189 protein-coding genes, 5 tRNA genes and 1 pseudogene (2 of these 195 cut by a window edge) are annotated in these 230,686 nt (G+C 65.9%); 105 read left to right on the plus strand and 90 right to left on the minus strand.

Annotated elements, in window-relative coordinates:
• Both VGN82_RS11440 and VGN82_RS11445 read right to left on the minus strand, forming a co-directional pair.
• Positions 1-371 carry the 5' portion of a CinA family protein gene (locus VGN82_RS11440; RefSeq protein ID WP_327527142.1) on the minus strand. The gene continues 124 nt to the left of window position 1, outside the view, so 371 of the gene's 495 nt are visible here — the first part of the coding sequence; the start codon lies at positions 369-371; the stop codon falls past the left edge of the window.
• 3 nt (positions 372-374) lie between these two features.
• Entirely contained in the window at positions 375-1,586 is a 1,212-nt protein-coding gene (locus VGN82_RS11445) for a bifunctional 2-C-methyl-D-erythritol 4-phosphate cytidylyltransferase/2-C-methyl-D-erythritol 2,4-cyclodiphosphate synthase (protein ID WP_327527143.1), read from the minus strand.
• 150 nt (positions 1,587-1,736) lie between these two features.
• Between VGN82_RS11445 and dusB the strand changes: the two genes are divergently transcribed.
• The 8 genes from dusB to VGN82_RS11485 all read left to right on the plus strand — a co-directional run bounded on the left by dusB (position 1,737) and on the right by VGN82_RS11485 (position 11,846).
• Entirely contained in the window at positions 1,737-2,759 is a 1,023-nt protein-coding gene (gene dusB, locus VGN82_RS11450; RefSeq protein WP_414644274.1) for a tRNA dihydrouridine synthase DusB, read from the plus strand.
• A gap of 82 nt (positions 2,760-2,841) precedes the next feature.
• Positions 2,842-3,918 carry a two-component system sensor histidine kinase NtrB gene (locus VGN82_RS11455; RefSeq protein ID WP_327527349.1) on the plus strand — a complete coding sequence of 359 codons (1,077 nt, stop codon included), beginning with the start codon at positions 2,842-2,844 and terminating at the stop codon, positions 3,916-3,918.
• A gap of 20 nt (positions 3,919-3,938) precedes the next feature.
• On the plus strand, positions 3,939-5,387 hold the full coding sequence (gene ntrC, locus VGN82_RS11460) for a nitrogen regulation protein NR(I) (protein WP_327527145.1): 1,449 nt from the start codon (positions 3,939-3,941) through the stop codon (positions 5,385-5,387).
• Positions 5,388-5,513: 126 nt separating this feature from the next.
• Positions 5,514-7,805: a sensor histidine kinase NtrY-like gene (locus VGN82_RS11465; RefSeq protein ID WP_327527146.1), complete on the plus strand. Its 2,292-nt coding sequence runs from the start codon at positions 5,514-5,516 to the stop codon at positions 7,803-7,805.
• Positions 7,802-9,169 carry a nitrogen assimilation response regulator NtrX gene (gene ntrX / locus VGN82_RS11470; RefSeq protein ID WP_327527147.1) on the plus strand — a complete coding sequence of 456 codons (1,368 nt, stop codon included), beginning with the start codon at positions 7,802-7,804 and terminating at the stop codon, positions 9,167-9,169. The genes VGN82_RS11465 and ntrX overlap by 4 nt, the downstream gene beginning before the upstream one ends.
• Positions 9,170-9,410: 241 nt before the next feature.
• Positions 9,411-9,659, plus strand: a complete 249-nt coding sequence (gene hfq, locus VGN82_RS11475) for an RNA chaperone Hfq (RefSeq protein ID WP_054207979.1) — start codon at positions 9,411-9,413, stop codon at positions 9,657-9,659.
• A 4-nt stretch (positions 9,660-9,663) separates the two neighbouring features.
• The gene (hflX, locus tag VGN82_RS11480) at positions 9,664-11,046 is read left to right on the plus strand and encodes a GTPase HflX (RefSeq protein ID WP_327527148.1); all 1,383 of its coding nucleotides are present in this window, start codon (positions 9,664-9,666) and stop codon (positions 11,044-11,046) included.
• A 197-nt stretch (positions 11,047-11,243) separates the two neighbouring features.
• The gene (locus VGN82_RS11485; RefSeq protein ID WP_327527149.1) at positions 11,244-11,846 is read left to right on the plus strand and encodes a hypothetical protein; all 603 of its coding nucleotides are present in this window, start codon (positions 11,244-11,246) and stop codon (positions 11,844-11,846) included.
• Here the strand turns inward: VGN82_RS11485 and VGN82_RS11490 are convergent.
• Positions 11,816-12,544: a response regulator gene (locus VGN82_RS11490; RefSeq protein WP_327527150.1), complete on the minus strand. Its 729-nt coding sequence runs from the start codon at positions 12,542-12,544 to the stop codon at positions 11,816-11,818. The genes VGN82_RS11485 and VGN82_RS11490 overlap by 31 nt on opposite strands.
• A gap of 142 nt (positions 12,545-12,686) precedes the next feature.
• On the opposite strand from VGN82_RS11490, the gene VGN82_RS11495 reads away from it, so the two are divergent.
• The 10 genes from VGN82_RS11495 to VGN82_RS11540 all read left to right on the plus strand — a co-directional run bounded on the left by VGN82_RS11495 (position 12,687) and on the right by VGN82_RS11540 (position 24,855).
• Entirely contained in the window at positions 12,687-13,442 is a 756-nt protein-coding gene (locus VGN82_RS11495) for a helix-turn-helix domain-containing protein (RefSeq protein WP_327527151.1), read from the plus strand.
• Positions 13,443-13,567: 125 nt separating this feature from the next.
• Positions 13,568-15,493 (plus strand): hybrid sensor histidine kinase/response regulator, encoded by a 1,926-nt coding sequence (locus VGN82_RS11500; RefSeq protein WP_327527152.1) that lies wholly within the window; start codon positions 13,568-13,570, stop codon positions 15,491-15,493.
• A 292-nt stretch (positions 15,494-15,785) separates the two neighbouring features.
• Entirely contained in the window at positions 15,786-16,826 is a 1,041-nt protein-coding gene (gene exbB, locus VGN82_RS11505) for a tonB-system energizer ExbB (RefSeq protein ID WP_327527350.1), read from the plus strand.
• A gap of 3 nt (positions 16,827-16,829) precedes the next feature.
• Positions 16,830-17,297 (plus strand): TonB system transport protein ExbD, encoded by a 468-nt coding sequence (gene exbD / locus VGN82_RS11510; RefSeq protein ID WP_327527153.1) that lies wholly within the window; start codon positions 16,830-16,832, stop codon positions 17,295-17,297.
• Positions 17,294-18,211, plus strand: a complete 918-nt coding sequence (locus VGN82_RS11515; RefSeq protein ID WP_327527154.1) for an energy transducer TonB family protein — start codon at positions 17,294-17,296, stop codon at positions 18,209-18,211. Before exbD ends, VGN82_RS11515 begins: the two co-directional genes overlap by 4 nt.
• A 282-nt stretch (positions 18,212-18,493) precedes the next feature.
• Positions 18,494-19,606 (plus strand): hypothetical protein, encoded by a 1,113-nt coding sequence (locus VGN82_RS11520; protein ID WP_327527155.1) that lies wholly within the window; start codon positions 18,494-18,496, stop codon positions 19,604-19,606.
• A 444-nt stretch (positions 19,607-20,050) separates the two neighbouring features.
• Positions 20,051-21,268, plus strand: coding sequence for an ABC transporter substrate-binding protein (locus tag VGN82_RS11525; protein ID WP_327527156.1), 1,218 nt, complete (start codon positions 20,051-20,053; stop codon positions 21,266-21,268).
• Between the two features lie 187 nt (positions 21,269-21,455).
• Entirely contained in the window at positions 21,456-23,342 is a 1,887-nt protein-coding gene (locus tag VGN82_RS11530; RefSeq protein ID WP_327527157.1) for an ABC transporter permease, read from the plus strand.
• Positions 23,339-24,145: an ABC transporter ATP-binding protein gene (locus VGN82_RS11535; protein ID WP_327527158.1), complete on the plus strand. Its 807-nt coding sequence runs from the start codon at positions 23,339-23,341 to the stop codon at positions 24,143-24,145. Before VGN82_RS11530 ends, VGN82_RS11535 begins: the two co-directional genes overlap by 4 nt.
• An 8-nt stretch (positions 24,146-24,153) precedes the next feature.
• Complete coding sequence (locus tag VGN82_RS11540) at positions 24,154-24,855, plus strand: ABC transporter ATP-binding protein (RefSeq protein WP_327527351.1); 702 nt, start codon at positions 24,154-24,156, stop codon at positions 24,853-24,855.
• On the opposite strand, the gene VGN82_RS11545 is transcribed toward VGN82_RS11540, so the two are convergent.
• From VGN82_RS11545 to VGN82_RS11565, 5 genes are all read right to left on the minus strand, one after another.
• On the minus strand, positions 24,830-25,714 hold the full coding sequence (locus VGN82_RS11545; protein ID WP_327527159.1) for a UPF0280 family protein: 885 nt from the start codon (positions 25,712-25,714) through the stop codon (positions 24,830-24,832). The genes VGN82_RS11540 and VGN82_RS11545 overlap by 26 nt on opposite strands.
• An 82-nt stretch (positions 25,715-25,796) precedes the next feature.
• Positions 25,797-27,329 (minus strand): 6-hydroxynicotinate reductase, encoded by a 1,533-nt coding sequence (locus VGN82_RS11550; protein ID WP_327527160.1) that lies wholly within the window; start codon positions 27,327-27,329, stop codon positions 25,797-25,799.
• Complete coding sequence (locus tag VGN82_RS11555) at positions 27,326-30,124, minus strand: molybdopterin-dependent oxidoreductase (protein ID WP_327527161.1); 2,799 nt, start codon at positions 30,122-30,124, stop codon at positions 27,326-27,328. The genes VGN82_RS11550 and VGN82_RS11555 overlap by 4 nt, the downstream gene beginning before the upstream one ends.
• Positions 30,121-31,005: an FAD binding domain-containing protein gene (locus VGN82_RS11560; protein ID WP_327527162.1), complete on the minus strand. Its 885-nt coding sequence runs from the start codon at positions 31,003-31,005 to the stop codon at positions 30,121-30,123. Before VGN82_RS11560 ends, VGN82_RS11555 begins: the two co-directional genes overlap by 4 nt.
• A gap of 90 nt (positions 31,006-31,095) precedes the next feature.
• Positions 31,096-31,599 carry a MarR family winged helix-turn-helix transcriptional regulator gene (locus VGN82_RS11565; RefSeq protein ID WP_327527163.1) on the minus strand — a complete coding sequence of 168 codons (504 nt, stop codon included), beginning with the start codon at positions 31,597-31,599 and terminating at the stop codon, positions 31,096-31,098.
• A gap of 163 nt (positions 31,600-31,762) precedes the next feature.
• Here VGN82_RS11565 and VGN82_RS11570 point away from each other — a divergent pair, with 163 nt between their 5' ends.
• From VGN82_RS11570 to VGN82_RS11585, 4 genes are all read left to right on the plus strand, one after another.
• A complete protein-coding gene (locus VGN82_RS11570) occupies positions 31,763-32,953 on the plus strand; it encodes an amidohydrolase family protein (RefSeq protein ID WP_327527164.1) in 1,191 nt (396 codons plus the stop codon).
• Positions 32,954-32,966: 13 nt separating this feature from the next.
• Positions 32,967-33,554, plus strand: a complete 588-nt coding sequence (locus tag VGN82_RS11575; protein WP_327527165.1) for an amino acid synthesis family protein — start codon at positions 32,967-32,969, stop codon at positions 33,552-33,554.
• A gap of 31 nt (positions 33,555-33,585) precedes the next feature.
• A complete protein-coding gene (locus VGN82_RS11580; protein WP_327527166.1) occupies positions 33,586-34,170 on the plus strand; it encodes an amino acid synthesis family protein in 585 nt (194 codons plus the stop codon).
• Positions 34,171-34,268: 98 nt separating this feature from the next.
• Positions 34,269-34,868, plus strand: coding sequence for a YopT-type cysteine protease domain-containing protein (locus VGN82_RS11585; protein ID WP_327527167.1), 600 nt, complete (start codon positions 34,269-34,271; stop codon positions 34,866-34,868).
• A 26-nt stretch (positions 34,869-34,894) separates the two neighbouring features.
• Here the strand turns inward: VGN82_RS11585 and VGN82_RS11590 are convergent, their stop codons facing one another.
• From VGN82_RS11590 to VGN82_RS11610, 5 genes are all read right to left on the minus strand, one after another.
• The gene (locus tag VGN82_RS11590; protein WP_327527168.1) at positions 34,895-36,316 is read right to left on the minus strand and encodes a M20 family metallopeptidase; all 1,422 of its coding nucleotides are present in this window, start codon (positions 36,314-36,316) and stop codon (positions 34,895-34,897) included.
• 117 nt (positions 36,317-36,433) lie between these two features.
• Positions 36,434-36,847, minus strand: coding sequence for a Cu(I)-responsive transcriptional regulator (cueR, locus tag VGN82_RS11595; protein ID WP_327527169.1), 414 nt, complete (start codon positions 36,845-36,847; stop codon positions 36,434-36,436).
• A gap of 19 nt (positions 36,848-36,866) precedes the next feature.
• Positions 36,867-37,391, minus strand: a complete 525-nt coding sequence (locus tag VGN82_RS11600; RefSeq protein WP_327527170.1) for a cupin domain-containing protein — start codon at positions 37,389-37,391, stop codon at positions 36,867-36,869.
• Between the two features lie 59 nt (positions 37,392-37,450).
• Complete coding sequence (gene sseA / locus VGN82_RS11605) at positions 37,451-38,308, minus strand: 3-mercaptopyruvate sulfurtransferase (protein ID WP_327527171.1); 858 nt, start codon at positions 38,306-38,308, stop codon at positions 37,451-37,453.
• Between the two features lie 67 nt (positions 38,309-38,375).
• Positions 38,376-39,092 carry an alanyl-tRNA editing protein gene (locus VGN82_RS11610; protein WP_327527172.1) on the minus strand — a complete coding sequence of 239 codons (717 nt, stop codon included), beginning with the start codon at positions 39,090-39,092 and terminating at the stop codon, positions 38,376-38,378.
• A gap of 226 nt (positions 39,093-39,318) precedes the next feature.
• Here VGN82_RS11610 and VGN82_RS11615 point away from each other — a divergent pair, with 226 nt between their 5' ends.
• Positions 39,319-40,113 (plus strand): SDR family NAD(P)-dependent oxidoreductase, encoded by a 795-nt coding sequence (locus tag VGN82_RS11615; protein ID WP_327527173.1) that lies wholly within the window; start codon positions 39,319-39,321, stop codon positions 40,111-40,113.
• Between the two features lie 3 nt (positions 40,114-40,116).
• On the opposite strand, the gene VGN82_RS11620 is transcribed toward VGN82_RS11615, so the two are convergent.
• From VGN82_RS11620 to VGN82_RS11630, 3 genes are all read right to left on the minus strand, one after another.
• On the minus strand, positions 40,117-41,580 hold the full coding sequence (locus VGN82_RS11620; protein ID WP_327527174.1) for a cryptochrome/photolyase family protein: 1,464 nt from the start codon (positions 41,578-41,580) through the stop codon (positions 40,117-40,119).
• 128 nt (positions 41,581-41,708) lie between these two features.
• Positions 41,709-41,999 (minus strand): hypothetical protein, encoded by a 291-nt coding sequence (locus tag VGN82_RS11625; RefSeq protein ID WP_327527175.1) that lies wholly within the window; start codon positions 41,997-41,999, stop codon positions 41,709-41,711.
• A 360-nt stretch (positions 42,000-42,359) separates the two neighbouring features.
• A tRNA-Asn gene (locus VGN82_RS11630) sits at positions 42,360-42,434 on the minus strand.
• Positions 42,435-42,603: 169 nt separating this feature from the next.
• On the opposite strand from VGN82_RS11630, the gene VGN82_RS11635 reads away from it, so the two are divergent.
• The 4 genes from VGN82_RS11635 (at position 42,604) to VGN82_RS26460 (ending at position 45,925) form a co-directional block, all read left to right on the plus strand.
• Positions 42,604-42,677: transfer RNA gene (locus tag VGN82_RS11635), tRNA-Cys, on the plus strand.
• 213 nt (positions 42,678-42,890) lie between these two features.
• Positions 42,891-43,532: a protein-L-isoaspartate O-methyltransferase family protein gene (locus tag VGN82_RS11640; RefSeq protein ID WP_327527176.1), complete on the plus strand. Its 642-nt coding sequence runs from the start codon at positions 42,891-42,893 to the stop codon at positions 43,530-43,532.
• 163 nt (positions 43,533-43,695) lie between these two features.
• On the plus strand, positions 43,696-45,099 hold the full coding sequence (locus VGN82_RS11645; RefSeq protein WP_327527177.1) for a TolC family outer membrane protein: 1,404 nt from the start codon (positions 43,696-43,698) through the stop codon (positions 45,097-45,099).
• A 241-nt stretch (positions 45,100-45,340) separates the two neighbouring features.
• On the plus strand, positions 45,341-45,925 hold the full coding sequence (locus VGN82_RS26460) for a PopZ family protein (RefSeq protein ID WP_414644275.1): 585 nt from the start codon (positions 45,341-45,343) through the stop codon (positions 45,923-45,925).
• Positions 45,926-45,965: 40 nt separating this feature from the next.
• On the opposite strand, the gene VGN82_RS11655 is transcribed toward VGN82_RS26460, so the two are convergent.
• Together VGN82_RS11655 and VGN82_RS11660 are read right to left on the minus strand one after the other, a co-directional pair.
• Complete coding sequence (locus VGN82_RS11655; protein ID WP_327527178.1) at positions 45,966-46,199, minus strand: hypothetical protein; 234 nt, start codon at positions 46,197-46,199, stop codon at positions 45,966-45,968.
• Entirely contained in the window at positions 46,196-46,681 is a 486-nt protein-coding gene (locus VGN82_RS11660; RefSeq protein WP_327527179.1) for a pyridoxamine 5'-phosphate oxidase family protein, read from the minus strand. The genes VGN82_RS11655 and VGN82_RS11660 overlap by 4 nt, the downstream gene beginning before the upstream one ends.
• 165 nt (positions 46,682-46,846) lie before the next feature.
• Here VGN82_RS11660 and dps point away from each other — a divergent pair, with 165 nt between their 5' ends.
• The 6 genes from dps to VGN82_RS11690 all read left to right on the plus strand — a co-directional run bounded on the left by dps (position 46,847) and on the right by VGN82_RS11690 (position 55,794).
• On the plus strand, positions 46,847-47,449 hold the full coding sequence (gene dps, locus VGN82_RS11665) for a DNA starvation/stationary phase protection protein Dps (protein ID WP_327527180.1): 603 nt from the start codon (positions 46,847-46,849) through the stop codon (positions 47,447-47,449).
• A gap of 158 nt (positions 47,450-47,607) precedes the next feature.
• Positions 47,608-50,427, plus strand: a complete 2,820-nt coding sequence (locus VGN82_RS11670; protein ID WP_327527181.1) for a valine--tRNA ligase — start codon at positions 47,608-47,610, stop codon at positions 50,425-50,427.
• A 42-nt stretch (positions 50,428-50,469) separates the two neighbouring features.
• Positions 50,470-52,101 (plus strand): alkaline phosphatase D family protein, encoded by a 1,632-nt coding sequence (locus VGN82_RS11675; protein ID WP_327527182.1) that lies wholly within the window; start codon positions 50,470-50,472, stop codon positions 52,099-52,101.
• A 161-nt stretch (positions 52,102-52,262) separates the two neighbouring features.
• The gene (locus tag VGN82_RS11680) at positions 52,263-52,844 is read left to right on the plus strand and encodes a YqaA family protein (protein WP_327527183.1); all 582 of its coding nucleotides are present in this window, start codon (positions 52,263-52,265) and stop codon (positions 52,842-52,844) included.
• Between the two features lie 285 nt (positions 52,845-53,129).
• On the plus strand, positions 53,130-54,860 hold the full coding sequence (gene ilvD / locus VGN82_RS11685; RefSeq protein ID WP_327527184.1) for a dihydroxy-acid dehydratase: 1,731 nt from the start codon (positions 53,130-53,132) through the stop codon (positions 54,858-54,860).
• Complete coding sequence (locus tag VGN82_RS11690) at positions 54,847-55,794, plus strand: tetratricopeptide repeat protein (RefSeq protein ID WP_327527185.1); 948 nt, start codon at positions 54,847-54,849, stop codon at positions 55,792-55,794. Before ilvD ends, VGN82_RS11690 begins: the two co-directional genes overlap by 14 nt.
• 211 nt (positions 55,795-56,005) lie before the next feature.
• Here VGN82_RS11690 and xth read toward each other — a convergent pair whose 3' ends face one another.
• Both xth and VGN82_RS11700 read right to left on the minus strand, forming a co-directional pair.
• Positions 56,006-56,791: an exodeoxyribonuclease III gene (gene xth / locus VGN82_RS11695; protein ID WP_327527186.1), complete on the minus strand. Its 786-nt coding sequence runs from the start codon at positions 56,789-56,791 to the stop codon at positions 56,006-56,008.
• 168 nt (positions 56,792-56,959) lie between these two features.
• Positions 56,960-57,403, minus strand: a complete 444-nt coding sequence (locus tag VGN82_RS11700) for a BA14K family protein (protein WP_327527187.1) — start codon at positions 57,401-57,403, stop codon at positions 56,960-56,962.
• Positions 57,404-57,644: 241 nt separating this feature from the next.
• On the opposite strand from VGN82_RS11700, the gene VGN82_RS11705 reads away from it, so the two are divergent.
• Positions 57,645-58,220: a TIGR00645 family protein gene (locus VGN82_RS11705; RefSeq protein ID WP_327527188.1), complete on the plus strand. Its 576-nt coding sequence runs from the start codon at positions 57,645-57,647 to the stop codon at positions 58,218-58,220.
• A gap of 46 nt (positions 58,221-58,266) precedes the next feature.
• On the opposite strand, the gene trpE is transcribed toward VGN82_RS11705, so the two are convergent.
• Together trpE and VGN82_RS11715 are read right to left on the minus strand one after the other, a co-directional pair.
• On the minus strand, positions 58,267-59,790 hold the full coding sequence (gene trpE / locus VGN82_RS11710) for an anthranilate synthase component I (protein ID WP_327527189.1): 1,524 nt from the start codon (positions 59,788-59,790) through the stop codon (positions 58,267-58,269).
• A 2-nt stretch (positions 59,791-59,792) separates the two neighbouring features.
• Positions 59,793-61,706, minus strand: a complete 1,914-nt coding sequence (locus VGN82_RS11715) for a peptidylprolyl isomerase (RefSeq protein WP_327527190.1) — start codon at positions 61,704-61,706, stop codon at positions 59,793-59,795.
• A 208-nt stretch (positions 61,707-61,914) separates the two neighbouring features.
• Between VGN82_RS11715 and tpiA the strand changes: the two genes are divergently transcribed.
• The 8 genes from tpiA to VGN82_RS11755 all read left to right on the plus strand — a co-directional run bounded on the left by tpiA (position 61,915) and on the right by VGN82_RS11755 (position 68,796).
• Positions 61,915-62,676, plus strand: coding sequence for a triose-phosphate isomerase (gene tpiA / locus VGN82_RS11720; RefSeq protein ID WP_327527191.1), 762 nt, complete (start codon positions 61,915-61,917; stop codon positions 62,674-62,676).
• A 190-nt stretch (positions 62,677-62,866) separates the two neighbouring features.
• Positions 62,867-63,277 carry a preprotein translocase subunit SecG gene (gene secG / locus VGN82_RS11725; protein ID WP_327527192.1) on the plus strand — a complete coding sequence of 137 codons (411 nt, stop codon included), beginning with the start codon at positions 62,867-62,869 and terminating at the stop codon, positions 63,275-63,277.
• A gap of 158 nt (positions 63,278-63,435) precedes the next feature.
• Entirely contained in the window at positions 63,436-65,064 is a 1,629-nt protein-coding gene (locus VGN82_RS11730) for a CTP synthase (protein WP_327527193.1), read from the plus strand.
• 60 nt (positions 65,065-65,124) lie between these two features.
• On the plus strand, positions 65,125-65,547 hold the full coding sequence (locus VGN82_RS11735) for a DUF350 domain-containing protein (RefSeq protein ID WP_327527194.1): 423 nt from the start codon (positions 65,125-65,127) through the stop codon (positions 65,545-65,547).
• A gap of 14 nt (positions 65,548-65,561) precedes the next feature.
• Positions 65,562-66,185, plus strand: coding sequence for a DUF1190 domain-containing protein (locus tag VGN82_RS11740; protein ID WP_327527195.1), 624 nt, complete (start codon positions 65,562-65,564; stop codon positions 66,183-66,185).
• 1 nt (position 66,186) lies between these two features.
• Entirely contained in the window at positions 66,187-67,356 is a 1,170-nt protein-coding gene (locus tag VGN82_RS11745; protein WP_327527196.1) for a glutathionylspermidine synthase family protein, read from the plus strand.
• 107 nt (positions 67,357-67,463) lie between these two features.
• The gene (locus VGN82_RS11750; RefSeq protein ID WP_327527197.1) at positions 67,464-68,348 is read left to right on the plus strand and encodes a VOC family protein; all 885 of its coding nucleotides are present in this window, start codon (positions 67,464-67,466) and stop codon (positions 68,346-68,348) included.
• Between the two features lie 43 nt (positions 68,349-68,391).
• Positions 68,392-68,796 (plus strand): DUF350 domain-containing protein, encoded by a 405-nt coding sequence (locus VGN82_RS11755; protein WP_327527198.1) that lies wholly within the window; start codon positions 68,392-68,394, stop codon positions 68,794-68,796.
• A gap of 22 nt (positions 68,797-68,818) precedes the next feature.
• On the opposite strand, the gene mdoH is transcribed toward VGN82_RS11755, so the two are convergent.
• Positions 68,819-71,002 carry a glucans biosynthesis glucosyltransferase MdoH gene (mdoH, locus tag VGN82_RS11760; RefSeq protein ID WP_327527199.1) on the minus strand — a complete coding sequence of 728 codons (2,184 nt, stop codon included), beginning with the start codon at positions 71,000-71,002 and terminating at the stop codon, positions 68,819-68,821.
• Entirely contained in the window at positions 70,990-72,489 is a 1,500-nt protein-coding gene (locus VGN82_RS11765; RefSeq protein WP_327527200.1) for an OpgD/OpgG family glucan biosynthesis protein, read from the minus strand. Before VGN82_RS11765 ends, mdoH begins: the two co-directional genes overlap by 13 nt.
• Before the next feature lie 351 nt (positions 72,490-72,840).
• Between VGN82_RS11765 and glmU the strand changes: the two genes are divergently transcribed.
• Both glmU and glmS read left to right on the plus strand, forming a co-directional pair.
• The gene (glmU, locus tag VGN82_RS11770) at positions 72,841-74,205 is read left to right on the plus strand and encodes a bifunctional UDP-N-acetylglucosamine diphosphorylase/glucosamine-1-phosphate N-acetyltransferase GlmU (RefSeq protein ID WP_327527353.1); all 1,365 of its coding nucleotides are present in this window, start codon (positions 72,841-72,843) and stop codon (positions 74,203-74,205) included.
• Between the two features lie 113 nt (positions 74,206-74,318).
• Positions 74,319-76,145 carry a glutamine--fructose-6-phosphate transaminase (isomerizing) gene (gene glmS / locus VGN82_RS11775; RefSeq protein WP_327527201.1) on the plus strand — a complete coding sequence of 609 codons (1,827 nt, stop codon included), beginning with the start codon at positions 74,319-74,321 and terminating at the stop codon, positions 76,143-76,145.
• Between the two features lie 30 nt (positions 76,146-76,175).
• Here glmS and VGN82_RS11780 read toward each other — a convergent pair whose 3' ends face one another.
• Entirely contained in the window at positions 76,176-76,550 is a 375-nt protein-coding gene (locus VGN82_RS11780; protein WP_327527202.1) for a YbaN family protein, read from the minus strand.
• Between the two features lie 205 nt (positions 76,551-76,755).
• Between VGN82_RS11780 and VGN82_RS11785 the strand changes: the two genes are divergently transcribed.
• The gene (locus VGN82_RS11785; RefSeq protein WP_327527203.1) at positions 76,756-77,475 is read left to right on the plus strand and encodes a DUF502 domain-containing protein; all 720 of its coding nucleotides are present in this window, start codon (positions 76,756-76,758) and stop codon (positions 77,473-77,475) included.
• 6 nt (positions 77,476-77,481) lie between these two features.
• Here VGN82_RS11785 and VGN82_RS11790 read toward each other — a convergent pair whose 3' ends face one another.
• Both VGN82_RS11790 and recG read right to left on the minus strand, forming a co-directional pair.
• Positions 77,482-78,321: an AraC family transcriptional regulator gene (locus VGN82_RS11790; RefSeq protein WP_327527204.1), complete on the minus strand. Its 840-nt coding sequence runs from the start codon at positions 78,319-78,321 to the stop codon at positions 77,482-77,484.
• Between the two features lie 89 nt (positions 78,322-78,410).
• Positions 78,411-80,555, minus strand: a complete 2,145-nt coding sequence (recG, locus tag VGN82_RS11795; protein WP_414644276.1) for an ATP-dependent DNA helicase RecG — start codon at positions 80,553-80,555, stop codon at positions 78,411-78,413.
• 127 nt (positions 80,556-80,682) lie between these two features.
• Here recG and VGN82_RS11800 point away from each other — a divergent pair, with 127 nt between their 5' ends.
• Both VGN82_RS11800 and mfd read left to right on the plus strand, forming a co-directional pair.
• Positions 80,683-80,979: an FAD assembly factor SdhE gene (locus tag VGN82_RS11800; protein WP_327527206.1), complete on the plus strand. Its 297-nt coding sequence runs from the start codon at positions 80,683-80,685 to the stop codon at positions 80,977-80,979.
• Between the two features lie 115 nt (positions 80,980-81,094).
• Positions 81,095-84,643 (plus strand): transcription-repair coupling factor, encoded by a 3,549-nt coding sequence (gene mfd / locus VGN82_RS11805; RefSeq protein WP_327527207.1) that lies wholly within the window; start codon positions 81,095-81,097, stop codon positions 84,641-84,643.
• Between the two features lie 19 nt (positions 84,644-84,662).
• On the opposite strand, the gene VGN82_RS11810 is transcribed toward mfd, so the two are convergent.
• Complete coding sequence (locus VGN82_RS11810; RefSeq protein ID WP_327527208.1) at positions 84,663-85,679, minus strand: AMP-binding protein; 1,017 nt, start codon at positions 85,677-85,679, stop codon at positions 84,663-84,665.
• An 11-nt stretch (positions 85,680-85,690) separates the two neighbouring features.
• Positions 85,691-87,559, minus strand: coding sequence for an extracellular solute-binding protein (locus VGN82_RS11815; protein ID WP_327527209.1), 1,869 nt, complete (start codon positions 87,557-87,559; stop codon positions 85,691-85,693).
• A gap of 240 nt (positions 87,560-87,799) precedes the next feature.
• On the opposite strand from VGN82_RS11815, the gene VGN82_RS11820 reads away from it, so the two are divergent.
• A complete protein-coding gene (locus VGN82_RS11820; RefSeq protein ID WP_327527210.1) occupies positions 87,800-88,588 on the plus strand; it encodes an invasion associated locus B family protein in 789 nt (262 codons plus the stop codon).
• Between the two features lie 106 nt (positions 88,589-88,694).
• Here the strand turns inward: VGN82_RS11820 and hspQ are convergent, their stop codons facing one another.
• Together hspQ and VGN82_RS11830 are read right to left on the minus strand one after the other, a co-directional pair.
• Positions 88,695-89,024: a heat shock protein HspQ gene (gene hspQ, locus VGN82_RS11825; RefSeq protein WP_327527211.1), complete on the minus strand. Its 330-nt coding sequence runs from the start codon at positions 89,022-89,024 to the stop codon at positions 88,695-88,697.
• 122 nt (positions 89,025-89,146) lie between these two features.
• Positions 89,147-90,196, minus strand: coding sequence for an HpcH/HpaI aldolase/citrate lyase family protein (locus VGN82_RS11830; RefSeq protein WP_327527212.1), 1,050 nt, complete (start codon positions 90,194-90,196; stop codon positions 89,147-89,149).
• 271 nt (positions 90,197-90,467) lie between these two features.
• Here VGN82_RS11830 and VGN82_RS11835 point away from each other — a divergent pair, with 271 nt between their 5' ends.
• Both VGN82_RS11835 and VGN82_RS11840 read left to right on the plus strand, forming a co-directional pair.
• Positions 90,468-91,439, plus strand: coding sequence for an AEC family transporter (locus tag VGN82_RS11835; protein ID WP_327527213.1), 972 nt, complete (start codon positions 90,468-90,470; stop codon positions 91,437-91,439).
• Between the two features lie 33 nt (positions 91,440-91,472).
• Entirely contained in the window at positions 91,473-92,585 is a 1,113-nt protein-coding gene (locus tag VGN82_RS11840; RefSeq protein WP_327527214.1) for a CaiB/BaiF CoA transferase family protein, read from the plus strand.
• A 12-nt stretch (positions 92,586-92,597) separates the two neighbouring features.
• Here the strand turns inward: VGN82_RS11840 and VGN82_RS11845 are convergent, their stop codons facing one another.
• Positions 92,598-93,773, minus strand: coding sequence for a UbiH/UbiF family hydroxylase (locus tag VGN82_RS11845; RefSeq protein ID WP_327527215.1), 1,176 nt, complete (start codon positions 93,771-93,773; stop codon positions 92,598-92,600).
• A gap of 183 nt (positions 93,774-93,956) precedes the next feature.
• On the opposite strand from VGN82_RS11845, the gene VGN82_RS11850 reads away from it, so the two are divergent.
• From VGN82_RS11850 to VGN82_RS11890, 9 genes are all read left to right on the plus strand, one after another.
• Entirely contained in the window at positions 93,957-94,931 is a 975-nt protein-coding gene (locus VGN82_RS11850; protein WP_327527216.1) for a quinone oxidoreductase family protein, read from the plus strand.
• Between the two features lie 257 nt (positions 94,932-95,188).
• Positions 95,189-96,388, plus strand: a complete 1,200-nt coding sequence (locus VGN82_RS11855; RefSeq protein ID WP_327527217.1) for a septal ring lytic transglycosylase RlpA family protein — start codon at positions 95,189-95,191, stop codon at positions 96,386-96,388.
• A 47-nt stretch (positions 96,389-96,435) separates the two neighbouring features.
• Entirely contained in the window at positions 96,436-97,680 is a 1,245-nt protein-coding gene (locus VGN82_RS11860) for a D-alanyl-D-alanine carboxypeptidase family protein (protein WP_414644277.1), read from the plus strand.
• A gap of 8 nt (positions 97,681-97,688) precedes the next feature.
• Positions 97,689-98,339, plus strand: a complete 651-nt coding sequence (gene tmk / locus VGN82_RS11865; protein WP_327527218.1) for a dTMP kinase — start codon at positions 97,689-97,691, stop codon at positions 98,337-98,339.
• An 82-nt stretch (positions 98,340-98,421) separates the two neighbouring features.
• Positions 98,422-99,492: a DNA polymerase III subunit delta' gene (locus VGN82_RS11870; RefSeq protein WP_327527219.1), complete on the plus strand. Its 1,071-nt coding sequence runs from the start codon at positions 98,422-98,424 to the stop codon at positions 99,490-99,492.
• Between the two features lie 20 nt (positions 99,493-99,512).
• Complete coding sequence (gene metG / locus VGN82_RS11875; protein ID WP_327527220.1) at positions 99,513-101,072, plus strand: methionine--tRNA ligase; 1,560 nt, start codon at positions 99,513-99,515, stop codon at positions 101,070-101,072.
• A complete protein-coding gene (locus VGN82_RS11880; protein ID WP_327527221.1) occupies positions 101,072-101,872 on the plus strand; it encodes a TatD family hydrolase in 801 nt (266 codons plus the stop codon). The genes metG and VGN82_RS11880 overlap by 1 nt, the downstream gene beginning before the upstream one ends.
• Before the next feature lie 15 nt (positions 101,873-101,887).
• Positions 101,888-102,736: an MBL fold metallo-hydrolase gene (locus tag VGN82_RS11885; RefSeq protein ID WP_327527222.1), complete on the plus strand. Its 849-nt coding sequence runs from the start codon at positions 101,888-101,890 to the stop codon at positions 102,734-102,736.
• Positions 102,737-102,840: 104 nt separating this feature from the next.
• Entirely contained in the window at positions 102,841-104,247 is a 1,407-nt protein-coding gene (locus VGN82_RS11890) for an ISNCY family transposase (RefSeq protein WP_327527223.1), read from the plus strand.
• A 138-nt stretch (positions 104,248-104,385) separates the two neighbouring features.
• Here the strand turns inward: VGN82_RS11890 and VGN82_RS11895 are convergent, their stop codons facing one another.
• Together VGN82_RS11895 and VGN82_RS11900 are read right to left on the minus strand one after the other, a co-directional pair.
• The gene (locus VGN82_RS11895; RefSeq protein WP_327527224.1) at positions 104,386-105,615 is read right to left on the minus strand and encodes an MFS transporter; all 1,230 of its coding nucleotides are present in this window, start codon (positions 105,613-105,615) and stop codon (positions 104,386-104,388) included.
• 202 nt (positions 105,616-105,817) lie between these two features.
• On the minus strand, positions 105,818-106,309 hold the full coding sequence (locus VGN82_RS11900) for a class I SAM-dependent methyltransferase (RefSeq protein WP_327527225.1): 492 nt from the start codon (positions 106,307-106,309) through the stop codon (positions 105,818-105,820).
• 195 nt (positions 106,310-106,504) lie between these two features.
• Between VGN82_RS11900 and VGN82_RS11905 the strand changes: the two genes are divergently transcribed.
• Positions 106,505-107,494 (plus strand): Bug family tripartite tricarboxylate transporter substrate binding protein, encoded by a 990-nt coding sequence (locus tag VGN82_RS11905; RefSeq protein ID WP_327527226.1) that lies wholly within the window; start codon positions 106,505-106,507, stop codon positions 107,492-107,494.
• A gap of 27 nt (positions 107,495-107,521) precedes the next feature.
• On the opposite strand, the gene VGN82_RS11910 is transcribed toward VGN82_RS11905, so the two are convergent.
• Together VGN82_RS11910 and arfB are read right to left on the minus strand one after the other, a co-directional pair.
• Entirely contained in the window at positions 107,522-108,067 is a 546-nt protein-coding gene (locus tag VGN82_RS11910; protein ID WP_327527227.1) for a regulatory protein RecX, read from the minus strand.
• Between the two features lie 20 nt (positions 108,068-108,087).
• Complete coding sequence (arfB, locus tag VGN82_RS11915; RefSeq protein ID WP_327527228.1) at positions 108,088-108,507, minus strand: alternative ribosome rescue aminoacyl-tRNA hydrolase ArfB; 420 nt, start codon at positions 108,505-108,507, stop codon at positions 108,088-108,090.
• A gap of 38 nt (positions 108,508-108,545) precedes the next feature.
• Here arfB and mazG point away from each other — a divergent pair, with 38 nt between their 5' ends.
• From mazG to VGN82_RS11945, 6 genes are all read left to right on the plus strand, one after another.
• Positions 108,546-109,382: a nucleoside triphosphate pyrophosphohydrolase gene (gene mazG / locus VGN82_RS11920; protein WP_327527229.1), complete on the plus strand. Its 837-nt coding sequence runs from the start codon at positions 108,546-108,548 to the stop codon at positions 109,380-109,382.
• Positions 109,383-109,437: 55 nt separating this feature from the next.
• Entirely contained in the window at positions 109,438-110,898 is a 1,461-nt protein-coding gene (cysG, locus tag VGN82_RS11925; protein ID WP_327527230.1) for a siroheme synthase CysG, read from the plus strand.
• Positions 110,899-110,981: 83 nt separating this feature from the next.
• Positions 110,982-111,419 carry an OsmC family protein gene (locus VGN82_RS11930; RefSeq protein WP_327527231.1) on the plus strand — a complete coding sequence of 146 codons (438 nt, stop codon included), beginning with the start codon at positions 110,982-110,984 and terminating at the stop codon, positions 111,417-111,419.
• A complete protein-coding gene (locus VGN82_RS11935) occupies positions 111,416-112,282 on the plus strand; it encodes a sulfurtransferase (protein WP_327527232.1) in 867 nt (288 codons plus the stop codon). Before VGN82_RS11930 ends, VGN82_RS11935 begins: the two co-directional genes overlap by 4 nt.
• Before the next feature lie 122 nt (positions 112,283-112,404).
• Positions 112,405-113,724: a 30S ribosomal protein S12 methylthiotransferase RimO gene (rimO, locus tag VGN82_RS11940; protein WP_327527233.1), complete on the plus strand. Its 1,320-nt coding sequence runs from the start codon at positions 112,405-112,407 to the stop codon at positions 113,722-113,724.
• Positions 113,725-113,733: 9 nt separating this feature from the next.
• A complete protein-coding gene (locus VGN82_RS11945) occupies positions 113,734-113,925 on the plus strand; it encodes a hypothetical protein (protein WP_327527234.1) in 192 nt (63 codons plus the stop codon).
• A gap of 37 nt (positions 113,926-113,962) precedes the next feature.
• Here the strand turns inward: VGN82_RS11945 and VGN82_RS11950 are convergent, their stop codons facing one another.
• The gene (locus VGN82_RS11950) at positions 113,963-114,292 is read right to left on the minus strand and encodes a hypothetical protein (protein WP_327527235.1); all 330 of its coding nucleotides are present in this window, start codon (positions 114,290-114,292) and stop codon (positions 113,963-113,965) included.
• A gap of 248 nt (positions 114,293-114,540) precedes the next feature.
• Here VGN82_RS11950 and VGN82_RS11955 point away from each other — a divergent pair.
• Positions 114,541-114,630 (plus strand) — tRNA-Ser (locus tag VGN82_RS11955).
• Between the two features lie 37 nt (positions 114,631-114,667).
• Here the strand turns inward: VGN82_RS11955 and VGN82_RS11960 are convergent.
• The 3 genes from VGN82_RS11960 to VGN82_RS11970 form a co-directional block, all read right to left on the minus strand.
• Positions 114,668-115,861: a glycosyltransferase family 4 protein gene (locus VGN82_RS11960; RefSeq protein WP_327527236.1), complete on the minus strand. Its 1,194-nt coding sequence runs from the start codon at positions 115,859-115,861 to the stop codon at positions 114,668-114,670.
• A gap of 454 nt (positions 115,862-116,315) precedes the next feature.
• Complete coding sequence (guaA, locus tag VGN82_RS11965) at positions 116,316-117,881, minus strand: glutamine-hydrolyzing GMP synthase (RefSeq protein ID WP_327527237.1); 1,566 nt, start codon at positions 117,879-117,881, stop codon at positions 116,316-116,318.
• 51 nt (positions 117,882-117,932) lie between these two features.
• Complete coding sequence (locus tag VGN82_RS11970; protein ID WP_327527238.1) at positions 117,933-119,231, minus strand: RsmB/NOP family class I SAM-dependent RNA methyltransferase; 1,299 nt, start codon at positions 119,229-119,231, stop codon at positions 117,933-117,935.
• A gap of 161 nt (positions 119,232-119,392) precedes the next feature.
• Between VGN82_RS11970 and VGN82_RS11975 the strand changes: the two genes are divergently transcribed.
• Together VGN82_RS11975 and VGN82_RS11980 are read left to right on the plus strand one after the other, a co-directional pair.
• Positions 119,393-119,560 carry a hypothetical protein gene (locus VGN82_RS11975; RefSeq protein ID WP_327527363.1) on the plus strand — a complete coding sequence of 56 codons (168 nt, stop codon included), beginning with the start codon at positions 119,393-119,395 and terminating at the stop codon, positions 119,558-119,560.
• 110 nt (positions 119,561-119,670) lie between these two features.
• Positions 119,671-120,846 (plus strand): glycerophosphodiester phosphodiesterase, encoded by a 1,176-nt coding sequence (locus VGN82_RS11980; protein ID WP_327527239.1) that lies wholly within the window; start codon positions 119,671-119,673, stop codon positions 120,844-120,846.
• Between the two features lie 84 nt (positions 120,847-120,930).
• Here VGN82_RS11980 and VGN82_RS11985 read toward each other — a convergent pair whose 3' ends face one another.
• The 6 genes from VGN82_RS11985 to VGN82_RS12010 all read right to left on the minus strand — a co-directional run bounded on the left by VGN82_RS11985 (position 120,931) and on the right by VGN82_RS12010 (position 127,107).
• Entirely contained in the window at positions 120,931-121,200 is a 270-nt protein-coding gene (locus VGN82_RS11985; protein ID WP_327527240.1) for a hypothetical protein, read from the minus strand.
• Positions 121,201-121,374: 174 nt separating this feature from the next.
• Positions 121,375-122,091 (minus strand): amino acid ABC transporter ATP-binding protein, encoded by a 717-nt coding sequence (locus VGN82_RS11990; protein ID WP_327527355.1) that lies wholly within the window; start codon positions 122,089-122,091, stop codon positions 121,375-121,377.
• Between the two features lie 98 nt (positions 122,092-122,189).
• On the minus strand, positions 122,190-123,569 hold the full coding sequence (locus VGN82_RS11995) for an amino acid ABC transporter permease (RefSeq protein ID WP_327527241.1): 1,380 nt from the start codon (positions 123,567-123,569) through the stop codon (positions 122,190-122,192).
• A gap of 10 nt (positions 123,570-123,579) precedes the next feature.
• The gene (locus tag VGN82_RS12000) at positions 123,580-124,773 is read right to left on the minus strand and encodes an amino acid ABC transporter permease (RefSeq protein WP_327527242.1); all 1,194 of its coding nucleotides are present in this window, start codon (positions 124,771-124,773) and stop codon (positions 123,580-123,582) included.
• A 119-nt stretch (positions 124,774-124,892) separates the two neighbouring features.
• Entirely contained in the window at positions 124,893-125,915 is a 1,023-nt protein-coding gene (locus VGN82_RS12005; RefSeq protein WP_327527243.1) for an amino acid ABC transporter substrate-binding protein, read from the minus strand.
• Positions 125,916-126,081: 166 nt separating this feature from the next.
• The gene (locus VGN82_RS12010) at positions 126,082-127,107 is read right to left on the minus strand and encodes an amino acid ABC transporter substrate-binding protein (RefSeq protein ID WP_327527244.1); all 1,026 of its coding nucleotides are present in this window, start codon (positions 127,105-127,107) and stop codon (positions 126,082-126,084) included.
• 264 nt (positions 127,108-127,371) lie between these two features.
• Here VGN82_RS12010 and metC (VGN82_RS12015) point away from each other — a divergent pair, with 264 nt between their 5' ends.
• The gene (gene metC / locus VGN82_RS12015; protein ID WP_327527245.1) at positions 127,372-128,562 is read left to right on the plus strand and encodes a cystathionine beta-lyase; all 1,191 of its coding nucleotides are present in this window, start codon (positions 127,372-127,374) and stop codon (positions 128,560-128,562) included.
• A gap of 50 nt (positions 128,563-128,612) precedes the next feature.
• Here the strand turns inward: metC (VGN82_RS12015) and VGN82_RS12020 are convergent, their stop codons facing one another.
• The 3 genes from VGN82_RS12020 to VGN82_RS12030 all read right to left on the minus strand — a co-directional run bounded on the left by VGN82_RS12020 (position 128,613) and on the right by VGN82_RS12030 (position 131,482).
• Positions 128,613-128,957: a lipid-A-disaccharide synthase N-terminal domain-containing protein gene (locus VGN82_RS12020; protein ID WP_414644278.1), complete on the minus strand. Its 345-nt coding sequence runs from the start codon at positions 128,955-128,957 to the stop codon at positions 128,613-128,615.
• Positions 128,957-129,703 (minus strand): glycosyltransferase family 2 protein, encoded by a 747-nt coding sequence (locus VGN82_RS12025; RefSeq protein ID WP_327527246.1) that lies wholly within the window; start codon positions 129,701-129,703, stop codon positions 128,957-128,959. The genes VGN82_RS12020 and VGN82_RS12025 overlap by 1 nt, the downstream gene beginning before the upstream one ends.
• A gap of 90 nt (positions 129,704-129,793) precedes the next feature.
• Positions 129,794-131,482 carry an ArnT family glycosyltransferase gene (locus tag VGN82_RS12030; RefSeq protein WP_327527247.1) on the minus strand — a complete coding sequence of 563 codons (1,689 nt, stop codon included), beginning with the start codon at positions 131,480-131,482 and terminating at the stop codon, positions 129,794-129,796.
• Positions 131,483-131,727: 245 nt separating this feature from the next.
• Here VGN82_RS12030 and VGN82_RS12035 point away from each other — a divergent pair, with 245 nt between their 5' ends.
• Complete coding sequence (locus VGN82_RS12035; protein WP_327527248.1) at positions 131,728-132,015, plus strand: hypothetical protein; 288 nt, start codon at positions 131,728-131,730, stop codon at positions 132,013-132,015.
• 18 nt (positions 132,016-132,033) lie between these two features.
• Here VGN82_RS12035 and VGN82_RS12040 read toward each other — a convergent pair whose 3' ends face one another.
• The 8 genes from VGN82_RS12040 to VGN82_RS12075 form a co-directional block, all read right to left on the minus strand.
• A complete protein-coding gene (locus VGN82_RS12040) occupies positions 132,034-132,249 on the minus strand; it encodes an alkylphosphonate utilization protein (RefSeq protein WP_327527249.1) in 216 nt (71 codons plus the stop codon).
• Positions 132,250-132,375: 126 nt separating this feature from the next.
• Entirely contained in the window at positions 132,376-133,392 is a 1,017-nt protein-coding gene (locus VGN82_RS12045; protein WP_327527250.1) for an amino acid ABC transporter substrate-binding protein, read from the minus strand.
• Between the two features lie 101 nt (positions 133,393-133,493).
• Positions 133,494-134,678, minus strand: a complete 1,185-nt coding sequence (gene metC / locus VGN82_RS12050) for a cystathionine beta-lyase (protein WP_327527251.1) — start codon at positions 134,676-134,678, stop codon at positions 133,494-133,496.
• A 104-nt stretch (positions 134,679-134,782) separates the two neighbouring features.
• The gene (locus VGN82_RS12055; protein WP_327527252.1) at positions 134,783-135,661 is read right to left on the minus strand and encodes a LysR substrate-binding domain-containing protein; all 879 of its coding nucleotides are present in this window, start codon (positions 135,659-135,661) and stop codon (positions 134,783-134,785) included.
• A gap of 80 nt (positions 135,662-135,741) precedes the next feature.
• Positions 135,742-135,818 (minus strand) — tRNA-Arg (locus VGN82_RS12060).
• Between the two features lie 34 nt (positions 135,819-135,852).
• Positions 135,853-136,158, minus strand: coding sequence for an ETC complex I subunit (locus tag VGN82_RS12065; protein WP_327527253.1), 306 nt, complete (start codon positions 136,156-136,158; stop codon positions 135,853-135,855).
• A 104-nt stretch (positions 136,159-136,262) separates the two neighbouring features.
• Positions 136,263-136,339: transfer RNA gene (locus VGN82_RS12070), tRNA-Pro, on the minus strand.
• Between the two features lie 259 nt (positions 136,340-136,598).
• A complete protein-coding gene (locus VGN82_RS12075) occupies positions 136,599-137,117 on the minus strand; it encodes a DUF192 domain-containing protein (RefSeq protein WP_414644279.1) in 519 nt (172 codons plus the stop codon).
• Positions 137,118-137,298: 181 nt separating this feature from the next.
• Here VGN82_RS12075 and VGN82_RS12080 point away from each other — a divergent pair, with 181 nt between their 5' ends.
• The 3 genes from VGN82_RS12080 (at position 137,299) to VGN82_RS12090 (ending at position 140,730) form a co-directional block, all read left to right on the plus strand.
• Entirely contained in the window at positions 137,299-139,122 is a 1,824-nt protein-coding gene (locus tag VGN82_RS12080; RefSeq protein WP_327527254.1) for a hypothetical protein, read from the plus strand.
• A 107-nt stretch (positions 139,123-139,229) separates the two neighbouring features.
• The gene (locus VGN82_RS12085) at positions 139,230-139,817 is read left to right on the plus strand and encodes a CatB-related O-acetyltransferase (RefSeq protein WP_327527358.1); all 588 of its coding nucleotides are present in this window, start codon (positions 139,230-139,232) and stop codon (positions 139,815-139,817) included.
• Positions 139,818-139,911: 94 nt separating this feature from the next.
• On the plus strand, positions 139,912-140,730 hold the full coding sequence (locus VGN82_RS12090) for a class I SAM-dependent methyltransferase (protein ID WP_327527255.1): 819 nt from the start codon (positions 139,912-139,914) through the stop codon (positions 140,728-140,730).
• Here VGN82_RS12090 and VGN82_RS12095 read toward each other — a convergent pair.
• The 4 genes from VGN82_RS12095 to aspS all read right to left on the minus strand — a co-directional run bounded on the left by VGN82_RS12095 (position 140,696) and on the right by aspS (position 144,130).
• Complete coding sequence (locus VGN82_RS12095; protein ID WP_327527256.1) at positions 140,696-141,598, minus strand: glycosyltransferase family 2 protein; 903 nt, start codon at positions 141,596-141,598, stop codon at positions 140,696-140,698. The genes VGN82_RS12090 and VGN82_RS12095 overlap by 35 nt on opposite strands.
• A gap of 43 nt (positions 141,599-141,641) precedes the next feature.
• Positions 141,642-141,869, minus strand: a complete 228-nt coding sequence (locus VGN82_RS12100; RefSeq protein ID WP_327527258.1) for a hypothetical protein — start codon at positions 141,867-141,869, stop codon at positions 141,642-141,644.
• Positions 141,870-141,973: 104 nt separating this feature from the next.
• Positions 141,974-142,345 (minus strand): hypothetical protein, encoded by a 372-nt coding sequence (locus VGN82_RS12105; RefSeq protein WP_327527259.1) that lies wholly within the window; start codon positions 142,343-142,345, stop codon positions 141,974-141,976.
• Positions 142,346-142,351: 6 nt separating this feature from the next.
• Complete coding sequence (gene aspS / locus VGN82_RS12110) at positions 142,352-144,130, minus strand: aspartate--tRNA ligase (RefSeq protein WP_327527359.1); 1,779 nt, start codon at positions 144,128-144,130, stop codon at positions 142,352-142,354.
• Between the two features lie 156 nt (positions 144,131-144,286).
• On the opposite strand from aspS, the gene rnd reads away from it, so the two are divergent.
• Positions 144,287-145,426 carry a ribonuclease D gene (gene rnd, locus VGN82_RS12115; protein WP_327527260.1) on the plus strand — a complete coding sequence of 380 codons (1,140 nt, stop codon included), beginning with the start codon at positions 144,287-144,289 and terminating at the stop codon, positions 145,424-145,426.
• Positions 145,427-145,465: 39 nt separating this feature from the next.
• Here rnd and ppx read toward each other — a convergent pair whose 3' ends face one another.
• Both ppx and VGN82_RS12125 read right to left on the minus strand, forming a co-directional pair.
• Positions 145,466-147,043 carry an exopolyphosphatase gene (gene ppx / locus VGN82_RS12120; protein WP_327527261.1) on the minus strand — a complete coding sequence of 526 codons (1,578 nt, stop codon included), beginning with the start codon at positions 147,041-147,043 and terminating at the stop codon, positions 145,466-145,468.
• A complete protein-coding gene (locus tag VGN82_RS12125; protein ID WP_327527262.1) occupies positions 146,979-149,174 on the minus strand; it encodes an RNA degradosome polyphosphate kinase in 2,196 nt (731 codons plus the stop codon). The genes ppx and VGN82_RS12125 overlap by 65 nt, the downstream gene beginning before the upstream one ends.
• A 242-nt stretch (positions 149,175-149,416) precedes the next feature.
• On the opposite strand from VGN82_RS12125, the gene VGN82_RS12130 reads away from it, so the two are divergent.
• Entirely contained in the window at positions 149,417-150,682 is a 1,266-nt protein-coding gene (locus tag VGN82_RS12130; protein WP_327527263.1) for an acyl-CoA desaturase, read from the plus strand.
• 7 nt (positions 150,683-150,689) lie between these two features.
• Here the strand turns inward: VGN82_RS12130 and VGN82_RS12135 are convergent, their stop codons facing one another.
• The 7 genes from VGN82_RS12135 to VGN82_RS12165 all read right to left on the minus strand — a co-directional run bounded on the left by VGN82_RS12135 (position 150,690) and on the right by VGN82_RS12165 (position 159,392).
• Positions 150,690-151,400 carry a P-loop NTPase family protein gene (locus VGN82_RS12135; protein WP_327527264.1) on the minus strand — a complete coding sequence of 237 codons (711 nt, stop codon included), beginning with the start codon at positions 151,398-151,400 and terminating at the stop codon, positions 150,690-150,692.
• 24 nt (positions 151,401-151,424) lie between these two features.
• A complete protein-coding gene (locus VGN82_RS12140) occupies positions 151,425-152,534 on the minus strand; it encodes an AI-2E family transporter (RefSeq protein WP_327527265.1) in 1,110 nt (369 codons plus the stop codon).
• A gap of 113 nt (positions 152,535-152,647) precedes the next feature.
• Positions 152,648-153,178, minus strand: coding sequence for a CDP-alcohol phosphatidyltransferase family protein (locus VGN82_RS12145; RefSeq protein ID WP_327527266.1), 531 nt, complete (start codon positions 153,176-153,178; stop codon positions 152,648-152,650).
• 170 nt (positions 153,179-153,348) lie between these two features.
• A protein-coding gene (prfB, locus tag VGN82_RS12150; protein ID WP_327527267.1) for a peptide chain release factor 2 occupies positions 153,349-154,477 on the minus strand; the annotation gives its coding sequence in 2 pieces (ribosomal slippage) (positions 153,349-154,407 and positions 154,409-154,477; 1,128 coding nt in all).
• A gap of 68 nt (positions 154,478-154,545) precedes the next feature.
• Complete coding sequence (locus tag VGN82_RS12155; protein WP_327527268.1) at positions 154,546-155,481, minus strand: oxygenase MpaB family protein; 936 nt, start codon at positions 155,479-155,481, stop codon at positions 154,546-154,548.
• A 78-nt stretch (positions 155,482-155,559) separates the two neighbouring features.
• Positions 155,560-158,007, minus strand: coding sequence for a penicillin-binding protein 1A (locus tag VGN82_RS12160; protein ID WP_327527269.1), 2,448 nt, complete (start codon positions 158,005-158,007; stop codon positions 155,560-155,562).
• 143 nt (positions 158,008-158,150) lie between these two features.
• Positions 158,151-159,392, minus strand: coding sequence for an N-acetylmuramoyl-L-alanine amidase (locus VGN82_RS12165; RefSeq protein WP_327527270.1), 1,242 nt, complete (start codon positions 159,390-159,392; stop codon positions 158,151-158,153).
• 677 nt (positions 159,393-160,069) lie between these two features.
• Between VGN82_RS12165 and VGN82_RS12170 the strand changes: the two genes are divergently transcribed.
• Together VGN82_RS12170 and VGN82_RS12175 are read left to right on the plus strand one after the other, a co-directional pair.
• The gene (locus VGN82_RS12170; RefSeq protein ID WP_327527271.1) at positions 160,070-162,889 is read left to right on the plus strand and encodes an Rne/Rng family ribonuclease; all 2,820 of its coding nucleotides are present in this window, start codon (positions 160,070-160,072) and stop codon (positions 162,887-162,889) included.
• A gap of 200 nt (positions 162,890-163,089) precedes the next feature.
• Entirely contained in the window at positions 163,090-163,317 is a 228-nt protein-coding gene (locus tag VGN82_RS12175) for a hypothetical protein (RefSeq protein WP_327527272.1), read from the plus strand.
• A gap of 7 nt (positions 163,318-163,324) precedes the next feature.
• Here VGN82_RS12175 and VGN82_RS12180 read toward each other — a convergent pair whose 3' ends face one another.
• Both VGN82_RS12180 and VGN82_RS12185 read right to left on the minus strand, forming a co-directional pair.
• Positions 163,325-165,604: a mechanosensitive ion channel family protein gene (locus VGN82_RS12180; RefSeq protein WP_327527273.1), complete on the minus strand. Its 2,280-nt coding sequence runs from the start codon at positions 165,602-165,604 to the stop codon at positions 163,325-163,327.
• Positions 165,605-165,700: 96 nt separating this feature from the next.
• Positions 165,701-166,903: a pyridoxal phosphate-dependent aminotransferase gene (locus tag VGN82_RS12185; RefSeq protein ID WP_327527274.1), complete on the minus strand. Its 1,203-nt coding sequence runs from the start codon at positions 166,901-166,903 to the stop codon at positions 165,701-165,703.
• Between the two features lie 175 nt (positions 166,904-167,078).
• Between VGN82_RS12185 and VGN82_RS12190 the strand changes: the two genes are divergently transcribed.
• The 5 genes from VGN82_RS12190 to aat all read left to right on the plus strand — a co-directional run bounded on the left by VGN82_RS12190 (position 167,079) and on the right by aat (position 171,236).
• Entirely contained in the window at positions 167,079-167,921 is an 843-nt protein-coding gene (locus tag VGN82_RS12190; protein WP_327527275.1) for a DsbA family protein, read from the plus strand.
• A 114-nt stretch (positions 167,922-168,035) separates the two neighbouring features.
• A complete protein-coding gene (gene aroQ / locus VGN82_RS12195) occupies positions 168,036-168,494 on the plus strand; it encodes a type II 3-dehydroquinate dehydratase (protein ID WP_327527276.1) in 459 nt (152 codons plus the stop codon).
• Between the two features lie 70 nt (positions 168,495-168,564).
• On the plus strand, positions 168,565-169,029 hold the full coding sequence (gene accB / locus VGN82_RS12200) for an acetyl-CoA carboxylase biotin carboxyl carrier protein (RefSeq protein ID WP_327527277.1): 465 nt from the start codon (positions 168,565-168,567) through the stop codon (positions 169,027-169,029).
• A gap of 26 nt (positions 169,030-169,055) precedes the next feature.
• Positions 169,056-170,420 (plus strand): acetyl-CoA carboxylase biotin carboxylase subunit, encoded by a 1,365-nt coding sequence (gene accC / locus VGN82_RS12205; protein WP_327527278.1) that lies wholly within the window; start codon positions 169,056-169,058, stop codon positions 170,418-170,420.
• 135 nt (positions 170,421-170,555) lie between these two features.
• Entirely contained in the window at positions 170,556-171,236 is a 681-nt protein-coding gene (gene aat, locus VGN82_RS12210) for a leucyl/phenylalanyl-tRNA--protein transferase (protein WP_327527279.1), read from the plus strand.
• A gap of 13 nt (positions 171,237-171,249) precedes the next feature.
• Here aat and VGN82_RS12215 read toward each other — a convergent pair whose 3' ends face one another.
• From VGN82_RS12215 to VGN82_RS12225, 3 genes are all read right to left on the minus strand, one after another.
• A complete protein-coding gene (locus tag VGN82_RS12215) occupies positions 171,250-171,888 on the minus strand; it encodes a DUF2155 domain-containing protein (RefSeq protein WP_327527280.1) in 639 nt (212 codons plus the stop codon).
• A gap of 128 nt (positions 171,889-172,016) precedes the next feature.
• Positions 172,017-172,427 carry an NADH:ubiquinone oxidoreductase subunit NDUFA12 gene (locus VGN82_RS12220; RefSeq protein WP_327527281.1) on the minus strand — a complete coding sequence of 137 codons (411 nt, stop codon included), beginning with the start codon at positions 172,425-172,427 and terminating at the stop codon, positions 172,017-172,019.
• Between the two features lie 135 nt (positions 172,428-172,562).
• Entirely contained in the window at positions 172,563-173,030 is a 468-nt protein-coding gene (locus tag VGN82_RS12225; protein ID WP_327527282.1) for a hypothetical protein, read from the minus strand.
• 717 nt (positions 173,031-173,747) lie between these two features.
• Here VGN82_RS12225 and VGN82_RS12230 point away from each other — a divergent pair.
• On the plus strand, positions 173,748-177,473 hold the full coding sequence (locus VGN82_RS12230) for a vitamin B12-dependent ribonucleotide reductase (protein ID WP_327527283.1): 3,726 nt from the start codon (positions 173,748-173,750) through the stop codon (positions 177,471-177,473).
• Between the two features lie 216 nt (positions 177,474-177,689).
• Entirely contained in the window at positions 177,690-181,055 is a 3,366-nt protein-coding gene (locus VGN82_RS12235; protein WP_327527284.1) for a DEAD/DEAH box helicase, read from the plus strand.
• A gap of 298 nt (positions 181,056-181,353) precedes the next feature.
• Here VGN82_RS12235 and VGN82_RS12240 read toward each other — a convergent pair whose 3' ends face one another.
• The 5 genes from VGN82_RS12240 to VGN82_RS12260 all read right to left on the minus strand — a co-directional run bounded on the left by VGN82_RS12240 (position 181,354) and on the right by VGN82_RS12260 (position 191,208).
• The gene (locus tag VGN82_RS12240) at positions 181,354-184,314 is read right to left on the minus strand and encodes a DEAD/DEAH box helicase (RefSeq protein WP_327527285.1); all 2,961 of its coding nucleotides are present in this window, start codon (positions 184,312-184,314) and stop codon (positions 181,354-181,356) included.
• Positions 184,315-184,499: 185 nt separating this feature from the next.
• Positions 184,500-187,439, minus strand: coding sequence for a DUF1156 domain-containing protein (locus VGN82_RS12245; RefSeq protein ID WP_327527286.1), 2,940 nt, complete (start codon positions 187,437-187,439; stop codon positions 184,500-184,502).
• A 3-nt stretch (positions 187,440-187,442) separates the two neighbouring features.
• Positions 187,443-187,898 (minus strand): DUF7680 family protein, encoded by a 456-nt coding sequence (locus tag VGN82_RS12250; protein ID WP_327527287.1) that lies wholly within the window; start codon positions 187,896-187,898, stop codon positions 187,443-187,445.
• Between the two features lie 26 nt (positions 187,899-187,924).
• Positions 187,925-190,927 (minus strand): ATP-binding protein, encoded by a 3,003-nt coding sequence (locus VGN82_RS12255; RefSeq protein ID WP_327527288.1) that lies wholly within the window; start codon positions 190,925-190,927, stop codon positions 187,925-187,927.
• A gap of 71 nt (positions 190,928-190,998) precedes the next feature.
• Entirely contained in the window at positions 190,999-191,208 is a 210-nt protein-coding gene (locus tag VGN82_RS12260) for a ribbon-helix-helix domain-containing protein (RefSeq protein WP_327527289.1), read from the minus strand.
• A gap of 747 nt (positions 191,209-191,955) precedes the next feature.
• Between VGN82_RS12260 and VGN82_RS12265 the strand changes: the two genes are divergently transcribed.
• The 6 genes from VGN82_RS12265 to VGN82_RS12290 all read left to right on the plus strand — a co-directional run bounded on the left by VGN82_RS12265 (position 191,956) and on the right by VGN82_RS12290 (position 203,548).
• On the plus strand, positions 191,956-194,934 hold the full coding sequence (locus VGN82_RS12265) for an AAA family ATPase (RefSeq protein WP_327527290.1): 2,979 nt from the start codon (positions 191,956-191,958) through the stop codon (positions 194,932-194,934).
• Positions 194,925-196,541, plus strand: a complete 1,617-nt coding sequence (locus VGN82_RS12270) for a hypothetical protein (RefSeq protein WP_327527291.1) — start codon at positions 194,925-194,927, stop codon at positions 196,539-196,541. The genes VGN82_RS12265 and VGN82_RS12270 overlap by 10 nt, the downstream gene beginning before the upstream one ends.
• A gap of 269 nt (positions 196,542-196,810) precedes the next feature.
• Complete coding sequence (locus VGN82_RS12275) at positions 196,811-198,121, plus strand: hypothetical protein (RefSeq protein ID WP_327527292.1); 1,311 nt, start codon at positions 196,811-196,813, stop codon at positions 198,119-198,121.
• Positions 198,122-199,895: 1,774 nt separating this feature from the next.
• Positions 199,896-202,016, plus strand: a complete 2,121-nt coding sequence (locus VGN82_RS12280) for an AAA family ATPase (protein ID WP_327527293.1) — start codon at positions 199,896-199,898, stop codon at positions 202,014-202,016.
• A 272-nt stretch (positions 202,017-202,288) separates the two neighbouring features.
• On the plus strand, positions 202,289-203,083 hold the full coding sequence (locus VGN82_RS12285; RefSeq protein WP_327527294.1) for a metallophosphoesterase: 795 nt from the start codon (positions 202,289-202,291) through the stop codon (positions 203,081-203,083).
• Between the two features lie 21 nt (positions 203,084-203,104).
• Complete coding sequence (locus tag VGN82_RS12290; protein WP_327527360.1) at positions 203,105-203,548, plus strand: DUF6634 family protein; 444 nt, start codon at positions 203,105-203,107, stop codon at positions 203,546-203,548.
• 529 nt (positions 203,549-204,077) lie between these two features.
• Here the strand turns inward: VGN82_RS12290 and VGN82_RS12295 are convergent.
• Entirely contained in the window at positions 204,078-204,206 is a 129-nt protein-coding gene (locus VGN82_RS12295) for a hypothetical protein (protein ID WP_327527295.1), read from the minus strand.
• 336 nt (positions 204,207-204,542) lie between these two features.
• Here VGN82_RS12295 and VGN82_RS12300 point away from each other — a divergent pair, with 336 nt between their 5' ends.
• The 5 genes and pseudogenes from VGN82_RS12300 to VGN82_RS26465 form a co-directional block, all read left to right on the plus strand.
• Positions 204,543-205,097 carry a TnsA endonuclease N-terminal domain-containing protein gene (locus tag VGN82_RS12300; protein ID WP_327527296.1) on the plus strand — a complete coding sequence of 185 codons (555 nt, stop codon included), beginning with the start codon at positions 204,543-204,545 and terminating at the stop codon, positions 205,095-205,097.
• Positions 205,097-207,220 carry a Mu transposase C-terminal domain-containing protein gene (locus tag VGN82_RS12305; RefSeq protein WP_327527297.1) on the plus strand — a complete coding sequence of 708 codons (2,124 nt, stop codon included), beginning with the start codon at positions 205,097-205,099 and terminating at the stop codon, positions 207,218-207,220. The genes VGN82_RS12300 and VGN82_RS12305 overlap by 1 nt, the downstream gene beginning before the upstream one ends.
• A gap of 4 nt (positions 207,221-207,224) precedes the next feature.
• The gene (locus VGN82_RS12310) at positions 207,225-208,307 is read left to right on the plus strand and encodes an ATP-binding protein (protein WP_327527298.1); all 1,083 of its coding nucleotides are present in this window, start codon (positions 207,225-207,227) and stop codon (positions 208,305-208,307) included.
• Positions 208,307-210,136: a TniQ family protein gene (locus VGN82_RS12315; RefSeq protein WP_327527299.1), complete on the plus strand. Its 1,830-nt coding sequence runs from the start codon at positions 208,307-208,309 to the stop codon at positions 210,134-210,136. The genes VGN82_RS12310 and VGN82_RS12315 overlap by 1 nt, the downstream gene beginning before the upstream one ends.
• Before the next feature lie 605 nt (positions 210,137-210,741).
• Positions 210,742-210,991, plus strand: a pseudogene (locus tag VGN82_RS26465) (IS5/IS1182 family transposase); the annotation flags it as partial.
• A gap of 23 nt (positions 210,992-211,014) precedes the next feature.
• Here VGN82_RS26465 and VGN82_RS12325 read toward each other — a convergent pair.
• The 3 genes from VGN82_RS12325 to VGN82_RS12335 all read right to left on the minus strand — a co-directional run bounded on the left by VGN82_RS12325 (position 211,015) and on the right by VGN82_RS12335 (position 215,135).
• Entirely contained in the window at positions 211,015-211,908 is an 894-nt protein-coding gene (locus tag VGN82_RS12325) for a hypothetical protein (protein WP_327527300.1), read from the minus strand.
• A 513-nt stretch (positions 211,909-212,421) separates the two neighbouring features.
• Positions 212,422-214,095, minus strand: coding sequence for an ABC transporter permease (locus tag VGN82_RS12330; protein WP_327527301.1), 1,674 nt, complete (start codon positions 214,093-214,095; stop codon positions 212,422-212,424).
• A complete protein-coding gene (locus tag VGN82_RS12335) occupies positions 214,092-215,135 on the minus strand; it encodes an ABC transporter ATP-binding protein (RefSeq protein ID WP_327527302.1) in 1,044 nt (347 codons plus the stop codon). The genes VGN82_RS12330 and VGN82_RS12335 overlap by 4 nt, the downstream gene beginning before the upstream one ends.
• A 117-nt stretch (positions 215,136-215,252) precedes the next feature.
• Here VGN82_RS12335 and VGN82_RS12340 point away from each other — a divergent pair, with 117 nt between their 5' ends.
• On the plus strand, positions 215,253-216,239 hold the full coding sequence (locus VGN82_RS12340; protein WP_327527303.1) for an extracellular solute-binding protein: 987 nt from the start codon (positions 215,253-215,255) through the stop codon (positions 216,237-216,239).
• 44 nt (positions 216,240-216,283) lie between these two features.
• Entirely contained in the window at positions 216,284-217,294 is a 1,011-nt protein-coding gene (locus VGN82_RS12345) for a hypothetical protein (protein ID WP_327527304.1), read from the plus strand.
• A 219-nt stretch (positions 217,295-217,513) separates the two neighbouring features.
• Here the strand turns inward: VGN82_RS12345 and VGN82_RS12350 are convergent, their stop codons facing one another.
• The 5 genes from VGN82_RS12350 to VGN82_RS12370 form a co-directional block, all read right to left on the minus strand.
• Entirely contained in the window at positions 217,514-217,867 is a 354-nt protein-coding gene (locus VGN82_RS12350) for a hypothetical protein (RefSeq protein WP_327527305.1), read from the minus strand.
• A gap of 621 nt (positions 217,868-218,488) precedes the next feature.
• Positions 218,489-219,499, minus strand: a complete 1,011-nt coding sequence (locus tag VGN82_RS12355) for an extracellular solute-binding protein (protein WP_327527306.1) — start codon at positions 219,497-219,499, stop codon at positions 218,489-218,491.
• Between the two features lie 77 nt (positions 219,500-219,576).
• Positions 219,577-221,220 (minus strand): ABC transporter permease, encoded by a 1,644-nt coding sequence (locus VGN82_RS12360; protein WP_327527307.1) that lies wholly within the window; start codon positions 221,218-221,220, stop codon positions 219,577-219,579.
• Entirely contained in the window at positions 221,217-222,275 is a 1,059-nt protein-coding gene (locus VGN82_RS12365; protein ID WP_327527308.1) for an ABC transporter ATP-binding protein, read from the minus strand. The genes VGN82_RS12360 and VGN82_RS12365 overlap by 4 nt, the downstream gene beginning before the upstream one ends.
• Before the next feature lie 58 nt (positions 222,276-222,333).
• On the minus strand, positions 222,334-223,092 hold the full coding sequence (locus tag VGN82_RS12370; protein WP_327527309.1) for an inositol monophosphatase family protein: 759 nt from the start codon (positions 223,090-223,092) through the stop codon (positions 222,334-222,336).
• 171 nt (positions 223,093-223,263) lie between these two features.
• On the opposite strand from VGN82_RS12370, the gene VGN82_RS12375 reads away from it, so the two are divergent.
• Positions 223,264-224,040 (plus strand): DeoR/GlpR family DNA-binding transcription regulator, encoded by a 777-nt coding sequence (locus VGN82_RS12375; protein ID WP_327527310.1) that lies wholly within the window; start codon positions 223,264-223,266, stop codon positions 224,038-224,040.
• A 65-nt stretch (positions 224,041-224,105) separates the two neighbouring features.
• Here the strand turns inward: VGN82_RS12375 and VGN82_RS12380 are convergent, their stop codons facing one another.
• Positions 224,106-224,984, minus strand: a complete 879-nt coding sequence (locus VGN82_RS12380; protein ID WP_327527311.1) for a TIGR01459 family HAD-type hydrolase — start codon at positions 224,982-224,984, stop codon at positions 224,106-224,108.
• Between the two features lie 150 nt (positions 224,985-225,134).
• Here VGN82_RS12380 and phnD point away from each other — a divergent pair, with 150 nt between their 5' ends.
• The 6 genes from phnD to ssuD form a co-directional block, all read left to right on the plus strand.
• Entirely contained in the window at positions 225,135-226,181 is a 1,047-nt protein-coding gene (phnD, locus tag VGN82_RS12385) for a phosphate/phosphite/phosphonate ABC transporter substrate-binding protein (RefSeq protein ID WP_327527312.1), read from the plus strand.
• Positions 226,182-226,202: 21 nt separating this feature from the next.
• Positions 226,203-226,994 (plus strand): phosphonate ABC transporter ATP-binding protein, encoded by a 792-nt coding sequence (phnC, locus tag VGN82_RS12390; RefSeq protein WP_327527313.1) that lies wholly within the window; start codon positions 226,203-226,205, stop codon positions 226,992-226,994.
• Complete coding sequence (phnE, locus tag VGN82_RS12395; RefSeq protein WP_327527314.1) at positions 226,991-228,622, plus strand: phosphonate ABC transporter, permease protein PhnE; 1,632 nt, start codon at positions 226,991-226,993, stop codon at positions 228,620-228,622. The genes phnC and phnE overlap by 4 nt, the downstream gene beginning before the upstream one ends.
• 160 nt (positions 228,623-228,782) lie before the next feature.
• Positions 228,783-229,223 carry an NUDIX hydrolase gene (locus tag VGN82_RS12400; protein ID WP_327527315.1) on the plus strand — a complete coding sequence of 147 codons (441 nt, stop codon included), beginning with the start codon at positions 228,783-228,785 and terminating at the stop codon, positions 229,221-229,223.
• Positions 229,224-229,842: 619 nt separating this feature from the next.
• Positions 229,843-230,037, plus strand: coding sequence for a hypothetical protein (locus VGN82_RS12405; protein ID WP_327527316.1), 195 nt, complete (start codon positions 229,843-229,845; stop codon positions 230,035-230,037).
• 38 nt (positions 230,038-230,075) lie between these two features.
• Positions 230,076-230,686, plus strand: partial view of an FMNH2-dependent alkanesulfonate monooxygenase gene (gene ssuD / locus VGN82_RS12410; protein ID WP_327527317.1) — the 5' portion only. 565 nt of this gene lie beyond the right edge of the window; only the first 611 of its 1,176 coding nucleotides appear in the window; its start codon is at positions 230,076-230,078; the stop codon falls past the right edge of the window.

Here is a 230,686-nt window from a genome sequence, read left to right on the forward strand (position 1 = left end):
CAGGCGAAGTGGACCAGCCCGACCGGCTTGGCGGCGCTGCCGCCTCCCGGCCCCGCGACACCTGTGATCGCTACGGCGTAGGTGGCGGACAGCGCGGCGGATCCGCCCGCGGCCATGGCACGGGCCACCGGCTCGCTGACCGCACCATGGCTTTCGAGCAGTTCAAGCGGCACCGCCGCGAGTTTTGCCTTCGCGGCATTCGAATAGGTGATCAGCCCGCCGAGGACGACGTCCGAGGAGCCGGCTATCGCCGTCAGTGCGCCGCCGACCAGGCCGCCGGTGCAGGATTCGACCGTCGCGACAGTCGCTCCTCTGGCGCGGCAGGCCTCCAGGACCGCGGTCGCAAGGCTTGTCGTCTCGGCGTCGAACATCTGTCAGCCCTCGATTTCCGGCAGGCGGATCGTCGCAGTAGCGAGCGCGGCCAGCCCCTCCTTGCGTCCGGTGAAGCCCATCCGTTCGGAGGTCGTGGCCTTGATCGCGACCTGCCCGATCCGGATTCCGGCTGCCGTCGCAATGGTCTCGCGGATCGCCTCGCGATGCGGCCCGACCTTCGGCGCCTCACAAACGATGGTCAGGTCGAGGAAGTCGATCCGCCCGCCGCGCTGGCGGACGCGGTCGGCCGCGAAGCTCAGGAAGCGATGCGAGGCCGCTCCCTTCCATTGCGGATCGCTCGGCGGGAAATGCGTGCCGATATCGCCTTCGGCCAGGGCGCCGAGCAGCGCATCGGTCAGGGCGTGCAGCGCGACATCGCCGTCGGAATGCGCCAGCACGCCGCGGTCGTGCGCGATACGGACGCCGCCCAGCCAGACATGGTCGCCATCGGTGAAGGCATGGACATCGTAGCCGGTGCCCACACGCACGACGAGCGGCCCCCCGCCGGTCCCGCCGGCCCGGGCGAAGTCCTCTGGATGGGTGAGCTTCACGTTGATGGCCTCTCCCGGAAAGGTGGCGACGACATGCCCGGCCCATTCCATCAGGGCGGCGTCGTCGGTGAAGCCGTCGCACCCGGCGGCCAAGGCGGCGCGATGTGCGGCCAGGAGCGGGGCGAAGCGGAAGGCCTGCGGTGTCTGCACGCTGACGAGCCGGTCACGCGGTGGCGTCTCGACGATGCGGCCGGCCTCGTCGATCCGCTTGATGGTGTCGGTTACTGGCAGGGCCGGGATCGCCGCCAGGGCCTCGGACGCGATCGCCGCGACCGCATTGCCGATCAATGCGGCGGAGACGAAGGGGCGGGCGGCGTCGTGCACCAGAACATCGCCGTCGAAGCCGGTTTTCGCCAGCGCCTCGAGCCCGAGCCGGACCGAATCCTGGCGCGTCTGTCCGCCGGGCGTCGGTGGCGCCAGCCGATCGTCGGCGATGCCGGCGACGGCGTCGGCATAGCGCGCCTCGTCGCCCGAACCGATCACCACCGCGATCCGTTCGATAGCCGGCTGCGCCAAAAACGGCGCCAGGGCATGACCAAGAACCGGTCGTCCCTCGATCAGGCGGTATTGCTTGGGTGCATCGCCTCCGGCGCGAAGGCCGCGACCGCCCGCAACGACGAGGGCGGCTATGGGGCGGGGCGTGTCATGTCGTTCGGCGGGCACGGCTATTGGTCCTGCATGAGGTTCGGTGATAGTCGCCGACGCCGGGATCGCCAAGCCCCGAAAGGGTGCGGCAAGGGTGCGGCGATGACGCAGTGCAATATCCGGAAAGGGCTCTTGCGCTCATGCAGCAATGTCCAATAAATATGCACAATGCAGATTGCCTCAAATGCGGGCGCTGACGTGAGTGTGCTGCCTCTCGCGGGGCTTGCTTCGGGCGCTTTCCTGGCGCCCATGTCAGGCGTGACCGACATCGTCATGCGCCGCATCGCAGCGCGCCATGGCGCTGGCATCGTCGTCTCCGAAATGGTGGCGTCCGACGAGTTCGTCCGCGGCAACGAGGAATATCGGCTCCGGGCCGAGGGGACGGGGCTGTTTCCGCATGTCGTCCAGCTTGCCGGCTGCGATGCGCACTGGCTCGGCGAGGCCGCGCGCCTGGCCGAGGCCAATGGTGCCGCGATCGTCGATATCAACATGGGCTGCCCGGCCAAGAAGGTCACAGGCGGCTGGGCCGGATCGGCGCTGATGCGCAATCTCGACCACGCCCTGTCGCTGGTCGAGGCGGCCGTCGCCGCCGTCAAGGTGCCGGTCACGGTGAAGATGCGCCTCGGCTGGGACGATGACTCGCGCAACGCGCCGGAACTGGCGCGGCGTGCGGTGGCCGCAGGTGCCCAGATGATCACCGTGCACGGGCGTACCCGGCAGCAATTCTACAAGGGCACGGCCGACTGGGCCGCGATCCGCGCCGTGCGCGAGGTGGGCGATTTCCCGCTCGTCGCCAATGGCGACATCCATGACGTTGCCGATGCGAGGGCCTGCCTGTCGCAGTCGGGTGCCGATTTCGTCATGGTCGGCCGGGCGGCCCTCGGGCGGCCCTGGCTGGTCGGCGCGATCGGTGCCGAGCTCGCCGGCCGATCGCCTGCGTCCCTTTCCTTGGCGCAGAAGCTCGCCGTCGCACGCGAGCACTATGAAGGCCTGCTCAGCCTGATGGGGCAGGCGCATGGCGTGCGCCATGCGCGGAAACATCTGGCAGCCTATGCCGACGAGGCGGTCGCGAGCGGCGCTACGGCCGACGCCGACCTTCGCCGCATCCTCCTGACGTCGGATCAGCCGCGTCAGGTCCTCGATGCACTGACGCGGCTGTTTCTCCACGACGACAGCCGCGCTGCGGCCTGAACCAAGGGTAACGCGTATGACGATGGCGTTCGCCGAGAGCGGCGGTAAGGGCAGGGACGAATTCCTGCTCGACCCGATCGAGATGCAGGCCCTCAATGTCCTGCCGATGCCCGTGGTGGTCATCGGCGAGGGCCATGGCATCGTCTACGCGAACACCGCCGCCGAGGATTTCTTCCAATCGAGCGCCGTCGTGCTCAAGCGACAGCGCATCGACGATCTGATCGCCTTCGGCTCGCCGGTCCTCGCCCTGGTCGAGGAGGTCCAGCGCCGCGGCGCCAGCGTCAGCGAATACCGGCTCGACCTCGGCTCGCCGCGCCTCGGCGCCGACCGGGTGGTGGATGTTTTTGCATCACCTCTGCCGAGCCAGCCCGACTCGGTCGTGCTTATGCTGCAAGAACGGACAATTGCTGAAAAAATGGACAGACAGCTGACCCATCGAGGGGCAGCAAGATCGATCACCGCGCTCGGAGCGATGCTCGCGCATGAGATCAAGAATCCGCTTTCGGGCATTCGCGGCGCCGCGCAACTGCTCGAAGCGACCGTTCCCGACGACGAACGCATCCTGACGCAGCTGATCTGCGACGAGACGGACCGGATCGTGAAGCTCGTCGAGCGCGTCGAGCTGTTCGGCGACGAGCGCCCGACCGAGCGTGATCCGGTCAATGTCCACGACGTCCTCGACCATGTGAAACGTCTGGCGCAGTCGGGCTTCGCGCGACATATCCGCTTCACCGAGATCTACGATCCGTCGCTGCCGCCGGTCTCCGGCAATCGCGACCAGCTCGTGCAGGTCCTGCTGAATCTGGTCAAGAACGCTGCAGAATCGATCGGCACGGACGCGATCGACGGCGAGATCACCCTGACCACGGCCTATCGGCCGGGCATCCGCATGCAGCTGGCCGGATCGTCCGGCAGGATCGCGCTGCCGCTCGAAATCGGCATCCGCGACAACGGGCCCGGAGTGCCCTCCGACCTGCTGCCGCACCTGTTCGATCCCTTCGTCACCACCAAGGCGCAGGGCAGTGGCCTTGGACTTGCACTCGTCGCCAAGGTGATCGGGGATCACGGCGGTATCGTCGAATGCGAGTCCGTCCCCCGCCGCACGACGTTCAGAATTCTGCTGCCCTTGCACCAGCTTCGGGCACGGCAGGCAGTTTGAGGCCTACAGGACCACATTGAATGCCGACCGGTAACATTCTCGTCGCGGACGACGACGCCGCGATCCGCACCGTTCTCAACCAAGCTCTCGCGAGGGCCGGATACGAGGTTCGGACCACCGGCCAGGCGGCAACGCTCTGGACCTGGGCAGCACAGGGCTTGGGCGACCTGATCATCACCGACGTGGTGATGCCCGACGGCAACGCCTTCGACCTGCTGCCGCGCATCAAGCGCGTGCGTCCCGAGCTGCCGATCATCGTGATGAGCGCGCAGAACACCTTCATGACGGCGATCAAGGCGTCCGAGCGTGGCGCCTACGAATATCTGCCCAAGCCCTTCGACCTGAAGGAGCTCGTGGCGATCGTCGGTCGCGCCCTGTCGCGTCCGCGCGGCGACGGCAGCCGCTCGCATGCGGCCGAGCCCGACGACATCCCGCTGATCGGCCGCTCGCCGGCGATGCAGGACGTCTACCGGGCGCTCGCGCGCCTGATGCCGATCGACCTCACGGTGATGATCAACGGCGAGTCCGGCACCGGCAAGGAGCTGGTCGCGCGCGCCCTGCACGATTACGGCAAGCGCAAGAACGGCCCCTTCGTCGCGATCAACATGGCGGCGATCCCGAAGGACCTGATCGAATCCGAGCTGTTCGGCCATGAGAAGGGCGCCTTTACCGGCGCGCTGACGCGCTCCTCCGGCCGCTTCGAGCAGGCCGAAGGGGGCACGCTCTTCCTCGACGAGATCGGCGACATGCCGATGGAGGCCCAGACCAGGCTTCTGCGCGTGCTCCAGCAGGGCGAATACACGACGGTCGGCGGGCGCACGCCGATCAAGACCAATGTCCGCATCGTCGCCGCGACGAACAAGGATCTGCGCATCTCGATCGCGCAGGGGCTGTTTCGCGAGGACCTGTTCTTCCGGCTCAACGTCGTTCCGATCCGTTTGCCGCCGCTGCGCGAGCGCGTCGAGGACATTCCGGATCTGGCGCGCCACTTCTTCTCGCTGGTCGAGAAGGAAGGGCTGCCGCGCAAGCAGATCGATTCGGAAGCGATGGACGTGATGCGCCGCTATCGCTGGCCGGGCAATGTGCGCGAACTCGAGAACCTCGTGCGTCGCCTTGCCGCGCTCTACCCGCAGGAAACGATCACGGCGCCGATCGTGGAGGCGGAGCTGCAGCCGGCCAATGCCTCTGCGGGCTTCGCGGGCGGCCCTTCGCAGGAGCGCGCGGAGACCCTGTCGGGCTCCGTCGAGCGCCACCTCAACCAGTATTTCGGCGGCTTTGGCGACAACATCCCGCCGCCCGGCCTTTATCATCGCATCCTGCGCGAGGTGGAGCCGCCATTGATCGCGGCGGCGCTCGCGGCAACGCGCGGCAACCAGATCCGCGCCGCCGAGTTGCTGGGGCTCAATCGCAACACCCTGCGCAAGAAGATCCGCGAACTCGACATGCAGGTGGTGCGCTCGCCGCGCTGAGCCGGCCAGCGGGCGGCGCCGCCTTTCATATGTCATATTTTGACAACACCGTTGCGTCGGCGCATCAGTGCCGCGCAGTGGCCAGACTCACTTCGGAATCTGGCTGCCAAGGAGTTGTCCAAGATCGTGTCTGCCCCCTCCAGCGATGTCAGGATCGTGCCGCGCGCGGATGATACGCCGCGTCGCGTTTCCGGCTGGCTCGGCGCCACCGTCGTCGTTTTCGCGCTGGTTTCGGCGCTGGTCACCTTCCTCGTCCTCTCCGGTGTCACCCCGGTGGTGCCGGTCCATAATGTCGTGGTCGGCGTCTTCGTCATCAACGCCCTCCTGATTCTGCTGCTGCTGGTCGTCGTCGCGCTGGAGACGGCGGTGCTGATCCGGGCGCGGCGAGCGGGTGCGGCCGCCGCCGGCCTGCATGTGCGGATCGTCAGCCTGTTCAGTATCATCGCGGCGCTGCCGGCCGTGCTGGTCGCGATCATCGCGACGATCACGATCGAGCGTGGCCTCGATCCCTGGTTCTCCGACCGCATGCGCGATGCGATCTTCCGCTCGGTCGAAGTCGCCGACGCCTATGCGGGGTCGCAATGCCGGTCGCTCGGCCGCGAGATCCGGGTTCTGGCCGACGACCTTGCCCGCGCCAGGGCGACCTTCGACGTCGATCGGAAATGGTTCGACACGTTTCTGACGGCGCGGGCGACGGCGCTCGGCGTCCCGGTCGCCGCGATCATGCAGCCGCCGGACAAGGTGATCGCACGCGCCAACATCGACGTGCTGCGCGGCGCGCCGAAGCCGGATGAGGCCGCCTTCGAGGATGCGCAGTCCGCACCCGAGCCGATCTGCGTGATTCCTTCGACAGGTCGCATCTTCGGGGCGCTGATCAAGTTGCCGGCCTATGACAACGCATTCCTGCACATCGCGCGCGAGGTCGATCCGCTGGCGGTGGACTTCCCGGCCGTGGCGCGAGCCGCAGCCGCCGAGTACCTGTCCATCGACGCGCGCCGGAAGGGCGTCCAGGTCGCGTTCGCCTCGATGTACGGACTGATCGCGGTGATCCTGCTGCTCTCGGCGGTTTGGTTGGGCCTGAGTTTCGCCAACGCGCTGGTGGCGCCGATCCGGCGGATGATCCACGCTACGGACCAGGTCTCGAGCGGGAACTTCTATGTCCAGGTGCCGATCCGGCGTTCGGAGGGCGACCTTGCCCATCTGGGCGAGACCTTCAACAAGATGACGGCCGAGCTGCGCCGCCAGCGCGACGGGCTCGTCACCGCCAGTGAAGTCATCGACCGCAGGCGGCGCTTCACCGAAACCGTGTTGTCGGGCGTCTCCTCGGGAGTTCTCAGCCTGGACGGCGACGGCCATATCACCATCATCAACCGCTCGGCCGAAAGCCTCCTCGGCACCGGCGGACGGCTGCTCGGCGAATCGATCTCCCTGGTCGCGCCGGAGATCGCCGCCTTCGTTGCCGAGGCGCTGCAGGGACGGCAACGCTTGAGTTCAGGCCAGGTCGCGATCAGCCGCGGCGGGCGTGACCGCATGGTCAATGTCCGGGCGGTGCGTGAAGGCGAGGGCGTCGGGGCCGGGCTGGTGATCACGCTCGACGACATCACCGACCTGGTGTCGGCCCAGCGCACGGCCGCATGGGCGGATGTGGCCCGCCGGATCGCCCATGAGATCAAGAACCCGCTGACGCCGATCCAGCTTTCGGCCGAGCGCATCCGTCGCAAGTTCGGGCGCGTCATCGTCGACGACAAGGATGTCTTTGACCAGTGCACGGCCACGATCGTCCGTCAGGTCGAGGATATTCGCCGCATGGTCGACGAGTTCTCGTCCTTCGCCCGCATGCCGAAGCCGTCGCTGATGCAGGACGACATCGCCGAGACCGTGCGCCAGATCGTCTTCTTGATGCGGGTCGGCAATCCCGAGCTGACGATCACCGAAAATCTGCCGCAAGGGGCCGTGCCGGCCCGCTTCGACCGGCGCTTGCTGTCGCAGGCGCTGACCAACGTCATCAAGAACGCCACCGAGGCGATCGAGGCGGTGCCGATGGAGGAGCGTGGCCCTGGCCTCATCGACGTCACCTTCGAGCGGCGCGAGGACGGCCGGATCGTCATCGACGTGATCGACAACGGCAAGGGATTGCCGGTGGACCAGCGCCAGAAGCTGCTGGAGCCCTACATGACCACCCGCGAGGGCGGCACGGGCCTCGGCCTCGCCATCGTCGGCAAGATCCTGGAGGACCATGGCGGTGGCATCGAGCTGCTCGACAGGCCGGACGCCGGCGAAGGCCGGCGCGGCGCCCGCATCAGGCTCTGGTTCCCCGAGACCGGGCCTTCACCGGATGAGAACCCCGAGGGCAGCCGCAGCGACAAAGCACAAGTCGCTGCGGCAGGACGGGAAACGCAAGATGGGATACGCGTATGAGCGCTGACATTCTGGTCGTGGACGACGAGACCGACATCCGCGAACTGGTGGCCGGACTGCTCGAGGACGAGGGCTACCGCACCCGCAAGGCGAGCTCTGCAGACGAGGCGCTGGCGGCGATCGCAGCGCGGCGCCCGAACCTGGTCTTCCTGGATATCTGGCTCCAGGGCAGCCGCCTCGACGGCCTGCAGGTGCTCGAGCTGATCAAGCAGGGCCATCCCGACCTCGCGGTCGTGATGATCTCCGGGCACGGCAACATCGAGACCGCGGTCTCGGCGATCAAGAGCGGCGCCTACGACTTCATCGAGAAGCCGTTCAAGGCCGACCGCCTTGTGCTCGTCGCCGAGCGGGCGCTGGAGGCCTCACGGCTGCGCCGCGAGGTCCGTGAGCTGAAGAAGGGCTTCGTGCAGGCCAGCCGCATCGTCGGCCGCTCTACGGTGGTCAACCAGCTGCGGCAGACGATCGAGCGCATCGCGCCGACCAACGCGCGCGTGCTGATCACCGGCGAGCCGGGCTGCGGCAAGGAGCTGGCCGCGCGCACGCTGCACGAGGCTTCGACGCGCGCGTCGGGACCTTTCGTCGTGATCAACGCCGCCACGATCACGCCCGAGACGATGGAGGAGGAGCTCTTCGGCGTCGAGGCCGGGGAGGGCCGCTCGCGCCGCGTCGGTGCGCTCGAGGAGGCGCATGGCGGCTCGCTCTACATCGACGAGATCGGCGACATGCCGCGCGAAACCCAGAACCGCATCCTGCGCGTTCTGGTCGACCAGAACTTCCAGCGCGTCGGCGGGGCCACGCGCGTCCATGTCGATGTTCGCATCATCTCCTCGACCAGCCGCGACCTGGCGCAGCTGATCGCCGATGGTCACTTCCGCGAGGATCTCTACCACCGCCTGTCGGTCGTGCCCGTGAAGGTGCCGGCCCTGTCCGAGCGCCGCGAAGACGTGCCCGAACTGATCGAGTTCTTCATGGAGCAGATCTCGGTCGCCTCCGGGCTGCCGAAGCGTCGCATCGGTTCGGATGCCATGGCGGTCCTGCAGTCGCATGAGTGGCCCGGCAACGTCCGGGAACTGCGCAACAATGTCGAGCGCCTGATGATCCTGACGAAGGGCGATCCGACGGCGGACATCACCGTCGAGATGCTGCCGGCCGAGGTCGGCGCCATGGTGCCGACGACGCCGTCCGGCTCGGGTGGCGAGCGACTGATGAGCCTGCCGCTGCGCGACGCGCGCGAGATTTTCGAACGCGAATACCTGATCGCGCAGATTGCGCGTTTCTCGGGCAACATTTCGCGCACGGCGGAGTTCATCGGCATGGAGCGCTCGGCGCTCCATCGCAAGCTGAAGTCGCTTGGCGTCGGCTGAGGTGAAGTCTGTCCGGTGAGGTCTTGCCGGCGATGTCAGGCGCGTTCTGCATGCCCGCCTGCATTCTGCGCAGTCAAATCGCCTTGATACGAAGCAATGTTGCACTTGCGTTGTAGGCTGACTCGACGATCTAATGGGATGTCGGTGTCCCGAAGCGACAGGCGTTCGCCTGCGGCGTGAACGGGACGAAATGGATCGCGGGCTTGAACCCGATCAGCGATCCCAACAACAGGGGCTACCCATGGCCGCAGAGCGGGCACAAAATCTACAGGACACGTTCCTCAACTATGTACGCAAGCAGAAAATCCCGCTGACAATCTTCCTCGTCAACGGCGTCAAGCTGCAGGGCGTCGTTACCTGGTTCGACAATTTCTGCGTCTTGTTGCGTCGCGACGGACATTCGCAGCTCGTCTACAAGCATGCCATCTCGACCATCATGCCCGGCCACCCCGTGCAGCTGTTCGAGCCCGAGGAACAGGACAAGGCCTGAGCCCATGGGCGCCCGCAGCGATGCGGATGAGGCGAGGGCGGCGACCAAGCCGCTCGACGCCATCGAGCGCGATATCGCGGCCAACACCCGCGCCTATGTCGTCGGTCCCTATCAGCAGCGTCGCGGCGCGTCGGACGCCAATGAGCGGTCCTTTGCGGCACGGCTCGACGAGGCCGTGGGCCTCGCCGCGGCGATCGATCTCGCCGTCGTCGAACCGATCCAGGTGCTGCTGACGGCGCTGCGGCCTGCGACCTATCTCGGCAAGGGCAAGGTCGAGGAGATCGCCGAGCGCATCAAGCTCGAGGAGATCGGTCTCGTCGTGATGGACTGCGCGCTGTCTCCCGTGCAGCAGCGCAATCTCGAGAAAGCCTTCGGCTGCAAGGTCATTGATCGCACCGGCCTGATCCTCGAGATATTCGGCCGCAGGGCGCGCACCAAGGAAGGCGCGCTCCAGGTCGAGCTCGCGCATCTGAACTATCAGAAGAGCCGGCTGGTGCGGTCATGGACCCATCTTGAGCGTCAGCGCGGCGGCTTCGGCTTTCTCGGCGGCCCCGGTGAAACCCAGATCGAGGCCGACCGGCGCATCATCCAGGAGCGCATGACCAAGATCGAGCGCGATCTCGAGGCGGTCAAGCGCACCCGTGGCCTGCATCGGGCCAGTCGAAAACGCGTGCCTTATCCAGTGGTTGCGCTGGTCGGCTACACCAACGCCGGCAAGTCGACCCTGTTCAACCGGCTGACCTCGGCCGAGGTGCTGGCGCAGGACATGCTCTTCGCCACACTCGATCCGACCGCACGCGCGCTGAAGCTGCCGCATGGCGCGAAGATCATGCTCTCCGACACCGTCGGCTTCATCTCTGACCTGCCGACGCAGCTCGTCGCCGCCTTCCGCGCCACGCTGGAGGATGCGATCGAGGCCGATGTCCTGCTGCATGTCCGCGACGTCGCCCATGAGGACACGCAGGCGCAGGCCGCCGATGTCCAGACGATCCTGCGCGACCTCGGCATCGATCCCGATGACGGCCAGCGAGTCGTCGAGGTTTGGAACAAGTCCGACCTGCTGGCGCCGGAGGAACGCGAGCGCCAGCTCGGCCTCGCCGGGCTGAAGCCGGAGGTGTCTCGCCCCGTCCTCGTCTCGGCGTTGACCGGCGACGGAATCGGGCGACTGACGGATGCGATCGAGACGCGCATCGCTCGCAGCCGGCCGGTCTACCGGCTGTCGCTCGCGCCCGGCGACGGCAAGTCGTTGGCCTGGCTGCATGCCAATGGTGAAATCCTCGAGCGCGAGGATGCCGAGGATGGCGCGCTGTCGCTGACCGTCCGGCTGCCGCCAGAGCGGGAAGGGGCCTTCGGCGCGCGCTTTCCGCAGGCGCAGCGGCAGGGATAGCACTGCGCCGGACCAGGCGGGCCGCGCCGATCACGGAGACGGCGACGCACCATGTTTGATTTCGCTCAAGGCTGCGTTCGCTGCGACGATTAGCCTGTGCCTCCGTATCGAGGGAGGCGGATCATGCGCACATCATCGAGAGCTGCGCGCGGCATGTCGGCCGGCGTGCCGACGGTGCCCGGCCTCGGCGCCCGGCCGTGGCTCGCCGCCCCGATATCCGTGCCCGCTTCCGGCAACGCCTCTCCGTGACGGCGGTCCCGGAAACCTCGCGCGTCGGGAGCGTCGTCATGGAGCGCGCCTACAAGATCGCGCCGATCACGACCGAACAGGTGGATGCGGGTTACCTGCTCGTCAGCCCCCTCGATCGACGGCTCGATGTCGCCCGCTGGCGCTCCTATTGCGAGAAGGCCACGTCCGAGTTGGGGACGGCCGTTGGCCGTCAGCAGATCGTCGTCGCCACGAATCCGCGCGGCTATCTCCAGGGGCTTTGCGTGCACGCGGTCGTGAAGCATCTTGTCCAGGGGGCGATCCTAGATGTGCCTGTCTTCGTCGTTGCGAGCGCCGCCGATGAGATCGGTGTCGCGGCGGCGCTCTTCGGCGATCTCTGCGCCCTCGCCGAGCGGCTCGACTGCGCCGCGATCCGCATTCGCACCGAAAGCTCCCAGCGCCTGCACCGCCATCTCGAGAGCAGCGGGCGGAGCGCTTGCGAGCGCCGCGTCGCGCTGATTCTCGACCAGCGACCTTTGCTGGAGGCCCCCTGGGCACAATCTCAGGGCGACGGCTTGCCGGTAAAGACGTAGCCGACGCCGCGCACCGACTTGATCAGCGTCGGCTGCTTCGGATCGCGCTCGATCTTCTTGCGCAGCCGCGCGATCTGGGCGTCGATCGTCCGGTCGAAGGCGTCGAGATTGCGGCCATGGGTCAGATCCATCAGCACGTCGCGCGAAAGCACACGCCCGGGATGCCGCGCCAGCACGGCCAGCATGTCGAATTCGCCGGTGGTCAGGATGATCTCGTCGCCTTCGGCCGTGACAAGTTGGCGCCGGCCGAGGTCCAGGCGCCAGCCATCAAACCGGATCGCCTCGCCAGATTCCGCGCGCGGCGCTGCCGCAGGCTGTCGCCGGCGCAGCACGGTCCGCAGACGCGCCAGCACCTCACGCAGGTGAAAGGGCTTTGCGATGTAGTCGTCGGCGCCGACCTCGAGTCCGACGATCCTGTCGACGACATCGTCCCGGCCGGTCAGCATGATGATCGGGACATCCGAGCGCGAGCGCACCTCGCGCGCCAGCGTGAGACCGTCCTCGCCACCGGGCAGCACGAGGTCGAGCAGAATGATGTCGATCGCGTCCTTCTGCAGGCTGTCGCGCATCGCCGTGCCGTCGGCGACACCGGTGACGCGGTAGCCTTCATCCTCGAAATAGCGGGTCAGCATCTGGCGAATGCGGCCGTCGTCGTCGACGACCAGAATGTGCTCGTTGCGGGTAGCGAGGTCAGTCATGTCTAGGCTGTGGTGCGCTTCCTCGTCGCCCGGGCTGTTACAAACCGTCACAGTTTCGCACGGATCGTAACGGTCGCGCCGTTCGGCCGTTACCAGAGTGGGTTCTATTCGCCGCGTCGATCACACACAGGATGATGCGCCGATGATCTCGCAAGCCACCATGTCACAGCAGCACGGCGCTGTCAGGCGTTTCGCGACGGCCCCGTCGCAGGCTGTGAGCCTGCGTAGCCTGTTCGGTGGACAGCCGCTCGAGACCTTCGAGACCGGGATGGCGATCTTCTGGGAAGGCGACGATGCGAGGCACGTCTTCGAGGTCGTCGAGGGCGTCCTGCGCGTCTTCAGGATCCTGAGCGACGGTCGCCGCGTCATCACCGGCTTCCTCTATCCGGGCGATCTGCTCGGCGTCTCGCTCAAGGATCACTACCTCTACACCGCCGAGGCCGTTACCCGGACGAAACTGCGGCGCTACGAGCATGGCCGCTTCCAGGACGAGATCAATCGCTCGCCGGAGCTGCGGCCCCAGCTCTTCGCCTGCCTGTGCGACGAAATGGCCGCGGCCCAGGACCAGATGGTCCTGCTCGCCCGCAAGAGCGCCGAGGAGCGCGTCGCCAGTTTCCTGCTCGTCATCGCCCGCCGCCTCGGGGGCGAGCAGAAGCACCCCGTCGTGGAGATCCCGATGACTCGCCTCGACATGGCCGACTATCTCGGCCTGACCATCGAGACGGTCTCGCGGACGATGACCAGGCTGACCAATTGCGGCGTCATCGCGCCGAGCAGCCGTCACGCCATCGTCGTGCGCAGGCTCGGTCAGCTCGCGGTGCTTGCGGGCGAGGCCGATGACGGGGATAACCATGCCGCGGGAGCGGGGGCGATCCAGCAGGCCGTCTGGCCGAACTGAGCCACATCCGTCGCCAGGTGTCGGACACGACGCATGGCGACGTGTTTCTTTGTCGAAGCATCGGACCTCCCGAAATGCGCTCCGCCATTCGGGGCGATGTCCACAGCGTCGAGGTAGCGCCGGCCATGCGGTCGACCGTCACAAGCGAGTTCAGCCTCGACGAGATCGCACGGGTTCTCGACAGCGCCAACATCATCATCCACGGCTTCGACGGCGTCATCACCCGTTGGACGAGGGGCTGTGAGGCGCTGTACGGCTGGACGCGAGCCGAGGCGCTCGGCCGCGTCGTGCACGACCTGCTCGCAACCGTCTTCCCCGAGCCTTTCGAGGACATCACCGCCGACCTGCACGAGCAGGGCATCTGGAACGGGGAACTTACGCATCGCCACAAGGATGGCCATCCGATCTTCGTGACCAGCCGCTGGGTCGTGGCCAAGGCGGAGGCGGCCTCGGGCTTCGCCATCGTCGAGACGAACATCGACGTCAGCGATCTCAGGGCGATGCAGGCCGATCTCGTCGCACGCGAAGCCCATTTGCGCTCGATTCTCGATACGGTGCCCGAAGCGATGGTGGTGATCGACGATGTCGGCACGATCACTTCGTTCAGCGCGGCGGCCGAACGGTTGTTCGGCTACAGGACGGGCGAGGTGCTCGGGCGCAATGTCAGCGCCTTGATGCCCGAGCCCGACCGGGGCGCTCATGACGGCTACATTTCCCGATACCTGACTACCGGGGAGCGCCGCATCATCGGCTATGGCCGCGTCGTGACCGGCCAAAAGAAGGATGGCAGCCAGTTCCCGATGGAACTGGCGATCGGCGAGGCCCGCGTCGAGGGCAGCCGCATCTTCACCGGCTTCATCCGGGATCTCACCAGCCGCCACCGGATCGAGGAGGAGCTGCGCCAGGCCCACAAGATGGAAGCCATCGGCCAGCTCACCGGCGGCATTGCGCACGACTTCAACAACCTGCTCACCGTCATCAGCGGCAATCTCGAGATGATCGAGCGGCGGCTGACAGACCCGAAGCTCCAGCTCCTGCTGAGCGAGGCGCAGGGCGCGGCCGATGACGGCGCCAAGCTGACCGGACAGCTGCTTGCCTTCGGGCGCCGGCAGCCGCTCAATCCGAAGCTCGCCGATGTCGGGCAGCTCGTCTCCCGTTTCTCCGACCTGTTGCGGCGGGCGTTGGGCGAGGCAATCGAGCTTCGCACCATCGTCTCGGGTTCGCCGGGGCCGGCCCTGATAGATGCCTCCCAGCTGCAGAACGCGCTGCTCAACCTGGCTCTGAACGCCCGCGATGCGATGCCGCGGGGCGGCCGGCTGACGGTCGAGATCTCGGCGACGAAACTCGATGCCGATTATGCCAACCTGCATCCCGGGGTCCGGACCGGCACTTATGTCCTGATTTCGGTCACCGATACGGGCGAGGGCATGTCCGACGAGGTCAGGCAGCGCGCCTTCGAGCCGTTCTTCACGACCAAGAGCGTCGGCGCCGGGACGGGACTCGGCCTGAGCATGGTCTACGGCTTCACCAAGCAGTCGGGCGGCCATGTCCAGCTCTTCAGCGAAATCGGCCAGGGCACGAGCGTGCGCCTCTTCCTGCCGGTCGCGACCGCCGTTCCGTCCGCTGTCCCGGATGTCGCGACAGGTGACGCGCCCGCTACGAAAAACAGCCTGCCGCGTGGGAATGAGACGATCCTCGTGGTCGAAGACGATGTCCGCGTCCGCCGCGTCGCCGTGGCTCGGCTCGAGGACACCGGCTATCGCGTGCTGGAGGCGGATACCGCGGCCCAGGCGCTCGACATGCTGGCGGAGCATGCGGATATCGACCTGCTCTTCACCGACATCGTCATGCCCGGCGGCATGTCCGGCGACGAATTGGCGCGCGAGGCACGTCTGATCCGGCCTGGCATCAAGATCATCCTGACCTCGGGCTTCGCGGAGCCCAGCGTCGCGGTGCGCGAGCTCGCTGCAGCGGCGAGCTGGCTGAAGAAGCCATATACCGCGATGGAGCTGGCGCTGCGTCTGCGCGAATTGCTCGATCCGGCCGAGTGAAGCAGAGGCGCTCGTCATCCAGCGAGCGGTTCCGGCGTCGAACTTGAGCAGCCACGAGCTCTCCAGTCCCCCGCCATCTCCCGCGACACGTTACCCGGCCGCGGCCAGGCTGCCGCCGCTGCATGGCGGCTTCCCACCCTCGATCCGTGCCGCAGCCTTGACACGGGCGGGCGCTTGGGAGAGGCGTACGCCAACGCGTATCGCATTGATCGCAAAGCCTTTTTTTAATTATTCCAAGGAGAAGGCGGTGACGTCCTTCAAGTTCCCGCGCAGGGCTGTGTCGAGGTTCCGGATGCTGCGGGTCCGCCCCGCGGCGGTCGCCCTGATCGTCCTGGCGGCCAGCATCGCGCCCGTCTGGGCCCAACAGCCCCAGGTGCCGGCCTCGCCGCCGGCCCCGCCCCCGGCCGCGACTGCGGCGCCGACCGCCCCGACGCCCGCGCTGCCGCAGGCCCTGCCGCAGCTCGGAATCGCACCGCCGACGGCTGCGCATCCCGCCACCATTCCCTCGGCCGCGCCGGCGCCGGCACCGATCGCCGCCCAGCCGGCGGCCTTGCCCGCCCTGCCGCATGACCTGTCGCCCTGGGGCATGTTCATGGCCGCCGACATCGTCGTTAAGGCGGTCATGGTCGGCCTGGCCTTCGCGTCCGTGGTGACCTGGACGATCTGGCTCGCCAAGGCGCTGGAACTGGCGGCGGCCAAGGCCCGGGCGGGGCGTGCGCTGCGGCAGCTCCAGGCTGCGACGAACCTTGTCGAGGCTTCCAGCGCCATCGCCGGCAAGGGACGCCTGCGCGGGGATGTCGGCCTCCTGCTCGGCGCTGCCCTGGAGGAGACGCGGCGATCCTCCGATCTCGGCGAGGACGGCATCAAGGAGCGCGTCGCGATCGCGCTTTCGCGCATCGAGGCGCGGGCGGGACGCTCCATGACGCGCGGCACCGGCCTTCTCGCTACGATCGGCTCGACCGCGCCCTTCGTCGGCCTGTTCGGCACGGTCTGGGGCATCATGAATTCGTTCATCGGAATCAGCCAGGCCAAGACCACCAACCTCGCCGTCGTCGCGCCGGGCATCGCCGAGGCGCTGCTCGCGACCGCTATCGGCCTCGTCGCCGCGATCCCGGCCGTGATCATCTACAATGTCTTCGCCCGCGCCATCACCGGCTATCGGGCGATGCTTTCCGACGCCTCGGGCGAAGTCCTGCAGCATCTCTCGCGCGATCTGGAGCGCCAGCGGCGCCAGCCCGTGCCCGCGACGGCGGCCATTGCGGGGGTGTCGGCGCGCACGCCGCTGCAGGCGGTCCAGCCGGCGGCGAGCCTGCCGCGCGTGCACGCGGAGTAAGCCATGGGCGTTTCTCTGAAAGACGCCCAGGACGGCGACCTCGGCGAGGTCAGCGACATCAACGTCACGCCGTTCATCGACGTCATCCTGGTGCTGCTGATCATCTTCATGGTGGCGGCTCCGCTCTCCACCGTCGATGTCGCGGTCGATCTGCCGGTCTCGAACGCGCAGCCGCAGCCGCGGCCTGACACCCCGGTCTTCCTGACCGTCAAGGGCGACCTGTCGCTGGCGCTCGGCAATGACGCCGTACCACGCGAAGCGCTCGGCCCGACCCTCGACGCCCGGACCAACAGCGACCGCGAGCAGCGCGTCTTCCTGCGGGCCGATGGCGCGGTCGCCTATCGCGAGCTGATGGATGTGATGAACCTGCTCAGGCAGGCGGGCTATCTCAAGATCGCGTTGGTCGGCCTGGAGGATACGGGGCAGGGCGCCGCCCCGGCCGCTCCCGCCGCTGGGGCGCCCCGACCATGAAGACGCTCGCGGACATGGCTGGCCATCCCGCCAACGCCGGTGCCAGGCTCTGGCCGGCGCTGCTGCGCTGGACATTCGCCATTCTCGTCGTTGCCGGATTCCATGGCACCGCGGGCTGGGTGATCGCGACCTGGCAACGCGCCGAAGCCGCGATGGGCACGCCGCCCGCGGCGGTGATGATCGAGCTCGCGCCGCTGGCGGTCGCGCCCGAGGCGCCGCCGCAGGAGATCGCGCCCGGTCCGGAGATGGTCGAGGCCCAGCCTGAACCGCAGCCCGAACCGGTCGTCGAGAAGCCGCCCGAGCCCGAGCCGCCGCCGCCCGAGCCCGTCGTGGAGCCGCCCCCGGTCGAGCCGCCACCGGTGGTCGAGCCGCAGCCCGTCGTCCAGCCGGAGCCCGAGATCAAGATCCCGGAACTGCCGTCCCTGCCGGATGCAGCTGCCGTGCTGGCGCCGCCGCCGCCCCCGCCCAAGCCGAAGGTCGTCGAGCGCAAGCCGCCGCCGAAGCCGCGCGTGGTCGAGCGTCGCAAGCCGGTGAATCAGGACAAGCCTCCGGCCGAGCGCACGAGCGCGCCGACCGCGCAGGCGCAGGCCGCTCCCAATGCGGCTGCGCCGACCCAGGGCGCATCGTCGGCTCCGTCGGTTTCGCCGGCGAGCTGGCGCGGCACGCTGCTCGCGCATCTCAACCGCTACAAGCGCTTCCCCGGCGGGGCGAGCCCAGGAACGGTGCAGGTCTCCTTCAGCATCGACCGATCGGGCCGCGTGCTCTCGGCGCGTCTCATCCGCGGCTCCGGCGACGCGGCGCTGGATGAGGAGGCGGTCGACATGATCCGGCGGGCGAGCCCGGTTCCGGCGCCGCCCTCGGGGCTGGGTGGCAACACCATCGCGCTGGCCGTACCGGTGAAGTTCTCGCGCTGAGGCGTATCACGCTGTTGCCCAGGCGCCAGGCCCTCTCCTCATCCGCGAGGAGGGGGTCTTCGTCGTGTTCCGATGCCGACCAAATACCCGATCTTGCATCGGTGACGCTGGAATGCTGGATTTGCAGACGGATGGCAGCCTAGCAGCACCGCGGCCTCGGCATCGTATCGCTGTCGCCCCCGTGACAGCCAACTTGTTTCCGATACGGTTATGAAGTCTCGTCGAACTGCGACGGCGGCGGCGTCGATCGTAGACAAGTCATCATGCCGGGGGGCAGGGGACATGACGGATTTCGAAACGCGCTGGAACAACGCGCTGAACCAGATCGAGCATACGCCGTTCGGAAAGAACAAGTTGTTGGCCCGAACGATGGTCAAAGAACAGTTTCGCAACAGCACGTTCATCTACGGCACAGTCGGCCCCAACGCCTTGCACAACGGTTGGGGCGCCACTGGCAATCCAGTCGCCAGGGCGGGTTTGCATTGGATCAACCGGGCGCGCGCACATCCGCACAGCATCTTCAGAAAGCGCATCATCCGGCTTTACGATCCGGGCCCCCGGACCGCCGCACTGGTCAAGGACGGGCTCCAGATGATGGACATGTATTATGGGATGAACAACGATCTGTTTCGGAATCGCAATCTCCACATCGCCGAGTTCGTTCATCGCGTCATGGGCTTTGCCGAGCGTGGCGTTCCCTTCGATCCGAACATGTCGGGGCGGGATGCCTTCCTGAAAGCGTTTCCGGGAGCGCAGGAGGGGTGGTACCAGCAGGGCGTCACCGATGCGGCCTATGGACAGTCGGCCACCAAGGAGATGTCGAAGATCATCCGCGAGGGCATCAAGCGGCTCGGCGGCAAGCTCATCTTCGAGGGAAAGTCCGTCTACGGCGCAGGCATCTTCGATCCACATGCGCGGCAGGGCGACACCGACCTGGAGGCCCAGGAACTGTTCCAGTACCTCGTCTGGCCCGTGACGCCACGCGTGCCGTTCGGGAATGGAACCCTCGAATTCCAGTGGGGCAGCCGGCCGACGACGCCAACGCGCGCGCATTTTCTCAGCAACTGGAATTGGGCCGGTGCCACGACCCACGGTCCACGCAACCGCGTGAATCAGGCCAATGCGAGCGACCCGTGGCAGGCGTACCTCAAGACAGTCCTTGGGAAGCAGCATGGGCTCAGGCCGATCTGGCACAATTTCGCGAACGTTCCCCAGAACTTCCCGAGGCTTGCCCAGGGCAATCAAGCGCTGGAGGATTGGGAGGTCAGCATCATGGAGCGCGCGATCGCTCGCGTGAGCCAGACACTCCACGACACTGCGGCTCCGCCGAAAGTCGGTGCGTATGACCGTGCGACCTGGGCCGGCGACCCGCGACCGCGCGGGCACCGGCAGTGAGATGGGGCGAAAAGAAAAAAGGGCCGCGCGTGAGCGCAGCCCAAGTCTAGGGAGGAAACGCCCAAGGAGGGCGACGCAGCATCGCTGCTGCGATGCGGGATACATAGGTGCGCAGGTGGCCGACGACAAGCGCAAAAGGGCAGCATCATTGTCCTATTTTTGAGCAGCCTCGCCACGCGCCGCCTTGGGGACGCGACAAGAGCGCGCAGAACGCAAAATCACGCCTGTTTGCGGCCATCCAGCAGCCTGAAATGGGTGCAGCCGCTGCCGCGGATTAGGCGTTGACAGCCAGTTTTGGCCTATTCAAATTCGTAGGCATACAAATGATTTCGCCAGCTGACGCACACTCGGCGGCATGCAAATGTCCAAGAGCGAACTTTGTCCGAGAGCGAGTTTGTCAAAGAGCCCGGGCGTCCGCCACCGGGCCAGACATGGGGAACAGCGATGACCATCGACCGTCGGAGTTTTCTGGCCGGTGCTTCCGCCGGCGCCACCATCCTCGCTGCGCCCGGCCTCGCCCAAGCGCAGGGGGCAGGACCCATCAAGGTGGGCGAGATCAACAGCTATACCGCGCAACCCGCCTTCCTGAAGCCCTATCGCCAGGGCTGGGAGCTGGCGCTGGAGCAGATCAATGCCGGCGGGGGCGTGCTCGGCCGCAAGATCGAGACGATCTTCCGTGACGATGGCGGCAAGCCCGAGGACGCCGTGCGCCATGCGGGCGACCTGATCAACGCCGAGAAGGTCGACCTGCTCTCGGGCGGCTTCCTGTCGAATGTCGGCCTCGCCATCGCCGACTACGCCAACCAGAACAAGAAACTCTATGTCGCCTCCGAGCCGCTTTCGGATGCGGTGGTCTGGGCCAAGGGCAACCGCTACACCTTCCGTCTGCGGCCCTCGACCTACATGCAGGCGGCGATGCTGGTCGAGGAGGCCGCCAAGCTCCCGGCCAAGAAATGGGCGGTGGTCGCGCCGAACTACGAATACGGCCAGTCGGCCGTGAAGTGGTTCAAGGAGCTGCTGAAGAAGGCCAAGCCCGACGTCGAGTTCGTCGCCGAGCAATTCCCGGCGCTCGGCCGCATCGATGCGGGGGCGACCGTGCAGGCGCTCGAAGCCTCGAAGCCGGACGCGATCTTCAACGTCACCTTCGGCGGCGACCTGACCAATTTCGTCCGCCAGGGCAACACGCGCGGCCTGTTCGAAGGCAGGACGGTGGTCTCGATGCTGACCGGCGAGCCCGAATATCTCGATCCGCTTGGCGCCGAAGCCCCGGTCGGCTGGATCGTCACCGGCTATCCCCATGCCGATCTGAAGACGCCCGAGCACACCAAGTTCTACGAGGCCTACAAGGCCAAGTTCAACGACTACCCCCGCCTCGGCTCGATCGTGGGTTTCGACACCATGAACTCGATCGCCGCCGCCCTGACGAAGGCCGGCTCGACGGACACGGAAAAGCTGGTCGAGGCGCTGAAGGGGCTGAAGTTCCCGTCCGCCTTCGGCACGGCGGAATATCGCGCCATCGATCACCAGTCGACGCTCGGCGCCTTCGTCGGCAAGACCGCGCTCAAGGACGGCAAGGGCACGATGGTCGACTGGAGCTATCGCGACGGCGCCAAGTATCTGCCGAGCGACGCCGAGGTGAAGACGCTGCGCCCGGCCGGGTGATGCTGGACTCGGACGCCTAGCCGAACCGTTGCCGACATCAGCCGCGTCACCCCGGACAAGCCGCGTAGAGACAGCGCTCCGGGATCCATCGTAGAGCGATCAGCCCTATGATGGATCCCGGGCCTCCGCTTCGCTGCGCCCAGGAAGACGGCGGCGTTTCCGCGCCTCCAATTCGCACGGGCCAAGCATGATCGACCTCATCCTCAACCAGACGCTGAACGGCCTGGCTTCGGCTTCGTCGCTGTTTCTCGTGGCGTCCGGGCTGTCGATCATCTTCGGCGTCACGCGGATCGTGAACTTCGCCCATGGCTCGCTCTACATGCTCGGAGCCTATCTGGCCTGGACGCTGGTGACGCGGTTCGGGCCGGCAGATGCTCTGGGCTTCTGGGGCGGGGTACTGGCCGCCGCCGCCCTGACCGGGCTCGTCGGTGTCGTCATCGAGGTGCTGATCCTCAGGCGCATCTACCAGGCGCCTGAGCTGTTCCAGCTGCTCGCGACCTTCGGGGTCGTGCTGATGATCCAGGATGTCGCGCTCGGCGTCTGGGGAGCCGAGGACAAGCTCGGGCCACGCGCGCCCGGCTTCAAGAGCTTCGTCATCATCTTCGGCAACCGCTTCCCGACCTATGAGCTGTTCCTGATCGCCGTCGGGCCGGCCGTGCTGCTGATCCTCTGGCTGCTGTTCCAGAAGACGCGCTGGGGCACGCTGGTACGTGCAGCGACGCAGGACCGCGAGATGGTCGGCGCGCTCGGCGTCAATCAGCGCCTGCTCTTCACCTCGGTCTTCGCCTTCGGCTCGATGCTGGCGGGGCTCGGAGGCGCGCTGCAGCTGCCGCGCGAGGCGGTGACCCTGCACATGGACCTCGCCATGATCTCGGAGGCCTTCGTCGTCGTGGTCGTCGGCGGGCTCGGCAGCGTCACAGGGGCCTATCTCGCAGCCGTGCTGATCGGCATCCTGCACGCCTTCGGCATCCTGATCTTCCCCAAGATCACGCTGGTCCTCGTCTTCCTGGTCATGGCGGTGGTGCTGGTGGTGAAGCCCTACGGGCTGATGGGCAAGGCGCCGGTCGGACATGCGCGCGGCCATGGCCCGGCCGAGCCATTGCTGCTGCCGGCGGATGGTCCGACCAAGCTCGCCGGGCTGATCGCGCTGGTGATCCTTGCGCTCGCCCCGCTGGCGACGCCGGACCACATCCTGCTGACGCTGACCGAACTCGTCATCTTCGCGCTCTTCGCCGCCTCGCTGCACTTCATGATGGGGCCGGGCGGCATGGCCTCCTTCGGTCACGCCGCCTATTTCGGCCTCGGGGCCTATGGCGCTGCGCTCGCCGTCAAATGGCTCGGCGCGCCGATGGAACCGGCCCTGCTGCTCGCACCTTTCCTGGCGGGCATCGCCGGTGTCGTCTTCGGCTGGTTCTGTGTCCGGCTTTCGGGTGTCTATCTGGCCATGCTGACGCTCGCCTTCGCGCAGATCGCCTGGGCGACGGCCTTCCAGACCGTCGACCTGACCGGCGGCGACAACGGCATCCTCGGCGTCTGGCCCTCGGCCTGGGCGGCCTCCAAGACGGTCTACTATTATCTGACGCTCGTCGTCTGTGCGGCGGCGATCCTGGTGCTGCGGCTGACAATCTTCTCGCCCTTCGGATACGGGCTCCGGGCGGCTCGCGACAATGCGCTGCGGGCCGAAGCCATCGGGCTCGACGTCGCCCGCATCCAATGGGTCGCCTTCGCGGTCGCGGCCTTCTGCGCCGGCATTGCGGGCGCACTCTTCGCCTTCTTCAAGGGCTCGGTCTTCCCGACCTATATGGCGATACCGCGATCGGTTGATGCGCTGCTGATGGTGCTCCTCGGCGGGGTCCAGACGGTATCTGGCCCGGTCGTCGGCGCCTTCGCCTTCGCCGGCCTCTCCGAGCAATTGATGAAGGCGACGATGTACTGGCGCTTCGTGCTCGGGCTTTCGATCGTGCTGCTTGTCGTGTTGTTCCCGCGTGGCCTGGTCGGGGCGACGCTTGCGCTGCGTGAGCGCAGACGCAAGGAGCCCGAACCGGCCGCAACGCTGGTGGAGGCCAGCCGATGAGCGCCGCTGCAGAAGCGCAGATCGTGGTCGCCGGCGCGACCGCGGAGCCGGTCCTCGTGGTCCGCGATCTCGCGAAATCTTTCGGCGGCGTGCGCGCCGTCGATGGCGTCTCCTTCTCGGTCCTGCCGGGCACGATGCTGGCGCTGATCGGCCCCAATGGCGCCGGCAAGACGACCTGCTTCAACATGCTGAACGGCCAGCTCCGGCCTGACGGCGGCGAGGTCGTGCTGGCGGGGCGGGCCATAACCGGGCTGAAGCCGCGCATCGTCTGGCGCATGGGCGTCGGTCGAACCTTCCAGATCACTGCGACCTTCACCTCGATGACGGTGCGGGAGAATGTCCAGATGGCGCTGATCTCGCACGCGGGCGAGATCTGGAACCCCTTCGGCCGCGCCCGCGATCGCCACCGCGAGGCAGCCGACGCGTTGCTGGCGCAGGTCGGGATGGAGGGCCAGGCCGACCGGGCCTGCGGCGTCCTCGCCTATGGCGACCTCAAGCGCGTCGAACTTGCGGTCGCGCTTGCGAACCAGCCCAAGCTCTTGCTGATGGACGAGCCAACCGCCGGCATGGCGCCGCGCGAGCGCATCGAGCTGATGGCGCTGACAGCCGAGATCGCGGCCGCCCGCGGCATCGCCGTGCTCTTCACCGAGCACGACATGGACGTCGTCTTCACCCATTCCGACAGCGTCATTGTGCTCGATCGCGGCCGACTGATCGCTCATGGCACGGCCGAGGAGGTCCGGCAGGACCCCAATGTCCGCGCCGTCTATCTCGGCTCCGGCGCGACTTCGGGAGGGCATTAGTGCAAGCCATGCTCGAGATCGCATCCCTCGACGCCTATTACGGCCGCGCTCATATCCTGCAGGGCGTCAGCTTCGCGATGAACCGCGGCGAGGTCTTGGCGCTGATGGGCCGCAACGGCGCCGGCAAGTCTACGACAATGAAGGCCGTGATGGGGCTGGTGCCGCCCGCCGGTGGCAGCGTCAGCTTCGAGGGGCGGCGGGTCGACGGCCGCGAGCCCTTCGAGATCGCGCGGATGGGCATCGGCTATGTGCCGGAGGACCGGCGCGTCTTCTCCGAGCTCAGCGTCATGGAAAATCTTTCCGTGGCGCAGCGCCCGGCCCGCGGCGACGCGCCACGCTGGACGCCGGAGCGCTTGTTCCAGCTCTTCCCCAATCTCGGGAGAATGCGGGACCGGCCAGGTGGCGCCATGTCCGGCGGCGAGCAGCAGATGCTGACCATCGCACGCACACTGATGGGCAACCCGAAGCTCGTCCTGCTGGACGAACCATCGGAGGGCCTGGCGCCGGTCATCGTCGAGGAGATGGCGAAGACGATCCTGGCCTTGAAGAGCGAGGGGCTGACGGTGCTGATCTCCGAGCAGAACCTGCACTTTGCCGGCAATGTCGCCGATCGCGCCGCCATCATCGAGAAGGGCATCATCCGCTTCACCGGCACGATGGACGAGTTGAAGGCGAACGACGCGGTCAGGGCGCAGTATCTGTCGGTCTGACCAGCGCGAAACTGCTTTCGCCGACGCTGCGCCATTCATCCGCCACTGATAGCAGCGCGCCCTCGATCAGGCCGTCGCGCAGCAACGCCTCGGCCGTTCTCGCCCCCGAATTGAGTGCCGCTGTGATCGCTTTCGGCGAGAGGGGCCCGACATCGACGGTGACAGGGAGATGCCTGAGATCGCTGTCGGGATCGAGCTCCTGTGCCGGCCGGCGGAGCACCGCGCCATCCTGCACATCCGTCGCATTTGCAATAACCGTCGCTGCCGCATCGGCCTCGGCAGCGCTGCGCGCCAGCACCGTCACGGCATCGGCAATGCCGCGCGAGAACGACCGCCCCCGCCAGCCGCTGGTCGCGATGCCGCGAAAATGCTGCGCAGCATGGGGTGCAGCATGAAGGCGGATGAAGCCCTCCGGCCGGGCCCTCGCGAGGGACGGCACGACGCCGATGTCGAGGGGATGCCCGGGGGTGACGAGGATGGCTATATCGCCGCCATTGTTGACATAAGCGCGCTCGAGCCTCGGTGCCGCCGCTATCATCGCGGCCATGACGGTATCGGCGACCGCGCCCGCCACCGCCGCCATTGGCGTGATGTACTGCGCGCGAAAGGCCCAGCAGGCGCGGGCCATGCGCCGCGCCGTTGCGCCTGTCAGGGCAGGGGGCTGGGCCGCGAGCGGCTGGCGCAGCATGCGCAGCTCACCGGTAAGTTCGGCGAGCAGCCCATCGAAGGCATCCTCGGCTGCGGCATAGGCGCGCTCGGTTTGCGAAGGCCCGCCGAAGGCTGCGATCACGAGATCGCTGGGGCCCTCCTGGAGATGCAGGCGATTGCCCGACAGGCGCGCGACGCGGTGGCTCTTCATCGCTCTCTTGTGAAACGCGCCGTCATCGCGGACAAGCCGCCAAGCGATATCGAGCCGGCAGGAGGGCTCGAGCCGCGGCGCTCTACAAGGCGTCCCGCCGCAACGGCCATGGATTGTCTGCCGCACCGCCCTCGATCCGGGCCTGCCCGCCATGGGCGCGGAGCACCTCTTCGACCGGGACGATCTCGTCCGCATGGCCGCCGGAGGCGAGGTAAAGCTCGCGCGACAGGGTGAATTCGATGGGGGCGACGAGTGCCGGCGTCGGCACATAGCCGAAGGCGTTCTTCGGCATCCGCAGCACGTCGACCATCACCGTGATGCCGCCGCCCGGCCAGACATAGACCGGCGCGCCGCCCATCGTGACCCGGGTCGCGCCAGACTGCACAGAGCGGGTCAGCAACACCGGATTTTCGGTGACGCCGGCGCGCAAGGATCCGCCGGCGCCCGCGACGAAGGTCACGGTGCAGAGCGAGGGCTCGCAGTTTTCGCCGATGCGCTCCACCACCTGCCGGACCACCGCGGGCATCTCCGCCTCGACCGGAAGCAGGTTCTCGTCGAGCACGCAGTAGAGCGAATCCTCGCCCGTCGTGGAGGTCATCAGCAGGCGCATGCCCGGCCAGGCGACGGCCGGATCGATCTTCTGGATGATCGAGAGCGGCTCGGTGATGTCGGTGCCGCCCCAGCCCATGCCGGGCTCGGCGACCTGGAAATAGCGCCCCGGCGTCGATTTGCGGCCGCGCACGCGGATACCGGCCGGGCGCATGTCGAGCACGCGACCAGCCTGGTGCTCGGTCAGCACGCCGGTGATGTGGTCGTCGACGACGATCACCTCGTCGACATGGCCCTGCCACTGCTTGGCGAAGATGCCGATCGTGGCCGAGCCGCAGCCGACGCGCATGCGCGTCTCCGGCTTGCCGTCGACGATGGGGGCCTGGCCGGCCTGGACGACGACGCCGTGGCCGCCATCGATGGTCAGTTCCACCGCCTCGCCATTGCTCAGCTTCAGCATCGCCTCGCAGGTGGCGTTGCCTTCCTTCTTCGAGCCGCCGGTGAGGTGGCGTACGCCACCGAGCGAGAGCATCTGCGAGCCGTATTCGGCGGTCGTGACATGGCCGACCTGCTCGCCATTCGCCCGGACCGCTGCCGTCTCGGGGCCGAGATGCCGATCGGTGTCGATCTTCACCTTGACGCCGCAATAGGAGAAGATGCCTTCCGTCACCACGGTGACGGTGTCGACGCCTTCATGCTGCGACGAGACGATGAAGGGGGCGGGCTTGTAGTCCGGATAGGTCGTTCCCGAGCCGATCCCGGTCACGAAGACGCGCTCCGGGGCGAGCACCGAACCGTCCCAGTCCTCCGCGTTCTCGGCGAAGGGCACGACATGCTGCCCCTCCGTGACGGCCTCTGCGAGCAGCACCACCGGGTCGGTACGCACCAGCAGGCCGTTCTCATTGGCATAGCGGGAACAGGCGCCGGAGCGGCCGGGGCGAATCCGGCACAGCACGGGGCAGGCGTCGCAACGCACGATGCCGTCGTCGCCCTCGGAAACGCCGAACTTGCGCGAGCGCTCGGCGAGCGCCGCATCATGCGCCGGCCGGGGATTGAGCTCGTTCATGGACGGCCCTCCTTCTCGCGCAGCAATTCCCAGAGCCGATGCGGCAGCACCGGCACCTGGCGCGGCGTCACGCCGGTCGCGTGCCGGATGGCGCCGAGGATCGCTGGTGCGGTCGGCACCAATGCCGGCTCGCCGATGCCCTTGGCGCCGGACGGGCCGAGCGGCTCGGGATCCTCGACCAGGATGATGTCGATCGGCGGCACGTCGCCGGCTGTCGGGATCAGATAGTCGTGCAAATTCTCCGTGCGCCCCGGCAGATACTCTTCCAGCAACGCCAGACCGATGCCCTGGGCAATCCCGCCATGGATCTGCCCCTCGACCAGCGTCGGATTGATCGCGCGGCCGACGTCATGGGCGGCGACGATACGGTTGAGCTTGATCGTGCCGAGATCGAGATCGACGTCGAGCGAGGCGATCTGCGCCGCGAAACCATAGGTCGCATAGGGAATGCCCTGGCCGTTCTCGTCGAGCGGCACGGTCGGCGGGTCGAAGCTGCCGATGCCTTCCAAAACGGTACCGTCGAGTTTGGCGGGCAGGGCGGCGAGGTCGATCGTCGCCGTGACGCCGTTCTCTTCGACGCGGAGGGTCGTGCCGTCGAGCGCCAGCCTCGCCGAGGGCCCGGCATTGGTCAGGCGCAATATCTCGGCACGCAGTGCGCCGGCGGCCCGCTCCGAGGCCTTGCCGGAGACGAAGGTCTGGCGCGAGGCCGAGGTCTTGCCGGCATCGAAGGTGCGGGCCGTGTCGCCGATCACCAGCTCGAAGCGGTCGACGGGCAGGCCGAGCGCATCCGCTGCGATCTGCGTCAGCACGGTGGTCGAGCCCTGGCCGATATCGACGGCGCCGTTCCAGAAGGTCAGGCGGCCGTCCCTGGAGAGCGTCACACGCATGGCCGAGGGATTGGACATGCCGGTATTGCCGATGCCGTACCACATGCAGCCGATGCCGACGCCGCGCCGTGTCCGGCTCTCGCTTGCATTGAAGGCGGCTGCGTCCGCCAACAGCCGATCCCAGTGCGGCTTCAGTGCCTCCAGGCATTCGGCGAGGCCGGCACTGGCTTCGAGCAATTGGCCCGATGGCGTCGTATCGCCGGCACGGATCGCATTGATCAGCCGGAACTCGAGCCGGTCGATCCCGGCGGCCGCGGCGAGGTCGTCGAACAGGCTCTCCTGCGCGATCGCCGCCTGCGGCACGCCGAAGCCTCGAAATGCGCCCGAGGGCGGACCGTTGGTGTAGACGGCGCGCGACCGGTTGCGGACATGTGGCACCTTGTAGGGGCCTGTCGCATGCACCGGCACGCGGCCTGCAACAGTCGGGCCCCAGGAGGAATAAGCGCCGGTGTCGAAATCGCCGTCCATCGCATAGGCGACGAGCCGACCGTCGGCATCACAGGCGGCCTTGGCAGTGATCGAGGAGGGGTGGCGCTTCGTCGAGGAGATCATCGACTCGATGCGCCCGAAGACGCAGCGCACCGGCCGGTCGAGCAGCCAGGCCGCGACCGCCAGCATCGGCTGCAGCGAGACGTCGAGCTTGCCGCCGAAGCCGCCACCGCAGGCCGAGGGCAGGATGCGGACGTTCTCCAGCGGCAGGCCAATCACGCGCGCGACCTCGTCGCGGTCCATATAGGGCGCCTGCGTGCAGGCGAAGACCTCGAGGGTATCGCCGACGCGCTTTGCGTAGCCGGCTTCGGGTTCGATGTAGGCGTGCTCGACGAAGCCGGTCTCGAAGCTTCCGCTGGCGGCATGGGCAGCTTCCGCGAAGCCGGCCTCGACATCGCCACGCTCGACGCGGCCGCGGGTCAGCACATTGTCCGGTACGAAGTCATGCAGGGTGAAGGCGGTTCCGGCGAGCGCCGCCTTGCTTCCGATCATCGGCGGAAGCGGCTCCCAGGCGATCGGGAACTCGTCGATGCGGACGGCCTCGACGGCCTCCTTCTCGCCGACGATGGCGAGCACGCACTCGCCGCGATAGCGCGTTTCGCCGGTCGAGAAGACCGGCTGGTCCTTGAGGTGCGGATAGATGCCGAAGGAGTTCTCGCCCGGAACGTCCCTGGCCGTGAGGATGCGCACCAGTCCCGGCCTGGCCGCGACGAAGGCGTCGAGATCGCCCAGCGTGAAGCGGGCGCGCGGATGCGGGCTGCGCAGCGCGCGCAGCCAGAGCGCGTCGTCGGGGGCGGCATCGCTGCCATAGATCTCCGTGCCCGCGACCTTGGGCTCGCCGTCGAGGCGGGCGATGCGCGCGCCGATGGCCGGACGCGTGTCAGGCGTCACTGCAGGGGGCGGCGCCACTTCATCGCCGAGAAAGCGATGCGCATCGCGCACCGCTTCGACGATCTTGAGATAGCCCGTGCAGCGGCAGAGCACGCCGCCGATTGCATCCAGCACAGCTCGCTCGCCGGGGCATGGATCGCGCTGCAGCAGGTCATAGGCGGCCATCAGCATGCCGGGCGTGCAGATTCCGCACTGTGCGGCACCATGAGCGTGAAAGGCCCGCTGCAGCGCCACGCCCAGCGCATCCTCGCAGAGCCCCTCGACGGTCATGACGTCGCAGCCGGCGACCTGACCGACAGGCACCAGGCAGGCGCAGGCCTGTGCCTTGTCGATCAGCACGGTGCAGGCGCCGCAATCGCCGGCGTCGCAGCCGACCTTGGTGCCGATGGCGCCGAGCTCGGTTCGCAGGGCTTCGCTGAGGCGGGTGTCGGCGGCATTGCGCAGAACGACCTCGCAGCCGTTCAGGCTGAAGCCGATGGCATCGCCGGCTAGAGCCGGGGCGAGGGCGGAGCGGTCATGAATATTCACGCTGCAACCTCCAGCGGCGGCGAGAATAGCCCTGCAAGGGCCCGGCGCACCAGCACCAGCGCCGCATCGCGACGATAGGCGGCGCTGGCACGGACATCGTCGATCGGCGAAAGCGAAGCCAGATCGGCGGCGGATACGGCCTCTGCGAGGGCCGGTGTCGGCTCCTTACCGAGAAGCCGATCTTCCAGGCCGGTCAATCGTTGCGGAGCGGCCGAGCAGGCGCCGACCGCGATGCTGGCCGAGCCGATGCGGCCGTCGCTGTCGGTCGCGATCATGGCGGCGACCGATACGATCGAGATCACCAGATAGGTCCGGGCGCCGAGCTTGAGGAAGACCGAGCGCGCCCGTTCCGGCTGCGTCGGCACATGGATCGCGACCAGGATTTCATCCGCAGCCAGTGCCGTCCGGCGGTTTCCGAGCACGAATTCGTTCAGAGGAAGACGGCGGCTGCCACGCAGGCTGGCGAGTTCGACTTCTGCGCCCAAGGCCAGCAGGGGCGGCACGCCGTCCGCCGCAGGCGAGGCATTGCAGAGATTGCCGCCGACCGTGCCGCGATTCTGGACCTGCGCGCCGCCAACCTGCCGGCTCGCTTGCTTCAACGTATCGAAGGCGGGCGGCAGTGCGGCAGAGGCGAGGGCACTCCAGGTCGCCGCCGCGCCGATGCGCGTTCCATTGCTGCCATGTTCGACGCCGCCGAGTTCGGGGATGGCGCTGAGATCGAGGACGTCGCGGCTGTAGGGCTCGAACCAGGCCATGCGATGCGTCCGCACCGGGTACACGTCGGTGCCGCCGGCCAGAAGCGTCAGCGGCGAGGAACCGGCCGCCTCCGCTCGCCGTGCGAGCGCCTCGTCCGGAGTCTGGGGTCGTAGGTAGCGCGTCATGACCCGCTCCTGGGAACGTTCGATAACCTCGCTGATTATTGTTAGTATACAAACAAGGTGGCGCAAGCTGATTTTGCAGGCGGAGCCTGCTCAATCAAGACGCGCGAGCAGACCGAGCAGACGTTCTGATTCTTCCCGGGACAAGGGGGAGAGTGTCGCCGCCGTGATCGCCCGCGCCTTCTCGATCAATCCCGGCATCGCCTCGAGCCCCTTGGCCGTGAGGCGGACGCGCACGCGACGCTGATCCTCCGGATCGGGCCGGCGCTCGACCAGGCCGCGCTCGGCCAGCCGCGCGATCACGCCCTTGATCGTCGCCGGGTCCATCGCAGTCATGCGGCCGAGCTGGTTCTGCGAGATTTCCTCGCCGCCGCTCAATTTCGCCATCGCAGCAAACTGCGTCGGGGTCGGGCCGTCATCGCCCATGATCCGTTGGAAGATCGCGATATGGCGCTGCTGCGCCCGCCGCATCAGGAAGCCGACCTGCTCGTCGAGCACGTAATCGGGTGTCGCGGCAGCCGCCTTGCGCTGCCGCGGTGCAGCATCGGCCACGGGCTCGCCCACTGCCTCGGCATTGCTGCTCTGCCTGCCCGTCATCGTCAGCCTTCGCCTCCTCGGCGCCCCTGCAAGCGGCGAAACGGCGGGCCACGTCCTGCCACTTGCCAGCCGCCACGGCGCTGTCCATGATTGTTATTACACATGCAATCGCCGCTTGTCCCGTGGCGCGGGATCGGTGGCCATTTCGGATACGGAGATCCAGATGGCTCACGAGGTTGCGGTGGGAGCCGCCAAGGGCAAGCTGGTCGTCCGCAATATCGGGCTCCTGCTCTCGGGCGATCTGGCGAAGCCGATCCTCGAAGCCGATGCGATCATTGCCATCGACGGCCGCATCGCGGCGGTCGGCAAGGCCGCCGATCTCGACCTCTCCGGCGCGGATACGACGATCGACGCCAAGGGCTCGCCGCTCTCGCCGGGGCTGATCGATTCCCATTGCCATCCGGTCTTCGGCGACTGGACACCACGCCAGAACCAGCTCGGCTGGATCGAGATGGGCGTCAATGGAGGCGTGACCACTCTGGTTTCCGCCGGCGAGGTTCATCTACCGGGACGCCCAAAGGACGCGGTCGGCGTCAAGGCGCTGGCCGTCACCGCACAGCGCTGCTTCCAGAACTTCCGCCCGGCCGGCGCCAAGGTCATCGCCGGCGCCCCGGTCGCCGAACTCGATTTCGGGCGCGAGGTCTTCGAGGAGCTGAAGGCGCTCGGCATCCGCCATATCGGCGAGATCGGGCTGGGCACCGTCGCCAAGGGGCCGGATGCGAAGCGTGTGGCGGACTGGTGCCGCGAGATCGGGCTCGAGACGATCATGCATACCGGCGGTCCGTCGATCGCCGGTTCGCATTTCGTCAACAAGGACGATGTGCTGGAGGCGCAGCCCGATGTCGTCAGCCATATCAATGGCGGGCCGACCTCGATCGCCCATGCCGACATCCGTGTTCTCTGCGAGAAGGCGAAGGGCGCGCTCGAGGTCGTCCATAACGGCAACGAGAAATCGGCGCTGGTGGCGCTGGAAGCGGCGCTCGCGGCAGGCCGTCTCGCCGACGTGCTGATCGGCACCGACGCGCCGGCCGGCTCCGGCGTCCAGCCGAACGGCGTGTTGCGGATGATCACGCTGCTGGCGAGCCTGGGCAACCTGCCGGCCGAGCAGGCCTTCTGTCTCGCCACCGGCAATGTCGCGCGCAAGCGCTCGCTCGACGCCGGGCTGATCGCCGAGGGCTATCCGGCCGATTTCGTCTTCCTCGACAAGCCGCAGCAGTCCTCCGGCAAGGATCTGCTGGAGGCGGTGTCGCTCGGCGACATCCCCGGGATCGGCATGGTCGTCATCGATGGGCTGGTCAGGACGGGGCGGTCGCGCTCGACGCCGCCGTCCCACACTGCTCCGGTCCTGCTGTGAGGAGAGCCTTCCGATGAGCGACCTGATCGAGATCCGCCGCATCCAGACCTCGGTCGAGGAGATCTTCCACGAGTTCGGCCCGTTGCCGGGCCGGACCGAGCGCATCGCCTCGGTCTGCGCCGTGCTGACCAATCCCTATGCCGGGCGCTACGAGCCGGACATCCTGCCGATGATGGAGGCGCTGAAAGGCGCCGGGCTCGAAATGGCGACGCGGTGTCTGAAAGCGCTCGGCGGCGATCCGAAGACCGTCGAGGGCTACGGCAAGGGCGCGGTCGTAGGCTCGGCCGGCGAACTCGAGCACGGCGCGCTCTGGCATGTGCCGGGCGGTTACGCGATGCGCGAGATCCTCGGCAACGCCAAGGCGATCGTGCCCTCGACCAAGAAGGTCGCGGGGCCGGGAGCTCGGATAGACATCCCCGTGACCCATATCAACGCGGCCTATGTCCGCAGCCATTTCGGCGCGGTCGAGATCGGCGTGCCCGGGTCGCCCCAGGCCGACGAGCTGGTCTTCATCCTGGTGATGACCACGGGCGCGCGGATCCATGAGCGAGTCGGTGGCCTGCGGGCCGACCAGATCAGCGTCTGGGACGGCCAGCGCTGAGACGCCGCGCTTTGCGAAACGAGGACGAACGATGCCCGCGAACATCCGCAAGATTCTGACCCAGGTCGACGAAACCCTTGTCGAAGCCGGCAAGACGGTGGCTCCCCCGACGCGCCGTGCCGTCGCCGTCGCGGTCATCGCCAACCCATTCAGCGGACGCTATCAGGAAGACCTCTCGGAGCTGACCGAGATCGGCGTCGAGCTCGGGGACCTGCTGACGAAGCGCTGCCTCGCCGCGCTCGGCATCGAGCCCGGACAGGCAGAGAGCTTCGGCAAGGCCGCGATCGTGGGCGAGGGCGGCGAACTCGAGCATGCGGCGGCGATCCTGCACCCGAAGCTCGGCACCCCGGTGCGTGCTGCTCTTGGCAAGGGGCCGGCCTTGATCCCCTCGGCCAAGAAGCGCGGTGGGCTCGGCACCCCGATCGATGTGCCGCTCGGCCACAAGGACGCAGCCTTCGTGCGCTCACATTTCGATGCGGTCGAGGTGCGGGTGACTGACGCGCCGCGCGCGGGCGAAATCCTCGTCGCGATCGCCGTGACGGATTCGGGGCGCCCGCTGCCGCGCATCGGCGGGCTGACCAAGGATCAGATCAAGGGCGAGGACGGGCTGCGCTGACGGCCCGTACCGAGAAAGATTGCGACAGGACGAAACCTGGAGACGCGTTCCGGCGACTATTCCGCGAAGCATGACCGCTTCGCGCGACGGAGTCCCCCATGACATTCACGCTGGCAGGCTTCCATCAGGGGAATTTCCTCGACGGAAGCGACCCCGAGACGCGCGGCGGCGTCTGCGTCGCGCTCTGCGATCTCTGGCTGGAATCGCTCTTCCAAGCCCCGGGCGCTGCGCCGCGCCTTCGCTTGCAGGCGCTCGCGGTCGATTTCGGCCGTGCCGAGAACCACCAGCGCCGCTACGGCCGGCTGCGCAAGGCGCTCGGCCGCGATGACGCCCGCCGCCAGATGGGCGCGCGCGTCGGCATCGACTACGAGGAGCAGACCTTCGTCGACATGAAACTGCATAGCGGCCGGGCCGGCATGCTGCAGAAGGTCACCGACGACCTGCGCGCCCCCGGTTCGGCCGCGACATGGTCGATGCGCTTCGCCGGCGGCGGCGGCCATGCCATCGCCGGCTTCTGCCGGATCGAGCCGCGCCCCTACGGGATGGACATGACGGTCCATATCTTCGACCCGAATATTGGCGAGTATGTCGGCGCCTATGGCAGTTGCGCCGAGATCATCGAGGATATGGTGCGCAAAATTCCGCTCTACGCCACCACGACGATCTTCCACCGCACGACGGCGGCCGACGGCCGGTAGGCCGCACGGCCGCCGCCGTCGCGAACTCAGCCGCCGAGCGACATCGTCAGCGGCGGCTTGACCTCGGGCGGCAACGGTGAGGTGTAGCCATCCGCGCCGAGCTTCTTCTTGTGGTCGGCCTTCGCCGCCGCCATCAGGGCGGGGTCGAGCAGCACCGCAGCACCCGTCGCGACCATCGCCTTGGCGACATGCACCATGGCCTTGTGCGCGGCCGGCGTCTTGCCCTGCGACACCACCTGCCAGGTGTGGAACGGGGTGCCGATGGCGACGGTCGGGGCATGGGCCTGCACGGTCGGGACGGCCCAGCTCACATCGCCGATGTCAGTGGAGCCGATCCCAGGATTGCGCTTGGCGTCGAGCGGCACGAGGAAGTCGGCCAGCGGCGCGCCGCTATCGTCCATGCCGATCGTGCGCCAGATCGAGGCGATTTCCTGTGGCGACAGCGTCTTGCGGATGTCGTGCGCAAAGGCGCGGTCGGCATCGTCGAAATGCGGCGGGCCGAGTTCTTCCATGACGCCATGCATGGCCTGCTCCAGCGGCGTGTTGCCGAGGAGGTCGGAGACAGCGCTGACGATGCGCATCTCCATCTTGGTTTCTGTCATCAACGCCGCGCCTTCGGCGATTTTCTTCACGCGCTGGACGAGTTCGAGCATGCCGCGCAGGTCGCGGGCGCGGATCGAGTAGCGGACGCGGGCATGGGCCTGCACCACGTTGGGCGCGATCCCGCCGGTGTCGAGCAGGGCATAGTGCACGCGGGCATCGCTGGGCATGTGCTCGCGCATGTAGTTCACGCCGACATTCATCAGCTCGACGGCGTCGAGCGCGCTGCGGCCAAGATGCGGGGCTGCGGCGGCATGCGAGGCGCGGCCGGTGAAGACGAAGTCGGCACGGGTGTTGGCGAGCGCCAGCGGCGGCGCCACCTCCCAGAAGCTCGACGGATGCCAGGAGATCGCGACATCGGCATCGTCGAAGGCGCCGGCGCGGACCATGAAGGCCTTTGCGGCGCCGCCTTCCTCGGCCGGGCAACCGTAATAGCGGACGCGGCCGGGGATCTTGTTCTCGGCGAGCCAGTCCTTCATCGCCACGGCTGCGAGCATGGCGGCCGAACCGAGCAGGTTGTGGCCGCAGCCATGGCCATGGCCGCCATCCTCGATCGGCTTGTGGCTGGCGACGCCGGCCTCCTGCGACAGCCCGGGCAGGGCGTCATACTCGCCGAGGAAGGCGATGACCGGTCCGCCTTCGCCGGCCTCGCCGATCACGGCGGTGGGAATGTCGGCGACGTTCTTTGTGACCCGGAAGCCCTGGTGCTCCAGCTCCGCGGCATGTTCGGCGGAGGAACGCGTCTCGGTGTAGCAGACCTCGGGCATGCCCCAGACCCGGTCGCTCAGCGCGATCAGCCGCTCCTTGTTTGCATCGACGTGGCGCCAGAGATCGTTTCGGTTGTCCATGATGGTCCTGCCTTGGTCAGGCCGGCATATGATCAACCGCGGCGCTTCGCGTCCAGCCGCCAGATGCATGGCCGGGGCGATTTCGATGGCTGCCCAAGCGTCACTCCGGAGCGCGGATCAGCAGCAGGCGCCGGCCTGGCCGGGTTGCGCCGCGAGGTCGCTCAGGATCGGGCAGTCTGGCCGTGCATCGCCGTGGCAGTGCTCGGCGAGATGGCGCAGCGTGTCCGCCATCGCCTGCAGTTCGGCAGCCTTCGCCTCGAGGTCGCGGACATGGCTCATGGCGAGTTGCTTCACATCGGCGCTGGCCCGGCTCTTGTCGCGCCAGAGCGCCAGCAGCGCCCGCGTCTCCTCGAGTGAAAAGCCGAGATTGCGCGAGCGCCGGACGAAGCGCAGCGTATGGACGTCGTCGGCCTCGTAGACGCGATACTGGGCCTGGGTCCGCTGCGGCGCCTCGATCAGGCCGATGCTCTCGTAGTAGCGGATCATCTTGGCGCTGACGCCGGAGCGCTTGGCCGCCTCGCCGATGTTCATGGCGTCACCTCTCAGGTGCTCAGCCCTGCGGATGCTTGTGGATCGGGTCGACCCAATAGACCGACTCAGGGTTCTCGACTGGATCGACGTCGGTGATGTTGACGACCACCGCTTCGTTGTCCGAACGAACCAACACGCATTCGAGTGGGTTCTCGGGGTCGGCGTTGATCTCCTGATGCGGCACATAGGGCGGCACATAGATGAAGTCGCCGGGGCCGGCCTCGGCGACGAATTCGAGGCGCTCTCCCCAGCGCATCCGGGCCTTGCCGCGCACCACATAGATCACGCTTTCCAACTCGCCGTGGTGATGCACGCCGGTCTTGGCGTTGGGCTGGATCGAAACCGTGCCTGCCCAGATCTTCTGTGCGCCGACGCGGGCATGGTTGATCGCCGCCTGCCGGAACATGCCGGGCGTCTGCGCCGTGTTGGAATCGAGCTTGTCGCCGGTGATGACGCGCACGCCGTCATGTTTCCAGCGCGGCTCATCGCCGTGGTCATGATCATGATGATGATCGTGGTCGTGCGGGTGGTCGTGGTCGGACATCGTGTGCTCCTCCTGCGATCGAGGCGCCCCCAACAGGGCCTTGGCGCCTGGCTCCGGGCTCAGGCCTTGTTGGCCGGGCCTGTCGCCAACGGACGGTCGCTCGCGCCCCATTCGGACCAGGAGCCATCATAGAGGGCGCGCGCGGGCTTGCCGATCGTCTCGAGCGCCGTCGACAGGATCGCGGCCGTGACACCCGAGCCGCAACTCGTGATCAGCGGGCGGTCGAGATCGAGGCCCGCTTCCGCGAAGGCGGCCGCAAGCGCTTCCGGCGACTTCAGCCGGCCGTCCTGGACGATCGACGTGGCAGGGAGGTTCAGCGCCCCTGGCATATGGCCCGAGCGGACGCCGGCGCGTGGCTCGGGCGCTTCGCCACGGAAGCGGTCGCCCGGGCGGGCGTCGACGACCTGTGCCGTGCCCTCGGAAAGCGCGCGCGCGACATCGCCCGCATCGGCCACGGCCGAATGGTCGAGCCGTGCGGTGAAGCTGCGGGCGGCGCGGCTGCGCGGCGGACCATGCTCGATCGGCCGGTCCTCGGCCTGCCATTTCGGGAAACCGCCTTCGAGGATGACGACGTCCTTGGCCCCGAAGGTCTTGAAGGTCCAGCGCACACGCGGCGCCGAAAACAGGCCGAGCCCGTCATAGACGACGATGCGCATGCCGTCGCCGATCCCCATGGCGCCGACGGCGGCGGCGAAGGCCTCCGGCCGCGGCAGCATGTGCGGCAGTTCGGAGGAGGTGTCCTTCACCGCGTCGATATCGAAGCGCAAGGCGCCCGGAATCCGACGCTCGGCATACTCAGCATGGGGATCGCGGCCATGTGCGGGCAGGTACCAGGAGCCGTCGACCACGACGATGTCGGGCGCGTCGAGGCGCTCCGCGAGCCATTCGGTCGTGACGAAAACATCTGCGCTTGCCATGTCGGACGGTTCCTCGTGGGCTTGGATTCAGGCTTGGACTCAGGCTTGGGTCTGTCGTGTCGGATGCTTAGACGAGTGCAATCCGGACGCGCCGGTTCTGCTTGCCCTTCTTCTCGATGTCGGTGACCGCGACAAGGCCGATCTCGGCAGTGTTGCGGACATGGGTGCCGCCGCAGGGCTGCAGGTCGATGTCGCCGATCGCGACGAGGCGGACGCGGCCGGAGCCGCGCGGCGGCTTCACCGACATCGTCTTGACGAGGCCAGGATTGGCGTCGAGTTCGGCGTCGGTGATCCAGCGTTCGCTGACATCGGCGTTGCGCGCGACCAGGGCGTTGAGCTTCTCGGTGATCTCGGTCTTGTCGAGCCCGCCCTCGGGAATGTCGAAATCGAGCCGGCCGTCGCCGTCGCCGATCGCGCCGCCGGTCACGGGATAGGACAGGACAACGCTGAGCAGATGCAGGGCGGTGTGGATACGCATCCGCTTCAGGCGCCGCTCCCAATCGAGCACAGCGGTCAGGCTCTCGCCGGGCCGGGGCAGGGGCTGGCCTTCCAGCGGCACATGGATCACGCGGCTCTTGTCCTCGGGATCGTAGATCGCGGTCCCGATCGTGATCGTGCTGCCATCGTCGCGCTGCAGCGTTCCGGCGTCGCCGGGCTGTCCACCGCCCGTGGCATAGAACACCGTGCGGTCGAGGATGATGCCGCCGCGCTCGTTCACGGCCTCGACGATAGCCGTCGTCTCGGCGAGGTAGGCATTGTCGCGAAAGAGCAATTCGGTCGCCATCGTCACTGGGCTCGCTGTCTGCACGCCGACGCAGCGGCGGCGGTCTCCTGGAAAGGGAGCGGAGATTGCACGGATCGGCCGGGAGGCGCCACCGTGCTGTCGTGTGGCCGGGGCTGCATCGTGATGATCGCGCCACCGGGAACCGGCCCTTCCGTCAGCCCGAGCCAGGCCCTAGATAGGCTGCCGGCCGAGCAGCACAGCTCGCCGGCCGCAGCCCGGAGGTTCCATGTCACTGCCGCGCATGCAGCCGAGCGACGGCGTCGCCTGGATCACCGGGGCGAGCTCAGGCATCGGCGAGGCCGTGGCGCTGGAACTGGCGCGGCGCGGCTGGACTGTGGCGATCACCGCCCGGCGTCTCGACCAACTCGAGGATCTCGCACGCCGTGCCGAAGGCCTGCCTGGCCGAATCGTCGCCCATGCCGGGGACGTCACCGAAACCGATTCAATGAAGGCCGTCATCGACGGGATCGAGAGCGTGCAGGGGCCGATCGCACTCGCCTTCCTGAACGCGGGCATCGCCCCGAACTCGAAAGGCGTTCTCGATATCGAGGCATTCGAGCGCACCCTCGCAGTCAATCTGGTCGGGGTGGCGCGTGGCCTCTCGGCCGTCCTGGAGCGCATGGCATTGCGCGGGCGCGGCCAGATCGCGGTCAACGCCTCGGTTGCGGGCTATGGCGGCCTGCCTGGGGGCTCCGCCTATGGCGTGTCGAAGGCCGCCTTGATCCACCTCTGCGAGACGCTGAAGTTCACCTGCGACAAGCGCGGCGTCCGGCTGCAGATCGTCAATCCCGGCTGGGTCGACACGCCGCTGACCCGCACCAAGAGCTTCTCCATGCCGCTGATCATGAGCCAGGAGGAGGCGGCACGGCGCATCGTCGACGGTTTCGCGCGCGGCGGCTTCGAGATCGCCTTCCCACGCCGGCTCGCCTGGCTGCTCAAGCTGCTGAACCTGCTGCCTTATCCGGCCTATTTCTGGATCATCGACAAGGCCGCGCGCCGGGGCGGTGCGAAGGTCCTCTAAGGACTAATCCGTCTCGGCGGACCGCGTTGCCGCGAGGGCGTCGAGCGCGCGCCTGCGGCCGAAGTCGAGTTCGACGACCGGGTTCGGATAGGTCTCGCCAAGCGCGATCCCAGCCTTGGCGAGAGCCTGCGAATCGGCCCGCCACGGCTCATGGATCAATGCGTCGTCGAGCCCGGCGAGCTCTGGCACCCATTCACGGACATAGGCGCCCTTCGGATCGAATTTCAGCCCCTGCGTCACCGGGTTGAAGATGCGATAATAGGGTGAGGCATCGGCGCCTGAGCCCGCGACCCACTGCCAGCTTGCCGGGTTGTTGGCCGGATCGGCATCGACCAGCGTGTCCCAGAACCACGCTTCGCCGAGCCGCCAGTCGATCAGGAGATGCTTGATCAGGAAGGAGGCGGCGATCATCCGGACGCGATTGTGCATCCACCCCGTGGTCCAGAGCTGGCGCATGCCGGCATCGACGATCGGATAGCCGGTCAGGCCGCGCTGCCAGGCCTTCAGCGCCGCCTCGTCGCGCCTCCAGGGAAAGGCGTCGAAACGCGGATTGTAGTTGCGCGTCGCCAATCCGGGGTTGTGGAATAGCAGGTGGTAGGAGAATTCGCGCCAGCCGACCTCCGACAGGAACTTTTCGGCATCGGATGATCCGGCCGAGGCTTCCCCGCTCTCCATGGCGCTGCGGGTCGCATGCCAGATCTGGCGCGGGCTGATCTCGCCGAAGCGCAGATGCGGCGAAAGCCGCGAGGTCGAGGCGCGGTCGGGACGGTCCCGGCCTTCGCCATAGCCGTCGAGCGGGCCAGAGAGGAATTCACCCAGGCGCTCGGCGGCAGCGGCCTCGCCGGGCGCCCAGGCTTGCCGCAGCCCGCCGGCCCAGTCGGGCTTGGAAGGCTCCAGCGCGAGCTCGGCGAGGGAGACCGCCATGGCCGCGACGGCGGGTGCGAGCGCGAGCGCGGCGATTCTGCCGGGAGCAGGAATGGGCGCCGGCGGTTCGCCCTTCGAGCGGGCGGCGCGCCAGTAGGGTGTGAACACCTTCATCGGATCGCCGGTCTTGGTCGTCACCTGCCAGGGCTCGTTCAGGAGCGCTGCGTTGAAGCTCGCGACCTTCGCGCCGGTCGTTGTGATGATGGTCTTGAGCCGGCTATCCAGCTCGATCGATTCGGCATCGTAGCGCCGACTCCAGGTGACGAAGTCGATGCCCGTCGCCGCGACGACCTCAGGCAGAATCATTGCCGGATCGCCCCGCATCAGGACGAGTTCTCCGCCCCGCGCCGACAGTGCGGCGGCAAGCGCCTCAAGCGAGCGCGACAGCCACCATCGGCTGGCGCCACCGAGGGGGCGGCGCGCTCCACCTTCGTCGAGGATGTAGAGGCACAGCGTCGAGCCGTGAGCGACGGATGCCGTCAGGGCCGGATTGTCGGCGAGACGAAGGTCGTCGCGAAACCAATGGAGCGATGAGGGGGCCATGCGTGATCGGTAAGGCTGTGTCGGGATATCTGCCAGTCACGCTTGCGAGCCGCGGCCTGGCAACCGGTCGACATCGCTTCGCCTGAGAGCGGCAACCGCCGGGCAAAGGCCCGGCGGCGCTCATCACCTCACCAGCGGTGGCTCCAATAGCGATCATGGTAGCGCCGGCCATAGGCGCGCGCATGCGGCGGCGGCCCGCCATAATAGCGCCCATAGGCATGCCCGTGGTTGCGGTAATGGCGCGGACCGCCCCAATAGCCGTGATGGCCGCTGTAATGACCGTGGCCGTCGCGGACCTGCTCAATGTCGCTCGCCGCCGGCAGTTCGGGCTGCGACGCGAAGCCGGGTGCGGCGAGCACCGTGCCGGGAATCGCTCCCAAGCCAAGTGCGAAGGTCGCCGCGAGAATCATTCTACGCATATCAATCTCCTCGAGGGGATCACGGTGTCGCCGAAGATGCGACGTCGAACGACAACCGGCCATGAAGAGAAAAGTTCGCTCCCGTTCATCCAAGCGGGCGATGGAATCGCGGTCGCCGGGGCCGTGAAGAGCGAATCTGTCCGATGCCGCATGACGAATCGGACCGGCTTCCCGAATCTCGCCGCGGCGTGGCCGGCGTGATTCGTGACAGTGCGGGCCAACGGACGGCAGGCACGAACAATGGCGCACAGAACGAGCGGAAGGGGCGTATCGACATGGGCGGGATGGTGCGTCGCGGGGGCCAGTGCCCGGCCAGCAAAAAGGGCCCGGGCGATCTCCACCCAAGCCCCTGGAAAGTGCTGGCTCCCGGAGCAGGATTCGAACCTGCGACCAATCGATTAACAGTCGATTGCTCTACCGCTGAGCTATCCGGGATCAGTGGCCGCCGTATACCCACGCCTCTTCGACTGCGCAACCCCTTTCGGACAGGATCGAACGGGAATGCGTTGCCGACCATCATTCTGCGAGGTGGCGGTTGCAGCGGGCGCCGGCATGTGGTTATAGGCGGGCCTTCGGGACGTCGCTGCGGCGCGCTCCCGTGGAAGGCCTCGTGGCGGAGTGGTTACGCAGAGGACTGCAAATCCTTGCACCCCGGTTCGATTCCGGGCGAGGCCTCCAAATTTCCCGACCAGAAATGACGCAAGGACACGAGCTCGCACCCTGACGGTAGCCGTCAGGCTGGGGTGTCGCGGCGTCTTGCCTTTTGCGGCGCGCTCGAACAGAAAGCAGTCACAGGCGGCAACGATGCCGGTCAGGGCAGGACGCCATGGGCGCATCCCGCCGACCGTGTCAGAGCCAGGCCACAAGCGCCGCGGACGGAGATTTCGGCACATGGAGAGTTTCGCCGCATTGCGCCGCATGATGGTGGATTGCCAATTGCGGACCTATGACGTCACGGATCGTGCTGTCCTGGCCGCGGCCGACGAGGTTCCGCGCGAGGCCTTCCTGCCGGAAGCGCTGTCGCATCTCGCCTATCTCGATCAGCCGGTCGCGCTGCCCGGGACTGGCCGAGCCCTGATGACGCCAATGGTGATCGCCCGCATGATCCAGGTGCTCGACCTGCAACCGGGCGAGGATGTCCTCGAATATGGTGGCGGGACCGGCTACGGCGCCGCGCTGATGGCCCGGATGGGCACGCAGGCGACGCTCTGGGAGCCCGATGCCGAGGCGTTCGCGCTCGCCGAACCGGCTCTCCGGGCTGCTGGCGCACGGGTATCCGTCACGGCGAAGCGTCCCTCCGCCGATGGCGAATTCGATGCAATTCTGGTCAGCGGCGCCTGTGAAACCGAACCGGAGGCGCTCTTTTCGCTGCTGCGCGAGGGGGGGCGCCTGATCGCGGTCCACGGCCTCGGCCGCGCGGCGCGGGTCAATTTGTACCAGAAGTCCGGGGGGAAGGTCTCGGGGCGTCCGGTTTTCGACGCTGCAGCGCCCGTTTTGGCGGAGTTTCGCCGGGTACCGGCTTTCGTCTTCTGATTAAGTAAAGTGTCGCATTTTTGCGGCACTGTGGAACTCAAACCGATCCCGGACCGCTCTCGACATTGGCGGACAAGGCCAACCGGGTTATGTAATGTTGCGATACTATGCCGAGGCTAGGGCGAGGCCTGGGCGCGACTTGAGTCGGCAGAAGAGGCGTCCATTGATACGACGGTATAAAAACACGAAGACCACCGGGCTCCGCTTCGCCGTCGCGCTTGGTCTTACGCTTGCCTCCGGCGTCTCGTCGACGGTGCTCGCACAGACGATGGACGCTGCGCTGGCGCGTGCCTATTCCGGCAATCCGACGTTGAATGCCCAGCGCGCCTCGGTGCGGGCCACCAACGAGAACGTGCCACAGGCGCTCTCGGGTTACCGGCCCCGCATCACCGCTTCGGCCGACATCGGGGCGAGCATCACCGATGCGAACGTCCCGGGCGTCAACGCAAACTCGGTGACGCGCCTCGCCCCCCGCGGCGGCGGCGTGCAGATCGACCAGAACATTTTCGACGGCGGCAAGACGCGCAGTTCGGTCAGCCAGGCCGAATCGCAGGTGCTGGGTGCGCGGGCGACCCTGCAGAACACCGAGCAGAACGTGCTGCTCGACGCCGCGACGTCGTACATGAACGTGCTGCGCGACACGGCGATCCTCACGCTCAATCGCAACAACGTCGAGGTTCTCGAGGAGCAGCTGCGCCAGACGCGCGATCGCTTCCAGGTCGGCGAGGTGACACGCACCGACGTCGCCCAGGCCGAGGCCCGTCTGTCGCAGGCGCAATCCCAGGCGATTCTGGCCGAGTCGAACCTGAAGACTTCGATCGCGCGCTATCGCCAGAATGTCGGCGCCGAGCCGAGGCAGCTCGCGCCCGGCCGCCCGGTCGAGAACCTGCTGCCGAAGTCGCTGCCTGCCGCATTGAACACGGCCTTGTCCGGCCATCCGGCCATCATCGCGTCGCTGCACGGCGTCGATGCGGCGGAGCTGCAGGTCAAGGTCACGGAAGCCGATCTCTATCCGGTGCTCGGTGTCCGCGGCGCGGTGCAGCAGCGCTATGATTCCACCATTTTCGGCGACAACCGCACCTCCGCCAGCGTCGTCGGGACCCTGACGATCCCGATCTACGAGGGTGGGCAGGTCTATTCCCGCACCCGGCAGGCCAAGGAGACGGCCGGTCAGCGCCGGATCGAGGTCGATACCCAGCGCGACACCGTGCGTGCCGCCGTGGTTTCGGCCTGGGGCGCGCACGATGCCGCCAAGGCGCAGATCACCGCCGCCCAGGCGCAGGTCCAAGCCGCGGAAACCGCGCTCGCCGGCGTCCGCGAAGAGGCCAAGGTCGGCCAGCGCACGACACTCGACGTCCTCAATGCGCAGCAGGAACTGGTCATCGCGCGCTCGACGCTGGTGACTGCCCAGCGCGATCGCGTCGTCGCGTCCTACGCTGTGCTGTCGGCGATCGGTCGTCTCTCCGCGACCACGCTGCGGCTCAAGGCGGAGGTCTATGACGCCCGCAAGCATTATGACCAGGTCAAGGGCCTGCTCTGGGGCACGCAGACGCCCGACGGGCGCTGAGCGCTGCGTCACGGCGCGAGGCGCCGCTCGCGAAAGGCCGTGCGAAGGATCGGCGGCGGATGGCCGTCGAGCTGCGGGCGCAAGCATCCAGCCGGCCTGATCGACATTCGCGCAACAGGCGGAGCTTTCCCTGTGGGCGGGAGGACATGCAGCCTTGCCTGATGAGGGATGCGTGAAATACTCGATAATCGGGCGGCGTTGATTCTTTCGGTGCGCCCGGAGTCGAGTGGTCCGGATCCAGATGAACGCGCAAGCGAAGCCCAACGAACCGTCGATGGAGGAGATTCTCGCCTCCATCCGGCGGATCATTTCGGATGATGAGGTCAAGCCTGCCGAGGCGGCTGTCGAGCCCGCTCCGGTTGCGGAGGAGCCGGCTGCCGTCGATATCGACGCGGATGTCCTCGATCTCGGCGCCGAAGCGGCGCTCGTGCCCGACGCGGAGCCGGAGGCAGAGCCCGTCGACGGTGACGTCGATTTCCTGGATCCACCGGCTCCGGCCCCGGAGCCGCAGCCTGTCCAGGTCGCCCCCGAACCTCCGCCGGAACCGGTCGCTCCGCCGGTCTTCGCGGCAGCGCCCCCTCCGCCACCGAGCGCGCCCTTCGACATGGCGCAACTGCTGTCGGACCAGACCAGCTCGGCCGTGACCAGCGCTTTCGGACAGCTCGCCCATACCGTGCTGTCGAACAACGCCCGCACGCTCGAGGACCTCGTCAAGGACATGCTCAAGCCGATGCTGAAGGGCTGGCTCGACGACAACCTGCCGACGATGGTCGAGCGCCTGGTGCGCGCCGAGATCGAGCGCGTGGCGCGCGGCGGCCGAAACTGAGCGGTCTTCCGTCGTACGCCATCGCTTGACGACTCACAGCTCAGCGGCCGCGCAAGGCCCGTCGCCGTGGCGCCGGGGCACGTTTGACGCTGTCAAACGCGCCGGCCTCGTTGAGGCGCTTGAACGCGAACGCCATCAGCGTCATTGCGGCGGTCGGTGCGCCGAGGCGCGAAACCAGCATCGCCAGACCCACGGCGACGGGGCGAGGATAGCGACCCGACGCAGCTTCTGCGGCGATCCAGGCGCCGGCGGCATGAACGAGCAGGTTCATCACAGCACGACCTTCCGGTTGATGCCGAGATCGGGCTTGACGCCAGTGAGCGCTGCGGCGGCCATCTTGACAGTGGTGACGATCTTGCCGGGGCTCGCCCAGAACTCCGCCATCGAGGGGCGCACGCGCAGCACGCGGATGTTCGGGTCGTTCTCGTCGTCCCAGAACGCCTTGTTGCTGGCGTCCCAAAGATCGTGGACCTTGGCGCGGTCGTCGAGCACGGTCGCGGTGCCCGTGACCGAGACGTAGCGCATGCCGCTGTTGTCGGCGAAGGTCACGCAGACATTGTCGTTGATCTGAATCTCGTCGTCCTTGTGGTGGCGGCGATCGCTGAGGAAATAGATCGCGTCCTCGTCGCGCTCGCCATGGGCGTGCATGGGGCGGGCCCTCAATTCATCGCCCTGGCCGTCATGGGTGACGAGCATCGCGAACTTGATGTCGTCGATGAGGTCCCAGACTTTGTCCTGATCGGTGTGATGGCTCATGGTGAAGCTCCTCGCTTGTCGAGACCTCAACCGACGGACCGTGCGACGGTTCCGTTGCCGGCGCGAAAACGAAACAGGCGCCAGCGATGGAACGCCTTCGGCGCTCATGCGTATCAGCGTCGCGGCTCCTGCCGCGCCAGCCGCACAGAATCCGAGGGACAGATCATGAAGAAGCCCGCATCCAGCCCCGCCATCGCCAAGGCCGCTGCCGGCAAGAATTCCGCGACCAAGCCTTCCGCGGCCAAGGCCGCCAGGACGAAGAGCCTCGCCAAGTCGGCGACGACGAAGATCGTGAAAAGCAGCAAGGTCGACCTTGCTTCCAACACGAAGAGCCAGATCGCCGGCCTCCTCAATGCGCGCCTCGCCGACGGCATCGATCTCGCCCTGCTGACCAAGCAGGCGCACTGGAACCTGAAGGGGCCGGGCTTCATCGGCGTCCATCTGATGCTGGACGGCTTCCGCAAGGAGCTCGACGACCATGTCGACACGGTCGCTGAGCGCATCGCCCAGCTTGGCGGCATCGCGTTCGGCACGACGCAGACGACGGCTGCCTCCACATCGCTGAAGCCCTATCCCACCGAGATCGTCTCCGTGCGCGATCATCTCGACGCGCTGATCGCACGCTACGCCGAGACCGCGAATCTGGTGCGCGAGGCGATCGATGCCAGCGACGAGGCGGGCGATGCCGGTACCGCCGATCTGCTGACCGCCTATTCGCGCATGCTCGACAAGGCGCTCTGGTTCCTGCAGTCGAACCTGCCCGGGTGAACTGTTCCGGCCACGCCGCGCTGTCCGCGCGATGCTGTTGCTGCGGGCGCTATGGTTGACGCGAGGGGTCTGCTTGGGCTCTTAAGTCCTCCGACCTTTCAGGCCTTAAATCCCACGGCCGGGGCTCGCCCCCGGCCGTTCTGCGTTCGAGCGAAGCGATGATGGACAAGACATTCGAGCCGGCCGCCGTCGAGGCGCGGATCAGCAAGGCCTGGGAGGAGGCGAATGCCTTCGCCGCCGGCCGGGGCGCTCAAGCTGGCGCCGAGCCCTATTGCATCGTGATTCCGCCGCCGAACGTGACCGGCTCGCTGCATATGGGCCATGCCCTGAACAACACCCTGCAGGACGTGCTCTGCCGCTTCGAGCGCATGCGCGGCAAGGACGTGCTCTGGCAGCCCGGCACCGACCATGCCGGTATCGCGACGCAGATGGTCGTCGAGCGCAGGCTTGCCGCCGAGAACAAGACCGACCGCCGCACGATGGGCCGCGAGGCCTTCCTGGCCGAGGTCTGGAAGTGGAAGGAAGAGTCCGGCGGGACGATCGTCAACCAGCTCAAGCGGCTCGGCGCCTCCTGCGACTGGTCGCGCGAGCGCTTCACGATGGATGAGGGCCTGAGCGCGGCCGTCCTCAAGGTCTTCGTCGGTCTGCACCGGCAGGGCCTGATCTACCGCGCCAAGCGGCTGGTCAATTGGGACCCGAAGTTCCAGACCGCGATCTCCGACCTCGAGGTCCTGCAGGTCGAGAAGACCGGCTCGTTCAAATGGCAGCGCGGTGGCGAGGACGCTTTCGACGCGGCCAAGCTCGACAAGGTCCTGACCAAGGACCCGAACGGGCATCTCTACTATTTCAACTACCCGCTCGAAGGCGTGACCTACGACGCCGACGACGCCTCGACCTTCATCACCGTCGCGACGACGCGGCCGGAGACGATGCTGGGTGACACCGGCGTCGCCGTTCATCCCGAGAACGAGAAGCTCGGACATCTGATCGGCAGGAATGCGGTCCTGCCGCTGGTCGGCCGCGTCATCCCGATCTTCGGCGACGACTATGCCGACCCCGAGAAGGGCACCGGCGCGGTCAAGATCACCCCGGCGCACGACTTCAACGACTTCGAGGTCGGCAAGCGGCACAAGCTCGCCGTGATCAACATCCTGGATGGCGAGGCGCGCATCCTGCTGGCCGACAACGCCGATTTCCTCGACGGCAGCGCGCCCGAGGCGGCGACGCTCGCGCTACACGGCCTCGATCGCTTTGCCGCCCGCAAGGCCGTCGTCGCCCTCATGGCCGAGCGTGGCCTGCTGGCCAAGGTCGAGCCCAACACGCACACCGTGCCACATGGCGACCGCTCCGACGTCGTGATCGAGCCCTGGCTGACCGACCAGTGGTATGTCGACGTCAAGCCGCTGGCGAATCGCGCCCTGAAGGCGGTGCAGGACGGGCGCACGAAATTCACGCCCGAAAGCTGGACCAAGGTCTATTACGACTGGCTGGAGAACATCGAGCCCTGGTGCGTCTCGCGCCAGCTCTGGTGGGGCCACCAGATCCCGGCCTGGTATGGGCCGGACGGCGAGTGCTTCGTCGCCGAATCCGAGACCGCCGCGCAGGCGCTGGCGGTCAACCATTATGGCGGGCCGGTGCAGCTCACCCGCGACGAGGACGTGCTCGACACCTGGTTCTCGTCGGCGCTCTGGCCGTTCTCGACGCTGGGCTGGCCTGACGAGACGGCCGAGCTGAAGCGCTACTACCCGACCGCGACGCTGGTCACCGCCTTCGACATCATCTTCTTCTGGGTCGCCCGGATGATGATGATGGGCCTCAACTTCATGGACGAGGTTCCGTTCAAGGACGTCTACATCCACGCCATCGTTCGCGACGAGAAGGGCGCGAAGATGTCGAAGTCGAAGGGCAATGTCATCGACCCGCTGACGCTCGTCGACCAGTACGGCGCCGACGCGTTGCGCTTCACCTTGGCTGCGATGGCCGCACAAGGGCGCGACATCAAGCTCGCGACCTCGCGCGTCGAGGGTTATCGCAATTTCGCGACCAAGATCTGGAACGCTGCCCGCTTCGCGGAACTCAACGGCTGCGCCCGTGCCGAGGGCTTCGAGCCGGCCAAGGTGAAGCAGCCGCTCAACCGCTGGATCCTCAGCGAGGCCGCCACCGCGGCCGACGAGATTGCGGCCGGTATCCCGACCTTCAAGTTCAACGAGGCCGCAGGCGCTGCCTATCGCTTCGTCTGGAACCAGTTCTGCGACTGGTATCTCGAACTGGCCAAGCCGGTGCTGCAGGGCGAAGGCGTCGACCCGGGCGAGAAGGCCGAGACGCAGGCGACGATCGCCTACTGCCTCGACCTGATCTGCCAGCTGCTACATCCCTTCATGCCCTTCCTCACCGAGGAGCTCTGGGCGCAGAAGGCAGGCGTCGGCGCTCCTCGCAAGGTGACGGAGGGCGACGACGCGCTCGTCTGCCTGACCCGCTGGCCGGATCTCTCGGCGCTGAAGGACGAGGCGGCGGAGGCCGAGATCGGCTTCGTCGTCGATCTGATCTCCGACATTCGCTCGGTGCGCTCCGAAGTCAACGTTCCGGCCGGGACACAGGCGCCGCTGGTGCTGGTGAACGCCTCCGGCGCGACCCGTGCGACAATCGAGAGCTGGCGGCCGATGATCGAGCGCCTGGCGCGAATCTCGGACATTGCCTTCGAGACGGCCTCTCCGGCCCAGTCGGCGCAGATCATCGTCCGCGGCGAGGTCGCGGCGCTGCCGCTGGCTGGCATCATCGACCTGGAGGTCGAGCAGGTGCGCCTGACCAAGGAACTGGCGAAGCTCGACCAGGACATCGCCGTCGTCGACAAGAAGCTCGGCAATCCCGACTTCATGGCGCGTGCGCCCGAGGAGATCGTCGAGGAGAACCGTGAGCGCAAGTCCGCGGCCGAGGCGCGCAAGCTCAAGATCGCCGAGGCGCTGGCGCGGCTTTCATAAGGGCGCTGCGATCGCGTTCGAGGGGCGGTGGGGGAGGCCAGGATGTTTCGCCGCAACGCCTTCGGACGTTTCGATCCCGACGATTTCGTCACCACGATCGGGACGCCATCGCGCCGGTCGCTGCTGCAGGGGCTCGCCGCCTCGGGCCTGCTGCTCGCGGGCGGACAGGCTCAGGCGCAGCGGCTCTGGGCCAACCCGGTCTTCAAGGCCGATCCGTTCTCGCTCGGCATCGCCTCTGGCGATCCGGCGGCTGATGGCTTCGTGATCTGGACGAAGCTCGCTCCCGATCCTTTGGCCGAGCATGGCGGCATGCCGATGCGGGCCGTCGAGGTCGCGTGGGAGGTCGCCGAGGACGACGCTTTCGCGCGCGTCGTGCAGCATGGCACGGGGCTGGCGCGGCCCGAGCTCGGCCATGCCGTCCATGTCGAGGTCGCCGGGCTTCAGCCGGATCGCTTCTATTTCTACCGCTTCACCTGCGGTGGCGTGCGCAGCCAAGCGGGGCGGAGCCGGACCTTTCCCGCGGCCGGGACTGCCGTCGAACGGATGCGTTTTGGCGTGGTCGGCTGCCAGCGCTACGAGGACGGCTTCTTCACCGCTTTCCGCCATGTCGCGGAGGAGCGCTTCGATTTCGTCTATCACTACGGCGATTACATCTACGAGTATCGCACGATCCGCCCGGGCGATCGGCCTTTGCCCGTCGCCAGGGTGATGCCCGGCGAGACCGACGAGATCTATGCGCTATCCGACTATCGTCGCCGCTACGCGCTCTACAAGCTCGATCCCGACCTCCAGGCCGCCCATGCCTCCGCGCCCTGGCTGGTCTCGTTCGACGACCATGAGATCGACAACGACTGGGCCGGCTTCGTCTCGGAGGAGGCGGGCGTGCCGCCCGAGATTTTCGCCCTGCGACGGGCGGCGGCCTTCCAAGCCTGGTACGAGCATATGCCGCTGCGGCGAAGCGCACTGCCGAACGGCCCGTCGATTCAGGCCTATCGCCGCTTCCGCTATGGCGATCTTGCCCAGATCGATGTGCTCGACACGCGCCAGTTCCGTAGCGACCAGCCTTGCGGCGACGGCTGGAGGAGCGGTTGCGCCGATGCGCTGAAGCCGGAGCGGACGATGCTTGGCCCGGCGCAGGAAGCATGGCTGGGCGAGGGCTTTCGCCTCCCACAGGCTCGCTGGACCGTGCTGGCGCAGCAGGTGATGATGATGCGGCGCGACAACGCCCCCGAGCCGGTCCGCGCCAGCTACCACATGGACAAATGGGACGGCGCGGTGGCGGCGAGGCAGCGCCTGTTCGACACGTTGACGCATGCGCGTGTCGTCAACGCGGTCGTGTTGACCGGCGATATCCACCAGAACTGGGCCGGCGAGCTGAAGGCCAATTTCGACGATCCGGCATCGTCGACGGTCGGCGTCGAATTCGTCGCGACCTCGATCACCTCCGGCGGCGATGGCGCGGCGATGACTCGGGCCGGCAAGGTCGGCCTCGAGAAGAACCCGCATATTCGCTATTTCAACAGCCAGCGCGGCTATATGCGCCACATGGTCGGCAGGGAGCACTGGCAAGCCGATTACCGGCTGCTCGAGCGCGTCACGCAGGCCGGCGCGGAAGTCGCGACCAGGGCGAGTTTCGTCGTAGAGGCCGGCAAGCCTGGCCTTGCACCGGCATGAGCGATCCGGTCGTGCCCGGATCCGGCCACGACTCCGTCTTCAAATTGACCTTCACGTAAGAGAACTCTGGCATTCTCCCGCCGAGACGGTTAGATGCGCGTCAGGTGCAAGCCTGCCATGCGCCTTGAAGCCAGTAACCCAGGACCGGTTGTTTCGTCACGATGCTCAAGCGAGCCTATGACTGGTGCGTCTCCTACGCATCCCATCCCGCGGCCCCCTGGCTGCTGTTCGCCATCACCTTCATCGAGAGCTCGGTCAGCCCGCTGCCGCCGATCCCGCTGCTCATCCCGATGTGCATCGCGCGGCCCGACAGGGCCTGGTTCTACGCCGGCATCTGCTCGCTCGGCGCCGTGCTCGGCGGCTATCTCGGCTATGCGATCGGGGCGCTGCTCTACGACTCCCTGGGCATGTGGCTGATCAGCCTCTACGGGCTGCAGGATAAGGCCGCGCATCTGATCCACACCTCGCAGGACTATTGGTTCTGGGTGCTGGTGACGAAGGGCCTGACGCCGATCCCGTTCAAGATCGTGACGATCATGTCCGGCTTCCTGCATTTCGACCTGCTGAAGTTCACCATTGGCATGGTCGTCTCGCGCGCCACCTTCTTCCTGATGATCGCGGTGGCGCTGCGCTTCTATGGCGACGACATCCGCATCTTCATCGAGAAGCACCTGCCGATGACGGCGCTGGCCCTCCTCGTCGTCGTGGTCGGCGGCTTCTTCGTCCTGCCCCTGGTGCTCTGACGCGCCGGGCCGGCGCGGGCGCTTTTGTGTCATCGGTGCAACAGTTTGGCTGATTGCGTCGACTTGGTCCCGGGCGGCTGGATCTGCCCCGATGCCGCCACAAAGCGCCCGCAGCAAGGAAGCGCGATAAGTCACTGAGATATAGACGAATTAAAGTCTGCCTTGCTGCTGGCGGAATTCGGTTCCGTAATGACTGGGGCAGGGGGGCTGGCGTTGCGCCCGGCTTGATCGGCGTGGCACATCTGCCACGCGCCTCAAGGCGCAGGGTGGGACGAGGAAAAGAAGATGGACGCGCGTGTCTTTGACAAATCCCGGCTGCCCAGCCGGCATGTGAGCGTCGGCCCCGCCCGAGCTCCGCACCGCTCCTATTACTACGCCATGGGCATGACGGCCCGGCAGATCGCCCAGCCCTTCGTCGGCGTCGCGTCCTGCTGGAACGAGGCTGCGCCCTGCAACATCTCGCTGATGCGCCAGGCCCAGGCGGTCAAGAAGGGCGTCGCCTCCGCTGCCGGTACGCCTCGCGAGTTCTGCACGATCACGGTGACCGACGGCATCGCCATGGGCCACCAGGGCATGAAGTCGTCGCTCGCCTCGCGCGAATGCATTGCCGATTCCGTCGAGCTGACCATGCGCGGCCATTGCTACGATGCGCTCGTCGGCCTCGCCGGCTGCGACAAGTCGCTGCCGGGCATGATGATGGCGATGGTGCGCCTCAACGTGCCGTCGATCTTCATCTATGGCGGTTCGATCCTGCCCGGTACCTTCAAGGGCAAGCCCGTCACGGTACAGGACGTCTTCGAGGCCGTCGGCAAGCACTCCGTCGGCGCCATGTCGGACGAGGACCTGCAGGAGCTGGAAGAGGCGGCCTGCCCGTCCTCGGGTTCCTGCGGTGCGCAGTTCACCGCCAACACCATGGCAACCGTCGCCGAGGCGATCGGCCTGGCGCTGCCCTATAGCTGCGGGGCGCCTGCGCCCTACGATGTGCGCGACACCTTCTGCTACACCGCCGGCGAGATGGTGATGGAGCTGATCGCCAAGAACATCCGCCCGCGCGACATCGTCACCCGTAAGGCTCTCGAGAACGCGGCCATGGTCGTTGCGGCCTCGGGCGGTTCGACCAATGGCGCGCTGCACCTGCCGGCGATCGCGCATGAATGCGGCATCGACTTCGACCTCTTCGCCGTCGCCGAGATATTCAAGAAGACGCCGTACATCGCCGATCTGAAGCCAGGCGGAAAATACGTCGCCAAGGACATGTTCGAGGTCGGTGGCATTCCGCTGCTGATGAAGACGCTGCTCGACCACGGTTACCTGCATGGCGACTGCATGACCGTGACCGGCCGCACCATCGCCGAGAACCTCGCCTCGGTGAAATGGAACGACCAGCAGGACGTGATCCGTCCTGCCAACAAGCCGCTCTCCGACAATGGCGGGGTCGTCGGCCTGCAGGGCAACCTCGCTCCCGAAGGCGCGATCGTGAAGATCGCCGGCATGCCGGCCGAAAGCCTGGTCTTCACCGGTCCGGCGCGCTGCTTCGACTGCGAGGAGGACGCCTTCGCCTGCGTCAGCCAGCGCGGCTACAATGTCGGCGACGTGCTGGTGATCCGCTATGAGGGCCCCAAGGGTGGCCCCGGCATGCGCGAGATGCTCTCGACCACCGCGGCCCTCTACGGGCAGGGCATGGGCGACAAGGTTGCGCTCATCACCGATGGCCGCTTCTCGGGCGCCACGCGCGGTTTCTGCGTCGGCCATGTCGGCCCGGAGGCGGCTGTGGGCGGGCCGATCGGCCTGATCCGCGACGGTGACATCATTGAACTCGATGCCATCACAGGAAAGCTCGCAGTCCGCCTTTCTGATGCCGAACTTGAGGAGCGTCGTAAGAGCTGGAAGCCGCGCAAGACCGACTACAATTCAGGCGCGCTTTGGAAATACGCGCAGACGGTGGGCTCCGCCAAAGGTGGGGCCGTCACCCATCCCGGCGGCGCGGCTGAGACCCATTGCTATGCGGATATCTGATCTCACGATCGCAGCATTCTTCCTCGTCCTGGGCGGCCAGCAAGCCTCCTGGGCGCAGGATGCCGTGGGCGGTCGTGGCCCGATTCCGCCGCGCCCGATTCCGGGCATCGCCCTGCCGGAGCCCGAGGTTGGGCCGGGCCCGGTTCCCGGCGCCGCGACCATCGCGCCGGCCCCGAACGCCCCCGCTGCCCACGCCGCGCTGCCGATGGCGCCCTTCAGCAGCGCCCGCGACGCCATCAAGGCGTGGATGCGCGACTCGACGGCCGGCGACCAGGCCGGCGCCGTCCGCGCGCTCGAATATGCAGCCGCGCAGGGGCATCTGACGGCGCAGTTCAAGCTGGGCCGGATGTACGCCGGCGGTGAGGGCGTTGCGGCCAACGATCTCAAGGCTTTCGAGTACTTCTCGAAGATCGCGGACGAGAATGCCGACGCCATCCCCGGCACGGCTGACGGCCGCATCGTCGGCAACGCTTTCGTCGCGCTCGGCGGCTATTTCATGGACGGTATCAAGGGCAGCTATGTGAAGCCCAATATCGACCGCGCCTTCGACATGTTCCATTACGCCGCCTCGTATTTCGGCGATCCGGAAGGCCAGTACAATCTCGGCCGGCTCTATATGAGCGGGCAGGGCACGCGCCGCGATGCCAGGCAGGCGGCGCGCTGGATGAAGCTCGCCGCCGAGAAGGGCTATGCCCCGGCCCGCGCCGTCTTCGGCGACATGCTGTTGCGTGGTGGCGAGGGCGTGCCGCGCCAGCCGGTGCTCGGCCTGATGTGGCTGTCGCTGGCCCGCGAGAGCGCCGACCCCAGCCGCGAGGGCTGGATCATCGAGCGGCATGACAATGCCTTCGCGACCGCCTCCGCAAACGACCGCACGGCAGCGCTCGCCATGATCGAGCGCCAGCAGGTCGCGGGCGCCCGCGCGTCGCAGCGCTGAGCGCAGCCGGACCGAAGCCTCATTCCCGGCCTTGGCGCAGCCCAGGCGGTTCTGACAAACGGCATCGCCGTCGGCCAGGACAACCAAGAAGTCCGACCCTTGCTGCTGATCCCTCCCCGAGAACGGGCAGCGGCGCATCATGTTCCATGATCAAGACGCCGTCGTCTCCGGCCTAGATCGCAACTCGCCGGATGGGGTCTCGTCGGGGCTGTCAGGCCGCCTTGAGATCCACCATCACCGGCACATGGTCGGACGGCTTCTCCCAGCCGCGGACATGCTTGACGATCTGCACGCCCGCGAGCCTGTCGGCCGCCTGCGGCGAGAGCAGCAGATGGTCGATGCGGATGCCGTTGTTCCGCTGCCAGGCGCCGGCCTGATAGTCCCAGAAGGTGTAGAGGCCAACCTCGTCGCTGCTGGCGCGCAGCGCCTCGGTCAGGCCGAGATTGAGCAGGCCGCGGAAGGCGCTGCGCGTCTGCGGCAGGAAGAGCGCATCCGACACCCAGGCGGCCGGATCGCGTGCATCGCGCGGCTCGGGAATCACGTTGTAGTCGCCGGCCAGCACGAGCGGCTCCTCGAGGGCGAGCAGCATCTGCGCATGGGCCTGCAGCCGCTTCATCCAGCCGAGCTTGTAGGGGTATTTCTCGGTGTTGGGCGGGTTGCCGTTGGGCAGGTAGATCGAGGCGAGGCGCACGACGCCGTCGCCCAGCGGCAGCACGCCTTCGAGATAGCGGGCCTGCTCGTCGGCATCGTCGCCGGGCAGGCCGCGCCGGACGTCTTCGAGCTTCGTTCGCGAGAGAATGGCGACGCCGTTGAAGGTCTTCTGGCCGTGGGTCTCGACCTGCCAGCCGGCCTCCTCGATCTCCCGGCGCGGGAAATCGGCGTCGACGCATTTGAGCTCCTGCAGGCAGAGCGCATCCGGCTCCGCCTCCTTCAGGAAGTCGAGCAGATGGCCGAGTCGCTGGCGGACGGAGTTCACGTTCCAGGTGGCGATACGCAAGGGACCGACTCCGAGTCTGACATTCACCGCGAGGTTCGCTGCGTTCAGGCACCGAGGATTCCTCACCGAGGATTTCTTGCACCAAGAACGGCCGCGCACCAAGAAAAAGCCTCCCGGCAGTGCTGCCGGGAGGCTCTCGAACTTGGCTGACCTAGCGGTCAGGACATGTCAGGGGCAGGCGCGAACCACGCCACCGGCGGCGATATAGGTCCCCGTCTCGGGATTGTAGCTGCGGAAGCGACGCGAGCAGTAGGCGACGGCATCGACGTCCTCGGCGCCATAGCCATAAGCACGCGGCGCCCCATAGACCGGAGGCTCGACATAGACGGGTGCGGGCTCGTAGTAGCGCGGAGCTGCGAGGGCGCCCGCAGCGAGCGCGCCGCCGAGCACGCCTGCGGCAATGCCGGCGCCAACGGCCGCGCCGCGGCTCGGTCCACGGTAGTAGCCATATCCGGGGCCGTAGTAGCGGCGGTACTGCACGGTCTCGACGAGGTCATTGCCGCCGGTCGTCAGAGCCGGTGCTGAAGCGGCACCGATCGGGGCTGCGCTTGCGGGCGCTGCCATCAGCGCGCCGCCGACGAGAGCAGCAGCAAGGGCCAGGGGCTTCATCATGGAATATCCTTTCCTCTCGGACGAGAGGAAGCTTGCGCGTTCCTCTGTTGATCTCGAAGTGTAACTCTCACGCCGTGATGGTGGAAGCCTTACGCACGATAGCGTCAAAAATTCGTCGCTGGGCTACGTGCATGATCATGCACGATACTTTTTCTGCCGATGGTTGCACGATAGCGCTTGGCGTCCGATCTAGCCTGCGCATATTTTTCGCCGCACCAGACATTCGAAGGACTTGAGACCCATGCCGCATCCCGGCCCGAAAGCTGCCGACCCCGCCATTGCCAGGGGGCTGCGGCCACTGCCCTTCATGATCTTCGGCTCGCGCTGGCTGCAGCTGCCGCTCTATCTCGGCTTGATCGTGGCGCAGTGCGTCTACGTCTTCCTATTCCTCAAGGAACTGATTCACCTCGTCACCCATGCGTTCGATTTCAGCGAACAGCAGATCATGCTGGTGGTGCTGGGCCTGATCGACGTGGTGATGATTTCTAACCTGCTGATCATGGTGATCGTCGGCGGTTACGAGACTTTCGTCTCGCGGCTGAAGCTCGAGGGCCATCCCGACCAACCGGAATGGCTGAGCCACGTCAATGCGAGCGTGCTCAAGATCAAGCTCGCCATGGCGATCATCGGCATCTCGTCGATCCATCTGCTCAGGACCTTCATCGAGGCCGGCAATATCGGAATCGCTGGCAAGACGGCGAACTACACGGAGGCCGGTGTCCTGCTTCAGACGCTCATCCATGTCGTCTTCATCCTGTCGGCGATCGGCATCGCCTGGGTGGACAGGATGACGGTGCCGGCCGGCAAGGGGCATTGATCCAAGCGGCGCCGAAGCCCATCGAGGCGCCCGCAAGCCGGCCGGGCTACTGCCCCCGGCCGACCCGTGCCGCGAAGCGGATCGCCTCTTCGGCGGCCCGGAACAGGGCCTTGGCCTTGTTGACGCATTCGGCCTGTTCGGAAGCCGGATCCGAATCGTAGACGATGCCCGCGCCGGCCTGGACATGCATGCGTCCGTCCTTGACCACGGCGGTGCGCAGCACGATGCAGGTATCCATTTCGCCGTTCGCGCCGAAATAGCCGATGCAGCCGCCATAGGCGCCGCGGGCATCGTGCTCGAGCTCGTCGATGATCTCCATCGCGCGGACCTTGGGCGCGCCCGATACGGTCCCGGCCGGGAAGCCAGCCGACAGCGCCGCCAGCGCATCGTGGCGCGGATCGACCTCGCCCTCGACGTTCGAGACGATGTGCATGACCTGGCTGTAGCGCTCGATGAAGAAGGAATCGGTGACCTTCACCGTGCCGATCTTCGCGACGCGGCCGACATCGTTGCGACCGAGATCGAGCAGCATCAGATGTTCGGCGCGCTCCTTGGGATCGGCGAGCAGCTCTTCCGCCAGCGCTTCGTCCTCGGCGACCGTCGCACCGCGCCGACGCGTGCCGGCGATCGGGCGAATCGTGACGGTGTCGTCGCGCAGCCGCACCAGGATCTCCGGGCTGGAGCAGACGATCTGGAAGTCGGAGAAGTCGAGATAGCACAGGAAGGGCGCGGGATTGACCCGGCGCAGCGCGCGGTAGAGCGCAAAGGGCGGCAGTGCGAAGGGGGCCTCGAACCGCTGCGACAGCACGACCTGGAAGATGTCGCCGGCGCGGATGTACTCCTGCGCCGAGGCCACCATGGCATGGAACTCCGCCTCGCTCGTATTGGAGACGATGTCCGGATCGGGCAGGGCTGCGATGTCGATCGCAGCCTCCGAAGGCAAGGGGCCTTCCAGCGCCCGCACCACTGCATCGAGCCGGTCCAGCGCCTGCTCCTGGGCCGCGCGCGCCGGCACGCCGGGCTGATGGCGCACCGGGGTCACGACGTGGATCTCGTCGCGCACCGAGTCGAACACGACCATCAGTGTCGGCCGCGTCAGGATCGCGTCCGGCACGCCGGTGCCGGTGTCCTTCGGCTCCGGCAGGCGCTCCATCAGCCGGACCATGTCGTAGCCGAGATAGCCGAACACGCCGGCCGCCATCGGCGGCAGGTCGATCTCGGCGTCCGCGGCCGGAATTGCGCTTTCCTCGAGGAGCGCGCGCAGGCTCTCGAAGGCCGGGCGCGGATCGGCCAGGAAGCTGTCGCCCAGGGCCGGGCGGCAGATCGAGGCCTCGCCGCGATGGCAGCGCCAGATCAGGTCCGGCTCGAGACCGATCATCGAATAGCGCCCGCGCACCGCGCCGCCCTCGACCGATTCGAGCAGGAAGGCCGGCCCGCTCGTGGCGTGCCGCAGCTTCAGGAAGGCGGCGACCGGCGTTTCGCAATCGCCGACCAGCACCTGACGCATCAGCTGAGGCGTACCGGCCTCATAGGCGGCGGCGAAACGCTCGTGATCCTCGGCGCTGGCCATCGTCAGTTCTGCGCGCCGCCGGTGGCGTTGCGGAACGCCGTCTCGTTGATCGAGACGCCGAGCTCTGCCTGACGCACGGCGATGTACTGGGCGAGGATGTCCTCGCTGACGCTGGCACCGAGCTGGCGGGCGAAGTTCTCCGCCTCCTGCGTCGTGCGGGCGTAGCTCGGCACGGTTGCCGCATCGACCCGGAACAGGATGCGCCCGCCGTCGGCCGAGGAGGCTGAATTGCTCTTGCCGGCCACAGTACCGAAGATCAGGCTGATCACGTTGGCGGGCAGTTCGGCGCGCTGCTCCTGGCGGCCGATGCCGCTGGCCTGCTCGACGGTCAGCCCGGCGGAGGCTGCGACCGCGTCAAATGCCTCGCCCTTGTCGAGCCGCTCGACGAGTTCGCGCGCCTTGGCCGAGAGCCGCGTCGCAACCTGGTCGGCGCGCCACTGCGTCTCGACCTGGGACTTGACCTCGTCGAAGGTCTGCTCGCGCGCCGGATCGATCGCCTTCACGTCGTACCAGACATAGCCGGTATCGCGCGGTAGCCGGATCGCCTCGTTGTCGACGCCGACATCGGAACGGAAGATCGCCTGGATGGTGGCATCGCCACCCGGCAGCGCCTGCTCCGTCGTGCCGTCCGCCCGGCGCAGGGCGGGGTCGATTGGCCCGACGCTGCGCAGCGGCAGGTTGAACTCCTTCGCGATCTCGGCGAGCGGCTTGGCGGCGGCGCGCTGGTCCTCGATCTTGTCGTGGATCTCGGTGATGCGGCCCGCAGCGCGGCTGGTGGCGAGTTCCGTCCGCACCTCGGCCGCGACGTCCTCGAAGGCGCGCACACTCTCGGGCTGGATTACGGTGACGCGCAGCAGCACGGGGCCGAAGGCACTGGCCGCCGGCGCGCTGACAGCGCCCTCGGCCAGGGCAAAGGCAGCCTCGCGCACCACCGGATCGAAGACCTGCGGCCGCGTGAAGGTGCCGAGCGTCAGGTCGGCGGCGGCGATATTGCGCGCGGCTGCGATGGCATCGAAGGTCTCGCCGGCCTCGATGCGGGCCTTGGCGGCCTGCGCCTCCTCGGCGTTGGGGAAGGTGATCTGCTGGATCGTGCGGGTCTCGGGCGTGGTGAAGCGCTGCGCCTTGATCTGCTCGTAGCGGGCCTTCGCATCGTCGTTGCCGACCGAGCCGGCATCGGCCAGCGCCTCGGCCGAGATCGCGAGGATGTCGGCGGTGCGCCGCTCCGGCGCGCGGAAAGCGCCTTTGCGCTCATCGAAGAAGGTCTTGAGCTGGGCCTCGGTCGGGGCGGGAATATCGCCCGCGATGCCGGGCGCCATTCGCGCGAAGGTGACGTCGCGGCGCTCGTTGCGCAGGCGATGGCCGAGCTCCTGCAAGGCGCCGGGCGCCTGCACGGCGCCGACGACCATCTCGGCGATCTGCTGGCGCAGGATCGTGGCGCGCTGCTCGCGCACATAGCTCTGCTCGGTGAAGCCGTTCGAGCGCAGCAAATCGTTGAAGCGGGCGGCCGAGAAGTTGCCCGAGGCGTCGCGGAACGTCGGATCGTCGAAGATCAGGTTGCGGATCGTCTCGTCGGAAACCGCAAGCCGCATGCTCTGCGCCGTCTGGTCGAGCACCGATTCCGTGATCAGGCGCGACAGCGCCTGCCGGTCGAGGCCGAGCGCGCGGGCCATCTCGGGCGTGATCTGGCGGCGCTGCTGGCGCGTCAGCGCCTGGACGTCGTTCTGGAAGGCCGTGCGCATCTGCTCGAGGCCGATTTCGGCCTTGCCCACGCGGGCGACGGAGTTGCGACCATAGCCCTGGAAGATGTCGCCGATGCCCCAGATCGCGAAGGAGAGGATCAGGAAGCCGAACATGACGGTGATGATGAGCTTGCCGAGGAAGCTCTGGCCCGCTTTGCGGATGCCCTGCATCATCATGGGGATGTATCTTTCCTTGGGCCTGGCGCGGCGCCGACCTAGCCGCCATCGATTTTGTTCGGCGCTGCTTATAGGAACCGGAGCGCCAAGCCGCAATCACCAGCGCGGATTCGTGTTGGCGTCCCGTCCGGGCGAATGGCTTTTGCGCGAGATTGCGGCCCGGCGCGGGCATTGCTAGACCCGGCGCAGCTTTCTTCGGAGGATCGACGTGACGCGCAGCATCAGGCCGCTGGTGGCCGGCAACTGGAAGATGAACGGGCTGAAGGCCGACCTCGCCATCGCGGCCGAGGTCGCCAAGGGCTATGACGCCGCTTTGAAGGCCGGCGTCGATCTCGCGATCTGCCCGCCCGCCAGCCTGCTTTATCCGGCGAGCGTCGCGCTGGTCGGCTCGCGCATTGCGACCGGCGGCCAGGATTGCAGCACGCAGGCCAGCGGCGCCTTCACCGGCGAGGTCTCGGCCGCGATGCTGGTCGATGCCGGGGCGAACTTCGCGATCGTCGGCCATTCCGAGCGCCGCACCCTGCATGGCGAGACGAACGCGACGGTCAAGGCCAAGGCCGAGGCGGCGCAGAAGGCGCTGCTCGTGCCGATCGTCTGCGTCGGTGAGACGAAGGACGAGCGCGAGGCAGGCAAGGCTCTGGCGGTCGTGAAGAAGCAGCTGCGCGGGTCCGTGCCGGAGGGTTCGACGGCTGCGACGCTTGTCGTCGCTTATGAGCCGGTCTGGGCCATCGGCACCGGCCTGACGCCAACTGCGGCCGATGTCGCCGAAATGCACGAGGCGATCCGCTCCGAGCTCGGCCGCCTGCTCGGCAAGGCAGCTGCTGCCGGCGTCCGGCTGCTCTATGGCGGCTCGGTCAAGCCGTCGAACGCCGCGGAACTGATGAATGTCGCCCATGTCGATGGCGCGCTCGTCGGCGGCGCCAGCCTCAAGGCCGAGGATTTCCTCGCCATCGCACGCGCCTGCACCTGAGATCTCGCGCCGTCGCATCGGCCCCGCGCGAGATCGCACGGGCGGGGTGGTGCGGCCCGCAAACGCGTGCTATGTGCGCCGCCGAGTTCGTTCGCCGGCCTTCGGCGATGACGGACGAAAGGTGCGGGCAGCCCTTGGCGGCGGCGGGCGCCATACCCATTTCGTGAGCCCGTCTCAGTCTGTTGAGAACATGCAGAACGTCATCATCGTCATCCACCTGATCATCGTGGTCGCGCTCGTCGGCGTCGTCTTGCTGCAGCGCTCCGAAGGCGGCGGGCTCGGCATGGGCTCGGGTGGCGGTGGAGCCGGCGGCTTCATGACCGGCCGCGGCCAGGCGAACGCTCTGACGCGGACGACCGCGATTCTCGCGGGGGCGTTCTTCCTGACTTCGATCGTGCTGGCCGTGATGGCCAATCGCGGCCGCGTTCAGCGCTCGATCATCGACGGGGCACCGACGCAGAGTGCACCGGTCACGCCGACCGGCCCGAGCGCTCCCAATGCGGGCGGCGTCTTCGACCAGCTCCAGCGGATGCAGCAGCCGAGCGGAACGCCGCAGCCGCCTACGCCGGGAGCTCCGGCAGCTCCGGCGCCGCAGCAGTGACTTGAGACAGGGCAGGGGCCGGGAAACCGGCCCTTCTCTTTTGTGTGGGGCGCGTTCGCCGGATGGCGGCGCTCTCCTGTGGACAAGCGTGCAGAGCAAGACGGGATTGCACCCTTGGACTTAGCGAATCGAACCCCGTCGCTTAGAGGTGTCCTCCCATGACGCGGTATGTATTCATCACCGGCGGCGTGGTCTCCTCGCTCGGCAAAGGCCTGGCGGCGGCGGCGCTGGCCGCTCTCCTGCAGGCGCGCGGCCACACGGTCCGCCTGCGCAAGCTCGATCCCTACCTCAATGTCGATCCGGGCACGATGAGCCCGTATCAGCATGGCGAGGTCTTCGTGACCGATGACGGGGCCGAGACCGACCTCGATCTCGGCCATTACGAGCGCTTCACCGGCCGGCCCTGCAATAAGGGCGACAACATCACCACCGGCCGCATCTACATGGACATCCTGACCAAGGAGCGCCGCGGCGACTATCTCGGCGCGACGATCCAGGTCGTCCCGCACGTCACCAATGCCATCAAGGAGTTCATCCTCGACGGCAACGAGGACTATGATTTCACCTTGGTCGAGATCGGCGGCACGGTCGGCGACATCGAGAGTCTGCCCTTCCTCGAGGCGATCCGGCAGGTCAACCAGCAACTGCCGCGCGGGCAGTGCATCTTTATCCACCTGACGCTGCTGCCCTACATTCCGACTGCAGGCGAGCTGAAGACCAAGCCGACCCAACATTCGGTCGCCGAGCTGCGCTCGATCGGCATTCAGCCCGACATCCTGCTCTGCCGCACCGACCGCGAGATCCCGCGCGAGGAACGCCGCAAGCTGGCGCTGTTCTGCAATGTCCGCGAGACCGCGGTGATCGAGGCCCGCGACGTCGCCTCGATCTACGATGTGCCGCTGTCCTATCACGCCGAGGGGCTCGACAACGAGGTGCTGGCGGCCTTCGGCATGGATGCCACGGCCGAGCCCGACGTCTCCAACTGGCGGCGCATCTCGGAGCGGGTCAAGAATCCCGAGGGCGAGGTCACCATCGCCATCGTCGGCAAATATACCGGCATGAAGGACGCCTATAAGTCCCTCATCGAGGCCTTGATGCATGGCGGCATCGCCAACCGGGTCAAGGTCAATCTCGACTGGATCGAGTCGGAGGTCTTCGAGAAGGAGGATCCGGCGCCGTTCCTGGAGCATGTCCACGGCATCCTCGTGCCCGGCGGCTTCGGCCATCGCGGCGCCGAGGGCAAGATCAAGGCGGCGACCTTTGCCAGGCAGCGCAAGGTGCCGTATTTCGGCATCTGCTTCGGCATGCAGATGGCGGTGATCGAGGGCGCTCGCTCGCTCGCCGGGATCACGGAGGCGAATTCCACCGAATTCGGCCCGACTGACGAACCCGTCGTCGGCCTGATGACCGAATGGCTGCGCGGCAACGAGCTCGAACAGCGCGCTGCCGACGGCAATCTCGGCGGCACGATGCGGCTCGGCGCCTACGCCTCGACGCTTCAGCCGGGCTCCAAGATCGCAAAGATCTACGGCACGACCGAGATCTCCGAGCGCCATCGTCACCGCTACGAGGTGAACATGGGCTATCGCGACCGGCTGGAGGCACAGGGCATGAGCTTCTGCGGGCTTTCGCCGGACGGGCTGCTGCCGGAGACGATCGAGTATCCCGACCATCCCTGGTTCATCGGCGTGCAGTATCACCCCGAGCTGAAGTCGCGTCCCTTCGAGCCGCATCCGCTGTTTGCGAGCTTCGTCGAGGCGGCGGTGGTGCAGAGCCGGCTGGTGTGAGCCCGCTGCGGCGCCTCTGGCATTGCGCCGCAACTGACGTATAGTGACCCTGCATTTGAGATGCAGGGGGCGCGCGGCGGCATGGCGATCTCGATGGCGGGGCTGCCCGCATTCCTGCTCTACTTCGCCCTCGGCGTCGCACTGATTGCCTGTTTCACCGCCGTCTATCTCCGCCTCACGGCGCATGACGAGCTCGCGCTGATCCGGGGTGGCAACCTGTCGGCCGCCGTCGCGCTCGGTGGCAATACGGCCGGCTTCTCGATCCCGCTCGAAAAGGCGATCGCCCAGGCCAGCAGCATCCCGGACCTCGTGCTCTGGGCGCTGGCCGCGATGATCATCCAGTTCGGGGCGTATGGGCTGGCGCGCGTCTTGATCCCGGAACTTTCGCGCAAGATCGAGGAGGACCGCCTGCCTTCAGCCGCGATCCTCGCGGTGATCGCCATCATCTCCGGAACCCTGGCGGCAGCCAGCATGACGGCCTGATAGGGGAGGCGGCGATGAAGCGCTCGACCCAGATCGGACTTGCGGCGGCGGGGGTCGTGCTTGTCGCGACGATATGGGCGAGTTCGGGTTCGGATGACGAGGAGAGCCTCGTCTACAACAACCTCGCCGAATGCCGCGCCGGTGGCCAGCTCTCGTCGAGCCAGTGCGAGCAGCGCTTCAACGAGGCCTCGGCCAGTCATCTGCGCGACGCCAAAAAGTTCACCAGCACCAGCGCCTGTGAGGCCGAATACGGCTCGGGCTCCTGCCAGAGCGCGGTCTGGAACGGAGCGCAGGTCATCGTTCCGGCGCTGGCCGGCTTCATGCTGGCGCGCAGCCTGACCCAGGGCGGCGGCGCTGCGCAACCACTGCTGCCGCCGACGCGGCAGGCCTGCCCGCCCGGCAGCCCGGCGCAGGAATGCCAGCAGGCGCGTTCCTCGTCATCGAGCAGCGGAAGCGGCGGCTATGGCGGAAGCAGCCGCAGTTCCTCCTCGTCATCGTCGCGCGCCTATTCGACGACCTCCGGCGCGGCGCTGGTGGCGCGCAGCGGCACCGTCAGCGGAACCAGCAGCGCGACGACAGTCTCTCGCGGCGGCTTCGGGTCGACCTCGCGCTCCTACTCCTCCTCGTCCTCGTCCTGACATGCGCCGGGTTTCGCTTCCCCCGCGTCCCGACTGGCAGGATCAGGTCGAACGCCTCGGCTTCGCCTTCCACACCATCGACGGCGAGACCTACTGGGACGAGAGCGCGGCCTATGCCTTTACGCTCGAGCAGATCGAGCGCGACATCGAGGCGCCAACCGACGCGATCGAGCAGCTCTGCTTCGCCTTCATCGAGAAGGCGATCGGCGACGACGAGATCCTGAGCCGGCTCGCTATACCCGACGGGCAGTGGGATTTCATTCGCTCGAGCTGGCAGAACGGCGAGCGCAATCTCTATGGCCGGCTCGACCTCGCCTATGATGGTCGCGGGCCGGCCAAGCTGCTGGAATACAACGCGGATACGCCGACCGGGCTGTTCGAATCGAGCGTCGTGCAATGGGACTGGCTCGAGCAGGCGATGGCGCGCGGCGCGCTGCCTCCGGGATGCGATCAGTTCAATTCGCTGCATGAGCGGCTGATCGGGGCTTTCGCCCATCTGCGCTCGCCTTCGCCCTACCGCCTGCATCTGACCTGCGTCCAGAACAGCAACGAGGACAAGGGCACCGTCGACTACCTGATGGACTGCGCCGTTCAAGCCGGGCTCGATGCGCGCTTCACCTTCATCGAGGAGATCGGCCTGCTCTCGGACGGGCGTTTCTGCGACGGTGCCAACCAGCCGATCGAGACCCTGTTCAAGCTCTATCCCTGGGAGTGGCTGTTCCGCGAGAGCTACGCCAAGAATCTCGCGACTTCGCGTTGCCAGTTCATCGAACCGCCCTGGAAGGCCATCCTCTCGAACAAGGGTCTGCTCGCCTGTCTTTGGGAGATGGAGGCGGGCCATCCCAACCTGCTGCCGGCCTTCTTCGAGGGCGACCCGCGCTGCGCCGGCCTGTCGCCGCGCCATGTGCGCAAGCCACTCTATTCGCGCGAGGGCGCCAATGTCACCCTGATCGAGCGCGGCAAGGTTCTGGACAGCGATGACGGCCCCTATGGCGCGGAGGGCTTCATCCTGCAGGACGCGGCGCAGAACCTGTTCGGCTCGCCCGGGAACTATGCCGTGCTGGGCTCCTGGCTCGTCGCCTCCCAAGCCTGCGGGCTCTGCATCCGCGAGGATGCCTCGCCGATCACCAAGAACACCTCGCGCTTCGTGCCGCATTACATCGAAGCATGATCGGCAGCATATCTCAGTGTGATCGGCGCCGGCCGCGACGGGCATGACCCGCTCCCGCCGACCTGCTAGACCTAAGGGCCCGAGCCTGCCGCAAGCGAGCAAAGCCCATGCCTGACACCGCCATCACCTCTACCCCTCGTGGCCTCGACCATCTCGTCATCGGCGTCCGCGATCTCGATGCCGCCGGCGCCTTCTATGAGAAGCTCGGCTTCACCGTCGGCGCCCGCAACCGTCATCCCTGGGGCACTGAGAACCGGATCGTCCAGTTTCCCGGCTCCTTCCTCGAACTGATCACCATCGCTGACGTCGCCGCGATCACGCCGCCTACTCCACGCGTCTTCTCCTTCGGCAGCTTCGTCCGCGAGGCGCTGGAGCGCGGCGAGGGGCTGTCGATGCTGGTGCTGGAAAGCACCGATGCGAAGGCGGATGCCGCGGCCTTCCAGGCGGCCGGGATCGGCGATTTCGAGCCGTTCTTCTTCGAGCGCAAGGCGCGGCGTCCCGATGGCAGCGAGGTGCGCGTCGCCTTCTCGCTGGCCTTCGCGGCGGACCCGCTGGCGCCGGAATGCGGCTTCTTCGTCTGCCAGCAACATGAGCCGCAGAACTTCTGGAACCCGGCCTTCCAGCAGCACGCCAATGGCGCGAGCGCCCTAACCTCGGCGATCATCGTCACCGACGATCCGTCCGCGCACCGCGAGTTCCTGAGCGCCTATGCCGGTTTCCCAGAGGTGCTGGAGGGGAATGCCGATCTCGTCCTCGACCTGCCGCGCGGGCGCATCGACGTGCTCGACTTCGAGGCGGCCGAGGCGATCTATCACGTCGCGCCGGACCCGACGCCGGCGCGCTTCCTGGGCTTCTGCGTGGCCGTGCCGGACCTCGATGCGGTGGCGAGCAGGCTGGAGGCGGCCGGCGTGGCGCATGCTCGCGGCGACGAACGCGTCGTCGTGCCAGCCGAGGCGGCGCTCGGCTGCATCATTGCTTTCGAGCAGGCTTGAGGGTCAGGATCGGCGTGATCGGCGCAGGGGATTCGGAACGAGAATGATCACGCAGGCCTTGTTGAAGCTTCCGGATTTCGTCCTGTTCTTTTCGGTGTCGCTGGGCCTGGTCGGCATCTACCTGCTGATCTACACGGTGGCGACCTCGCATAACGAGTTCGGCCTGATCCGGCAGAACAACATCGCAGCGGCGCTTTCGCTGGGCCTGAGCCTGACCGGCTTCGCTCTGCCGCTGTCCAGCGCGGTGGTGCATGCCAACACCATTCCCGACCTGGTGATCTGGGGCATCGTCGCGATCGTCGTTCAACTGATCGTCTATGTGCTGGTCAGGATCGTTCTGCCCAACCTGTCGCAGCGCATTGCGGCGGGCGAGCTGGCGGCGGCGCTGTTTCTCGGCGCCGCGTCACTCGCCGCCGGCGTCATCAACGCTGCGGCGATGAGCTTCTGACGAGCGCCCGAGGCGCCCGTCCTCACTCGGCCGTACGACCAGCCGGCAGGGACGCCAGCAGCGCGACCAGCGCCCGGTCGTGCAGCACGACCATGCGCTCCTTCGGCTTCAGCCAGATCGCGGCGTCGTCGATCGTCTCGGCATCGACCAGCTTGGCCTGGGCCAGGGCGCGGTCGGCCTCGATCTCGCCGCGGCGGCGCGGCTGGTTTTCCGGCAGCATCAGTTCGTGCGCCTCGCGCAGCGCCGGGTCGGCGTGCAGCGCCCGCAAGCCGTCGGCATCGTCGTAGCCGGCCGTGTCGAACTCCTCCTGGAGCGCGTTCGCGCGCAGGGCAACCGCCGGCGGATCGCCTTCCTCCGGCGTAAAGAGGAGCTTGCGCCGCTTGAGCCAGAGCCCGATCGCGAGCTGGCCGGACGCCCAGGAGAGCGGGATCGCCAGCACGAGGCCGACGATGGTGGGCGACATCCAGGCGAACAGCGACGTCGCGATCATGAAGGCGGAGATGCCTGCGACGATCCCGAGCACCGTATGGGTGCGGTGCCGGCGGATGATGTCCTTCAGTGGGATCGAGCCGTCGTCGCGGCGCTGCGGATTCCAGCCGGTGTCGCGGCCGAGCAGGATCTGGAACACCGAACCCGACTGGATCAGCATCATGATCGGCGCGAAGAAGGCCGAGAACAGCACCTCGATCAGCGCTGAGACGATCAAACGGATCGCTCCGCCGCCGGCGCGGCGTAGCTTGGTGTTGAACAGCGTCAGCAGCAGCCCGAACAGCTTCGGCGCCAGCAGGATCGCCATCGTCAGGGCGAACAGGTTCAAGGCGCGCTCGGGGTCGAAACGCGGCCAGACCGGGAAGAGCGTGAATTCCTGGGTGAAGTACTCCGGCCGCGCATAGCTGACCTGGAGGACGATCAGGATACCGACCACGAGCTGCATCAGCCAGAAGGGAGAGGCGAGATAGCCCATGATGCCGGTGGCAAAATGCTGGCGCGTCGGCAGGACGAAGCCCTTGGCGCCGATGATGCGCGAGTGCTGAAGGTTGCCCTGGCACCAGCGCCGGTCGCGCACCGAGACGTCGATCAGCGAGGGCGGGCTTTCCTCATAGGAGCCGGTCAGGTCCGGCAGCATGTAGACCGACCAGCCGGCGCGGCGGATCAGCGCCGCCTCGACGAAATCATGGCTGAGCACATGGCCGCCGAAGGGCGGCTTGCCCTTGAGGTCGGGCAGGCCGCAATGATCGGCGAAGGCCCTCGTCCGGATGATGGCGTTATGGCCCCAGTAGTTGCCGTCGCGACCGGACCACATCGCCAGCCCCGTCGCGATGACGGGTCCATAGACCCGCGCCGCGAATTGCTGGAGCCGGGCGAAGAAGGTGTTGCGGTTGATGATCAGCGGCAGCGACTGGATGATGCCGGAATCCGGATCCTGTTCCATCGCCGAGGCGAGGCGCACGATGCAGGTGCCGGTCATCAGGCTGTCGGCGTCGAGCACCACCATATGCTCGTAATGCCCGCCCCAGCGGGTCACGAAATCGGCGATGTTGCCGGCCTTGCGATGATGGTTCTTGGGCCTGTGGCGATAATAGACCCGCGCGTCCGGGCCCAGTCGCTGGCGCAGCGCCAGGAAAGCGCGCTCCTCGGCGATCCAGACATCCGGATTCGTGGTGTCCGACACGATGAAATAGTCGAAATGGCTACCCAGGTCGGTGGCCTCGACCGATTCGCGGATCGCAGCCAGAGCCGCAAAGGTGCGCGCCGAGGACTCGTTGTAGATCGGCATCACCACAACGGTGCGGTGCTTCAGCGACTCGACGCGTCCCGAGAAGCCCTTGTTGAAGAGCAGGCCGAAGAAGCCGAGCACGGCGCTGCTGAAGGCGAGCGCGATCCAGGAGAAGTTGATCGTGAACAGCACGAGCAAGACGTACTGCAGCGAGGTCGTGCGGCTGACCGACACGACATTGTACATTTCCCAGGCGCCATAGGCGGTCAGCGCCAGACCGCCGCCGAAGACGAAGAGCCGTTTCAGCCAGGGCGTCTTCCAGGCTTGGGGCACGACCGGCTTGCGCCGGTCCGACGCATTCCATCTGCGGAAGGACTGGACCGGCATGACGAGCCGGTTCTCAGGCGGTGTCGCCGGCTCCTGACTCGCAACATAGGGCTGTGCCTGCACAGCGGCCTCGCCGGGGCGGGGCGCGGTTACCACGTCCATCGATTCAACCAGGTTTCCGAAACCGGCTGACCGCCGGATTGTAGCACGAGCCTGAGCTCGCATAGGTTTTCCGTGCCCGGATCGACCTCGAACCCGACCCGCATCAGCTTGCGCTCCGGAAAGGGCCAGAGCCGGATGTTGTGGATCTGGCCGGGTTGCGTCGTGATGTTGGCGCGGGTCGAGGCGACGATGCCGGCATCGGCCAGCTTGTCACCGGTGAAGTCGACGATGAAGCGGCGGCGCCGTCCCTGCGACCCGCGTCCCTGGCGGACGCGGGTCGCGAGCGCGAGAGGGGGGCGCTCCGGCGGTTGCCAGCACCAGGCCTGCCGATAGGCGACCACCGTCTCGCTGCCTGGCGCGAGCGGCTGGCGCGGACGCCAGTACATGATGATGTTGTCGTTCACGTCGGATTCGCTGGGAATCTCGATGAGCTGGACCGAACCCGCGCCCCAATCGCCGAGAGGCTCCATCCAGACGCTCGGCCGCAGCTCGAAGCGCTGGTCGTCATCCATGAAGGCCGCGGGGTCGCGCTCGCGCTGAACCAGGCCGAAACCCTTCGGATTGCCGTCCATAAAGGACGAGACCTGGAGCGTCGCCGGATTGCTGACCGGCCGGTAGATCCATTCGTCGGTGCCCGAGCGCATCTGCACGCCGGAGACCTCATGCACCGCCGGACGGACGTCGTCGAATGTGCGCCGGCTCTGCGGCCCCGAAAGGAAGGTGCCCATGGTGCAGCCGAAGCCGATATGGTCGAGCGCTTGTCGCGCGAACAGCGTCATCTCGACGTCGATCAGCGTGACGTCGCCGGGGCGCAGCGTCATCCGGACGGCACCGGTCAGGCTTTCGGAATCGAGCAGCGCGTGGATGACCAGCAGGCCGGAGGCTGGGCTCGGCCGCTCGACCCAGAAGGCGCGGAAAAACGGAATCTCCTCGCCGCGCGTCTCGCCCGGCCGCAGGATCAGTGCGCGGGCGAGGGCGCCGAAATTCTGTCCACGGGCGAGCGAACGGAAGAAGGTCGCACCCTGGAACATCGCGACCTCGAAGGGGCGTTCGAGTCCGGTCGCGATCCGCATGCCGGAGAACTGCAGGTCGACATTCGCCGGCGGCGGCGTGACCCGGCCATAGTCGAACTTGCTGCGGTCGAAGGCGACGCGCCGGACCGTGCCGTCCTCGATGGTGAAAAGGCTCACCGGGTTCGAGAAGACATAGCCGCGATGCAGTGGTTCGAGCGTAAAGCCGCGATTCTCGCCGGCCCAGACCAAGCTTCCGGGCTGGGCCCTGATTCCCGAATACTGATCGAAGGGCAGGGTGGCGTATCCATCCGGCAGATCAGTCGTGACGAGCGGCACGAGCGGACGTTGCGCGAGCGCGCGGGCCGCGTCCACGACGAGCGCGGGATCGAATGTCTTGCCCTCGAACAGGAAGAACTGGTTGATGGCTGCGGCCGGCGACTGCGCCTGGGCACGCGCGGCGCCCGCGGCAAGCAAAGAAGCAGCTGCGGCTCCGCCGGAACCTTCGAGAAACTGCCGACGATTCAAAGGTTTCGACATTATATCCAACATGCGCGGGCGAGGGCCTCGCCTATCCGCGCTTCTAGAGCATTTCCCGGTGACCTGAAAAGCGGCAGTGTCAGCATTTTGTAGTCTATGTTCTGTCTCCTTGCCGGATGATTTCCGCCGCGTGACGCCGGTGGCGATATCGACTTTGGCAAATGCCGGCGGGATCGGCTATCCACGGCACCAGCAACGCCACCATGCGTCGGACCGACCGACAGCGTCCGCGAACGGAACCGCGCGGCCGGTCATTCGCCGCAAAGGGAAACGATAATCATGACCGAAATGCAGCCCGGCCGTTCCTGCCTCGCGATTCTGCTCGCTGCGGGTGAGGGCACGCGGATGAAATCGGCCCGGCCCAAGGTGCTGCACGAAGTCGGCGGCCGCTCCCTGCTCGGACATGTGCTGACCTCGCTCGCCCAGGCGGGCGCCGACGCCGTCGTCGTCGTTGCCGGCCCGGAGCGCCCGGAAGTCGCAAGAGAGGCGCAGGCGGTCTTGCCCGGCGTGGAAATCGCGCTCCAGACCGAGCGGCTCGGAACGGCCCATGCCGCGTTGGCGGCGCGCGCCGCGCTCGCGAAGGGCTATGACGACGTCATCGTTACCTTTGCCGACACGCCGCTGCTGCGGCCGGAAACCTTCGGCGCATTGCGCGCCGAGCTGGCAAAGGGCTCGGCTGTCGTCGCCCTGGGTTTCGAAGCCCGTGACCCGAACGGCTATGGCAGGCTCGTCACGCGCGACGGCGTCCTCGAAGCCGTCGTCGAGCACAAGGACGCCACGCCGGAGCAACGCGAGATCACGCTGTGCAATGCCGGGATGATGGCGCTCGACGGGCACCAGGCCCTGTCGCTGCTGGAAGCGATCGGCAACGACAATGCGCAGTCCGAATTCTACCTGACGGACGCTGTCGCGCTCGCCCGGTCGCGCAACCTCACGACGAGTGCGCTCGTGGCGCCCGAAAGCGAGGTCCAGGGAATCAATGACCGCATCCAGCTGGCGTCGGCGGAGGCCGAATTCCAGCGCCGCAAGCGGCTCGATGTCATGGCCGAGGGCGCGACGCTGATCGCGCCCGAGACCGTCTTCTTCAGCCACGACACGCGCATCGGCCGCGATGTGCTGATCGAACCGCATGTCGTCTTCGGCTCCGGCGTGAGCGTCGCCGACGGTGCCGTGATCCACGCCTTCTCGCATCTCGAGGGCGCTGCCATCGGTCAAGGAGCATTGGTCGGCCCCTATGCGCGGCTGCGCCCGGGCGCCTCGCTCGGAGCCAAGGCGAAGGTCGGCAACTTCGTCGAGATCAAGGCGGCGGAGATCGGCGCCGGCGCCAAGGTCAACCACCTGACCTATGTCGGCGACGCGACCGTTGGAGCCGACGCCAACATCGGAGCAGGAACGATCACCTGCAATTACGACGGATTCTTCAAGTACCGTACCAATATCGGTGCGGGCGCCTTCGTCGGCTCGAATTCCTCCCTCGTCGCCCCCATCACGATCGGGGCCGGCGCCTTTGTCGCCTCCGGCTCGGTGGTGACGGAGGATGTCGCGCCCGACGCGCTTGCGGTCGGCCGCGGCCGCCAGGTCGCCAAGGAGGGATGGGCCAAGGGCTTCCGCGAGGCTTCGCTGGCGCGCAAGGCCGCGGCGAAGAAGCCCTGAGCGGCGGCATTCGCGCAAGGCGCCTTTCATAGTTCGACATTTAGATTGATTTTGCTTGGCAGCGCCGGGCCGCTATGCGGTTTGCCGACGGCAACGGCTGAAGAGGTTTACGCATGTGCGGCATCGTCGGGATTCTGGGCAAGGAAGCGGTCGCGACGCAGGTGGTCGAGGCGCTGCGGCGGCTCGAATATCGCGGCTATGACTCGGCCGGCGTCGCCACGCTGGAGCGTGGCGTGCTCACCCGTCGTCGCGCTGAGGGGAAGCTCAAGAATCTCGAAGTCCGCCTCTCCAGCGAACCGCTCGAAGGCCTGATCGGAATCGGCCACACGCGCTGGGCGACGCATGGCAAGCCCAACGAGACCAACGCCCACCCGCATGCGACGGCCAAGCTGGCCGTCGTCCATAACGGCATCATCGAGAATTTCCGCGAGCTGCGCGCCGAATTGCAGGCGGATGGCTATGTCTTCGCGACCGAAACCGACACGGAAATCGTCGCCCATCTCGTCACCCGCGAGCTCGATCGCGGCGCCAAACCCGTCGATGCGGTGGCGGCCAGCCTGCCGGTGCTGCGCGGCGCCTTCGCGCTCGCCTTCCTGTTCGAGGGCGAGGAGGATCTGCTGATCGGCGCACGCAAGGGGTCGCCGCTCGCGGTCGGCGTCGGCGATGGCGAGATGTATCTCGGCTCGGATGCGCTGGCGCTCGCACCCTTCACCGATCTCATCGCCTATCTGGAGGAGGGGGACTGGGTCGTCCTCAACCGCAAGGGCGCGACCTTCTACGACAAGGCCAACAACCAGGTGCAGCGCCGCGCCCAACGTGTCGCGGCCGGCGCCTTCCTCGTCGAGAAGGGCAACCATCGCCATTTCATGGCGAAGGAGATCTACGAGCAGCCCGAGGTGGTCGGCCACACGCTGACGCAGTATCTCGACATGGCCTCCGGCAGCGTTCGCCTGCCGTTCGAGGGGGCGGTTGACTGGAAGTCGCTGTCGCGCCTGTCGGTCTCAGCCTGTGGCACGGCCTATTATGCCGGACTGACGGCGAAATACTGGTTTGAGAAACTGGCCCGGCTGCCGGTCGAGATCGATGTCGCCTCCGAGTTCCGCTACCGCGAGGCGCCGCTGCCCGAGAACGGGCTGGCGCTCTTCGTCTCGCAATCGGGTGAGACGGCCGACACGCTCGCCTGCCTGCGTTACGCCAGGCAGGAGCAGCAGAAGGTGCTGTCCGTCGTCAATGTGGCGACATCGACGATCGCGCGCGAAAGCGATGCCGTCGCCCCGACACTTGCCGGACCCGAAATCGGCGTCGCCTCGACCAAGGCCTTCACCTGCCAGCTCACCGCGCTGGCCAGCCTCGCCCTGGCGGCGGCGCGCGGACGCGGCACGCTTTCGCAGGAGGAAGAGGCTCGCCATGTCCAGAGCCTGATCGCCCTGCCGGGGCTGATCGCCCAGGCGCTGGAACTCGAGCCACAGATCGAGAAGCTCGCCCGCGAACTCTCCAAGGCTCGAGACGTGCTTTATCTCGGCCGCGGCACGAGCTTCCCGCTGGCGCTGGAAGGCGCGTTGAAGCTGAAGGAAATCAGCTACATCCACGCCGAGGGATATCCGGCGGGCGAGCTCAAGCACGGCCCGATCGCTTTGATCGACGAGGCGATGCCCGTCATCGTCATCGCGCCGCATGACGCGCTGTTCGAGAAGACGGCCTCGAACATGCAGGAGGTCGCCGCGCGCGGCGGTCGGATCATCCTGATCACCGACGCGAAGGGCGCGGCCGAATGCGGCATCGTCCCGGAAGCGACGATCATCATGCCCGACATGGACCCGACCTTCGCGGCCATCGCCTATGCGGTGCCGATCCAGATGATCGCCTACCAGACGGCGGTTTTCATGGGCAAGGACGTCGACCAGCCGCGCAACCTTGCGAAATCCGTCACCGTGGAATGACGCGCTCCCGGCGCGCATTCCCGTACCGGGTCACGCTTCCGGGCGGCTCGCGACATAGATGCCCGCCGCGACCAGGCAGGCGCCGCTGATCCACAGTGCGATCGGTGGCGCCGAGGTCCGGGTCAGGATCGCGAAGCTCAGCAGCATCGAGCCGCAAGCGATGAATTTGACCCGGCGCGCGATCGATCCGGTTGCGCGCCAACGCCGAACCTGCGGGCCAAGCTGAGGGTGGCCGAGCAGCCAGGCCTCGAATCGTGGCGAGGACTGCGAGAAGCACCACGCCGCAGCGATCAGGAAAATCGTTCCCGGCATCAGCGGCAGGATCAGGCCGATCACACCGATCGCCGTGAAGATCCAGCCGGCCACGAAGAACAGTGGACGGCGAAACTTTCGAACGCCGCGCATCATTACCCGTTTGCCCTGCCGATTCGTCCACGTTTTCACTGCTGTGCAAACGAAAGCACCATGTCCGCGAGCCCCGCAAGCCGCTGCTGACCGCGTCGTCCTTGAAATTGGTCCGGGCGACTGGCACGTCTGTCGCATCCTGGTCGTGAAGACCGCTCGCCCGCGGCAAGTCATATCGGACCTCTTGCCATATCGGACCCCTTGAATGACGCCGAGCCCGCCTGATCCACGCCTCGTCATCCAGCCTGATCTGCTGAGCCCGAGCTTCGGCACCCGGCTGAGACGCTATTTCCTGACAGGTCTCGTCATCGCGGCGCCGCTGGCGATCACCGCCTCGGTGACATGGTGGTTCGTCAATTTCGTCGATGGTCTGGTGAAGCCGCTGGTTCCGACGCCCTACTGGCCGGACGCCTATCTGCCCTATCCGGTGCCCGGTTTCGGCCTCATCATCGTGTTGATCGGGTTGACGCTGCTCGGCTTCCTCACCGCCAATCTCGTCGGTCGCTCACTGATCCACGCCGGCGAGGCGCTGCTCGACCGGATGCCGGTGGTGCGCGGCCTCTACAAGGGCGTGAAACAGGTCTTCGAGACGATCTTCTCGCAATCGGGCACCTCCTTCCGGAAGGTCGGCATGGTGCAGTTCCCGCAGCCCGGCATGTGGTCAATCGTCTTCATCGCGCAGGAGGCTGCCCCGGAGATCGCCGGCAAGCTGCCTGATGGCGACGAGCAGATCGGCGTCTTCCTGCCTTGCACGCCGAACCCGACGACCGGCTTCTTCTTCTACCTGCCGCGTCGCGAGGTCGTGCAGCTTGCGATCTCGGTCGAGGACGGAGCCAAGCTGATCATGTCGGCCGGGCTGATCCAGCCCGGCGATCCCGCGCTCAAGGCGAAGAACGGGAGCGAGATTCCGGCCCCCGTCGCCTGAGAAGGCTCAGGCTTTGATCGGAATCCAGATCTCGACCTCGCCGTTGCCGCTCTGCGGATCGAAGCGCTCGTCATAGCGCTCGTAGCAGGGGCCTTCCGACAGGCTGTGTCCCGATTTCGGTAGCCAATCCCGGAAGATCGTGTCGAAGCTCGCCTTGATCGCGCTGATATGCTCGCGATGGGTGAAAACGGCATAGCTCTGGGCCGGAATCCGCACGCGCGCGAAGTCATCGGGCAGGCCATCGAAGTCCCTGACCTCGGTGCCGGCAATGTAGTCGAAGGCGCCGCTGTCGTCGGCATTCGTGCAGACGCCATAGCTCGTCATTCCGCCGAGCTGCCCGGGCACGTGCCCGATATGCGGCACGAAACGCTGCCAGAGCGAAGGAATGCCGGCGGTGCTCGTCTCATAGGTGAAATGGCCGCCGATACCGGCGACGAGGAAGCTCTTGCCCTCGACAAAGCGCGGCGCGGCGAGGGGGCGGGTCGGCATGCTGGTCATGAGGATAGGCTCCACGAGGTTGAGGCCTTCGAGATCGCCCCTGTCACGCAATTGCTCGGGTGTGATGCCGAACTGATCACGGAAGGCGCGGGTGAATGCCTCGTGGGAGCCATAGCCCCAGTCGAGCGCGACCGAGAGGATGTCCGGTGCGCCGTCTGCCAGCCTGCGGGCCGCTTCGGTCAGTCGGCGGCCGCGCACATAGCGCATGACGGACTGGCCGGTCGCTACACCGAAGGCCCGGCAGAGATGGAAACGCGAAATGCCGCCCACCTCCGCGATCTCGTCGAGCGAGATCCCCGAAGCGAAACGGCTCTCGACACACCAGATGGCTCTTGCGACCGGGTCCATGGGCTTCTCACAAAGGCATGGGCGGGACCCTGATCGATGCTCCCGACCGCCGCTTGATCGCGCTTGCTGTCGGCTGCCGGACGCTGAGATCACCCCGCCCGCAGCAGCCTGATGGCGACGTCGCGCTCGAACAGATAGAGCAGGGTCCTGACCGCTTCGCCGCGCGGGCTCTCGAGATGCGGATCGCGCTCGATCAGGAGCCGCGCATCGTCGCGCGCTGCGGCCAGCAGATCGCCATCGACCTCGGGACGCGCGATGCGCCAGTCCGGCGAACCGGATTGCTTGGTGCCCAGGACTTCGCCCTCGCCACGCAGCCGGAGATCCTCCTCGGCGATGCGGAAGCCATCCTCCGTCTCGCGCATGATCGTCAGCCGCGCCTCGGCGACGGGCCCGAGCGGACCCTTGTAGAGCAGGAGGCAGGTCGAGGCGGCCGAACCGCGCCCGATACGTCCGCGCAGCTGATGCAGCTGTGCCAGTCCGAAGCGTTCGGCGTGCTCGATGACCATCACGCTGGCATTGGGCACGTCGACGCCGACCTCGATCACAGTGGTCGAGACCAGGATTCGGGTCTCGCCGGCGAGGAAGGCGGCCATCGCCGCGTCCTTGTCGCGCCCCGGCATCTGGCCGTGCAGCAGGCCGACCTTGGCACCGAAGCTCTCCCGCAGGGCGTCATAGCGCTCCTGCGCGGCCGCGACGTCGAGCGTGTCGGATTCCTGCACCAGCGGGCAGACCCAGTAGACCTGGGCGCCGCCATCGACCGCGCGCCCGACAGCGCCGACGACTTCGTCGAGACGCTCTGACGAGATCGCCTTCGTCGCGATCGGCTTGCGGCCTGCAGGCTTCTCCGAAAGCACGGAGATGTCCATGTCGCCGAACCAGGTCAGCGAGAGCGTGCGCGGGATCGGCGTCGCCGTCATCACCAGCACATCCACGGCCTCGCCCTTGGATCCCAGCAGCAGGCGCTGATGCACTCCGAAGCGATGCTGCTCGTCGACGATGGCGAGTGCGAGGTCACGGAAGGCGACGCCCTCCTGGAACAGCGCATGAGTGCCGACCGCGATGTCGATCTCGCCGCTCGCGAGACCTTCGAGCACGCGTGCGCGACCCGCTCCCTTCTCGCGGCCGGTGAGGAGAGCGAGCTTGAGCCCGGCCCTCGCGGCCAGCGGCTCCAGCCGCTCGGCATGCTGGCGCGCCAGGATCTCGGTCGGCGCCATCAGCACGGACTGGCGCCCGGCTTCGGCGGCCGCGGCCATTGCCATCAGCGCAACCACCGTCTTGCCCGAGCCGACATCGCCTTGGAGGAGGCGCAGCATTCGCTCGGGCTTCTCCATGTCGGCATGGATGTCGGACAGTGCCTGCTTCTGGCCGTCGGTGAGCCTGAAGGGCAGGGCGCTTTCGAGCGTGCGCCGGAGCCTGCCGTCGCCGGCCGTGGCACGACCCGCGATCTTCTTCTGCTGGCGGCGCACGAGCGCGAGCGCGATCTGGCTCGCCAGCAGCTCGTCATAGCCTACGCGCCGCCTGACGATCGTGTCGCCTTCGACCGCCTTGATGTCGGGCGGGTGATGCAGGCTCTGCATCGCTTCGGCGAAGGAGGGAAAGCCGCTCTTGGTCAGGAACGCCGGGTCCTGCCATTCCGCGAGGTCCGGGCATTTCTCGGCGGCAGCGGCCGCGATGCGCGTCATCACGCGTGGGCCGACGCCTTCGGTCATGCCGTAGACGGGTTCGATCGCAGGCATGCTCGCCGCCTGCTTCGGGTCGAGGATGCGGTCGGGATGCACCATCTGGCGCATGCCTTCCCAGAGCTCGAGCTTGCCGGAGATGACGCGGTAGGCGCCGATCGGCATCGTCTGCAGCAAATGCCTGACATCGGCATGGAAGAAGACGAGCGTGACGTCGCCGGTCTCGTCTTCGACGATGATGCGATAGGGCGCCTTCGCCTTGCCGGGCGGGGCCGGACGATGCTCGCTCACTTGCGCCGAAAAGGTCGCGACGCCGCCCACCGTCGCATCTGCGATCGAGGGGCTCGGCCGTCGGTCGATCGCGCCCGTCGGCAGATGAAACAGCAGGTCGACGACGCGTGCGCCCCGGGTTTCGTCGCCGAGCAGCTTGTCGAGCGCCTTGGCCGTCTTGGGGCCGACGCCGGAAAGCGACGTCACGGGGGCGAAGAGCGGATCGAGCAGGGAGGGGCGCAAACAGTCACCAACGCTTGTCAGGAGTGCGAAGATTGCCGCCATCCGGCCGCTGACTTCGCGGTATGCGAGGGCTATATAGCCTGCATCGGCAGGCTCCGCGACGGGGCCGGCCCTATTGTCATTGCACCATCCCGTGGTTTCCAATCCGACCGAGGTGTCCGGAGGTTTCATGAGTGGCTCGTCCCGAACCAGCGCCGATCTCGATCCGCGCCGGCGCAAGATTCTGTTTCGCTCCTGGCATCGCGGCATGCGCGAGAACGACCTGATCATGGGTGGTTTCGCCGATGCGCATATCGGGACGCTGAGCGAGGCCGAGCTCGACGAGTTCGAGCGCCTGATCGAAGTGCTGGACCGCGACCTGCTGAGCTGGATCACCGGTGAGGCGCAAGTGCCGTCGAACTACGACACCGAACTGTTCCGGCGGCTCAAGGCGTTCCACCATCATGAGAAGCCGATTCACGTTTGAAACGGAGAGGCGCCGGTGGCGTTCCCGTCATGGTCGGGTTTGAACCGACCATCTTTGACCAGATGACCGACGATCCCGAGATTCTCGGGACAAGCCCGAGAATGACGCTTTCCCTATGAGCATCCCGCCTCCCGCCCAGATCGCGAAACTCCAGAGCGACCGCATCCTCGACGCGCTCAAGCGCGGCGACAAGCCGACGCTCGCATCGGTTCCGGACGGCTTCGATGCCGTCGTGCTCGCGGATCTGACACGTGCCCGGGCGAAAAAGGCCGAAGGCGCCGCCATGCTCGTCTTCGTCGCACGCGACGGACAGCGTCTGCAGGTCCTGGAGAACGCGCTGCAGTTCATCGCGCCCGATCTCGAGGTGGTGTCCTTCCCGGCCTGGGATTGCCAGCCCTATGACCGGGTCTCGCCGGCCCCCTCGATCGTCGCGCATCGCATGACGACGCTGTCGCGGCTCGCCAAGACCAAGTCGGGCGACAGGCCGCGCCTGCTGCTGACCACCGTCAACGCTGCGCTCCAGCGTGTGCCGGCTTTCGCCAAGGTCGCGTCCGAGAGTTTCTCGGCTGCTCCGGGCAACATGGTCGATACCGAGCAGCTGGCTCGCTGGCTCGACATGAACGGCTACCTGCGCACCTCGACGGTGCGCGAGACCGGCGAGTTCGCCGTGCGTGGCGGCATCGTCGACCTGTTCCCGCCGGGCATGCCGGCACCGATCCGGCTCGATTTCTTCGGCGACACGCTGGAATCGATCCGCACCTTCGATCCGGAGACGCAGCGCACAACGGGACAATTGCGTGGCCTCGACCTCGTGCCGATGTCCGAGGCGCAGATGACGAGCGAGAGCATCAAGCGCTTTCGCCAAAGCTACATCACCACCTTCGGCACGCCGGGTCGCGACGACACGCTCTATGAAGCCGTCAGCGAAGGCCGCCGGCCGGCCGGCCTCGAACACTGGCTGCCGCTGCTGGCCGAGCATCTGGACACGCTCTTCACCTATCTGCCCGACGTGCCGCTGGTGCTCGATCACCAGGCCGAGGACGCCGTCGGCGAACGCATCAGCCTGATCAAGGACTATTACGACGCCCGCAAGGCGGCGATGGACCAGCCCAGCGCCGGTGGCATTCCCTACAAGCCACTGAAGCCCGACGCGCTCTATCTCTCGTCCGCCGACTGGCGTGGTGTCATCGACCAGTCGGGCGTCGCATCGCTGACGCCTTTCCAGCTGCCCGACAGCGACGGCAAGCTGATCATCGATCTCGGCGCGCGGCAGGGTCGCAGCTTCGCCGCCGAGCGCGCCGACAATGCCGGCAGCGTCTTCGACGCGGCGGTGGCGCATGTGAAGGCGCTCGAGAAGGACGGCAAGCGTGTCATCCTGTCGGCCTGGTCGGAGGGGTCGCGGGAACGCCTCGCCCATGTGCTGGCCGATCACGGCCTCAAGACCGTGCAGATGACCGGCTCGCTGCGCGCGGCGTTCGATCTCAAGCCCGGCACCACGGCACTTGCCGTCTGGGGCTTCGAGACCGGTTTCGAGGCCGGCAAGCTCGCCGTCATCGGTGAGCAGGACATCCTCGGCGACCGTCTGGTGCGGCCCCGCAAGAAGACACGCCGGCCGCAGGACTTCATCGCCGAATTGTCCTCGCTGTCGCCCGGAGATCTCGTCGTCCATGTCGACCACGGCATCGGTCGTTTCGTCGGGCTGAAGTCGATCGCAGCGGCAGGCGCGCCGCATGACTGCCTCGAGATCCACTATGCCGGCGAGACCAAGCTGTTCCTGCCGGTCGAGAACATCGAATTGCTCTCGCGCTACGGCTCGGAGGACACCGAAGTCGCGCTCGACAAGCTCGGCGGCGGCGGCTGGCAGGCGCGCAAGGCCAAGCTCAAGCAGCGCATCCGCGAGATGGCGGGCAAGCTGATCCAGATCGCGGCAGCGCGCGCCCTCAAGGAAGCGCCACGGCTGGTCCCGCCGGAAGGGGTCTATGACGAGTTCCGTGCCCGGTTCCCCTATGAGGAGACGGAAGACCAGCAGAACACGATCGACGCCGTGCTCGACGATCTCGCGGCCGGGCGGCCGATGGACCGGCTTGTCTGCGGCGATGTCGGCTTCGGCAAGACAGAGGTCGCGCTGCGCGCCGCCTTCGCCTGCGCGCTCAACGGCAAGCAGGTCGCGGTCGTGGTGCCGACGACGCTGCTGGCGCGCCAGCATTATCGCAACTTCGCCGAGCGTTTCAAAGGCTTGCCGGTCAATGTCGGCCAGGCCTCGCGCTTCGTCGGTGCGGCCGATCTGAAGGCTGTCAAGCAGGGCGCCAAGGACGGCACGATGGATATCGTCGTCGGCACCCATGCGCTGCTCGGCAAGGGCGTCGAGTTCAAGGATCTCGGGCTCGTCATCGTCGACGAGGAGCAGCATTTCGGCGTCGCCCACAAGGAGAGGCTGAAGGAGTTCCGCGCCGAGGTGCACATGCTGACGCTCTCGGCGACGCCGATCCCGCGCACGCTTCAGCTCGCCATGACCGGAGTGCGCGAGCTCTCGATCATCGCGACGCCGCCGGTCGACCGGCTCGCCGTGCGCACCTTCGTCACGCCCTTCGATCCGCTAATCGTGCGCGAGGCGCTGCTGCGCGAACGCTATCGCGGCGGACGCAGCTTCTATGTCGTGCCGCGCATCGAGGACATCGCCGACGTCAAGGACTTCCTCGACAAGCAGGTGCCCGAATGCAAGGTCGGCATCGCTCACGGACAAATGGCAGCCGGCACGCTCGAGGACGTGATGACCGCCTTCTATGAGGGGCAGTACGACGTGCTGCTCTCGACGACGATCGTCGAGTCCGGGCTGGACATCCCGACCGCCAACACGCTGATTGTCCACCGTGCCGACATGTTCGGCCTCGCCCAGCTCTACCAGCTGCGTGGCCGCGTCGGCCGTTCGAAGGTGCGCGCCTACGCGCTCTTCACGATGCCGGCCAACCGCAAGCTGACGGAGCAGGCCGACCGCCGCCTGAAGGTGCTGCAGTCGCTCGACACGCTCGGCGCCGGATTCCAGCTCGCCAGCCACGATCTCGACATCCGCGGTGCGGGCAACCTGCTCGGCGACGAGCAGTCCGGCCATATCAAGGAGGTCGGCTACGAGCTCTACCAGCAGATGCTCGAAGAGGCGGTCGCTGCGCTCAAGGCCGGTGTCGAGTTCGAAACCGAGACGCAATGGTCGCCGGCGATCCAGATCGGTGCTCCGGTGATGATCCCCGAGCACTACATCGCCGACCTGACGCTACGGCTGACGCTCTACAAGCGGCTTTCGACCATGGATGACGACGCCGAGATCCAATCCTTCGGCGCCGAACTGGTCGACCGCTTCGGCCCGTTGCCCGAGGAGGTCCAGCAGCTGCTCGAGATCGTCGCGATCAAGGCGCTCTGCAAGCGCGCCAATGTCGAGAAGGTCGAGGCCGGGCCCAAGGGCATCATCGTTGCCTTCCGCGGCAATGAATTCGCCAATCCCGAAGGACTGGTCTCCTATGTCGCGAAGCAGGGGACGCTGGCGAAGGTACGGCCCGACATGCGGGTCGTCTTCATCGACGATTTCGAGACGGCGGAAGCGCGCCTCAAGGGAACGCGCCGACTTCTGACCGACCTGGCGCGGATCGCGGAGCGCAAGAAGGCAGCCTGAGAAGAGGTGCAGCCGGCGCTCAGCGACGGCTCACCGAGATCTCCGCGGCGCTGGTGACGTCGATGTCGACGATCGCGACGTCCTGCCGATCGATCGCCGGCCGGGCCCGGTTGCCGACTGCGCGCTGCACGAAGACGAGGCTCGCCAGGGCGGGGTGGCTTGCGAGACGCGAATGCGCCAGCGCCGGCTCCATCGTCCCGGGCAGCACAAGGTGGACGTTGCGGCCGCCCTCGATGCAGGCCTGAAGGTCGCCGAGGCTGAACAGGCCGAGCGGCAGCAGTTCGACGCCTGTCAGCATCGCCATGGCCGGTCCGCTCGCCAGTGCGGCGAGATCGCCCCCGACCAGCGTCGTGACGATCCGCGACGAAGCCATGGGTTTCAGCAGGCGCGAAATCTCGAGCGCCTTGCCGAGCACCTCGCGCTCGGAGATCTCCAATGGGCCGGTCAGGGTCGCCGCATCGACGACGCGGAGCATCATGCGCTGTTCGACCTCGGGCAGGGGATGCAGCCCGGCGCTGTCCATCAGCGTGTCGAGCGGCCCGATGCCGTCGGGCACCTGCGCACCGAAACCGCCGACGAAGCGCGTCCCGAAGGCCCTGACCGCAAGCTCCCGCAGCACCAGCAAGGGGCGCAGCGTCCCGACGCGGCTGACGCCGATCGCCATCACCGCCTCGGAGGCCTCGATCAGGCGCAGCAGCTCGAGCTCGTTGCCATGCAGTGGCATGAGCATCGGCGAGAGTCCGGCGCGCAGGCAGGCGAGCACCGAGATGATCGCCTCGGGACCGAGCGGCGCGAGGATGGCGACGCGCGCACCGGGCTGCGCCCGGTTGAAAGCGAGCAGGCGGGCAAGCTGGTCGACCTTCGTCTCGAGCTGGCCGAAACTCAGCGAGTTCGGGATCGTATCGCTCCAGCCCTGGCGACCGGGCGGATCGCGCAGCGCCGGCTCATAGCCGCGGCCCGCGGTCAGCGCCCGCAGCAGCGTGTCGAAATGCAGGCCATCGAGCAGGGCGGCAGCTTCGTCCTGTTCGGCCCGCATCGAAAGCTCTTTCAGTTCGCGGGCGCCGGCGCGGCCGGACGGCGCGCCAGGGCTTCGGTGGAAAGGAAATAGGCCGGCTTGCGCGCGGGAAGCACGATGTCGCGCCCATGCGCCAGCCAGGTCTCCGGCAGGTAGTAGAGCGGCACGACATAGAAACCCGAGAGCAGGAGCCGGTCGAGGGTGCGCGCCGCTGCGACGAAATCCTCGCGCTCGCGGGCGGCCAGCAAGGCCTGGATCGTCGCATCGACCGCTGGCGAGGCGACGCCCGCATAGTTCAGCGCGCCCTTGCGTGCGGCATTGGCCGAACCCCAGCGCCCGACCTGTTCGTTGCCGGGCGAGGCGGAGACCGGCCAGGTCCACTGGATCATGTCGAAATCGAAGGCTGCGAGCCGGCGCCAATACTGCACGTCGTCGATCAGGCGGACCGTGACGGCGATGCCGAGCCGGCCGAGCGACTGGGCATAGTTCAGCGCGAGCCGCTCCTGCGGCCGGTTGGTCACAGTGATCTCGAAGGCCAGCGGATCTCCGCCCTTCATGTGACGCAGTACGCCGTCGACCATGCCGTAGCCGGCCTGGTTGAGCAGGTCGAGCGCTCGGCGCGCCTGTTCGCGGTCGCGTCCCGAGCCGTCCGTCGCCGAGGGTGACCAGGTGCCCGCCAGGATGTCCTCGCGTACGGCTCCCGGAAAGGCTGCAAGCAGGGCCTTCTCGCGTGCGTCGGCCGGCACGCCCAGCGACGACAGTTCCGATCCGGAGAAGAAGCTGCCGGCCCGGCGATAGACGCCATGGAACAGGTTGCGGTTGGCCCATTCGAAATCGAACAGGATGCCCAGAGCCTCGCGCACGCGGATATCGGCAAAGAAGGGGCGGCGGGTGTTGAAGACGAGCCCGGTCATGCCCTTTGGCGACTCGAATTCCAGCGTCTCGCGGAGGATCCGACCGTCCCGCACGGCCGGCACGTCATAGCCCGTCATCCAACGCGTCGGATCGGGTTCGACGCGGACGTCGTAGAGACCGGCCTTGAAGGCCTCGAACAGGGCGTTGGCGTCGCGGTAGAAATCGTAGCGGATCTCGTCCGCATTGAAGAGCCCGCGCGTCAGCGGGTGGTCCTCCGCCCAGAAATCCTTGCGCCGCTTCAGCGTCAGCGTCGCGCCGGGCACGATGTCGCTGACGACGTAGGGGCCGGAGCCGAGAGCCGGCTTGAAGCTGGTCTCGCCGAAGGTCTCGGCATTGGTGGCATGCTTGGCGAAGATCGGCATCGCGCCGATGACCAGCGGCAATTCGCGGTTGGAGCCGTCACCGAGTTCGAACTCGACGCGGCGCGGGGAGGGCGCCTGCGCCTTCGTGACGCGGCCCAGGCTGGAGCGGTGGAACGGCTTGCCCTTGGTCTTCAGCATCTCGAAGGTGAACAGCACGTCCTGCGCCGTCACCGGTTTGCCGTCGGAGAAGGTCGCCCGTTCGTCGATCTCGAAGGCGAGCTTCGTCCGGTCATCGTTGAGCTCGACGCGCGAGGCCAGAAGGCCGTAGGCGGTGAAAGGTTCGTCGGCCGAACGGAACAGCAGGCTCTGCTGGACATAGCGCGGCACGGCATCCGGCGCGACGCCGAGAACGACGAGTGGATTCAGGCTGTCGAAGGTGCCCTGCTGGCCGAAGACGATGCGCCCGCCCTTGGGGGCATTCGGGTCGGCATAGGGCAGATGCGCGAAGCCACGCGGCAGCGCCGGCACGCCATGCATCGCGATGGCGTGATCGCTGGCCGCGAGGCCAGGCTGCGGCGAATCGGCACGCGCCAGCGCCCCCATCGCGAGGATGAGCGCAAGCATGGTGAAGATCGTTCCGGCCACGGCGCGTGAAACAGCGCGGGCCACTTGCAGCAGATCCATCGTTCAACCTGATTCCCGCGGTGAGAATAACATGCCAGCGCCCCTGTCGCGCAGCTATTCGGGCTGGAATCCCGTAGCGGAACTCGCTAAAGCCGAGCCAAGGTGTCATGCAAACGCCTCAATCGCCCCTGATGTGCACGGCTTGCGATAGCCGGCGCGGATATGCGATGGGGCTGTCGGTGGTGACGCGCGCGGCTTGCGAAGTCGTGATCCCGAATTCGCCTGATAAGGAAAGACCAGATGTCCGCTTCGTTTCGCCTGTCCACGCGTGTCCTGAGCATGGCCCTCAGCACGGCGATCGGCCTCGCCCCGATGGCGTCCTTCGCCCAGCAGGCGCAGCCGCGCCCTGCCGCTCCGCGCGCCGGCCAGCCTGCGCCCGCCCAGCAGCCGGCCCAGGCGCCCGCCGGCCAGGCCGGAACGGGCCCGACCGTGGTTCAGGTCAAGCCCGAGCCGTCGCAGACCGCCTGGACCAAGGTTTGCGGCAAGGACCAGGCTGCCAACAAGGAAATCTGCTACACCACGCGCGATTTCGTCTCGGATCAGGGCCAGCCGGTGCTGGCGGTCGCGATCTATGACGTCAAGGGCGACCCCAACAAGATCGTGCGCTTCCTGATGCCGCTCGGCCTGCTGCTGCAGCCCGGTATCCGCTTTGGCGTCGACACCGCTCAGCCGACGCCCGGCCGCTTCGCCATCTGCTTCCCGAATGGCTGCTTCGCCGAGGCGCAGGTCAAGGACGACTTCATCAACGCGATGAAGAAGGGCACGACGCTGAGCATCAGCGTCCAGAACCAGGGCGCTCGCGAGGTCTCCTTCGCCATTCCGCTGACCGACTTCGCCAAGGGTTTCGACGGTCCCGCGATCGATCCGAAGGTTCTCGAGGAGCAGCAGAAGCAGCTTCAGGACGAACTCGCCAAGCGCCAGGAAGAGCTGCGCCAGCGTCTCGGCGCCGGCGGCGCCAACGCGGCTCCCGGCGTCCCTGGCGCCGCGCCGGCTCCGGGCGCTGCCCCGGCCGTCCCGCCGAAGCCCTGATAGCTGGGCATCGACCCAAAAGATGAGGCCGCCCGGAAGGGCGGCCTTTTTTCATTCGAGCACCGGAATCGGAAAAGCCGCAGCCGCTGCGTCGGCAGCCCCGGATCTAGTTGAGGCCCGCGCGGTCGATCGTATAGCGGCCCTTGCGGTCGCGCCGGAAGAACTCCTTGGCCTGGGGATGGCGCACCGGGCGGCCGGTCTCGTCGATGACCAGGTTCTGCTCCGAGACATAAGCGACGTACTCCGTCTCCTCGTTCTCGGCGAAGAGGTGGTAGAACGGCTGATCCTTCGACGGGCGCAGATGCTCGGGGATCGCCAGCCACCACTCCTCGGTGTTGGAGAACACCGGATCGACGTCGAAGATCACGCCCCGGAACGGGTAGACGCGGTGCTTGACCACCTGTCCGATCCGGAACTTGGCGGAACGTGCTTCCATAACTGGCGAATCCATACTCGGGCGACGAGAGCGAACGAACGCGGACAAAACTCAAGCCTCGCGCTTGCGTGAGAATTGCGTCGCAAATGCGTCAAAATCAACCGTTCCGACGCAGCTCGCGATCACATCCCGTAATGTCCGGCCAGAGCCGGGTCCCGGTCGGCGACCTGGCGCGCGAGATCGACGATCACCTTGGCCTGTTTCCAGGTGGCGTCGTCCTGCATCTTGCCGTCGATCATCACGGCGCCCGAGCCGTCCGGCATCGCCTCGATGATGCGCCTGGCGAAGGAGACCTCGGCCGGATCCGGGCTGAAGACGCGCTTGGCGATGCCGATCTGGGAAGGATGCAGCGTCCAGGCTCCGGCGCAGCCGAGGAGGAATGCGTTGCGGAACTGCGCCTCGCAGGCGTCGGCATCGGAGAAGTCGCCGAAGGGGCCATAGAAGGGCTTGATCCCGGCCGCCGCGCAGGCGTCGACCATCTTCGCCAGCGTGTAGTGCCATAGGTCCTGCTGGGCGACCGCGCGCGGAGCGCCGTCGGGGGAGGGGTCCGCGATCACCTTGTATTCGGGGTGCCCGCCGCCGACCCGCGTCGTCTTCATCGCGCGGGAGGCGGCGAGGTCGGCCGGCCCCAGGCTCATGCCATGCATGCGCGGCGAAGCGGTCGCGATCGTCTCGACATTCTTGACGCCCTCGGCGGTTTCGAGGATCGCGTGGATCATGATCGGCTTGGGGAGCTGGTGCTTGGCTTCGAACTGCGCCAGCAGCTGGTCGACATAATGGATGTCCCACGGCCCTTCGACCTTCGGCACCATCACCACGTCGAGCTTGCCGCCGATCTCGGCCATGATCGCGGTGATGTCGTCGAGGAACCAGGGCGAGTTGAGCGCATTCACCCGCGTCCACAGCCCGGTCTGGCCGAAATCGACCGCCTTGCCCATCGCGATGAAGCCGTCGCGCGCCGCCTGCTTGGCCTCGACCGGGATCGCGTCCTCGAGATTGCCGAGGACGATGTCGACCTGGCCGGCGAGTTCGCCGACCTTGGCGCGCACCTTCTCCAGATGCGGCGGCACGAAATGAATCATGCGCTCGAGCTTGAGCGGGAGCTCGCGAAAGGGCTCCGGCGCGCCGATCGCGAGTGGGCGGAAGAACTGGCGCGGCGTCTTGGTGGTCATGGGAGCGGCTCCATGCTGCGTCGCGGCAAATGTGACGGAGCGCGCCTGTGCCGTCCATCGTCCATTCGGCGGCAAGGGGCAGGCGATAGGCAAGAAGGCCTAGGATGAAATTCCAGCCATAAATTCCTAGGTATTCTTTCTGCTCATCGCCCGCGATCTGCGGCCACGGCGCCGATGCAGCTTGTGCCGCGGGGCTTAACGGCTAAACAGCGACGAACTCGAATGTCGATCCAGCTGCGGGGTCGGCGCAGCCGCTGGGATTTTCGCCTGCATGGCCGACCTCGCGAACATCGCCAATCTCGTGGCGCCCTTCTTTGGCTTGATCCTGCTGGGCTTCGTTATCGGCTGGCGCAAGCGCCTGCCCGAGTCCGGGCTGATCTGGCTTCAGTTCTTCCTGATCTACGTCGCGCTGCCGCCGCTGTTCTATCGGCTGATCGCCGACAAGCCCGTGACCGAGCTGGCCAATGGGCGCTTCATCCTGGCGACCACGCTCTCGACCTTGCTGGTGTTCCTGCTGTCGCTGGCGATCGGCCTCCGGGCGACGCGGGGGGACCTGCCCCAAGCGGTGATGCAGGGCGTCGCCGGCTCCTATTCGAACATCGGCTATATGGGGCCGCCGCTGCTGCTGGCGGCGCTCGGTGCAGAGGCGAGCGCGCCGCTGGTGCTGGTCTTCGTCTTCGACAGCCTGCTGCTGTTCTCGCTGATTCCGTTCCTGATGGCACTGGCGGGCGTCGAGAAGAAGAGCCCGCTCGACACCGCCCGCCGAGTTGTCTGGCAGGTGGCGACGCACCCTTTCAACATCGCGACGCTGCTGGGCGTCCTCGCGGCCTGGACGCATTTCGAGCTGCCGACGGCGCTCGACAAGATGACGCTGTGGCTCTCGCAGGCGGCAGCGCCCTGCGCGCTCTTCCTGCTCGGCGTGACCGTGGCGCTGCGGCCGATGAGGCGTCTGCCCGTGGAAGTGCCTGTCCTCGTCGCGATCAAGCTCCTGCTGCATCCGCTGCTGGTCTGGGTGGTGCTCTCCGCGATCGGCAGCTTTCCCGATGTCTGGATCTACACGGCGGTGATCATGGCGGCGCTGCCGCCGGCCCTGAACATCTTCGTGATCTCGACGCAGTACAAGGTCGGCATCGAGCGCGCCTCGGCCTGCATCCTCGTCGGTACCATCATCTCGATGGTGTCGCTGACGGGCTTCCTGTGGCTCGTGAAGACGGGCAGGATGGCGGCCGACCTCTTCCCATGACCGCCGGCATGCCGGCTCCATGCCGGGATGCCGATGCTGCCGCTGGACGACCTGACGGTTCTCGACTTCTCCACCCTGCTGCCGGGGCCTCTCGCCAGCCTGTTCCTGGCCGAGGCCGGGGCGCGCGTAATCCGGATCGAACGGCCCGGCGGCGAGGAGATGCGCCGCTTCCCGCCCCGCTTCGGCGAAACCTCGGCGCCCTATGCGGTGCTCAACCGTGGCAAGGCCAGCGTCGAGATCGACCTGAAGACGCAGAATGCGCTGGCTCGGCTGACGCCGCTGATCGCCCAGGCCGACATCCTGATCGAGCAGTTCCGCCCCGGCGTGATGGAGCGGCTCGGTTTCGGCTACGCGGCGCTCTCCCGGATCAACCCGCGCCTGATCTATTGCTCGATCAGCGGCTATGGCCAGTCCGGTCCGCGTTCGGCCGAGGCCGGACACGACATCAACTACCAGGCCGTCGGTGGTTTGCTCGGCCAGTCTCTGAAGCGCGGCGAAACTCCGCCGCTGCCGCCACCTCTCGTGGCCGACGTCGCCGGCGGCACCATGCCGGCCGTGCTCAACGTCCTGCTCGCCCTGCGCCAGCGAGAGCGCAGCGGACGGGGTTGTCATCTCGACATCGCCATGGCTGACGCCATGCCGACCTTTGCATGGTACGGACTGGCTCAGGGGCAGGCGGCGGGCCGCTATCCCGAAGGCGGGGAGGGGCTGCTGACGGGCGGTAGCCCGCGCTACGGCCTCTATGCCACGGCCGATGGCTGGTTCCTGGCCGTCGGCGCGCTCGAGCCGAAGTTCTGGGAGGCGTTCTGCGAGGCGATCGGGCTGGAGGAAGCCCTGCGCGACGATCGGCGCAACCCAGAGTCGACACGCACCGCGATCACCAGGCTGATCGCGGCCCGGCCCGCGCCCCACTGGCGCGAACTGCTCGAGCCGCGCGATTGCTGTTGCACGGTGGTGCGGACGCTGGAGGAAGCGCTCGCCGACCCGCATATGACGGCTCGCGGCCTGTTCGACGCGCAAGCCGAGGAGCCGGGCGGCCGCCGGCTTGTCTCAACGCCGCTGCCGCTCGCGCCGGTGTTTCGCGAGAAGCTGGCGCCGTTGCGGAAGGTCGCCGCCAGCGGTGACGATACGGACGCGCTGCTGTAGGGCGAAATCAGCTCAGCCGCGCATCCCGCCGGCCAGCCCCTGCCGCATCACGAGCCGCCGCAGCGGGCCGATCCGCGACAGCGCCAGGAGACCCGCCCCGCGCAGCAGGTCGGCCGGCAGCAGGTCGGTGAGCAGCGTGCGGTTAAGCGCATCGACCGCGCCGGTACGCAGGCGGACATCCGCCGTCCGCGCCCGGTCATAGGCGGCGACGACGAGCGCGGAACCCGGATCCGCCGCATCCCCGATCGCCTCGCGCAGCGCCATCACGTCGCGCAACCCGAGATTAAGGCCCTGTGCGCCGATCGGCGGAAAGACATGCGCCGCCTCGCCGATCAGCACCATCCGGCCGGCGCCAAAACACTCGACCGAGAGCCCGCCCATCGGGACCCGCCCGCGTGGACCGTCGAGCCGCATCGCGCCGAGCAGCGAATGGGCCTGGGTCTCGACTCGCCGCGCGAAGTCCGCCTCGCCCAGCGCTGCAACGGCGTCGGCCTCATCGGGATCGAGCAGCCAGACCAGCGAGGAGCGGCGGCCGGGCAGGGGGACGAGCGTGAACGGGCCCTTGCGGGTATGGAACTCGGTCGATGCGTCGCGATGGTCTCGGCTGTGGGCGAAGATCGCGGTCAGCGCGCTCTGCGGATAGAGCCAGTCGCGCGCCGCGATGCCGGCCGCGGCTCGCACGCGTGATCTGCGGCCATCGGCGCCGACGACGAGGCGTGCCCGCAACGGGGAAAAACCCTCGCCGGTCAGCGTGACGCCCGCCTCGTCCTGGGCGATGCCCGACACCAGCCCCGGCACATGCCGGATCGCGCCGGTCTCGCGCAGCTTCGACGCGAGCGCCTCAACCAGTTCGGCATTCTCGACGTTCCAGCCGAAGGCATCGAGCCCGACCTCGCTGGCGCGGAATTCGACCGGGGGCTGGCGGAACAGGCTCCCGGTATCGTCGACGAGCCGCATCACGGCCAGCGGCGCCGACCGATCGGCGAGGATTTCGGCCAGGCCGAACTCGGCGAGCAACCGCCAGGAGCCGTCGAGCAGAGCAATCGTGCGGCCGTCACGGGGGGCATTCATCGGCCCGAGGACGGCAACGCTGCGCCCCGCCTGCGCGAGCGGGAGTGCGGCGGCAAGGCCGACGGCGCCAGCGCCCACGATGGCGATATCGACCTGGGTGTCGGCGGGAGTGCTCATCCGCCTTGGCTAGCCGAAGACGCGGGCCTTGGCCACAGGCCGGCGCGTCGCAGGGCGAGGCGAGGGCGGCTCCGCAGGGCAACACCCATCGCACAGACGTGATGCGCCGGCCGCACGGCCATGCCGTTGCGCAGCGAGCCCAAGGCCTTATGGTCCAGCCACGAATTTCGAGGAGAACACGTCATGGTCAAGGCGATCCGCATCCATAAGACCGGCGGGCCGGAGGTTCTGCAGCTCGAGGACATCACGCTCCCTCAGCCTGGCCCCGGCGAATTGCGGGTCAAGAACCGAGCCATCGGACTGAATTTCATCGATACCTATTTCCGCAGCGGGCTTTACGCGGCGGCTCAGTTCCCCTTCGTGCCGGGCAATGAGGGCGCGGGCGAGGTCGTCGCGGTCGGCCCCAACGTCACCGAGTTCAAGCCGGGCGACCGTGTCGCCTATGTCGCGACGCTTGGCTCCTATGCCGAGGAGCGCAATGTCGCGGTGAATTCGACCGTGGCGCTGCCTGAAGCGATCTCCTTCGAGGCCGCCGCCAGCATGATGCTCAAAGGCATGACGGCGGAGTACCTGCTGCACCGGACGTACAAGGTGAAGGCCGGCGACACGATTCTCGTCCATGCCGCCGCCGGCGGCACCGGGTTGATCCTGTGCCAGTGGGGCAAGGCGCTGGGCGCGACGGTGATCGGCACCGTCGGATCGAGGGAGAAGGGCGAGCTCGCCAAGGCTCATGGCGCCGACCACGTCATCCTCTACCGCGAGGAGGATTTCGTCGCCCGGGTGAAAGAGATCACCGGCGGCAAGCTCTGCGACGTGGTCTATGACGGTGTCGGCAAGGACACCTTCCTGCCCTCGCTCGATTGCCTGCGGCCCTTCGGCGTCCTGGCCAGCTTCGGCAATGCGTCGGGCGCGGTCGAGCCGTTCAATCTCGGTCTGCTCGGCCCCAAAGGCTCGCTCTATGTGACCCGGCCGACGCTGTTCACCCACATCGCCAAGCGCGAAACCATGGTCGAGATGGCGAAAAACCTGTTCGGCGCCGTCGCCTCCGGCAAAGTCGTCGTACCCGTCAACGCCCGATTCGCTCTCGCCGACGCCGCGAACGCGCACCGGGCGCTCGAAGGGCGTGGCACCACCGGCTCGACCGTGCTGATCCCCTGATCGATGCCCTGCGAGGCGTGGCGCCGCTGCAACGGCGCCCCGGAATCGTGGCGATGCTGTGGAGCGGGTTGACAGCTGCCGCATTTCCGACACCTTTGTGCCCGCTCAAGGGCAGACGGGGATAGCCTCGTTGGCGCTGACGCGACTCGTCGCCCGGCATTAACGATCCCTTAATGGAATTGACCGAAAACTCTGGCTTCGCCGCGTTGCGGCGTGGCCGGCACAATGTTTTTCGGCGCAGAAAGCGGAACGACGGCATGATGCGAGGCGATCGCCTTTCGGCACCGGAAACCCCTTCCGTCGCGACCGATACGGGCACCGCTCCGTCTTCCAGAGATTTCGCCCGCCGCGCAGCACGAATCGGCTGCGTCGCCCTGGCCGGCCTCGTCCTCGCCAATTGCGCCAACGACCAGGTCGCGCGCCGCAAGTCGAAAGAGATCGGCGCCTTTCCGTCGTCGAAATACGGCCCAGCCAGCCCGCGCGTCATCGCCGAGGGCGAGGAGGTGCCGAAGGGCGGTGGACGCCAGCTCGTCGGCAAGGCCTATTCGGTCGCGGGCAAGCGCTATACGCCTTACGAGAAGCCTGTCGGCTACACGGCGATCGGCACCGCATCCTGGTATGGCGAGGCGTTCCACGGCCGCCGCACCGCCAATGGCGAGGTCTATGACCGCCGCAGCATCAGCGCCGCGCATCCGACGATGCCACTGCCGGCGTATGCGCGTGTGACCAACATGCTCAACAACCGCTCGATCATCGTGCGCGTCAACGACCGCGGTCCCTATCATGGCGGCCGCGTCATGGACGTTTCGCAGGGGACGGCCGAGGCGCTGGCCTTCCGCCATCTCGGCACCGCCCGGATCAAGCTCGAATATCTGGGCCAGGCCTCGCTCGCCGGCTCCGACGACAAATTGCTGCTCGCGACGCTCCGCACCGATGGCCAGCCGGCGGCAATCCCTGGCACGAGCGCTCGCACCATGGTCGCAAGCTCCTCCGGCGCCGCTTCGAGTCGCTCTCAAAGCGCCGACCTCGACGAAACGCCGGCCGAAACGACCGTATCGCGTCCAGTCGCCCAGACCTATTCCACCGCCTCGAGCGAGCCCTCGGCCCGCGCCTACGCGCCGCAGGGCTATTCCACCGCCTCGGCCGAGCCGCTGCGGACGATTTCGCCGAGCACCCCGGTCGCGGCCTCGATGGTCTCGACCGCGTCAGCTGGTGGCGTTCCGGTGCGCGGCGCGCCGATGCCTCCGAGCCGTCCTTTCGACCTCGATACCATCGCCAACGCGAGCAAACCCGTTCTGGTTCCAGCCATGATGCGCTCGACGCTGCCGCCGACCAGAAGCACCGTGGCGAGCCTGTTCACTGCTCCCGATCGCGCGCCGACGGAGCGCTTCTCGGCGTCGCACCCGCTGAACCGCGCCCTCGTGCCGCAAGCGCTCCAGCCGCTGTCGCGGAATTGAACCGTTAGAGCTTGACCGGCCGCGCCCGGCTCTGCTTCAGATCGGGCATGCGCGCGCCCGGTCATCCTGCTGACAGGCTTCGATCCGTTTCGGCCTCGATAGGCGATCGGTTGCGCGTCTGCGCGCTGGTCATCGCGGCGCTGCTGGTGCTGGCCGCGGCAGCCATTTCGGCGCCCCACGCGCTCGCGCAGAGCTTCCAGTCGCCCGCTCCCTTCGCCGTTCTGCTCGATTCGGCCAGCGGCACCGTCCTTTACGAGAAGGCCGCCGACGAGCTGATGGTGCCGGCGAGCCTCGCCAAGATCGCGACCGCGCTGGTCGCCTTCGAGGAGATCGCCCAGGGCCGCCTGACGCTCGACAGCGAGATCGGCATCTCCGAAAACGCCTGGCGCAAGGGTGGCGGCGTGTCCGGCGGCTCGACCATGTTCGCCCAGCTCAACAGCCGGGTGAAGCTCTCCGACATCCTGCACGGCATCATCGTCCAGTCCGGCAATGACGCCTCGATCGCGCTGGCGGAAGCGATTGCGGGCGATGAGGCCACCTTCGCCCGGATCATGACCGAGCGCGTCAGGGCGCTCGGCCTGACGAAATCCGTCTTCCGGAACGCAACCGGGATGGGCGATCCGCAGCAGAAGGTCACGGCGCGCGAGATGGCGCTGCTGTCCGACCACATCATCAAGACCTATCCGGACCTCTACAAGATCTTCGGCCAGCGCGAGTTCACCTGGAACAAGATCAGGCAGCAGAACCGCAACCCGCTGCTGACGATGGATATCGGCGCGGATGGCCTCAAGACCGGCAACATCGACGATGCCGGTTTCGGCCTCGTCGGCTCGGCGGTGCAGAACGGCCAGCGCCTGATCGTGGTCGTGAACGGGCTCAAGACCGCACGCGACCGTGCCAATGAGGCGCGCAAGTTGCTCGAATGGGGCTTTCGGGCGTTCGAAGCGCGCAAGATCTTCGAGGCCGGCGAGATCGTCGGCGAGGCCAGCGTCTTCGGCGGCGAAAAGGGCAGGGTCGGATTGAAGGCCAAGGGCCCGGTCAGCCTGCTGCTGCCACGCGGCAGCAGCGAGCGCCTGAGCGCGCGCATTGTCTATCGTGGCCCGCTGATGGTGCCGGTCCGCGAGGGAACGGAGGTGGCGCGGCTTCTAGTGACGCGCGGCGACGTCAAGACGCTCGACATCCCCCTCTATGCGGCCGAGACGGTGCAGGCCGGGACCTTGCAGAGCCGCGCGCTGGATGCGCTGATGGAGGCGGCGACGGGCTGGGTCCGCAAGGCTCTGGGCCGCAGTTGAGGCAAGCCGTGACACCGGGACGTTTCATCACGCTCGAAGGGGGCGAGGGCGCCGGCAAGTCGACGTTGGCGCGCAGCCTCAAGGACCGTGCCGAGGCGCTCGGCCTGCGCGTGACGGTGACGCGCGAGCCCGGCGGCTCGCCCAAGGCGGAGGCGATCCGCGAGGTGATCCTGTCCGGCCGGGTCAAGCAGCACGGGCCCTTCGTCGAGGCGCTGATGTTCTCGGCCGCGCGCATCGATCATATCGACCGGCTGATCCGCCCCGCCCTGGAACGGGACGAATGGGTGATCTGCGATCGTTTCATCGATTCGACGCGGGCCTATCAGGGGACGCTTGGCCGTATCGATCCCGGCCTGCTCGCCGAACTGGAAGCCGTAACGATCGACGGGCTGATGCCGGACCTGACGCTCATCCTCGACCTCGACCCCACGATCGGCCTCGCGCGCGCTGCGCGCCGCCGGGCACCGGGCGAGGGGACCGATCGCTTCGAGAGTGAGACACTGGCGTTCCATCGCACGTTGCGGCAGGCCTATCTGGATATTGCCGAACGCGAGCCTGCGCGCTGTGTCGTGCTCGATGCGGCGCAGCCTCCGGCCACGCTGGCGCAAGCTGCCTGGACAGCGATCCGCGACCGCTTGCCGATGCCGCAGACCGCCTGACGCGGCCGGGGCTTGCTCTCGCGAGCAGGCCGGATCAAACACGGCGCGAAGCCCGACCAAAGCTTCGCAACAAGGGCCAGCCATGCTCCAGACCAGCGACGAACCCGACCGCCTGCCGAGCGCGCCACATCCGCGCGAGACGTTGGCGCTGGTCGGGCACGAGGCGCAGGAACGAGCCTTCCTGGCGGCGCTGTCATCGGGGCGGATGCATCATGGCTGGCTGCTGGGCGGGCCGGAGGGCATCGGCAAGGCGAGCTTCGCCTATCGCGCCGCACGCTTCGTGCTGGCTGCGGGCGATCCGACCCTTCGAGCGGCAGGAGCAACCTCGCTCGCCATGCCGGAGAACGATCCGGCGACCCGGCGGGTAATGGCCCAATCCCATCCCGACCTGCACCTGCTGCGTCGGATCCAGAAGCCGGACGGCAAGGGCTACACCAGCAACATTCCCGTCGACGCGGTCCGGCGCGTGCTCGATCGCTTCGGCGCGAGCGCGGCCGAAGGCGGGTGGCGGGTGTGCATCGTCGATTCGGCCGAGGACATGGATCGTTCCGCCGCCAACGCCCTGCTCAAGCTGCTAGAGGAGCCGCCGCCGCGGGCGCTGTTCCTGATCGCGGCGCATGCTCCCGGCCGAATGCTGCCGACGATCCGCTCGCGCTGCCGGCTGATGACGTTTGGGGCGCTCGACGAGGCGCTGGTGGCCCAGGCCGGCGAGATCGCGCTGGAGCGGATGGGTGGTCCCTTCGACCCCTCGGCCCTGATGCGCGCCGCCCGGCTGGCCGATGGTTCGGTCCGGCGTGCCCTGACCTATGTCGATCCCGAGACGCTGGCGCTGGTCGAGGCGGTGCGGGCGCGGCTCGACGCCTTGCCGGGGATCGACCTGACCGCGCTGATGGCCTTGGCCGAGGATGTCGCCGGAAAGGCCGGCGAGAGCGACTTCGCGGTGATGATCGAGACAATACAGACCTGGCTCTCCGACCATCTCCACGCGCATGCTGCGGCGCAACCGGCGCGTCTTGCACCGCTGGCGGAGGTATGGGACAAGCTGGGACGCGCTGCCCGCGACGTGGAGACCTACAATCTCGACCGCCGGCCGCTGGTGATGACCATGTTTCATGATCTGTCGGATGCGGTTGCCCGCTCGCGCGCAGCGTGAAGCGAACTTCCGGATCGACCATGGCCACGGCCCCGAAATTCTACCTGACGACAGCGATCCACTACACCAACGGGCCGCCGCATATCGGCCACGCCTACGAGATGGTGGCGTCGGACGCGATCGCCCGCTTCAAGCGGCTCGACGGCTACGACGTCTTCGCGATGACGGGCACCGACGAGCATGGCCAGAAGGTGCAGCGCACCGCCGCCCAGAACTGCCTGACGCCGAAGGATTTCGTCGACGGCATCGCTACGCGCTTCGAGGAGATGGAACAGCGGCTCGGCTGCTCCTTCGACCGCTTCATCCGCACGACCGATGCCGATCATCTGCCCTCGACGCAGGAGTTGTGGCGGCGGATGGAGGCCAATGGCGACATCTACCTGTCGAAATATGCCGGCTGGTACTCGATCCGCGACGAGGCCTTCTATGGCGAGGAAGAGACCACGCTCCTGCCGGATGGAACGCGCCTGGGCGGGCAGGGCACGCCGGTCGAATGGGTCGAGGAGGAGAGCTACTTCTTCCGGCTGAAATCGTATCAGGACAAGCTCCTGAAGCTCTACGACGAGGTGCCGGACTTCATCTCGCCGCCGACGCGCAAGAACGAGATCGTCTCCTTCGTGAAGAGCGGGCTCGAGGATCTCTCGATCAGCCGCACGACCTTCGACTGGGGCCTACCCGTGCCGGGCGACCCGAAGCATGTGATGTATGTCTGGGTCGACGCGCTGAACAACTACGTCACCGGGACGGGCTTTCCCGATCCGGCGAACCCGCGCGCGCATTACTGGCCAGCCGACGTCCATATCATCGGCAAGGACATCGTCCGCTTCCACACCGTCTACTGGCCGGCTTTCCTGATGTCGGCCGGGCTGCCGCTGCCCAAGCGCGTCTTCGGCCATGGCTTCCTGCTCTCCAAGGGCGAGAAGATGTCGAAGTCGCTCGGCAACGTCGTCGATCCCTTCGAGCTGGCGGACATCTATGGCGTCGACCAGCTGCGCTATTTCTTCCTGCGCGAGGTCTCCTTCGGCCAGGACGGCAACTACAGCCATGAGGCGATCGTCGGCCGCATCAATGCCGACCTCGCCAACGACCTCGGCAATCTGGCGCAGCGCTCGCTGTCGATGATTGCCAAGAATTGCGAGGGCAAGGTGCCGGCCTGCGGAGCGCTGAACGAAGGCGACAAGGCGATGCTGGCGCTTGCCGACGGCGCGCTGGCGAAGGCGCGCGACGCCATGCGCGACTTCGCGCTCCACGTCGTGCTTGCCGATATCTGGGCGGTGGTGGCCGAGGCGAACCGCTATTTCGCCGGCAACGAGCCCTGGCGCTTGTCCAAGAGCGATCCGGCGCGGCGCGACACCGTGCTCTTTGTGACCGCCGAGGTGTTGCGGCAGGTTGCGATCCTGGTCCAGCCGGTGATGCCCGTCGCGGCGGCGCGATTGCTTGATCTGCTCGGCGTCGGAGCCGATGCGCGCAGCTTCGCGGCGCTGGGCGAGGGGGGGAGGCTTGCCTCCGGGACGGCCCTGCCCGCGCCGAGCGGCATCTTCCCCCGCTATGTGGAGCCGGAGGCCGGCGAGGGCGCCTGATGCTGATCGACACCCATTGCCATCTCGATTTCCCGGACTTCGCCGACGAACTCGAGACCTATATCGCCCGGGCCGAGGCCGCCGGCGTCGGTCGCATGGTCACGATCTCGACCCGCGTCGCCCGCTTCGCCACCTATGCAGCGCTTGCGGAGCGTTTCCCTTCCGTATGGTGCAGCGTCGGTACGCATCCCCATGGCGCGCATGAGGAGCTGGACGTGACGGCTGAGCAGCTCGTGGCGCTCGCGGCCCATCCGCGCTGCGTCGCCATCGGCGAGGCCGGGCTCGACTATCACTACGACAAGAGCCCGCGCGAGGCGCAGGCGCAAGGGTTGCGCGTCCATATTGCGGCGGCCCGCATCACCCAGCTGCCGCTCGTCATCCACTCCCGTGAAGCCGATGCCGACATGATCGCGATCCTGCGCGAGGAAATGGGGAAGGGCGCCTTCCCCGCGATCCTGCATTGCTTCACCGCCGGCGAAGCTTTGGCGGTGGCCGGCGTCGAGCTGGGGCTCTACGTCTCCTTCTCCGGCATCCTGACCTTCAAGACCTCGGAGGAGTTGCGCCGGATCGCCCGTCTGGTGCCGCGCGAGCGCCTGCTGGTCGAGACCGACGCGCCCTATCTGGCGCCGGTGCCCTTCAGAGGCAAACGCAACGAGCCGTCCTATGTTGTTGAGACCGCCAAGGTTTTGGGCGACGCGATCGGCGTTTCGTTCGATGACGTCGCGGCTCTGACGACGGCGAATGCGCGCCGCTGCTACTGGAAGATGGACCACGCCGCGCCAGTGGCGCGGGTGGCCTGAAGGCAGCAGGCGGACATGACATTCGCGCTGACGATCCTCGGCTGCGGCTCCTCAGGCGGTGTGCCGCGGCCCGGCTCGGGCTGGGGCGATTGCGACCCGTCGGAACCGAAGAACCGGCGGCGGCGCTGCTCCGTGCTGGTCGAGCGTGCGCAGGAAGCCGGCACGACGCGGGTGCTTGTCGACACATCGCCGGATCTGCGCGAGCAGCTGATCGACGCCGATGTGCCCGATCTCGACGCCGTGCTGTTCAGCCACGATCACGCCGACCATACCCATGGCATCGACGATCTGCGTGCGCTCGTCCTGCATAACCGGCATCGCATCGTCGTTCACGCCGACGCGACCACGACGCGTTCGCTGGGCGGGCGATTCTCCTATCTGTTCGAGACGCCGCCCGGGAGCCTGTATCCGCCGATCCTCGACTGGCGGCCGATGACGGCCGGCACGCCCGTCGTGGTCCCGGGCGCCGGCGGCGAGATCGTCGCGCTGCCCATCGCTGTCGAGCATGGCCCGAACTACCAGGCGCTGGGCTTTCGTTTCGGCGATCTCGGCTATGTGCCGGATGTCAGCCTGATCCCGCCGCAGGCCAAGCTCGCGCTTGCCGGGCTCGACGTGCTGATCCTCGATTGCCTGCGTGAGACGCCGCATCCCAGCCACTTCACGGTGACGCAGGCGCTGGCGGCGATCGCGGAGTTGCGGCCGCAGCGCGCGATCCTGACCGATCTGCATTGCGATCTCGATTATCAGCGCCTTCGCAACAGGTTGCCGCCGAATGTCGAAGTGGCGTTCGATGGCATGCGAATCCCGTTTGAAGCCGACATGGATGCAGCCCGGGCCGTCAGGGCATCAGTTTCGGTTCCATAATATGTCTTATGCGAATCGCGGGTGTAGGCGCAAAGTTAGAATGTCTCACCGTGGCAAACTAGAAATGTCACACTCCTCCGCCGTGACGTGCGTTGGAGTCTGGCATGGGCTGGGTGGAGATGAGCGAACGCGAGCTTCGCCGCGCTGAGGTTCTGGCGTCGGTTTTTGCGGGCCGCTTGACGATGACGGCCGCGGCCGAAGCCATGGGCATCACGCGGCGCCAGGCGCACCGTCTGGCGCTACAGTTTGCGGATCATGGTGCTGCCGGTCTGCGTCACCAAGCTCGTGGCCGGCCCTCCAACCGATTGCTGGGGCCTCATATTCGGCAGCTGGCGATCGCGCACATCACCGAGCGCTATTGGGATTTCGGGCCGACCTTTGCGAGCCAGATGCTTCTCGAACGTCATGGCCTCAGTGTCTCGCGCGAGACGCTGCGCAAGTGGATGAGCGAGGACGGCCTCTGGCTTTCGCGCAAGCAGCGGCGTCAGTTTCATCAGCCACGGCTTCGTCGTGACCATTTTGGCGAGCTGGTTCAGATCGACGGCAGCGAGCATCGTTGGTTCGAGGAGCGTGGCCCGCGATGCACGCTGATCGTATTCATCGACGATGCGACGGGGCGCCTGGTCGGGCTTCGTTTCGTCCCATCGGAGAGCGCCTTTGCGTACTTTGAGACGTTGAAGGGCTATCTGACGAGCCACGGACGCCCCCTCGCCTTTTATTCCGACAAGCATTCCATCTTCCGGGTGTCGAAGCCGCAGGCTCAAGGCGGTCAGGGCATGACCCAGTTCGGCCGAGCACTGAGCGAATTGAACATCGAGATCCTGTGTGCGAACTCGAGCCAGGCCAAAGGGCGGGTGGAACGTGTGAACCGCACGCTGCAGGATCGCCTCGTGAAAGAGTTGCGGCTCGAAGGAATCTCGACGATCGAGGCGGCAAACGTCTATCTTCCTGCCTTCATGGCGCGCTTCAACGAGCGCTTTGCGACGGCAGCGGCTCGGCCGGAGAATCTACATCGTCCGCTGGAGCGGGCACCCGGACAGCTCGACACGATTCTGGCCTGGCGGGAACAGCGCTATGTCACGCAACAGCTGGCGCTCTCCTATGACAGCAAGCGGATCATTCTGGACGAGACGCCGCTGACGGCCGGGCTGGTCGGCAAATACGTCGAGACCTACGAGTATCCCGATGGTCGGCTCGAGGTGCGCTGGAAAGGCCTCGCTCTGCCTCATCGCGTGTTCGACAAGAAGCAGCGCGTGACGCACACAGCGATCGTCGAGAACAAGCGGCTTTCGGAAGCTCTTGCGTGGATGAAGGCTCGCCAGGATGAGATCCGACCGGTGCGAACCAAGACGAACAGCGAAGCCGGCGGCTATATCCCGCGCCCGAAAGGACGCCGAGGCCCGATCTCTTTCACCGATAGACACGCCGCGGCGAAAAAAGCCCGTCGCACCGCCTCTGCCGAGGCTGCTGCGAAACATGGGCTCTCCGCAGCCCCGGCAGAGGCTCCGTAGCGCCCTGTGACATTTCTAACTTGCTGCAACCTGAGACATTTCAAACCGGTTGCAACAGCGGGCGAGGCTTTCGCGGGGTGGTCCCTGCGGCGATCGACGGACGGTTGCCAGAACGGCTGATGCCGCCGAGGGCTGAGCTCAGACACGGCTGACCTTCCTGGCCAACGCAAACAGCGCCATCGCCGCGATCGCCGAGAATGCGATCAGCAACAGCATGCTCGGCACCTGCCCCGCGCGCTCGATCAGGATGGCGAAGGCCAGCGGCGCCGCTGCCTTGATCGCCAGGCCTGGCGCCGACAGCTTGCCCAGCATCGCGCCGTAGCCGGCCGGGCCGAACAATTGCAGCGGCACGGTCCCGCGCACGATCGATCCCAGGCCCATGCTGATGCCATAGGCGATCGCGAACAGCCCGGCGAGCGTCGCCGTCATGCCGCCAGCCAGCAGCAGCACGAAGCCGAGCGGCATCAGCAGCGCCGAGGTCCAGGCCGTGGTCACGGGCTGTAGCCCGGTGCCGAACAGCATCTCGACCAGCCGGCCCGCGACCTGCGAGGGCCCGACCATCGCACCAATTCCGACGGCGACGGCCGCGCTGAGCCCCAGCCCCTGCAGCATCGTCAGCATATGGACCGACATCGCCGAGACGACGAAACCCTGTAGCGAAAACGCCAAGGCCAGCAGAGCGAAGGCGGAGCGCCGCGCATCGCCATGGAGGTAGTTGCCCACCGCCGTATCGACCGCTGGGCCCGTAGGCGCTGCGTGAGCGGCGATCCGCGCCCGGCCCGGCAGCACGAACAGGTGCAGCGGCACGCAGAGCACGATCTGCAAGACGGCGTAGATGCGATAGATGCCGCGCCAGTCAAAATCCGCGAGCAGCGCTGTGGTCAGCGGCCAGAACAGCGTCGAGGCGAAACCGCCGATCAGCGTGAGCTGGCTGATGGCCCGCCGCGCACTGCTCCCCCGCGCCTGGGTCAGTGCAGCGAAGGCCGCGTCGTACAGCACCATCGTGGCAACGGCTTCCAGAACCACCATCGCCAGGAAGTAGCTGACCGGCCCCCGCGCCTCGGCGAGCACGAACAAGGCGAGCCCTGCCAGGGCGGAACCGACGCTCATGACCAGCCGCGTGCCGTAGCCATCGATCAGGCGGCCGGTCAGCGGCGCTACGAGTCCAGAAGCAAGCAAGCCTGCGGCAAAGCCGCCATAGGTCCATTCCGGAGCCCAACCGAAGCTCTCGGTCATGCGGGGGGCGAGCACGGCGAACGCGTAGTAGAGGGTGCCGTAGCCGATGACCTGGGTGATGCCGAGCGCGACGATGAGGCGAAGGCCTCCCGGGTTTCGTTGAGCGGGCATGGGGCTGGAGGGGGTGGACATCCGGTTTCGACGAGCTCGCATGCACCGATCGCGTCGTGGCAGGCCGACGCGCTGCAGCGGTGTTAGAAGCCGGACGGAGTACCGGCAAGCGCGCGGGTGGCATGCCGGGGCCAAGCCTGCCACAATGGTCGCAGGCCGCATGGCGGCAAATGCGTCCGAGCGGGGCGTCAGGCCGGCGCGGCCATGCCCCGTCGTCTCAGCGTCAAGGCACGCGCCGATAGGCGAAATAGCGGCCAGGAGGAACGCCCTCTGGCAAGCTGACGGGAGTGAGCGCCTCGTGGGCCAGATCCCAACCGCTGAGCACCAGCGCGCCGGGAGCCGCGAGCGCCGCGACACTCGCGGGCAGCCAGGCGAAGAGCACGCGATCGCGCTCGGGGACGCCGGTCGTGACATCGGCATGGATCAACGCAGCGCTCCCGCCATGGTGCGTCGCAAAGGCTGGCAGCGTCTCGGACATATCTCCCACGACGAGCCTGTCGGCCGGCGGCATCGAGGACGGGTTGGGGCTGACATCGCGTTCGAAGACATGAATGTCGCGCTCCGGCAGGATCTCCCGCAGATGGTCATAGGTCCGGCCATTCCCGAGGCCAAGCTCGAGCACGAGGCCGGGATGTCCGGCGATCTCGGCGGCGGCCCAGTCGAGCATGCGGCGCTGGGCCTCGAGGCGGCGGATGAAGCTGTCGAGACGGCTCATTTGGCAAGTCTCCGGAGGCGAACCGATCCGGCATAGCAGTGCCGACGACGGTGTCGATACCCCCGCCGAACGACAGGCTTGTCAGAGTGATCGGCGAATGCCCTAATTCGGGATGATAGTCGTCTTTCCGCTTCGGCGGGTGACCAGCGGCCGCAAAGAGCCGCTTTCGACACTCACAGGGAGGTATCTGTTTCCATGATCGCTTCACGTTCCCTTGCCGCGCTCGCAGCGGTGGCAGGGCTTTGCATCGCAGCAGCCGGCCCGGCACAGGCCCAGGGTCAAGCGCAGACTTGGCCGCAGCGGCCGATCACCTTCATCGTACCCTTCCCTGCCGGCGGCGGAACCGATGCCTTTGCGAGGCCCCTGGCGGCCCAGCTCGACCAGCAGCTCGGCCAGCGCATCATCATCGAGAACCGCGGCGGCGCGGGCGGCACCGTCGGCGCCTCGGCGGCGGCCAAGATGGCACCGGACGGCTATGGCTTCTTCGTCGGTGCGGCCCATCATGCCATCGCGCCGGCGCTCTATCCGAAGCTCGACTACAGCATCCAGACCGACTTCATCCCGATCGCCGTGATCGCGCAGCCGCCGCAGGTGATCGTCGTGCATCCGAAGGTGCAGGCCAAGAGCGTCGCCGAGTTGGTCGCCTTCGCGAAGGCCAACCCCGACAAGCTGAACTATGCCTCCGCCGGCAACGGCACGACGCATCATCTCGCCGGCGAGCTCTTCAAGCTGCAGACCAACACCAAGCTGACGCATGTGCCCTATCGCGGCGCCGGGCCGGCGCTGCAGGACATCGTCGCGGGACAAGTCGATGTCCTGTTCGACGGTCTCGGCTCCTCGGCGCCGCAGATCCAGAGCGGCGCGCTGCGCGGCCTCGCCGTCGCCGCGCCGACCCGCTCGGACGCCATTCCCGACGTGCCGACGGCGAAGGAAGCCGGGCTCGAAGGCTATGAGGTCGCGACCTGGTATGCGCTCTGGGCGCCCAAGAACACGCCGCCCGAGATCGTGACGCGAATGCGCGCGGAGGTCGCCAAGGCCCTTGCCGCGCCGGTTATCGTCGAGGCCTGGAAGAAGAACGGTTCGCCGATCCCGACGCTGGCCGGGGACGATTTCGGCAAGTTCGTCACGGCCGAAATCGCGCGCTGGGGCAAGGTGGTCAACGAGGCGCAGGTCAAGCTGGAATGAGGGCGGCCGGGCTGTAGCGCCCTGCCCTCATGGTTCCGCGATATCCTCCTCGCCCGCGCCGTCGATCACGGCGCGGGCGATCGTCATCGGGAAGCCCGCACGTGCCAGCGCCGCGAGATCCTTCTGGCGCGACAGCCCGCGATCACCACGGCTCCATGGACCGAGTCGCTTGAGCCGGGCGGTTTTCATCGCAGCCGCCAGCTCCTGCTCGGCGTTGCCCTGGCTTGCCTCCGTCACGAGATCGCGTGAAACGCCCTTGGCGGCGAGACTGGCCGCCACGGCCCGCGAGGAGCGGCCCTTGCGCCGTAGCGTCGCCGCCCGCGCCTCCGTGAAGCGCCGGTCGTCGACCAGGCCGGAGGCGACGCAGCGCGCCACCACTTCGTCCAGCATAGTGTCCAACGCTGCCGGCTCCTGGTCGTGGTGGCGGCAGCTCAGAACGACCTTCCGCGCCAGAACGCGGCGCAGCTGCGCGGCCGGAGCGGCATAGCGCTCGAGGTAGTGCATCGCCGCGCGCTGGAGGTAGTCGGCGGTGATGCGGCGTGGCGCCCGCCGCTCGCGACGGCGTGCATCCACCGAGTCTGACGGTGGCTGCATCAATCGGCGCCCGGCTTGGCGCGCCCCGCCTTGATCGAGGAGCGCTTCTCCTTGGACACCAGCCGGCGCTCCTTGGAAGCCTTGGTCGGCTTGGTCGGCCGGCGCATCTGCGGACGCACCGCTGCCTCGCGGATCATCTCCAGCAGCCGTTCGAGTGCTTCCTCGCGGTTGCGCTTCTGGCTGCGCTGACCTTGAGCGACGATGACGATGACGCCGTCCTGCGTCAAACGACTGCCAGCGAGCTTCATCAGGCGGATCGCGACGTCGTTCGGCAACGAGGGCGACCGCCGTGCGTCGAATTTGAGCTGGACTGCGCTCGAGACCTTGTTGACGTTCTGGCCGCCTGGACCGGAGGCGCGCACGAAGCTCTCCTCGATCTCGCTTTCGTCGATGGCGATGGACGACGTGACTTGAATCATGGGAGGAACCGTAGCCCAACCGACGGAGAATTTCAGCCTTGCAGCCCTCCCGCGACATCGCCCGGCTGATCGAGATCATGGCGGCGCTGCGCACGCCGGGCACGGGCTGCCCCTGGGATCTCGAGCAGGACTTCGCATCGATCGCTCCCTATACCATCGAGGAGGCCTATGAGGTGGCCGATGCGATCGCCCGCGGCGACCGACTCGACCTCAAGGACGAGCTCGGCGACCTTCTTCTTCAGGTGGCCTTCCATGCCCGCATGGCCGAGGAGGAAGGCGCCTTCGCCTTTCCCGACGTGGTCGAGGCGATCACCACCAAGCTGATCCGGCGTCACCCGCATGTCTTCGGCGATGCACGTGACCTGTCGCCTGCCGAGGTCAAGACGCTCTGGCACCGGATCAAGGCCGAGGAAAAGGCCGACAAGGCCAGCGCCCGGCGGGCCGCCGGGCTGCCGGACAAGGTCGAGGAGAAGGGTGTTCTGGCTGGCGTGACGCAGGGTCTGCCCGCCCTCACCCGCGCCTGGAAGCTGCAGGCCCGGGCCTCGACCGTCGGCTTCGACTGGAACGACGCGCGCCTCGTGCTCGACAAGATTCGTGAGGAAACCGCCGAGATCGACGAGGCGCTGGCTTCAGGTGACAAGGCGGCTATCGCCGAGGAAATCGGCGACCTGCTTTTCGTGGTCGCCAACCTCGCCCGACATGTCGATGCGGACCCGGAAGGCTGCCTGCAGGCAGCCAATGCCAAATTCGAGCGTCGCTTCAAGGGCATCGAGCAGGCTCTGGAAGCGCAAGGCAAGGTCGCGGCCGACGCCAGCCTCGCCGAACTCGAGGATCTCTGGCAGGCAGTGAAACGCAGCGAGAAGGCCAAGCCCTGAACAGCACGAGCGCCGCGCGTGACATGACGGGCGCGATGCGACAGATACCGATGCAATGACCCAGAGACGCCCCGAGACCAACCGCGCCCGCCGCATCGAACGGCTCGCAACACTGCCGCTCTTCCACAAGCTGGAAGGGCGCAGGGTCGTACTCGCAGGCGACAGCGAGGGTGCGCTGTGGAAGGCCGAACTTCTGGCTGCGACCGGCGCCGAGTTGCATGTCTTCGCTAGCGGCGGCCCGGAGCCGTTCGAGGCGCTCGCGGCTGCCTCGTCCGGCGGGCGCATTCTCGTCCATGCCCGGAATTGGCAGGCGGACGATCTGGCAGGCGCGGCGCTGGCCATCGGCGATATCGAGGACGAGGCGCAGATCCGGGCCTTCGTCGCGGCGGCAAGGCAGGCTGGTGCTCCGGTGAATGTCGTCGACAAGCCGGATTTCTGCGATTTCTCCTTCGGTACGCTGGTCAATCGCTCGCCGCTGATCGTCGCGATCTCGACGGACGGTGCAGCTCCCGTCTTCGGTCAGGCGATCAGGGCCAGGATCGAGACTTTGCTGCCGGCCGGGCTGAAGGCCTGGGCGCAGGCGGCGAAGGACTGGCGGCCGGCGCTGCAGGCGCGCGAACTGCCCTTCGCGCTGCGGCGCGCCTTCTGGGAACTTTTCACCGGCAAGGCGATGGCCGCTGCCGAGCGGGCGCCGGACGAGAGCGACAGGGCGGCGCTGTTTGCGGCGCTCGACCAGATCGAGGGCAGCGGGGACGGCACCGGCCGGGTCAGCCTCGTCGGCGCGGGGCCCGGCGATCCGGATCTGCTGACTGTGAAGGCGATCCGCGCCCTGCAGAGCGCCGATATCATCCTCTATGACGACCTCGTCTCGCCTGGCGTGCTGGAACTGGCGCGGCGTGAGGCTAAGCGCATGATGGTCGGCAAGAAGGGCTACGGCCCCTCGGTCAAGCAGAGCGAGATCAACGCGCTGATCGTGTCGCTGGCGAGCCAGGGCAAGCATGTCGTGCGGTTGAAGGGCGGCGATCCCGGCATCTTCGGCCGGGCCGGCGAGGAGATCGCGGCCTGCAAGGCCGCAGGGCTCCCTGTCGTCATCGTGCCGGGCATCTCGGCTGCGCAGGGTGCGGCCGCCTCGCTCGGCCTGTCCTTGACCCATCGCGACCATGCGCGCCGGCTGCAATTCGTCACCGGCCATGCCCGCAGTGGCGACCTGCCCGAGGACCTCGACTGGCGAGCCATGGCCGATCCCCATGCCACCACGGTGATCTACATGGCGCGAGCGACGCTGTCTGGCTTCCGCGACAGGGCGCTCGCCGCCGGGCTCGATCCCGCGACGCCGGCAATTGCCGTCCAGGCGGCGACGCTGCCCGGCGAGGCGCGCGTGACCGCGACCATCGCGACCCTGCCCGAGCGGCTGCGCGAGCTGCCGAAGGGCGGCCCCGTGCTGGTGATGGTTGGTCACGCTCTCGGCGAGGCCCATGCCGGGACGTCGTCGCGCTCGGGCCGCCGCAGCGCCTGACGATCGCCCACGACTTCCGCCCGGCTCGCCTCATTGCCGCCAAGTGGCTATCCATAGCTGAATCGCAAGGCAGGAGACGGACCGTGAAAGCACGTGCGAAGTGGGTCGAAGGCATGGCCTTCATGGGCGAGGCCGGCAGCGGACATGCCGTCATGATGGATGGCGCGCCGGAGTATGGCGGACGCAACATCGGCATCCGGCCGATGGAGATGCTGCTGATCGGGCTCGCAGGTTGCACCGGCTTCGATGTCGTGCAGATCCTGAAGAGGAGCCGCGAGCCTGTGACAGGCTGCGAGGTCGAGGTCGAGGCGGAGCGCGCCACGGAGGACCCCAAGGTCTTCACCAAGATCCATCTCGGTTATCGCATCAGCGGGCCGGGTCTTTCGCCGGCCAAGGTCGAGCGTGCCGTCACATTGTCGAAGGATAAGTACTGTTCGGCTTCGATCATGCTCGGAGCCACCGCCGAGTTCACCTACGCGATCGACATCGTCGACAACCTGAAGAAGGAAGCGGCCGAATGAGCGATACTGTATTCTCCGGACTGATCAGCCCCGAGGCGCTGCAGGCGCGGCTCGACGACAGCCATCTCGTCGTGGTCGACATCCGCTCCAGCGTCGATGGCGGCGGAAAGGCGGCCTATGAGGCCGGCCATGTGCCGGGTGCCGTCCACTCCGACTATGTCGCCGATGGCTGGCGCGCCAAGGTCGGGAATGCGCCGGGGCTGCTGCCGCCGCTCGACCATCTCGCCGCTCTCGTCGGCCGGCTCGGCATCAAGCCTCATGATGACGTTGTGATCGTGCCCGCCGGCGTCAGCGCCACCGATTTCGCGGCTGCCGCTCGGGTCTACTGGACCCTGAAGACGATCGGGCACGGCCAGCAAGCCATCCTCGACGGCGGTTTCAAGGCCTGGTCGGCCGATCCGTCGCGCCCGGTCGAGGCCGGCCCCTCCGCCCCCCGGTCTTCGGACCCATACCCTGTCGTGATGCAGCAGCGGCTGCGCAGCACGAGCGATGCAACGCTCGTCGCCTCCCGCAGCAAGCTCGCGACGCTCGTCGATGCGCGCTCGGCCAGCTATTTCGAGGGGCGCGAGAAGGCGCCCGAGGCCACCCGCGCCGGGCATATTCCGGGCGCGGTCTCGCGCGACTACGCCGAGGCCTTCGACCCCGCGACCGGCCGCCTGAAGCCGCCGGGCGCCTTGTCGGCCCTGTTCGACGCTGTGCCGCGCGGACCGGCGATCTCCTATTGCAACACCGGCCATACGGCGGCGTTGAACTGGTTCGTGATGTCGGAGCTGTTCGGCCGCGACGAGGTCGCGCTCTATGACGGCTCGATGACCGACTGGACGCAGGATCCGGAGCGGCCGGTGGCGACGGTAGCCGCCTGAGCGATGGCCGATCGTTCCGGCTTCGCAAGGTCGGATTTGCCAAATTGGCTGAAACGGTTCAAAGGAGGGCGCGCGCGCCATGCCGCGCCGCCCCCTTTCGAAAATTGCCGAGCAGCCAGCCGATGAACGCCGTCGCGCCGAAGATTTCCTTTGTTTCGCTGGGATGCCCGAAGGCGCTCGTCGATTCCGAGCGCATCATCACCTCGCTTCGCTCCGAGGGTTACGAACTGAGCAAGAGCCATGCGGGCTCCGACCTCGTCATCGTCAACACCTGCGGCTTCCTCGACTCGGCCAAGGCCGAGTCGCTCGAGGCCATCGGCGCGGCCATGGCCGAGAACGGCAAGGTCATCGTCACCGGCTGCATGGGCGCCGAGCCCGAGCAGATCCGCGACGTCTTCCCGAATGTGCTCGCGATCACAGGCCCGCAGGCCTATGAGAGCGTCGTCTCGGCCGTGCATCAGGCGGTCCCGCCGAAGCATGACCCCTTCGTCGATCTGGTGCCGGATCAGGGCGTCAAGCTCACGCCGCGCCACTACGCCTATCTGAAGATCTCCGAGGGCTGCAACAACCGCTGCAGCTTCTGCATCATCCCGAAGCTGCGCGGCGATCTGGTTTCGCGGCCGATTGGCGAGGTTCTGCGCGAGGCCGAGAAGCTGGTGAAGGCCGGCGTCAAGGAATTGCTGGTGATCTCGCAGGACACCAGCGCCTATGGCCTCGACATCAAGTACAAGCCGTCGATCTGGCAGGATCGCGAAGTCCGCACCCGCTTCTTCGAGCTGGCGCGGGAGCTCGGCCAGATGGGGGTCTGGGTGCGCATGCACTACGTCTACCCCTACCCGCATGTCGACGAGGTCATCCCGCTGATGCAGGAAGGCCTGATCCTGCCCTATCTCGACATCCCCTTCCAGCACGCCTCGCCCAATGTTCTCAAGGCGATGAAGCGTCCGGCTCATCAGGACAAGACGCTCGATCGGCTGCGCAAATGGCGTGAGATCTGCCCCGACCTCGCCATCCGCTCGACCTTCATCGTCGGCTTCCCCGGCGAGACGGAAGAGGACGTCCAGTTCCTCCTCGACTGGCTGAAGGAAGCCAAGCTCGAGCGCGTCGGCGCCTTCAAATACGAGCCGGTCAAGGGTGCGCCGGCGAACGACCTCGGTCTTCCCCTCGTTCCCGAGGAGGAGAAGGAGGCGCGCTGGCATCGCTTCATGAAGGCTCAGGCCGAAATCTCGACGCGCATCGTCCGGAATCGCGTTGGCAAGCGCATCCAGGTCATCATCGACGAGGCCGGGCCGACGGTCGCCAAGGGCCGCTCGAAATGGGACGCGCCCGAGATCGACGGCAATGTCTATGTGGCGAGCCGTCGCCCGCTCCGTGCCGGCGATATCGTGACGGTGAAGATCGAGCGTGCCGACGCCTATGACCTGCACGGCGTGGCGGTCTAGCAACTGCCGTTGGCGGGCGGCCGCGTTGCGGTCGTGGCTTCGGCGGTGAGGCGCTGCGCCAAGCTGCTGCTCGGCCTCGCCGTGCTGGGCTGCGTGCTGCTCGGCCTGCTTCTCGTGATCGCGGCCGTGACCGGCTTTGCCGACATCCCCTGCCAGGACGGCACTTGGGACGAAGCGCGGAAGACCTGTGTGCCGAGCTAGGCGCTGATGCCGACAAGGCCGCCTCGCGCCGGAGTCCTCAGAGGCTCTGGCAAATCCGGCGGATCGGTTTGCCGTTGCGATCGCGTGCGACGTTGCCGTCGCCCCCGCAGCCCTGCTGGGCCCAGCTCTCGGTCTGCGCTGTCCGGGCGCCCTTCGGAGGCGTATCGCAGATCCCTGCGCGGCATTCGGTCAGGGCGCGGCGCGGCTCGACGAGGCGCGACAGTCGGGCCTTGCCCTCATCGGCAGCGACGACGGCCTGCGTTGCGACGTCGTTGCGGCCCTTGCTGCCGCTCTGCTGAGCGAGGGCGACGGTGACGATGGTCAGGGAGGCAAGGGCGAAGCCGGTGATGCGAAGCGCGCGGGACATGGAAGGTGGTCCGAATGAACATCAGCGATCGCTGACAGCCATTCGTCGCGGCAGCGCAGTATCGGGTTCACTCGCGCGCCGGCGATTTCAGCGGCCGGAGGGCCGGCGCCGAAGCCATCCTTGTCCTGAACGGCTGCAAGAGCACCGCCATCGCGCGTGCTATGGCCGGCGCGGGCGCGCCAAACCCCCTCGCCTCGCGTTCATGGCCCTTGCCAAATCAGCCCATGACCGGCAATGACTGCGGCACCGGAAGGGTGGCCGAGTGGTTTAAGGCAGCGGTCTTGAAAACCGCCGTGGGTGCAAGCCCACCGTGGGTTCGAATCCCACCCCTTCCGCCAGTCCGCGATGGGTAGTCGGAACACCCTCTCGTCGACGCTAGCGGGCTAGCCCTGACGCTGCGGCATAGACCCGCTCAAACTCCTCGGCACAGCGAGACCACGACCGCAGTTCCGCCAATTCACGGGCGGCCCGGCCGAGGCGAGTGCGCAAGTCAGCATCGTCCAGGATGTCGCTGATAGCAGAGGCGATGCTGCCCGCCCCGTCCTCGACGAGCGCGTGAACTCCTCTCTCGATCCCGATTCCTGCTGTTGCGAGAGGCGTCGCCACGATTGGCGCGCCGCAGGCCATCGCCTCAAGCAGCTTGTTCTTGATTCCTGACCCGACACGCATCGGGCAGACATAGACTGCGGCCTGCTGGATCACCGGAACCACGCTGTCGAGTGCTCCCGTGACGCGAACATTCGGGGCACTCAGTTCGCGCACTGCCGCGTTCGGATTTCTGCCCGCGAGAACGACCTGGGCATCCGGGTGCCGTTGCCGGACGATCGGCAGGATGTCCCGGACCAGGAACTGGACGGCGTCGACATTGGGCTCGTAATCCATCGCGCCGTGGAAGACGATCGCCGAGCCGGCGGTGCCGTCGGTTGCCGGGCTGAACTTGATCGTGTCGATCCCGTTCGGGATGATCGTCGGACGCAGCGCCGCATTGAGCCCGCGCAGTACATCGGCGTCGCGTTGGGTGACAACGATGAGTTCGTCGCTGCGAGCGTAGGCCTCGGCCTCGAAGCGTCTGAACCGGGCCGCTTCACGGCGCGCCTTCCAGCGGGCCGTCGAACTGCCGGCAGCGCCGATCCGGGCTGCTGCGTTCAAGTCGTCGGCATCCAGCGGCGCAGCAACCGTGGCAATTCCATCGATGGGCGCGAGCGCGGCCACGGCGCCGGATTGAAGATGAATCACATCAGGCTTGAATGTTTCGACCGCTCTTAGCACCGCATCGCGCAGAGATGAGCGGAGAAGGAAGTCCACGACCCTTGAGCGACCGGTCACAAAGGTCCGCAACTCGGTCAAGGCCCGTGAGAAAAGCGGTTGCTCGTAGGTCAAATCGTATTCGACATGATCGGAGCAAAGCTTCGCCAACTCCAGATCGTCGACGCTCGACTTGGTCGGTCGTGGACTAATGAGCAGAATGTCATGGCGTTGTTTGAGTTCGGCGAGCACCGCATAGAGATGCAATTGCATGCCGTCGACGGGAGGAACCGGGTGGAAGTTGGTTGCTACGAGGATGCGCATTCGCTTCTCGCTGCGAAAGAGATGGTCTCCGCGATCATCTTAAGCAGACCGTTGTCCAGGGTCCAAATGCAATCAGCGCCCTCGATCGGTCCTCGTGGAACGCTCCGATAGCCATCCGACATCACGACTTGGTGTGGGGCATTGGCCGCGCGATTGCCGCGTCTCTGGGACGGCTCCCGCCGCTGCTGTCCTTGTGACCGAATGGCCCACGTCCCACTCGGATGCGTGACGCCCATTTAATCCGCCCGTAACCGGCACAAGGTGCATGCCGGTATAGGGCTCGATCACTCGTCTTTGCTGCCGGAATGGGCCAGCCAAAACATGGCACTCGACGGCTGAGCCGAGCGCAGGCACCGGCCTGCGGAGAGGGAGCGCCTCCGTTGGGAGGCGGACGGCGCTCCCTCTCCAATGCGCGCTGGACCGCCGTCTTCGCCGCGTCAGCGGGGAGCCGAGGTCACTCCCACTCGATCGTGCCCGGGGGCTTGCTGGTGACGTCGTAGACGACGCGGTTGATGCCCTTGACCTCGTTGATGATGCGGGTCGCGGTGCGGCCGAGGAAGGCCATGTCGTAGGGGTAGAAATCGGCGGTCATGCCGTCGACCGAGGTCACGGCGCGCAAGGCGCAGACATGGTCGTAGGTGCGATAGTCGCCCATAACCCCGACGGTGCGGACCGGCAGCAGCACGGCGAAGGCCTGCCAGATCACGTCGTAGAGGCCGGCCTTGCGGATCTCGTCGAGATAGATCGCATCTGCCTTGCGCAGGATATCGAGCTTCTCCTTGGTGATCTCGCCGGGGCAGCGGATGGCGAGGCCCGGCCCCGGGAAGGGGTGGCGGCCGACGAAGGCCTCGGGCAGGCCGAGTTCGCGGCCAAGCACGCGGACCTCATCCTTGAACAATTCGCGCAGCGGTTCGACGAGCTTCATCTTCATGCGCTCGGGCAGGCCGCCGACATTGTGGTGGCTCTTGATCGTTACCGAAGGCCCGCCGGAGAAGGAGACGCTCTCGATCACGTCCGGGTAAAGCGTGCCCTGCGCGAGGAAATCGGCGCCACCAAGCTTGGCGGCTTCCGCATCGAAGACGTCGATGAAGAGCCGGCCGATGGTTTTGCGCTTGGCTTCCGGATCGGCGCCACATTTGGCCAGCTCCGACAGGAAAAGCTCTTCCGCTTCAACATGGACGAGCGGAATGTTGTAGTGATCGCGGAACAGGCGCACGACCTCTTCCGCCTCGTTCATCCGCATCAGCCCGTGATCGACGAAGACGCAGGTCAGCTGATCGCCGATCGCCTCATGGATGAGGACGGCGGCCACGGCGGAATCGACGCCGCCCGACAGCCCGCAGATGACGCGACCGCTGCCGACCTGCTCGCGGATCTTCTTCTGCATCTCGGCGCGATAGGCAGACATGCTCCAGTCCGGCGTGCAGCCGCAGATGTTGACGACGAAGTTGCGGAGCAGCTTGCCGCCATCGGGCGTATGCACCACCTCGGGGTGGAACATGGTCGAGTAGAAGCGCCGCTCCTCGTCGCTGGCCACCGCGTAAGGCGCGTTCTCGGAGGTCGCCTTGACGCTGAAGCCGGCGGGCAGCTGCGTGACGCGGTCGCCATGGCTCATCCAGACCGGATAGCGACCGCCCTCCTCCCAGACGCCCTCAAAGAGCGCCGACGGCGTGACGATCTCGACATCGGCCCGCCCGAATTCGGCGGCATGGCCGCTCTCGACCTTGCCGCCGAGCTGCTGCGCCATGGTCTGCTGTCCGTAGCAGATACCGAGCACCGGCAGACCCGTGGAGAACACTTCCTGCGGCGCGCGTGGCGAGCCCTCGTCGGGCACCGAGGCGGGACCGCCCGAGAAGATCACGCCCTTGGGCTTCAGCCGCTGGAAGGCTTCGGAGGCCGACTGGAACGGGGCGATCTCGCAATAGACGCCGAACTCGCGGATGCGCCGCGCGATCAGCTGCGTGACCTGCGAACCGAAGTCGATGATGAGGATGGAGTCGTGGTGAGTTTCGCTCGTCATCGCGCTCGGTTAAGCCATCGCGCGATGCGGTGCAACGGGCTGTTTCCTGTGTCAGGCCCCGCGCTGGACGCAGGCCAGATAAAAGCCGTCGGTTCCGGTGCGCCGTGGCGAGAATTGCACGCCGTGTTCGGTCGCGAAGCGCGCCAGCAGGCTGAAGTCCCCCTCGGGCGACGCCAGGAGCTGCGGCAGAGGAACCGGGGCGAAGCCGCCATGCTTGGCGAGGAAACCGGAAATGGCCGCGTCGTTCTCGTCCGGCAGCACCGAGCAGGTGATGTAGGCGATGCGGCCGCCGGGCTTCACGAGCCTTGCGGCGCGGGCCAACACTTCCGCCTGGTCCTTGACGCGCTCGGCGAGCGCGCCCGGCCGCACCCGCCATTTCGCATCCGGATTGCGCCGCCAAGTGCCCGAGCCCGTGCAGGGCGCGTCGACCAGCACGAGATCGGCCTGGCCCTCGACATCGGCCAGCGGCTCATGGCCGCGCGAGCGCGGGATCCGGATCTCGGCGATGCCTGCCCCCGAGCGCGCCAGCCGCTCATGCAGCGGGGCAAGCCTGCGGCTGTCGAGATCGGTGGCGAAGAGGCGCCCCTGATTGTTCATCAACGCGGCCAGCGCCAGTGTCTTGCCCCCTGCCCCGGCGCAGAGGTCGATCACGGTCTGTCCAGGCTTTGCGCCGGCCAGAAGGGTGACGAGCTGAGAACCTTCATCCTGGATCTCGAAGCCGCCGGCGAAGAAGGCGGGCTCGGCTTGGAGCGAGGGGCCGCGCCCGTCATGGCCAGGCTGGAAGCGCAGTGCATCCGGCGACCATGCTCCTGTCTCCGGGTTCGCATGAGCAAGCTCGGCCAGCAGCGTCGCGCGCGTGGTCTTGAGCCGGTTGGCGCGGATGTCGATCGGCGCCCGACCGGCGAGCGCCTCGCCCTCCGCCACGGCATCGGCGCCAAAGGCCACGGTGAAGGCGGGCCAGAGCCATTCGGGAACGTCTGCGCGGACCCAGTCGGGCGCACCGGCGAGCGACAGGGCGACGAGCCGATCGACCTCCTCCGCCTCCAGGGGCGCGGGAGCGTGGTTCTCGCCGGAGCAGAGCGAGGCGATCTCCTCCAGACCGAGCCCGCGCAGCCGCGCCAGCATGCCGAGCAGCAGCGCGCGGGGCGCTTCCGAGCCCATGGCGAAGCTGCTCGAAGCCCTGCGGCGCAGTGCATCATAAACGAGCGAAGCGATGGCGGCCCGGTCCTTCGAACCGGCGAAGCGGCGCGACAGGCCCCAGTCCTTGAGTGCGTCGGAGGCCGGGCGCCGGCGCTGGATGATGTCGTCCAGCACCTCGATGGCGGCGCTGATGCGGGCGGCGGGCGTCATGGCGGTGAATTCCGGGGTCCGGACGCTCGTCGAAGCGCCGGCAATTTTGCGGGTCGATATCGAGATTGGTCGATTTCAAACATGACGCACGGTCATAGCGCGCCTCGCGTCATGCTCTTGACGCGGTCCTTCCACAGGCTGAAACACGAGGCAACTGCCTCTTGCAACAAAAGGTCCTGTTCATGCACCGTGCCGGCCATCTCGTTGTCGCTTCCCTGATCGCGCTCGCGCTCGCCGCCTGTGCCGCGCAGCCTGCGCCGGACCTGACCCCGCCGCCGGCCAAGCGTCTCGACGCCAAGACGACGCTGGAGAACGGCCCGCGCCGTTGAGACTTCCCCTCCCCGCAGCTATGGCTGCGGGGAGGCCACCAGGCATTCAATCGCCTGTCAGATCGCCCGATCAGGGTCGCGTCGGAAACGCCGTTCCAAGGATCGATGCCATGATGACGAAAACCCTGCTTTCCACCGGCCTTGCGACCGTCCTCGGCCTCGCCGCATTCGCGCCCCAGGCCGGTCTGGCGCAAACGGCCGCCGCCCCTACGCTGTCTGGCCAGAAGCCACTGATCATCGCGCATCGCGGCGCCAGCGGCTACCTGCCCGAGCACACGCTCGAAGCTTACAAGCTCGCGATCGAACAGGGGGCCGACTTCATCGAACCGGACCTGGTCTCGACCAAGGACGGCGTGCTGGTGGTGCGCCACGAGCCGATGCTGAGCGGCACCACCGACGTCGCGACGAAGCCGGAATTCGCCGGGCGCAAGACCAAGCGCAAGGTCGACGGCATCGACACCGAGGACTGGTTCGCCAACGACTTCACCCTCGCCGAGATCAAGACGCTCAAGGCAAAGCAGGCCTTCGGCGATCGCGACCAGTCGCATAACGGCAAATATGCGATCCCGACCTTCCAGGAGGTGATCGACCTCGCCAAATCCGAGAGCGCGCGCACCGGCCGCACGATCGGCGTCTATCCCGAGACCAAGCACCCGACCTATCACGCTGCGCTCGGGCTGGCTTTCGAAGACAAGCTGCTCGACATCCTCAAGGCGGCCGGCTGGACCGAGAAGACCTCGCCAGTGTTCATCCAGAGCTTCGAGACGGCGAACCTCAAATACCTGCGTCCGAAGACTCAGCTGCGTCTGGTCCAGCTCGTCGATGGCGATGGTGTCGACAAGGATGGGCGCGTCACGCTCGCGGCCCCGTTCGACCGCCCCTATGACTTTGCGGTGCTGGGCGACAGCCGCACCAACCAGGACCTGCTGTCCGCCGAAGGCCTGAAGCAGATCGCGACCTATGCGGACGGCGTCGGCCCCTGGAAGCCCTATATTCTCGCCGGCAAGCAGGTCATCGGTGCCGACGGCAAGCCGCAGGACCTCAACAAGGACGGTGTCATCGACGAGCGCGACCGGGTTCTGATCGCACCGACCAATGTCATCAAGGACGCCCATGCTGCCGGGCTGCTCGTCCATAGCTGGACATTCCGCAGCGAGCCCAAGCGGCTGGCGTCCGATTTCAGTGGCGATCCCGCAGCCGAGTACAAGGCCTTCCTCGCACTCGGCATCGATGGGATTTTCAGCGATTTCCCGGACACGGCCGTGAAAGCCCGCGACGGCAAATAACGCCTGCGTCGGACGCCAGATCTGTAAACACGAAGGCCCGCCCAGCGATCGCAGGGCGGGCCTTTCCGTATTTATCGAACCCGATCAGTCGCAGACGCGCTCAGTGCGGCGGATCTCGCCGCGTGGCGTCTCGCGAACCGTCGTGATGGTCCGGCAATCGCTACGGTCGCGGACACGGTAGTAGCGCTCGCGTTCACGGGCGCGCTCCTCGCGGCGGATATCACGGTCGATGGCACGCTCGCGCGGCGAGCGCGGATCGACCTGAACACCGCCCGGCCCGATGTTGATCGACTGGGCGTAGGCGCCGCCCGTCGTGATCAGGGCAGCCACCAGGGCAGGAATGAACGGCTTCATGTTGGGTCCTCCGATTTGCGAGGACAACCATCGCCTGCCGGTATTGTTCCCCCGCGTCTGCCATCGGTGCCGCGGCGGGCTCGCGAACGGCGATCGAAAATGCAGTGATTTCAAAGAATTGGCGCGCCGGATCGCTCCGGCGCTCCAATTGGGGTTTCCGCCGCGTGTCGTGGCTCAGTGCAAGATCTGGCTGAGGAACAGCTTGGTGCGCTCGTGCTGCGGATTCTTGAAGAACTCGTTGGGCTCGTTCGACTCGACGATCTGGCCGGCATCCATGAAGATGACGCGGTCCGCGACCTGGCGCGCGAAGCCCATCTCGTGCGTGACGCAGAGCATGGTCATGCCCTCGTCGGCGAGCGAAACCATGGTGTCGAGCACCTCCTTGACCATCTCGGGGTCGAGCGCCGAGGTCGGCTCGTCGAACAGCATGATCTTGGGGCTCATGCAGAGCGAGCGGGCGATGGCCACGCGCTGCTGCTGGCCACCGGAGAGCTGGCCCGGATACTTCGCCGCCTGCTCGGGGATCTTGACGCGCTTGAGATAGTGCATGCCGATTTCCTCGGCGTCTTTCTTGGGCATCTTCTTCACCCAGATCGGCGCGAGCGTCAGGTTCTCGAGGATCGTCAGATGCGGGAACAGGTTGAAGTGCTGGAACACCATGCCGACATCGCGGCGAATCTCGTCGATCTTCTTGAGATCGTTGGTGAGTTCCGTGCCGTCGACAATGATCTGGCCCTTCTGGTGCTCCTCCAGCCGGTTGATGCAGCGGATCATCGTCGACTTGCCCGAGCCCGACGGGCCGCAGATCACCAGCTTCTCGCCGCGCGAAACCTTGATGTTGATGTCACGCAGGACGTGAAACTCGCCATACCACTTGTTGACACCGATCATCTCGACCGCCGTCTCGGTGTTGAGCGAGGTCACTTTCAGCGCCGCCGGACGGGGATCCGTCGTCTTCACACTAGCCGTTGCCATGTTCGTGGTCCCTCTCAGCGTCTCTGGCCGGCGGCGAGGCGCTTCTCGACCGCGATCGAGTAGCGCGACATGCCCCAGCAGCACAGGAAATAGAAGACCGCGGCGAAGGCATAGCCCGTCGCGCGGGTGGTCGGCGTTGCCCAGGTCGGATCGACCAGCGTCGCCTCGATGGTCCTCAGGAAGTCGAAGATGCCGACGATGGTGACCAGCGTCGTGTCCTTGAACAGCCCGATGAAGGTGTTGACGATGCCGGGGATCACGATGCGCAGCGCCTGCGGCAGGATGATCAGCCGCATCATCTGCCAGTAGCCGAGGCCGAGCGACATGGCGCCCTCGTACTGGCCCTTCGGGATCGCCTGCAGGCCGCCGCGGATCACCTCCGCCATGTAGGCGGCGGCGAACAGGGCGACGCCGATCAGCGGGCGCAGTAGGCGATCGGGCGAATACTCCTGCGGCACGAACAGCGGAAGCATGGTGTTCGCCATGAACAGCACGGTGATCAGCGGCACGCCGCGCACGAACTCGATGAAGATCACCGAGAGCAGCTGGATCGCCGGCAGCCTCGAACGCCGTCCGAGCGCCAGCATCACGCCCAGCGGCAGCGAGAAGACGATGCCGACCGCCGCGATCAGGAAGGTCACCATCATCCCGCCCCACAGGCCGGTATCGACCCGCGGCAGGCCGAGCTGGCTGTCGAGCATCGCGATCAGCCCGAAGATGACCATCGCCACCAGGATCAGGCGCTTGGGCCGGTAGAAGCGCTTCCAGGGCGGCGCGGCTTCCTCCACGGCGAGCAGCGCCGGACCGGTCCAGAACCGCGCCAGCGAGGGCACGAAGGACAGCACCATGTAGAGCAGCGCGAGCGCGAAGGTGATCAGGATCAGGACGCGCAGCCGGCTCTCCACGGCGTCACCGCCCAGCAGCAGCATGTAGGCGCTGATCGGCAGCATCACGAAGAAGAAGAACGCGCCGACCTTCTTCAGCGGTGCCCGGTCCCACAGCATCCAGACCACGCCGATCGCGAACATCGCGAAGACGATGTTGACCCGCCAGCGCTGCTGCACCGGATAGGAGCCATAGATGAAGTACTGGAAGCGATCGGCGACATAGGCCCAGCAGGCGCCGACCGGACGGCCGGCCTTTTCCGCCAGGCAGGCATCGCGGTTGGCCCCGGTCCAGACCGCGTCGATGAAGTAGAACCGGAACAGCTCCGGCACGGTGGTCACCACGACATAGAGGCAGACCAGCGTCAGCAGCGTGTTCAAGGGCCCGGAGAACAGGTTGTTCCGGATCCAGGCGACGGGCCCCGCCACCGACAGCGGCGCGGCCTCCTGCTCCAGCGTCTCCTTGCGGACGAAGGCGTAGCGTGCGTTTTCGAGCGTTGCGTCGGTCATGTCGGCGCCCTCACCGTTCCACCAGCGCCATGCGCTTGTTGTAGATGTTCATGAACAGCGACGTCACGAGCGAGATGGTCAGATAGACCGCCATGGTGATGGCGACGACCTCGACCGCCTGGCCGGTCTGGTTCAGCACCGTTCCGGTGAAGACCTGGACGAGATCGGGATAGCCGATCGCGACCGCCAGCGAGGAGTTCTTGGTCAGGTTGAGATAGTTCGAGGTCAATGGCGGGATGATCACGCGCATCGCCTGCGGGATCACGACGAGCTTCAGCGTCGGGCCCGGACGCAGGCCGAGGGCATGGGCCGCCTCGGTCTGGCCCTTCGACACGGCCAGGATGCCGGCGCGCACCACTTCGGCGATGAAGCCGGCGGTATAGGTCGTCAGGCCGATCAGGAGCGCGACGAACTCCGGGAAGATCTGCAGGCCGCCGGTCAGGTTGAAGCGGCCCTGCTGCGGAAACTCGAACGAGAGCGGCTGTCCGGCGGCGAAATAGACCAGGAGCGGAACGCCAATGATGAGGCCGGCCGCGATCAGGCCGTTGGGATATTGCCGACCGGTCCGTTCCTGCTGCTTCTTCGACCAGCGGTGGAAGACGACCGCGGCGACGACCGCGAGCAGGAAGGCGATCACCACGGCCATGAAGCCCGGGGCGAACTGCGGATTGGGCAGGATCAGGCCGCGATTGTTCAGGAAGATCGAGCCCGGCAAGGCGATCGAGTTGCGCGCATCCGGCAGCGGCTTCAGCACCGCATTGTACCAGAAGAACAGCTGCAGCAGCAGCGGCAGGTTGCGGATGACCTCGACATAGATCATCGCGAGCTTCGCCAGCACCCAGTTGCTGGACAGCCGGGCGACGCCGACGAAGAAGCCGAGAAAGGTCGAGAGCACGATGCCGATCGAGGCGACCAGCAGCGTATTGAGCAGCCCGACCCAGAAGGCTTCGCCATAGGTCGAGCCCGATGCGCTGAACGGGATGAGCTTCTGATTGACGTCGAAGCCGGCAGCATTGTGCCAGAAGCCGAAGCCCGAAGCGATCTTCTGTGCCCGCAGGTTCTCGATCGCATTGGAAGCGGCCGACCAGATCAGGAAGCCGACGATCGCGATCAGGGCGATCTGATAGACATAGCCTCTGATCCTCGGATCATAGAATAGCGAGGCCCTGCTCGGTCGAACAGTTTCGGTCGGAATGGTCGCCACCTGTTACGCCCTTTTTTGATGCTCGTTGCGGCCCGCGATCCGACGACGGTCAGTTAACCGCCGTCGGCCGTGCCGTTCTTCTTGGGGCGGCGCGACGCCTGGGGCGCCGCGCCATCCGGTCAGCGGATCGGCGGGGCGTATTGCAGCCCGCCCTTGGTCCAGAGCGCGTTCTGGCCGCGCGCGATCTTCAGAAGCGAGCCGGAGCCGACGTTCTTCTCGAAGGATTCGCCGTAATTCCCGACATGCTTGATGATCCGGTAGGCCCAGTCATTGGGCAGGCCGATGGCCTCGCCGAACTTGCCTTCGGTCCCGACGAGGCGCTTGATCTCCGGATTTTCGGATTTCAGCATCTCGTCGACATTGGCCTTGGTCACGCCGAGCTCTTCGGCGTTGAGCATGGCGTTGTGCGTCCACCGGACCACGTCGAGCCAGTTGTCGTCGCCATGGCGAACCGCCGGTCCGAGCGGCTCCTTGGAAATGATCTCGGGCAGGACGATGTGGTCAGCCGGCACAGAGAGCTTCAGGCGCTCGGCATAGAGACCCGAGGCGTCGGTGGTGAAGGCATCGCAGCGGCCGGATTCATAGGCCTTGATCGTCTCGTCCGCGCTCGCGAAGGCCACGACCTCGTACTTCATCTTGTTGGCGCGGAAGTAGTCGGCGAGGTTCAGCTCGGTCGTCGTGCCCTGCTGGGTGCAGACCGAGGCGCCGGCAAGCTTGAGCGCGGAATCGACGCCGAGCTTCTTGCGGACGAGGAAGCCCTGGCCGTCATAGTAGTTGATGCCCGCGAAGTTGAGGCCGAGCGAGGTGTCGCGCGACATCGTCCAGGTCGTGTTGCGGGACAGCAGGTCGACTTCGCCCGACTGGAGCGCCGTGAAACGGTCCTTCGACGAGAGCGGGATGTACTTGACCTTGTTCGGGTCGTTGAAGATGGCAGCCGAGATCGCCTTGCAGAGGTCGACGTCGAGCCCGCTCCAGACGCCCTGGGCGTCAGGGATGCCGAAGCCCGCGAGGCCGGGGCCGACGCCGCAGGTCAGGACGCCCTTGGTCTTGATCTGGGCCAGCAGGCCGGTCTGGGCCTGGGCCCCGCCGACGCATACCGTTGTTGCTGCAGCGACGAGCGCCGCGGCGAAAATTGTCTTCATGCCATGTTCCCCTGTTGGCGGAACGGGTTCCTGCCCGTTCTCGGTTGCCTTGCAAGTCCCGGACCAAGCTCCCCAGCCTGGCGCCTCCTCCTTTTGGCCGAGTCATGGCCTTGATTCGTCACGGAAACCGGCGGGCGCCGCATGCCGCGGCGCCCGCCGAAAGATCTTAGCGAACCGGCGGGGCGTACTGCAGTCCGCCCTTGGTCCACAGCGCGTTCTGGCCGCGGGCGATCTTCAGCAGCGAACCCTGGCCGACGTTGCGCTCGAAGGACTCGCCGTAGTTGCCGACATGCTTGATGATCCGGACGACCCAATCGGAGGTCAGGCCGACGGTCTCGCCGAACTTGCCCTCGGTCCCGAGCAGGCGCTTGATCTCCGGGTTCGGCGACTTCAGCATCTCGTCGACATTGGCCTTGGTCACACCGAGTTCCTCGGCGTTCAGCATGGCGAAGTGGACCCACTTCACCAGGTTGAACCATTGCGGATCGGTGTTGCGGACCGACGGGCCGAGCGGCTCCTTAGAGATGATCTCAGGCAGCACGATGTGGTCGTCCGGCGCCGTCAGCTTGAGGCGCTCGGCATAGAGGCCCGAGGCGTCGGTGGTGAAGGCGTCGCAGCGGCCGGCGTCATAGGCCTTGACCGTCTCGTCGGACGAGGCGAAGGCGACGACCTCGTACTTCAGGTTGTTGGCGCGGAAGAAGTCGGCGAGGTTCAGCTCGGTCGTGGTGCCCTGCTGGGTGCAGACCGAAGCGCCGGAAAGCTGGAGCGCCGAGGTGACGCCGAGCTTCTTGCGGACCATGAAGCCCTGACCGTCATAGTAGTTCACGCCGGTGAAGAGCAGGCCGAGCGACGCGTCGCGCGTCATCGTCCAGGTCGAGTTGCGGACCAGGAGGTCGACCTCACCCGACTGGAGCGCCGTGAAGCGATCCTTGGCCGAGAGCGGAATGAACTTGACCTTGGTCGGATCGTTGAAGATCGCGGCCGCGACGGCGCGGCAGAACTCGACGTCGAGCCCGCCCCAGTTGCCCTGGGCGTCCGGCACGCCGAAGCCGGCGAGGCCGGTATTCGAGCCGCAGTTGAGGATGTTGCGCTGCTTGACCTGGGCCAGGGTCGCGGGTGCCTGCGCCGACACTGTCGTCGCCGTGAGGGCGAACCCGAGCCCTGCGATCGCGGCTGCCAAAATCTTTTTCATAGAACTCTCTCCCATTGAGGTCTCCTGCCCGGCCTCAGCCGGCAGGCCTTCATCGGTTCCATCGCCGGCGAAACTCGAGTTCGCTCGATTGCACACGAAATAAGCGACATCCCCTCGTCGTCGATTGCCAGAGCCCTACATGAGCGTCAAGCAAGGCTCCTCACCGGCGCCGCCCCTTGTCCGCTGCATACATCACATGCGAGTTTGTGGGGGTGGTCAAGCCTGACCCATTCCTCCCAAACACCCCCAGTGCCTACCGGTGCCATGAAAAAGCTGCCCCCGTCCGACTTCGCGCGCCTTAGCGAAAGAACCCGTCTCGTCATGGCCGGCCGTGATCCGGCCGACAGTTACGGCTTCGTCAATCCGCCGATCGTGCGCGGTTCGACGGTGGTCTATCCCAGCACCGAGGATTTCCTCGTCCGCAAGGCGCGCTACACCTACGGCACGCAGGGCAACCCGACGATCGACGCCCTGGTGGCCGCCTGCAATACGATCGAGGGCGGTGCCGGCACGGTGATCACGCCCTCCGGCCTGCTCGCCTGCACCCTGCCCTTCCTGGCCTTCCTCTCGGCCGGCGATCACGTCCTGGTGACCGACAGCGTCTATCGGCCGACGCGCATCTTCTGCGAATCGATGCTGAAGCGCATGGGCGTTGAGACGACCTATTACGATCCCACGGTGGGCGCCGGCATCGCGGAGCTGTTCAAGCCGAACACGAAGGCGATTTGGACCGAGACGCCGGGATCCCAGACCTTCGAGATGCAGGACATCCCGGCGATCGTCAAAGCCGCCCACGCCCGCCAGATCCTGGTGATGATGGACAATACCTGGGCGACGCCGCTCTTCTTCGACAGCCACAAGGCGGGTGTCGACGTCACAGTGCAGGCCGGCACCAAGTACTATGCCGGCCATTCCGACGTCCTGATCGGCACCGTCTCGGCCCGGACGCCGGAGCTCTACAAGCAGCTGCGCGCCAGCTGGGAGCAGCTCGGTGTCATCATCGCGCCGGAGGATGCCTTCCTGACGCTGCGCGGCATGCGCACCATGGCGATCCGCCTGAAGGAGCAGATGCCGGCCGGCATCGCCATGGCGCAGTGGCTGGCGGCCAGGCCCGAGGTCGCACGCGTCATGCACCCGGCCCTGCCGGGCGATCCCGGCCATGCCCTCTGGAAGCGCGATTTTACAGGCGCCTCCTCGCTCTTCGGCTTCGAGCTGGAACCCGTCTCGATGAAGGCGGTGGCGGCGATGCTGGACGGGCTCACCCTGTTCGGCATGGGCGCGTCATGGGGCGGATATGAGAGCCTCGTCCTGCCGTTCGACTGCAAGGCCTACCGCACAGCGACGACGCCGAACTTCTCGGGTCCGACGGTCCGTATCCATATCGGGCTGGAGGATCTCGACGACCTCAAGGCCGATCTCGAAGCCGGCTTCGCCCGGCTGCGCGCCGCCGCCTGAGCGGTCGGAGCGGGCTCGGCGTCGGACCGGGCCCGTTTTCCGGCGCGGGCCTAGCCGGGCCCCGCATTGGTGTCCTCGCCTCTTGCCCGGGCGCGGAGCACGAATTGCAGATTGCGCAGATAGACGAAGACGCCGAAGCCCTGGCCGATGATGAAGACCGGATCGCGCCGGTGCAGGGCGTAGACCAGCAGCAGCATGCCGCCGCCGATCGAGAACCACCAGAACGTCATCGGCACGACGGACTTCTTTGCCTTCTCGCTGGCGAGCCATTGGACGACGAAGCGCATCGTGAACAGCGCCTGTGCGACCACACCGAGCACGACCCACCAATCGAGGTTGTTGACGAAAACCTCGTGGAAGTAGTTGCCGATCTTGTTCTGCAGATCGATCAGCATCACCTGTTCTCCGTGACAATCTGCGGCACGCGCTTGCGGCGCCGGATCAGCCACCAGACCCCGACGAGATCGAGGACGCCGACCCAGAGCCGGTCGAAGAAGCCGTAGTTCGAGACGCCGCTGAGACGCGGGCGGTCGCGCACATCGACATGCACGACCTCGTAGCCCTCGCGTACCATCAGCGCCGGCATGAAGCGGTGCAGGGCGTCGAAATAGGGCAGCGCCAGATAGGCTTCGCGCCGGAAGCATTTCAGCCCGCAGCCGGTATCGCGCGTGCCGTCCTTCAGCAGCCGGCCGCGCACGCCGTTGGCGATGCGCGACTGCAGCTTCTTGAAGCCCGTATCCTTGCGGCCGACGCGCTGCCCCTGGACCAGCCCGGCCTGCATGCCGGCCTTCTGCAGCGCCTCGACCATGGCCGGCAGGAAGGCGGGATCGTTCTGGCCGTCGCCATCGAGCGTCGCGACGATCGGGGCACGGGCGTGCCGCACGCCGCTCCTGACCGCGGCGCTCTGGCCGCAGGATTGGGCATGGGTGACGATCCGCAGCCAAGGGCGGTTCGACGCCAGGGCCGCGAGCGCCGCCGGCGTGCCGTCGCTCGAGCCGTCATTGACGTATACGACCTCGAAGGCACCGAGCGGCGCGCAGGCGGCCTCGATGTCCGCCAGGAGCGGCCCGACATTGCCCACCTCGTTGCGGACGGGCACGACCACGCTCAGCAGCGGGGCAAGGGAAGAAGGTTCGGTCAAAAGAGCCTCATCCGGCAAAATGGCCCGCAACCTGCGTCAGCGAGGCGGACAGGGCAAGGAACTTTCGGGCACGGCGCCATTGCGCCGGTCTCACGGCCGCGCATAGACGGCCATCTCGAGCCGGCGGCCGCCATTCAGGTTGAAGCCGCGGATCGTGGTGACCAGCCGCGGCGTCAGCCCGGCCTGGGCGATCGCCGCCTGGAACGCGGCGCCGTGGCGCGCCTCGACGAAGGCGATGCGGCAGCCCGCCTGGTTCAGGAAGGCGGCAGCCTCGGCGCCGTCCGTCCCCATCGCGAGATTGGTTCCCGTCAGGAAGACGAGGCTCGGCTCGCGATAGCCCACGGTCATCACGGCCGGATCGGCGCAGCCCACGGAACGTGCGGCCTCGGCCAATCGTGGCGAGAGCTTGAGCGAGCGCATACTCTCGATGGCGAAGCCGTAGACGCCGACGCCGAGCAGCAGGCTCGCCAGCACGCAGCGCCGGAGCACGCCCTCGAAGTCGCTGCGGCGGAAAGCGGCGACGGCGCTGGCCGCGACGAGCAAGGTCAGCAGCAGGAACGGCAGCGCGAGATAGGGCAGCGTGCCGTCGAGCGACCAGTTGGCCCCGATGATGACGCCGATCAGGGCCAGCGGCACGAGCACGACGAGGAGCGCGGTCGCGACCGCGCCGCGGCGGAAGCGGTCGATCCCGCCATTGACGATCGCGAGCAGGAGCAGCGCGGTGATCGCCGGATAGAGCGGCAGGACATAGTGAGGCAGCTTCGTCGGTACCGCTTCGAAGACAAGCCAGGACGGCACGATCCAGGCGAGCAGGAACAACACCTGCGGCTCGCGGCGCCTGACCCAGGCGAAGGGAATAGCCATCGCGGCGAATGCCGCGGCCGGCCAGTAGGTGCCGAAGAAGATCAGCAGGTAGAGCCCCGGCGGGCCCCAGTGCTTCTCCTGCCCTTCGGCGACCTTGCCGAGCATGTCCTGGCCCACGCTGGCGGCAAAGAAGCTGCCGCCCGTCTTCCAGGCGATCGCGGCGAACCAGGGCAGCACGACCACGAGGCAGAGCAGCAGGCCACGCCCGAAGCGCAGCGGTGCGAGCCAGCGGAAACTGCGCTCGCGAATGCTCAGGACGAGAATGGCCAGGCCCCAGACCATCGGCACGATCGGCCCCTTCAGCAGGAGGCCGAGCGCGGTCGCGCCCCAGAAGACCAGCCAGTTGCGCGAACTCGGCACGAAGGCGAGCGAGCGCGTCCAGTCCAGCCAGGTGCGCGCCAGGGCGCCCAGGCTCGCGACGGCGCAGGCCGACAGCAGCGCGTCGGTCTTGGCGATGCGGGCCTCGACGCCCAGCAGTACCGCAGCCGCCATCAAGGCAGCGCCGAGCAGCGCGAAGCGGCGATCGACGAAAGCCAGCAAGGCCCAGTAGCTCAGCAGGACGGTCGCGATGGCGCCGATCAGCGAAGGAATGCGATAGAGCCAGATCTGCGTGCGCGCCTGCGGCACGCCGAGCGCCTCGGCGGCGGCGACCGTCGCGCTCTGGAGCCAGTAGATGCCCACCGGCTTCTTGTGGCGCGCTTCGTCCTGGAAGCGGATGTCGACGAAATCGCGCGTCTCGAGCATCTGCTTGCTCGCCTGCGCGAAGCGAGGCTCGTCGCGATCGAGCGGTTGCAAGGTGTGGAAGCCGGGCAGGAACGCGGCCAGCGACAGCAGGAGGAGCAGCGCACAGGCACGGGCATGGCTGGCCGAGGCCATGGCCACGAGACGGTCGAGCGCGGGCGTCAGCGAAAACATCGTGCATCCTCGCGACCGCTCGGGTCGCACCTGTCCTGAAGGCCGGGAATGGCGGGACCGGCTATCCCCGATAAGCCGGCGCCGCGATGACGGGCTTTTCGGGCACGATCAAGGCGAAGCCGCGCCAATGTCGGCCGGCGCGGTTTACGCCGCATGCTGCGTCGCGGCAAGCGGGCGAGGCATTGCGCGCCCGGCATGACAGTTCCCAGCGCGATTGCTAGCCTGCCGTTTCGCAGGGGGCGGGCATGGGCAGGCTGTTCTGGAAGGCGCTGCGCGCCGGGCTGTGGGGCCTGCTGCTTGGCCCACTCCTGGCCGTGATGTTCGTGTTCGGCGCGATGATGCTCGATCCGAAATGCGGTGCGGGCGATTCCGGCGGCTGCGCCATGGGGCTCCTCACCGTTCCCGTCGCGATCGCCCTGCCGAGCTTCGGCCTGTTCTTCGCGGTCAGCCTTCTGCGCGGCCTGTGGCAGCGCCGGCCGTCGGACCCAACCGCCACGATCAGGCGCCTACGCAATTGGGGCCGGGAAGAATGACCTGCCCCTGCCCCTGACTTACGCCTTCTTCAGGAACTCGGTCTTCAGCACGAGGCCCTTGACCTTCTCGGCATTGCACTCGATTTCGCCTGCGTCGTCGGTCAGGCGAATGTTCTTGACGAGGGTGCCGCGCTTGAGCGTCACCGACGTGCCCTTGACCTTGAGATCCTTGATCAGCGTGACGGAATCGCCGTCCTTCAGCAGATTGCCGTTCGAATCCCTGACGTCGCTCATGGTCTCTTCCCGCTTCGATGGGCGGCTTGTAGGCGCCGGCAACCGCCGCGGTAAAGAGCGATCCCCGCCCAATCCGGATGAGCAGCGTGACGGGCGAACGATCAGAGCCCGCCCGGCCTCGTCATCTCAGCGGAACGGCGGGCTGTACTGAAGGCCGCCTTGGGTCCAGAGCGCATTGGGGCCTCGCTGGAGCTGGAGGCGCGACTGCGATCCGAGATAGCGCTCGAAGGACTCGCCGTAATTGCCCACGGCCGCGATGATCCGGACGACCCAGTCGTTGCTGACGCCCATCGCCTCGCCGAACTTGCCGTCCAGCCCGAGGAAGCGCTTGAGCTCCGGATTGGTGGATTTCGTCATCTCGCGGACATTCGCCTGCGTCACGCCAAGTTCCTCGGCATTGACCAGCGCGGCGACCGTCCAGCGGACAAGGTTGAACCAGCCCTCGTCTCCGGTCCGGACCCAGGGACCCAGCGGCTCCTTGGAGATGACCTCGGGCAGGATGATGTGGCTGTCCGGATCCTGCAGCTTGAGTTTCACGGCCGAAAGCGCCGAGATGTCCGTCGTGTAGGCGTCGCAGCGGCCCGACTCATAGGCTTTGAGCGCCTCTTCCGAGGTCCCGAAGGCTGCCGGCTCGTATTTCATGCCGAGCTTGCGGAAATAGTCGGCGAGATTCAGTTCGCTCGTCGTGCCCTGGGCGACGCAGACTGACGCGCCGTCGAGCTTCGTCGCGCTGGCGACGGAGAGCTTCTTCGCCACCATGAAGCCCTGCCCATCATAATAGTTCACGGCGGTGAAGGTGACCCCCTGTCCGAGATTGCGCGACAGCGTCCAGGTGGTTGTCCGCGGCAGCACGTCGATCTCGCCGCCCTGCAGGGCGATCAGCCGGTCCTTCGAGGTCAGGGGAACGAACTTGGCCTTGTCCTGATCGTTGAAGATCGCGACCGCCAGCGCTCGGCAGATGTCGATGTCGAAGCCGTGCCAGCGCCCGGCCGCATCCTGGATCGAGAAGCCGGCGACGCCTGGGCTGGTGCCGCAGATGACATGGCCACGCTCCTTGATCTTGGCGAGCGTGCCGCTCGGTTGGGCCCAGGCTGGCGTGCTCGCGGCCGCGAGCGCCGCCAGGCCGAAAATCCATCGCTTCATGATGTTCCCCTTATTGTTTCGGTTACTTGCAGGCACAGTTCTCCTCGCGCGGCGGGCTTTGCGCCCATCGCGTCGGTTTCGTCCCGGCTCTTGTTGTCGTCTCAGGCGACCTTGGCGGTCGGTTTCTGCTCGAGCGCGACCAGGAGCGCGTCGAGGTCGTTCCAGAGGTCGTCGGCGTCCTCCAGACCTATGCTGATGCGCAGCACCGTACCGTCCGGTGTCCACGGATTGACCGTTCGGTCGCCTTTCATCGCCATGGGGGCGATCAGGCTGCGCGTGCCGCCCCAGGAGGCGCCGATCGCGAAGACCTTCAGCGCGGTCAGCGCCGCTTCGAGCGTCGCGTCCGCGACCGGCTTCAGCACGATGCTGAACACGCCGGAGGAGCGGCCCATGTCGCGCTTCCAGAATTCGTGCCCGGGGCAGGATGGCAGCGCCGGATGCAGCACCTGCTCGACCGCCGGCGAATGCGTCAGTCGCCTGGCGAAATCCTCGGAGACCTTGCCCATATGGGCGACACGCAGCCCCATCGTCTCGATGCCGCGCAGCGCGAGCTGGCATTCATCGGGAGAGACGCCGACGCCGAAGGCCCGCAGCGTCTCCTTCATCTTCTGGCGCAGCCCGATATCCGAGACCGTGACGGAGCCGAGCAGCAGGTCGGAATGCCCGCCGACATATTTGGTCAGAGCCTCGCAGGCGAAGTCGGCGCCGTGCGCCAGCGGCTTGAAGATCAGCGGCGTCGCCCAGGTGTTGTCGCAGCCGACGAGCGCACCCTTGGCCTTGGCCGCCTGCACGATGGCCGGCACGTCCTGCACCTCCATGGTGCCCGAACCCGGCGACTCGACCCAGACCAGCTTCGTCCGATCGTCGATGAGTTCGGCGATGCCAGCCCCGATCAGCGGGTCGTAGACGCCGTAGGCGATGCCGCGCGGCACCAGATAGTCCTCGCAGAAGCTGCGCACCGGCGGATAGACATGATCGGGAATCAGCACCTTGTCGCCGGGCATCAGGACCGACAGCATCACGATGGTCACAGCGGCCTGGCCGGACGGCACCAGCACGGTGCGGACGCCGCCATGCAGCGCCGTCAGCTGCGCCTCGAGCGTCCGCGTCGTCGGCGTGCCATGCAGCCCGTAGGTGTAGCCGTCGAAGCCACGGTACTTCCGCGCCGCGAAGCTCGCCGCGTCCTTGTAGACGATGGTCGAGGCGCGATGCGTCGGCACGGCAAGCGAGGCATAGCCTTCCTCGTCGACGGCCGGATGGTGAACGCAGCGGGTGAGATCATGCATGATGTGTCCCTTTCGAGGACAAGGCGTAAAGCCTTGCTCCGATGAGACAATCAGGCCTCGGGTATCGCTCGATGCCGGGATGTTATGCCGGTCGGGCGCCGCGCTCAGCGCGCCGCCATGAGGCAGTCGATGAAGTCGCGCACCAGCTGCGATTTCGGCCTGTCGAGCGGCAGGATCAGCAGGCTCTTGCTCTGCACCGCCGGCTCGAAGGGTCTGAGCACCAGGCGGCTCGGATCGGCGCCGGCAACGGCATAGGGGCTGACGAGTCCGACGCCGACACCTTCCGCCACCAGCGAGCAGACGGTCGAAGCATAGATCGTCTCGACGACGACATGCGGCGGCGCGGCCCCCGACTCCGCCAGGATCTGGTCGAGCCGCTGGCGCGCTCGGTCCTCCGGTACATAGGCGATGAAGTCGACACCGGCGAGGTCATGCGGCGTGATCGTCTCGCGCTCGCAGAGCGGGTGCCCGATCGGCATGGCGCAGAGCGCGCGCGGCGAGACGAAGGGCTGGTGCAGCACGCCGCTGACATCGATCTCGTCCGCGGCCAGCCCGAGATCGAAGGCGCCCGACACCACGCCGTCGCGCACGTCGCGCGAAGGCAGCACCATCAGCGTCACGGCGATGTCGGGGCGCATCTCCCGGAAGCGGCGTACCGCCCGCGGCACCAGCGAGGAGCCGAGGGCCGAGAGCGAGCCGATCCGGATCTGCCCGGCGCCGTGGTCGCGGATGCGCGCGGCACTTGCCCGCAACCGGTCCATGCCGCGAAAGCTCGCCTCGACCTCGGCATGGAAGAGCCTGCCCTCGGGGGTGGGAACGATGCGATTGCGGACCCGGTCGAACAGGCGGAAGCCGAGGGAGCGTTCCAGTTCGGCGATGGCCCGGCTGACACCGGGCTGGGTGACGCCGAGCAGCTCGGCTGCCCGCGAGACGCTGCCGGCCTTCATCACCGCGGCGAACAACTCGATCTGGCGGTTGTTCATCGCGTCTCCCGGAGACCGAACCGGCTGCCGCAGGCAGCCGGCCGCGCAGCGAGGCGGAAGCGCCGGCCAAGGCGAGAAAATGGCGAGCCCGGCTGGATTCGAACCAGCGACCAGCAGCTTAGAAGGCTGCTGCTCTATCCATCTGAGCTACGGGCCCTGACGCGGATGCCGAGGCCTCCGCTCTCAGTCGCTCAATGCGTCCACTGACCCAGACGCGAGTACTTGAAATTGTCGGAGTAGGCGACTGTCCGGCGCGTCGGCTCATTGGGCTGCTCGACGCGATAGGCGATGCCGTTGCGAGTCGCATAGGCCACCGCCTCGGCTTCCGAGTCGAACCAGAGCTTGAGCTGGCTCTTCATGTCGCCCGACGAGGTCCAGCCCATCAGCGGCTCGATCTGGCGCGGCTGCTCGGGCTCGTACTCCAGAAGCCAGCGCTCGGTCTTGGCCGTGCCGGATTGCATGGCCGTGCGGGCGGGGCGGTAGATGCGTGCGGTCATGGCTCTCGCTCGGCCCTCGCCTGATGTCCTGGATCACGCGATCCGCCGGACGGTCTCAATCCGGGGCGTCCGCACCGATGCGAACCGCCCCCAAACAATCGGTATGGTCGGGGCACCAGGATTCGAACCTGGGACCCTCTGCTCCCAAAGCAGATGCGCTACCGGGCTGCGCTATACCCCGACTGATCGCAAGTGCATCAAATAGCTTGCGAAACCATCGCGCAAAGTCCTCCGGACCTTGCCGCGATGCGCAACCGCATAGCACCACGCGGTCGTTTTGGGAACCGGAATTCCAGACGGAATTCGGCCCCGGCGGGCACCTCTCGTCAGGATCGGGCTGAAGCCGCCGCCAGGCCAGGCCCCTCGGCCCGCAAGCGTCCCGGGGATGCCCGTGACCGTGTCCGGTCGCCGCCTTGGGCCAGAGTTGATCAGTGGCCCCCTCAACGCTTGAACAGGGCGTGTTCGACGCGGTCGCCAGGCTTGATGCCTAGCGTCCGGCTGATGCCGCCATTGATCTCCAGCACAGACAGCACCGGCTCGCCGGAGGGGATCGTGCGCTGCGACAACGGTTCGGTGTTCTCGGCGATGCGGGCGATGGTGCCGTCGGCCCGGATGAACAGCATGTCGAGCGGGATGAAGGTGTTCTCCATCCACATCGCGACCGGCTCGACCCGTACGAAGTCGAACAGCATGCCGCGATCGGCCGGCAGGTAGCGCCGGTGCATCAGGCCCCGGGCGCGCTGCTCGGCGGTTCGCATAACCTCGACCTGGAAGGGGTGGCGCTTGTCGCCGCTGACGATCGACAGCGTCTCCAGTGCCGTAGGGGCTTGCGCAGCAGGCGCGGCCTGCGCCAGCTGGGGCTGCGTCGCGGCAGCCGGAGCGAGCGCCGTCAAAGCACCAGCGAGCATGAGGCCGGCTGCCGCCAGGCAGGCTGCGAGGGAACGGGTCTTGGCCGGCATCGGTCGTGGCTCCATGGCGTTCGCGTCCTCCGAACCTATGACGGCGGAGATGGCGATTCTTCGACAGATACCGGCCAAGCTACCCGGGCGGTCAAGCTTTTCATCAGCATGTCCAGCCTTGTCGTCTTTTCTTCCCGGCCGGCTTGCGGCAGGGTCGCCGCCACAGAACCTGGAGACCACCATGACCGCTCCGCGCCTTCACCGGCCGCACCGCTTCGTCGGGACCGCACTCGCCCTCGTCTTGCTGGTTCTGGCGAGGCCGGCGACCGCCGCCGATTTCCAGCTCGACAATGTCCGGCTCGACTTCGGCGCGATGGTGATCTCGGCGCCCAAGCTTCTGGTCAAGGGTTCGACCCTGGAGCGCGAGGCCTTCTCCGGGCTGCTCAACGGCAGGACGGGCGAGAGCGCCGTGGCCCGCATCGATCGGCTGAACGCCGCCGAGATCACCGCGCCGGAGCTCGTCTTCGAGCACAGCCAAGGCAAGCAGAAGCAGGTCACGACCTATCGCGACGTCCGCTTCTCGGAGCTGCGCGACGGCAAGGTGGCGCGAGGCGAATCGTCGGGCGGCACGCTGACCGGCGAGAGCCAGCCCGCCGGCAAGATCACCGGCACGCTGAAGCGGCTCGGCTTCGAGGGGCTCGACCTGCGGCAGACGGCGCGCGTCATCACCGAGCGGAGCGCGTCAGGTTCGAACGAGCCGGCGCGGCCGCTGTTCCGGCGCTTCGAGCAGGATGGATACACCGTCGACATGGGACCAGCCGGCAAGGTCAGCTTCGGCAAGGCGGTCGGCCGCGATTTCGCCGCCAGCGTCGGTGCGGAGCCGATGGGCGAGGTCGTCAACCGGCTCGTGGCGATGTCGGAGGAGGTCAATGCGCCCGGCGACAAGTCCGACCCGGCAAAGCGCGAGGCCGAAAAGAGCATGGGCCGCTCCCTGCTCGCCCTCTATGACCGCATCGACCATGGCAGCGGCGAAATCCGTGACATGACGATGAATGTCGTCGCGCCGAACCCGGATGGCAAAGCCGGGGCCAAGCCGGAGGCGGTCGAGGTCAAGATCGCTCGCATCGCCTATGGCGAGGACACGCCGGCGAGATCCGGCTTCGCCCTCGAAGGGATGCAGTTTTCGGGCGGCGGCGCCAAGGGGTTGATCGATTCGATCAGCTATTCCGGATTCTCCTTCGCCCCGGTCATCAAGGAACTGCAGGCTGCGCTGGCCAAGCCCGAGACCGATGCGGATACGATCGACTGGCGGCGCTACATCCCGACGATCGGCACGATCCGGCTGGCCGGTCTTTCGGTCGATGCCCCGCCCCTGCTGCCCAGTGGGCAGCCGATCAAGATCGGGCTCGGCACCTTCGAGCTGAAGGCGGGCGAACAGCTCAACGGCATTCCGACCAACCTCGTCGTGACCATCGACAAGCTGGTCGCGCCCATCACCGAGGGCGCCGGCAACCCGGCCGCCCGCGACCTGATCGCCATGGGGATTCGCTCGCTCGATCTCTCGGCCAAGCTCGACCTCGCCTGGGAAGCAGCGCGCAACGAACTTGCCATCCGCCAGATCTCGTTCGGCGGCGCCGGCCTGGCACGGCTGGAGGCCTCGGCCACGCTCGGCAACGTCACCAAGGACCTGTTCTCGAGCGATGCCGCCCTCGCCCAGGTCGCGGCTCTCGGCGCAACCGCGCGCGGGCTCAACGCCAAGCTGGAGAACTTCGGCCTTGTCGAGAAGCTGATCGCGAATGAGGCCCGCAAGGCCGGCCGCAAGCCCGAGGAGATGCGCCAGCAATTCGCGATGATCGCGAGCCTCGGCCTCGCCTCGATCCTCGGCCCCTCGGACGCCGCCAAGGCCCTGACGGCGGCCGTGTCGCGCTTCGCCGCCAAGCCCGGTACGCTGACGATCGAGGCCAGCGCCAGGTCGGCGAGCGGGCTCGGCCTTGCCGACGTCATCGCCATCACCGACCCGACCGAGATCCTCGACAAGATCAACCTCAAGGCTGATGCGCAGTGAAGTCAGAAGCTGATCCGGCAGGCGTGTTGCTGCCGGAGGATATCGAATGGCGCCCCGGCCCGCTGGTACGCTGGTGGGCCGGCCTGCCGAACTGGCTTGCGGGCTCGCTGCGCCGACACTTCAACCCCGACAACCAGACGCGACTGCATCTGGCCAAGCTGATCGCGCGGCGCCCGGGGCAGATCGCAGTGGGCGCCTTCACCTATGGCAGCCCAAAGGTGCGTTTCGCGGAAGCCGGCTCCAAGCTCACGATCGGCCGCTATGGTTCGATCGCTGACGGCGTCGAGATTCTGCTCGGCGGCAACCACCGGCTCGACTGGGTCACGACCTATCCATTCCCCGCCCTGCCCCGGCTCTGGCCAGAGGCCGTGGGCCATGACGGCAGTCACGCCTCCAATGGCGATGTCTCGATCGGCCATGACGTCTGGCTCGGATCGCAGTGCATGGTGCTGTCGGGAGTTACGATCGGGCACGGTGCAGTGGTGGCGGCTCGCGCGGTGGTGACGCGCGATGTACCGCCTTACGCAATCGTGGCGGGAAATCCGGCTCGCATCGTGCGCTCTCGCATGAGCGAGGAGCGTATCGCCGCCTTGCTTGCCAGCGCCTGGTGGAACTTGCCGGACGCCGAGGTGCGCCGGCTAATGCCGGTGCTGATGTCCGACCGGATCGAAGGCCTGACCGAGCGTCCGCGCTGACAGCGGGAGATCTCGAGAAACATTGTAGAAACACATTGTCATCGTCGAAGGCGCGCCCTACCAAGCCTGATCATTCCCTGATCTGGACGTTTGCATGCACGCCTCTGCCCAAGACAAGGCCCGGATCTTTCGCCAGGCCTATCTCGCCGACGTCGAGGCGACGCCACTCACTCTGCTTGATGTCGGATCTGCCATCGTCGACGGCCAGAGCCTGTCCAACCGCGACGTCCTGCAGAACCCCGGCTGGACCCTGCGGGGCATGGATATCGAGCCCGGTCTGAACGTCGATGTTGCCGTGGCCGACCCCTATCACTGGAGCGAAATCGAGTCCGGGTCCGTCGACGTCGTGACCTGCTCGGAGGTCTTCGAGCATGCCGAGTTCTTCTGGATCACGATCCTGGAGATCGCGCGCGTGCTCAAGGGCAACGGGCTCGCCTTCATCACCTCGCCGGGCGGAGGGCCGCGCCACCGTTTCCCGGTCGATTGCTGGCGCTTTTACGACGACGCCTTCCCGGCATTGGCGCGCTATGCCGGGCTCAACCTGCTCGAGGCGCAGGTCCAATGGGTCCCGGCTTACCGCAAGGGCATCCAGTGGCGCGATTCAAGCGCCGTGATGCAGAAGCCCGTGCGCGATCTGGCCGGCGCCCGCCTCGACGCCGCCCGCGGCGCGATCGGTCGCAGCCTGCGTGGAGCCGAACCCGCTCTGGACGAGATCGACCTTTCGCGGTTTCCGCAGGAACCCTGCCCGACCAGCCCCATTCCTGTTCAGAGCGGCAAGAATGCCTTTGCTGCCCGCGAAGCCGAATTGCTGGCCGGCAGCAGCGTGGCGCTCCGCAAGGCGAGGCTGGTGTTGCGGCAGCTGCGCGAGATCCGTCGGATCATCGCGACGCCGATACGTGACCTGCATCTGTGAGGCCTTGACGCTCCAGTGCCGTCGCGCCTCGGCGCCAGGCGATGGCGCCGGCGGCGGAGCCGGCATGGGCCGCCATCTTGGTCTGATTGAGAATCAGGCCGTAACCTATTGCTTTCGCTGTGTTTCGGACGACCGCGGCGAGCGACGGCCGGGCCAGCCCGTACTTGTTCGACACATAGGCCTCTGACCAGGCCAGATGCCAGCGCGCGGTGAAGCGGCGCGAGGCAGATGGCGCGGTCGAGCGGCCGCGCCCGTGCGCTGCCTCCGCCTCATGGACATGGATCAGCGCGTGCCCTGCGTCGCGCATCCGCCGGCACAGGTCGTCATCCTCGTAGAACAGGAAGATCGCGGGATCGAAGCCACCGAGAGACTGGAAGACCTCGCGCCGGATCAGCAGGCAGGCGCCGGAGAGGAACGGCAGGCAGGCATCGCCTTCCGGAACCGGCATCGAGCCGGTGCGGTTGAGATGCGGCGGCGAGAGCAGCGAGCGGGGCTGAAGGAAGACGCGGCCCGAAGGCTCGACGATGCGCGGCGCCAGCATCCCGGCATCGGGATAGCGATCGGCCGCAGCCAGCAATGCCGCGATTGCGCCCGGCCTGATCTCGACGTCCGGATTGACGATCAGCACATAGGGCGTGGTGCTGGCAGCGACGCCGTGATTGTTGGCGCGGCCGTAGCCCTCGTTGCGGGCATTGGCGATCACCGTGGCGCCTTGCGCACGGGCAATATCCGCACTGGCATCGTCGCTGGCGTTGTCGACGACGATGGCGGGAATGCCCTCGGCCGCCAGCGCCGACAGGCAGGCCGGCAGAACCTCGGCACTGTCATAGGTGACGACGATGGCGGTGATCGGGTTTGCGGGAGGCATTGGCGCCTTGTGGCCGCGATGGCTCACCCGACGCAAGCGAAATTCAGCGCCGGGTCAGCGCTGCGACGTCTCGCTGAAGGCTGGCCCGCTCGAATGAGTCGCAGGAGCGCGGCGCCTTGTAGGACTTCACGGCGAAGGCGGCATTGGCCGCCACGAAGCGCTGGCGTTCCTCGCGCGGGAGATTGGCCATGACCCGGCTCCGATCGACCCGGACGCCGCAATCATAGGCGCGCGAGACCTGCGACGCGGTGAACTCCGGCGTTCCGGGCATCGGCCCGATCGTGGTGCAGCCGGCCAGGCCAAGCAGCAGCGGCCAAGGCAGGACGCGTCCGAGGCGAGGAAACGGGACAGGCATATGACGCGGCCAGTTTGCAATCAGAGGGCGCTGAAGTCGCCGGCGCGCACCCGCGTCATCTTGTCCTTGACGGCCGCGCGCTCCTCGGGCGTGCAGGCCTGCGGCCTGATCCCCTGGTTGATCGTCTCGGCTTCGGAGACCGTGACATAGGTCGAGCGGGCGCTCGCAAGCTGCTCGGGCGTCGCACCGCGCGCCTTCTCGGCGGCGATGAAGCGCTCAAGCGTGTTGGCGCGCGGAGCGCCTGCCCGGCAGGCGACCGAGCGCGAGACCAGGCTAGCGAGTTCGGAAGCGCGGCCGGCGCTCGGATTGGCCGGGCCGGAGACGCAGGCGCCGAGCGGCAGCGCGACAAGGCAAGCGAGCGCGAACGGCCGCGCGGCGGGCAGGCAAGGCATCGTGGATCAGCCGTTCTTCTCGGGAGCGTTGATGCGCAGATGCGCCTCGCGGAGCTGCTTGGGCGAGGCTTCCGCCGGGGCGCCCATCAGGAGATCGACGGCCTGCTGGTTCATCGGGAAGAGTGCGACCTCGCGCAGGTTGGTTGCGCCGGCCAGCAGCATGATGATGCGGTCGACGCCGGCCGCCATGCCGCCATGCGGCGGTGCGCCATACTGGAAGGCGCGATACATGCCGCCGAAGCGCTCGATCACGGTCTCCTCGCCATAGCCGGCGATCTCGAAGGCCTTCACCATCGCTTCCGGCTTGTGGTTGCGGATACCGCCCGAGGCCAGCTCGAAGCCGTTGCAGGCGATGTCGTACTGGAAGGCCTTGAGCGAGAGCGGGTCCTGCTCGGTCAGTGCCTTCAGGCCGCCCTGCGGCATCGAGAATGGGTTGTGCGAGAAATCGACCTTCTTCTCGTCCTCATTGTACTCGAACATCGGGAAATCGACGATCCAGGCGAAGGCGAAGGCGTTCTCGTCGATCAGCCCGAGTTCCTGGCCGACCTTGTTGCGGGCAGCTCCGGCGAATTTGTAGAACTTGTCCGGGTTGCCGGCGGCGAAGAAGCAGGCATCGCCCGGCTTCAGCCCCATCTGCTTGACGATCGCAGCGACGCGCTCGGGGCCGATGTTGTTGGCGATCGGCCCCTGCCCCTCGCCGTCTTCCTTCAGCATCAGATAGCCGAGCCCGGGCTGGCCCTCGCCCTGTGCCCAGGAGTTCATGCGGTCGCAGAAGGCTCGCGAGCCGCCCTTCGGGCCCGGAATGGCCCAGACGCGGTTCTTCTCGTCCTCGAGGATGCGGGCGAAAACCTTGAAGCCGGAGCCGCGGAAATGCTCGGACACGTCCTGCATCACCAGCGGGTTGCGCAGGTCGGGCTTGTCGGAGCCGTATTTGGCGATCGCCTCGGCATAGGGGATGCGCGGCCAGTCCCTGGTCACCGACTTGCCGTTGCCGAATTCCTCGAAGATGCCGGTGATGATCGGCTCCATCGTCGCGAAGACATCCTCCTGCTCGACAAAGCTCATCTCGACGTCGAGCTGGTAGAACTCGCCCGGCAGACGGTCGGCGCGCGGATCCTCGTCGCGGAAGCAGGGAGCGATCTGGAAGTAGCGATCGAAGCCCGCCATCATCAGGAGCTGCTTGTACTGCTGCGGCGCCTGCGGCAGCGCGTAGAACTTGCCCGGATGAAGCCGGCTCGGCACGAGGAAGTCGCGCGCGCCCTCGGGCGAGGAGGCGGTCAGGATCGGGGTCTGAAACTCGGAGAAGCCGGATGCCTTCATGCGCTGGCGCATCGAGTCGATGACCTTGGTGCGCAGCATGATGTTGCTGTGCAGCTTCTCGCGGCGCAGATCCAGGAAGCGGTACTTGAGCCGCGTGTCTTCGGGATATTCGAGGTCGCCGAACACCGGCAGCGGCAACTCGCCGGCCGCGCCCAGCACCTCGATCGCGGTCGCGAAGACCTCGACCGCACCGGTCGGCAGGTTGGCGTTCTCGGTCCCGGCGAGACGCGCCTTGACCTTGCCGTCGATGCGCACGACCCATTCGGAGCGCAGCGTCTCAGCCGTCGCGAAGGCGGGCGAATCCGGATCGATCACGACCTGCGTCATGCCGTAATGGTCGCGCAGGTCGATGAACAGCACGCCGCCATGGTCGCGGATGCGGTGGCACCAGCCGGAGAGGCGGACCTGTGCGTCGATATCGCTCTCGCGAAGGGCGCCGCAGGTGTGGGAACGGTAGCGATGCAGGGTCACGGGACTGCTCTCTTCGGAAATCTGGCGGGCGCAACGGCGCGCATGCGGGCATGGTCGCGCGAACGGCTTTCCGCGTAAGCACACGCGGGCGGGCCGAATGTCAAGAACGCCCGCGACATGGCGATGCTCAGTCTGCTAAGAGCCAGCCTCATGAACCTGATCACGACGACCGCCGATCTCGCCGAAGCCTGCTTGCGCCTGGCCGAGCACCCCTTCGTCACCGTGGACACCGAGTTCCTGCGGGAGACGACGTATTACCCCAAGCTCTGCCTGATCCAGCTCGCCTCGCCCGACGAGGCCGTGCTGATCGACCCGCTGGCGCCCGATCTCGATCTCGCACCGTTCTTCGGGCTTATGGTCAACGAGGCTGTGGTCAAGGTCTTCCATGCGGCACGCCAGGACCTGGAAATCGTCTGGATGCTCGGGCGGGTGCTGCCGACGCCGCTCTTCGACACGCAGGTCGCGGCCATGGTCTGCGGTTATGGCGACTCTGTCGGCTACGAGCAGCTCGCCAACGACCTCGCCAAGGCCCGCATCGACAAATCCTCGCGCTTCACCGACTGGTCGCGCCGGCCGCTCAACGAGGCGCAGCTCGTCTATGCCGAGGCGGACGTCACCCATCTGCGCGCCATCTATCTCGCGCTGAAGGCCGATCTGGAATCGACGGGCCGCGAAAGCTGGGTCGCCGAAGAGATGGCAGTGCTGAACTCGCCGGACACCTATGAGGTCAAGCCGGAGAACGCCTGGCAGCGCCTCAAGGGCCGGATCCGCAAGCCGAAGGAACTGGCCGCCCTGATGGAACTGGCCGCCTGGCGCGAGCGCGAGGCGCAGCATCGCGACGTGCCGCGCCAGCGCGTGCTCAAGGACGATGCGTTGATGGACATCGTCCAGCGCACGCCACGCTCGGTCGAGGCGCTGGCGGAATTGCGCTCCGTGCCGAACGGCTTCGAGCGCTCGCGCTCGGGCGGCGAGGTCCTCGCGGCGATCGAGCGCGGCCTGTCGCTCGATCCCAAGACCCTGCCCCGGCTGGAGCGGGAGCGTGGCCGTGGCGGCAACGGCGCCGTGCTCGACCTGCTCAAGGTCCTGCTCAAGGCGGTCGCCGAGGCCGAGCGCGTCGCCCCCAAGATCATTGCCTCGTCAGACGACCTCGAGGCCATCGCCTCCGACGACGGCGCCGATGTGCCGGCGCTTCAGGGCTGGCGGCGCGAGGTCTTCGGCGAAAAGGCGCTGGCGCTCAAGAGCGGCACGCTGGGCTTGCGCGTCATCCGCGGCCGGGTCGTCGTCGGCTGAGCTTTCGCTGCTTTCGACGCGACGAGTACCCTGCGAAGGTCAAATTCCCGCAATCTCGTAGTCGCGGCCGAGCAGTTTCGCGAGCTGCTTCAGCCGGCCGGTGACGCGTTCGCTCGCCAACGGCATGAGATCTTCGGGAAGCCGCAGGATCAGGCGGCCATCGACGCAGGTCGCCGGTATGCGCGGCAGCAAGCCCGCCATCCCGGCCGAGAGCAGATAGGCGACGCGGAAAATCGCGGCCAGCAGCAGGGCGCGCTCCAGGATCGGCGGCGACAGCAGCGCGCGCAGGGCCATCGCGGCCGGCGACGAGGACTTCAGCCCGGCATAGCGATGGAAAATCGCAAGGGCGAGGAAGGCGCGCCCGATATGATCGATCCCGGTGAAGTAAGCGTGGGCGATGACGTTCATGCTCTGCTCACCGCGATAGTCCGGATGGGCGCGCCAGCCGATATCGGAAAGCAGGCAGACCGCCTCGATCATGCGCGGCGATAATCCCGGGTCCGGCAGGTCGGCGGTCTCCAGGATTGTGCGGGTCCACGCGATCAGTTCGGCGGCATGGCGAGGATCGCGCGCCCGCAGATGGTTGTAGTCGCGCGCGGAGCCGAGCAGCGGGTCGGCGGAGCGTTCCTCGGGCGAAAGCTGCTCGTGCAGCAGACCCTCGCGCACGCCCTGTGCCGAGATGATGACGGAGCGCGGCTTGCCACGCTTGATCAGCTCGTCGAGGACGAGAGCGCCATAGGCCAGCAGAGGACGCCGGGCCGAGGAGACGGAATCGATAGAATCGAGCCCCGTCAGGTCGGCCTTCTCCACCAGCTTGACGAAGTCGGCGACGTCCTTGGCCTGCAAGGTGTAGCCGTGCATGACGTTGAGCGGGTAGTTGACCTGATGCATGTGCAGAGTCGCGAGCGCGCGCCAGGTGCCGCCGACGGCGTAGAAGTCGCGGCCCTTCATCGCGGCGATCTGCGGCAGCCGGTCGAGCTCGTCCTTGACGATCTTCTCGGCCAGCTTGAGCGAGTTCTTCGAGCGATCGAGCAGCGCAAGGCCGCCGAGGGGGACGCTCGCCCCCTCCCCGACTTCGCCACTCGCGACGGAAATCAGTTCGAGACTACCGCCGCCGAGATCTCCGACGACGCCGTCGGGATTGTCGAAGCCCGAGACGACGCCCAGACCCGACAGCACGGCCTCGCGGTCGCCGGAGATCAGCTCGATCGGCTGGCCGATCGCCTGCTCGGCGCGGGCGATGAACTCCGGGCCGTTGCTGGCATAACGGGCGGCGGCCGTCGCGATGACGCGGATCTCGCCGACATGCATCGCCTCGCACAGGATGCGGAAGCGCACGAGCGCAGCGATCGCCTTCTCCATCGCGTCGCTGGCCAGCCGGCCGGTGGTCGCGACCTGGCGGCCGAGACCGGCCATCTCCTTCTCGTTGAAGACCTGGGCGGGTGCTCGCGCGACCATCTCGTAGACGACGAGGCGGACCGAGTTGGAGCCGATATCGACGATCGCCAGCGTGCCGGCGCCGAGCCCGAGGCGGCCTGGTGCGTTCAGGACCTCAGCCCTTGCGCCCCCCTCGCCGCGAAAGGGAACGGGGGCTGGAATTCGAGAGTGATTTTCCACGTCCTGACAGACTCGGGTTCGTCATGAAGTACATATGGGCGTTGAACGACTCTTCGTTCGGCGCCGGGACAATGCGTCGGGAGCCACCGTCGGGCAATATCGTCCAACTCTGTTCGTTGTCGAGGAAGTTTGCCAGCATGATCTGCTCGAGCAGCTGCTGATGGACGGTGGCGTTCAGGATCGGCGTCAAGGCCTCGACGCGCCGGTCGAGGTTGCGGGGCATCAGATCGGCCGATGAAATGTACAGCTTCGCCTTGGGCGATGGCAGGCCGTGACCGGCGCCGAAGGCGTAGACGCGGGTATGCTCGAGGAAGCGGCCGATGATCGACTTGACGCGGATGTTCTCGGACAGACCGGGAATGCCCGGTCTCAGGCAGCAGATGCCGCGCACGACGAAATCGACCTCGACCCCGGCCTGGCTCGCATCATAGAGCGCGTCGATGATCTCGGGATCGACGAGCGAGTTGCACTTGCCCCAGATCGCGCCCTTGCCGCCGGCCTTCGCATGCGCGACCTCCTCGGCGATGTCGGCGAGTAGGCGCTGCTTCAGCCCCACCGGCGAGACCGACATCTTCTCGAGTTCGGCCGGCTCGGCATAGCCGGTGATGAAGTTAAAGACCCTGGCGACATCCTGCGACATCACCGGGTCGGCGGTGAAGAAGGAGACGTCGGTGTAGATCCGCGCGGTGATCGGATGATAGTTGCCGGTCGCGATATGGCAGTAGCTGACGAGCTGGCCGGCTTCCCGGCGCACCACCAGCGAGAGCTTGGCGTGGGTCTTCAGCTCGATGAAGCCGTAGACGACCTGGACGCCGGCGCGTTCCATCTCCTTGGCCCAGCGGATATTCGCCTCTTCGTCGAAGCGCGCCTTGAGCTCGACCAGCGCCGTCACCGACTTGCCGGCCTCGGCCGCCTCGGTCAGCGCCTTGACGATCGGCGAGTTCGCAGAGGTGCGATAGAGCGTCTGCTTGATCGCGACGACATTGGGATCGCGCGCCGCCTGCTGCAGGAACTGCACGACGACGTCGAAGCTCTCATAGGGATGGTGGACGAGCAGATCCTTCTGCCGGATCGCGGCGAAGCAATCACCGCCATGCTCGCGGATGCGCTCGGGGAAGCGAGCATTGTAGGGCTTGAACTTCAGGTCGGGCCGGTCGACTCCGACAAGCTGCGAGAGTTCGCTGAGGCCGATCATGCCCTTGATCACGACGACTTCGTCGTCGTCGACCTTCAGTTCCCGCACGATCATCTTGCGCAGGTGTTCCGGCATCCCGCTGCTGATCTCGAGACGGATCACGACCCCGAGCCGCCGCAGCTTGAGCATCGTCTCGAAGACGCGGACCAGATCCTCGGCCTCCTCCTCGATGTCGAGGTCGGTGTCGCGGATCACACGGAAGGAGCCGGTCCCCTTGACGTCGTAGCCGGGAAACAGCTTGCCGATGAACAGCGAGACCGCGTCCTCGAGCGTGATGAAGCGGCGCAGGCTCTCGCGCGCGAGGTCGGGCAACTCGATGAAGCGATCCATCTTGATCGGCACGCGGATCAACGCATCGAGCTGGCGGCCGTCGCTCACCCGTTCGAGCGCCAAAGCCAGTGTGAAGCCGAGATTGGGGATGAAGGGAAAGGGATGCGCCGGGTCGATCGCCAGCGGCGTCAGGACCGGAAAGACGTAGTTCAGGAAATAGTCCTCGAGCCAGACGCGCTCGGGCCCTGCAATGTCGCCGGGGGCGAGCAGATGGATTCGGTTCTCATGCAGGTCGCGCTTGAGCTCGACCCAACGGGCCTGCTGGTCGTCGGTCAGGGCCGAGACTGCCTTGCCGAGCTCGCCAAGCTGTTCGGCCGGGGTCAGGCCATCCTGGCTCGTCGTGACGACGCCGGCCTTGAGCTGCTCGCGCAGGCCGGAGACGCGCACCATGAAGAATTCGTCGAGATTCGCCGCCGAGATGGAGAGAAAGCGCAGCTGTTCCAGCAGCGGGTGGTTGCGGTTGGAGGCCTCCTCCATGACGCGACGATTGAACTGCAGCCAGGACAGTTCCCGGTTCATGAAGCGCGACGGCGATTGCCGAAGCGAAATCGCCTGCTCACTCGGAATGGCTTCCGCGGCTTCGATGACGCTGGTTTGCGTGTTCATGCCCTTGGCTCTCGTTCGGGTCGCTGCTCTGGCCACGTTGGTCTCCTCGGTGGTCTTGAGCCATCCTACCGTGACACTTCGATGACACAGGACACACTATTTGAGCTGCGCTCGCCAGCACTTCGCGCGCCTGCGTCGAGCGGTCCACTTGCGTGCGCCGCTGTGCTCCTGTTTCGTGCCCCGAGCGGGAGAGACCTCCCCGGCGGGCTCGATCGGAGCCGCACCACTCGACCGAGGATCTCTTGAGCAGCACTTCCCATCATGACGAAGGCGACATCGTCTATCCGTCCGCGATCCCCTTCGTCCTGGCACATGTCGCCTGCCTCGGCGCTGTCTGGAGCGGCGTGACCGCGACCTCGGTCTGGCTCGCCATCGGCCTTTACTGGCTGCGGATGTTCGCCGTGACCGGCGGCTATCATCGCTACTTCTCGCATCGGACCTACAAGACCAGCCGGGTCGGTCAGTTCGTCCTGGCGGTTCTGGCGCAGTCGACCGCCCAGAAGAGTGTCTTCTGGTGGGCCTCGAAGCACCGACATCATCACCGCTATTCCGACACCGAGCATGACGTGCATTCGCCGGTGCAGACCTCCTTCGCCTATTCGCATGTCGGCTGGATCTTCAGCCGCGGCCATCACGCATTCGACGATTCAAGCATCCAGGACCTGACGAAGTTCCCCGAGCTGCGCTGGCTGCATCGCTTCGAGCTCGCCCCCGCGATCCTGCTGGCGGTGATCTGCTTTGCGATCGATGGCTGGGCCGGCCTCTTCGTCGGCTTCTTCTGGTCGACCGTCGCGGTCTATCACGCCACCTTCTGCATCAATTCGCTCGCCCATGTGCATGGCGACAAGGATTATGTGACCGGCGACGAAAGCCGCAACAATTGGTGGCTCGCGATCATCACGATGGGCGAAGGCTGGCACAACAACCACCACGCCTATCAGTACAGCGTCCGCCAGGGCTTCCGCTGGTGGCAGATCGACCCGACCTACTACGTCATCCTGGGCCTCTCGAAGCTGCGCCTGGTCTGGGACCTGAAGCAGCCGCCACAGGCAGTGATCGAACGCTCCCAGGCGTTGCCGCCGCGCGTGATCGAGCGCTCCGCGGAGCGGCTGGCGGCCTCCGTGCCGCTCGACCGCATCGTCGTGGCCTTCCGCGAGGCCTATGCCGCGACGCCGAGCCTCGCCGATCTGCACCTGCCGAGCCTGACGCTGGCCGAATTCAAGACGGCCCTCGGCGAGCTGCAGGAGCGCGCCGGCGATCGCCTGGCGGAGATCCAGCAGCAAGCCCAGGATGCGCTGAACACCTACGCGCTGGCGAGCTGGGATGCGTCGCGCTGGCATCTGCCCGTCCTGCCGACGCGCGAGGAGCTCAGCGAGAAGGCAGCCGCGATGTTCGTGAAGACGCCTTCGCTCGATGCGATCGTGACCCGCGCCCACGACCTCCTGGTCGAGGCGATGCATGCGCAGCTGGTCGCGCTGCCGGTCGAGGCGTCGCCCGGCAGACGCTGAGCCGGGCTCACTCCTCCGCCGACAGTCCCACTTCTGCGGAGATTCCTGCCAGGGCTTCGCTCGCGAGCGACCGCGTCACCCGGCGCCCGCGTTCGAGCGAGAGCCGGTCCAGCGCATCCACCAGTGCCCGTGCCGCTGCGAAGGAACGCTCCATTCGCAGCGCCAGCATTTCGATGATGCCGGTGTCGACGACCAGCTGCCGGTCGATGAAGAGCTTGACCAGCACCGCGCGCAGCAGCGTGTCGTCAGGCGGCTCTATCGTCGCATGCGGCGCGAGCCGCAGCCGCGACAGCAGGTCCGGCACGCGCAGCCCCCAGCGATCGGGCGCCTCACGCGCCGTCAGCAGCAGGTAGCCCCCGCGCGCCTTGATCGCGTTCATCAGGTGGAACAGCGCCGCCTCGTCGCGCAGGCCCCGATCGCAATCCTCGACAACCAATGCCCCGCCCGAGATCAGATGCGGCACCTTGTCTTCGATCACCTCGGAGGCCGGCACCGTCCAGGCATGCGAGGTCTTGGCCCAGATCGCCGCGAGATGGGTCTTGCCGGCCCCTTCGGGGCCGACGAGGCGCAGCCAGGCGTCCGGCCAGGCCGGCCAGGCCTCGACAAGCCCATAGGCCGCCTCGTTCGATGGGCCGATGAGGAAATCCTCGACGCCGTAGCGGCTGTCGACCGGCAGGTCGAAGGCAAGCTGGCGCGGTCGGTTCGGAAACTCGGGCATTTCGAATCTCGGATATCTGGCGCCTCAGGCATCGGTCTCGATGCGCGCCCGTGCCGCCGCGGCTCGCGTGGCATCTCCGCCGTGATAGATGTTGCTGGCGAGATACTGCCTGAGCGCAAAGCGGCAGAGCACGCCGATGACGGCCGCCAGCGGTACCGCCAGCAGGAGCCCGACGAAGCCGAACAGCGAGCCGAAGGCGAGCAGTGCGAACATCAGCCAGACGGGGTGCACGCCGATCGAATCTCCGACGAACTTCGGCTGGAAGATATTGCCCTCGAGAAACTGACCGGCAGCGAAGACGGCGAGCGTCGCCAGCGGCCAGGTCCAGTCCGGCCAGAACTGCACGATCGCGACGCCGACCGAGAGCACAAGGCCCGTCAGCGAGCCGACATAGGGGATGAACGACAGGAAGCCCGAGATGATACCGATCAGCGCGCCGAAATTGACGCCGAGCAGGCTCAAGCCGACCGCGTAGAAGATCCCGAGCAGCAGGCAGACGAGGGCCTGGCCGCGCAGGAAGCCGGCGATCGCGACATCCATCTCGCGCAGCAGCTGGCGGATGGTCTCGCGGTGGTCGAGCGGCAGCCAGCTGTCGACCGTCGCACACATCCGGTCCCAGTCGACCAGCAGGTAGAAGGCGATGACCGGCGTCAGCACCAGCAGCGAGAACACGCCGATGATCGCGGTGCCGCCGGTCCAGAGTGATTGCAGAACGCTGCCGACCCAGCTGGTCGCCTGGCCGACGAGATTGCCGAGCGAGTTCTTGGCTTCCTCGGTCAATTGGGCGCCGCCGAAGCGCTCCATCCAGGGCGCGCCCCGCTCCATCACCAGCGCCTGCAGCTTGGCAGCGTCGGCCGGCAGGCGGGCGACCAGCCCGGCCAGTTGCTGCCCCAGCAGCGGCGCCAGCAGCACGAGGCCCAGCACGAAGATCAGCAGGAAGACGAAGAGGATCAGGATCGTCGCCGCCAACCGGCTCATCCCTGCCCGCTCCAGCCGATCGGCCAGCGGGTCGAGCAGATAGGCCAGCGCCAGAGCCGCGATGAAGGGCAGCAGCACATCGCGGAACACCACGAGGAACAGCACGAAAACGGCAAGCGAGAGCAGCCAGAAGCCGATTTGGCGTTGCAGGGTCATTCTCAGGCCTTTCGCGGATCCGGCGGCGCGCGGTCATCAGATAGGGGGTGGCGGTGAATTGTCCAACCGGTGATCGTCGCTCCCGGTCCTGACACGGCGACCTCCGCGCTCGGTCATGCCGCCATGTGGCGCAGCCAGAAGGCGAGATAGGCCGTCATCGAACCGACCGTCAACAGCGTCACGAAGAGCTGTCCAACCTCGATCGCCTGGCCCGGGTCCACGCCGAAAGCTCGTGAACCGAGCACCAGCGCGGCGAAAATCACCTGCGCGCCGGTGTTGAGCTTGCTGACCACGAACGGTGAGATCGCTAGCGGTTTTCCCATCACCCAGGACAGGATCACCGCCGAGATGATCATGATGTCGCGCGACACGACCAGGACGACGAGCCAGGACGGGACCGCGCCGACCATTGCCAGCGTGATGTAGATCGAGACGATCAGCGCCTTGTCGGCGATCGGATCGAGATAGGCGCCCAGCTCGCTCGCCATGCCGCAATTCCTGGCGAGGTATCCGTCGATCGCGTCGGAGACGCCGGCCACGACGAAGACGATGAAGGCGCCCTGCCAGCGCCCGTTCAGGATCATGACGATCACGAGCGGGACCAGGAACAGCCGACCGATGGTGATCAGATTGGGCAGCGTCATGTCGTTCGGCTTCGCGGCGATCCGAGCGCGACGCTAAAGCATCGCACCGGAAAGCGGAAACGCGTGGCGTCAGCGGACCGCGGCGTCATTCTCGGGCGAAGTGAAGCGCCGACCCGAGAATCCCTTGCAGGAGATGCTCGGGACAGCCCCGAGCATGACGAGCGGCAGCCTCAGTCGATGTCCTCGACCTCGACTTCCGTGCCGTAGACGCGCTGGGCCAGCGACGCCTCCATGAACGGATCGAGCGCACCATCGAGCACCTCGGAAGGCGCGGTCGAGCTGACGCCCGTGCGCAGATCCTTCACGAGCTGATAGGGCTGCAGCACATAGGAGCGGATCTGGTGGCCCCAGCCGATATCGGTCTTGGAGGCCTGCTCGGCATTGGCCTTCTCTTCGCGCTTCTTCAGCTCGACCTCGTAGAGACGCGCGCGCAGCATGTCCCAGGCCTTGGCCCGATTCTTGTGCTGGGAGCGCTCCTGCTGGCACGATACCGCGATCCCGGTCGGGATATGGGTGATGCGCACCGCCGAGTCGGTCGTGTTGATGTGCTGTCCGCCGGCGCCCTGCGCCCGGTAGGTGTCGATCCGGCAATCCGACTCGTTGATCTCGATGACGATGCGGTCATCGACGACCGGGTAGACCCAGACCGACGCGAACGAGGTCTGGCGCCGCGCGTTCGAATCGAATGGCGAGATCCGGACCAACCGGTGCACACCGCTCTCGGTCTTGAGCCAGCCATAGGCATTGTGGCCCTTGAACTGCAGCGTCGCGGACTTGATGCCGGCGGTGTCGCCGTCCTGGTACTCGAGCGTCTCGACCTTGAACTTCCGCCGTTCGCCCCAGCGCCGGTACATGCGCAGCAGCATCTCGGCCCAGTCCTGGCTCTCGGTTCCGCCGGCGCCCGGATGGATCTCGATATAGGTATCGAGCATGTCGGCCTCGCCCGAAAGCAGGGTCTCGACCTGGAGGCGCGCGGCTTCGTCCTGGACCGCCTTGATCGCCTGCTCGCCTTCGGTGATGGTGGAGGCGTCCTCCTCCATCTCGCCGAGTTCGATCAGCGTCAGCGCATCTTCGAGATCACGCTCGAGCTTGGTGATGCCCTCGATCTGGGTTTCCAGCGAGGTGCGCTCGCGCATCAGCTTTTGCGCAGCTTCGGCATCGTTCCAGAAGTCGGAACCTTCCGAGAGGGCGTTCAGTTCCGCGAGGCGGCGTTGAGCGACATCCCAGTCAAAGATGCCTCCTCAGCAGTCCGATCGACTGCTTGGCGTTGTCGAGTTGCGTCTGGATTTCTGGGCGCATGCGAAGGGCCTTCCTGAATTGGCTCCGGGGATAGTGCCAGAAGCCCCGGGTGTAAATCCCGAAGCCGCTCAGTGGCCGCGGCGATAGAGATGATCTTCGCGCAATCCAAGCCTGCGGCAGGCCTGGACCGCAGGCGATGAGCGCAGCATCAGCCGATCGGCGAGCTGCCCCGCCAGCCGCAAAATCGGTGTTTCGCCACGACGGATGCCGAAGCCGGCGCCGAGGCCGAGGCGCTCGCGCAACCAGCCCGGCGTCGTCGACACGGCGGCCCGGACCAGCATGCGCTGGAATGGCCGCAGCGGTGCCGGAAAGATCGGTGCGGTGTTCATGATGTCGAGAAACTCGAAGATGATCGGCGAAGGCGCCAGGTCGACGCGCGTCCGCTCGAACAGGGCGTCCATCTCGGCCGTGGATCGCGGAGCCGTTGAAGCTCCATAGAGTCGGGCGGCCGGTACGGATTCCGCATAGAACCTGTCCCGATCCTCCGTGGAGAGCGGCCTGACATAGCGGTGATATGCCTCGCTGAACCCAAATCCCGCCGTCGCCTGGACCCAGTCCAGCAATTCCGGGTCGTTGGCGCGATAGGCAACGCCCTCAGGCGTGCGTCCAGCAACGGTATCGTGCCGCCGGACCACTCCCGCGATCATCGCTTCCGCGGTCGAGCGCGCTGCGTAGACCGTGACCATCGCCGCCAGACCCGTCCGGCGCAGGCGTCGCACCGGCTCCCTCCGGAAGGACGAGTAGTCCCAGACGCCCGTCCGCACACGCGGCTCGGCCAGTTCGAGCAGCACGGCGGCGACGCCGCCGATGAACAGGGCGACGGGGTTCTTGAAGACTTGCCACGAGACCGAATCGGCTCCGCTGAGGGCAGCCTCCCCGGCTGGGGCAGAAAAGTCGACGTCATGACCGCCAGCGGGCTGCAACAACTCGCGAGCGGCCGTATCGAGCTGCCTTGCAAGAGCGCCCGGCAATGGCAGCGGCGACGGCATCAGGATCGGCAGCATGGCTTCCCTTTCGCAGGCTCCGGCGGAGCAGGTGAAAGGGAAACCGGAAAGCGCAGCTTCCGTTCCGGATCCGGCCTGTCAGTACAGCCCGCCCGTTCCTGAGCCGACCGCGCGCCCGCCGCCCGGCGCCACGCTGAACGGTGTCATGCCGTCGCCCGCCGCGCCAATGACCGAGTAGCTGTCCGGCGGCGCCGTACCGGGCTTGAAGGCTTCGAGGATACCGCCCTCGCCGCCCGAGCGCATGCCGGTCTTGGGATCGACGCGGATCAGCTTGATACCGGCCGGGACGCGGAACGGCGTCGCTGGCTTGTCCTTGAGCGCAGCCATCATGAAGTCACGGAAGATCGGCGCGGCATACTGGCCGGCGGTGGCCGAGGTGCCGAGCGACTTCGGCTTGTCGAAGCCCATATAGACGCCGACGGCGAGATCCGGCGAGAAGCCGACGAACCAGACGTCCTTGGCGTCGTTGGTCGTGCCGGTCTTGCCGGCGAGCGGCTTGCCGACCGACTTGACCACCGTCGCCGTGCCGGCGTTGACCACGCCTTCCATGATCGAGACCATCTGGTAGGCGGTCAGCGGGTCGAGGACCTGGTCGCGGTTGTCGATCAGGCGCGGCTCGCGCTGGTCGGCCCATTTGGTCGCGTCGCAGCCTTCGCAGATGCGCTGGTCATGCCGGAAGATGGTGGAGCCGAAGCGGTCCTGGATACGGTCGATCAGCGTCGGGCGGATCTTCTTGCCGCCGTTGACGAGCATGGCGTAGCCGGCGGTCATGCGCATGACCGTGGTCTCGCCTGCGCCGAGCGACATCGAGAGCACCGGCAGCATGTCGTCATAGACGCCGAAGCGGCGCGCATATTCCGCGATCAGCGGCATGCCGACATCCTTGGCGAGGCGCACCGTCATCAGGTTCTTCGAGAACTGGATGCCGTAGCGCAGCGTGCGCGGCCCGGTCGACTTGCCGTCATAGTTGCTCGGCGTCCACATGCCGAGGCCGCCGCCCTGGTCGATCTCGATCGGCGCGTCGAGCACGATCGAGGACGGCGTGTAGCCGTTGTCGAGCGCCGTGGCGTAGACGAAGGGCTTGAACGACGAGCCCGGCTGGCGCAGCGCCTGCGTCGCGCGGTTGAACTCGGACTGGTCGTGGCTGAAGCCGCCGACCATGGCGAGCACGCGCCCGGAGAACGGATCCATCACGGTGATGGCACCGTTGACCTCGGGCAACTGCCGCAGGCGGACCTGGCCCGGACGGTTCTCCATCGGCTCGACATAGACGACATCGCCGACGGACACGGCCTGAGAGACGCGGGCGCGGCGCGTCCACTTGATGCCTTCGGCGCCCAGCGTCACGGTCTCGCGGTCGCTCTTGAGATGGCCGGAGTTCTCGCGCAGCGGGTGCAGGCCAAGGCGGGCCGTGTCGCCGGCGACATCCAGCACGACGGCCAGGCGCCAGGGCGCGACGTCGCCGAGCACCGGCAGGTCGCCGATGGCGAGCCCCCAGTCGCGGGCCGAGAGTTCGAGCTTCTGGATCGCTCCGCGCCAGCCACGCGCCTCGTCGAAGCGCACGAGCCCGTCGACCAGCGCCTTGCGGGCCATCAGCTGCATCTTCGGATCGACGGTGGCGCGCACCGACAGGCCACCCTCGAGCAGCTTCTTCTCGCCGTAGCGATCCTGCAGCTCGCGGCGGATCTCCTCGGCGAAATAGCCGGCGGCGATGTTGTTCGGGGAGACCGTGCGCGGATTGACGCCGAGCGGCTGCTTCTTGGCCGCCTCGCCGGCCTCGCGCTTGACGAAGCCGTTCTCGACCATGCGGTCGATCACGTAGTTGCGGCGCTCGATCGCGCGCTCACGATTGCGGAACGGGTGCAGATCGGTCGGCGCCTTCGGCAGCGCGGCCAGATAGGCCGCTTCCTGCAGGTTCAGTTCATGCACCGACTTGCCGAAATAGTTCAGGGCGGCGGCGGCAATGCCATAGCTACCCTGCCCCGGCGCCGGCGCGCCGAGATAGATCTCGTTCAGGTAGAGCTCGAGGATCTTGTCCTTGGAGTAGGTCGCCTCGATTCGCAGCGCGACCAGCGCCTCGCGGATCTTGCGCTCGATGTTCTGCTCGGAGCCGACGAGGAAGTTCTTCGCCACCTGCTGGGTGATCGTGGACGCGCCCTGCGGCCGGCGACCGGCGGAGCGGTTGCGGAAGTTGGTGATGGCGGCGCGCACGAGCCCTTCCGGATCGACGCCGACATGCTTGTAGAAGTTCTTGTCCTCGGCCGAGAGATAGGCCTCAACGATCAGCTTCGGCACGGCCTGGATCGGCAGATAGAGCCGACGCTCGCGGGCGAATTCCGCGATCAGCGAACCGTCGCCGGCATGGACGCGCGTCATCACCGGCGGCTCGTAATTCCGCAGCTGCGCCGAATCGGGCAGGTCCTTGGAGTAGTGCCAGAGGAATCCACCCGCAACGACGGCGCCGATCACGAACGCGATCGCGCCGGCGGCGAACAACCATCCGAATAGTCGCAGGATAAAGCGCATCTCAGGCCCTGGCCCTTTGCCGTTACCGCCCGTCTTCCCTCGAAGACGGCCTGTCGCAAATCACGTCTATAGCATGACGTAAATGGCGGAACCGTGGCCTTGCGACCACATTCCGTATCGTCCGCAGCCGCTTGCGGCCAGCCTCAGCGCCGGTTCTCCGCCGCCTTGCCGATTGGCGCCCGCGCACCGGTGAAATAGCCCTCGACGGCGGTCGCAACCGCCGCGACAGCCTTGCCACGCCACTCCGCCGAATTGAGCAGCTCGGCGTCCTTCGGGCTCGACATGTAGCCGAGTTCGATCAGCACCGATGGCACGTCCGGCGCGCTCAGGACCCGGAAACCTGCCGAGCGCAGGGGCACCTTGTGCATCTTCACCGAACCGCCGAGCTTCTCGACGAGGTTGCGGGCGAAGACGGCCGAGAAGGTACGAGTCTCGCGCTTGGCGAGATCCATCAGGATGCCGGCGACATCCTGCGTGTCCTCGCTGGCGTCGAGGCCGGCGACGGCGTCGGCCTGGTTTTCCTTGGCTGCAAGTCGCGCGGCTTCGGCGTCGGTCGCCCGTTCCGAACCGGTATAGACGGTGGCGCCGCGCACATCCTGTGCCTGCGTCAGCGAATCGGCATGGATCGAGATGAACAGATCGGCGCCGGCCGCCCGGGCGATGCCGACGCGCTCGGCCAGCGGCACAAAGCGATCATCGTCGCGGGTCATCAGCACGCGGTAGCGCCCGCTGGCCTCGAGTTGCTCCTTGAGCCTGACACCGAAGGCAAGGACGACGGATTTTTCGGAGATCGACGCCACGACAGCGCCGGGGTCGATGCCGCCATGGCCGGGATCGATGACGATGGTCTGGCGCGTCTCGCCGGCCGGCTTGGCTTGCGGCGGAATGGCGGCCGTCGCCTCCGGATCGCGCGCCGGCGTCGCCGCGACGGCGGCCTGGAATTCGGCTCGTGTCGCCTTGCGCAGCTCGATCACCAGCTCGCCGAAGCCGCCGCGCACCGGCCGCACTTCGGCTTTCACCACGACGGCGGGCTGGGCCAGGTCGATGATGATGCGCGCCTTGTCCGCCGTGAACAGGCCGAAGCGGAAGGCGCTGACGAAGCCGGCACTCTTGCGCGCCGCCGTCGGCTGAACCTGGAAATTGGTCGAGGGCATGTCGACGATCACGCGGTCCGGCCCCGCAATCACTGCGGTGGTGACCTCGATCGGGCGCGAAAGCGCCATTGTCAGCCGCACCGTCTCGCCGGACTGCTCCAGCCTGGCATCGGTCGCGACCGGAAACTCGCTCTGGGAGCGGCCGTTGCCCTGCGCGGTGACCGCGCCAGCAAGGCCTAGCCAGGCGCAAAGCGCCAAGCCCGCCAGAGGCAGGGTCCGTGCGAAGCGCATGCTGAATCCGAGACGGCGTGAGGGAGGCGTCAGGTCAATGATCCCGAACTGTCGTCACCAAGGCTTAACCATAGCGACGCGACATCCTAACAGTCGGTTACCACGGTCCAGCTGGGGGGAGAACCGCTGGTACGATACGGCCGGGCGATCTCGGCATGATGTGACTTGCAAATCACTGTCACCTGTCTGTAATGGGGAAGGTTGCTTTGCAAGGCCGCCCCATGGTGCGCATCCGGATCCGAGGGTCCGTCGGCGTCCGGGAACGGCTGCAAAGGGCCAGCTACAACGGATCGTCCGCAGGCGGTCGGAGCCAGGCGCGCGCGTTTTTTGCGCCAGGCCAACGTCTCGCGAGCGTGCAAACGCGGTGAGCCTCGTCTTTTTTGGGCAGGCGCATCGCAGGTCAGGACAGATGTCGGGGCATACGACGCCGCATAGACCATCGGTGAATCGTCAATACCTGCGGGACTGCGCCGGGCTTTTCGCTCGACCGGAATTCCCGAGCCGCCTTGCTGTCTCGATCGAACTCTCCCTCCTCCCAGACGCCGGCTCAAGCCGGCTTTTGCTCCTGCAACATGCCGGCTCCCACCGGCCTATGCGCGGCGCCCCTGCCCGCGGCAGCGGATCGTCATCCGCAGCCCGGCGGGTATCGCTGGCGGCCGCGCCCATGGAAGATTCATATGGCCAACAAGATGCTTATCGACGCGACCCACCCGGAAGAGACCCGGGTCGTGGTCGTCCGCGGATCGCGTATCGAGGAATTTGACTTCGAGGCCGCAAGCCGCAAGCCGCTGCGGGGCAACATCTACCTCGCCAAGGTGACGCGTGTGGAGCCCTCGCTCCAGGCAGCCTTCGTGGAGTATGGCGGCAACCGCCACGGCTTCCTCGCCTTCTCGGAAATCCATCCCGACTATTACCAGATCCCGGTCGCCGACCGTCAGGCCCTGCTCGCCGACGAGGCCCGCGCCGACCGCGAGGAAGAGCGCGACGAGGAGAAGCGCGAGAAGCGCGGCCGCCGCGACCGTGGCCGCCGCGGCGATCGTGACGGGCGGGCCAAGAAGGCTGCCGCGGACGAGACCGTTTCGGCTGAAGTCGAAGTCGACGGCGAGACCGTCCATGTCGAGACCGATGGCAAGGAAGCCGCCATGGTCAACGAGGGCGCGCCGGCCTTCGGCGAGTATTTCGCCCCGGCCGTCACTGAATCGACGAGCGAGGACGCCGCCGAGAACGCCGCGCCCCTGACCTTCGAAACGGTGGCCGTGCCCGCCGGGGAGGCCGCCGAGGCGTCGGATGCGTCGGGCTCCGACGACGAGGATCGCAAGACCGCTCCGGACGAGGACGGCGACGAAAACGGCCAGGACGAGAATGGCCAAGACGAGGACGAGCCGGAGCAGCTTGGCGGCGGCGATGCGCTCGATGACATGCCCGAGCGGCCCCAGCGTCAGTCGCGTCGCCAGTACAAGATCCAGGAGGTGATCAAGCGCCGCCAGATCATCCTGGTCCAGGTCGTCAAGGAGGAGCGCGGCAACAAGGGCGCGGCGCTCACCACCTATCTGTCGCTCGCCGGCCGTTACTCGGTGCTGATGCCCAACACCGGCAAGGGCGGCGGCATCTCTCGCAAGATCACCAACACCGAGGACCGCAAGCGCCTCAAGGAAATCGCGCAGGAGCTCGAGGTTCCCGAGGGAATGGGCCTGATCCTGCGCACGGCCGGCGCCTCGCGCACCAAGGTCGAGATCAAGCGCGACTACGAATATCTGATGCGGATGTGGGAGAGCGTGCGCGAGCTGACGCTCGCCTCGGTCGCCCCGGCGCTGGTCTATGAGGAGGGCAACCTCGTCAAGCGCTCGATCCGCGATCTTTACAACAAGGATATCGACGAGGTTCACGTCGCCGGCGACGAGGCCTATCGCGAGGCCAAGGACTTCATGCGCATGCTCATGCCGAGCCATGCCAAGAGCGTGAAGGCGTATCGCGAGCAGACCCCGCTCTTCGCCTCCTTCGGCGTCGAGAGCCAGCTCGACGCGATGTTCTCCAACACCGTCACGCTGAAATCCGGCGGCTACATCGTCATCAACCAGACCGAGGCGCTGGTCGCGATCGACATCAACTCCGGGCGCTCGACCCGCGAGCACAATATTGAGGACACCGCCCTCAAGACCAATCTCGAAGCGGCGGAGGAGATCTCCCGCCAGCTCCGCCTGCGCGACCTCGCCGGCCTCATCGTGATCGATTTCATCGACATGGAGGAGAACCGCAACAACCGCGCCGTCGAGAAGAAGCTGAAGGATTGCCTCAAGGACGATCGCGCCCGCATCCAGGTCGGCCGGATCTCGGCCTTCGGCCTGCTCGAGATGTCGCGCCAGCGCATCCGCACCGGCGTGCTCGAGAGCTCCTCGGTGCCCTGCCCGCATTGCGCCGGCGCCGGCATGATGCGCTCGACCTCCTCGGTCGCGCTGCAGATCCTGCGCGCGCTGGAGGAGACGCTGATCAAGAGCGCCTCTCACAACCTCAATGTCCGGACCCGCCCGGAGGTAGCGCTCTACGTGCTCAACCAGAAGCGCGCGCATCTCGCCGATCTCGAGGCTCGCTTCAACATCGCGGTGACGATCTCGACGGACGCGGCGCTGCTCGGCACCCGCTATTTCGAGGTCGAGCGTGGCGAGTTCGTTGGCAATGAGGGCCGCATCGTCCCGAGCAGCATCAAGGCCGAGGCTGTCATCTCCGATGCCGATGAGGATGCGCTTGACGCGGCGGCCGAAGCCGCGGCGCTCGACGCCGAGAACCGCCCCGACGAGGTCGACGCAGGCGAAGAGGGCTCGCGCGAGGCCAAGGCCGAGGGCGAGGCCCGCGGTGAAGGCGGACGCAAGCGTCGCCGTCGTCGCCGGCGGCGGCGTGGCGGCGAGCGGGACGCCAATGGGGCCCGTCTGGACGGCGCCAGCGACGAGGCCGATGGCGACGAAGGCGACGAGGACGGTGACGAGCCGGCGAGCGAGGCTTCGTCCAGCGAAGCCGTAACCGCCGCCGTGTCGGAAGAGCCCCCCCCCGTCGTCGCCGAAGCGCCTGCCGAAGCTCCCGAGCCGGTGGCAGAGGAAAAGCCGAAGCGTGCGCGTCGCAGCACCCGCAAGCCCAAGGCCGACGAGCCGAAGCCGGAGGCGGCGGTCGCTGCCGAAGCGACAGCTGCCGAGGTGGTCACGGCCGAGGCCGCTCCCGCCGAGGCCGAGAAGCCCAAGCGCAGCCGCTCCCGCAAGAAGGTCGTCCCGATCACGGAAGACGGCCAGGCGGCGGAGCCTGTCGCGGCCGAGCCTGCTCCTGTACCGGAGGCTCCTGCTGCCGTGGCTGTTGAGGCTGCTGCGCCGGAACCCGCTCCCGAACCGGCCGCGACGCCGGAGCCTGCGCCACGCGTCGTCGAAGAGCCGGTCGCCGTCGTGCTGACCCCGCCCGACCCGGACCGTCCAAAGCGCGGCGGCTGGTGGAACAAGCTGGCCGGCCGAGGCTGAATGAACACAGGGCCGCTGCGGGAGACCGCAGCGGCCCTTTTCATGTGCGACCTTGCGTTACGGGCGACGGAAGCATGCCGCCGCCCCGCCGGCTGGAGCGATCGATCGTGATGGCGCCGTGCCTAATCGCGCTGGCGGGCCTTGCCTAGCTCGCTTTCGGCATCGTCGGTTGGCTCGGCGTCGGCACACTCGGGCTGTTCGTGCTGTTCGTCGCCATCAGCATCGACCTCGAGGGTGATCGGCCGATCGGCCCTCAGATGACGCCCGGGCTCCATGCCAGCCAGTATCGCGCCGAGGCGCTCGCGAACCAGCGCGACCGGGCCGCGCGGCGCTCCGACATTTCGGCGATGCTCGCGGCAACGCGGCTCGCCATGCTGGCCGGGGCCGGGCTCGTCGCCATCGGCTTCGGCATGCTCTTCCTGGCCTGAGGCGGCCTCAACCCGCGGCGGGCGCCAACGGGTTTGGTGGCAGAGTGGCCATGGTCGCGGCGGCCCCGGATGGTGCCCCGCCTTCCCCGCCCCGCACCGTGACGGCATTCGAGGCGAAGGGGATGTGGGCCTCGTTCAGCGCGCGATAGACCCGTTTCAGCGACTCGCGCTGGAGCATCGAGGAATAGGCCGGCTTCGAGGTGAACTTCAGCCGGATCACGACGGCCGTGTCGGTGATGTCGGCGACGCCCTGCATCTTGAGCTGGGCGATGAAATGTGGCCCGAATTCCGGATCGTCGAGCAGTGCCAGCCCGACCTTCTTGATCGCCTTGCGCGCCTGTTCGAGATCGGCCGAGTGATCGAGCCGGACATTGAACTTGATCGTCGCCCAGTCGCGGCTGGCATTGGTGAGCGACTGGATCTGGCCGAAGGGAATGGTGTGGATCTGCCCGCTCTGGTGGCGCATCTGGATCGAACGCAGCGAGATCTTCTCGACCGTGCCCTTGAGCCGCCCGGTGTCGACATATTCGCCGACACGGAAGGCATCCTCCAGCATGAAGAAGAAGCCAGAGACGATGTCGCGCACCAGCGCCTGCGAGCCGAAGGAGATGGCGAGGCCGAGGATGCCGAAACCGGCGAGCAGCGGGCCGATATCGACGCCGAGCCGCGACAGCACGACCAGCCCCGTCAGGCCGACGACGGCCGCGAGGACGACGCCGCGCAGCACCGGCATGACCGTCGCGAGCCGGGACGGGACGCTCGCCTCGACCGCGGCGTCCTCGTCGATCGGCCCGCTCCCCGGGCGCCTCGGCGTGTAGGCGTCGAAGAACGCCCGGAGGAAGACCATCGCGACCCAGCCGAGGAAGACGAGCAGCGCGAGGCCCGCGGCCTGGCGCGTGAAATCGGCGAACTGCGCCGAGCTGACACCGAGCAGGAAACCGGCCCAGAGCCGTGCCATCACGTAGAGGCCGCCGACCCAGATCAGCCCGCCAGCCGCCGCCCGGAACGCCGTCCCCGCAGCCTTCGTCATCGGGGATGGCGGCGCGATGGCTGCCTGCTTCGCTTGACGGCATGCGATCAGAGCGGTCACACCAACCGCCACGACCGGCGCCAGCACGATGATGATCTGGCTCAAGCTGGCTGCCTCGACGAAGCGCCCGCCGCCGGTCATCATTGGCGCCGCCCGGCCGACCATCCAGATCGCGATCGCGCTGGCGATGTAGACCCAGGGCGTGATCGCGGCCAGCAGCCGCAAGCCGTGGCTGGGGACCGGCTCGTAGCGCAGCACAAGCGCCGTCAGGTCATGGCGCGCATCGTAGAACCACCAGACCTTGAACAGGGTGATTGCGATGCTCGTAATTGCCACCAACCCCGCCAGAGCCTGGCGGTTGGCGACCTCTTGCAGCAGCAACGCGCTCGTCACGATGATCGGGGTAGCGATCGCATAGATCGTCAGAATCGAGAAATGCCTGTCGGCGCGCGGCAGCGGCAAGAGGCGTCGCTCGGGAGCGCCGGGGGCGACCAGGAAGCGCCCGACGGCGATATAGGTCGCGCCGATCGCCGCGCCATTCGCCGCGGTCGCGAAGGTCGTCATCGCCAGGTCCGCGTCAGGCAGCCAGAACACGCGTGTCAGGCGGGCAAGCGCCAGCGCTAGCGCGATGCAGGCCATGTCCTGCAGCAGTCCGTAGCCCGAGGCCAGCAGCCGCGCCGTGAATTCAGGCCCTGCCGGCTGCAGGCGACGCGCGAACCATCGCGCCGTCAGCATGCGAAACAGCAGCGCCCCGGCGAGCGCGATCGCGACGCCTGCCAGGATGCGCAGCCCTGCCGAGGGGCCGGATGCGCCATTGCGGTTTGCCGCCCAGCCGCGCTCCCACTCGCTCGGGAGCTCGACGACATGAGGGATGGCCGCATTGCCATGGTCGAAGCCTTCGACGAAATGGTCCCAGAGCTCCTCGATGCGCGTCTCGGCTGCGGCGGTTGCAGACGGCGGCGCAGCGGGAGCCGGCGGCGCGGGAGTGGCGGTCGTGGCGGGCTTCGACGCGGCAGGCGCCGGCGCTTCCGGGGCGGCCAGACGGATCTCGACCTTGCGGCCGCCCGTGGCGAGCGCATCGACCAGCTTGCGAACGGTTTCGGGGGCCTCGTCGCCGCGCAAGTTCAGCGTGACTGGCCCCTCAGCCTGGGCTGGTGCCCGATTCGGAGACAGCGCGCACAGCGCGGCCAGCGCTGCAGCGGCGAGCCATCGCGGCGTCGCGGCCCGAGCCCGCTGTCGAATACCCTGCTTCGTCATCGCAATCCGCCCCGCTCACAGGCGCCTTGTCGGGCGCCCAGGTGGAGAATGCGAATGCCGCCGGGCGCTTGGCAAGTGCGCCGGTTCGGGAGCTTGTCAGCGGCGCTTCATCCAGCCATCGAGGCGCGATACCGCCTCCTCGCATTCCGTAAGCGAGCCGGCGAATGAGAGCCGCATCGTGCGCGCGCCGCGCGCTTCGTCGAAATCCAGACCGGGCGTAATCGCGACCCCTGCCCCGTTGAGAACATCCCGGCAGAAGGCCATGGAATCGTTCGAATATCGGCCGATGTCGCAATAGATGTAGAAGGCCCCGTCGACGGGCAGGAAATCGCCGAGACCGATCTCCGGCAGCGCCTTCAGCAGATAGGCCCGGTTGGCCGCATAGCCGGCCTTGATCGCTTCGCACTCCGCCGTCGCATCGAAGGCGGCCTCGCCCGCTACCTGGCTGAGATAGGGCACCGAGATCGAGAAGTTCTGCTGCAGCCGCTCGATCGTTCTGACGAGTCGCTGCGGCACGACGAGCCAGCCGACGCGCCAGCCGGTCATGCAGTAATACTTCGAGAAGGAGTTGACGATGATCGCGTCGTCGTCGGCCGAGAGGGCGGTCGTCGCCGGCTGGTCATAGGTCAGCCCGTGATAAATCTCGTCGGAGATGTACCAGAGGCCGAGCCGCCGGCATTCCGCCGCGACGGCGGCGATCGCATCGGGCGCCATCACCACCCCGGTCGGGTTGGCCGGGCTCATCGTCAGCACGCCGGCGAGCGGCTTTTCGCGATGAGCGCGGGCGATCAGCTCCGGCGTCAAAGCGAAGCGGGTTTCGGGGCCGACCTCGATCGCCACGGGCTCGAGCCCGAGTGCAATCAGGATGTTGCGATAGGCCGGATAGCCCGGCGCCGTGATCGCGACGCGTGCGCCCGGCTGGAAGCAGGCCAGGAATGCGAGGATGAAGCCGCCCGAGGAGCCGGTGGTGACGACGACGCGCTCGGCCGCCACGCTGACGCCATACGCGTCCTTGTAATGTCTGGAGATGCGTTCCCTGAGTGAATCCGTGCCCAGCGCCTGGGTGTATCCGATCCGGCCGTCCTCGAGCGCCCGCGCGGCAGCGGCGCGGATCGAGGCCGGCGTCGGCGCCGAAGGCTGGCCGACCTCCATATGGACGACCGTGCCGCCGGTGCGCTCGATCGCGGCGGCCTGGCTCATCACGTCCATGACGATGAAGGGCTGGACGCGGGATGCGCGTTCTGCCGGCAGCAAGGCGTCCTGTGGCGTAAGGACTGGCGTCGGAATTCGATCTAGCATCGTCTCGTCCGGCAATGACTGTCTGTCCGCGGGCGTAACCGACCCTGCCCGAGCCCGCAACCAGTGGCAAAGCTGTGAATTGACGCCTGCCGCATGAGGGTCGAGAAGCTGAACCGAGAAGCGTTTGCGAGCCTGCCGCCCCGGCTGCACGGCCGGAACCGAAAAGGATGACGACATGGCCCTGGACTTGGCCCTCCCCACCCTGCCCCGCCGGCTGGCCAACATGCTGCGGCCTCTGGGCCTCGCGCTCTGCCTGAGCGTCGCCGCGGCGACGGCTCCTGCGCTGGCCCAGGCGCAAGCCCCGGCCCAGACGCCGGCCTCTGGCCTCACGGCCGAGCAGCGCAAGGCGGTGGTCGCGCTGATTCGCGAGACGCTGCTCCAGAACCCCGAATTGATCCAGGAGGCGCTGGTCGAACTGGAGCGCCGCAACACCCTAGCCCAGGCCGAGGCGCAGCGCAGCGCGGTCACCGCCGAAAAGGCGAAGCTGATCGATCCGGCGACCTCGGCGATCGTGGGCAACCCGCAGGGCGACGTCACCATCGTCGAGTTCATGGATTACAATTGCGGCTTCTGCAAAAGGGCGCTGGAGGACGTTCGTGCACTGGCGAAGGAAGACCCCAAGCTCAAGGTCGTGATCAAGGACTTCCCGATCCTCGGCCCCGATTCGGTCGAGGCGAGCCGCGTCGCGGTTGCAGCGATGACTCAGCTTACCGGGGCGAAGTACTTCGATTTCCACAACAAGCTGATGGGCGTGAAGGGCCGCATCAACGGCGCCAAGGCACTCGAGATCGCCAAGGAATCGGGGGCCGACATCGAGCGCCTGAAGAAGGAGATGGACTCAGCCCAGACCAAGGCCGTGATCGAGGACACCGTCGCGCTGGGCGATCGGCTCGGGCTTACCGGCACGCCGGCCTTCATCCTTGGCGACGAGGTCATCTTCGGGGCGGTCGGCCAGGCGGCCCTCAAGCAGAAGATCGAAGCCGTCCGCAAATGCGGCAAGGCGACCTGCAACGGCTGAGGACGGCCATGCGCGCGGGGCGGCCGAAGTCTCGGCAGGCTTCCCCTGCCGGCCTGCAGCGTCTATGAGGGCGGCGTCTGCCGCCTTCGCGCGGCGCTGGAAACCACCCGCGCCATGGTCGCCGTCCACGTCCTCAACGGTCCCAATCTCAATCTGCTCGGCACCCGCGAGCCCGCGACCTATGGCGCGGTGACGCTGGCCGGCGTCGAAGAACGGCTCAAGGCCAAGGCCGCGGCCGCCGGCGTCGAGCTTTCGTTCAAGCAGACGAACTACGAAGGCGAGCTGGTCACCTTCATCCAGCAGGCGGGCCTGGCCGGCGCCGGCGTCATCATCAATGCCGGGGCCTACACCCACACCTCGGTCGCGCTGCGCGACGCGATCAAGGGAACGGAGGCGCTGGCCATCGAGGTGCACGTCTCGAATGTCCATGCCCGCGAGGAATTCCGGCACCATTCCTATATGGCACCGGTCTGCGTCGGCGTGATCTGCGGCTTCGGCGTGGCCAGCTACGACCTTGCTTTCGACGCGATCGTGCCGCTTCTGCAGAAGCGCGCGACGAAATCGGCGGCCTAGCCCGCGGATCCGATCCACAGCGGGCGCCTCGCGGTGCCCGATTCAAGACTACGAAGACGGTGAAACCGCCATGGCGACCAAGAGCCCGATCGACCCCGAACTGGTCCGCGAACTCGCGCAGCTCCTGAACGAGACAGACCTTACCGAGATCGAGGTCGAGAAGGGCGATCTGCGCGTCCGCGTGGCCCGCAGCCTCACCGCGACCGTGCAGGTCCCGGCCGCCGCGCCGATCCTCGCCGCGGCCCCTGTCGTCGCCGCTGCTGTCGCCGCGCCGTCCGAAGGCAAGCCCACGGCCGCTCATCCCGGCGCGGTGCCCTCGCCGATGGTCGGCACGGCCTATCGCCGGCCCTCGCCGGACGCGAAGCCCTTCGTCGAGGTCGGCTCGATCGTGAAGGCGGGCGAGCGCGTGCTCCTCGTCGAGGCCATGAAGACCTTCAACGACATCGTCGCCCCGCGCGCCGGCAAGGTCGTCGCGATCATGGTCGAGGATGGGCAGCCCGTCGAATACGGCGAGCCGCTTCTGGTGATCGAGTGACCGGACCCGCGAGCGGCGAACCGAAGATGTTCGACAAGATCCTGATCGCCAACCGTGGAGAGATCGCCCTGCGCGTGCTGCGCGCGGCGAAGGAACTCGGCATCGCCACCGTCGCGGTGCATTCCACCGCCGACGCCAACGCCATGCATGTGCGCCTCGCCGACGAGAGCGTCTGCATCGGCCCGCCCTCGGCCCGCGAGAGCTATCTCAACATTCCGGCGCTGATCGCCGCCTGCGAGATCACGGGCGCCGACGCGGTTCATCCCGGCTACGGCTTCCTCTCCGAGAACGCCCGTTTCGCCGAGATCCTGGAGCGGCACAACATCACCTTCATCGGCCCCAAGGCCGAGCATATCCGCTCGATGGGCGACAAGATCGAGGCCAAGCGCACGGCGAAGGCGCTGGGTATCCCTTGCGTGCCGGGCTCCGACGGCGGCGTCGCCGACGAGGTCGAGGCGCTGCGCATCATTCGCGAGATTGGCCTGCCCGTCATCATCAAGGCCGCTTCGGGCGGCGGCGGCAAGGGCATGAAGGTGGTGCGTACCGAGGAGGAGGTCTCAGTCCTGCTCTCCACCGCCCGGACCGAGGCCAAGGCCAATTTCGGCGACGACGCCGTCTATATCGAGAAGTATCTCGAGAAGCCGCGCCATATCGAGATCCAGGTGCTCGGCGACGGCAAGGGGCACGCCATCCATCTCGGCGAGCGCGACTGCTCGCTGCAGCGCCGCCATCAGAAGGTCTGGGAAGAAGGCGGTTCGCCTGCGCTGAACGCCGGCGAGCGCGACAAGATCGGCAAGATCTGCGCCGACGCGATGGCCAAGCTCGGCTATCTCGGTGCTGGCACGATCGAGTTTCTCTACGAGGATGGCGAGTTCTATTTCATCGAGATGAACACCCGCATCCAGGTCGAGCATCCGGTCACCGAGATGATCACCGGGATCGACCTCGTCAATGAGCAGATCCGGATCGCAGCCGGTGCGCCGCTCTCCATCCGGCAGGAAGACATCGTCTTCGAGGGCCACGCCATCGAATGCCGCGTCAATGCCGAGCACCCCGCGAGCTTCCGGCCCTCGCCCGGCAAGATCGTCTCGTTCCATACGCCGGGTGGCCTCGGCGTGCGCGTCGATTCCGCGGCCTATCAGGGCTACACGATCCCGCCGCACTACGACTCGCTCGTCGGCAAGCTGATCGTGCATGGCCGCAACCGGGCCGAATGCCTGATGCGTCTGCGGCGCTCGCTCGACGAGTTCGTCGTCGATGGCGTCGATACCACCTTGCCGCTGTTCCGCACGCTCGTCCGCAATCAGGACATCCTGAACGGCGACTACAACATCCACTGGCTGGAAAAATTCCTCGCTGCCGGTGGAATGGAAGAGAAGGCCGGGGGCTGAACAGGTCGCATTGCGGTCGGGCGTGGCCCGACCGCCTCGGCATCAGTCCTGCCCGTCGCGAGATCCTTCGGGCAAGCCGGAGCACGACGCCTATCTCCGTTTGACACGCCGGCCGTCCCGCGCTCCCCTGCCGCCATGAAGGCCCGCTCCATCCCTGCCCGCGCCCCCGAGATCACGCCGGAGATCATGCTGCGCGCCTATGCCGCCGGCATTTTCCCGATGGCGGAGACGGCCGACGACCCGAACCTGTTCTGGGTCGAGCCGGAGCTGCGCGGCGTCATTCCGCTCGACCGCTTCCATTTGCCCGCTCGCCTCGCCCGCACCGTGCGAGCCGACCGCTTCGAAGTCAGGGTCGACAGCGATTTCGAGGCGGTCATCGCCGCCTGCGCCGAGGCCCGGCCGGATCGGCCCGAAACCTGGATCAACGGCCGCATTCGCGAGATCTTCGGCGCGCTGTTTCGGCTCGGCTATGTCCACACCGTCGAATGTTGGCTGGATGAGCGGCTGGTCGGCGGACTCTACGGCCTGTCGCTGGGCGGCGCCTTCTTCGGCGAGAGCATGTTTCACCGCACGACCGACGCATCGAAGGTCGCGCTCGTCCATCTCGTCGCGAGGTTGCGGCAGGGCGGCTACAGCCTGCTCGATGCCCAGTTCCAGACGGCCCACCTCGCCCAGTTCGGCACCCAGGAGGTGCCGCGCGCCGCCTATCAGCTCCTGCTCGAGCGCGCGATCGTCATGCGGGGCGACTGGGAGGTCTGGCCGGCCGGGGAGCGCGTCAGCGGGGCGCAGGCGCTGGCCGCGCTTCAGGCTGGCTGAGGCGCGACAGGGCTCAGTTGCTGCCCGCCGGGTCGCGCCCCGGATTGGTCGGGAAGAAGCGCTGGCGCGGCGCCTGGCGCGGCGCCACCGGCACGCCCTGCGGCGGCTGCACGTCGATGCGCTGGCCGGGCGGCGGCAGCATGTCGCCTGAAGGCAGGCCCGGCTGCTGGTTGACGTCGCGGGCCGGAGACGTACGGGGCCGGCGCGGCTCTTCCGCGATCGGTGCCTCCGGCTCCTTGGGATCGATGACAAGTTCGGTGCCGCCTTTGCAGTCGGTCAGCCAGACATCGTAGATCGCGTGCTCGACGCCGTGCAGACCGGGGCTGGCGGCATACATCCAGCCCGTGAAGATGCGTCGGTATTCGTTGTTGAAGGTGACTTCGTCGACCTCGGTGAAGCTCGTCGTCTGCGGCGCTTCGGTCGGAGGGCGCGTCCAGCATACCCGCGGCGTCAATTGCAGCGCACCGAACTGCACGGTCTCGTCGACCGCGACCTCGAAGGAGATGATCCGTCCCGTGATCTTGTCGAGGCCGGCGAAGACCGCCGTCGGGTTGCGGATGCGGTCGGCCGCAGCCGGGCCGGTCAGCGCGAGCGACAGGAGCGTGGTCGAGACCAGGCCGGCCAGAACCGGAAAGCGATGGGGCGACGGCATGGCGGCTTTACAAATCCCTGCGAGGGCGCGGCGAATCTGCGCGAGGGCGCGGACCGGCCGCGACGGCGCGCAGTAACACGCCAATCGCAGCGGAAAAAGGGCAACGGTCCGCTGCGCCTGCCGGTGTGTCAGCGGCCGGGCGTCCAGGCTTCGTAGTCGCCCGTGGCGGCCGGGCGCTCGCCCTCGGCCAGGGTCGAGCCCTTGGGACGGTAGGCCAGCGCTGTTCCCGTCCAGTTCTGCTGGTGCGGCTGCTGCCACTCGCGCGGCTCGTAGCGCTCTTCGGACGGGGCGACATCGACGGTGTGATGCAGCCAGCCGTTCCAGCCGGCCGGAATCGTCGAGGCTTCCGCCTCGCCATTGTAGATGACCCAGCGCCGCTGTAGGCCGAGCGCCTTGTCCTTCACCCCGCCCTTGGTCCGGTAGTAGACATTGCCGAACTCGTCTTCGCCGACACGCTCGCCGAAGCGCCAGGTGTGGAAGCGCGTGCCGATGGTCTGGCCGTTCCACCAGGTGAAGATCTGCAGCAGCCAAGGCTTCATGGGAATGCGCCCGTCGCGGTCGGTTTGTCTGCGGGACTTATGAAGAGGCGTGGCCGCGCTGTCCAGCCCGCAGACGCCGTGGCGCCACCAGAGCCGTCCATGCGCGCCCTCCAATGCCCTGCCCCCACGCCCGGCTCAGATCTGGCAAGCCGTCATGGTAAAGACCTTGCGCATGGCGGCGTCTTCACCGCGGCGGGGCGCGCGCAGGCCGCGCGGACCATCCTCGCGGATCAGGACGTTGCTGGGCAGCAGGCGACCGCCCGACCGCTGCAGGCTGATGACGATCTCCGTCTTGGGCAGCTCGGTCCGCATCGCCTGCTTGCCCGTCTCCATCGCAGCCAGGACGGCGGCCTCATTCGCGACGCGCAGCGTCAACCGCATGTCATTCTGCTCGACGCTCGCATCGACGATGTCGAATGTTGTGATCATGCGGGCGTCGCGGCGCAGCTGGATGCTGGTCCGGTCAAAGCGGAACGCCCGGGATTCGCAACCGAACCGGCTGTCCACAGGTCGCCACCAGCCGGAGAAAGCGGGCGTCAGCGGCTCCGCGGCCGGAGCGCAGGCCGCCAGCAGGACCGGTGCGGCAAGGACGAGGCGGTGCATGGCTGACGTCCCTTGTCCAGGATCGTGGCGACAATGCCATGGCAGCCCCTAAGGCCAGGTTCGCGGCTGGCGGTGCATTGCGTCGACTCCGGAAACCAAATCGCCACGATTCGGCCTCGATTCGGGACAGGAGCCGCCACGTCCTCGGCTGCGTCAACCAGCGTGCTTTCAAGCACTTGATAGCGCCGGTGCAGACGCAGCCTTCAGCGTCGGTTGCCAACCATGGCCTGGTGACAAACGGTTAACCACGTCTTTCGGCATTTGAGGGATTTATTCGGCCGGAGATTGTGGCAAACTTGCAGCAAGTTTCGAATCCTTCCGCGATTCCCAAGGCTTAGCGAGTGCCTTGAAACTTATCCCCACAACCCACACCTACCCACCAGATGTCGTGTCCACAGGGTGCGGCTCGCACTATTCCTTGACGTGACGTGTATGTCGGGACTAGATTTTGACCATCGCATGACGGCCGGCGGCACTCCCTCTGGAAGACTGCGAAGCTAGTTCTCCAGAGTGCTTACGGGCCTGCCGCCGCATCCGCCGACAACGCGGGAGCGAACGGGATTGCGCGTGCATTCTGGACGCGTCCGGGCCTGCAAGCGGGGCGACACCGCAGAGGACCCACAGGGCATTAAACCGAGTTGGACTGACATCAGGAGCCGGTGATCAACCGGCCGCGCGAGGCATCCGCCCGCGCCAAGCATTAGGGAATGACGGATCATGCGCATCGAGCGCCGCTATACCTCAGCCGGCCAGTCGCCTTACGCCGCGATTCCCTTCCGATCGGCGGTCAGCGAGATCCGCAATCCCGACGGTTCGATCGTGTTCCGGCTGGAAGGCATCGAGGTGCCGGAGGCTTGGTCGCAGGTCGCCAGCGACGTGCTCGCGCAGAAGTATTTCCGCAAGGCCGGCGTGCCGGCGCGCATGAAGAAGGTCGAGGAGAACGACGTCCCCTCCTTCCTCTGGCGCTCGGTGCCTGACGAGGCGGCGCTGGCCAAGCTGCCCGAGGGCGAGCGCTACGGATCCGAGATTTCCTCCAAGCAGGTCTTCGACCGCCTCGCCGGCTGCTGGACCTATTGGGGCTGGAAGGGCGGCTACTTCACCTCCGAGGCGGACGCCGCCGCGTTCCATGACGAGCTGCGCTTCATGCTCGCGACCCAGCGCGTCGCGCCGAACTCGCCGCAATGGTTCAACACCGGCCTGCACTGGGCCTATGGCATCGACGGCCCCGGCCAGGGCCATTTCTACGTCGACTTCAAGACCGGCAAGCTGGTGAAGTCGAAGTCGAGCTACGAGCATCCCCAGCCGCATGCCTGCTTCATCCAGGGCGTGCAGGACGACCTCGTCAACGAGGGCGGCATCATGGACCTCTGGGTCCGTGAAGCCCGCCTGTTCAAGTACGGCTCCGGCACCGGCTCGAACTTCTCGATGCTGCGCGGCGAAGGCGAGAAGCTCGCCGGCGGCGGCCGTTCGTCCGGCCTGATGTCCTTCCTCAAGATCGGCGACCGCGCGGCCGGCGCCATCAAGTCGGGCGGCACGACGCGCCGCGCCGCCAAGATGGTCGTGGTCGATGTCGACCACCCGGATATCGAGACCTATATCGACTGGAAGGTGAAGGAGGAGCAGAAAGTCGCGGCCCTCGTGACCGGCTCCAAGACCGTCCAGAAGCACATGAAGGCCGTGCTCAAGGCCTGCGTGAACTGCGAGGGGGAAGGCGACAGCTGCTTCGACCCCGAGAAGAACCCGGCCCTGAAGCGCGAGATCAAGCTCGCCCGCAAGGCGCTGGTGCCGGACAACTACATCAAGCGCGTGATCCAGTTCGCCCGCCAGGGCTACAAGGACATCGCCTTCGACACCTATGACACCGACTGGGATTCGGAGGCCTATCTCACCGTTTCCGGCCAGAACTCGAACAACTCGGTCTCGTTGACCGACGACTTCCTGCGCGCGGTCGAGAACGATGGCGACTGGAACCTCGTCGGCCGCACCACCGGCAAGGTCACCAAGACGCTGAAGGCGCGCGATCTCTGGGAGAAGATCGGCCACGCCGCCTGGGCCTCGGCCGATCCGGGCCTGCACTTCAACACCACGATGAACGACTGGCACACCTGCAAGGCATCGGGCCGCATCCGCGCGTCCAACCCCTGCTCGGAGTACATGTTCCTAGACGACACGGCCTGCAATCTGGCCTCCGCCAACCTGCTGCAGTTCTATGACCGTGAGACCAAGGAATTCGACGTCGCGGCCTATGAGCATCTCTGCCGGCTCTGGACCGTCGTGCTCGAGATCTCGGTGACGATGGCGCAGTTCCCGTCGAAGGAGATCGCAGAACTCTCCTACGAGTACCGCACGCTCGGCCTGGGCTACGCCAATATCGGCGGCCTGCTGATGACCATGGGCCTCGGCTACGACAGCGACGAGGGCCGCGCGCTCGCCGGTGCCCTCACCGCGATCATGACCGGCGTCTCCTATGCGACCTCGGCCGAGATGGCGGGCGAGCTGGGCCCCTTCCCCGGCTACAAGAAGAACGCGGCCCATATGCTGCGTGTCATCCGCAACCACAGGACCGCGGCCCACGGTCTGGCCTCGGGCTATGAGGGGCTCGAGGTGACGCCGGTCCCGCTCGACCATGGCACCCTCGCCCGCCTCGGCGGCTCCGCGACGGAGATGTCGGAGCGCGCCCGCCTCGCCTGGGACCATGCGCTCGAGCTCGGCGAGAAGCACGGCTACCGCAACGCCCAGGCGACGGTGATCGCGCCGACCGGCACGATCGGCCTCGTCATGGATTGCGACACCACCGGCATCGAGCCCGACTTCGCGCTGGTGAAGTTCAAGAAGCTCGCCGGCGGCGGCTACTTCAAGATCATCAACGGCGCCGTGCCGGATGCGCTGCGGGCGCTCGGCTACCGCGAGAGCGACATCGCCGAGATCGAGGCCTATGCGGTCGGCCATGGCTCGCTGGCCCAGGCGCCCGGCGTCAACCATGGCTCGCTGCGGGCCAAGGGCTTCACCCAGGAGAAGATCGACGCGATCGAGAAGGACCTGAAGGCCGCCTTCGACATCAAGTTCGTCTTCAACAAGTGGACACTGGGCGAGGATTTTCTCACCGGCACGCTGAAGGTCCCGGCCGAGAAGCTCAACGACATGTCGTTCGAGCTGCTGCCCTTCCTCGGCTTCTCGAAGGCCGAAATCGAGGCCGCCAATGTCCATGTCTGCGGTGCGATGACGCTGGAAGGGGCGCCGCACCTCAAGACCGAGCACTACAACGTCTTCGACTGCGCCAATCCCTGCGGGCGTATCGGCAAGCGCTATCTCTCGGTCGAGAGCCATATCCGCATGATGGCGGCGGCGCAGCCCTTCATCTCGGGCGCGATCTCGAAGACCATCAACATGCCCAACGACGCCACCGTCGAGGACTGCAAGAGCGCCTACATGCTCTCCTGGAAGCTGGCGCTGAAGGCGAACGCCCTCTACCGCGACGGCTCCAAGCTCTCGCAGCCGCTGAACTCCGCCCTCATCTCCGACGAGGACGACGAGGATGATGCGGTCGAGGCGCTGGTCGCGGCTCCGATGGCGGCACGGGCCACGCAGGTCGCCGAGAAGATCGTCGAGCGCATCGTCGAGAAGGTGGTCCGCGAGCGCGAGAAGATGCCCGCCCGCCGCACCGGCTACATCCAGAAGGCGGTCGTCGGCGGCCACAAGGTCTATGTCCACACCGGCGAATACGCCGATGGCCGTCTCGGTGAGATCTTCATCGACATGCACAAGGAGGGCGCCGCCTTCCGCGCGATGATGAACAACTTCGCCATCGCGGTCTCGCTCGGTCTGCAATACGGCGTGCCGCTGGAGGAATATGTCGAGGCCTTCACCTTCACGCGCTTCGAGCCCTCGGGCTTCGTGCAGGGCAACCAGTCGATCAAGAACGCGACCTCGATCCTCGACTATGTCTTCCGCGAGCTCGCGATCTCCTATCTCGGCCGGCACGACCTCGCCCATATCGACCCGAGCGAGATCGGCCATGACGTGATCGGCGGCGGCGTCGGCCAGGACAAGGCGCCGGACGTGATCGCGCCGATCACTTCGACCCCCCTCGCCTCGACCGGCTTCCGCCGTGGCAAGCCGATGAACTTCCACGCGATCCAGGGCGGAGCCGGCGCGCCGGCCCCTCTCGAGACGGTGGCGCGTTCGGTCTCGAACGTCACCGCCTTCGCGAGCGTCGGCGCCACGGCGCTGAAGGACGAGCCCGAGGAGTATGGCGAGGCCGAGATGGCCAAGCTCGGCTTCGCAGCTCCTGCTGCCCAGCCCTCGGCATCGGAGCGTCGCGCCGAGGCGATCATGAAGGGCTATGTCGGGGATAGCTGCGGTGAGTGCGGCAACTTCACGCTGGTCCGGAACGGAACCTGCCTGAAGTGCAACACCTGCGGTTCAACGACCGGGTGCTCGTAGAACCGCATGCGTCGTTGTGAATGAAATGAGAGGCGAAGTTCCCCTTTTTTGAGCTTCGACTTCCGCAAATCACCATCTCAAATGGAGATGGCCGCGATAGATCCGGCGGCGGGCCTTAACCCGCCGCCGGTATGGCGAGACGAACAAAACGAGATCAGAGAGAGGCAGGGACAGCTCGTCGGTTGCAGAGCGACACACTTCGAAGGGATGGCGAGGATGAAACTTGGCGACCTCTTTGATTGGAGCGAGGCGACCGTCGTCGCCGAACCAGCGCAGCCGCCAGTAGCGCCGGAACCGCTTCGGCTGTTGCATCTCCCGGAGTTGCGCTTCGTAGAACGGCTGCGCGTCGGAATGCGCTTCTGCCTATTGGCTCCCGCCGGCGATCATCCCGTCAAGCGTGTTTCTTCGCGTCGCATTTCCTCGAAGCGCACAGCGCCCCTGCACCATCTTTTGAACGGCGATGTCATCGCCGTCGTCGACAAGAAGCTATCTAGCATTCCGGCAGACATCACCGGCGTGCTGATCGAGGAGCCGGGCCGGCGGGCGCGGTGGCAGGCGCATCGGCGGCTCGATGATTTCGAAGCCCGCTTCAAGGCCACCCCTTTGGACGTTGCAGCTGACATCGAAAAGTCCTGGCGCGAAGGGTTCCGCTTTAAGACCGAGATCGCGGACGAGAACGGCCGCGTCGCTCCAAGCGACGAGGGTCTACGGCCACCTCAGATAGGAGCCTTGCACGCAATCGGCGCGCATTGGAGCATCTTCGCGACGGAACCGGCGACGGTTGTCATGCCGACCGGCACCGGCAAGACCGAGACGATGATCTGCACGGTCGTGAACTACCGTCGCGGCCCGACCCTCGTCGGCGTTCCCTCGGACGCGCTCCGGTGGCAGACCGCGCGGAAATTCGAAACCCTCGGCCTGTTGCGGAAGCTCGGGCTGGTCAATGAGGACATGCACAATCCTATCGTCGGAATTGTCCTGAAAGAGCCCAAGACCAAGGACGACCTGGAGCTTTTCCGGGGATGCAACGTCGTAATCGGCGTTATGGCCTCCATCGCCAAGTCCACGAGCGCGTCGCTGCTTCCCGATATGGCGGCGCTGATCGGCACTCTCTTCGTCGATGAGGCGCATCATGTCGCCGCCGACACGTGGAGCGCCTTCCGGAAGCATTTCAAGAACCATCGAGTGGTTCAGTTTACCGCGACGCCATTCCGCCAGGACGGCAAGCTCGTCGATGGCCGGGTGATTTTCGGCTACCCGTTGGCCGCCGCCCAGAAGGATGGCTACTTCAAGCCCATCAAGTTCGTGTCGATCTTCCAGATCGATGCCGAGAAGGCCGACGAGGAGATGGCCTATGAGGCCCTGCAGGCGTTGAGGAGCGACCTTGATGCGGACCGCAACCATCTCCTCATGGCCAGATGCGCTCGCATCCCCAAGGGCACTCATCTGCTTGACCTATATCAGCGCTTAGCACCCGATCTGAATCCAATCCTGGTCCACTCGGACATGCCGGAGGCCGAGGTTTCTCGGCTGCTCGACGAGCTTCGGTCGGGCCGAAGCCGCATCGTTGTCTGCGTCAACATGCTCGGAGAGGGTTTCGACCTGCCAGAGCTCAAGATCGCCGTGCTGCACGACCTTCACAAAAGTCTTCCTGTCCTGCTCCAGTTCACCGGTCGGTTCACGCGAAGCTCCGGCGACCGCATCGGTGATGCGACGGTGGTCGCGAACATTGCGGATCCAAAGGTCTCCGCGAAGCTCGAACGGCTTTACAGCGAGAGCGCGGACTGGAACCAGCTGCTCAGCGAGGCGAGCTCAAACGCGGCGCGCGAGCACGCCGAGTTAATCGAATTCCTGCGAAACTCCACCGACTTCATACCGGAGGAGAACCTGGAAGGCTTGCGCATCTCCAAAAGCCTGCTCAGGCCGAAATTCAGCACGATCGCGTATAGGTGCCAAACCTTTCGGCCCAAGGCATTCCACGAAGCGTTGCCGGACAACACCTTTGTCCACGCGGCCTGGTACAACGAGCCTGCGTCCCTACTGTATTTCGTGACCCGCCGAGAGGATCGGACGCGCTGGACCCGCAGCAAGAAGATCGCGGATCGCCAGTGGGATCTCTACGTGCTGTTCCACGACGCCGAGGCGGGGCTCCTGCACGTCAATTCGTCGGACAAGGACAGCTTGCACGAAACCTTGGCGAAGGCGGTTGGTGCAAGTGAGCGGATCTATGGCGAACAAGTCTTCCGCTCGTTGGGAGGGATCAACAGGCTCATATTCAACAATATTGGCCTGAGAAAGTATGGGCGGCGCAACATGAGCTTCGCCATGTATACCGGCGCCGATGTGAGGCAGGCGCTGACCCAGGTGGAAACCGCGAACGCGACGAAGTCGAATCTCGACGGTCGCGGATGGGAAGGCGGAGCCGTCGTGGCGCCCGGCTGCTCCGCAAAGGGCCGCGTCTGGTCGAAGTCCCAGGGAACCATTCCTCAATGGATGAAATGGTGCAAGCCGGTGGGCCGCAAGCTGCTCGATCCGACGATCGATGTCGATCAGATCCTACAAAACCTCTTGGTCCCCACTGAAATCGAAAACGAGTTTCCCGACGAGCAGATCCTCTCCGTCGATTGGCCCACCGAGTTGCTGAAGACCTCCGACGAGCGGATCATGCTGGTCAAGGACGATGCCGCCGGAGTGCCGATGGCACACTGCGAATGGCAGCACGATCCCGCATCGTCGACTCGCACCCGCATCGCATTTCGACTCGTCTCAGCCTGCGGCAAACTGGATGACCCGTTCTTGTTGGAACTCGATGCCGACCGCGGCTACCGCTTCGTCGGCCCTGAGCGCATTCGCATCAAACACGGCAAAATGGACAGGGTTCTGACCGAATATTTGTACGACTATCCGTTGTTGGTACGCTACGTGAGCCTCAAGGAGCTGGAGGGCGACCTGCTGTTCGAGCAGAACGCCGCGACGCCCGCCCGCATCGAGGAACGGCAGTTGCAAGCCTGGGATTGGCGGGGCGTCGATATCCGTGTCGAATCCACCTGGAAGAACGGTGTCGAACGTCCGCGCTCGGTGCAGTCGAAAGTGGCCGCCCACTACGCCAGCGATGGGTTTCAGATCGTCTTCAACGACGATGACGCTGGCGAAGCCGCCGACCTCATCTGCCTCAAGGAAACGTCCGACAACATCCGTCTAGTCCTGGTCCACTGCAAATTCTCGGGCAAGCCAGATCCCGGGGAGCGCGTGAAGGACGTTGTCGAAGTCGCCTCGCAAGCTGTCCGATCAGCTGCCTGGCGCGGCAGCTTCGAGCGACTTCACCGACACATGATTGCACGGGCCAAGCTTTCGGGAAGCGGAAGCGCGAGCCGTAATCGCTTCGTGAAAGGCTCGCTGCCGCGGCTAACCGAAATCGCGAAAGCGACCCGCATGAAGCCACTCGAACTTGAGATCATCATCGTACAGCCGGGCGTAAAATGTTCCAGCGTAACCGAGGACCAAGCGATCGTGCTGGGGTCCGCAGCAACCTATCTGCGTCAGACTGTGGATGTTGACCTGGTGGTTATTTGCTCGACCTGATATCCGATCGACAGGCCCAACCAAGATGCGGGTGTTAGTGGGCCTTGATCGTCAATATGGTCTATCGGATATCAAGAAAAGAACCCTGTCCAAAACCTGTCCGATGGCGAATACCGTTCATGGAAGACGTCTATCCGGTCACGGAACCCGTGATGTCTGAGGCGCCACCGGCGAAATTCCGAAATGAGCTGGGCGCTTGCTGTCTTGGGCTGATGGCCCATTGCCCGCGCCTACCCAAACATCGCCCGCAAGCGCATCAACGAGTGGTAATGCTCTCCAGCCTTGATCTTTGCCGCACTCATCGCAACTCCGACGCATAGTCTAGACGGGGGAATGCCGGGCTGCCCGGCGTCCAGAACTCCACGCTGTCGGAATGGGACTCGAAGAACTGCGGATCCACGGTTACCCGAATGGGGTAAGGCATCTCGCCGTCGAGGTAGCGGTAGTCGCTCGCGTCGAGCGGCTTCGCGTCTGCGCCGGGCGGCAACAGGATCGGCCTGTCGAGGATGGCCTTGAGATCGGCTAGCGTGATCGCCGGGTCCGCACGTGGCGGCAGATCGAGCTCGTCGTCCGAGAAGTCGTCCAAGTTGATAAAACTCGACTGCGCATCCGCGATCGAGACCTCAACGGACCGGACGGCCTCGTCACGACCGGCCGTGCCTCTCACCAGAACCGACGTCTCGATGATCTTGGGCAGGCGGGCCAAGATCGGCTGGAGACCGCCTACGACGCTGGTGAAGAGATCGATGCGCTCGCGCAAAGCGGCGTAGACGTCAGCTTCGACCGTGTCGCTGTAGTGGAGGTTGACGATACGGATGTCGGCGAACCGCTGCCCAAGGCGATCGATGCGGCCGATGCGTTGTTCGACGCGCATCGGGTTCCACGGCATATCGTAATTGATCAGTGCCCCGCAAAACTGGAAGTTGAGCCCCTCGGCGGCGGCGTCCGTGCAGACGAGGATCTCAGCGCGACCTTCCCTGAAGCGCTTCTTGACCTCCTCGCGGGAAATCACTTTCCAGCTGCCGTCCGGCGAGCGAACCTCGCCGCCTCGGCCGGAGAAGCAGATGACGGACCTGTCGGTCTCGCCCGCGAGATGCTCGCGCAAGAAATCCATTGTGTCGGTGAACTGGGTGAACACGATCGCCTGCGGGTAGCCGGAGTTTCGGAGGTCATCGAGCTCGGCGACGAGACGACGCGCTTTAGAATCGACGGGCAGGCGCGCGATCTCCTCGATCAACGCGGCGATCTCGTCCGTCTCTTCGACTACCAGGGCCTGCGTCTCGTCCGCCTCGGCCGTATCAATGTCGACATCCTCGCCGGCATCGATCTGATCAGCCAGGTCCTCTTCCAGCCGGAGCTCGTCGCCATGCGCCGAGGAACCCGAGATCCGTAACCGCCGCCCCTCCAGCGTCTTCCTGAGGGCGAGGAAACTGGACGCCAATCGGCGCCGATAGATCGTCATGACGAAGCCGACTGCGTTCCGCTCCTCCGACGAGGCGCGGTTGTAGATGGTCGAGATGTAATCCTCGACGCGGCGGTAGAGATGGGCCTCTTCGTGGGACAGGGCGATGAAGCGATCCTCGACCTGCCGGGTCGCCACCGGCGTCGAGAGCTTGCCGGCGCGGTGGTAGGCGCGGAGCAGCTCGCGGGTGTGCCTGGAGACCAGCGCACGCACAGGCGTCGCGCGTCGGATCAGGATCGCCGCCGCCTTGCGATCGTCGGGGCTCAGATTCTTGCGCGGGATTGCAGCCTTGTCCCGAAGAGCGTCGAGGATCTTGCGCGTCCGAAGCGACCCGAGCTTCGTCCATCGCTGCGCGTCCGCCTTGTCCATGGGCCCGTAGTGCGCCTCGTTCGCACGGAACAGCCTCGCCAGCCATTCGAGCCGGTCGTTGGGCAGGTGGTCGTGCGCAGCTTCGCGGAAGAAGCGCTCGAAGGCATCGGCGGTCCATCCCGGTGGAAGGCCCAGAAGGTCGAGCAGATCCCAGAGCTCGACGGGGTGGACTTGCATCGGGGTTGCAGTTAGCAGCACCAGCCCTTGGGTCCGCTCCTTCAGGCCGCGCAGAAGCCGGAGCAGCGTGTTGGGGCCGCCCTCTTGCTGGGTGCCTGCTCCCTTCCTACGCGCGTGATGCGCCTCGTCGACAATGACGAGATCCCATGGCTCCGCTGCAGCCAAAAGCTCAGGCTGCCTCTCGCGGCGTCGTGCGAGATGGCTCGACATGATGACGAACGGCTCCTGGTGCCAATCGGCGCGCGAGACGTCTCGCTCCAATCCGGCGGGGCGGCCCGGCGTCTTCAGCCAACAAAGCTTCTGGCCGTCATAGATCGGCCAATCGAGGTTGAACTTCTCGCGAAGCTCGATCTGCCATTGCTTGCAGACCGATTTCGGCGCCAGGACCAGCATGCGCTGCGCGCGGCCGGCGAGCCAGGCCTGACGCAGTAGCAGGCCAGCCTGGATGGTCTTGCCCAGTCCGACCTCGTCGGCAATTAGCAACTTCGGCGGCCACTGGCCGTAGAGCCTGTCGAAGGCGCGGACCTGATGCGGCCACGGCACGACGTTCGAGGTTGCCTCGCCGACCCGATCGCCGCCGATGGGTTCTCGGGCGGCGGTGGCGATGCGGTGCCAAAGCGCGGCGCGCTCGTCGTCGGGCGGCTGTGGGGTGATGGTGACGGCAACGGGATCGACGGCGTCGGCTGCGGGCTCGTCGGATGCCGGCTTCGTGCCTGGGGCCGCGGCGGCGTCCTTCAATCGCTCAGGGATCTTATCGGGGTCCGGAAGAAACTGGAGCAGGTTCGCCTTCACGGCCGCGCTGACATCCAAGGTCAACGTGCTCTTGGCCTGGTTCGCCCAAACCTTCGCGAATCCCGCTTCTTCAAGGTCGACCCGAGCCTGATCACCCCAGGAGGTGAAAACGGAGAAGCTCTCCCAGTTGCGCGTCCAACCCTGGAGGGTCTCGTTGATGCTACCGGCGAACGCGATGCGGTCGCCGGTTTTGTCCTCGATGACGCCCGACTTCTCATGGAAGATCACTTCGGCGGCGATCGGCCTGCGATGCTCGTCACAGGGGATGGAAACCTTCACCTCCAGATGCCCGTGCGCGATCATCCATGCCAGCAGCTCCAGGGCATCCGCGGTTCGCGCGTCATCCGTGGCCAGCGGCGATGCCAGCAGACGTTCCTCGACCGCCTGGCGGATCGAAGTGCCCTTCTCGATCGCCTGGACCTCGGGCTCGTTCAACGTGCAGCCGACGCAAATGCGCATCTTGCCGCCGTTCAGGACGAGGCCCTCGATGCCCCGGGCTGCCAAGGCCAGCGCCGGGGCCGTGAAGTAGCCGGTCAGCCGATCATACCGCGTCGCGCTCCGCAGGGCAGGCACGTAGAACATGCTGACGAGATGGCCATCGTCAGGCGTGTACTTGAGCCGCCAGGCGGTGTCGCGAAGCAGGCTCACGCGGCAACCTCGGCTTCCTGCGCGAATAGGTCGAGCTGCTTCGGCTGGTCGATCTTTTCGCTGAAGGCGAGCCTGCGAAGCTTCTCCAACGCATCGAAGTCGTCGGATGCGGCCTTCGCATCGCCGGAAGCCACATCGAACCCCAGGAAAGCCTTCGACGGGGGTAGTACCTCCAGGACAGCCTCGAATGCGTTCAGGAATGCCGGGTCGCCGTCCAGGCGCTGATCCTTCAAGAACTGCAGGGCGGCTTCCAGCGACTGCTCATGAGCTTTGTGGGCAACGTGATGCAGGACGTCGATCATGCCCCTCGATCCATCCGCGGGGCCGAGTGCACCCTTGGCCGCGCGAATCGCGCTGTCCCACAGCTTGAGATCGGACCCCTTCTTCTCGCAGAGGCGCCCAATCATGCTGTCCAGATCCGCACCGACAGCGCGGGCCAGCCGCAAGCCCTCGTCGTAGGCAAAGACCGGCGCCTTGAAAGCGTCCCAGGCCAAGACGAACCAGGACGAGCTGGCATCCAGATCGGCACGACCCTTGGTATGCGTCAGCTGGTTGAGCCGCCAAGTTTTCACCTCGCGACGCGCGGCATCCAGCGCGTCCTCGGGCGTCACGGCATACGGGTCGAACTCCTCCTCGAATAGCTCGGCCTGTTTGCGTCGTTTCTTAGCGGCCGTCTCAGGCCGCGGCGTGCCCCTCTTTAGGGGCCAGTGGCGCGAGAATTCCTCAAGAGCTGGACCGAAGGACGCGAGATACAGATCGACGCCGCCTATGCCGGCCTTCTGGAATTCCTCGACACGGGTCCGGACGGCTTTGGCCACCAGTGGCTCAACGTCTTCCCAGTAGGTCACATCGCCGTTTTGCTGCTCGGGCCGAGGGCGGCAAACCAAGAAAACAGTCGAGTTCGCGGCCGCCTTGTTTTTGATGTGCAGCGAGCCCTCTGCCTCTGTGTTGATGGGCCACGATGCAGTGATCACGAAACCAGCTTCAATTAGTCCTTTCGTGAGGGCATCCCATGCACTGGAGTCCTTATGCGTGAACATGACGGTCATGATGCCGTTGATCTTTAGGACGCGCCTGCACTCAGCGAATATAGAAGACATCTTGTCTTGATAATCGCGGTTTGCGAGCGTGTCGGCGCCCTTCTGCCCCTTGAAGTTAGCCTTATTGGCGACTGCTTCGGATTGTTTATCGGTTAAACGCCGAGTGAATAGCTCTGGCGCGACAAGGCCTGCTGTCCGCTTCAGCCAAACGTAGAAGAAATCCGACAACTCCGCATACATGACATTCGCGCCGTATGGAGGATCCATCACCACGGCATCGACAGACGCGCTTTTTACGTGAGAAAGGCTATCTCCAGCCTTACACGTTATGACACTCTCCGCAGCCTTGATGTGCTGCTTATCTTCGAACAATGTGCCAGCATTCTCGCCAGAACCGCTATCAAGTTCGATTAATTCCCGTATGCATTTGGCTGTCTGTTTTACGGCCCAGTCAAACCCTACGCCATCGATCATGATGGCCATCTCTGTATAAGTCCATCTCATCGCAAAATTGTGGCTATCAAACGTATTAGCTGTTGCCTCACGTTGCGTGATCCAGCGTGTCTGCCGTGAATTATAATCGCGCAGCTTGTCTAAGCTAAACGCTAAATATATGTATGATGCCCGACGCAAATCGTTGAGACGGCCAGCTGCGCGGTCAGCCTCAACCATTTCCCTATATATTTCGGTAGAAAAGCAATGTCCTAGTAGCTGTCTGTTGTTAAAAAATTCCCTCCATGTATTGATGCCATACATACGATGACCACGGTCATAGTTAGAAACTTCGTCAATTTCCTCGGTGGGAACCGTGTCCATCAGCTCCCAGTCCGGCATTCTTTCCTTGAGGACGCTGGCAATCCGGTCGTTCTGGTCGTCGGAATCTTCGGGAGTTCTGTAGCCCCTTTCGAACAAGATTTTCAGCTTTCCAGATTTTGATCGTGCCGACACTTTGCGCTTGAAGGCGATCGCAAATAGCTGCTCGCTCATCTCTCCGGCCGCCGCCTGCTGCTTAACAAGATCGCCATCGATAATCCGTCCGCAATCGGAGAAGGGGCAGCTGGCGTCCCCTCCGGATATCGTCCCGCCCGATTGCTCATCTTCCGCGTAGACAATTTCAAATTTGCAGACGCGGGCATCCTTGCTTCCAACTGCTTCACATTGGGGCACAAGACGAATGCCGACGCCTCCAGGACCCAGTCGCCAATTGGGCGACAAGGGCACTAGTCCGCTGCAATATGGACATTTGATAGTCCTGGCCCAAAGGTAATTTGTTGGGACGCAATCTGCCTCAGGCTCTATAGGATAGTATTTCCGCAAAACCTCCTCTCTCTTTGAGACGAAAACATTGGATACCTTGTCAAAGTCATCAGATAAATCGGCTCCAAATTTAGGTGGGTATGAAATCGTCGCTGCCAGGATCGTTGCAGCTACAGGATTAAGGTCGTTCGCAAACACTTGGAATCCCAAACGTTGCGCTTCGAAAGGAATGCTGCCGCCACCCGCCGTAGCATCCAGAACGCAGATCTGTTCCTCGCCGATCTGCTCCAGCAGCCATCGGCGATCTTTCTGTGTCGGATTGTAAGAAAACGCTCTGTCGTAGGTGTATGCTTGTCCCTCGAAACGAATTCCAGAACGCTTTGCGATATCGATTTTCTGGCGTGAAGCTACTGGGTCTCCATGGATACCAAGAATTTGCATGAAGGTTGCGCGGTCGGCAGATGCCGGCAACAGCGATGCCATTACCGCGGCGCGTGATGCGACCAAGGGCCTCCTGGCCCACCAAACGTGCAGATAATTGATCGGAGGCAACGCCGTCATGGACCGACGCTCGCGGACACTTTCTTCGCTCAAGGCTGCGATTGGGAGCCAACGCTCGATAAGGCGCGTATCGGTCATCACTCAGCTCTTCTTCGGATCGGTCATGATGATGCGCAGCGCGGTGAGGACACGACGCGGGTTCTTGCGGTGTACCGCCATGCCGAGCCAGTAGGCCGCTTCCTCGCGTCCCATCGTCTCGATCCCGTCGGCGACGAGGCGCATTGCTTCGCGGCTGCGCATCGGTGCCAGCGTTCGGAACAGGAGGGCCAGACGCAGGGCGGCGTCCTCGGCGATGGGAGATCCCATTCCCTCGATGGGCAGGATGTCGATCCTGATCCCCGCTTCCTTCAGCCTCTTTAGAACCCGGTGCTCGACCAGGTCGAGGTTGCGGCCGCGCAGGCCGGCAAGCCGCAGCGGAATCGAGATGTGCGGGGTGGCGGCCGAGGGCAACTGCCAGATCTCCAGCTCGGTATCGCCCAGTCCGTGGCGACGAGCGCGCAGCTCGTAGCGCGGAAGGGTGCGGGGCATCGCCATCATGTCGGCCTCAACTGCACGCGCACGCATCACTTCACCTCCGCGATGGCTTCGACATAGGCCGTCGCGCTGGCGAACCTGGTCAGCTTCTCGATGAACTTCTCGGTGGCGTCGCCATCGAGCGACAGGGCGGGCTCGAAGTCGAAGCCCAGGCTTGCGTTCAGGGTCGCCTCGGAAGCCGCCTTGAACTGACGCTCGAAATACTCGCGAACGGACGAAGCCTCGGCCGACGAACCCTTGAACTCGAATTCCATGGTCGAGCCATCGGTCGTCTCGAACTCGCCGCTCAACGAGATCGTCTTCTTCGCGCCGGCGATGCTGCCGGCAACCGGGATCAGCTTGAAGGCGTCACCGTGCTCGAACACGCGGACGACGACCTTGTCGATCCTGTCGATCTTGGCGGCCTTAGCTGCCTCGAACACGCGACGCAGGGCTTCCTTCAGGATGCCTTCGAAGACGAAGCGCTTGACGTTCTCGCCGATCTCGTCGTCATCATCCTCATCGACATCTTCGCCCTCCGGGTCCGGCACGCCACCACCGCCCGGCCCACCGAATCCGCCGGGGCCTGGACCGTGCACGACCTCGTCGGGTTCCTGCTTCTTGGCCGCGCTGGCGTGCCTGGGCCAGAGACCCTTGGCCTTGGCGAAGTCCATCGTGCTGATGACGGACTGCTCGTCGATCACGATGCTGGGGATAGGATCGCCCGGGCCGGCCAGGAGACCTTCGCGCTGGTAGATGTAGGTCCCTTCCTCCACGCCCTTGCGGACGGCTTTCACGAACACGTCGTCGGACAGGAGGATCGGCAGCGCCGGGTCGCGCCGGAATTCATCACGGAGGGCCTGAGCCGTTATTTGGCCCTTCTTCAGCGGGGTGCGGTCGCGGATGTAGGAGGGGGAGTCCGGCTCGTCCGTGGCGTCGCGCAGCTTGTTCTGCAACCGCAGCTGCCTGGAGACCTGGAGCTGGCCTGCGCCGGGCTTCTCCGACGCATTCTGGATGTCGATGACCGCATGGGCCAACGTGACGGTGCCGTCACCGATGCCGTTCCGGGACGGGTAGAGGATGTGGCGAAAGCACTGCTGGATTGTCACCGCAACCGAGTGCTCGGACCGGGACTGGAGTTCGATGACCTTCTGCCGCTGATGCTCCGAAAGGTCCTTTAAGCGGTCGGGCGCCTTGAGCGTCCGAAGAGCGATGAGGCGCGCGACGGCACGCTTCATGTCGACGATCTGGGACTCGTCCGGCAACAGGAAGACCAGATTGTTCCTGAGTGCCCTGAGGCCCGACCCTTCCGATCCCTTGCGTTCGTAGAGCTTAACGATGAGGTCCGGAACAGCGGCGATGTTGGCGCCCACCCCGAAGACATCATAGGACATCACCGCAAGTCGCGGCTTGCCGTCCGCCAGGTCATCCGGAATGTCGCCCGGCATCCCTGGGTTCATGACGAGGTCGAAGGTCGATCCGCCAAAGATCTGCCGGATGCGGTCGTCGAGCTCGGGGCGAGCCTCGCCCGCTTCGACGTTGCGCTCCTCGCGAGCGATGATCTGAGTCAGGTTCGCCTCGGCGGTGAAGCGCATCGGCGCGCCGGGCCTGTCGTCGAGATAGGCCGAATCCTGCCGGAACTTCGTGCGGGCGTCATCGACGAAATCGGCTTCCGCCTCCGGGCCCATGATCGAGAACCGCAGATGGTCTGGGTGGGCGCCCTTCAAGTCGTTGTTGAAGGCCAGAGTGTGCAGGAAGGCGGTCCTGGCGACATAGGAGGCGTAGGGCAGCAACCCTTTGAAGTTTTTGTCGTCGAGATCCTGGGCCAGTGCATTCTTGCCGCCTGATCCGGCGATGTCGTTGTTGATGGCGGGAATGAACGCGCCCTGCTGGAGGCGTGTCGTGAACTCGCGCCGGGTCAGCTCCACCCCAAGATCAATATGGTGGAGATGGATCGCCGAAGCATCTTTGGGCCGGTGGGCCCATACATCGCCGACGGTCCTGGCCAGGATGCGGAGCATGCCGCGAACGCGCTGGAAATTCGTGAGCGTCGCGGTCTTGTCGGTCAGCGTATTCAATACGTCGGGATGGAAGGGATAGGCGCGCCGGAAATCATCCACAGTCGATGACCGCTTGGCGAATTCGGGTAGCTTGTCGCCGGCTCGAACCCACAACGCATGATAGGCCTGGATGACCTCCTCGGCCCTCTCGTCGTCGATCGATGCGAACAGGCGACGGCGTATGACGCTGGCCGTCTCGTCGTCCTTGGTCGGGTTCAGGTTGGCCGCTTTGCGACCGGAGACGCTCTCCAGCTCTTCCATCGACTTCGCGATGAACTCGTTCTCTTCGGCGAAAGCGTCGATGCCCTTGCCGTCGTTGCGCAGGGCAAGGGTGTAGACGACCGCCGCCCTAGGGCTGCCCTCGGCCGCGGTAAAGAGGGCCTTGAGGAAGGCAGTGAGCTGGTCACGACCTTCCATGTGCTGGACGCGCCGGAGATAGTCCGACATCTCGTCGAGGACGATGAGGACCGGGTCCGTTCCGAACAACTCGGCGATGGTGTCGGCGCCTGGCGCGATCCGCTCTTCGTCCGAACGACGGACGATCTCGTAGCCTGCCTTGCCGGCAAGCTGATAGGCGATCTCGCCCCACGGCGTATGGGCGCGGATGCCATCGCCCATGGGTCGACCGTTCGCTGGGTCCGCATCCTCGCCATCGAATGCGGCGATCCTGATATGGCCGGTCGGCAGAAGCTCCGGCGAGACGAATTCCGCGATGTTGGCGACCTCGGCTGCGCTCCGTGCCGCGTGGACCAGTGCGATCAGTCCGTGGGTCTTGCCGCCGCCGAAAGAGGTATCAAGCCGGAAGACCGCCGACACCGCGCCACCGCGCCCGGAGAGTCGTCCGCAGATGTTCGAAAGGAGTTCCTTGAGCCCCTCGGTAGGGAAGGTGTTGGCGAAGAACCGGCTCGGGTCGCCGTAGTCGGGCGAGGCGCGCTTGGACAGGACATGGGAGAGCTTCGCTGCGAAATCGTTGTCGAGCAGGGTTCCCTTCAAGACGTCGTCCCGAGGCACACACAGATCGAAGATGGTCGGCAGGGTCATGGTCGGAGGGCCCAATCGGTCAGTCAGCTCTTCTGGCCGGGTTTCGCCGTCTTCGCCTTCCTCAGCCATGCCTGAAGTGCTTGCTCGGTGAGGGCCGAGGCAGTCGTCTCCATATCGACAGCGGTCTTCTTCAATTCCTTGATTACCTCGGGTTCGAGGTAAACAAGGAGCTGCTTTCGACCATCAGCCCTGTTCCGGGATGCCCCTGGCGAGGTTTTCGATGTCGATGTCATGGCCTACTAGATAGCTAGATAGCTAACACGCTACGGCGCACCGTCTCATGCGAATCGACGTTTCGCAACGGCTGAATGGGAATTTTTCGATCGGCGAAGCTGTCGCCTCAAACCGGAAAGGACTGCCGCTCGACGCTGCTGACTCGACTTGTCCAACTGCATTTTTCCGCGTGGCTCCGATATCCCATGTGGAAGTCATGACGACGTCCCGCCATTATCCGATTACCCTGCGCCCGCATTCCTTCGGCTGCAGCGAGTACCCGTGCGCGGTTGTGACGGCGGGCCTAATAGCGCCCTGACGCAACGCTCGCCGAGTGCCAGATCTAAGCCAATGAAGCTGGAGCCCAGGCAGACAACGTGACCTTCGGCATCGCCGTCACCAATTAACATGCGCACTAGGTCATCAAACGGAGGAGCGACGTCGCCCCTGTCGGGAAGACCGTTGCAGGCTCCGAGCGGCCGGGTCACTCGGTTGACCGAGATCGAAGGGCCTGTTGCCCGCATTAGGCCGGGCTTTGTGCATCGGCACGCGCGCTTGCGCTTGGCGCTACCTTAACACGAAGAGCTAATAGCGCGCCCCTTGTGGGTGCAGGCAAAACGATATCTCGTGGCTCATTGCCGCGATGGGTTCATTTGCAGGCGGCGAGTTTAAAGGTCTATTTTTGCATTGTGCAGACGGCACTGGCGGCGGCACCTCACTATCAGATATGCTCTGCTGCGCAGTAGCCGGCCGAATATGAAAGTAAAATGGCTATGTCTGAACCAGCTTTTCGCTTTTTGTTGCGCGAAAATAACCAACCATTCCATTCTTCTCGTTGCTATATTGTAGCAGACCCGGCGATTGACGATCGCAAGCAGTGGACACTGCAATTGGAGCCGCCAGCTAATGCGGCCTGGGTCTACGAGGTCGACGATATGAAAGACTGGATGCTGCACGGGCAATCCAAGCGGCAGATTATCCTCGACCGAACGAACCCGCGCACCCCGTTCCGAGATCTCGATAGAGATGAAGTATTTCGAGAGTATCTTCGTAAGATTGTTGAGAAAATTCCGCTTCAATACCAGCATCGACGCAAGTATGCACTTATGCCATCGATTGCAGACGAAGACGTCCGGACGCGGTATAAGGATGCAGTCGAAGCCGCTATTCCCGGCGTCACGGTCGTTCCCGAACCAGAAATGGTCGCTGAGTATTTCAGACTTCTCAAGCAGAATTTGGAGCTTGAGGTTGGCAAAAATAATGTAATTCTCGTCGTCGACGTCGGCGCCTCTACCGCTAATATGACACTGATCTTGAGTAGGCGTGACCGCACGATTGTGGGCATCGACACTAAGGGCACCCAACGTGACCTTCGGCTTCGCGCTCTCCGAGGCGACAGCGCAGGACATGCAGGCCGTTGGGTGGATATGCGCTTGGCCGAAATCTTGGGCGTCGGCGTATCGGACGCGGCTCTTCGCGAAATCGAGAAAGCGAAAGTGCGGGCAAGCCTGGGCGTCACCGGAGTCGAGCCCGAGACCTCGCCGAATAACCCGCCGCTGACGATCGAACGAAGTACGCTCTCGTCAGTCTCGGCGGAACTCGCAACCGAGCTACAACCTCTGTTCGCGAGGCTTTGCGAGCGCTTATACGAAAACCAAACGTCATCGGTGGACGCGAAGCGGAAAAGCGAGGGCCGCCTCAGCGAACTCGGTGTAAGTTCGCCCAGCGACGCCCACCGCCTGATCGACACGATTCTGTTGGCAGGTGGTACCAGTCTGTTGCCAGGGTTTGAATCGGCACTGCTTTCGAGGTTCTTCCCGGACGGCCATCGGCCCGAGGTGCTACGCGTCGGGAGCTCGTTTGCGATTGCCGCCGCCGCCGGAGGTCTCTCCCATATCCTGCGCAACTACGATCCGCCGCGACTTCACGAACCAAATGGCGCTGACAGGGACGTGTTCACAGCTCCACTTGAGAGCACGCTTCCTTACCCTCTCATGCTAGGTATTAAGCAGCCCGCGGAGCGCGAGCACCACGTTACGCTGCTTGATCCAAGTGATCGATTTGTCGACGATGGAGGGCGACGGCAAATCGAAGACCTGCCCGTCATGGCAAAAGGCGCGCTGCCCAAGATGCGGGTTGTTCCCGGAATCGCAGCGGGGGTCCAGGCCCGTCAGGGTCGAACGTTCAAAACCATGAGGGTCAAACAATCTCCAGGCAGGATGGAGCTCGATTGGGATCCGGCCCGGCAGCGAGCGACGATCTATTCGGACCAGGTAGAGGGAATAGGCCATCTTTGGATCGACGCCGGCACTCTTCGAAAGCGGCAAGAAGCCGCGCTCGATCCATTCGACGAGGAACTGCCTGCCAACGCGCTGGCGGTCGACGCGGCCGAAGATGTCGTACTTGACCTCGGAATGTCCAAAATCGTCGCCGTGACGGCCAATCGTGGTTGGATTTCCACCGAAGAACTGGAGCGGGTCATCCGCGAGGGTTATCCGAGTGATGCTGGCATATCCACGGATAAGGAGACCAATAAAAGTTCGGAAACTGAAATCGCTGCCGATCAGGATGGCGGGGAGACACCACGAAATGGTGCGGACGACATCGTCGTCGTGATGGTCGGGACAGGCGTCGGGGCGCGCCCCCTCGTAGACGCCGGCGCCAGCGAAGGAAAATCCTCCTACGGCAAAATTCTCGAAGCCGCGGTCTCCCCGGTCGTCGAACGTCCTTCATCCACTTTAAAGTTTGGAGCCGTAGCCAATTGGGGCGAGCGTGTCGTAGTCTCAGAATTCTCTCATGCGCTTGAGACCTTAAGGGATGCCGTCAGGGAGAAGGAGCCCAAGCTGCAATTCGACGATGTCGTTGTTGCATTGCTTGCCCTCGCGGTGCGTCCCATCGTACTTCTCGCTGGTCCGCCTGGTTGCGGGAAATCGACGCTAGTTCGTCTGATTGCGAGCATGTTAGGCAAGGAACGCGGGAAGAGCTTTCACGAGGTCGCGGTGCAAGCGCACTGGGGAGACGACAGCGCGCTGTTCGGCAATAAGGGCATGCTCGATGTTATCTGCAACGAATACGAGACTGCCCACCTCGTGATGTTCGATGAATTCAATCTCACCCGACCCGAATATTATCTGTCGCGGCTTTTCCACGCGCTCGAAAGCGATACTGGCGCCATATCCCACGACCAACGCATCGCCTCGTGCCGCGTCTTCGGGACGTTGAACATCGACGAATCGTCGCGCCCGCCCTCACCGAAAGTCATCGACAGATGCTTTCTGTTGGAGCTTTCGCAGGTCGCTTGGAATTCTGACGATCCATTGGAGCTCTCGGGGCTCCAGTCCCTGCCGACCCTTCCCGGCCTGCCCGAAGTCACGATCAACGCTGCCGGTTCCGACGACAGCATCAACTCAGTGTTAGATGCGCTTCATCTGGCGGTGCACAATCACGAGCTGCGGCATGACCTGCTCCCTTCACGCCGAGTTCTATCTGACATCAAGGCGTCTCTAAGCCTGCACAGCAGTTTGGACCTCCAGGGCAAAGAGCTTCTGGATCGCAACGATTTGGTCGATCGCCTCATCGCCAGTCGTATCCTCGTCAAGCTTGCGGGAGCATTCGATCAGCTCGGGCCAGCGCTCGATGCACTGGAAAAGGTCGTCGACGGCGTTGAAGAGCTGCCTAGGACACGTCGTCGACTCAAACTCGCGCGCCACCAGGCTCGTCTCGGGTTCGTTTCGCCGTGGCAGTAGAAGCGCCGATCATCCAGTCCGTGCGCGTTTGGGGGGCAGACGGTGTCGGCGTGGAATATCCCTGGAAGCCGGGCGTCTGGTACCTGGTACGAGACGATTTCCCCTACCTCGATATCCTCACCCGCGGGCGTAAGGCGTATGCCAAGGGCGATATCAAATTGGAGACCAGCGATGAGGTCTCGGAGGAAGGGACCCAATGGCAGCGCTGGAATCTTGAGCCGGAATTGGCGAGGCTGCGTCGACTCGGCGAGACCAGCCTTCCGCTGAACCTACCAAAGGACTGCGTGCTGCGCTGCTACGTCATCCCGACGTCGCTCATAACCTATCGCGACGTTGTCGCGATGGTGGAAGATATTGAGGATGAGCTCGGCTTTGCCGCGGCATGGGACATGCTGGCCGAACGGCCCGATCGATCATGGAGCCGACACGTCGGACACCTTCGCGCCAACATGCCTTCCGAAATCATTCGCGTCGTCGAGGAGGAGTTTGGCGCCGCGCTTTCGATACGACGTGATCCGTTCACCGAGCCGGGGCCTCGATCAAGACTTGGTGCTCCGCTGGCGGAGAACGCCCTCGTGTCGCATTGGGCCACGCGACGGTCGGAGCATCTTCGGGAGGCGGTCGACGCTACGGTAAATAAGCTGAAGGAACTAGAGGCACAGAGCGGCCGAAACAGTCCTCCGAAACGGCAGGAAAAGATCCAAGCGGACATCGCACGGTTGACCGCGATCAAGCACCGACTAGCTGAGTTGAGAAGCATCGTTGCAAGGCTCGTCATCGACATCGAACTTGGCATGCCCGTCTATTCGAGCCCACTCTTTCAACGCGATCACCGCCTTCGATTGCTCCTTCGAGTTTTCTCTCCTCCGACTTCGCAGGCGCTCTCCGAAATCGAGTCTCCAAGATCACATTATCCGCCCGTCTTTCTGAATCATCTCTGGGAGTTCTGGGGGGCCGTGTGGCTCGTAAAGGAGCTGCGTCGGTTAGGCTTTTCTGGTTTCTGCTCGACCGAGTCCGCAGAGATCTCAAGGGGGTGCTCGTGGCGGTTGTCGAAAGACGAGATCGTCGTAGAGTTGGATTTCGAGCCTGAGCCCGTTCTCGTTGACTACGATAAGCTCCCAGCCGCTCACGAGCGAAATGTCCCTGCGTTGGAATGGGCGGCCCTCCATCAAGAAATTGACGCCGAGCGTCCCTTTCTTGGAATGGAAGGGAAATGTTCACCCGATTATCTGCTGAGAATTGCGACCCCGGCACGAAAGTCGCTATTGGTCGGTGACGCGAGTTTGGCGAGCGCAAAGCACCACGGCAAGAAGCCTGATAAAGCTGATGCGAAGCCGTATGTCGTCGAAAGATACCGAAGGACGATAGGCTGGGCGGTGGATGATCGCGTGATCCGGTGTCATCCTCTCGGTGCGTTTGTCGTATTCCCGGCGCCCGCGATTGCCTGGGTGGATTTCGAGCGATTGCCTGGGGCGGCTGACTGCACGTTGCTATGTCCCAGGCCTGACGGGGACCCCGAGGCGAGCGGGCGATTGGAGAGCCTCCTGCTAGCTATCGCGCCGGAACTTCGAGGACAGATCGGTTCGAGCATCGACCGAACTGCTTGACCCTCCCGTCTTTGACCCAGCTACGTTTCGCGGCGGTGTCGCGAAGATGAGGAAGCGAAGGAGAGCCCGCTGGTACAAGACTGTTCGCTCCGACTTAGAACGAATCTCCGGAGAAACTGTTCGTCATCTTGGCCGGCCGCCTCCCGGCGGCATTGTAAAATCAGGCGTCGAACACTTAGCAAATGCCCTCTTGGCATCATCCCGACTTCACTTGCCGCCTCGCTTCGTCGAGATTGTAAGGCTCGGTTCAATTCGCCAGCGGGCAGGAAATGGACACGGAAACCACATCATCTGCCCTCTCTGGCATCTCACGCGAAGACCTGTACCAGCGCGTCTGGGCCACGCCGATCAACCATCTGGCCGACGAGCTCGGTATGAACCACTACCACCTCGCGCGCATCTGCGAGGCACTCAACGTACCTCGGCCACCTGCCGGGTACTGGCAGAAGAAGGCGGTGGGGAAGGAAGCGCCCCGTCCCGACCTGCCCGCCGCACTGCCCGGAGACCAAGTCCGCTGGGTTAGAGGCACGCGGCCCTCGGCGCCTCCAACGAAGCGCGTGTACCGCCGTATGGAGCGGAAAGCGGCCGATCGCCCTCAAAGGCCGACGCGCCATCCCATGCTGATCGGCGTCGAGGAGTCCTTCCGAAAGTCGCGCACCGACGAGCAAAACGAGTTCCTCCGGCCGTACAAGTATTTACTGCCCGATATCGTCGCGTCGGCTGACCGCCTCGCTGCCGCCCTCGACGTTGCGAACGAGATTTACAACGCCCTCGACCTGAAGGGGCATCGCGTAATGTTTGCGCCTTCTGACCAGGAGATGCGACGCATTCACGTCGATGAGCAGGAGGTATCGCGTAAAGACCGCAAGTATGGGCGCTATCAGACTGGCAGCATCTGGTCGCCGCGCCGTCCAACCGTCACCTACGTCGGTTCGATCCCCGTCGGTCTGGCGCTGACCGAAATGACCGAGCGCGTCACAATGCGGTATCTCGACGGCTCATATGTGCGTGAAGACAGCAAGCTGGTTCGCTCTGCCCGGCCTTGGCAGCTCACGCATTCCTGGACGACGGAGCAAGACCTACCCTGTGGCCGCTTTCGTTTCGTCGCATACAGTCCACTCGCGAACATCGACTGGTCGGCGAGTTGGCAGGACACACAATCGGCTGACCTTAAGTCACTAGTCCCTTCGATAGTCTCTCAGTTGCAAAGCTCCGAGGCGGAACTCCAAACTCTGATCGTTGCAGAGGAAAAGGCTGCCGCTCAGCGCCGTAAGGAGTGGGCCGAGGCACAGGAGAGATACCGCCGCCAAGAAGATCGTAGAGCTGTCGAGCGTGCTCTGGCAGACAGCAAGGAGCAGCTAGCGGAGATCATGGAGAAGTGGGCGGCTGCGACCGCAGTCGAACGCTTCTTTGAGGAGGCAGAACAGCGCCTTGAGCGGGTTGATGACGAGCGCCGGGCCCAAATTCAAGCGCGCTTGGCGTTGGCGAGAGCGATGCTGGGCGAGCACGATCCCCTTCAGTTTCTTTCAGACTGGCTCGCTCCCCAAGAAAGGTATCAATCCAAATATCCTCTAATTTAAGCAGTTGAGCCGAATGCCAGGGAAGGCCGTTTTGTGGTTCTAACTGTCACCGATCGCTTTGCTCGATATCAGGCGCCCGCGACGTCCGCTGCCAGCCAGTGACGCCCGTTCGATTAGCTCGCCATTCGCCTCGTCCGGCACTGGACGTGCTCGTGAGGACGGCATCCGTCCATCCGCGGCGGCCGCTCAATTGGACTGCCGGCCACTGCCGCTCGGTTTGACGAATCGATTTACGGTCACCGTATTCGAGTTGCGGCATCCAATAGTATGCAGAGATGGTGTAAAGCCAACACCGGCGCCTCGCTCCGTCGGATATGGGAACTGGCGAGATCCCTGACCAAGGCCCCTTGAGGCCAGCGAACTTGCCAATTCAACCGATAAGTCGTGTCGCACTTCCGGTGGACACGGCTTGTTTAGGTGTGCGGTGAAAAAGGATTGATCCAACGATTCTTGGCGAGCAAATTCATATCTGACACTATGGCGTCGCGCCGCGTCGAATGCTGTCGGAGTCGTTTTTCCAGGCTCGCGACCGCTCTCATGGCGGCTTATGCGAGAATGCGACCGGATGGATTCAGCAGCATTTCGGGCTGCCCGCGCGAAACTGGGGCTCACGGAGGTCGAATTTGCACGCACCTTCGGCGTGTCGCGTCGAACCGTGCAGAACTGGGCAGCTAAGGGCCCTCCCGACTATATCGCAGAGCTGCTGAGATTTGCGCTCACCTATAAGGTTTCACCTCCATCCGGCTCGACAAGCTCGCCAAATAACGCGGTTTTGCTTCCAGAAGCAGTGTCCTCGTTCGCCCCAATCCTCGAGGCAGTTCTGGAGGCAGCGCGGACTTCAGGCTGGCCGCTAGATGTCGTTCGCGCGGCGATTCTGCATTGGGCCGAAAGGCGCTGAGCCCCCTCACCCTCTACCTAGGCATCTCCTCCAGTTCCGGAGAGGACCGCACGTTAACCATAACGCCAAGTAAAACCGATCAATAAAAATTTAATGTTGAAAGCGCACATTCTGCGCCTCTATAATTTGCGTGTTCCTGAGATTGGTGTGCGTTCCGCCGCTGCCTTTTGGCTACCCAGTGCGGATCAGCGCCGCCCAACGTTGCCACTCAATGCCTTCCGCACTGCGCGCAAATTTAGCGCAGTGGCAACCGCTTCTGACACAGCTGTGGAGGTCAGCATGCCGGCACATTGTAGCATTCGCCACGCTCGCCGTCGGCCCTTCCGCGCCTCACGCGGTAACGGCAACAGGATCCGTGCCCGAAGTCATAAGCAAGCTCCTGGTCCAGCAATACTGCGGGAATCCAACCGTAGGTCTCTACAAGCATACTCGCCTACAGCGGATGTAATTGACGAGGAATTTGACGAACTAGGCTGCGCTCCAGAGCTACTATTGCGGATCGCGAACCAAACCTGATCCACGTAAAATGCGCAAAGAAGCACTCGCTTGGCTGCCTCCCCTTCAGAGCGAGCAGGCGCCGTCAGCAATCATTCAAAACGATAGCCTCTTGCTCGCAACAAGGGCGCGGCTCGCCAGTCACCCTGAACAAGCGAGCCCAAAACGCGCTGCTGGATAAGACCTTTTCGATCTTTCCTCCGAACCTGATCGGCAGCGGCAGATGCCTGACCGGCGCAAAGACGTTCGGTATCGCAGCAGCCGCGCAATCCGATCCCAATGCGACCATGCAGAACGAGCGCGGACGCTTGTGTGCTCCTGCAAAAGCCATCTGTCGAACTGCGCCCAAGCAAGCCAACCAGACACCGGAAGGGAGACACTATGCACCGAGGCAAGTCCAAATCCACATCAAAGAAACGCGGCGCTGCCTGCGCCGATCTGCTGGCGCGCGCCTACCTCGAAATCATGGCGAGGGAGGCGGGGGCAAAGATTAAACCGATGCTCCGTGGTAAGATCGACGAAATCGACCGCCTCATCAAAGACCTCGATGGTAACGTCGGTGATGCAGGCGTCACTCCGCTGCGCGCCGATCTCGCTGCCCTGACCATCCTGATTGCACGGGCTATTGAAGCGGAGCCAGGTCTGGCGCGCCGGCTGCGACGTGAAGCTCCTGTCGTAACCATCGGTACGCACAGCCCCCACTTCGTCGAGATGGCGAAGGAGGTTGTCCAGAACTGCGTGTTGCCTGCTCAAGCCCGTGTCCTTGAGACAGGGGGGATGACTGTCGGCTACAGCACGCGAGCTGTGATCGTAGCACGGGATGGCACTGCAAAAGAGGACCGCCCTGAGAAGGGCAATCGAGAAGTCGTAACAGCACTTCAGCATCGCATCCCGATCGTGGGCATCGCGCCGGATCCTGCTCGCCATTTGCCTCAGGCGCTGATGCGAACCGTGGAGTATCGGCTATCTCTCCCATCCCTCGATCAAAGTGCCATTGCCCTTCTCATTGAAGCCGTGACCGGTCGGCCCGCGACGCGCGACGTTGATCCTGATCTTGTCCGCTTGATGGATATCGACGATCTCCCGCTTGCCTTCAGGTCGGGACGAGCTGGAGACAGCTGTGTCGACGCCCTCGAGGAGCTCGTCCGGACGAAGGGAAATTATCTGATCAGCGGCCCTTCGCTCGAAGAGCTCCCCGGCTATGGCGAAGCAAGGGAATGGGGCCTTCAGCTGGCGGAAGATCTGGCAGACTACAAGGCCGGCCGGCTCGACTGGGCCGATGTTGACCACAAAGGCCTGCTACTTTCAGGAGCGCCAGGCACCGGAAAGACGCAATTCGCTCGCGCCTTAGCCAAGCAGGCACGCGTTCCGCTGATCGCGACCTCGGTTGCTCAGTGGAATGCAGCGACGTACCTGTCCGGGACGTTGCAGGCCATTCGCGATGCCTTCGGCCAAGCACGCCGTCAGGCGCCAAGCATTCTTTTCATCGACGAAATGGACGGCATATCGGACCGTTCGAAGCTTCGGGGTGATCACGTCGAGTACTGGAGCCAAATCGTCAATCTCGTGCTCGAACAGCTTGCTGGCATCGAGGAGCGGCAGGGTGTGGTCGTGGTTGCCGCCACCAACCATCCAGATCGAATCGACCCGGCGGTAAGAAGGGCCGGACGGCTCGATCGCGAAATTCAGATCCAGAAACCAGGCACTGCGGTGCTCGCCGAGATCTTTCGTTTTCACATTGGCCGCGAGGTTCTTCCCGAAGAGGACCTCGTTCCCGTAGCGTTGGCGGCACGGGGAGCAACAGGCGCCGACGTGGAGGCATTCGTCCGCCGCGCCAAAGGAACGGCCCGGCGCGCCGGTCGAAACGTCACCCTCGATGACCTGATGGCGACCGTGGCTGAGAACGTGCCGGTTCTGCCACCTCAGGACCGCTGGCGCATAGCTGTTCACGAGAGCGGGCACGCATTGGTCTCCCGCGCGCTGAATACGGGCACGGTCTGGGGGATTTCGATACACACGCGAGGCGGGTGCTTCGAATTTCAGAGTGAGCTTACAGGATCCGCTACGTTTGACCGCCTGCAGCGAGAGATCTCGGTGCTTCTCGGCGGTCGCGAAGCGGAGCGCCTCGTCCTAGGCGAAGTGAGCATTGGTTCGGGGATGAATCTCAATTCCGATCTAGGGCGGGCGACGGGGTTCGCCATTCTGATCGAAACGCAGTGTGGGATGGGTCGGCTTGGCAGAGCGTATCTGGCGGAGGTGACGGGCCTCGGCAGTTCGCCAGACCTCCACACCGCAGTGAATGCGCAGCTCAAGGATGCAGAAGAGCGGGCCGCAAAAATCCTGGAGCCGCAGCGGGAGACGCTTGTGGCATTGGCGACCGCTCTCGATCGGCGGGGCTATCTGTCCCGTGCCGAAATCGAAGCCATCATCGGCGAGAGCTGGTCGGCAGGACAGACGGCTGTTGGCGAGCCGCCGGCTCCGGAACTCGCGAGTACAACATGATGCGTCTCCAAGGAGACCGCGAAAGCGAGGCATCGAACCTTTCCGAGAATGGAGAGGCAATCCTCCTCGAGGAGGTCCACGCCTTAGCGGCGAGCCTGGGTGTCGAGCCGGAGCGTGCGATACGCGCGCTCTCGATGGTAATTCGAAGGCGCACCGCTTTCGAGCGCCTCAAGCGCTCGGCCAACGAGCCCCTGCGCGGCGTCCATCGCTAACCGAATTCTCCCTCTGACAGCCAAGAAGGGTTTCATTCCCTTCCAGCAAAGGAGCTCGATATGCGCCTGCTTGTGATGTCGGATCTGCATCTGGAGCTCACTTGCTTCAGCTTTCCGGACGATATGCCCGAGTTCGATGTCGCCGTATTCGCGGGCGACATAGGGTGCCCATTGGCGGCGACGATAGAATGGATCGAGCGCAAGCGTCGTGGGCCATTGCGCGGCCGTCCGGTCGTGTTCGTGCCGGGCAACCACGAGTTTTATGGCACCGAGATCCATGGCGCGCTGAGCGATGGTCGCGCCCGGGCCGAACGGTATGGAATCCATATGCTCTCGCCAGGCGGCGTTGAGTTAGCTGGCGTGCGCTTTGTCGGATCGACGCTCTGGACCGACTACCGACTGTACCACAATCCGCGCAGTGCACAGCGGGCGGCTCTTCGCGAGATGAACGATCACAGGCGGATAAAGATTGGCGAGGGCGAGCAGTGTCGACTCTTCAAGCCTGAAAACGCAGCCGAATTCCACCAGCGCGACCTCTCGGAGATGATGCGGCTTCTCGCTGAGCCGTTCGGTGGACAGACCGTCGTGGTGAGCCATCACGCACCTCATCCGAATTCGGTTCAATCAATCTATGGCAACGACCCCCTCGCCCCAGCATATGCATCTGATCTGACGGAGGTGATCGAGCGATATCAGCCGGATCTATGGATCCACGGCCACGATCATGGATCACACGACTATTTCGTCGGGAAGACACGCATTCTGACTAACCAGGCTGGCTACGTCATGCACGGTGGCATCCGAGAGAACCAGAGCTTCGACCCCCGGCTGATCGTCGAGGTCGGAGCGAAATAATTGCGGCTTCGACGAAGCAATGTGGTCCCGCGAGCGCAGCCGTCGCTCCCGCGAGCTCGCGGCCGCCTGCGATTTGCGCGAATCCCCATTCATTTCGCGAGGAGACCGTCCACGCGAACGCTGGAAGAGAAAGAAGCGTCAGCGATCGCTGACTTGCGGCGGCTTAGAGACGGCTGGCTGCCGACGGACCGAGATCTGACGGCGGCTGTCGTTATCGAGCACTGGGAACTGGCAAGAGTTCCCGGATCTGGCCAGTTCCCAGTGCTCTGGGGCTTTGCAATCGATCACCCGCGCTTGGGCAGTCGGTTAATCCGGACAAGCAAGGTACTCTGGATCAGCGAGGGCAGTACCGTCGCCCGGACATTCAGCCGCTGGTATCGGTTGGGCGCGCGCAAAAGGGCTACGACAACGCGAGCCTCCTTCGCAGAGCTAGAAGCAGACGAGCCCGGGCCACAGCACCGCTAGTGCGGCACTCCGAGCAGCGATTTTTCTAAGCCTGTTCCTCGCCCGCGTTGCCGTGACTAGTAGTTCCGCAACGCCGGGGCGAACCGGCAACGGGCCATCGGCGCTACGCAAAGTCCCCTGGAATCGCGGGCACTCCCCCTGAATCGAGCGCCGCAACAAGGAAATGGTGGATAGCCAGGGAAAAAATTTCTGGCTCAGGGCATCTCGTCACACGATACGGTCCGGCGCGCCTAGCACGTTGCGAATGACGATCGTCAAATCAAATTTCTGCAGATCCTCGAGGCACTTGCGCCAGTCGCGGGGTCGACCACCCGTTGCGCTACGGAGCGGGCGCACAAACCGTCAATCGCTGATGTCAAGTTCGAGCCAGTTATCAACAGCTTCCAATCCACCAAGGATTCGCGCTTCGGCGGCCTTATCGGCTGTGTGTCGGAATCGACGAATTCAGCGACATCGCCCATAGCTATTGTCGCTGAAGCAACGAAATTTCGCGGCACCAGCAAAGTAAACAGACAGTTATCGCGGAGAGCTAGACCCGAACAGCAACAACAATTTCCCAGCGCAAGAACGCGCCACCCAGACCGAATTCGATCCAAAAGGCAATACGCATGAAGCAAATGCGTAGCTGACGCTGCGCGCCCAAAAACGACGAGGTCATTCAGCTCGATCCTGAAGCCCTCGAAACCGACCCACCTCCATTCGAGGCCTAGGAAACCTTGGAGGCAGGTCGTCAACCGAAATCAGCTTGGGGCCAACCCGGGTCTGTCACTGAAAGCACTTTGCGGTTGTTTCCGCAAGAGGTGCTTCATCGGACAGAGCGGGATCGCGGTCTCACGCCCAACGACCGGAACTCGAAAAAGTGAACATCCCTTCGAACTCACCGGTGCCGATCTGGCACCCCCCGGGCAGCTCAGTCACCTCTCGGCATGTCCATGGAAAAAGCCGCGGCGCGTGCCGCCCGTCCGTAGTCGGCGGCGCCACGCCACGGGAAATCATGTGCGAAAGCGGGCTGGAAAAGAAGGCTGCGCATTTCCTCCTGACCCATCCCACGGTCGCCGATCTGAGGGAGCAGCCGCCCTCGGTCGCATGGGTTGACGCTGCGGGCCAGAAGCACCGCCACACCTTCGATTTTCTCGCTACCCTGAAGGATGGCCGTAAGCTGGCCGTGGCGGTCAAGCCGAAGGCTCGCGCGGAGCGCCACCGCCTCGGCGAGGTCCTCGGGATGATCGCGACCCAGCTCCCGCGCGGTGTCGCCGACGGCGTGCTCCTGATCACCGACGCCGATTTGCCGCGCGACGTGGTCCACAACTCTGTGCTCCTGCATCACGCTCGTCGGGCGCCGGACCCAGATCTCGACGCGGCTGTGCTCTCGCTGGCTAGGGCGACCTCGGTCACGACGATCGGCGCGCTGGTCCACGAGAGCGGACGTGGCGGAGACGCCTTCCGCTCCGTCGCGCGGATGATCGCCAACGGCGTGATCTTCATCGTTGGCCAGTCGCGCATTGGCTACTCGACCCAGGTTACAGCCAATGCTGGGGAGGCCGCGTGATGAACGTGTACATCCCCAAGTTCCGCATCGGCCCCACTGACCGTCTCAGCATCGACGGCATCGAGTACCGAATGCGCCAGTCCCTGCCCCATGGCTATGTGCTCGCCCGCGTCGATGATCCCGGCGTGCTCGAAGACTTCAGCCATGAGCGGCTGAGCCTTCTGTCGCAGACATCGAGATTTGGGTTCGATCGCGGCGCGTTCGACGTTGCCGCTATCGCAGCTCGCTTGGAAAGTGACGCGGATATCGTCGCGGATATCCCGATCAAGGAGCGCGAGATGGTTCTGGCGCGCCGCTATTATGCAGCGGCGTTCCTCAAGCTGGAGGCCGAGAAGAAGGCGACGAGGTCCGACGCCTCGATGAAGCTGGCCATCGAACAGATCGACAAGGCGTATGTCGTTGCTAGTCAGAACGAGGAGGCCAAGCGCAACGACGACGGCGATCTCATCCCGGTCCGCCCGGGAAACAAGAAGGCGGCGCTTTCGATCAGCCCCCGCACCCTGAGAAAATGGGTGAAAGCGTTTGAAAATGCGGGGCTGCGCGCGACGGCGCTCCGCTGCGGATACCGACGCAGCGGCGACCGGATCACTCCCCGCCTCGATCCGGCGATCCGGCGTATGCTTGCCGAATTCGCCCTGCTCTATGCATCGGAGAATCGCCCCACGATCCGTGCAGTGTACGGCAAGCTCCTGGCAGCGCTCGATGTGATCAATCGCAACCGCGTCGCGCAGGGCATGCCGGCCCTGGCCGCCCCCTCCTGCAAAAGGCTGGGCGCCGAGATCAAGGCGATGCCGGAGTTCGACGTCTATGCCGGGCGCCACGGTCTGCCGGCGGCGATGAAGCGCTTCCTCATGGTGGCGAACGGCCCCGATGTGGAGCGCCCATTGCAGCGTGTCGAGATGGACGAATGGAAGATCGACCTGATGACGCTGCTCGACGACGCCGGCATCTTGGAGGGATTGTCGCCGGAACAGCAGGAAGAGCTCAAGAAGAAGCGCTATTGGGTCTGCGTGGCCATCGATGTCGCCACACGCATCATCCTCGGCATGAAGGTCGCGGCGGGGGTCAGCGCCGAGTTGGCGATCGAAACGCTGGAGATGGTCGTCACGCCGAAGCGGCGTTATGCCGACGCAGTCGGAGCCGGTTGGCATTGGGAGCATCACGGCAGCCCGGAATGCATCGTCCATGATCAGGGCGCCGCATTCATGTCGGGGGCCTTCCGACGCACGGTCATCGACCTTGGATGCGATCCTGACGCTCCGCCGGCCGCGCTGGCTTGGCTGCGGGCGACCATCGAAAGGTTGTTCCGCACGATGAAAGACCAGACACTGGCGCCATTCACCGGGCGTACGTTCGGGTCCGTCGATGCCAAGGGCGACTACAAGCCGGAGGAACGAGCAAGCCTCACCGTCACGGAACTCTGCCAGATGCTGGTCCGGTGGGTCGTGGACGTCTACCACAACTCGCCGCACGCGGGGCTGGGCGGCGAGACGCCGGCCAACGCATGGTCGCGCCTGGTTGGCAAGTTCGGCATCATCCCGGCGCCCGATCGCCACGTGCGCCGCGCGATCTTCGGGATCGATCTGAACCGGACTGTGACGGCCAGGGGTGTCCGATGCCTGGGGCTGTTCTACAACTGCCTCGAGCTGCAGGCCCACAGGCGCCATCACGGCGACGTCGACATCGAGGTGAAGCTCGACCCTGCTGACCTTGGGCACGTGTCTGTGCGCCTTGGCGCGGGATGGGTCACGGTCCCGTGCATGCGCACAGGCTTCGATGACGTGCCGACCGACATCTGGCTTGCGGCATCCAGGGATCTGAGGCGCCGCTACGCGGCCGAGGCGAAGCTGACGGATGCAATCGTCGCCGCAGCGATCCGCGACGCCTGGGAGATGGCCCGCAAGGCCCAGATCCGCGCAAACATCCAGGCGACGCGCCCGAGCCAGGAAGAACTCGATAGGCTCGAACAGCAGGTCGGTCTCGGCTTCGCCTCGCCGGAGGACCTGAATTCCGCGCCTGCGTCCGCATCCATCGACCTGATGGCCAAGGCGATCCCTAGCGGCAAGCCGACTTCGGCGGTGCCGCAGTCCGCTCCCTCACGCATCATTAAGCCGAAGGCCTGAGCCAGTGAGCGATACAACTTCGAACTCTGCTGTCGACCAGCTCCGCGCTTCACTGCCCGAGTCTCAGCGCACAATCATCCATACGATGGAAAACGTTCGCGCGGAGTACATCGTAACAGATTTGGACGATCGTCTCGACAAGGGCATGAATGCTCTGATCCGCACAATCGTCAGCAGGCGTGCACATGGTCAGACCGATGCCGATCCGCTCCGGAAGGAAGCTCGTGCGATTGTAGTGGTTGGTGAGGCCGGCACCGGCAAGACCGTTTCCATCGAGAGGCTGTTCCGGACCCACCCCGCCCTGAAGGGCTACGGGCACCCCGGTTCCGGCTGCCCTCTGATCAGCGTGACCGTTCCCGCGCCGTGCACGCTCAAGTCGCTCGGCATGAGCATCCTCCACGCCCTCGGGTATCCGCTGGCGCGCGACCTGCGCGAGTATCTGCTCTGGGCCCGCGTTCACGAGGCGCTGAAGACAGCAGGCATCCTCCTGCTGCACCTCGACGAACTGCACAACCTGACGGACAACGCAAATGTTCTGGAGATTGACACGATCCGAAAGGCGATGAAGTCCATCATGGTCTCGAACGAGTGGCCGGTCGGGCTCGTCATCAGCGGCCTGCCCAGCCTCGTCCCCGCCATGCGCGAGATCGACGAAGTGCGGCGCAGGGGCCGCTTCATCCAGCTGCCGCAGTTGTCGATGCCGGCCGACACGCCGCTCATCGCAGAGACGCTGTCCCGCTGCTGCTCCGTCGCATCGATTGCGACGGCAGAGGGCTTCGCGGAGGCGATCGGGCCGCGGCTGGGCCATGCCGCTCTCAATCGCTACGGGATCGCGGTGGAACTGATCCATGAGGCGATCGAGGATTGCCTCATCTCCGCCGATGATGAGCTCCAGATCGCACATTTCGCTAACGCGTTCGCCGACCGGACCGGATGCGGCGATAGGATGAATCCGTTCATCGCGCCCGATTGGTACGACATTGATGCCAGCCTGATTCTGCTCGATGAGATGCCGCCCGAACCGATCCTCGCCGGCGACCCGAAGCCAAAGTCGTCCGGACGCAATTCGCCGAAGAGGAAGAAGTGATGCGCATTTTTCCCACTGTGCCTGCTCGCCTGGACGAGACTCCCGCCAGCTTGGTCTCCCGACTTGCGGTTCGCCACAACGCCCCGTCAGTCCGCAGCTTCTCTCTCGACATGGGCATGCCATTCCAGGCGATCGTCGACGGGGATCCGGAAGCGGTCCGGCATGTTGCCGGGTTGGTCGGTTGCCCGGTCGAGCCGCTTATGAATGCCACTATCACCAGGACCGGAGCCAACTTCGGGCTCCGCGGTCAACAGATGCAGAAGGCGACGCTGAGGCGCGCCAAAGTCGTGGTCTGCCCGCGGTGCATCGCGGACGATCTGGCAGACGACGCCAACCCCTGGATGGCGAGCGGTCGCGTCGATTGGCTCCTCGATCCGATCCGGGCGTGCAGGCATCATGGCCTTGCGCTGATGGAGGTCGCCCACGTCGATACGCCGACCATGCTGCACGACTTCGCGCGCTGCCTCGCCCCCTCGCTCAGCAAGATTCAGGGCCTGTCGTCCGAGGCAGAGGTCGTGAAGCCGTCGCCGCTGGAGGGCTATCTGATCGATCGGCTCGATGGCAAAGCGGGGCCGGATTGGCTGGACGCCCTGCCTTGGCATGCCGCAGCCAAGGCGTGCGAGATGATCGGTGCCGTTGAGGTATTCGGGTGCAAGGCCCCAATCAAGACCATGACCGACGACCAGTGGCGGGAGGCAGGCAAGGCTGGCTACGACATCGTCAGCGGCGGCGACGGCGGCATCCGCGCCTTCCTGGAGCGCACGCGGGCCAACTATAAGGGAGCCGCATCCGATTCCGCCGGCCCTCAGGCCTGGTTCGGTCGCCTGCATACATGGCTGACCGATGTTCGCGACGATGCGTACGACCCTCTGCGAGGCATCATCGTTGACGTCGTGCGCAACAGCGCTCCGGTCGGCCCGGAGGATAGGCTCTATGGTCGCCAGATCGTGGAGCAGCGGAAGCTGCATTCCATTCGAACTGCCGCTCTCGAAACTGGCCTGCATCCGAAGCGGCTGCGGCGCCTCCTTGCTGCCGCTGGGACCATTCCCTCGAACCATCGCGACCTGACCGACGACAGGGTGATCTTCCCCGCGCCGAACGCCGAAGCTATCCTGCTCAAGGCAAAGCGAGCGATCAGCGAGCTCGAGGCACAAACCTACCTCAACGCTGGCAGGGTCCACACCAGGCTGTTGGCTCAGGCTGGCCTCATCGTGCCGCTCGCGACCTCGGGACAGGAGGATCTCCCGCGCAAGGCCTACGACACTCAGGAGCTCGACGATTTCCTAACGGCACTCTCGGCTAGGGCCGAAATCGTTCCCTTCTATGCCGAGCCCATCCACCGGATCCCCGGAGCCGCCAAGCGCGCTAATTGCAGCGCCATCGAGATCGTGCGGGCGATCCTCGACGGGGCGCTGAAATGGGTCGGCCAGGTCGCCGGAGAGCAAGGCTACATGTCGATCCTGGTGAACGCGGCGGAAGTCCGTAACCTTGTTCGCGGAGACCACGGCGACAGACTGACACTGCGTGCCGTGGAAGCTCAGTTGAAGACAAGCACTGCCGTGGTCGATGCCTTGGTGCGGTCTGGCATCCTTCCATCGGAACGTGCGATCAGCCCACTCAACAGGTGTCCGTACACCGCGGTGAGGGCGGCCGATCTGGATGCCTTTTGCACGACGTATGGTTCGCTGCAGGAACTGGCGCGCGAGCGAGACCTGCATTTCAATGAGTGCAAGAAGCTCCTGGCAGCAAACGGGGTCGAGCCGGCTTTCGACAAGTCAATCGTGCCGCTGACGCTTTATCGGCGATCGGATATCCCACCGGGAATTTAGTCCCGAACTCGCCACGTGTTGGCCCGTCTCTCCCAGTGAGAGGCGGGCTTTTTTCTGCACAGAATGCCGGAAAAATCGCTCGATCCGCTCCTTGTTGCGGAAGAACTTTGCACCCGAACGCGGAAGGCTGGACGCAAAGCCTCTCCACGCACCCCAACAAAATTCGCAGTAATTCCCTGCGACTGCGGCGAACTATGGTTCCCATCACAGTGAAGAGAGAGGCATAGTGTTGCCGCGATTGTCGGTCGAGTTCCGCAATCTGCTTCTGGACGCCCGGCCTTAGCCGGGCGTCAAACGCGCTTCTCAGGTGCCCCGATTACAGTTCGCAAGTAAGATGGTCATCTTCCATCGACGGCGTGAGTTGCCGCTGGTGGGCTTTTGGCGGTTGATTGGCCGGCTCCCTCCCCCATTCGGGTTCGGCGCGATGTTGCGTGTCAGCAAGGCATCCATAACGGCAGGGTCCGTATGTGCGCACGGTCTAATTTCCCAAGATGGCCACTAGCTGACATCTGGAGCGTCTGCTTTCCGGCACTCTAGCTGGCATGGCGACGCAACGGTCCAAGCTGGCCCGTAGCTGTCATCGGGAATGTCCACTTTAGGACAGTAAGTCGGGAACGATGCTGCTGGCTGATCTCGGGTATGATGCGGGCTGGATCAGAGCCCTGGCAAGCGGGCCAATATCCCGCCAAGGCGCAATCGCAATGACACGATCTGCTTTAGCCCCATCTCTATCGCGCCCGAAATCTGGTCGGTTTCTTCAACAAGATCAAGCAATGCCGACGTGTCGCAACGCGTTACTACAAGCTCGCGGCGAATTACCTCGCCTTCGGCAAACTCGCATCAATCAGGCTATAGCTCCGCGCTAATGAGTCCACTCTCTATAGAGTCGGTGAGTTTCTTGAGCTCTCGGCCGGTTTGGCAGGAGCCTGCTGCTCTTTCAGGTTCTTCCCAATTAGATCGCCGCGCGAGCGGATGACGTAAGCGGTAACGACGTCACGAACCCGATCCTCGGCGATCTTGCGTACCATTGAGCGATCTGACAGCCCACCTGACTCATTTTCCGCCAGCTCGGTAGTGACCTTCACCAGCGCATCTATGTCGCTTTGACAGAAGATCATGGCCGCTTTCGCGACAACCTCCGCCTTCTCGTCCGTCAGGAGCATGGTCGCTCCTTCCTTACCAATGCAGGCAAGCGTTTTTGTGCGGATAAGGTCTCGGGTTTTCTCAAGGAGTTCAGTCCTCTCGGCCCTAGCTGCCTTTGCACGGGTCTCGGCTTCGATCCGCTGAGCTTCGGCATGTGCTGCAGCAGCCTCGCGCTCAGCCTTTTCCTTCTCCAGCCTGGCCTGTCGTTCCGCGCGCTCGCGCTCCTCGTTTGCCTGTCGCTCAGCTGCTGTGCGCTCGGCGTTGACGCGAGAGCTCGCGATCTGGCTCGCCAAGCGCACGCGGACAGCGCGTTCCAGATCCGTGAGATATGGGCCCGTGTAAAAAGCTTGCCCGCCGAAGCCGTAGATTGCGTCGTGTGCCGAAATCATCACCGAGATCGACTGCGAGCAAATCGAAACTGCGCGATTGATCAGCGATTGAAAGCTGTCATATGCGACCGCGCCATCGAAGCCATCGTCCCGACGAACAACGGCTGCGACGCAATCGGTTGCGGCTCTAACGTAGGGAACATGCTGCCTACGCTTTTGCGCTTCTGACGGCGCCGGCGATTGAGCTAGAGCCGGCAGAGCCGCTGCCGCCAATACACCCAGAACAAGTAACGTACGCATAGACTTTCCCCCGCAGCGCGCGTGTTTTACCAATCCTTAACTGCAAGTCGAGTCGGACATTTGGGTTCGGTAAAGACCTGAGGGATAGCGCCAGCTGGGAATTTTGAGCGCGCCGCTTGTGCCGGGGCGCGCTGTCCGGACCTCCATTGAAAGCGAGATCTGGTTGTCGAAGGTCGCGCATTTTTGCGAGGGCGATGAAAGAATCCAAGAATGTCTGCTTCCTGGCGACGTGCCAATGTCCGCAACTGGCGCAGTGCAGGGCTGCAGGCTTAATATGTCTGGCGCCGTCTATCGGATAAGTTGCGGAATGATCGTTCGCTCGTCTCGACCGAGACGGCGGGGCGACCCACACGCTCGAGTGTAGATGGGCGCCATCCACTGATCGGAGATGTCCAATAGCGCCGTCTGCGCGCCGCTCTGTGGCGCGTCGCGCCGACGCACGACGGCCAGTTCGCCCTCGACTTGAGTCTCGAAATTTATCGCGACTCCGCCAAGCCGCACATGGTGCGCGGCTTACAGCAGTGCGCGCTCGTCACGTCCCAGCAGGCGGAAGGCCAGGTAGATCGCACTGCCGCTAAGCACGAGCAGGATTGTCGAAAGCGAGGCGGCCGTGCCGTAGTCGCCGTCGTTGATCGCGATGTAGATCTTGACCGGCATCGTGATCGTCCCGCCGACATAGAGCACCAGCGAGGATGAGAGCTCGTTGATCGCCGTCACGAAAGACAGCATCGCGCCGGCGACGATGCCGGGCAGGATCAGCGGAATCGTGACCTTGATGAAGGCATGGACCGGGCTGTAGCCGAGCGAGACCGCCGCCTCCTCCATGCTCGGTCCGACCTGCCGCAGCGCTGCCGCCGAGGAGCGCACCGCATAGGGCAAGCGGCGGATGAAGACGGAGAGAATGATGATCGCAGCCGTACCGGTCATCACCAATGGCGGCGTGTTGAAGGCTGCGATGAAGGCGACGCCGATGACGATGCCCGGCATGACGTAGGGCACCATCAGCGTCGCGTCGAGCAGCGAACTCTGGGCAGAATTGCGCCTCGCCACCAGGCAGCCGATCAGCGTGCCGACGACGACGATCAGCAGCACGGAGACGCCGGAGAAGACGAGCGAGTTGCGGACGACGTCGCCGAGCGTGGCGATGATGCGGCTGTAGCTCTCGAGGCCGAAACCGGGCTGAAACACCGGCCCGTTCGTCTTCCGCACCGAGTAGATCGCCGCGATGATCGCCGGCATCGCTCCGCCCAGGGCGATAAAGTAGACCGCCGCATGAGCCGCGACATTGGCGAAGCCGCGCAGCTGGATCTTATCCGGTCGGTTGATCAGGTTGCTGTGGTAGACGTTGCGCCGCGACATGTAGCGCTGGATGAAGACGAAGACCATCGACATCAGGATCAGCACCAGGCTGAGCGTGGTCGCCATGCCGAGATTGGAGCCGATCTCGGCGGAATAGGCGGTGTAGGCCTCGGTCGCGAGCACGTTGAAGCCGCGTCCGAGCAGGCGCGGCGTGCCGAAATCGGCGATGGCATGGATCAGCGCCAGGAGTCCGCCGGCCGAGAGCGCCGGCAGCACCAACGGAAAGGAGATCTTGATGACGCGCTGGAACGGCGTCAGCCCGAGATTCTCCGCCGCCTCCTCGAGCGAGCGGTTGATGTTGACGAGCGCGCCGGAGGTCAGCAGATAGACGTAGGGATAGAACTTGAAGGCGAAGACGATGAGGATGCCCCAGACGCCGTAGATCGGCGGCATGAAAATGCCCCAGCCCATCAGGGTTTGCCTGACGATGCCTCCCGAGCCGAACAGCACGATCCAAGAATAGGCACCAATGAAAGGCGGCGAGACCAGCGCCAGGATCGCCATCATTGAGACGAAGCGGCCGCCCGCGATCCGGATGCGGGCCATGCAGAAGGCCATGACCGAGCCGAGCAGGAGCGCGCCCGCCAGACCGCCGAATCCGACGATCAGCGTGTTGACGAGGGCATTGAAATAGCGTGCGCTGGTGAACAGCCTCTGCCAGTTGGCAAATGTGAGTTGGCCGCTCTCGTCGCGAAAGCTGGAGACCAGGACGAGGCCGAGCGGAACCAGCAGCAGCACGATCAGGATCGCCCAGGCCCCCACCGCGACGAGTGTCCAGAAGTCCGGATGCCAGCCGCTGCGTCCGGCCGGGGCGGCGACGGCGCTCATGCCGCACGCTCCATCCGAACGCGCCGCCCAGCAGCATCGAAAGCGTGCAGGTCGGCCCGGTCGAAGCCAAGCCGGATTTCCCGGCCCGTCTCGATGGCGAGGTCCGCGGGCGGCGCGGCGATCTGAGCGACGAGCCGATGCCCCTGTGCCTGCACCGTGAGATGGGCCTCGCGGCCGAGATAGGTGAAATGCTCGACGAGGCCGGTAAAATCCGAGGCCCCGTGCTCGCCCGCCCCACCCTCGGCGAGCCGCAGCCGCTCCGGCCGCAAGGCCCATTGCGCCACGCCAAGCATGTCCGGCAAGCCGAAGGCGGCCGGCGACAGCAGGTTCATCGTCCCGACGAAGGAAGCGACGAAGCGTGTCGCCGGCTGGCCATAGATTTGCTGCGGCGTGCCGATCTGCTCGATCGAGCCGCCGTCCATCACGCAGATCCGGTCGGAAATGGCGAGCGCCTCTTCCTGATCATGGGTGACGTAGATCGCCGCGATGCCGATCGTCCGCTGGATGTCCCGGATCTCGTCGCGCAGGTCGAGCCGGAGCTTTGCGTCGAGATTGGAGAGCGGCTCGTCCATGAGGAGCAGGCGCGGCTTCACCACCATCGCCCTGGCGATGCCAATGCGCTGCTGCTGGCCGCCCGAGAGCGCCGCCGGTAGCCGCTCGGAAAGCGCCGACAGGCGGACGGTCGCCAGCGCCTCCGCGACGCGGTCGCGGATCTCGGAAGCGGCGACCTTGCGCGCCTTGAGGCCGAAAGCGACATTCTCGGCGACTGTCAGATGCGGGAAGATCGCATAATCTTGGAAGACCATGCCGATGTCGCGCCTGTGCGGCGGCACCGTCAGCAAATCGGTTCCGTCGAGTTCGACATTGCCTGCGGATAGTTGCGAGAAGCCGGCGATCGAGCGCAACAGGGTAGTTTTCCCGCAACCCGACGGACCGAGCAGCGTGAAGAATTCACCCTTCGCGACGGTGAAGGACACGCCGTTCAGCGCTGTCGTAGCCCCATAGCGCTTGATAGCGCCTTCGACGTTCAGATAGGCCATACCGGCAAAGAACCCTCGCCCCTCTCCTAGTTGCGCATGACCGCGATTGGACGGCAAGATGGCCGATCGTTCGCCGGCGCAGATCGGCGCCTTGAGAAGAGATTTGGGGAGCGGACCATGACGTCGAGCAGCAACTGGGTCGGGTGCATCTTGGTGGCGGCGGGCCTCCTTGGCGCTACGGAGGCGGCGGTTGCCGCCGACAACAAGGTCGTCCTCTACACCGCACACAAATCCTCGATCGTGCAGAAGATGATCCCGCTCTTCGAGGCGGAAACCGGTATCAAGGCCGAAGTGGTGCAGCTCGGCTCCGGCGATGTTTTCCGTCGCGCGCGCGCCGAGGCGGGCGCGCCCAAGGCCGACGTAATCTGGAGCGTCACCGGATCGCTGCTGGGCGAGAATGCCGATCTGCTCGCGCCGTATGCCCCGAAGGACCAGGGTGCCATCGACGAGCGCTTTATCAGTAGCCCCGCATGGACGCCTTACACGACCGTGATCTACGTGCTCATGGTCAATAATCGCATGGTCAAGGAGGCCGACATCCCGAGGACCTGGGCTGCGCTTTCCGATCCGAAATGGAAGGGCAAGGTCGCCTCGGCCCGCGTCGACAATTCCGGCTCGGCCTTCCAGCAGATGACGACGGTGCTCACCGCCGGCGGCGACAAGGGCTGGGAGAATTACGGCAAGCTCGCTAAGAACTTCATCTTCTCCGACAGCTCCGGTGCGGTGCCGCGCTTCGTCGCAGATGGTGAGGCGGCGCTCGGCCTGACGCTTGAGGACAACGCGCTAGAATATGTCGCCGGCGGCGCGGCGGTGAAGATCGCCTACATCGAGGACGGCACCACGACCTCGCCCGACGGCGTGGCGATGCTCAAGGGCGCGCCCAATCCCGAGCCCGCGAAGCGCTTCATCGACTGGGCCTTGTCGAAGAAGACGCAGGAGGCGCTGGTCAAGGAGGCCGGGCGCCGTTCGGTGCGCAAGGACGTCGCCGCGCCGGGCGATGTGAAGCCTCTCTCTGAACTGACCCTGGTCAAGCTCAAATCCGTCGAGGAGCTCGGCGGCACCAAGGCGATGATCGAGAAGTGGCGGCAGGTGACCGGTCAGTGACAGGGGCGACGGGCACGTACTGACTGCCGGACTCGACGACGACCATGCAGATCGAATGCTTCAGCCTCGGCAAGCGCTTCGCCCATCCCGAGGAGAACGAGGACAGCGCCGTCATCCTGCCGGGTCGCGGCTATGCTGTGATCGATGGGGTGACGGACCGCAGCGGGCGCCGCTTCGGTGCGATGCGGGCCGGTCGTTTCGCTTCAGGCCTGGTGGCGGCAGAGGTCACGCGCTTCCTTCTGGCCGAGGACCTGAGCGTACGCGGCGGCCAGGAGCGGGTGGATAGACTCGTCAAGGCCCTGGGCGATGCCCTGCGCGCGGGCTATGCGGCTCATGGCCTTCTGGAAAAGGCGTCGACCGATCCCGCTGCCCGGATCGGGTGCACGCTGGCGCTTGGCTATCATGACGGCCCGACGTTGCAGCTGATCTCGATCGGCGATTCCGGCATCCGGCTCGGGGGGAAGGCGCTGGGCACGATCCACCATGTCGAAGCGAAGCCGCTCGACCGCGTGACGGCCTTGATCCGGCGCGAGTGCTGGGCGCACCTCGGCAAGATGCGGGCTGATCCGTTGTCCCAGCGCAGGATTTCGGACAATGCCGTCTGGAACGGATTGCGCGAGCCGCCGGCCGGGCTGGGCGCGGAGGCTTGCGCCACGGTGAGAGCACATGTGCTGCATCTCTGCGACGAGGAAATGCCGACGATCTCACGGGCCGAGATCGAGCGCCTGATCGATAGCGGTATCAGCGGCCAGCGCGCCTTTGCCAATCATCCCAGCAGCGATTTGGGCTATGGTGTGCTGGACGGCTTTCCTGTCGCCGAGCGGCATGTGTTCACGGCGGACTATCCTGCGACCGAAGTTGCTAGGCTCGAGCTCTTCAGCGACGGCTATTTCGCCGAGCCCGAGGCTTTCGGCGTGGCGGCGTGGGAAGCCAGCTTCGCGGAGGTCGAGCGGCTCGACCCCGATAAGATCGGCCCCTATGCCAGCGTGAAGGGCTCGGCATATGACAGTTGGACCGACGATCGCACCTATCTCGGAATCGCGTTCGATCGCTGAGGAACTCGCGACCAATCTGGCGCGAACATTGTCGTGCCAAGGGAAGCTCCCGCCTAAGACGCTCTCTGGCTGCAAGCGGGTCTCTGACCTACAGCACTGTGAGCACCCGCCCTACTGATACCGCCATTAACCCAGACACACGGCTGTCCTTTGGCGCGTGGTCGCGGATGTCTGCTTTCCGCCAATCAGCGGGAGTCCGCTGTAGGCGCTCCTCAGCCATCAGCGAGGCGCCATTCTGAAAAGCAGCGCGTTAGCAGGTTGCCTGGTCTGGTTGGCGCACCAAGCCATAGCGCCTTGCGTACGTACCTCGTCGAACCTCCGCTTCAACTCACGATCGAGCGCCGTTCGACCGACGTCTGGCCCGAGTGCTTCATTGGCCGCGTCGGTCATCGCCTTGGCTGCCTTGGTCGCGACATCGAGGTTAACATACTGTGTTGGCGGGCAAAATTCGACGATCGCGGCGTAGAGGCTGGCCGATCGGGCAATCCCCTCAACCGTGATCTTTTGGGCGGCCGCGGGCATGGTCACGCTGATGATCGCCGCCACAACGGCGACGCGCAATCTGGTAGGCATCGACGTCATTCTGGAATTTACGAGGGCAGGTCTGGAACTCTCCACGACCATAGCGCAATCGGGCAACGCGAAGGCGTGCATCCTAAACTTTGCACCGGAAATTTGCTCTTCGCGCATTGCGCGCCACGGTCCGCCGGATTGGTGCCGCAACCTCATAGGAACTGGAAGACCGTGACTGGCCCCATCCTGTTTCTCCATGCTGGTTGCGCTTCGGCACACCGTTCCCATCGACCTGCCAATGCAAGGATGCGCTGACGGCCGAGTTTGAGTGATGTGCGAGCGAGAGCTTTCCGATCAGACAATCAACCGACTGGCCGAGGCCATTTCTGCTGAGATCCTGAAGCAATTCGACGCGAGCGGTCCAGCCGCGCCGAGCCCCGACCAGAGCATGCGCAATGTCCTGATCGAGGGATGAAAGACTTGGTCAAAGCCGCGGGCGCCCGTCGTTTCTCTCCGGTCTTCGGCGCAAGCGCATGACAAGAATCGCGGGCCCGAGCACCCTGCCCAGGGCGCAACTATGCCGATGGTGATCCGAACTTGAGAGAGCCTCGTAGCCCCCTCGAGCCGCGCCACTGACATGCCCGCCTTTTGGCGGGCATGTCAGCTCTTTAGCTTGCAATCTTACTTCGCCGGGCCAGCATAGGACTGCCAGCGCTTCAGGAATTCGTCGCGCTTGGCCGCGGCTTCGGTCTCGTCGATGTCGAAGACCTTGATGCTACCGATGGCCGGTAGGTCGGCGTATTTAGAAACGTCGATGTCGGACCGACTGGGACGACGGAAGGCGTTCTCCAGCAATGCGATCTGCACCTCCTTCGAGAGCAGCAAATCATAGGCCGCCTTGGCAGTCGCGCCGGCTGGTGCGCCCTTGACCAGAACCTGGAATTCGGGCGTCGAGAATGTGCCTTCCGCCGGGTAGAGCAGCGAGATCTCCCGCTGCCCGCCGGCGACATAGGCATAGGCGTTGGACTCGAAGGTCAGCCCCACCGAATACTCGCCCTGGGCGACGCTGCGCAGCACGGTCGAGGCTGCACTGGAGACGGTCAGGTTGCCCGCCAGCGTCTTGAGCGCCTCGGGGCCCAGCAGCTTGTCGATGCCCCAGAGGATCGTATAGGCGGTCGAGCTGTTGGCCGGGTCGGCGATGATGATCTTGCCCTTGAAGGCGGGCTCCAGCAGGTCCTTCCAGGTCTTCGGCGCGGCGGCACCGCCGAGCTGGTTCTTGTTGATCATCGCCACGACGAGATGGACGTTGGAGGCCGTCCAGAGATTCTGCGGATGTCGCAGCGAGGCCGGGACGTTTGCGGCCTCGGGTGAGGCATAGGGCTCGAATAGCTGCGTGAAGGCGCCGAGAGTGTTGGCGCTCGAGCTCCAGAACAGATCACCTTGCGGCTTGGCGGCTTCCGCTTCCAGCCGGCGCAGCAGCTGGCCCGAACCGCCCGTGATGGTGCTGATCTTCAGGTTTGGCAGCTTCTCCTTGGCGACGCCGAGGATGGCATCGACGGATTGGGCGTTGTTCGAGGTGTAGAGCACCACATTGCCTGATGCGCCCTGGGCCAGCGCCGGGCCGAGAGCTGGCGTGGCAGCCAGGCCCGCAAGCCCGGCGAGCATCGCACGACGATCGATGCTGTTGGTCATGGTCGGTCCTTTCATCGTATTACCCTCATGTCCGGCGCGGCGCGAAATGCCGCATTGGAGGTTTGTGGTGCGTTGGCTCAGCTCTTCGACGAGAACAGATCGACCTTGAAGATGCGGGTCGCGACGATGATCGGGATCAGGATCACCGCGACGAGCACCAGCCCATAGGCCGAGGCCTGGGCCATCAGGTTGGAGTCGATCAGCTTGTAGATCTGGATCGGCATTGTCTCGCGACCGCCGGAATAGACGATGATCGAGGCGGACAGCTCGGCCACCGTGGTCGTCCAGGTCAGGACGGCGGCAGCCGCGATCGCCGGCACCATCAGCGGCAGCACGACCTTGAAGAAGGTCGCGACCGGCGGGACGCCGAGGCTGATCGAAGCCTCTTCGATCGAGTTCGGGATGTTGTAGAGCGTCGAGGACGCGTTGCGGATGCCGAAGGGCAGCCGGCGCACGATATAGGCCAGCACGATGATGCTCGCCGTGCCGGTTAGCGGCAGGAAGCCGGTGTTGAATGACATCAGCAACCCGATGCCGATGATGGTGCCGGAAAGCGCCAGCGGCAGCGCCGTCAGATAATCGAGCGCCGGGGTCAGGACATTGCGCTTCTTGACAATCAGATAGCTGACAAGTGCGCTGAAGGTGATCCCGATCACGGTCGCCATCGCCGAATACGCGAGCGTGTTCAGCACCGGATCCGGGGCGATACGGAAGAGCCGCTCGACATGGACGGTCGTCCACTCGCCCCAGCGCATGACCGGGCCGCGCGAGACCGTGAAGGCGCCGATGACGATCGAGCCCAGCGGCAACAGCGAGACGATGACCAGAAGTGCCGCAAGCACGCCAGTGGCGAGGCCGGCGAGTCCGCGGAGCCTCTGTGCCCGCGCGCCACGGCCTTGCGTCACCTCATGGCGCCCGCGCGAGACGACCCAGCGCTGCAAGAACAGCACGATCATGACCATCGCGATCGAGACCGTGGCCAGCGTCGATTGCATCACCGGATCGGAACCGCCCTCGGCCACCGCGGCCTGGTAGGTCAGGACGGAGAGCAGCGGAACCCGGCTGCCGAGGATGGTCGCCGTCGCGAAATTGCCGACGACGAGCGTGAAGACCAGCAGCGCGCTCGCCAGCACGGACGGGAGGACGACCGGCAGCATCACGTTGAGACGCGAGCGGGAGGGTGAGGTGCCGAGGCTCTGCGCGGCTTCCTCGAGTTGCACGTCGAAGCCGCGGATCGCGGCGAGCGTGCCGATATAGATGTAGGTGTAGTAGGTGAATGTCATCACCGTTATCAGGCCCGGCCAGCCGTAGAAGCTCGGGATGTCGATGCCGCGCGCGCCGAGCCAGCGGGTGATGAAGCCGTTGTTGCCCAGCATCATCAGCCAGGTCTGCGCGGCGATCACCTCCGGGATGACCAGCGTGACGAGCGGCAGCACTGCAACGATGCCCTTGCCGGGAAACTCGAAGCGCGCCGTGAAGTAGGCCAGCGGCACGCCGATCAACGTCGTGCTCAATGTCACGGCAAGGCCGAGCACAATCGTATTGGTGATGGCCGCGGCGTATTTCGGATCGCCGGCCAAGATGACCCAGCCAGAGCGGCCGCCGGCGCCGCCGAAACTGCCGGTCAGCACGTTCAGCAGCGGATAGAGCAGGAAGACGGCCAGGATCGCGAGCGCGAGGACCGAGAACCAGAACCAGACCGAGCGGAACTGCGCGCTCATGACGCCAGGACCAGGGTCTTTGTCGGATCGAAGACGAGCCCGACGCTGGCGCCGGGCTCGAACCGGTCATGCGCGCCACTCTGCAGATCGACCGCGAGTACGCGGCCGCCAGCGAGGGTGACCTTGTAGCTCGTCTTGCCGCCAAGATATTGCCGATGAGCGACGGTCGCGGGGAGCGCGTCCTGCGCGTGTCCCTCCGCAATTATGATGTCTTCTGGCCGTGCCACGAGAATGGCGCGGCCGGGCGTGAGCGCAGCTGGCGCGCGTGCCGTGATCGCGATGCCGTCGAGGGCGATTGGACCGATCTCGCCAGCTTGCCTCGTGACGGTCTCGACCTCGACGAGATTGGCGCCACCGACGAAATCGGCCACATACCCCGTTGCCGGCTCGCGGTAGATCTGCGAGGGCGAGCCAACCTGCTCCAGCCGGCCTTTGTTCATCACGCCGATGCGGTCGGACATCGCGAGCGCCTCCTCGCGATCATGGGTGACGAAAACGGTCGTGATCTTCGCTTCGCGCTGGAGTTCGACGATGGTTTCGCGGACCTGGATGCGCAGCTTTGCATCGAGGTTGGAAAGCGGCTCGTCCATCAGCAGCACCTGCGGCTGGATGACGAGCGCGCGCGCGAGGGCGACACGCTGGCGCTGGCCGCCCGACAGCGCCGCAGGGTGGCGCGCGCCGAGATGGCCGAGGCCCACCCGCTCCAGCGCCGCGCCGACTTTCGCCTTGACCGCGGCGTCAGGGTGCCTGCGGGCTCGCAGTCCGTAGGCGACGTTCTCGAAGACGGTTTTGTCGGGGAACAGTGCATAGTCCTGGAAGACCATGCCGATGTCCCGCCGATGAGGTGGCAGATGAGTCACCTCAGCGCCACCGAAGCGCAGATGCCCGCGCTCGGCTGGAACGAAGCCGGCAATGGTACGCAGCAAGGTCGTCTTGCCGCAGCCGCTTGGCCCCAGAAGCGTGAAGAACGAGCCCGGCTCGATCGCCAGCGCCAGCCCGTCGATGACGCGCGTGCCACCATAAGAGACGGCCAGATCCTCGATCGCGATACCCATGACGTCCCTCTGCGATGAAAGCTCCGGCGGATCGTCGCCGTCTCGGAGCGGAATGCGGTCAGCCTTTCATGGTCTTTTCGACCAGCGCCAGCGCCTCGCGATGCCGGGCGGGATCGCCCCCCACCAAGATGCGCTGACCGGTTTCCTGCGTGATCGGCGCGCCCTGCCAGTCGGTGATGACGCCCCCTGCCCCCTCGACGATGGGGCGGAAGGGCGCGAAATCCCAGAGCTTCAGGCGCGTGTCGAGCGCAACATCGATGCGGCCCGATGCCAGGCGGCCATAGCTCATGCAGGCCCCGCCCCAGATGCGCCAGGCCGTGGCGTCGCGCATCGCGTCGAGCGCGGGGCGCTCCTCATCGCCGAAGAAATCGGGATTGCTGGCTGACATGATGGCCTCGCCGAGGCTGCCACAGGAGCGCGTGCGGCAGGGCTCGCCGTTGTAGAGGGTCTGGCGCCCCTTGACGCCGAGCCAACGCTCGCCGGTGATCGGATGGTCGATGATGCCGAGGATCGGCTCTCCTGCCTGCATCAGCGCGATCAGCGTGCCATAGATGGGCATCCCCGCGATAAAGGCCGCTGTGCCGTCGATCGGGTCGAGCACCCAGACATGCTCGGCTTTGGGATTTTCAGGCCCCTCCTCCTCGCCGATGACGCCGTGCTCGGGAAAGCCGTCGGCAAGGATTTCCCGCATGCGACGCTCAATACGCGCATCGAGTGCCGTGACGAAACTCCGGTCGGGCTTCACTTCCACGTCGGGTCTCACGGTCGCAGCTTCGCGCAGGATGGCTCCGCTCTCCATCGCCAGCCGACTGGCCATATCCAACCATCCGGCCAGATTGTTTTCGGCCCGCATGAGCCATTCCCTCCCACTCGTGAATACGGCTTAGCATTCGTGGATATTTGTGGCAATGTGGGTTTATGACTGAATTCGCCGCGACGATCATATGATCCAGGCGGCGACGTAATCCCGTTCAGCGAGGTCAGGTGGATGTGGCATGAGGAGCGAAAGCAGCGCATTCGCGCGCTTCTCGAAACGTTCGACAGCGTTTCGGTCGAAAGGCTCGCTCATGAGTTCGGCGTGTCGAACGAGACGATCCGCCGGGATCTTGTTGCGATGGAGCAGGAAGGGGGACTGCGGCGGGTCCATGGCGGAGCCGTCAGTCTGCCCGCCGAACAGGATGCTTCCTACGAAGCGCGATCCACTGTCCGCTTGAAAGAAAAGCGCGCGATTGCCCGCGCCGCGACGGGACTGGTCCGGAGTGGCCAGACCCTGTTCCTGGATGGCGGGACGACGACGGCGGCCTTGGCAGAAGAACTGAAGGCCATGCCGGGGCTCAACATCCTGACGAACTCCCTCCAGGTCGCCACGATCATGGCGTCGACGCGGCAAGTGACGGGTAGCCGTGTCTTTCTGCTCGGAGGTTTGATCGTGCATGAACTGCCGGAGACGGGCGGCGCCTCGACGATCAACGACATCTACAGGTTCAAGGCGGACCTGGCACTTCTATCGCCCTTCGGCATCGACATAAGCGGAGCCGCGACCAACTTCTTCGAACACACGGCGGAAATCGCCCGAGCCATGGTGCTCAACTCGGCAGCCGTGGTCCTGATCGCCGATCACTCGAAAATTGGCGTCACCAGCCGCGTGCGATTCTGCGAACTCGATCAGGTTTCGGTGCTCGTGACTGACAAGAAGGCGAAAACACTGCCGGCGCTTGCATCCCTCTCGAAGGTGATTGAGCGCGTTGTCATTGCAAACGCCTAGCCTGCGATCTGCGGCCTCTGGCACGGCCGGCCTTTAGCCGTGGCTGGGCTGACGCAGCATTTCCGTCAACCGAGCCACGGCAGGGCGTAGGTCGGGCTTCGTTGGGCGCGCGCGAAGAGATCAAGGCAACTCGCGGGATCCATCGTCGCGCCATGCCAGCTGATCTCACCACGATGGATGCCACCGCCGACGAACACGCTGTCGAGGCCGGCAGCCTCGGCGCCCGCAATATCATGCTCAAGCGAATCACCGATGGCGACGACCTGGCGCCGATCGACACCGAGGCGGGCAAGGCAATTGCGATAGATGCGTGGCTCCGGCTTGCCGTGATAGCGCACCGTGCCGCCCAATCGCTCATAGGCCCGCGCGACCGCACCGGGCGCCTCCTGCAGGCCACCACCGGCACTGGCACGCTGCAGGTCAGGATTGGCGCAGACCATCGGCAAACGCCGCTCGATCGCGGCCTTGAGCACATGCATCCAGCCCGCCACCGATTGCCCGGGTGGGTCCATGGTCATCAGCAGGATGAAATCCGCCCGGGCGACATCGTCAACGAGGGCAAGCCCCAAGCCATCCGCTAGGTGCGCCTCACCGGCCCGCGCCAGCAGCAGGCAGCGCCGGCCGAGCGCCCGGTAGAATGGCTCGTCGCGCACCGACAACGCGTCGCGCGCATCGTCGCCGCCGGAAACGACATTGTCATAGAGCTCGCGAGCGAAGCCCATTTTCGCCAACAGGGCGGCGTTTTCGGTCCCGAGGCGACCGGAATTCGAGAGGATGATGACGCGCTTGCCGGCGCTCCGCAGCCATTCGAGCGCCGCCAGGGCACCCGGATAGGGCCGCACGCCGTCATGCAGGACGCCCCATTGGTCGAGCAGGAAGGCGTCATAACGCCAGGCCAGCGCCGCGAGATTCTCTGGAAATTGGGTGAAAGGTCGCTGTTGCATCATCGGGGTCGAGGCCAAGCCAGCCGCTACTGCATGGCAAGACCACTATAGTCGCAGGGCGTGATCGCCCTGCCCGGCTGGAATATGACAGTTTTGTGTCACATAATAGAGCCGGCTCATAACAAAGATCGACCGGGAGAGACGCCAACAATGACCAAGCTGATGACCTACCTGTCCGCGACCGCCTCGCTGCTGCTGGGCCTCGGGCTCGCCGGCGTGGCTCAGGCGCAGGATGCCTGCCCCAATCGCGGGCAACTCGACACGATGTATTGCGACGCCAACAAGGACCTCGTCGCCGACGTGCCGACCGATGCTTCGAAGCAAAAGGACCCGTCGGCGCTGGTCTGGGCCTATACGCCGGTCGAGGACCCCGCCGTATACGCCAACATCTTCAAGCCGCTGACCGATCATCTCGCCGCCTGCACGGGCAAGCGGATCGTCTATTATCCCGTTCAGTCGAACTCCGCAGAGATCGAGGCGATGCGCTCGGGCCGCCTGCACTTCGCCGGCTTCTCGACCGGCCCGACCGGCTTCGCCGTCAACCTGGCCGGGGCGATCCCCTTCGCGGCCAAAGGGTCGGCTGCGGGCGTGCGCGGCTATAATCTTGTCGCCGTCGTCAAGGCTTCCAGCCCCTATCAGAAGCTCGCCGACCTCAAGGGCAAGAAGGTCGCCCACACCTCGCCCTCGTCCAATTCCGGCAACCTCGCCCCGCGTGTGCTGTTCCCCGAACATGGGCTCGAAGCTGACAAGGACTACAAGCCGCTCATGTCCGGTGGCCACGACAAGTCGATCCTCGGCGTGGTTTCGGGCGATTATGACATGGGTGCGGTCGCCGGAGACGTCTATGAGCGCATGATCGTGCGCGGCACGATCAAGAAGGAGGACACCCGGGAGATCTATCGCAGCGCGATCTTCCCAACCTCCTCCTTCGCCTATGCGCATGACCTCAAGCCCGAGCTCGCCAAGAAGCTGACCGATTGCTTCTTCTCCTTCCGCTTCACCCCCGAGATGACCAAAGAGTTCAACGGCGACGATCGATTCCTGCCGATCACCTACCAGAAGGACTGGGCGATCGTGCGTGACGTCGCCGAAAAGTCGGGCACGCCCTACAACAAGTCGGCCTATGACACCGAGGCCAAGCGCGAAGCCGACGAACTCGCCAAGAAGAAGGCACAGCCCGCCCCGGCCAAGCCCTAATCCGAAGGCCGACCCCAGCTCATGAGCGCCCTTCCTGTCGAAGAGGCGCCCGGCCATGGCCGGGCGCTCGTCATCCGCAACCTCGTCAAGGAGTATCGCAAGGGCCAGCCGGTCCTGCGCGACATCTCACTGAGCGTCTCCGAGCCCGGCATCGTCGCGATCATCGGTCCTTCCGGCACCGGCAAGTCGACGCTGATCCGCTGCATCAACCGGCTGGTCGATCCGACCTCCGGCTCAATCATGCTCGGCCGCACCGATCTCGCGAAGCTGCAGGGCGAGGCGCTCCGCGCAGCGCGCCGGCGGCTCGGTATGGTCTTCCAGGAGTACAACCTGGTCGAGCGGCTAACCGTGATCGAGAACGTGCTCTGCGGCCGGCTCGGCTATGTCCCGGTCTGGCGCGCCTGGACGCGGCGCTTCCCGGAGAAGGATATCGCTCGTGCCTTCGCCCTGCTCGATTCCGTCGGGCTGGCGGATTTCGCCACCCGTCGCGCCGACCAGCTCTCTGGCGGCCAGCGCCAGCGTGTCGGCATCGCCCGCGCGGTGATGCAGGAGCCCGATCTGATCCTTGCCGACGAACCGACCTCCTCGCTCGACCCCAAGACCTCCGTCGAGATCATGGAGCTCCTCGCCAAGGTAGGCCGTGAGCGCGACATCCCGGTATTGGTCAACATTCATAATGTTGCGCTCGCGCGACGCTACGCGCTGCGGATGATCGGCATGTCGAAGGGCGTCGTCGTCTACGACGGGCCGCCGAGCGGACTGCAGGAGAGCCACCTCGCCGAAATCTACGGTGGCGAAGGCTGGATGGAATGAGCGCCCATCCCCTCAGTGCCGACGGCAGCTTGCGCACCCGCGCCTTCCCCCCGAACTGGCCGCTGCGCTTCGGCGCGATGCTGTTCATCGCCTATGTGATCTATGCCGCAGGCATCGTCGATGTCCGCTGGGAACGCTTCGTCCAGGGGCTCGGCAACGGAGCGCGCTTCCTCGGCCGCATGCTGCCGCCGAACCTGGCTCACGACAAACTGCAGCTGCTCGCGCAGGGCATGCTGGAATCGCTTCAGATCGCCATCATCGCAACCGGCGCCGGCGTCTTGCTGGCCCTTCCGGTCGGCCTCTGCGCCGCGCGCAACCTGATGCCCCTGCCGGTGACGGTACTGGCGCGCGGGCTGATAGCGCTCTGCCGGACCTTTCATCCGGTCATCGTCGCCATCCTCTTCGTCAAGGCGGTCGGTTTCGGCGCTCTTGCCGGCGTGCTCGCGCTCATCGTCGCAACCATCGGCTTCATCGCCAAGTTGATTGCCGAGGCGATTGAAGAAATGTCGATGAAGCCGATCGAGGCGTTGCGAGCCGCCGGCTCGCCGTTCCTCTCGGTCGTGATCATGGGCGTCGTGCCGCAGGTGCTGCCGCGCTTCATCGGCTTTGCCGCGTACCAACTCGACTCGAACCTGCGTAATTCGGCGCTGGTCGGCTTGGTCGGCGGCGGCGGCATCGGCGCGACCTTGTTCACCGCCTTCCAGCGCTTCGATTACGATTTCGTCCTGACCATCATCATCGCGATCATTCTGGCGGTGATGGCAGGCGAGATCCTTTCGGCCTTTATGCGCCGGGTCTATCAGGACGAGGCTCCAAGCGGTGAGGTCAAGCAGAGCCCTTCCGGCCTCGTCTGGAACCGCTTCACCGCCGCCGAGCGCGGCATGCGCCTCGCCTTCTGGGCGGTGGCCGCGCTGGCGCTCGGCTGGTCGCTGCAGACGATCGAGGTCATCCCGGAGTTCCTCTATGACGCGCCGGCGCAAACCGTCGACCTCTTTGCCCGGATGTGGCCGATCGACTGGGCCTATTTCCCCAAGACCGTGCAGCAGGCGCTGATCGAGACGCTGCACACCGCGACGCTTGGCACGATCCTGGCGATCATGCTGGCGACGCCTGTGGCGCTGATGTGTGCCCGGAACGTCTCGCCCTCGGCCTGGGTCAACACGCTCGGCCGGTTCATCCTGGTCGCGACGCGCTCGGTGCACACATTGGTCTGGGCGCTGTTCTTCGTCGCGGTTTTCGGCCCCGGCGCCCTCGCCGGCGTGATGGCCGTGGCCGTCCATTCGATCGGCTTTACCGGCAAGTTCCTGGCCGAAGCGATCGAGGAAGCCAAGCCCGGCCCGATCGAGGCCTTGCGGGCCGCCGGGGCGCCCTGGCGCTCCGTCCTGCTCAAGGGCTTCTGGCCGCAGGTGAAGCCCGCCTTCCTGGCCGTGAGCCTGTTCCGCTGGGACATCAACGTGCGCGAGAGCGCCGTGCTCGGCCTGGTCGGCGCCGGCGGCCTCGGTGTGGCGCTGCAGGCGGCGATGGACAATCTGTACTGGGACCAGGTCGGACTCGTGCTGGCCGTGATCTTCGCAGTGGTGGTCGTCACCGAAATCGTCACCGCGACCTTGCGTGCGAAGATCATCTGAAGGTGGTGCTTTCAGGTTGCCCATGAGTGGATGGAGCGGCGTTGTCAGTGAAGCCCGAGGATATCTGGTAGAGCGCTTGTTGTTCTACGCGACCAGCGCTGACATCTGTCGGAACCACCTGCCGGCTGGCCGCTTAAGTCCATGTCCGAGTACACAGGCAATGAAGTCCAGAAACTCAAAGAACAAGCCGTTGTTGGCAAAGCCCAGGCGGCAAGTTGGAGCGATTCCGTACCGCAAGACAGAGCGCGGCCTTGAAGTTCTTCTCGTGACGACGCGAACGACTGGTCGCTGGACCGTGCCGAAGGGCTGGCCCATGAAGGGCCTCAAAGCTCACGACGCCGCTGCGATCGAGGCTTGGGAAGAGGCTGGTGTCATCGGACAGGCCAAGAAGCGTGCCGTTGGCCGCTACCTTTATTGGAAGCGCATGGACGGATATTTCGTGCTCTGCAGGGTGAAACTCTTTCCGATCATCGTGCAAGAAGAGCGCGCCGAGTGGCCGGAGCAGAGTACGCGTCGGCGGTACTGGTTCACCCCATTAATGGCAGCCGATCTCGTCGAGGAACCTGGCCTCAAGAAGGCGATGCAGGAGATCACCCTCTAGGCTCAATTCGGAAGCCGCGGCCCACGTCCCCAATGGAGGCGAGGCGAGCGGTACGTCCCGCTACATTTGGAAGAATAGCTTGGCTCGGCATCGCCCAGCCGATCACATCCGAAGCCGTGAAGTATCTGAAGGCTCTTGCGGACACGCTGGCGATTCAGCTGGGCATGCTCGTCGGGAAATCCTGACCGTCGTTCCGCAGGACCCGGCCTGAGGCCACGCGGAACAATCCCCGCTGCATGCGACGAAGCCGGGAGACGCTTTTCCCTCACGATCGTCGATCTTTGAAAACCGCTTTCATTGACCCGAGCGGTCCAATCGAGAACACTTCATGTATCGATCGACACGTTGTTTGATCGTTCGCGGGATTTGCTGGAGCAGCTTGCACCGCGTCACCAATGCTAAAAGCACCACGATGCCATCGTGGGCTCCGGTTCTGGAGACACGCCGTGATCATTATCTTCGATTTTGTTGTCAGGCAGCTTCTGCGCCTTTCGGCTTTCCTGCGCTCGTCGCGATGTTGACGGCGGTTTCGCCGCGCAGCCAGCGCGGCTGACGGCCACCTCCTCTCCCATCGTTGCAGATCAGAAGGGCGCCGAATGCCATCGGCGAACGAAACCCCATGTCCAAAGCCATTGTCATTGAAGTGCAGGGCGGCGCCGCCGGCATCGTCGTCGGCTCAAACGGCCGCTTCCGCTTCTTCTCCTCCCAGCCGGCCTTCGATGGCCTGGACGGCAAAACGTTCCGTTCGGTCGAACAGGCCAATCGCGCTGTAGCCGACCGCCGTGCCGGGCAGCGCCTGCCCAGAGCCGCCTGAGTCGGCCCCACCACCGCGATCAGCAGAAAGTTCGGCTCGTGAGTCTCGCCCCAACCCCCAGCGCCAACATCCTGTGGTTCCTGCCGACCCATGGCGATGGCCGCTATCTCGGCACCGTGACAGGCGGGCGCCAGACGGACTTCGCCTATCTGCGCCAGATCGCACAGGCTGCCGATGCGCTCGGCTACTACGGCGTGCTGCTGCCGACCGGCCGGAGCTGCGAGGATTCCTGGATTGTCGCCTCGGCGGTCGCGCCGACGACGCAGAACCTTCGCTATCTCGTCGCGGTCCGGCCCGGGCTGCAGTCGCCGACGGTCGCCGCGCGCATGACGGCGACACTCGATCGCGTCACGAACGGGCGCCTGCTGGTGAATGTCGTGACCGGCGGCGACCCTGTCGAGAACGCCGGCGACGGCATCTTCCTCTCTCATGACGAGCGCTACGCGGTAACGCGGGAATTCCTCGCCGTCTATTCCGCCCTGCTTCGCGGCGAGACGGTGACATATGAGGGCCAGCATATCCGGGTGGAGGATGCGCAGTTGCTCTATCCGCCGGCGCAGGCTGATGGACCGCCGCTCTACTTCGGCGGCTCCTCGCCCGCCGCGATCGACGTCGCGGCGCAGACGATCGACAAGTACCTCACATGGGG

The sequence above is a fragment of the Allobosea sp. genome (assembly GCF_035999205.1).
In the GTDB taxonomy this organism is placed as follows: domain Bacteria; phylum Pseudomonadota; class Alphaproteobacteria; order Rhizobiales; family Beijerinckiaceae; genus Allobosea.

Excerpts from the sequence above, each read along its gene's own strand:
- dusB (WP_414644274.1), top strand. The coding sequence starts at position 1,737 with ATGCAGATTGCCTCAAATGCGGGCGCTGACGTGAGTGTGCTGCCTCTC.
- VGN82_RS11455 (WP_327527349.1), top strand. The coding sequence starts at position 2,842 with ATGCAGGCCCTCAATGTCCTGCCGATGCCCGTGGTGGTCATCGGCGAG.
- ntrC (WP_327527145.1), top strand. The coding sequence starts at position 3,939 with ATGCCGACCGGTAACATTCTCGTCGCGGACGACGACGCCGCGATCCGC.
- ntrX (WP_327527147.1), top strand. The coding sequence starts at position 7,802 with ATGAGCGCTGACATTCTGGTCGTGGACGACGAGACCGACATCCGCGAA.
- hfq (WP_054207979.1), top strand. The coding sequence starts at position 9,411 with ATGGCCGCAGAGCGGGCACAAAATCTACAGGACACGTTCCTCAACTAT.
- hflX (WP_327527148.1), top strand. The coding sequence starts at position 9,664 with ATGGGCGCCCGCAGCGATGCGGATGAGGCGAGGGCGGCGACCAAGCCG.
- VGN82_RS11490 (WP_327527150.1), bottom strand. The coding sequence starts at position 12,544 with ATGACTGACCTCGCTACCCGCAACGAGCACATTCTGGTCGTCGACGAC.
- VGN82_RS11495 (WP_327527151.1), top strand. The coding sequence starts at position 12,687 with ATGATCTCGCAAGCCACCATGTCACAGCAGCACGGCGCTGTCAGGCGT.
- VGN82_RS11500 (WP_327527152.1), top strand. The coding sequence starts at position 13,568 with ATGCGGTCGACCGTCACAAGCGAGTTCAGCCTCGACGAGATCGCACGG.
- exbB (WP_327527350.1), top strand. The coding sequence starts at position 15,786 with ATGCTGCGGGTCCGCCCCGCGGCGGTCGCCCTGATCGTCCTGGCGGCC.
- exbD (WP_327527153.1), top strand. The coding sequence starts at position 16,830 with ATGGGCGTTTCTCTGAAAGACGCCCAGGACGGCGACCTCGGCGAGGTC.
- VGN82_RS11515 (WP_327527154.1), top strand. The coding sequence starts at position 17,294 with ATGAAGACGCTCGCGGACATGGCTGGCCATCCCGCCAACGCCGGTGCC.
- VGN82_RS11520 (WP_327527155.1), top strand. The coding sequence starts at position 18,494 with ATGACGGATTTCGAAACGCGCTGGAACAACGCGCTGAACCAGATCGAG.
- VGN82_RS11525 (WP_327527156.1), top strand. The coding sequence starts at position 20,051 with ATGACCATCGACCGTCGGAGTTTTCTGGCCGGTGCTTCCGCCGGCGCC.
- VGN82_RS11530 (WP_327527157.1), top strand. The coding sequence starts at position 21,456 with ATGATCGACCTCATCCTCAACCAGACGCTGAACGGCCTGGCTTCGGCT.
- VGN82_RS11535 (WP_327527158.1), top strand. The coding sequence starts at position 23,339 with ATGAGCGCCGCTGCAGAAGCGCAGATCGTGGTCGCCGGCGCGACCGCG.
- VGN82_RS11540 (WP_327527351.1), top strand. The coding sequence starts at position 24,154 with ATGCTCGAGATCGCATCCCTCGACGCCTATTACGGCCGCGCTCATATC.
- VGN82_RS11545 (WP_327527159.1), bottom strand. The coding sequence starts at position 25,714 with ATGAAGAGCCACCGCGTCGCGCGCCTGTCGGGCAATCGCCTGCATCTC.
- VGN82_RS11550 (WP_327527160.1), bottom strand. The coding sequence starts at position 27,329 with ATGAACGAGCTCAATCCCCGGCCGGCGCATGATGCGGCGCTCGCCGAG.
- VGN82_RS11560 (WP_327527162.1), bottom strand. The coding sequence starts at position 31,005 with ATGACGCGCTACCTACGACCCCAGACTCCGGACGAGGCGCTCGCACGG.
- VGN82_RS11565 (WP_327527163.1), bottom strand. The coding sequence starts at position 31,599 with ATGACGGGCAGGCAGAGCAGCAATGCCGAGGCAGTGGGCGAGCCCGTG.
- VGN82_RS11570 (WP_327527164.1), top strand. The coding sequence starts at position 31,763 with ATGGCTCACGAGGTTGCGGTGGGAGCCGCCAAGGGCAAGCTGGTCGTC.
- VGN82_RS11575 (WP_327527165.1), top strand. The coding sequence starts at position 32,967 with ATGAGCGACCTGATCGAGATCCGCCGCATCCAGACCTCGGTCGAGGAG.
- VGN82_RS11580 (WP_327527166.1), top strand. The coding sequence starts at position 33,586 with ATGCCCGCGAACATCCGCAAGATTCTGACCCAGGTCGACGAAACCCTT.
- VGN82_RS11585 (WP_327527167.1), top strand. The coding sequence starts at position 34,269 with ATGACATTCACGCTGGCAGGCTTCCATCAGGGGAATTTCCTCGACGGA.
- VGN82_RS11590 (WP_327527168.1), bottom strand. The coding sequence starts at position 36,316 with ATGGACAACCGAAACGATCTCTGGCGCCACGTCGATGCAAACAAGGAG.
- cueR (WP_327527169.1), bottom strand. The coding sequence starts at position 36,847 with ATGAACATCGGCGAGGCGGCCAAGCGCTCCGGCGTCAGCGCCAAGATG.
- VGN82_RS11600 (WP_327527170.1), bottom strand. The coding sequence starts at position 37,391 with ATGTCCGACCACGACCACCCGCACGACCACGATCATCATCATGATCAT.
- sseA (WP_327527171.1), bottom strand. The coding sequence starts at position 38,308 with ATGGCAAGCGCAGATGTTTTCGTCACGACCGAATGGCTCGCGGAGCGC.
- VGN82_RS11610 (WP_327527172.1), bottom strand. The coding sequence starts at position 39,092 with ATGGCGACCGAATTGCTCTTTCGCGACAATGCCTACCTCGCCGAGACG.
- VGN82_RS11615 (WP_327527173.1), top strand. The coding sequence starts at position 39,319 with ATGTCACTGCCGCGCATGCAGCCGAGCGACGGCGTCGCCTGGATCACC.
- VGN82_RS11620 (WP_327527174.1), bottom strand. The coding sequence starts at position 41,580 with ATGGCCCCCTCATCGCTCCATTGGTTTCGCGACGACCTTCGTCTCGCC.
- VGN82_RS11625 (WP_327527175.1), bottom strand. The coding sequence starts at position 41,999 with ATGCGTAGAATGATTCTCGCGGCGACCTTCGCACTTGGCTTGGGAGCG.
- VGN82_RS11640 (WP_327527176.1), top strand. The coding sequence starts at position 42,891 with ATGGAGAGTTTCGCCGCATTGCGCCGCATGATGGTGGATTGCCAATTG.
- VGN82_RS26460 (WP_414644275.1), top strand. The coding sequence starts at position 45,341 with ATGAACGCGCAAGCGAAGCCCAACGAACCGTCGATGGAGGAGATTCTC.
- VGN82_RS11660 (WP_327527179.1), bottom strand. The coding sequence starts at position 46,681 with ATGAGCCATCACACCGATCAGGACAAAGTCTGGGACCTCATCGACGAC.
- dps (WP_327527180.1), top strand. The coding sequence starts at position 46,847 with ATGAAGAAGCCCGCATCCAGCCCCGCCATCGCCAAGGCCGCTGCCGGC.
- VGN82_RS11670 (WP_327527181.1), top strand. The coding sequence starts at position 47,608 with ATGATGGACAAGACATTCGAGCCGGCCGCCGTCGAGGCGCGGATCAGC.
- VGN82_RS11675 (WP_327527182.1), top strand. The coding sequence starts at position 50,470 with ATGTTTCGCCGCAACGCCTTCGGACGTTTCGATCCCGACGATTTCGTC.
- VGN82_RS11680 (WP_327527183.1), top strand. The coding sequence starts at position 52,263 with ATGCTCAAGCGAGCCTATGACTGGTGCGTCTCCTACGCATCCCATCCC.
- ilvD (WP_327527184.1), top strand. The coding sequence starts at position 53,130 with ATGGACGCGCGTGTCTTTGACAAATCCCGGCTGCCCAGCCGGCATGTG.
- VGN82_RS11690 (WP_327527185.1), top strand. The coding sequence starts at position 54,847 with ATGCGGATATCTGATCTCACGATCGCAGCATTCTTCCTCGTCCTGGGC.
- VGN82_RS11700 (WP_327527187.1), bottom strand. The coding sequence starts at position 57,403 with ATGATGAAGCCCCTGGCCCTTGCTGCTGCTCTCGTCGGCGGCGCGCTG.
- VGN82_RS11705 (WP_327527188.1), top strand. The coding sequence starts at position 57,645 with ATGCCGCATCCCGGCCCGAAAGCTGCCGACCCCGCCATTGCCAGGGGG.
- trpE (WP_327527189.1), bottom strand. The coding sequence starts at position 59,790 with ATGGCCAGCGCCGAGGATCACGAGCGTTTCGCCGCCGCCTATGAGGCC.
- VGN82_RS11715 (WP_327527190.1), bottom strand. The coding sequence starts at position 61,706 with ATGATGATGCAGGGCATCCGCAAAGCGGGCCAGAGCTTCCTCGGCAAG.
- secG (WP_327527192.1), top strand. The coding sequence starts at position 62,867 with ATGCAGAACGTCATCATCGTCATCCACCTGATCATCGTGGTCGCGCTC.
- VGN82_RS11730 (WP_327527193.1), top strand. The coding sequence starts at position 63,436 with ATGACGCGGTATGTATTCATCACCGGCGGCGTGGTCTCCTCGCTCGGC.
- VGN82_RS11735 (WP_327527194.1), top strand. The coding sequence starts at position 65,125 with ATGCAGGGGGCGCGCGGCGGCATGGCGATCTCGATGGCGGGGCTGCCC.
- VGN82_RS11740 (WP_327527195.1), top strand. The coding sequence starts at position 65,562 with ATGAAGCGCTCGACCCAGATCGGACTTGCGGCGGCGGGGGTCGTGCTT.
- VGN82_RS11745 (WP_327527196.1), top strand. The coding sequence starts at position 66,187 with ATGCGCCGGGTTTCGCTTCCCCCGCGTCCCGACTGGCAGGATCAGGTC.
- VGN82_RS11750 (WP_327527197.1), top strand. The coding sequence starts at position 67,464 with ATGCCTGACACCGCCATCACCTCTACCCCTCGTGGCCTCGACCATCTC.
- VGN82_RS11755 (WP_327527198.1), top strand. The coding sequence starts at position 68,392 with ATGATCACGCAGGCCTTGTTGAAGCTTCCGGATTTCGTCCTGTTCTTT.
- mdoH (WP_327527199.1), bottom strand. The coding sequence starts at position 71,002 with ATGGACGTGGTAACCGCGCCCCGCCCCGGCGAGGCCGCTGTGCAGGCA.
- glmU (WP_327527353.1), top strand. The coding sequence starts at position 72,841 with ATGCAGCCCGGCCGTTCCTGCCTCGCGATTCTGCTCGCTGCGGGTGAG.
- glmS (WP_327527201.1), top strand. The coding sequence starts at position 74,319 with ATGTGCGGCATCGTCGGGATTCTGGGCAAGGAAGCGGTCGCGACGCAG.
- VGN82_RS11780 (WP_327527202.1), bottom strand. The coding sequence starts at position 76,550 with ATGCGCGGCGTTCGAAAGTTTCGCCGTCCACTGTTCTTCGTGGCCGGC.
- VGN82_RS11785 (WP_327527203.1), top strand. The coding sequence starts at position 76,756 with ATGACGCCGAGCCCGCCTGATCCACGCCTCGTCATCCAGCCTGATCTG.
- VGN82_RS11790 (WP_327527204.1), bottom strand. The coding sequence starts at position 78,321 with ATGGACCCGGTCGCAAGAGCCATCTGGTGTGTCGAGAGCCGTTTCGCT.
- recG (WP_414644276.1), bottom strand. The coding sequence starts at position 80,555 with ATGGCGGCAATCTTCGCACTCCTGACAAGCGTTGGTGACTGTTTGCGC.
- VGN82_RS11800 (WP_327527206.1), top strand. The coding sequence starts at position 80,683 with ATGAGTGGCTCGTCCCGAACCAGCGCCGATCTCGATCCGCGCCGGCGC.
- mfd (WP_327527207.1), top strand. The coding sequence starts at position 81,095 with ATGAGCATCCCGCCTCCCGCCCAGATCGCGAAACTCCAGAGCGACCGC.
- VGN82_RS11810 (WP_327527208.1), bottom strand. The coding sequence starts at position 85,679 with ATGCGGGCCGAACAGGACGAAGCTGCCGCCCTGCTCGATGGCCTGCAT.
- VGN82_RS11815 (WP_327527209.1), bottom strand. The coding sequence starts at position 87,559 with ATGGATCTGCTGCAAGTGGCCCGCGCTGTTTCACGCGCCGTGGCCGGA.
- VGN82_RS11820 (WP_327527210.1), top strand. The coding sequence starts at position 87,800 with ATGTCCGCTTCGTTTCGCCTGTCCACGCGTGTCCTGAGCATGGCCCTC.
- hspQ (WP_327527211.1), bottom strand. The coding sequence starts at position 89,024 with ATGGAAGCACGTTCCGCCAAGTTCCGGATCGGACAGGTGGTCAAGCAC.
- VGN82_RS11830 (WP_327527212.1), bottom strand. The coding sequence starts at position 90,196 with ATGACCACCAAGACGCCGCGCCAGTTCTTCCGCCCACTCGCGATCGGC.
- VGN82_RS11835 (WP_327527213.1), top strand. The coding sequence starts at position 90,468 with ATGGCCGACCTCGCGAACATCGCCAATCTCGTGGCGCCCTTCTTTGGC.
- VGN82_RS11840 (WP_327527214.1), top strand. The coding sequence starts at position 91,473 with ATGCTGCCGCTGGACGACCTGACGGTTCTCGACTTCTCCACCCTGCTG.
- VGN82_RS11845 (WP_327527215.1), bottom strand. The coding sequence starts at position 93,773 with ATGAGCACTCCCGCCGACACCCAGGTCGATATCGCCATCGTGGGCGCT.
- VGN82_RS11850 (WP_327527216.1), top strand. The coding sequence starts at position 93,957 with ATGGTCAAGGCGATCCGCATCCATAAGACCGGCGGGCCGGAGGTTCTG.
- VGN82_RS11855 (WP_327527217.1), top strand. The coding sequence starts at position 95,189 with ATGATGCGAGGCGATCGCCTTTCGGCACCGGAAACCCCTTCCGTCGCG.
- VGN82_RS11860 (WP_414644277.1), top strand. The coding sequence starts at position 96,436 with ATGCGCGCGCCCGGTCATCCTGCTGACAGGCTTCGATCCGTTTCGGCC.
- VGN82_RS11870 (WP_327527219.1), top strand. The coding sequence starts at position 98,422 with ATGCTCCAGACCAGCGACGAACCCGACCGCCTGCCGAGCGCGCCACAT.
- metG (WP_327527220.1), top strand. The coding sequence starts at position 99,513 with ATGGCCACGGCCCCGAAATTCTACCTGACGACAGCGATCCACTACACC.
- VGN82_RS11880 (WP_327527221.1), top strand. The coding sequence starts at position 101,072 with ATGCTGATCGACACCCATTGCCATCTCGATTTCCCGGACTTCGCCGAC.
- VGN82_RS11885 (WP_327527222.1), top strand. The coding sequence starts at position 101,888 with ATGACATTCGCGCTGACGATCCTCGGCTGCGGCTCCTCAGGCGGTGTG.
- VGN82_RS11890 (WP_327527223.1), top strand. The coding sequence starts at position 102,841 with ATGGGCTGGGTGGAGATGAGCGAACGCGAGCTTCGCCGCGCTGAGGTT.
- VGN82_RS11895 (WP_327527224.1), bottom strand. The coding sequence starts at position 105,615 with ATGTCCACCCCCTCCAGCCCCATGCCCGCTCAACGAAACCCGGGAGGC.
- VGN82_RS11900 (WP_327527225.1), bottom strand. The coding sequence starts at position 106,309 with ATGAGCCGTCTCGACAGCTTCATCCGCCGCCTCGAGGCCCAGCGCCGC.
- VGN82_RS11905 (WP_327527226.1), top strand. The coding sequence starts at position 106,505 with ATGATCGCTTCACGTTCCCTTGCCGCGCTCGCAGCGGTGGCAGGGCTT.
- arfB (WP_327527228.1), bottom strand. The coding sequence starts at position 108,507 with ATGATTCAAGTCACGTCGTCCATCGCCATCGACGAAAGCGAGATCGAG.
- cysG (WP_327527230.1), top strand. The coding sequence starts at position 109,438 with ATGACCCAGAGACGCCCCGAGACCAACCGCGCCCGCCGCATCGAACGG.
- VGN82_RS11935 (WP_327527232.1), top strand. The coding sequence starts at position 111,416 with ATGAGCGATACTGTATTCTCCGGACTGATCAGCCCCGAGGCGCTGCAG.
- rimO (WP_327527233.1), top strand. The coding sequence starts at position 112,405 with ATGAACGCCGTCGCGCCGAAGATTTCCTTTGTTTCGCTGGGATGCCCG.
- VGN82_RS11950 (WP_327527235.1), bottom strand. The coding sequence starts at position 114,292 with ATGTCCCGCGCGCTTCGCATCACCGGCTTCGCCCTTGCCTCCCTGACC.
- VGN82_RS11960 (WP_327527236.1), bottom strand. The coding sequence starts at position 115,861 with ATGCGCATCCTCGTAGCAACCAACTTCCACCCGGTTCCTCCCGTCGAC.
- guaA (WP_327527237.1), bottom strand. The coding sequence starts at position 117,881 with ATGACGAGCGAAACTCACCACGACTCCATCCTCATCATCGACTTCGGT.
- VGN82_RS11970 (WP_327527238.1), bottom strand. The coding sequence starts at position 119,231 with ATGACGCCCGCCGCCCGCATCAGCGCCGCCATCGAGGTGCTGGACGAC.
- VGN82_RS11980 (WP_327527239.1), top strand. The coding sequence starts at position 119,671 with ATGATGACGAAAACCCTGCTTTCCACCGGCCTTGCGACCGTCCTCGGC.
- VGN82_RS11985 (WP_327527240.1), bottom strand. The coding sequence starts at position 121,200 with ATGAAGCCGTTCATTCCTGCCCTGGTGGCTGCCCTGATCACGACGGGC.
- VGN82_RS11990 (WP_327527355.1), bottom strand. The coding sequence starts at position 122,091 with ATGATCGGTGTCAACAAGTGGTATGGCGAGTTTCACGTCCTGCGTGAC.
- VGN82_RS11995 (WP_327527241.1), bottom strand. The coding sequence starts at position 123,569 with ATGACCGACGCAACGCTCGAAAACGCACGCTACGCCTTCGTCCGCAAG.
- VGN82_RS12005 (WP_327527243.1), bottom strand. The coding sequence starts at position 125,915 with ATGAAGACAATTTTCGCCGCGGCGCTCGTCGCTGCAGCAACAACGGTA.
- VGN82_RS12010 (WP_327527244.1), bottom strand. The coding sequence starts at position 127,107 with ATGAAAAAGATTTTGGCAGCCGCGATCGCAGGGCTCGGGTTCGCCCTC.
- metC (WP_327527245.1), top strand. The coding sequence starts at position 127,372 with ATGAAAAAGCTGCCCCCGTCCGACTTCGCGCGCCTTAGCGAAAGAACC.
- VGN82_RS12020 (WP_414644278.1), bottom strand. The coding sequence starts at position 128,957 with ATGCTGATCGATCTGCAGAACAAGATCGGCAACTACTTCCACGAGGTT.
- VGN82_RS12030 (WP_327527247.1), bottom strand. The coding sequence starts at position 131,482 with ATGTTTTCGCTGACGCCCGCGCTCGACCGTCTCGTGGCCATGGCCTCG.
- VGN82_RS12035 (WP_327527248.1), top strand. The coding sequence starts at position 131,728 with ATGGGCAGGCTGTTCTGGAAGGCGCTGCGCGCCGGGCTGTGGGGCCTG.
- VGN82_RS12040 (WP_327527249.1), bottom strand. The coding sequence starts at position 132,249 with ATGAGCGACGTCAGGGATTCGAACGGCAATCTGCTGAAGGACGGCGAT.
- VGN82_RS12045 (WP_327527250.1), bottom strand. The coding sequence starts at position 133,392 with ATGAAGCGATGGATTTTCGGCCTGGCGGCGCTCGCGGCCGCGAGCACG.
- metC (WP_327527251.1), bottom strand. The coding sequence starts at position 134,678 with ATGCATGATCTCACCCGCTGCGTTCACCATCCGGCCGTCGACGAGGAA.
- VGN82_RS12055 (WP_327527252.1), bottom strand. The coding sequence starts at position 135,661 with ATGAACAACCGCCAGATCGAGTTGTTCGCCGCGGTGATGAAGGCCGGC.
- VGN82_RS12065 (WP_327527253.1), bottom strand. The coding sequence starts at position 136,158 with ATGACCGCACGCATCTACCGCCCCGCCCGCACGGCCATGCAATCCGGC.
- VGN82_RS12075 (WP_414644279.1), bottom strand. The coding sequence starts at position 137,117 with ATGCCGGCCAAGACCCGTTCCCTCGCAGCCTGCCTGGCGGCAGCCGGC.
- VGN82_RS12080 (WP_327527254.1), top strand. The coding sequence starts at position 137,299 with ATGACCGCTCCGCGCCTTCACCGGCCGCACCGCTTCGTCGGGACCGCA.
- VGN82_RS12090 (WP_327527255.1), top strand. The coding sequence starts at position 139,912 with ATGCACGCCTCTGCCCAAGACAAGGCCCGGATCTTTCGCCAGGCCTAT.
- VGN82_RS12095 (WP_327527256.1), bottom strand. The coding sequence starts at position 141,598 with ATGCCTCCCGCAAACCCGATCACCGCCATCGTCGTCACCTATGACAGT.
- VGN82_RS12100 (WP_327527258.1), bottom strand. The coding sequence starts at position 141,869 with ATGCCCGGAACGCCGGAGTTCACCGCGTCGCAGGTCTCGCGCGCCTAT.
- VGN82_RS12105 (WP_327527259.1), bottom strand. The coding sequence starts at position 142,345 with ATGCCTTGCCTGCCCGCCGCGCGGCCGTTCGCGCTCGCTTGCCTTGTC.
- rnd (WP_327527260.1), top strand. The coding sequence starts at position 144,287 with ATGAACCTGATCACGACGACCGCCGATCTCGCCGAAGCCTGCTTGCGC.
- VGN82_RS12125 (WP_327527262.1), bottom strand. The coding sequence starts at position 149,174 with ATGAACACGCAAACCAGCGTCATCGAAGCCGCGGAAGCCATTCCGAGT.
- VGN82_RS12135 (WP_327527264.1), bottom strand. The coding sequence starts at position 151,400 with ATGCCCGAGTTTCCGAACCGACCGCGCCAGCTTGCCTTCGACCTGCCG.
- VGN82_RS12140 (WP_327527265.1), bottom strand. The coding sequence starts at position 152,534 with ATGACCCTGCAACGCCAAATCGGCTTCTGGCTGCTCTCGCTTGCCGTT.
- VGN82_RS12145 (WP_327527266.1), bottom strand. The coding sequence starts at position 153,178 with ATGACGCTGCCCAATCTGATCACCATCGGTCGGCTGTTCCTGGTCCCG.
- VGN82_RS12155 (WP_327527268.1), bottom strand. The coding sequence starts at position 155,481 with ATGCTGCCGATCCTGATGCCGTCGCCGCTGCCATTGCCGGGCGCTCTT.
- VGN82_RS12160 (WP_327527269.1), bottom strand. The coding sequence starts at position 158,007 with ATGCGCTTTATCCTGCGACTATTCGGATGGTTGTTCGCCGCCGGCGCG.
- VGN82_RS12165 (WP_327527270.1), bottom strand. The coding sequence starts at position 159,392 with ATGCGCTTCGCACGGACCCTGCCTCTGGCGGGCTTGGCGCTTTGCGCC.
- VGN82_RS12170 (WP_327527271.1), top strand. The coding sequence starts at position 160,070 with ATGGCCAACAAGATGCTTATCGACGCGACCCACCCGGAAGAGACCCGG.
- VGN82_RS12180 (WP_327527273.1), bottom strand. The coding sequence starts at position 165,604 with ATGACGAAGCAGGGTATTCGACAGCGGGCTCGGGCCGCGACGCCGCGA.
- VGN82_RS12185 (WP_327527274.1), bottom strand. The coding sequence starts at position 166,903 with ATGCTAGATCGAATTCCGACGCCAGTCCTTACGCCACAGGACGCCTTG.
- VGN82_RS12190 (WP_327527275.1), top strand. The coding sequence starts at position 167,079 with ATGGCCCTGGACTTGGCCCTCCCCACCCTGCCCCGCCGGCTGGCCAAC.
- aroQ (WP_327527276.1), top strand. The coding sequence starts at position 168,036 with ATGGTCGCCGTCCACGTCCTCAACGGTCCCAATCTCAATCTGCTCGGC.
- accB (WP_327527277.1), top strand. The coding sequence starts at position 168,565 with ATGGCGACCAAGAGCCCGATCGACCCCGAACTGGTCCGCGAACTCGCG.
- accC (WP_327527278.1), top strand. The coding sequence starts at position 169,056 with ATGTTCGACAAGATCCTGATCGCCAACCGTGGAGAGATCGCCCTGCGC.
- aat (WP_327527279.1), top strand. The coding sequence starts at position 170,556 with ATGAAGGCCCGCTCCATCCCTGCCCGCGCCCCCGAGATCACGCCGGAG.
- VGN82_RS12215 (WP_327527280.1), bottom strand. The coding sequence starts at position 171,888 with ATGCCGTCGCCCCATCGCTTTCCGGTTCTGGCCGGCCTGGTCTCGACC.
- VGN82_RS12220 (WP_327527281.1), bottom strand. The coding sequence starts at position 172,427 with ATGAAGCCTTGGCTGCTGCAGATCTTCACCTGGTGGAACGGCCAGACC.
- VGN82_RS12225 (WP_327527282.1), bottom strand. The coding sequence starts at position 173,030 with ATGCACCGCCTCGTCCTTGCCGCACCGGTCCTGCTGGCGGCCTGCGCT.
- VGN82_RS12230 (WP_327527283.1), top strand. The coding sequence starts at position 173,748 with ATGCGCATCGAGCGCCGCTATACCTCAGCCGGCCAGTCGCCTTACGCC.
- VGN82_RS12235 (WP_327527284.1), top strand. The coding sequence starts at position 177,690 with ATGAAACTTGGCGACCTCTTTGATTGGAGCGAGGCGACCGTCGTCGCC.
- VGN82_RS12240 (WP_327527285.1), bottom strand. The coding sequence starts at position 184,314 with ATGCGCATTTGCGTCGGCTGCACGTTGAACGAGCCCGAGGTCCAGGCG.
- VGN82_RS12245 (WP_327527286.1), bottom strand. The coding sequence starts at position 187,439 with ATGACCGATACGCGCCTTATCGAGCGTTGGCTCCCAATCGCAGCCTTG.
- VGN82_RS12250 (WP_327527287.1), bottom strand. The coding sequence starts at position 187,898 with ATGATGGCGATGCCCCGCACCCTTCCGCGCTACGAGCTGCGCGCTCGT.
- VGN82_RS12260 (WP_327527289.1), bottom strand. The coding sequence starts at position 191,208 with ATGACATCGACATCGAAAACCTCGCCAGGGGCATCCCGGAACAGGGCT.
- VGN82_RS12265 (WP_327527290.1), top strand. The coding sequence starts at position 191,956 with ATGGCTATGTCTGAACCAGCTTTTCGCTTTTTGTTGCGCGAAAATAAC.
- VGN82_RS12275 (WP_327527292.1), top strand. The coding sequence starts at position 196,811 with ATGGACACGGAAACCACATCATCTGCCCTCTCTGGCATCTCACGCGAA.
- VGN82_RS12280 (WP_327527293.1), top strand. The coding sequence starts at position 199,896 with ATGCACCGAGGCAAGTCCAAATCCACATCAAAGAAACGCGGCGCTGCC.
- VGN82_RS12285 (WP_327527294.1), top strand. The coding sequence starts at position 202,289 with ATGCGCCTGCTTGTGATGTCGGATCTGCATCTGGAGCTCACTTGCTTC.
- VGN82_RS12295 (WP_327527295.1), bottom strand. The coding sequence starts at position 204,206 with ATGACCTCGTCGTTTTTGGGCGCGCAGCGTCAGCTACGCATTTGCTTC.
- VGN82_RS12300 (WP_327527296.1), top strand. The coding sequence starts at position 204,543 with ATGTGCGAAAGCGGGCTGGAAAAGAAGGCTGCGCATTTCCTCCTGACC.
- VGN82_RS12305 (WP_327527297.1), top strand. The coding sequence starts at position 205,097 with ATGAACGTGTACATCCCCAAGTTCCGCATCGGCCCCACTGACCGTCTC.
- VGN82_RS12315 (WP_327527299.1), top strand. The coding sequence starts at position 208,307 with ATGCGCATTTTTCCCACTGTGCCTGCTCGCCTGGACGAGACTCCCGCC.
- VGN82_RS12325 (WP_327527300.1), bottom strand. The coding sequence starts at position 211,908 with ATGCGTACGTTACTTGTTCTGGGTGTATTGGCGGCAGCGGCTCTGCCG.
- VGN82_RS12330 (WP_327527301.1), bottom strand. The coding sequence starts at position 214,095 with ATGAGCGCCGTCGCCGCCCCGGCCGGACGCAGCGGCTGGCATCCGGAC.
- VGN82_RS12335 (WP_327527302.1), bottom strand. The coding sequence starts at position 215,135 with ATGGCCTATCTGAACGTCGAAGGCGCTATCAAGCGCTATGGGGCTACG.
- VGN82_RS12340 (WP_327527303.1), top strand. The coding sequence starts at position 215,253 with ATGACGTCGAGCAGCAACTGGGTCGGGTGCATCTTGGTGGCGGCGGGC.
- VGN82_RS12345 (WP_327527304.1), top strand. The coding sequence starts at position 216,284 with ATGCAGATCGAATGCTTCAGCCTCGGCAAGCGCTTCGCCCATCCCGAG.
- VGN82_RS12350 (WP_327527305.1), bottom strand. The coding sequence starts at position 217,867 with ATGCCTACCAGATTGCGCGTCGCCGTTGTGGCGGCGATCATCAGCGTG.
- VGN82_RS12355 (WP_327527306.1), bottom strand. The coding sequence starts at position 219,499 with ATGACCAACAGCATCGATCGTCGTGCGATGCTCGCCGGGCTTGCGGGC.
- VGN82_RS12360 (WP_327527307.1), bottom strand. The coding sequence starts at position 221,220 with ATGAGCGCGCAGTTCCGCTCGGTCTGGTTCTGGTTCTCGGTCCTCGCG.
- VGN82_RS12365 (WP_327527308.1), bottom strand. The coding sequence starts at position 222,275 with ATGGGTATCGCGATCGAGGATCTGGCCGTCTCTTATGGTGGCACGCGC.
- VGN82_RS12370 (WP_327527309.1), bottom strand. The coding sequence starts at position 223,092 with ATGGCCAGTCGGCTGGCGATGGAGAGCGGAGCCATCCTGCGCGAAGCT.
- VGN82_RS12375 (WP_327527310.1), top strand. The coding sequence starts at position 223,264 with ATGTGGCATGAGGAGCGAAAGCAGCGCATTCGCGCGCTTCTCGAAACG.
- VGN82_RS12380 (WP_327527311.1), bottom strand. The coding sequence starts at position 224,984 with ATGCAACAGCGACCTTTCACCCAATTTCCAGAGAATCTCGCGGCGCTG.
- phnD (WP_327527312.1), top strand. The coding sequence starts at position 225,135 with ATGACCAAGCTGATGACCTACCTGTCCGCGACCGCCTCGCTGCTGCTG.
- phnC (WP_327527313.1), top strand. The coding sequence starts at position 226,203 with ATGAGCGCCCTTCCTGTCGAAGAGGCGCCCGGCCATGGCCGGGCGCTC.
- phnE (WP_327527314.1), top strand. The coding sequence starts at position 226,991 with ATGAGCGCCCATCCCCTCAGTGCCGACGGCAGCTTGCGCACCCGCGCC.
- VGN82_RS12400 (WP_327527315.1), top strand. The coding sequence starts at position 228,783 with ATGAAGTCCAGAAACTCAAAGAACAAGCCGTTGTTGGCAAAGCCCAGG.
- VGN82_RS12405 (WP_327527316.1), top strand. The coding sequence starts at position 229,843 with ATGTCCAAAGCCATTGTCATTGAAGTGCAGGGCGGCGCCGCCGGCATC.